General features: G+C 33.0%; 194 protein-coding genes, 3 tRNA genes, 4 pseudogenes and 1 riboswitch (2 of these 202 cut by a window edge). Of the genes and pseudogenes, 81 read left to right on the forward strand and 120 right to left on the reverse strand.

Features of this window, described 5'->3' with window-relative positions:
- The 3 genes from ACXGSQ_RS11000 to ACXGSQ_RS11010 all read right to left on the reverse strand — a co-directional run.
- Positions 1 to 430, reverse strand: the 5' portion of a protein-coding gene (locus tag ACXGSQ_RS11000; protein ID WP_458626230.1) for a DUF1015 domain-containing protein. The gene continues 809 nt to the left of window position 1, outside the view; only the first 430 of its 1,239 coding nucleotides appear in the window; the start codon lies at positions 428 to 430; its stop codon lies off the left edge, out of view.
- A gap of 125 nt (positions 431 to 555) precedes the next feature.
- Positions 556 to 1,446, reverse strand: coding sequence for a 3-hydroxyacyl-CoA dehydrogenase family protein (locus tag ACXGSQ_RS11005; protein ID WP_458626231.1), 891 nt, complete (start codon positions 1,444 to 1,446; stop codon positions 556 to 558).
- A gap of 90 nt (positions 1,447 to 1,536) precedes the next feature.
- A complete protein-coding gene (locus tag ACXGSQ_RS11010; protein WP_458626232.1) occupies positions 1,537 to 2,496 on the reverse strand; it encodes a Gfo/Idh/MocA family protein in 960 nt (319 codons plus the stop codon).
- Between the two features lie 152 nt (positions 2,497 to 2,648).
- Between ACXGSQ_RS11010 and ACXGSQ_RS11015 the strand changes: the two genes are divergently transcribed.
- A complete protein-coding gene (locus ACXGSQ_RS11015) occupies positions 2,649 to 3,290 on the forward strand; it encodes a protein-L-isoaspartate(D-aspartate) O-methyltransferase (protein WP_458626233.1) in 642 nt (213 codons plus the stop codon).
- 148 nt (positions 3,291 to 3,438) lie between these two features.
- Here the strand turns inward: ACXGSQ_RS11015 and ACXGSQ_RS11020 are convergent, their stop codons facing one another.
- The 6 genes from ACXGSQ_RS11020 to smpB all read right to left on the reverse strand — a co-directional run bounded on the left by ACXGSQ_RS11020 (position 3,439) and on the right by smpB (position 10,691).
- Positions 3,439 to 5,256: a Xaa-Pro dipeptidyl-peptidase gene (locus tag ACXGSQ_RS11020; protein WP_458626234.1), complete on the reverse strand. Its 1,818-nt coding sequence runs from the start codon at positions 5,254 to 5,256 to the stop codon at positions 3,439 to 3,441.
- A gap of 229 nt (positions 5,257 to 5,485) precedes the next feature.
- Complete coding sequence (locus ACXGSQ_RS11025) at positions 5,486 to 6,499, reverse strand: TQO small subunit DoxA domain-containing protein (RefSeq protein WP_458626235.1); 1,014 nt, start codon at positions 6,497 to 6,499, stop codon at positions 5,486 to 5,488.
- A 72-nt stretch (positions 6,500 to 6,571) separates the two neighbouring features.
- Entirely contained in the window at positions 6,572 to 6,970 is a 399-nt protein-coding gene (locus tag ACXGSQ_RS11030; RefSeq protein ID WP_458626236.1) for a hypothetical protein, read from the reverse strand.
- 6 nt (positions 6,971 to 6,976) lie between these two features.
- Complete coding sequence (locus ACXGSQ_RS11035; protein ID WP_458626237.1) at positions 6,977 to 7,495, reverse strand: hypothetical protein; 519 nt, start codon at positions 7,493 to 7,495, stop codon at positions 6,977 to 6,979.
- A 9-nt stretch (positions 7,496 to 7,504) separates the two neighbouring features.
- Entirely contained in the window at positions 7,505 to 9,970 is a 2,466-nt protein-coding gene (locus tag ACXGSQ_RS11040; RefSeq protein ID WP_458626238.1) for a DUF5686 and carboxypeptidase regulatory-like domain-containing protein, read from the reverse strand.
- 262 nt (positions 9,971 to 10,232) lie between these two features.
- Positions 10,233 to 10,691 (reverse strand): SsrA-binding protein SmpB, encoded by a 459-nt coding sequence (smpB, locus tag ACXGSQ_RS11045; protein WP_458626239.1) that lies wholly within the window; start codon positions 10,689 to 10,691, stop codon positions 10,233 to 10,235.
- Between the two features lie 252 nt (positions 10,692 to 10,943).
- Here smpB and ACXGSQ_RS11050 point away from each other — a divergent pair, with 252 nt between their 5' ends.
- Entirely contained in the window at positions 10,944 to 11,729 is a 786-nt protein-coding gene (locus tag ACXGSQ_RS11050; RefSeq protein ID WP_458626240.1) for a DUF6503 family protein, read from the forward strand.
- Here ACXGSQ_RS11050 and ACXGSQ_RS11055 read toward each other — a convergent pair.
- The 3 genes from ACXGSQ_RS11055 to deoC all read right to left on the reverse strand — a co-directional run bounded on the left by ACXGSQ_RS11055 (position 11,715) and on the right by deoC (position 13,717).
- Positions 11,715 to 12,215 carry a SixA phosphatase family protein gene (locus ACXGSQ_RS11055; RefSeq protein ID WP_458626241.1) on the reverse strand — a complete coding sequence of 167 codons (501 nt, stop codon included), beginning with the start codon at positions 12,213 to 12,215 and terminating at the stop codon, positions 11,715 to 11,717. The two genes, ACXGSQ_RS11050 and ACXGSQ_RS11055, sit on opposite strands and share 15 nt — an antisense overlap.
- Before the next feature lie 116 nt (positions 12,216 to 12,331).
- A complete protein-coding gene (gene deoD / locus ACXGSQ_RS11060; RefSeq protein ID WP_458626242.1) occupies positions 12,332 to 13,030 on the reverse strand; it encodes a purine-nucleoside phosphorylase in 699 nt (232 codons plus the stop codon).
- A 24-nt stretch (positions 13,031 to 13,054) separates the two neighbouring features.
- The gene (gene deoC, locus ACXGSQ_RS11065; RefSeq protein WP_458626243.1) at positions 13,055 to 13,717 is read right to left on the reverse strand and encodes a deoxyribose-phosphate aldolase; all 663 of its coding nucleotides are present in this window, start codon (positions 13,715 to 13,717) and stop codon (positions 13,055 to 13,057) included.
- A 431-nt stretch (positions 13,718 to 14,148) separates the two neighbouring features.
- Here deoC and mqo point away from each other — a divergent pair, with 431 nt between their 5' ends.
- Positions 14,149 to 15,636, forward strand: coding sequence for a malate dehydrogenase (quinone) (mqo, locus tag ACXGSQ_RS11070; protein ID WP_458626244.1), 1,488 nt, complete (start codon positions 14,149 to 14,151; stop codon positions 15,634 to 15,636).
- A 124-nt stretch (positions 15,637 to 15,760) separates the two neighbouring features.
- Here mqo and clpB read toward each other — a convergent pair whose 3' ends face one another.
- On the reverse strand, positions 15,761 to 18,367 hold the full coding sequence (clpB, locus tag ACXGSQ_RS11075) for an ATP-dependent chaperone ClpB (RefSeq protein WP_458626245.1): 2,607 nt from the start codon (positions 18,365 to 18,367) through the stop codon (positions 15,761 to 15,763).
- Positions 18,368 to 18,646: 279 nt separating this feature from the next.
- On the opposite strand from clpB, the gene ytxJ reads away from it, so the two are divergent.
- The gene (gene ytxJ / locus ACXGSQ_RS11080; protein WP_458626246.1) at positions 18,647 to 19,024 is read left to right on the forward strand and encodes a bacillithiol system redox-active protein YtxJ; all 378 of its coding nucleotides are present in this window, start codon (positions 18,647 to 18,649) and stop codon (positions 19,022 to 19,024) included.
- Positions 19,025 to 19,417: 393 nt separating this feature from the next.
- Here the strand turns inward: ytxJ and ACXGSQ_RS11085 are convergent, their stop codons facing one another.
- Entirely contained in the window at positions 19,418 to 30,265 is a 10,848-nt protein-coding gene (locus ACXGSQ_RS11085; protein ID WP_458626247.1) for an immunoglobulin-like domain-containing protein, read from the reverse strand.
- 737 nt (positions 30,266 to 31,002) lie between these two features.
- On the reverse strand, positions 31,003 to 32,187 hold the full coding sequence (locus ACXGSQ_RS11090) for a hypothetical protein (protein WP_458626248.1): 1,185 nt from the start codon (positions 32,185 to 32,187) through the stop codon (positions 31,003 to 31,005).
- A gap of 240 nt (positions 32,188 to 32,427) precedes the next feature.
- Between ACXGSQ_RS11090 and ACXGSQ_RS11095 the strand changes: the two genes are divergently transcribed.
- Positions 32,428 to 34,113: an RluA family pseudouridine synthase gene (locus tag ACXGSQ_RS11095; protein WP_458626249.1), complete on the forward strand. Its 1,686-nt coding sequence runs from the start codon at positions 32,428 to 32,430 to the stop codon at positions 34,111 to 34,113.
- 205 nt (positions 34,114 to 34,318) lie between these two features.
- Here the strand turns inward: ACXGSQ_RS11095 and fahA are convergent, their stop codons facing one another.
- A complete protein-coding gene (gene fahA, locus ACXGSQ_RS11100) occupies positions 34,319 to 35,611 on the reverse strand; it encodes a fumarylacetoacetase (RefSeq protein ID WP_458626250.1) in 1,293 nt (430 codons plus the stop codon).
- A 109-nt stretch (positions 35,612 to 35,720) separates the two neighbouring features.
- Here fahA and ACXGSQ_RS11105 point away from each other — a divergent pair, with 109 nt between their 5' ends.
- The gene (locus ACXGSQ_RS11105) at positions 35,721 to 36,995 is read left to right on the forward strand and encodes a serine hydroxymethyltransferase (RefSeq protein WP_458626251.1); all 1,275 of its coding nucleotides are present in this window, start codon (positions 35,721 to 35,723) and stop codon (positions 36,993 to 36,995) included.
- A 59-nt stretch (positions 36,996 to 37,054) separates the two neighbouring features.
- On the opposite strand, the gene ACXGSQ_RS11110 is transcribed toward ACXGSQ_RS11105, so the two are convergent.
- The 4 genes from ACXGSQ_RS11110 to ACXGSQ_RS11125 all read right to left on the reverse strand — a co-directional run bounded on the left by ACXGSQ_RS11110 (position 37,055) and on the right by ACXGSQ_RS11125 (position 40,381).
- The gene (locus ACXGSQ_RS11110; RefSeq protein WP_458626252.1) at positions 37,055 to 37,648 is read right to left on the reverse strand and encodes a hypothetical protein; all 594 of its coding nucleotides are present in this window, start codon (positions 37,646 to 37,648) and stop codon (positions 37,055 to 37,057) included.
- 159 nt (positions 37,649 to 37,807) lie between these two features.
- Positions 37,808 to 38,173 carry a DUF2200 domain-containing protein gene (locus tag ACXGSQ_RS11115; protein WP_458626253.1) on the reverse strand — a complete coding sequence of 122 codons (366 nt, stop codon included), beginning with the start codon at positions 38,171 to 38,173 and terminating at the stop codon, positions 37,808 to 37,810.
- A gap of 128 nt (positions 38,174 to 38,301) precedes the next feature.
- Positions 38,302 to 39,531: a peptidase T gene (gene pepT / locus ACXGSQ_RS11120; RefSeq protein WP_458626254.1), complete on the reverse strand. Its 1,230-nt coding sequence runs from the start codon at positions 39,529 to 39,531 to the stop codon at positions 38,302 to 38,304.
- A 19-nt stretch (positions 39,532 to 39,550) separates the two neighbouring features.
- A complete protein-coding gene (locus tag ACXGSQ_RS11125) occupies positions 39,551 to 40,381 on the reverse strand; it encodes a universal stress protein (protein ID WP_458626255.1) in 831 nt (276 codons plus the stop codon).
- A 137-nt stretch (positions 40,382 to 40,518) separates the two neighbouring features.
- Between ACXGSQ_RS11125 and ACXGSQ_RS11130 the strand changes: the two genes are divergently transcribed.
- The 4 genes from ACXGSQ_RS11130 to ACXGSQ_RS11145 all read left to right on the forward strand — a co-directional run bounded on the left by ACXGSQ_RS11130 (position 40,519) and on the right by ACXGSQ_RS11145 (position 43,961).
- Entirely contained in the window at positions 40,519 to 41,547 is a 1,029-nt protein-coding gene (locus tag ACXGSQ_RS11130) for a quinone-dependent dihydroorotate dehydrogenase (RefSeq protein ID WP_458626256.1), read from the forward strand.
- A 39-nt stretch (positions 41,548 to 41,586) separates the two neighbouring features.
- The gene (locus tag ACXGSQ_RS11135; protein WP_458626257.1) at positions 41,587 to 42,204 is read left to right on the forward strand and encodes a LysE family translocator; all 618 of its coding nucleotides are present in this window, start codon (positions 41,587 to 41,589) and stop codon (positions 42,202 to 42,204) included.
- Positions 42,205 to 42,208: 4 nt separating this feature from the next.
- Positions 42,209 to 42,964 carry a hypothetical protein gene (locus ACXGSQ_RS11140; RefSeq protein WP_458626258.1) on the forward strand — a complete coding sequence of 252 codons (756 nt, stop codon included), beginning with the start codon at positions 42,209 to 42,211 and terminating at the stop codon, positions 42,962 to 42,964.
- A gap of 133 nt (positions 42,965 to 43,097) precedes the next feature.
- A complete protein-coding gene (locus ACXGSQ_RS11145; RefSeq protein WP_458626259.1) occupies positions 43,098 to 43,961 on the forward strand; it encodes a hydroxymethylglutaryl-CoA lyase in 864 nt (287 codons plus the stop codon).
- Positions 43,962 to 44,010: 49 nt separating this feature from the next.
- On the opposite strand, the gene ACXGSQ_RS11150 is transcribed toward ACXGSQ_RS11145, so the two are convergent.
- Both ACXGSQ_RS11150 and ACXGSQ_RS11155 read right to left on the reverse strand, forming a co-directional pair.
- Entirely contained in the window at positions 44,011 to 45,108 is a 1,098-nt protein-coding gene (locus tag ACXGSQ_RS11150) for an HmuY family protein (RefSeq protein WP_458626260.1), read from the reverse strand.
- A gap of 12 nt (positions 45,109 to 45,120) precedes the next feature.
- A complete protein-coding gene (locus tag ACXGSQ_RS11155) occupies positions 45,121 to 47,259 on the reverse strand; it encodes a TonB-dependent receptor plug domain-containing protein (RefSeq protein ID WP_458626261.1) in 2,139 nt (712 codons plus the stop codon).
- A gap of 102 nt (positions 47,260 to 47,361) precedes the next feature.
- On the opposite strand from ACXGSQ_RS11155, the gene ACXGSQ_RS11160 reads away from it, so the two are divergent.
- From ACXGSQ_RS11160 to guaB, 5 genes are all read left to right on the forward strand, one after another.
- The gene (locus tag ACXGSQ_RS11160) at positions 47,362 to 48,264 is read left to right on the forward strand and encodes a DUF6607 family protein (protein WP_458626262.1); all 903 of its coding nucleotides are present in this window, start codon (positions 47,362 to 47,364) and stop codon (positions 48,262 to 48,264) included.
- Between the two features lie 37 nt (positions 48,265 to 48,301).
- The gene (locus ACXGSQ_RS11165) at positions 48,302 to 49,774 is read left to right on the forward strand and encodes an ankyrin repeat domain-containing protein (RefSeq protein WP_458626263.1); all 1,473 of its coding nucleotides are present in this window, start codon (positions 48,302 to 48,304) and stop codon (positions 49,772 to 49,774) included.
- A 13-nt stretch (positions 49,775 to 49,787) separates the two neighbouring features.
- Positions 49,788 to 50,273, forward strand: a complete 486-nt coding sequence (locus tag ACXGSQ_RS11170; protein ID WP_458626264.1) for a DUF2271 domain-containing protein — start codon at positions 49,788 to 49,790, stop codon at positions 50,271 to 50,273.
- A gap of 10 nt (positions 50,274 to 50,283) precedes the next feature.
- The gene (locus tag ACXGSQ_RS11175) at positions 50,284 to 52,482 is read left to right on the forward strand and encodes a PepSY domain-containing protein (RefSeq protein WP_458626265.1); all 2,199 of its coding nucleotides are present in this window, start codon (positions 50,284 to 50,286) and stop codon (positions 52,480 to 52,482) included.
- 97 nt (positions 52,483 to 52,579) lie between these two features.
- On the forward strand, positions 52,580 to 54,052 hold the full coding sequence (gene guaB, locus ACXGSQ_RS11180) for an IMP dehydrogenase (RefSeq protein WP_458626266.1): 1,473 nt from the start codon (positions 52,580 to 52,582) through the stop codon (positions 54,050 to 54,052).
- A gap of 83 nt (positions 54,053 to 54,135) precedes the next feature.
- Here guaB and ACXGSQ_RS11185 read toward each other — a convergent pair whose 3' ends face one another.
- From ACXGSQ_RS11185 to thrA, 9 genes are all read right to left on the reverse strand, one after another.
- A complete protein-coding gene (locus ACXGSQ_RS11185; RefSeq protein ID WP_458626267.1) occupies positions 54,136 to 54,903 on the reverse strand; it encodes a thioredoxin family protein in 768 nt (255 codons plus the stop codon).
- A 7-nt stretch (positions 54,904 to 54,910) separates the two neighbouring features.
- On the reverse strand, positions 54,911 to 55,453 hold the full coding sequence (locus ACXGSQ_RS11190) for a TlpA family protein disulfide reductase (protein WP_458626268.1): 543 nt from the start codon (positions 55,451 to 55,453) through the stop codon (positions 54,911 to 54,913).
- A gap of 72 nt (positions 55,454 to 55,525) precedes the next feature.
- Positions 55,526 to 55,876, reverse strand: coding sequence for a GIY-YIG nuclease family protein (locus ACXGSQ_RS11195; RefSeq protein WP_458626269.1), 351 nt, complete (start codon positions 55,874 to 55,876; stop codon positions 55,526 to 55,528).
- A 17-nt stretch (positions 55,877 to 55,893) separates the two neighbouring features.
- Positions 55,894 to 56,424, reverse strand: a complete 531-nt coding sequence (locus tag ACXGSQ_RS11200) for a GNAT family N-acetyltransferase (RefSeq protein WP_458626270.1) — start codon at positions 56,422 to 56,424, stop codon at positions 55,894 to 55,896.
- 12 nt (positions 56,425 to 56,436) lie between these two features.
- Entirely contained in the window at positions 56,437 to 57,273 is an 837-nt protein-coding gene (locus tag ACXGSQ_RS11205) for a hypothetical protein (RefSeq protein WP_458626271.1), read from the reverse strand.
- Positions 57,274 to 57,307: 34 nt separating this feature from the next.
- On the reverse strand, positions 57,308 to 58,597 hold the full coding sequence (gene thrC / locus ACXGSQ_RS11210) for a threonine synthase (RefSeq protein ID WP_458626272.1): 1,290 nt from the start codon (positions 58,595 to 58,597) through the stop codon (positions 57,308 to 57,310).
- 50 nt (positions 58,598 to 58,647) lie between these two features.
- Positions 58,648 to 59,004: a four helix bundle protein gene (locus tag ACXGSQ_RS11215; RefSeq protein WP_458626273.1), complete on the reverse strand. Its 357-nt coding sequence runs from the start codon at positions 59,002 to 59,004 to the stop codon at positions 58,648 to 58,650.
- Between the two features lie 60 nt (positions 59,005 to 59,064).
- On the reverse strand, positions 59,065 to 59,988 hold the full coding sequence (locus ACXGSQ_RS11220; RefSeq protein WP_458629351.1) for a homoserine kinase: 924 nt from the start codon (positions 59,986 to 59,988) through the stop codon (positions 59,065 to 59,067).
- 4 nt (positions 59,989 to 59,992) lie between these two features.
- On the reverse strand, positions 59,993 to 62,467 hold the full coding sequence (gene thrA / locus ACXGSQ_RS11225; protein ID WP_458626274.1) for a bifunctional aspartate kinase/homoserine dehydrogenase I: 2,475 nt from the start codon (positions 62,465 to 62,467) through the stop codon (positions 59,993 to 59,995).
- Positions 62,468 to 62,932: 465 nt separating this feature from the next.
- Between thrA and ACXGSQ_RS11230 the strand changes: the two genes are divergently transcribed.
- Positions 62,933 to 64,492 carry an NAD(P)H-hydrate dehydratase gene (locus ACXGSQ_RS11230; protein WP_458626275.1) on the forward strand — a complete coding sequence of 520 codons (1,560 nt, stop codon included), beginning with the start codon at positions 62,933 to 62,935 and terminating at the stop codon, positions 64,490 to 64,492.
- Between the two features lie 57 nt (positions 64,493 to 64,549).
- Here the strand turns inward: ACXGSQ_RS11230 and ACXGSQ_RS11235 are convergent, their stop codons facing one another.
- Positions 64,550 to 65,587, reverse strand: coding sequence for a TlpA family protein disulfide reductase (locus ACXGSQ_RS11235; protein WP_458626276.1), 1,038 nt, complete (start codon positions 65,585 to 65,587; stop codon positions 64,550 to 64,552).
- 128 nt (positions 65,588 to 65,715) lie between these two features.
- Between ACXGSQ_RS11235 and hutH the strand changes: the two genes are divergently transcribed.
- Positions 65,716 to 67,245, forward strand: coding sequence for a histidine ammonia-lyase (hutH, locus tag ACXGSQ_RS11240; RefSeq protein ID WP_458626277.1), 1,530 nt, complete (start codon positions 65,716 to 65,718; stop codon positions 67,243 to 67,245).
- Between the two features lie 28 nt (positions 67,246 to 67,273).
- Here hutH and ACXGSQ_RS11245 read toward each other — a convergent pair whose 3' ends face one another.
- A complete protein-coding gene (locus tag ACXGSQ_RS11245; protein WP_458626278.1) occupies positions 67,274 to 67,645 on the reverse strand; it encodes a hypothetical protein in 372 nt (123 codons plus the stop codon).
- 83 nt (positions 67,646 to 67,728) lie between these two features.
- Positions 67,729 to 70,278, reverse strand: coding sequence for an ATP-dependent Clp protease ATP-binding subunit (locus ACXGSQ_RS11250; protein ID WP_458626279.1), 2,550 nt, complete (start codon positions 70,276 to 70,278; stop codon positions 67,729 to 67,731).
- A 424-nt stretch (positions 70,279 to 70,702) separates the two neighbouring features.
- On the opposite strand from ACXGSQ_RS11250, the gene gyrA reads away from it, so the two are divergent.
- Both gyrA and ACXGSQ_RS11260 read left to right on the forward strand, forming a co-directional pair.
- Positions 70,703 to 73,246 (forward strand): DNA gyrase subunit A, encoded by a 2,544-nt coding sequence (gene gyrA / locus ACXGSQ_RS11255; protein WP_458626280.1) that lies wholly within the window; start codon positions 70,703 to 70,705, stop codon positions 73,244 to 73,246.
- A 26-nt stretch (positions 73,247 to 73,272) separates the two neighbouring features.
- Positions 73,273 to 74,559, forward strand: a complete 1,287-nt coding sequence (locus ACXGSQ_RS11260; RefSeq protein WP_458626281.1) for a tetratricopeptide repeat protein — start codon at positions 73,273 to 73,275, stop codon at positions 74,557 to 74,559.
- A 51-nt stretch (positions 74,560 to 74,610) separates the two neighbouring features.
- Here ACXGSQ_RS11260 and ACXGSQ_RS11265 read toward each other — a convergent pair whose 3' ends face one another.
- Positions 74,611 to 75,360 carry a C40 family peptidase gene (locus tag ACXGSQ_RS11265; protein WP_458626282.1) on the reverse strand — a complete coding sequence of 250 codons (750 nt, stop codon included), beginning with the start codon at positions 75,358 to 75,360 and terminating at the stop codon, positions 74,611 to 74,613.
- 9 nt (positions 75,361 to 75,369) lie between these two features.
- Positions 75,370 to 76,548, reverse strand: a complete 1,179-nt coding sequence (locus ACXGSQ_RS11270; protein WP_458626283.1) for an acetyl-CoA C-acyltransferase — start codon at positions 76,546 to 76,548, stop codon at positions 75,370 to 75,372.
- A gap of 114 nt (positions 76,549 to 76,662) precedes the next feature.
- On the opposite strand from ACXGSQ_RS11270, the gene ACXGSQ_RS11275 reads away from it, so the two are divergent.
- Entirely contained in the window at positions 76,663 to 78,714 is a 2,052-nt protein-coding gene (locus ACXGSQ_RS11275; RefSeq protein WP_458626284.1) for an HD family phosphohydrolase, read from the forward strand.
- 185 nt (positions 78,715 to 78,899) lie between these two features.
- On the opposite strand, the gene ACXGSQ_RS11280 is transcribed toward ACXGSQ_RS11275, so the two are convergent.
- Genes ACXGSQ_RS11280 through ACXGSQ_RS11295 form a run of 4 tightly spaced genes read right to left on the reverse strand, consistent with a single transcriptional unit; the run spans position 78,900 to position 84,105 of the window.
- Positions 78,900 to 79,874, reverse strand: a complete 975-nt coding sequence (locus ACXGSQ_RS11280; protein ID WP_458626285.1) for a T9SS type A sorting domain-containing protein — start codon at positions 79,872 to 79,874, stop codon at positions 78,900 to 78,902.
- On the reverse strand, positions 79,871 to 81,157 hold the full coding sequence (locus ACXGSQ_RS11285) for a DUF5074 domain-containing protein (RefSeq protein ID WP_458626286.1): 1,287 nt from the start codon (positions 81,155 to 81,157) through the stop codon (positions 79,871 to 79,873). The genes ACXGSQ_RS11280 and ACXGSQ_RS11285 overlap by 4 nt, the downstream gene beginning before the upstream one ends.
- Positions 81,158 to 81,177: 20 nt before the next feature.
- Entirely contained in the window at positions 81,178 to 82,266 is a 1,089-nt protein-coding gene (locus ACXGSQ_RS11290; RefSeq protein ID WP_458626287.1) for a YncE family protein, read from the reverse strand.
- A 3-nt stretch (positions 82,267 to 82,269) separates the two neighbouring features.
- The gene (locus ACXGSQ_RS11295) at positions 82,270 to 84,105 is read right to left on the reverse strand and encodes a TonB-dependent receptor plug domain-containing protein (protein WP_458626288.1); all 1,836 of its coding nucleotides are present in this window, start codon (positions 84,103 to 84,105) and stop codon (positions 82,270 to 82,272) included.
- Positions 84,106 to 84,139: 34 nt separating this feature from the next.
- Positions 84,140 to 84,368: riboswitch (cobalamin riboswitch) on the reverse strand.
- A gap of 208 nt (positions 84,369 to 84,576) precedes the next feature.
- On the opposite strand from ACXGSQ_RS11295, the gene ACXGSQ_RS11300 reads away from it, so the two are divergent.
- Positions 84,577 to 85,104, forward strand: a complete 528-nt coding sequence (locus tag ACXGSQ_RS11300; protein ID WP_458626289.1) for a zinc-binding dehydrogenase — start codon at positions 84,577 to 84,579, stop codon at positions 85,102 to 85,104.
- Between the two features lie 326 nt (positions 85,105 to 85,430).
- Here the strand turns inward: ACXGSQ_RS11300 and ACXGSQ_RS11305 are convergent.
- The 3 genes from ACXGSQ_RS11305 to ACXGSQ_RS11315 form a co-directional block, all read right to left on the reverse strand.
- Positions 85,431 to 85,504: transfer RNA gene (locus tag ACXGSQ_RS11305), tRNA-Arg, on the reverse strand.
- Positions 85,505 to 85,536: 32 nt separating this feature from the next.
- Positions 85,537 to 85,611: transfer RNA gene (locus tag ACXGSQ_RS11310), tRNA-Pro, on the reverse strand.
- 52 nt (positions 85,612 to 85,663) lie between these two features.
- Positions 85,664 to 85,752 (reverse strand) — tRNA-Ser (locus ACXGSQ_RS11315).
- Positions 85,753 to 85,979: 227 nt separating this feature from the next.
- Between ACXGSQ_RS11315 and ACXGSQ_RS11320 the strand changes: the two genes are divergently transcribed.
- Positions 85,980 to 86,576, forward strand: coding sequence for a hypothetical protein (locus ACXGSQ_RS11320; RefSeq protein ID WP_458626290.1), 597 nt, complete (start codon positions 85,980 to 85,982; stop codon positions 86,574 to 86,576).
- A gap of 31 nt (positions 86,577 to 86,607) precedes the next feature.
- On the opposite strand, the gene ACXGSQ_RS11325 is transcribed toward ACXGSQ_RS11320, so the two are convergent.
- The 8 genes from ACXGSQ_RS11325 to tsaD all read right to left on the reverse strand — a co-directional run bounded on the left by ACXGSQ_RS11325 (position 86,608) and on the right by tsaD (position 92,975).
- Positions 86,608 to 87,786, reverse strand: coding sequence for a THUMP-like domain-containing protein (locus tag ACXGSQ_RS11325; protein WP_458626291.1), 1,179 nt, complete (start codon positions 87,784 to 87,786; stop codon positions 86,608 to 86,610).
- Positions 87,787 to 87,793: 7 nt separating this feature from the next.
- The gene (locus ACXGSQ_RS11330; RefSeq protein ID WP_458626292.1) at positions 87,794 to 88,882 is read right to left on the reverse strand and encodes an AI-2E family transporter; all 1,089 of its coding nucleotides are present in this window, start codon (positions 88,880 to 88,882) and stop codon (positions 87,794 to 87,796) included.
- A gap of 150 nt (positions 88,883 to 89,032) precedes the next feature.
- A complete protein-coding gene (locus tag ACXGSQ_RS11335; RefSeq protein ID WP_458626293.1) occupies positions 89,033 to 89,536 on the reverse strand; it encodes a TrmH family RNA methyltransferase in 504 nt (167 codons plus the stop codon).
- Positions 89,537 to 89,552: 16 nt separating this feature from the next.
- Complete coding sequence (locus tag ACXGSQ_RS11340; protein WP_458626294.1) at positions 89,553 to 89,744, reverse strand: hypothetical protein; 192 nt, start codon at positions 89,742 to 89,744, stop codon at positions 89,553 to 89,555.
- A gap of 44 nt (positions 89,745 to 89,788) precedes the next feature.
- Positions 89,789 to 90,430, reverse strand: coding sequence for a DUF4159 domain-containing protein (locus ACXGSQ_RS11345; protein ID WP_458626295.1), 642 nt, complete (start codon positions 90,428 to 90,430; stop codon positions 89,789 to 89,791).
- Positions 90,430 to 91,137, reverse strand: a complete 708-nt coding sequence (locus tag ACXGSQ_RS11350; protein ID WP_458626296.1) for a 16S rRNA (uracil(1498)-N(3))-methyltransferase — start codon at positions 91,135 to 91,137, stop codon at positions 90,430 to 90,432. Before ACXGSQ_RS11350 ends, ACXGSQ_RS11345 begins: the two co-directional genes overlap by 1 nt.
- Positions 91,137 to 91,769 carry a peptidylprolyl isomerase gene (locus ACXGSQ_RS11355; RefSeq protein ID WP_458626297.1) on the reverse strand — a complete coding sequence of 211 codons (633 nt, stop codon included), beginning with the start codon at positions 91,767 to 91,769 and terminating at the stop codon, positions 91,137 to 91,139. Before ACXGSQ_RS11355 ends, ACXGSQ_RS11350 begins: the two co-directional genes overlap by 1 nt.
- 183 nt (positions 91,770 to 91,952) lie before the next feature.
- Positions 91,953 to 92,975, reverse strand: coding sequence for a tRNA (adenosine(37)-N6)-threonylcarbamoyltransferase complex transferase subunit TsaD (gene tsaD, locus ACXGSQ_RS11360; RefSeq protein WP_458626298.1), 1,023 nt, complete (start codon positions 92,973 to 92,975; stop codon positions 91,953 to 91,955).
- A gap of 207 nt (positions 92,976 to 93,182) precedes the next feature.
- Between tsaD and ACXGSQ_RS11365 the strand changes: the two genes are divergently transcribed.
- From ACXGSQ_RS11365 to ACXGSQ_RS11390, 6 genes are all read left to right on the forward strand, one after another.
- Positions 93,183 to 97,550, forward strand: coding sequence for a translocation/assembly module TamB domain-containing protein (locus tag ACXGSQ_RS11365; protein ID WP_458626299.1), 4,368 nt, complete (start codon positions 93,183 to 93,185; stop codon positions 97,548 to 97,550).
- Between the two features lie 135 nt (positions 97,551 to 97,685).
- The gene (gene pfkA / locus ACXGSQ_RS11370; protein ID WP_458626300.1) at positions 97,686 to 98,672 is read left to right on the forward strand and encodes a 6-phosphofructokinase; all 987 of its coding nucleotides are present in this window, start codon (positions 97,686 to 97,688) and stop codon (positions 98,670 to 98,672) included.
- A gap of 33 nt (positions 98,673 to 98,705) precedes the next feature.
- Positions 98,706 to 99,707: a type I glyceraldehyde-3-phosphate dehydrogenase gene (gap, locus tag ACXGSQ_RS11375; RefSeq protein WP_458626301.1), complete on the forward strand. Its 1,002-nt coding sequence runs from the start codon at positions 98,706 to 98,708 to the stop codon at positions 99,705 to 99,707.
- 77 nt (positions 99,708 to 99,784) lie between these two features.
- Positions 99,785 to 100,648, forward strand: coding sequence for an N-acetylglucosamine kinase (locus ACXGSQ_RS11380; RefSeq protein ID WP_458626302.1), 864 nt, complete (start codon positions 99,785 to 99,787; stop codon positions 100,646 to 100,648).
- Between the two features lies 1 nt (position 100,649).
- Positions 100,650 to 101,012 carry a methylglyoxal synthase gene (locus ACXGSQ_RS11385; protein ID WP_092470698.1) on the forward strand — a complete coding sequence of 121 codons (363 nt, stop codon included), beginning with the start codon at positions 100,650 to 100,652 and terminating at the stop codon, positions 101,010 to 101,012.
- Positions 101,013 to 101,111: 99 nt separating this feature from the next.
- Positions 101,112 to 101,294, forward strand: a complete 183-nt coding sequence (locus ACXGSQ_RS11390) for a hypothetical protein (protein ID WP_458626303.1) — start codon at positions 101,112 to 101,114, stop codon at positions 101,292 to 101,294.
- Between the two features lie 73 nt (positions 101,295 to 101,367).
- Here ACXGSQ_RS11390 and ACXGSQ_RS11395 read toward each other — a convergent pair whose 3' ends face one another.
- Complete coding sequence (locus tag ACXGSQ_RS11395) at positions 101,368 to 102,996, reverse strand: acyl-CoA carboxylase subunit beta (RefSeq protein ID WP_458626304.1); 1,629 nt, start codon at positions 102,994 to 102,996, stop codon at positions 101,368 to 101,370.
- A 180-nt stretch (positions 102,997 to 103,176) separates the two neighbouring features.
- Between ACXGSQ_RS11395 and ACXGSQ_RS11400 the strand changes: the two genes are divergently transcribed.
- The 7 genes from ACXGSQ_RS11400 (at position 103,177) to ettA (ending at position 107,627) form a co-directional block, all read left to right on the forward strand.
- Entirely contained in the window at positions 103,177 to 103,530 is a 354-nt protein-coding gene (locus tag ACXGSQ_RS11400) for a DoxX family protein (protein WP_458626305.1), read from the forward strand.
- A gap of 20 nt (positions 103,531 to 103,550) precedes the next feature.
- A complete protein-coding gene (locus tag ACXGSQ_RS11405) occupies positions 103,551 to 104,081 on the forward strand; it encodes an NADPH-dependent FMN reductase (protein ID WP_458626306.1) in 531 nt (176 codons plus the stop codon).
- A 2-nt stretch (positions 104,082 to 104,083) separates the two neighbouring features.
- Complete coding sequence (locus ACXGSQ_RS11410; RefSeq protein ID WP_458626307.1) at positions 104,084 to 104,365, forward strand: GNAT family N-acetyltransferase; 282 nt, start codon at positions 104,084 to 104,086, stop codon at positions 104,363 to 104,365.
- A gap of 24 nt (positions 104,366 to 104,389) precedes the next feature.
- Positions 104,390 to 104,827 (forward strand): MarR family winged helix-turn-helix transcriptional regulator, encoded by a 438-nt coding sequence (locus ACXGSQ_RS11415; protein ID WP_458626308.1) that lies wholly within the window; start codon positions 104,390 to 104,392, stop codon positions 104,825 to 104,827.
- A gap of 25 nt (positions 104,828 to 104,852) precedes the next feature.
- Positions 104,853 to 105,578 carry a pirin family protein gene (locus tag ACXGSQ_RS11420; RefSeq protein ID WP_458626309.1) on the forward strand — a complete coding sequence of 242 codons (726 nt, stop codon included), beginning with the start codon at positions 104,853 to 104,855 and terminating at the stop codon, positions 105,576 to 105,578.
- A gap of 101 nt (positions 105,579 to 105,679) precedes the next feature.
- Entirely contained in the window at positions 105,680 to 105,862 is a 183-nt protein-coding gene (locus ACXGSQ_RS11425; RefSeq protein ID WP_110475140.1) for a CAL67264 family membrane protein, read from the forward strand.
- 73 nt (positions 105,863 to 105,935) lie between these two features.
- On the forward strand, positions 105,936 to 107,627 hold the full coding sequence (ettA, locus tag ACXGSQ_RS11430) for an energy-dependent translational throttle protein EttA (protein ID WP_458626310.1): 1,692 nt from the start codon (positions 105,936 to 105,938) through the stop codon (positions 107,625 to 107,627).
- Between the two features lie 213 nt (positions 107,628 to 107,840).
- On the opposite strand, the gene ACXGSQ_RS11435 is transcribed toward ettA, so the two are convergent.
- A complete protein-coding gene (locus ACXGSQ_RS11435) occupies positions 107,841 to 108,074 on the reverse strand; it encodes a hypothetical protein (RefSeq protein ID WP_458626311.1) in 234 nt (77 codons plus the stop codon).
- A gap of 415 nt (positions 108,075 to 108,489) precedes the next feature.
- Here ACXGSQ_RS11435 and ACXGSQ_RS11440 point away from each other — a divergent pair, with 415 nt between their 5' ends.
- The 11 genes from ACXGSQ_RS11440 to ACXGSQ_RS11490 all read left to right on the forward strand — a co-directional run bounded on the left by ACXGSQ_RS11440 (position 108,490) and on the right by ACXGSQ_RS11490 (position 118,333).
- Complete coding sequence (locus ACXGSQ_RS11440) at positions 108,490 to 109,836, forward strand: microtubule-binding protein (protein WP_458626312.1); 1,347 nt, start codon at positions 108,490 to 108,492, stop codon at positions 109,834 to 109,836.
- A 149-nt stretch (positions 109,837 to 109,985) separates the two neighbouring features.
- A complete protein-coding gene (locus ACXGSQ_RS11445) occupies positions 109,986 to 111,029 on the forward strand; it encodes a hypothetical protein (protein WP_458626313.1) in 1,044 nt (347 codons plus the stop codon).
- Positions 111,030 to 111,079: 50 nt separating this feature from the next.
- Positions 111,080 to 111,211 (forward strand): four helix bundle protein, encoded by a 132-nt coding sequence (locus ACXGSQ_RS11450; RefSeq protein WP_458626314.1) that lies wholly within the window; start codon positions 111,080 to 111,082, stop codon positions 111,209 to 111,211.
- A 1-nt stretch (position 111,212) separates the two neighbouring features.
- A complete protein-coding gene (locus tag ACXGSQ_RS11455; RefSeq protein ID WP_458629352.1) occupies positions 111,213 to 111,431 on the forward strand; it encodes a four helix bundle protein in 219 nt (72 codons plus the stop codon).
- 79 nt (positions 111,432 to 111,510) lie between these two features.
- Positions 111,511 to 113,469: an AAA family ATPase gene (locus ACXGSQ_RS11460; RefSeq protein WP_458626315.1), complete on the forward strand. Its 1,959-nt coding sequence runs from the start codon at positions 111,511 to 111,513 to the stop codon at positions 113,467 to 113,469.
- A gap of 64 nt (positions 113,470 to 113,533) precedes the next feature.
- Entirely contained in the window at positions 113,534 to 114,124 is a 591-nt protein-coding gene (locus ACXGSQ_RS11465) for an NUDIX domain-containing protein (protein WP_458626316.1), read from the forward strand.
- Complete coding sequence (locus ACXGSQ_RS11470) at positions 114,112 to 114,300, forward strand: DUF6638 family protein (protein WP_458626317.1); 189 nt, start codon at positions 114,112 to 114,114, stop codon at positions 114,298 to 114,300. The genes ACXGSQ_RS11465 and ACXGSQ_RS11470 overlap by 13 nt, the downstream gene beginning before the upstream one ends.
- Positions 114,301 to 114,341: 41 nt before the next feature.
- Entirely contained in the window at positions 114,342 to 115,346 is a 1,005-nt protein-coding gene (locus ACXGSQ_RS11475) for a DUF6638 family protein (RefSeq protein ID WP_458629353.1), read from the forward strand.
- A gap of 40 nt (positions 115,347 to 115,386) precedes the next feature.
- Entirely contained in the window at positions 115,387 to 115,914 is a 528-nt protein-coding gene (locus tag ACXGSQ_RS11480; RefSeq protein ID WP_458626318.1) for a hypothetical protein, read from the forward strand.
- 119 nt (positions 115,915 to 116,033) lie between these two features.
- Positions 116,034 to 117,731, forward strand: coding sequence for a hypothetical protein (locus ACXGSQ_RS11485; RefSeq protein WP_458626319.1), 1,698 nt, complete (start codon positions 116,034 to 116,036; stop codon positions 117,729 to 117,731).
- A gap of 131 nt (positions 117,732 to 117,862) precedes the next feature.
- Positions 117,863 to 118,333 carry a hypothetical protein gene (locus ACXGSQ_RS11490; protein WP_458626320.1) on the forward strand — a complete coding sequence of 157 codons (471 nt, stop codon included), beginning with the start codon at positions 117,863 to 117,865 and terminating at the stop codon, positions 118,331 to 118,333.
- Between the two features lie 6 nt (positions 118,334 to 118,339).
- Here the strand turns inward: ACXGSQ_RS11490 and ACXGSQ_RS11495 are convergent, their stop codons facing one another.
- From ACXGSQ_RS11495 to ACXGSQ_RS11505, 3 genes are all read right to left on the reverse strand, one after another.
- Entirely contained in the window at positions 118,340 to 119,689 is a 1,350-nt protein-coding gene (locus tag ACXGSQ_RS11495; protein ID WP_458626321.1) for a DEAD/DEAH box helicase, read from the reverse strand.
- A gap of 121 nt (positions 119,690 to 119,810) precedes the next feature.
- Positions 119,811 to 120,155 carry a TraB/GumN family protein gene (locus ACXGSQ_RS11500; protein ID WP_458626322.1) on the reverse strand — a complete coding sequence of 115 codons (345 nt, stop codon included), beginning with the start codon at positions 120,153 to 120,155 and terminating at the stop codon, positions 119,811 to 119,813.
- A 108-nt stretch (positions 120,156 to 120,263) separates the two neighbouring features.
- Entirely contained in the window at positions 120,264 to 121,154 is an 891-nt protein-coding gene (locus ACXGSQ_RS11505; RefSeq protein ID WP_458626323.1) for an aldose 1-epimerase family protein, read from the reverse strand.
- Between the two features lie 81 nt (positions 121,155 to 121,235).
- Between ACXGSQ_RS11505 and ACXGSQ_RS11510 the strand changes: the two genes are divergently transcribed.
- A complete protein-coding gene (locus tag ACXGSQ_RS11510) occupies positions 121,236 to 122,537 on the forward strand; it encodes an anthranilate synthase component I family protein (protein ID WP_458629354.1) in 1,302 nt (433 codons plus the stop codon).
- Positions 122,538 to 122,819: 282 nt separating this feature from the next.
- Here ACXGSQ_RS11510 and ACXGSQ_RS11515 read toward each other — a convergent pair whose 3' ends face one another.
- Positions 122,820 to 123,509: a hypothetical protein gene (locus tag ACXGSQ_RS11515; protein WP_458626324.1), complete on the reverse strand. Its 690-nt coding sequence runs from the start codon at positions 123,507 to 123,509 to the stop codon at positions 122,820 to 122,822.
- Positions 123,510 to 123,664: 155 nt separating this feature from the next.
- Here ACXGSQ_RS11515 and tilS point away from each other — a divergent pair, with 155 nt between their 5' ends.
- The 8 genes from tilS to ACXGSQ_RS11555 all read left to right on the forward strand — a co-directional run bounded on the left by tilS (position 123,665) and on the right by ACXGSQ_RS11555 (position 136,151).
- Positions 123,665 to 124,981: a tRNA lysidine(34) synthetase TilS gene (tilS, locus tag ACXGSQ_RS11520; protein WP_458626325.1), complete on the forward strand. Its 1,317-nt coding sequence runs from the start codon at positions 123,665 to 123,667 to the stop codon at positions 124,979 to 124,981.
- A gap of 89 nt (positions 124,982 to 125,070) precedes the next feature.
- Positions 125,071 to 126,693, forward strand: coding sequence for an adenine deaminase (gene ade / locus ACXGSQ_RS11525; protein WP_458626326.1), 1,623 nt, complete (start codon positions 125,071 to 125,073; stop codon positions 126,691 to 126,693).
- A gap of 87 nt (positions 126,694 to 126,780) precedes the next feature.
- Positions 126,781 to 128,670, forward strand: a complete 1,890-nt coding sequence (locus tag ACXGSQ_RS11530; RefSeq protein ID WP_458626327.1) for a CocE/NonD family hydrolase — start codon at positions 126,781 to 126,783, stop codon at positions 128,668 to 128,670.
- Positions 128,671 to 128,838: 168 nt separating this feature from the next.
- Positions 128,839 to 129,798 (forward strand): YheT family hydrolase, encoded by a 960-nt coding sequence (locus ACXGSQ_RS11535; RefSeq protein WP_458626328.1) that lies wholly within the window; start codon positions 128,839 to 128,841, stop codon positions 129,796 to 129,798.
- 213 nt (positions 129,799 to 130,011) lie between these two features.
- A complete protein-coding gene (locus tag ACXGSQ_RS11540; protein WP_458626329.1) occupies positions 130,012 to 131,550 on the forward strand; it encodes a YifB family Mg chelatase-like AAA ATPase in 1,539 nt (512 codons plus the stop codon).
- 76 nt (positions 131,551 to 131,626) lie between these two features.
- Entirely contained in the window at positions 131,627 to 132,745 is a 1,119-nt protein-coding gene (locus ACXGSQ_RS11545) for a DUF2891 domain-containing protein (RefSeq protein ID WP_458626330.1), read from the forward strand.
- Positions 132,746 to 134,140: 1,395 nt separating this feature from the next.
- Positions 134,141 to 134,653, forward strand: coding sequence for a hypothetical protein (locus ACXGSQ_RS11550; RefSeq protein WP_458626331.1), 513 nt, complete (start codon positions 134,141 to 134,143; stop codon positions 134,651 to 134,653).
- 691 nt (positions 134,654 to 135,344) lie between these two features.
- A complete protein-coding gene (locus ACXGSQ_RS11555) occupies positions 135,345 to 136,151 on the forward strand; it encodes a sensor histidine kinase (protein ID WP_458626332.1) in 807 nt (268 codons plus the stop codon).
- Here ACXGSQ_RS11555 and ACXGSQ_RS11560 read toward each other — a convergent pair.
- From ACXGSQ_RS11560 to ACXGSQ_RS11580, 5 genes are all read right to left on the reverse strand, one after another.
- Positions 136,148 to 136,858 (reverse strand): RluA family pseudouridine synthase, encoded by a 711-nt coding sequence (locus ACXGSQ_RS11560; RefSeq protein ID WP_458626333.1) that lies wholly within the window; start codon positions 136,856 to 136,858, stop codon positions 136,148 to 136,150. The genes ACXGSQ_RS11555 and ACXGSQ_RS11560 overlap by 4 nt on opposite strands.
- 83 nt (positions 136,859 to 136,941) lie before the next feature.
- A complete protein-coding gene (gene panB / locus ACXGSQ_RS11565; RefSeq protein WP_458626334.1) occupies positions 136,942 to 137,760 on the reverse strand; it encodes a 3-methyl-2-oxobutanoate hydroxymethyltransferase in 819 nt (272 codons plus the stop codon).
- Positions 137,761 to 137,882: 122 nt separating this feature from the next.
- A complete protein-coding gene (locus ACXGSQ_RS11570) occupies positions 137,883 to 139,307 on the reverse strand; it encodes an L-serine ammonia-lyase (RefSeq protein WP_458626335.1) in 1,425 nt (474 codons plus the stop codon).
- Positions 139,308 to 139,433: 126 nt separating this feature from the next.
- Positions 139,434 to 139,949, reverse strand: coding sequence for a dihydrolipoamide dehydrogenase (locus tag ACXGSQ_RS11575; protein ID WP_458626336.1), 516 nt, complete (start codon positions 139,947 to 139,949; stop codon positions 139,434 to 139,436).
- 177 nt (positions 139,950 to 140,126) lie between these two features.
- The gene (locus ACXGSQ_RS11580; protein ID WP_458626337.1) at positions 140,127 to 143,702 is read right to left on the reverse strand and encodes a choice-of-anchor I family protein; all 3,576 of its coding nucleotides are present in this window, start codon (positions 143,700 to 143,702) and stop codon (positions 140,127 to 140,129) included.
- Between the two features lie 272 nt (positions 143,703 to 143,974).
- Between ACXGSQ_RS11580 and dnaK the strand changes: the two genes are divergently transcribed.
- Complete coding sequence (gene dnaK / locus ACXGSQ_RS11585) at positions 143,975 to 145,888, forward strand: molecular chaperone DnaK (protein ID WP_458626338.1); 1,914 nt, start codon at positions 143,975 to 143,977, stop codon at positions 145,886 to 145,888.
- A 230-nt stretch (positions 145,889 to 146,118) separates the two neighbouring features.
- On the forward strand, positions 146,119 to 147,405 hold the full coding sequence (locus ACXGSQ_RS11590) for a phenylacetate--CoA ligase family protein (RefSeq protein WP_458626339.1): 1,287 nt from the start codon (positions 146,119 to 146,121) through the stop codon (positions 147,403 to 147,405).
- 1 nt (position 147,406) lies between these two features.
- Here the strand turns inward: ACXGSQ_RS11590 and ACXGSQ_RS11595 are convergent, their stop codons facing one another.
- Positions 147,407 to 148,072, reverse strand: a complete 666-nt coding sequence (locus ACXGSQ_RS11595) for a NeuD/PglB/VioB family sugar acetyltransferase (RefSeq protein ID WP_458626340.1) — start codon at positions 148,070 to 148,072, stop codon at positions 147,407 to 147,409.
- A gap of 180 nt (positions 148,073 to 148,252) precedes the next feature.
- Here ACXGSQ_RS11595 and ACXGSQ_RS11600 point away from each other — a divergent pair, with 180 nt between their 5' ends.
- The 6 genes from ACXGSQ_RS11600 to ACXGSQ_RS11625 all read left to right on the forward strand — a co-directional run bounded on the left by ACXGSQ_RS11600 (position 148,253) and on the right by ACXGSQ_RS11625 (position 157,239).
- Positions 148,253 to 149,482, forward strand: a complete 1,230-nt coding sequence (locus tag ACXGSQ_RS11600; protein ID WP_458626341.1) for a class I SAM-dependent rRNA methyltransferase — start codon at positions 148,253 to 148,255, stop codon at positions 149,480 to 149,482.
- Positions 149,483 to 149,595: 113 nt separating this feature from the next.
- Positions 149,596 to 150,546 (forward strand): NAD(P)H-dependent flavin oxidoreductase, encoded by a 951-nt coding sequence (locus ACXGSQ_RS11605; protein ID WP_458626342.1) that lies wholly within the window; start codon positions 149,596 to 149,598, stop codon positions 150,544 to 150,546.
- A gap of 233 nt (positions 150,547 to 150,779) precedes the next feature.
- Complete coding sequence (locus ACXGSQ_RS11610; protein WP_458626343.1) at positions 150,780 to 151,100, forward strand: YtxH domain-containing protein; 321 nt, start codon at positions 150,780 to 150,782, stop codon at positions 151,098 to 151,100.
- Positions 151,101 to 151,541: 441 nt separating this feature from the next.
- Positions 151,542 to 152,309 carry a hypothetical protein gene (locus ACXGSQ_RS11615; RefSeq protein ID WP_458626344.1) on the forward strand — a complete coding sequence of 256 codons (768 nt, stop codon included), beginning with the start codon at positions 151,542 to 151,544 and terminating at the stop codon, positions 152,307 to 152,309.
- A gap of 2 nt (positions 152,310 to 152,311) precedes the next feature.
- The gene (locus tag ACXGSQ_RS11620; protein WP_458626345.1) at positions 152,312 to 156,838 is read left to right on the forward strand and encodes a PAS domain-containing sensor histidine kinase; all 4,527 of its coding nucleotides are present in this window, start codon (positions 152,312 to 152,314) and stop codon (positions 156,836 to 156,838) included.
- 2 nt (positions 156,839 to 156,840) lie between these two features.
- Positions 156,841 to 157,239: a response regulator gene (locus ACXGSQ_RS11625; RefSeq protein WP_458626346.1), complete on the forward strand. Its 399-nt coding sequence runs from the start codon at positions 156,841 to 156,843 to the stop codon at positions 157,237 to 157,239.
- 27 nt (positions 157,240 to 157,266) lie between these two features.
- Here the strand turns inward: ACXGSQ_RS11625 and ACXGSQ_RS11630 are convergent, their stop codons facing one another.
- On the reverse strand, positions 157,267 to 157,905 hold the full coding sequence (locus tag ACXGSQ_RS11630) for an alpha/beta hydrolase (protein WP_458626347.1): 639 nt from the start codon (positions 157,903 to 157,905) through the stop codon (positions 157,267 to 157,269).
- A 51-nt stretch (positions 157,906 to 157,956) separates the two neighbouring features.
- Here ACXGSQ_RS11630 and ACXGSQ_RS11635 point away from each other — a divergent pair, with 51 nt between their 5' ends.
- Together ACXGSQ_RS11635 and ACXGSQ_RS11640 are read left to right on the forward strand one after the other, a co-directional pair.
- Complete coding sequence (locus tag ACXGSQ_RS11635) at positions 157,957 to 158,382, forward strand: PaaI family thioesterase (RefSeq protein ID WP_458626348.1); 426 nt, start codon at positions 157,957 to 157,959, stop codon at positions 158,380 to 158,382.
- Between the two features lie 3 nt (positions 158,383 to 158,385).
- Positions 158,386 to 159,504 carry a chorismate-binding protein gene (locus tag ACXGSQ_RS11640; protein WP_458626349.1) on the forward strand — a complete coding sequence of 373 codons (1,119 nt, stop codon included), beginning with the start codon at positions 158,386 to 158,388 and terminating at the stop codon, positions 159,502 to 159,504.
- Here the strand turns inward: ACXGSQ_RS11640 and ACXGSQ_RS11645 are convergent.
- Complete coding sequence (locus ACXGSQ_RS11645) at positions 159,497 to 162,724, reverse strand: S41 family peptidase (protein WP_458626350.1); 3,228 nt, start codon at positions 162,722 to 162,724, stop codon at positions 159,497 to 159,499. The two genes, ACXGSQ_RS11640 and ACXGSQ_RS11645, sit on opposite strands and share 8 nt — an antisense overlap.
- A gap of 129 nt (positions 162,725 to 162,853) precedes the next feature.
- Between ACXGSQ_RS11645 and menD the strand changes: the two genes are divergently transcribed.
- The 3 genes from menD (at position 162,854) to ACXGSQ_RS11660 (ending at position 166,021) form a co-directional block, all read left to right on the forward strand.
- Positions 162,854 to 164,614 (forward strand): 2-succinyl-5-enolpyruvyl-6-hydroxy-3-cyclohexene-1-carboxylic-acid synthase, encoded by a 1,761-nt coding sequence (gene menD / locus ACXGSQ_RS11650; RefSeq protein WP_458626351.1) that lies wholly within the window; start codon positions 162,854 to 162,856, stop codon positions 164,612 to 164,614.
- A gap of 109 nt (positions 164,615 to 164,723) precedes the next feature.
- Positions 164,724 to 165,065, forward strand: a complete 342-nt coding sequence (locus tag ACXGSQ_RS11655) for a DUF2853 family protein (RefSeq protein WP_458626352.1) — start codon at positions 164,724 to 164,726, stop codon at positions 165,063 to 165,065.
- 125 nt (positions 165,066 to 165,190) lie between these two features.
- Positions 165,191 to 166,021, forward strand: coding sequence for a CvfB family protein (locus ACXGSQ_RS11660; RefSeq protein ID WP_458626353.1), 831 nt, complete (start codon positions 165,191 to 165,193; stop codon positions 166,019 to 166,021).
- Here the strand turns inward: ACXGSQ_RS11660 and ACXGSQ_RS11665 are convergent.
- A complete protein-coding gene (locus tag ACXGSQ_RS11665) occupies positions 166,009 to 166,431 on the reverse strand; it encodes a hypothetical protein (RefSeq protein ID WP_458626354.1) in 423 nt (140 codons plus the stop codon). The two genes, ACXGSQ_RS11660 and ACXGSQ_RS11665, sit on opposite strands and share 13 nt — an antisense overlap.
- 117 nt (positions 166,432 to 166,548) lie before the next feature.
- On the opposite strand from ACXGSQ_RS11665, the gene ACXGSQ_RS11670 reads away from it, so the two are divergent.
- Genes ACXGSQ_RS11670 through ACXGSQ_RS11680 form a run of 3 tightly spaced genes read left to right on the forward strand, consistent with a single transcriptional unit; the run spans position 166,549 to position 169,023 of the window.
- On the forward strand, positions 166,549 to 167,388 hold the full coding sequence (locus ACXGSQ_RS11670; protein ID WP_458626355.1) for a 1,4-dihydroxy-2-naphthoyl-CoA synthase: 840 nt from the start codon (positions 166,549 to 166,551) through the stop codon (positions 167,386 to 167,388).
- A 15-nt stretch (positions 167,389 to 167,403) separates the two neighbouring features.
- Entirely contained in the window at positions 167,404 to 168,309 is a 906-nt protein-coding gene (gene menA, locus ACXGSQ_RS11675) for a 1,4-dihydroxy-2-naphthoate octaprenyltransferase (RefSeq protein ID WP_458626356.1), read from the forward strand.
- Positions 168,310 to 168,345: 36 nt separating this feature from the next.
- Positions 168,346 to 169,023: a metal-dependent hydrolase gene (locus ACXGSQ_RS11680; protein ID WP_458626357.1), complete on the forward strand. Its 678-nt coding sequence runs from the start codon at positions 168,346 to 168,348 to the stop codon at positions 169,021 to 169,023.
- A gap of 70 nt (positions 169,024 to 169,093) precedes the next feature.
- Here the strand turns inward: ACXGSQ_RS11680 and ACXGSQ_RS11685 are convergent, their stop codons facing one another.
- Positions 169,094 to 169,984: a sterol desaturase family protein gene (locus tag ACXGSQ_RS11685; protein WP_458626358.1), complete on the reverse strand. Its 891-nt coding sequence runs from the start codon at positions 169,982 to 169,984 to the stop codon at positions 169,094 to 169,096.
- Between the two features lie 56 nt (positions 169,985 to 170,040).
- Between ACXGSQ_RS11685 and ACXGSQ_RS11690 the strand changes: the two genes are divergently transcribed.
- The 4 genes from ACXGSQ_RS11690 (at position 170,041) to ACXGSQ_RS11705 (ending at position 176,666) form a co-directional block, all read left to right on the forward strand.
- Entirely contained in the window at positions 170,041 to 171,078 is a 1,038-nt protein-coding gene (locus ACXGSQ_RS11690; protein WP_458626359.1) for an o-succinylbenzoate synthase, read from the forward strand.
- Between the two features lie 3 nt (positions 171,079 to 171,081).
- Positions 171,082 to 172,044, forward strand: coding sequence for a lysostaphin resistance A-like protein (locus tag ACXGSQ_RS11695; protein ID WP_458626360.1), 963 nt, complete (start codon positions 171,082 to 171,084; stop codon positions 172,042 to 172,044).
- Positions 172,045 to 172,047: 3 nt separating this feature from the next.
- A complete protein-coding gene (locus tag ACXGSQ_RS11700) occupies positions 172,048 to 173,133 on the forward strand; it encodes an AMP-binding protein (RefSeq protein ID WP_458626361.1) in 1,086 nt (361 codons plus the stop codon).
- Between the two features lie 86 nt (positions 173,134 to 173,219).
- The gene (locus ACXGSQ_RS11705) at positions 173,220 to 176,666 is read left to right on the forward strand and encodes a VIT domain-containing protein (RefSeq protein ID WP_458626362.1); all 3,447 of its coding nucleotides are present in this window, start codon (positions 173,220 to 173,222) and stop codon (positions 176,664 to 176,666) included.
- A gap of 57 nt (positions 176,667 to 176,723) precedes the next feature.
- Here the strand turns inward: ACXGSQ_RS11705 and ACXGSQ_RS11710 are convergent, their stop codons facing one another.
- The 3 genes from ACXGSQ_RS11710 to ACXGSQ_RS11720 form a co-directional block, all read right to left on the reverse strand.
- Complete coding sequence (locus tag ACXGSQ_RS11710; RefSeq protein ID WP_458626363.1) at positions 176,724 to 177,581, reverse strand: OmpA/MotB family protein; 858 nt, start codon at positions 177,579 to 177,581, stop codon at positions 176,724 to 176,726.
- 104 nt (positions 177,582 to 177,685) lie between these two features.
- Complete coding sequence (locus ACXGSQ_RS11715; RefSeq protein WP_458626364.1) at positions 177,686 to 178,678, reverse strand: glycosyltransferase family 2 protein; 993 nt, start codon at positions 178,676 to 178,678, stop codon at positions 177,686 to 177,688.
- Entirely contained in the window at positions 178,679 to 179,128 is a 450-nt protein-coding gene (locus tag ACXGSQ_RS11720) for a type I restriction enzyme HsdR N-terminal domain-containing protein (protein WP_458629355.1), read from the reverse strand. It abuts the gene before it with no gap.
- Between the two features lie 141 nt (positions 179,129 to 179,269).
- Here ACXGSQ_RS11720 and holA point away from each other — a divergent pair, with 141 nt between their 5' ends.
- Positions 179,270 to 180,274 carry a DNA polymerase III subunit delta gene (holA, locus tag ACXGSQ_RS11725; RefSeq protein WP_458626365.1) on the forward strand — a complete coding sequence of 335 codons (1,005 nt, stop codon included), beginning with the start codon at positions 179,270 to 179,272 and terminating at the stop codon, positions 180,272 to 180,274.
- 56 nt (positions 180,275 to 180,330) lie between these two features.
- Here holA and ACXGSQ_RS11730 read toward each other — a convergent pair whose 3' ends face one another.
- The 4 genes from ACXGSQ_RS11730 to ACXGSQ_RS11745 all read right to left on the reverse strand — a co-directional run bounded on the left by ACXGSQ_RS11730 (position 180,331) and on the right by ACXGSQ_RS11745 (position 184,800).
- Positions 180,331 to 180,921, reverse strand: coding sequence for a hypothetical protein (locus ACXGSQ_RS11730; RefSeq protein ID WP_458626366.1), 591 nt, complete (start codon positions 180,919 to 180,921; stop codon positions 180,331 to 180,333).
- 340 nt (positions 180,922 to 181,261) lie between these two features.
- Complete coding sequence (locus tag ACXGSQ_RS11735; protein WP_458629356.1) at positions 181,262 to 181,951, reverse strand: ATP-binding cassette domain-containing protein; 690 nt, start codon at positions 181,949 to 181,951, stop codon at positions 181,262 to 181,264.
- Positions 181,952 to 182,028: 77 nt separating this feature from the next.
- Complete coding sequence (locus tag ACXGSQ_RS11740; protein ID WP_458626367.1) at positions 182,029 to 184,392, reverse strand: outer membrane beta-barrel protein; 2,364 nt, start codon at positions 184,390 to 184,392, stop codon at positions 182,029 to 182,031.
- 114 nt (positions 184,393 to 184,506) lie between these two features.
- Positions 184,507 to 184,800, reverse strand: a complete 294-nt coding sequence (locus ACXGSQ_RS11745) for a helix-turn-helix transcriptional regulator (protein ID WP_458626368.1) — start codon at positions 184,798 to 184,800, stop codon at positions 184,507 to 184,509.
- Between the two features lie 482 nt (positions 184,801 to 185,282).
- Here ACXGSQ_RS11745 and ACXGSQ_RS11750 point away from each other — a divergent pair.
- Positions 185,283 to 186,062, forward strand: a pseudogene (locus ACXGSQ_RS11750) (IS110 family transposase); the annotation flags it as partial.
- Between the two features lie 43 nt (positions 186,063 to 186,105).
- Here the strand turns inward: ACXGSQ_RS11750 and ACXGSQ_RS11755 are convergent.
- Entirely contained in the window at positions 186,106 to 186,936 is an 831-nt protein-coding gene (locus ACXGSQ_RS11755; RefSeq protein ID WP_458626369.1) for an alpha/beta hydrolase, read from the reverse strand.
- A gap of 349 nt (positions 186,937 to 187,285) precedes the next feature.
- On the opposite strand from ACXGSQ_RS11755, the gene ACXGSQ_RS11760 reads away from it, so the two are divergent.
- On the forward strand, positions 187,286 to 188,251 hold the full coding sequence (locus tag ACXGSQ_RS11760; protein WP_458626370.1) for an IS110 family RNA-guided transposase: 966 nt from the start codon (positions 187,286 to 187,288) through the stop codon (positions 188,249 to 188,251).
- A gap of 43 nt (positions 188,252 to 188,294) precedes the next feature.
- Here the strand turns inward: ACXGSQ_RS11760 and ACXGSQ_RS11765 are convergent, their stop codons facing one another.
- The 22 genes and pseudogenes from ACXGSQ_RS11765 to ACXGSQ_RS11870 all read right to left on the reverse strand — a co-directional run bounded on the left by ACXGSQ_RS11765 (position 188,295) and on the right by ACXGSQ_RS11870 (position 206,542).
- Positions 188,295 to 188,612: a type II toxin-antitoxin system RelE/ParE family toxin gene (locus ACXGSQ_RS11765; protein ID WP_458626371.1), complete on the reverse strand. Its 318-nt coding sequence runs from the start codon at positions 188,610 to 188,612 to the stop codon at positions 188,295 to 188,297.
- Complete coding sequence (locus ACXGSQ_RS11770; RefSeq protein ID WP_040278988.1) at positions 188,612 to 188,845, reverse strand: hypothetical protein; 234 nt, start codon at positions 188,843 to 188,845, stop codon at positions 188,612 to 188,614. Before ACXGSQ_RS11770 ends, ACXGSQ_RS11765 begins: the two co-directional genes overlap by 1 nt.
- A 264-nt stretch (positions 188,846 to 189,109) precedes the next feature.
- The gene (locus tag ACXGSQ_RS11775; protein ID WP_458626372.1) at positions 189,110 to 190,546 is read right to left on the reverse strand and encodes a S41 family peptidase; all 1,437 of its coding nucleotides are present in this window, start codon (positions 190,544 to 190,546) and stop codon (positions 189,110 to 189,112) included.
- Between the two features lie 63 nt (positions 190,547 to 190,609).
- Positions 190,610 to 191,383, reverse strand: coding sequence for an AraC family transcriptional regulator (locus ACXGSQ_RS11780; protein ID WP_458626373.1), 774 nt, complete (start codon positions 191,381 to 191,383; stop codon positions 190,610 to 190,612).
- A 125-nt stretch (positions 191,384 to 191,508) separates the two neighbouring features.
- A complete protein-coding gene (locus ACXGSQ_RS11785) occupies positions 191,509 to 192,387 on the reverse strand; it encodes an IS3 family transposase (protein WP_458626374.1) in 879 nt (292 codons plus the stop codon).
- Between the two features lie 18 nt (positions 192,388 to 192,405).
- A complete protein-coding gene (locus ACXGSQ_RS11790) occupies positions 192,406 to 192,816 on the reverse strand; it encodes a helix-turn-helix domain-containing protein (protein ID WP_458626375.1) in 411 nt (136 codons plus the stop codon).
- Positions 192,817 to 193,035: 219 nt separating this feature from the next.
- Positions 193,036 to 193,248: a heavy-metal-associated domain-containing protein gene (locus ACXGSQ_RS11795; protein ID WP_458626376.1), complete on the reverse strand. Its 213-nt coding sequence runs from the start codon at positions 193,246 to 193,248 to the stop codon at positions 193,036 to 193,038.
- Positions 193,249 to 193,265: 17 nt separating this feature from the next.
- The gene (locus tag ACXGSQ_RS11800; RefSeq protein WP_458626377.1) at positions 193,266 to 195,479 is read right to left on the reverse strand and encodes a heavy metal translocating P-type ATPase; all 2,214 of its coding nucleotides are present in this window, start codon (positions 195,477 to 195,479) and stop codon (positions 193,266 to 193,268) included.
- 105 nt (positions 195,480 to 195,584) lie between these two features.
- Positions 195,585 to 196,124, reverse strand: coding sequence for a helix-turn-helix domain-containing protein (locus ACXGSQ_RS11805; RefSeq protein ID WP_458626378.1), 540 nt, complete (start codon positions 196,122 to 196,124; stop codon positions 195,585 to 195,587).
- A 73-nt stretch (positions 196,125 to 196,197) separates the two neighbouring features.
- Positions 196,198 to 197,025 (reverse strand): annotated as a pseudogene (locus ACXGSQ_RS11810) (IS3 family transposase); the annotation flags it as partial.
- Positions 197,026 to 197,157: 132 nt separating this feature from the next.
- Positions 197,158 to 197,421 (reverse strand): transposase, encoded by a 264-nt coding sequence (locus ACXGSQ_RS11815; RefSeq protein WP_458626379.1) that lies wholly within the window; start codon positions 197,419 to 197,421, stop codon positions 197,158 to 197,160.
- A gap of 140 nt (positions 197,422 to 197,561) precedes the next feature.
- Entirely contained in the window at positions 197,562 to 198,557 is a 996-nt protein-coding gene (locus tag ACXGSQ_RS11820; protein ID WP_458626380.1) for an IS30 family transposase, read from the reverse strand.
- Between the two features lie 214 nt (positions 198,558 to 198,771).
- Entirely contained in the window at positions 198,772 to 200,139 is a 1,368-nt protein-coding gene (locus tag ACXGSQ_RS11825) for a TlpA family protein disulfide reductase (RefSeq protein WP_458626381.1), read from the reverse strand.
- Between the two features lie 162 nt (positions 200,140 to 200,301).
- Complete coding sequence (locus ACXGSQ_RS11830; RefSeq protein WP_458626382.1) at positions 200,302 to 200,883, reverse strand: hypothetical protein; 582 nt, start codon at positions 200,881 to 200,883, stop codon at positions 200,302 to 200,304.
- A gap of 194 nt (positions 200,884 to 201,077) precedes the next feature.
- Positions 201,078 to 201,950, reverse strand: a complete 873-nt coding sequence (locus ACXGSQ_RS11835; protein WP_458626383.1) for an IS3 family transposase — start codon at positions 201,948 to 201,950, stop codon at positions 201,078 to 201,080.
- The gene (locus ACXGSQ_RS11840) at positions 201,872 to 202,135 is read right to left on the reverse strand and encodes a hypothetical protein (RefSeq protein ID WP_458626384.1); all 264 of its coding nucleotides are present in this window, start codon (positions 202,133 to 202,135) and stop codon (positions 201,872 to 201,874) included. Before ACXGSQ_RS11840 ends, ACXGSQ_RS11835 begins: the two co-directional genes overlap by 79 nt.
- A gap of 400 nt (positions 202,136 to 202,535) precedes the next feature.
- On the reverse strand, positions 202,536 to 202,838 hold the full coding sequence (locus ACXGSQ_RS11845) for a type II toxin-antitoxin system RelE/ParE family toxin (RefSeq protein ID WP_458626385.1): 303 nt from the start codon (positions 202,836 to 202,838) through the stop codon (positions 202,536 to 202,538).
- Entirely contained in the window at positions 202,822 to 203,055 is a 234-nt protein-coding gene (locus ACXGSQ_RS11850; protein ID WP_458626386.1) for a hypothetical protein, read from the reverse strand. The genes ACXGSQ_RS11845 and ACXGSQ_RS11850 overlap by 17 nt, the downstream gene beginning before the upstream one ends.
- 199 nt (positions 203,056 to 203,254) lie before the next feature.
- Positions 203,255 to 203,932, reverse strand: coding sequence for a hypothetical protein (locus tag ACXGSQ_RS11855; protein WP_458626387.1), 678 nt, complete (start codon positions 203,930 to 203,932; stop codon positions 203,255 to 203,257).
- A gap of 153 nt (positions 203,933 to 204,085) precedes the next feature.
- Entirely contained in the window at positions 204,086 to 204,607 is a 522-nt protein-coding gene (locus tag ACXGSQ_RS11860; protein WP_458626388.1) for a hypothetical protein, read from the reverse strand.
- Between the two features lie 248 nt (positions 204,608 to 204,855).
- A complete protein-coding gene (locus ACXGSQ_RS11865; RefSeq protein WP_458626389.1) occupies positions 204,856 to 205,851 on the reverse strand; it encodes an IS30 family transposase in 996 nt (331 codons plus the stop codon).
- A 208-nt stretch (positions 205,852 to 206,059) separates the two neighbouring features.
- Positions 206,060 to 206,542 carry a hypothetical protein gene (locus tag ACXGSQ_RS11870; protein ID WP_458626390.1) on the reverse strand — a complete coding sequence of 161 codons (483 nt, stop codon included), beginning with the start codon at positions 206,540 to 206,542 and terminating at the stop codon, positions 206,060 to 206,062.
- A 420-nt stretch (positions 206,543 to 206,962) separates the two neighbouring features.
- On the opposite strand from ACXGSQ_RS11870, the gene ACXGSQ_RS11875 reads away from it, so the two are divergent.
- On the forward strand, positions 206,963 to 207,928 hold the full coding sequence (locus ACXGSQ_RS11875; RefSeq protein ID WP_458626370.1) for an IS110 family RNA-guided transposase: 966 nt from the start codon (positions 206,963 to 206,965) through the stop codon (positions 207,926 to 207,928).
- Between the two features lie 43 nt (positions 207,929 to 207,971).
- On the opposite strand, the gene ACXGSQ_RS11880 is transcribed toward ACXGSQ_RS11875, so the two are convergent.
- The 9 genes from ACXGSQ_RS11880 to ACXGSQ_RS11920 all read right to left on the reverse strand — a co-directional run bounded on the left by ACXGSQ_RS11880 (position 207,972) and on the right by ACXGSQ_RS11920 (position 214,829).
- Entirely contained in the window at positions 207,972 to 208,679 is a 708-nt protein-coding gene (locus ACXGSQ_RS11880; protein ID WP_458626391.1) for an outer membrane beta-barrel protein, read from the reverse strand.
- A 197-nt stretch (positions 208,680 to 208,876) separates the two neighbouring features.
- A complete protein-coding gene (locus ACXGSQ_RS11885) occupies positions 208,877 to 209,224 on the reverse strand; it encodes a hypothetical protein (protein ID WP_458626392.1) in 348 nt (115 codons plus the stop codon).
- A 195-nt stretch (positions 209,225 to 209,419) separates the two neighbouring features.
- The gene (locus ACXGSQ_RS11890; protein WP_166388055.1) at positions 209,420 to 209,737 is read right to left on the reverse strand and encodes a type II toxin-antitoxin system RelE/ParE family toxin; all 318 of its coding nucleotides are present in this window, start codon (positions 209,735 to 209,737) and stop codon (positions 209,420 to 209,422) included.
- Positions 209,728 to 209,970 carry a hypothetical protein gene (locus tag ACXGSQ_RS11895; protein ID WP_166388054.1) on the reverse strand — a complete coding sequence of 81 codons (243 nt, stop codon included), beginning with the start codon at positions 209,968 to 209,970 and terminating at the stop codon, positions 209,728 to 209,730. Before ACXGSQ_RS11895 ends, ACXGSQ_RS11890 begins: the two co-directional genes overlap by 10 nt.
- A 238-nt stretch (positions 209,971 to 210,208) precedes the next feature.
- Positions 210,209 to 210,778 carry a hypothetical protein gene (locus ACXGSQ_RS11900; protein ID WP_458626393.1) on the reverse strand — a complete coding sequence of 190 codons (570 nt, stop codon included), beginning with the start codon at positions 210,776 to 210,778 and terminating at the stop codon, positions 210,209 to 210,211.
- Positions 210,779 to 210,907: 129 nt separating this feature from the next.
- Complete coding sequence (locus ACXGSQ_RS11905) at positions 210,908 to 211,243, reverse strand: hypothetical protein (protein ID WP_458626394.1); 336 nt, start codon at positions 211,241 to 211,243, stop codon at positions 210,908 to 210,910.
- A 203-nt stretch (positions 211,244 to 211,446) separates the two neighbouring features.
- Positions 211,447 to 212,319 carry an IS3 family transposase gene (locus ACXGSQ_RS11910; RefSeq protein ID WP_458626395.1) on the reverse strand — a complete coding sequence of 291 codons (873 nt, stop codon included), beginning with the start codon at positions 212,317 to 212,319 and terminating at the stop codon, positions 211,447 to 211,449.
- Positions 212,241 to 212,699 (reverse strand): helix-turn-helix domain-containing protein, encoded by a 459-nt coding sequence (locus ACXGSQ_RS11915; protein WP_458626396.1) that lies wholly within the window; start codon positions 212,697 to 212,699, stop codon positions 212,241 to 212,243. The genes ACXGSQ_RS11910 and ACXGSQ_RS11915 overlap by 79 nt, the downstream gene beginning before the upstream one ends.
- Before the next feature lie 816 nt (positions 212,700 to 213,515).
- Positions 213,516 to 214,829: a carboxypeptidase-like regulatory domain-containing protein gene (locus tag ACXGSQ_RS11920; protein ID WP_458626397.1), complete on the reverse strand. Its 1,314-nt coding sequence runs from the start codon at positions 214,827 to 214,829 to the stop codon at positions 213,516 to 213,518.
- A 930-nt stretch (positions 214,830 to 215,759) separates the two neighbouring features.
- On the opposite strand from ACXGSQ_RS11920, the pseudogene ACXGSQ_RS11925 reads away from it, so the two are divergent.
- A pseudogene (locus ACXGSQ_RS11925) lies at positions 215,760 to 216,714 on the forward strand (IS110 family RNA-guided transposase).
- 47 nt (positions 216,715 to 216,761) lie between these two features.
- On the opposite strand, the gene ACXGSQ_RS11930 reads toward ACXGSQ_RS11925, so the two are convergent.
- The 13 genes from ACXGSQ_RS11930 to ACXGSQ_RS11990 all read right to left on the reverse strand — a co-directional run bounded on the left by ACXGSQ_RS11930 (position 216,762) and on the right by ACXGSQ_RS11990 (position 229,232).
- Positions 216,762 to 217,502 carry a hypothetical protein gene (locus ACXGSQ_RS11930; RefSeq protein ID WP_458626398.1) on the reverse strand — a complete coding sequence of 247 codons (741 nt, stop codon included), beginning with the start codon at positions 217,500 to 217,502 and terminating at the stop codon, positions 216,762 to 216,764.
- Positions 217,503 to 217,624: 122 nt separating this feature from the next.
- A complete protein-coding gene (locus ACXGSQ_RS11935) occupies positions 217,625 to 218,035 on the reverse strand; it encodes a hypothetical protein (RefSeq protein WP_458626399.1) in 411 nt (136 codons plus the stop codon).
- A 153-nt stretch (positions 218,036 to 218,188) separates the two neighbouring features.
- Positions 218,189 to 218,851 (reverse strand): hypothetical protein, encoded by a 663-nt coding sequence (locus tag ACXGSQ_RS11940; protein WP_458626400.1) that lies wholly within the window; start codon positions 218,849 to 218,851, stop codon positions 218,189 to 218,191.
- 166 nt (positions 218,852 to 219,017) lie between these two features.
- Positions 219,018 to 219,479 carry a hypothetical protein gene (locus tag ACXGSQ_RS11945; protein ID WP_458626401.1) on the reverse strand — a complete coding sequence of 154 codons (462 nt, stop codon included), beginning with the start codon at positions 219,477 to 219,479 and terminating at the stop codon, positions 219,018 to 219,020.
- A gap of 167 nt (positions 219,480 to 219,646) precedes the next feature.
- Positions 219,647 to 220,603 (reverse strand): hypothetical protein, encoded by a 957-nt coding sequence (locus ACXGSQ_RS11950; protein ID WP_458626402.1) that lies wholly within the window; start codon positions 220,601 to 220,603, stop codon positions 219,647 to 219,649.
- Positions 220,604 to 220,765: 162 nt separating this feature from the next.
- Positions 220,766 to 221,398, reverse strand: coding sequence for a hypothetical protein (locus ACXGSQ_RS11955; RefSeq protein WP_458626403.1), 633 nt, complete (start codon positions 221,396 to 221,398; stop codon positions 220,766 to 220,768).
- A gap of 696 nt (positions 221,399 to 222,094) precedes the next feature.
- A complete protein-coding gene (locus tag ACXGSQ_RS11960) occupies positions 222,095 to 222,709 on the reverse strand; it encodes a hypothetical protein (protein ID WP_458626404.1) in 615 nt (204 codons plus the stop codon).
- A gap of 154 nt (positions 222,710 to 222,863) precedes the next feature.
- Entirely contained in the window at positions 222,864 to 223,484 is a 621-nt protein-coding gene (locus ACXGSQ_RS11965; protein ID WP_458626405.1) for a hypothetical protein, read from the reverse strand.
- A gap of 163 nt (positions 223,485 to 223,647) precedes the next feature.
- Positions 223,648 to 224,157, reverse strand: a complete 510-nt coding sequence (locus tag ACXGSQ_RS11970) for a hypothetical protein (protein ID WP_458626406.1) — start codon at positions 224,155 to 224,157, stop codon at positions 223,648 to 223,650.
- A 13-nt stretch (positions 224,158 to 224,170) separates the two neighbouring features.
- Entirely contained in the window at positions 224,171 to 226,132 is a 1,962-nt protein-coding gene (locus ACXGSQ_RS11975) for a hypothetical protein (protein ID WP_458626407.1), read from the reverse strand.
- 243 nt (positions 226,133 to 226,375) lie between these two features.
- On the reverse strand, positions 226,376 to 227,029 hold the full coding sequence (locus tag ACXGSQ_RS11980) for an MAE_28990/MAE_18760 family HEPN-like nuclease (RefSeq protein WP_458626408.1): 654 nt from the start codon (positions 227,027 to 227,029) through the stop codon (positions 226,376 to 226,378).
- Positions 227,029 to 228,108 (reverse strand): GmrSD restriction endonuclease domain-containing protein, encoded by a 1,080-nt coding sequence (locus ACXGSQ_RS11985; protein ID WP_458626409.1) that lies wholly within the window; start codon positions 228,106 to 228,108, stop codon positions 227,029 to 227,031. The genes ACXGSQ_RS11980 and ACXGSQ_RS11985 overlap by 1 nt, the downstream gene beginning before the upstream one ends.
- A gap of 128 nt (positions 228,109 to 228,236) precedes the next feature.
- Positions 228,237 to 229,232 (reverse strand): IS30 family transposase, encoded by a 996-nt coding sequence (locus ACXGSQ_RS11990; protein WP_458626389.1) that lies wholly within the window; start codon positions 229,230 to 229,232, stop codon positions 228,237 to 228,239.
- A 403-nt stretch (positions 229,233 to 229,635) separates the two neighbouring features.
- Here ACXGSQ_RS11990 and ACXGSQ_RS11995 point away from each other — a divergent pair.
- Positions 229,636 to 230,590, forward strand: a pseudogene (locus ACXGSQ_RS11995) (IS110 family RNA-guided transposase).
- A gap of 13 nt (positions 230,591 to 230,603) precedes the next feature.
- Here the strand turns inward: ACXGSQ_RS11995 and ACXGSQ_RS12000 are convergent.
- Positions 230,604 to 230,686, reverse strand: the end of a protein-coding gene (locus ACXGSQ_RS12000; protein ID WP_458626410.1) for a hypothetical protein. The gene runs 916 nt beyond the window's last position; only the last 83 of its 999 coding nucleotides appear in the window; its start codon lies off the right edge, out of view; it ends in the stop codon at positions 230,604 to 230,606.

Here is a 230,686-nt window from a genome sequence, read left to right on the forward strand (position 1 = left end):
CTGCGTTAAAACCTACAGTTTGCAAATAGCTTTTAAACGTTTCTTCGCGCTTTGCAATGGTGTCTTCGTGCTTTTTTATAATATCATTTTCGTAATCTTCAGCACTTGTTGCTGCAATAATACCGTTAAATTCTTGACCTAATCGATTTACAATTTTGTAAACATAAAACGAAGGCTTTTCATCTTGAACAAATATCCCATCTTCTTTAAATTCTAGATAGCGATTTTTAACGAGATTATAGCGTTCATCTCCCGTCACTTCTTGGTCGTACTTATAACCAGGATTAACGATATGAAGAAAGCTGTAGGGATTATAATCCATTCTTGAATCGCGCTCATCAACGGTATAACTTTGGTAAGGACGTGCTGCAACTAAGCCAACAATAGCTCTTGTCGGTTTTACTGCTTTGAATGGTTTAACTATTGCCATATGTAAGATTTATGTCGTCGAGAATTGGTTCACTATAAAAAGCGAAGTAATCTCATTATTATGCTATAGCATGTTTTAATAATGAGATTACCGCATTTTTTTGTCGTTGTTAAGACGCTGTATGTTTATTTAGAAAACTGGGTAGAAACTTTTTCTGCTTTACGGCTTTCGGCATAATCGTAAAAGCCTTCGCCAGATTTTACTCCTAATTTTCCAGCCATTACCATGTTTACTAATAATGGGCATGGAGCGTACTTCGGATTTTTAAAGCCATCATACATAACATTCAAAATTGATAAACAAACATCTAAACCAATAAAATCGGCTAGTTGTAATGGTCCCATAGGATGTGCCATACCTAATTTCATTACGGTATCAATTTCCGCTACTCCAGCAACACCATTATAAAGTGTTTCAATAGATTCATTAATCATTGGCATTAAAATACGGTTAGCCACAAAACCAGGATAATCATTAACTTCCGTAGGTACTTTGCCTAATGTTTTAGATAACTGCATGATTATAGACGTTACTTCATCACTTGTACTATAGCCTCTAATAATTTCTACCAATTTCATAATTGGTACAGGATTCATAAAGTGCATACCAATAACTTTCTCTGGCCTAGACGTAACTGCAGCAATTTGCGTAATAGAAATAGAGGATGTATTGGTCGATAAAATTGTGTGTTTGGCACAAACCTCATCAAGTTGTTTAAAAATTTTGAGCTTTAAGTCGATGTTTTCAGTTGCCGCTTCTACAACTAAATCTACATTTTTTACACCTTCTTCCGTACTGGTAAATGTTTTAATATTTCCTAAAGTTTTAGATTTATCGGCTTCGCTAATTTTTTCTTTAGCAACCATACGATCTAAATTTCTAGAAATAGTATCCATACCTCGTTTTAAAGAAGCTTCACTAATATCTATAAGTTGTACATTAAATCCTGATTGTGCAAACGTATGGGCAATACCGTTTCCCATTGTTCCTGCACCTATAACTGCTATGTTTTTCATTAAAAATTGTAATTTTTATTCCTGAGACAACAGGAATTTGTTAATCTATAATATTTGTATGATTTGATAAGATTTCCGCTTCCGCTGAAATTAAAACTGATTAATAATCATAGTTGCCACTCGTAAGGCTTCTGTTCCATCGTGTAGCGTTACAATTGGTTTTGTGTTGTTATTAATTGCATCTGCAAAGGTTTCTAATTCGTCTAAAATCGCGTTGTTGTTTGAGATTTCAGGATTGTCAAAATAGATTTGCTTTTTAATGCCTTCTGCATTTTGAAGAATCATATCAAAATCTCCTGGGTTTTCGGGCGCATCTTTCATTTTAACCACTTCACATTTCTTTTCTAAAAAGTCAACAGAGATATAAGCGTCTTTTTGAAAGAAACGCGTTTTTCGCATGTTTTTTAATGAAATTCGACTAGCCGTTAAATTGGCAACACAACCGTTTTTAAACTCAATACGTGCGTTGGCAATATCAGGGGTTTCACTCACTACCGAAACTCCACTTGCCGAAATATGCTTTACAGGAGATTGTACGACACTTAAAATAATATCAATATCATGAATCATTAAATCTAAAACGACAGGAACATCTGTTCCACGAGGATTAAACTCCGCCAATCTATGACATTCAATAAACATCGGATTTTTAATCTGTTCTTTAACTCCAATAAAGGCAGGGTTAAATCGCTCTACGTGGCCAACCTGACCTTTTACACCGTGTTCAGCAACCAAAGTTCTAATGGTTTCAGCTTCTTCTACGGTATTTGTAATAGGCTTTTCTATAAAAATATGTTTTCCTTTTTTTATGGCTTGTTTCGCACAATCATAATGAGAAAGGGTAGGAGTGACAATATCTACGACATCGACTGCTTCAATTAAACCGTCTATAGAATCAAAATATGTATAACCAAATTCCTCAACTACGCGTTTTGCGTTTTCCGGATCAGCATCGTAGAAACCTACAAGTTCAAATTTATTAGATTGGTTAAGAAGTCTTAGATGAATTTTACCAAGGTGACCAGCACCAAGAACACCAGCTTTTAGCATGTTTTTCTGTTTTTAACAAAAATAGTCGTTTTCACTCAGAAATTGAAAAAAGAAATTGTAAAATACTGAGGAATTACTAATTCAATAAAGTTTAAATTCTTCCTTTGAACTTGTAATTCTTTAAATTAATTTAGCGTAAACTAAATTACGCTTTGAAAGATACATTTAAGCACCAGGGAATGCGACAGCAACTTGTTGATACGCTGATAAAAAAAGGAATAAAAGATAAAGGAGTTTTAAAAGCCATAGGTAAAATTCCGAGACATTTGTTTATGGATTCGGGATTTATAGATCATGCTTATCAAGATAAGGCCTTTCCTATTGCTGCAGATCAAACCATTTCTCAACCTTATACCGTTGCTTTTCAATCGGAATTACTACACGTAAAACCTGGAGATAACGTTTTAGAAATTGGAACAGGTAGTGGCTATCAAACTGCTGTATTGTTAGAGCTTGGTGCTAAGGTTTTTAGTATTGAGCGTCAACAAGAATTGTTTAAAAAAACGTCAAAATTTTTACCTAAAATTGGTTACCGAGCTAAAAAACTCATTTTTGGTGATGGTTATAAAGGTATGCCTGAAGAAGCTCCGTTTCAGAGTATTATTGTTACCGCAGGCGCCCCTTTTGTACCCAATCCTTTATTGAGTCAATTAGCGATTGGAGGTAGACTCGTAATTCCTGTTGGAGATAACGTCCAAGTAATGACGTTATTTATTAGAAAAGGCCTTAAGGAGTTTGAAAAACAGGAGTTTGGTGATTTTAGGTTTGTACCTATGTTAGAGGATAAGAATTAATTTTTTTAGAATAACGACCATTTTGCTCATAAAATTATATTAAGACTTGAGTTGTGAAGTGCAAATAAGTAGTTTTTAACAGTTATATACAAAAGAAACACGCATTGTTTATAAAACAGTCCTACTAAAGATTCAAGGTGAAACACAACTAATTCGTTGCCTTTACAAAAGTAGCTTGACCGCCAACAATAGGTAAGGTCAACGTGGTTTTGTCTAATTTAATAGTTAGTACTGTTCCTGCTTTTGGATGCAATGTAAATTCCTTATCACTAGAAAAAATCATAAAGCCAATTTGTTGTCCGGCTTTAATGATTTGATCATCGGGTTGTAAATCAAAATTTACGGTATAAAATTCACCTAGTTTTAAATCTTCTTCATCTGTTAATGATTTATAATTCTTAGGATCTGCCCAACCACGTGTAATAATATTATCTGTAATTTTACCTCCTTCGTTCCAAGGTAAAGAGACTAACCAAACCGAAAGATTTGCAGCGGGTTTATTACTAGATAAGGTGATACTCACTTTTGGTACACCTGAAAGATGAAGGTCTTTTTTTAATTTAGGTGTTACATAAAGTAGTCTGTTTTTTGAATAGGCCACTTTAGCCAGTTCACTACCTGAAATTGAAGCATCATCGGTTAAGCTTTCAACTTTTACTGTACCAGGTTTTAGTGTTAAACCACCAGACATAACGCCTCCAGCCCTTAAATTTAAAGTCACGTCTGAAGCTTCAGGGTTTGGATAATCTTTATAAGCGGTTGGGTGTTGTGCATCGTCATTTTCCCTTACGATATAAGCTTTGTTTTCTTCTTTTTCGATACCATTATCAATACCATGTAGATATTTTGTAAACCATTTGTTCATCATTGAAGTTGGAGGTGGACCACCATGACCCAATTGATGGTAGTAAATCATCGTTGGTAAGCCTTTCTCTTTTGCCGCTTTATAAATACGGTAACTGTGTTCTGGCATTACATTCCAGTCGTTAAAACCATGTGACATTAATAAGGCGGCTTTCATATGGTCCATTTGATTAAGGTAATCTCTTTCTGCCCAAAAATCATTATAGTCACCGGTCTCTCTATCCATACCGTTTTTCATTTTGGTATCTCTGATGGTTTTATTGTTATAGGGTCTGTTTTCTTCTTTTCCGCTATGCACAAAATCGTATAATACATCAATGTCTTCACCTAAATAGCCGCCAGGTGAACGCACCAAACCGTTAGAACGGTAATAATGATAATAAGAGGTATTAGGTGCAATAGGAATAATAGCTTCTAAGCCTTCCACTCCTGTGGTTGCTGCAGCTAAAGGAAGCGTTCCATTATAAGATGTACCTGTCATACCAATTTTACCTGTAGACCAATAGGCTTTTACTTCTTCGTTACCTTCGCGTTCCGTATAAGCTTTGGCTCTGCCACATAACCAATTAATTACTGCTTTTGGAGCTAAGGATTCGTTTTCACCTCCAATGGTTGGTGCACCATCAGATAAACCGGTTCCGGGAGAAGAGGAATGCACAACGATATAGCCTCTAGGAACCCATTTTCTAATATGAGAGTTCGAAATAATCGGACGTTTTCCTCGACGCATTACTTCAGGATGAACACGTTCTTTTGCTGTGTCTCCTAATTCGATATTAACGTCCCACATTACTCCAGGTAGATCGGAAGCAACACCAGCAAAATAGGGGCTTGTTATATAAATTACGGGTAGTTTTAAATCTTCAGTTTCCGTTTGTTCTGGACGGGTTACAGACACATGCATACGATCAAGCTTTCCATTTCCATCGGTATCAAATGTTGTTTCTACCCACAAATCGTGACGAAGCCATTTTTTAGAATCACTAAAAGCATCTACAATTTGGGCTTCACCATCTTTAAAAATAGGTGTTGCTTTTTGGGCATAGCTAATAATAGAAAATGCAATTGTGATTACAAAACTTGATTTAAATGAAAGGCTCATATTAAAATATTTTTTAACGTTCTGATAAAAGTAAGCAGTATTTTGTTATAACTGAAATATGTGTAAGTTTCTTTAAATGACTTTGCCGTTACTAGAATGTAAATGTTTGATTTTATAAATAAGATCTTGCAGTCTTTAATTTTTTTGGAACAGAGGAAAGTAAAGGTTCTAAAAGGCTTCTGAAGTCCATGGTAGTTATCAAAGACCTCAGAAGTTTTTATGTCAAGCGCTATTTCTTTATTGAATGTTCCCAATATGCCCCACTAATATCTGTGATTTTAAGAGTGTAGTTGCCGCTTGGCAAATTTTCAATTTCAGTAGTATTGAGTGTCATTTTAGCTTTAGCACCTAGAGGTACAATTAAACTGTGTTTTCCAGGTTTGATTTTAGCAATGTAATAATTGTCTATTGCTTGACTAGGTAGCGTTGCCAATTTGTCTTGTGTAAAATTGACAAGGGTATTTCCCTGTTGATCTTTGAGTTTTATACCAATAATCCAAGCGCCATAAACATCTACACCTTCAACTCTAAAAATATTAAACGTTAAGCCTTCTCGATCTATTTTGCCTTCTGTAATTTTAAGTTTAGGTTTTACTGATTTATTGTGTAAGGTTCCCCAAAGGCCACCATGAAAGACTTGATTGGTATATAAGGTTAGCCCAAAAATCAGAAAAGACCCAATAATAACCACTTTAGAAAAGAGATAATTTTTTATGGGATGTGTTCCTGAACCAATCCAAGGAAACCATTTTTTTTTGGTAATTGAATAATCCTTTGTCATTAAGTAATTGTCTAGAGAACCATAGCCACTTCCTGTTAAAAACAGAACAAATCCCGTAGCAATCCCAAGGACTCCAATTTGCCATTCATCTAAACAGGTGGTGCCTATCCAACCCGAACCTAGTAAAATTCCCATGGCTAATCCAAATACGGCAATACTCATTAACCTTGTAAATAATCCAAACATTATAAATAATCCAACAATCCCTTCAATGATGGTAAAAGCCACCATATTATAATAGAGGATATCAGGATTTTCTACTAAATATTGAATAATTGGTTTTATACCTAAAGCGTTTGGAAGGAAGTGATTGAATTTTTCCCCAATATAACCAGGTAATTCTGGATCTAATTTGTTAGCTAAAATAGTGCGTCTAAAAAACGCAGAAAAATAAGTCCAACCAATAACTAATCGGACTGCAAGGGCTAAGAAACCCGAATCATTTTTAATATGTAAATTCATTGTGTATATCTATAAAGTAATTAATAATTTCAGACTAGCGGCGTGCACTAGTACTAGGAGTGAAGAAATTAATTATAGATATGCCTTGTTGTTTTGATAGAGAATATAATATGGTGCTAATGGCGGGACCGCACTTCTAGCATTGTAATATTGTGTAATGGGCCTCTTAGAAAGCGCAATAACATCATTATTAAATTGTGATGGCTTAAATAATACAGCTTGGGAAATCTGAAGATTGATGATTGATTTCGATAAGACTGTTTCTGCATCATTAGAAATATCACAAGTGCCCTGTTTTAAGGATGCGATACTTTTATTTGAGACTTCGGTTTTAGGTAATTCAAAAACCTCTTGAATCGAATTTCTAATTTTACAGGGAGAGAATAACAATAGCAGAACTAAGCCTATAATTGATAGGGTAGAAGTAAGTTGCTTTATATGGTATGAGATTTTCATCAGAAAATGAATCACCTAGAGCTAGTTTTTAGGTAAATAGGTTTTGGGAATTGGTTGGTTTTCAGATTCTTGTTTCCAATATAAATTTACAATCCACCAGCGTTTTCCATCATTAAATAATTGAATACTATTAATACCTCTCATAAAAGGAGTTGTATCCGTTTCGTTTTTATAAGCTTCATAAGTACTAAAAACATGTGCGATGTTACCAAAAATTTGAGTTTCTCGTTGTATTTCTACTTCGTGAAAACCATTTTCTACTAGCCATTGCCCTGACGTTTTGATATAGTCTTTAGGTGACATGTAGCGCACTGTAATTTCTTTTTTTTCATTTTTTCCTGTTGGAATTAGTTTAGCATCTTTTTTAAATAGATGTTTAAATAATTCCCAATTACGTGTTTCACCTTTACCTCCAGAAATCACCGAATATAAAGTGGCGATGGTACTGTCTAGTGTAGCGACGTTTTTTGAGTAGTCTTTTGTTTCTTGGGCGGTAAGACCAATTGAAAACAGAAGTATGATTAAGAATGATTTTTTCATGCTATAAAGTTAAAAGAATTTTAGACCAAATACAATGGCATCACTTTGAAATCCGCTTTGATAAGAACGTAAATAGTCAACTCTTAAAAATCTCCATTTTCCCCAGCCCATATTGTCTATACCAACGGAATATTCTTGGTAGGGTTTAAAGTCTGGTTTAGCCAATACATGTGCTCCGACCACTAAATTAAAATTCAACTTATTTAGTAATGGTAATTTTCCGAGTAAAAAACCATTAAAATCGTGTTCTACATGGCCTTCAAAATAAGTGTCATTGGTACTTGCTGAATAGTAATCTAAATTATTAAATACATTAGTATAATTGCCTTCTGTACTTGCATGTGTTTGGTTACCATTAAAGTGTTGGTAATCCATAAACGCAATGCTTTCAGCATTAAAGAACGTTCCGCCTTTTAGATGATACATAAATCGACCTTTATCTTTTATGTTAAACGACTGCTTCAGACTGGCTTTAATTTGGTCGTAATTATAATTACTGTTTGTAGCGGCAAAACCTTTTTCGTAACCTAAATATAAGGTTGGATAATCATCATTACCCACATTGTATTTGGCATCTGGATAACTTAAATATTCTTGTCCAAAATTAATACGTGCATCAATATTTGCTTTTACAATATTGTGGGTTTCAAAAGAAGCCATGCCATAAGCCGCTTCGTTTAATGGATTATTACTTGTATAAGCATCATGGTCTTCGTTAATGAATGTCTGGTCCGAAGTGTTGTATAGGGCTTTTCGTCTTTCGTAGCTTAAATCAGCATATAGTCTGAAACCGTTTAATAGTTCTTCAGAATAATTTACAGTGACAAAACTTTTATCGTATAACTTTATGTAGTTATCTTCAAAAAAGAGTGTGCTTACCGTATTTATTAATGGAGAAATAGGGTTAGATGGATTGAATTGTTCTGCGGAAACACCACCAGATAAGGATAGAAATGAATTACTAAAACTATTAAATTTATAGGTTACAGTACCTGTAGCGCGCAAACGTTCGTCTGAAAAGCCATATTGAAGGTTTCCACTTGCTCTAAAAAAGCGTTTAAAGTCATCGTAATTTTTAGTGTAAAACACATTGGCATTAGCGGTATACCCTTGAACGGTATTAAATTGTATCCCTAATAAAGGGATATCGTAACCCAAATGATAATTCTTATTTGAATTTTGATAGGTGTAACCTAAAATGTTTGCTAATTTGAATTTGTTATTTACGCCATCGATAGAATCTAAATAAGGTTTAGACTCGCGTAAGATTTGTATACTGTCTTTTCTTATATAATCGGTACGTTCTTCAGAGGTCAGAGGAACAGGTCTAATGGTCTTCCAAAAGATAGAATCTTTTTTATTGGCTTCTTTTTCAAAAGCCACGATTTCTCTATTGAAGTCTTTTCTTGTAAGTCCAATATTAAATTCATAATTGCTATATACCGCTGTAAAACGGCCTTCTCCTTTAATGCCAAATAAAGCATATTTAAAGTCGATACTTTGTGAAATTTGAGCCCAGATATCATCGGTTTCGGAATAGGAAAAACTCTGTTGTAACGAGAGGATATCGACCATTGGAATACGGGCTTGTGCGCCTGTTAAGTCTAGTTCTAATGCAAAAATATCCCATTGATCTTCCACAATATAAATAACGCCAGAAAACACAGGGTCGTTTTTACGTTTAGGTATAACTTTAATCTTGTTGATGAGGTTACCTCGGTCGTCGTAGAAAACTCCTTCAAGTTTATAACGGTAATACCCAAAGGCATTGTTCGCTATCGGTGAGATAATTTCATTTCCAAAACTAATCGTATTGTTATAAAAATTAAAATCAACGTCTAGGGCACTATTAAAGCTAAAACCATTACTATTACCACTAATTTTTGAAGCTGTAATTTTTTCTTTCAGCTTGTCTGGATTCAGAAATTGAATTTTTGAAATCGTTTCAGATAAGTAGATAATGCCACTTCGAGTAGAATCTAATCCACCTCCTAAATCACCAACATCTTGACCCATTATTTTTTCTGGGGCATCCTTGATTTTTATTAAACCTCTAGAATAGAAATCGGCTTTAAATGAATTTATTTTTTCAAGATTCTCCTTTCGTTTTGCAATAGCTTGACGCATGATTGCATTGGCCGGATCATTTTCTGAATCGATTAGAACTTCACTTAGAGATACAGACGTTTCAGTTAACGTTACGTTCAGTTGATATGGAAATTTATCGATTGCAACTGTTTTTTTTACGGTTTTATAACCAAGATAACTATAAACAAGGGTGTAGGTTTTAGGTGTTGAAATATTGAGTTCATAATAACCGTCATCATTACTGGTCGTCCCTTTATAGGTGTTTTCTATTAAAATATTGACAAAGGGAAGGGCTTCGTTGTTTTGATCGGTAATGATACCTTTAATTTGCGCAGAGGCTACAGTTCCAATGACAATAAAAAGAAGACTGAGTAGTTGTTTTTGCATAGTGCTATTGATTGATGATTTTTGTTTTCTTCGACTTAAGGGCAATTGTTTTTTTGTAACAAAATTCGTGCCTTAACAAACTCAACCTTAAAATCAATAAATAAATTTAAATGTTTGAGTCTATTTATATAGACCATATTAAATAGAAAATAGTTGCCTTGGGGGCTAAATATATTTCAAATTTAATACCTAATCGGGTCGTAAATTATAGTCTCAAACATAGACTAAAATAATTTAGAGGAAGTTATAACAATCTTAAAACTTATCGGAAATCTTTCTTAATACGATCTAAGTTACGCTTATTGTCACGATCTTTAATCGTTTCGCGTTTATCGTAGAGTTTTTTACCTTTTGCTAATGCAATGACTAATTTAGCTAGTCCTTTTTCGTTAGTGAATAAGCGCAATGGAATAATGGCATTCCCTTTTATATCCATTTCTTTTTTTAGCTTCTTAAGCTCCTTTTTGTTAAGTAAAAGTTTACGTTCGGCTTTTGGTCTATGATTATAGTAGGTGCCGTATTTGTATTCTTCAACCGTCATATTAATCACAAATAATTCACCTCTGTCATTAAACTCACAAAAACTTTCAGCAATAGACGCTTTGCTAGATCTGATAGATTTAATTTCAGTTCCAGTAAGTACAATTCCAGCGGTATATTTATCTAATATCTCGTACTGAAATTTTGCTTTCTTATTAAGTATGTTTACTTTTTTTTGCATGGGAGACAAAGATAAGAAAGTAAGATTGAAGTTTGAAGCTCGATCTTGTAAGTTTTTTTACGAAATTTTGAAATGTAAATGTTGTAAAGCAAAATGCCGTTTATCCGAGTTTTCTTAGAACCGTGAAACGCTTATAGCGTAAATTATAAGCTAAAAAGCTTGACTATTGAAATGGACTTTAAGCTCAATTTAAGACATTTTTGTAATCTTATCTCTAGTTTTGCGACTCTAATATCTAAAAATAATCTTTTGATGAAATATACACTCTTACTACTATTCGTTGTGATGCTTTCGAGCTGTAAAAATGAAAATTCTAACCTGATGAATTCAGATTTAAAAACGGAAACTAAAGGGTTGACAGCAGATGATATCATAACGAAGTCTATCAATGTTTCTGGAGGAGAACGGTTTAAGAGATCGAGTCTTAAATTTGAATTTAGAGATGTCTATTATCAAGCTTTGCGCAAGAATCACGAGTTTCTTTTAGTCCGGGTTTTAGTCAATGACAAGGATTCTATATTCGATATGTTAAGCAATGTTGGTTTTGAGCGTTATCAAAATGAGAAGTTTGTACAGTTAGAGGATTCGATAGCAGAAAACTATGCTGCTTCGGTAAATTCTGTGCATTATTTCTCTGTGTTACCTTATGGATTAAATGATGCAGCCGTTAATAAAGAGCTATTAGGAAGTGAGCAAATAAAACATAAAGATTATTATAAAATTAAAGTCACTTTTAATGAAGATGGAGGAGGTGAAGATTATGAAGATGTTTTTGTCTATTGGGTCAATAAAGAAACGTTTAAGGTCGATTATTTAGCCTATTCGTATGTTGAAGACAGCGGAGTTGGTATGCGTTTTAGAGAAGCTTATAATGAGCGTTACCTCAAAGGATTGCGTTTTGTAGATTATAACAATTATAAAACGGAAGATACTTCAATTGCACTTATAGAGCTTGGAAAAGCTTTTGAAGAAAATCGGCTAAAATTATTATCTAAAATTGAACTTAAAAATGTAAACGTTGAATTAGTTAACAACTGATAATTTAGACGTTTTATTATCTTTAGTGATAGTAACAATGTAAAGGTTGGCATTATTATCATCAGCAATGTCTTCATATTTATCTTCACCTAAAAGATCATTCACAAATTTTGGCGTGGTGTTACTATGACCAACAACTAAAACAGTTTTACCCTGTGTCTTTTCCATAAATTCTACAATCTTCATGTCTGAAGGATTGTAGAATTGAATTTCTAAATGCTTAGCGTTTGCCGTTGGTGAAGCCGTTTGTTTGGTTCTGTTATAATCCGTAGAATAGATGGCGTCAAATTTAATATCTTTGAAATGTTTTGCCCAAAGTTCTGCACGTTTTAAGCCAGCTTCATTAAGATTAGGGTTTCTGTTCGTTTGGTCCGAACGATCCTTTTCAGCATGTCTAATTAAATAATACGTTGAGACGTCCTCTTTTTGTTCGCAAGATGAAAACGCTAAACATGCAACTAGTATTAATAGAATTAATTTTTTCATGATAAAATGAATTAGTTGAGACTAATATAATGTTTCTTTAATACCGTTATTGCAGAACAAATCGACTCTGTATTTTACAGATATAGCTTTTGATGTAAAGTAACGCGATTTAAAGGTTACGCTAATTCTAATGCAACTTCGATCATATTTTTAAACGTAGTTTCACGCTCTATACTTGTGGTACTCTCTCCTGTAACTAAAGAATCTGAAATTGTTAAAATAGCTAAGGCATTAGCATTATGCTTTGCGGCTACAGTATAAAGACCAGCAGCTTCCATTTCTACACATAATACACCAAACTTAGACCATTTTTTATAAGACTCTTTATCGTCTTCATAAAACTCATCTGAAGATAAAACATTGCCAGCTTTTATGGCTATGTTTTTAGCACGAGCAGCTTCTACCGCTTTTATAAATAAGCCAAAATCAGCTGTAGGGGCATAATCAGCACCACCAAAGCGCAATTCATTAACGCCAGATGTAGATGAGGCAGCCATGGCTAAAACGACGTCTCTTATTTTTACATCTTTTTGATAAGAACCAGCACTACCAACTCTAATAAGATTTTTTACACCATATTGCTCTATAAGTTCCGTGGCATAAATTGAAATACTAGGCACTCCCATACCAGTTCCCATAGTAGAAACTCGTTTCCCTTTGTAGGTGCCAGTATAGCCATACATTCCTCTTACTTCATTAAAGCATTTAGGATCTTCAAAAAAAGTTTCAGCAATCCATTTGGCTCTTAATGGGTCACCAGGTAATAAAATAGTTTCTGCGATTTCGCCTTTTTTGGCTCCGATATGTACACTCATAAAACAAAGTTAAGCAAAGTGTTTTTAATATGCGGTATCTGTAATTAGATTATTCATCATTGCAACTCCTGATGAAGCACCAATTCTGTCGACACCAATATCAATATATTTTTGGGCTGTTTCTGCATCTCTAATACCTCCAGAAGCTTTTATCTTAAGACGATCTTTTACTGTTTTTCTCATGATTTTAACAGCCGTTAAAGTTGCACCACTTTTTGAGAAACCAGTAGACGTTTTAACAAAATCCGCTTTAGCATCAATACAGATTTCACAAGCTTTTACAATTTCATTTTTTGAAAGTTCGCTAATTTCAAGAATAACTTTAAGCGTTATATTACCTATGGCTCTTTTAACATTAGTAATGTCTTTGAGAACAGCGAGATAATTTTTGCTTTTCATGCGTCCAATGTTTAGTACCATATCAATTTCTGTGGCACCTTGATTAATGGCATTTTTGGCTTCAAAAATCTTAGCTTCTGTAGACATGGCTCCCAAAGGAAAACCAACAACAGTACAAACTTTTACGTCAGATCTGCCTAAAGCTTGTTTGGCGAGTAAAACATAACTGCTATTCACACAAACAGAATAAAAATTATATTTTAACGCTTCATCGCAAAGTTTCAGAATATCTGCTTCGGTAGCAGAGGCACTTAATAAAGTGTGGTCTATGTATCTATTCAATTTCATTATTATAAGTAGGGTTTATAATGGATATTTAGTGACAGTAATACCTAAAAAAATATAGGGGTTACAACACAAAAATTAAAAAATATTAAAAAACTGATTGAATTAAATAGCTCGACAAAGCTAGTCATTTATCCGATAAATGGTGTCTTTATTATTTTATTTTATTATGCATTTCGTCGAATAATTGTTAATAACTTCGAAAGTTATTCATTTTAAGACGTGTAGAAATTGATGTCTTTTAATGAAAATTTACTTGATATTTTGATTTTTAAATAAGATAACAGTTTCTTGTGTTCTTCTCATAGCGTACATTTGGAGATGGCTGGTTAAGAAAAAAGTTACGGTCTTAAAAACTAGACTAATACAAGTTTTTTGAAGGTGAATGAAGTGATCTGAATTATTACTAGTATATTGAAAATTAAACGAAAAAGATGAATAAAAAGCTGAATACGAGTATAGAATACGATTTAATATGTGTTGGCGGTGGAATAATGAGTGCTACATTAGCGCTTATTTCTAAAATATTGAAGCCCGATTTAAACGTATTAATTGTAGAACGTTTAGATGATGTTGCTCAAGAAAGTTCTGCAGCCTGGAATAATGCAGGAACAGGTCATTCTGCTTTATGTGAATTAAATTATTGTCCACAAGAAGAAAATGGTTCTGTATCTATAAAAAAAGCCATTGAAATTTGCAGGCAGTTTGAAATATCAAAACAGTTTTGGTCTTTTTTAGTAGAAGAAGGGCTAATTTCTAATCCTGAAGATTTTATTAAAAACGTACCACATCATAGTTGGGTGACAGGCAAGGAGAATTCTGATTATTTAGAAGCGCGATTTAAAGCTTTTAAAAATCATTATTTGTTTGATTCTATTGAATTTACTCGAGATATTGATAAAATGAAATCGTGGTTTCCGTTAATAGCAGAAGGACGGTCTTTAAATGAGGAAATGGCGGCATCTCGAATTGAACGAGGAGCAGAAGTGAATTATGGGAATCTTACAAAGCAGCTTTTTCATTGTCTTGAAACCAAATTTAATACACCTGTGTATTGCAATATGGAAGTGCAAGATGTTGACCCAAGTCCAGATATCGATTGGACGGTTGAATTAAAAGATTTAAATACAAATGAGACCTACAATATTGAATCAAAACATGTTTTTATTGGAGCAGGAGGTGCTAGTTTATTATTGCTTCAGAAAGTTGAAATAGAAGAGAAGGATGGCTATGGTGGGTTTCCGGTAAGTGGAGAATGGTTGGTTTGTAAAAATGAAGCTATTATTAAACAGCATAATGCTAAGGTTTACAGCAAAGCAGGACCAAATGATCCTCCTATGTCAACACCACATTTAGATACGAGATATATTGATGGTAAGCGCGAGTTATTATTTGGACCTTTTGCAGGTTTTAGTCCTAAGTTTTTAAAAGAAGGTTCAAATTTTGATTTATTAAAATCTATTCAATTCGATAATTTATCTCCAATGTTAGGTGCTTTTTGGCATAATTTACCTTTAACGAAATATTTGGTTGAGCAAGTTAGTATGAGTCATGAGGATCGCATGAATGAACTTAGAAAATTCTATAAAAATGCTAAAAGTGAGGATTGGGAGCTACTTGTTGCAGGTCAACGTGTTCAAATTATTAAAAAAGATGAATACCAAGGTGGTAAATTACAATTTGGAACTGAAGTTGTTAGCAGTAAAAACGGCAGTATTACTTGTCTTTTAGGAGCGTCACCAGGAGCATCGACAGCAGCACCGATTATGATGCGTGTTTTAGAAAAAGCGTTTCCAGAAATTATCAATTCGGAAAAAGGAAAACAAGGACTCCATAAAATGTTACCAATGTATAATACCGAATTAACTAAAGAATTATTTGAAGCCCAACTTGAAAAGTCTAAGAATGCCTTAAAATTATAAAAAGGAAGAGCAACACGCCTTTCAATTGCTTGAAAATTGTGTTGCTCTTAACCAACCAATCAATCGTATAGACTGTTTCTATTTTAAAATGTTACGGTTGACCTCAATTTTATTTGAGACCTGTTTACAATTCTTTTGCCACTAAATCACCTTGATTTCTAAAGACGAGTTGCCCATCAAATTCATCAAGTAAAATGATACTGTCTGTTGTCACTTTTCCAGCTAATATTTCTTTGCTCAATTCGTTCAATACATCTTTCTGTATCACTCGTTTTACAGGTCTTGCACCATATTCTGGATTATAACCTTTATCAGCTAAGTAATTTACAGCCTCTGGTGTTGCATCAAAGGTAATACCTTGTTTTGCTATCATTTTAGTGATGCCTTTGAGTTGTAACCCAACAATATCAATAATGTTTTCTTTAGATAAAGGTGTAAACATTATGGTTTCATCAATTCGGTTTAAAAACTCAGGTCTTACGGTTTGTTTCAATAAAGCTAAAACATCTATTTTAGCTGCTTCAATGGCTGAAGAAATATCTTTAGTTGCTTCAAAACGTTCTTGTATAATATGACTTCCCATGTTAGAGGTCATAATTATTATCGTGTTTTTAAAATCGGCAACACGTCCTTTATTGTCCGTTAATCGGCCTTCATCTAATACTTGTAATAAGATATTAAAGGTATCTGGATGTGCTTTTTCAATTTCATCTAACAAGACAACAGAATAAGGTTTTCTTCTTACGGCTTCTGTTAATTGCCCTCCTTCATCATAACCCACGTATCCTGGAGGCGCACCAACCAAACGACTTACAGCATGACGTTCTTGGTATTCGCTCATATCAATACGCGTCAAAGCGTTTTCATCGTCAAATAGATATTCCGCTAAGGCTTTGGCTAATTCGGTTTTACCAACACCTGTTGTTCCTAAAAACAAGAAGGTTCCTATTGGTTTTTGCGGATTTTGTAGTCCCGCTCTAGAGCGACGTACAGCATCACTAACCGCTACGATTGCTTCTTCTTGACCTACCACACGTTTATGTAATTCGTCTTCAAGTTTTAGTAATTTTTCACGATCACTTTGAAGCATTTTTGTTACCGGAATACCAGTCCATTTTGCAACCACATCTGCAATGTCTTCATAGGTAACTTCCTCTTTTATTAATGAAGTGCCTTGTTGGTTCGCTAATTCTTTTTGGTATTTTTCAAGTCGCTCAGTGGCATCTTTTATTTTTCCATATCTAATTTCTGCTACTTTTCCATAATCACCATCACGTTCTGCACGCTCAGCTTCAACTTTAAAGTTTTCAATTTCTTCTTTAATGTTTTGAACGTTATCGACAACTTCTTTTTCAGACATCCATTTGGCATTCAGCTCGTTTCGTTGTTCTTTAAGATTTGCTAAATCCGCTTTTAAGCTTTTTAATTTACTTTCATCTTTTTCACGTTTAATGGCTTCATGTTCAATTTCAAGCTGCATTATTTTACGATCTAAAACATCTAATTCTTCTGGTTTAGAGTTGATTTCCATTCGTAATTTAGAAGCGGCCTCATCCATTAAGTCAATGGCTTTATCTGGAAGGAAACGATTGGTGATATAACGCTGTGATAATTCTACGGCACCAATAATAGCTTCATCTTTAATTCTTACTTTGTGATGGGCTTCATATTTCTCTTTAATACCTCTAAGAATAGAAATGGCACTTTCAGTATCTGGCTCATCGACTTTTACCATTTGAAAACGACGCTCTAAAGCTTTATCTTGCTCAAAATATTTCTGATACTCATCTAAAGTGGTTGCACCAATAGCTCTCAATTCTCCACGTGCTAAAGCAGGTTTTAAAATGTTAGCGGCATCCATAGCACCTTGTCCACCTCCAGCACCAACTAAGGTATGAATCTCATCTATAAATAAAACAATATCTCCATCACTTTCCGTAACTTCTTTGATAACCGCTTTTAAACGCTCTTCAAATTCACCTTTGTATTTTGCACCTGCAATTAAGGCTCCCATATCTAAGGCGAAAATCTGTTTGTCCTTAAGGTTCTCAGGAATATCCCCGTCTATAATTCGATGTGCTAAACCTTCAGCAATAGCGGTTTTACCTGTTCCAGGTTCACCAACTAAGATGGGATTGTTTTTGGTTCTTCGAGATAGAATTTGAAGAATTCTTCTAATTTCTTCATCGCGACCAATCACAGGGTCTAATTTGCCATCTCGTGCTAATTGATTTAAGTTTTTAGCATATTTATTAAGCGAATTATAGGTTTCTTCTTGACTTTGAGACGTCACACGATCTCCCTTTCTTAATTCTTCGATAGCCGCATTTAAACCTTTTTCAGTGACTCCTTGATCTTTTAAGATTTGGGCAATTTTACTTTTAGATTTAAAGATAGCTAAAATTAAGTGTTCTATTGAAACGTAATCATCATTCATCTTTTTAGCGATGATGGATGCTTCGTTTAACGTTTTACTAGCTTCTCGAGAGAGCATAATATCTCCTCCTGAAACTTTTGGGAAACTTTCGAGGTCTTTGTCTAATATTTGTTGAAGCATTGGAATATTAACATTCAACTTTTTAAGTAAAAATGGTAATACATTTTCATCAACATTAAAGAGCGCTTTAAAAATGTGCTCGTTTTCTATTTGCTGATGACCAAAACTTTGGGCAAGTTGCTGCGCTTGCTGAATAGCTTCTTGCGATTTAATGGTATAGTTGTTAAAATTCATCTTTTATTGTTTTTATAGTTAACATGAAACTTATACAGTTCTAAAATCAACCTTGTTTTATTGTTGTGTTTGACTATCTTTAAACAATTATCTTACCAATCTAATAATGTAAGAATTAAGCGACAAAATGTCTGTTTTGGTGCTTTTCTTAATGACGTTTTGTCTTATGTAAGATTACGAATTTGTTTCGACTTAAAGAATGACCTTGGTCAGTTTAAGGTTTTAGTTATAGGTTAACTAAATCGCTAGAACTGACGATAGACCTTTTAAAAAAATATTATGTTTAAAAAATTATTCGGTTCTTCAGAACCAAAAGAAGAAAAGGTATTGCCTTGGCAGCCATTAAGCGACGTATCTCAATTAAGTACTATTGAAGAGCGATCTAAAACCAAAACGCAGTTTATATTTAAACACTCTACGCGTTGTGGTATCAGTAGTATGGTAATGAAACAATTTGTGTCTGCATATGATATAGAAATAAATGCCGATTTGTATTATTTGGATTTGTTGAGTTACAGAGCTGTTTCTAATGACGTTGGTTATAAGTTTCAAGTAATGCATCAATCTCCTCAGCTTATCGTAGTAAAGCATGGGGTAGTAGTAGCGCATGCCTCTCATGGTGCTATAAATGATATTGTTTTAGAGCAATTTATTTAAATAATTTATTTATAAAACTAACATTTACTGCTGTTTAACGAAGAAATTAGATGTTTGTAAGTTTATTTTGATGGTTTAACATATTCAACTGAATTTGAAGTTTTTGTTAACATATTCATAAGTTTACGAAATAGTATTGTTTCTAATCTACTATGTATTAAGTTGTTATAGGCTTAATGTCTAATATTTAATGCCATTTAAGTTGTTTAAATGGGGACTGCTTTTCTCAAATCTATTTATGAAATAATTATAATAAATGGGGATGTATTCAATAGGATGATATAAGTAGAAGTGGAATAGGATAATAAGCTCTAAACGACCATTAACTAAAAAAAGAACACCCCACAAAAGAAAATTTTGTGGGGTGTTTTTTATTTACAATAGCTTTTTAATTTAGTACTTAATTATAATTTTCTTATTAAATGTACTCGTTTTTGTTTCCGCTTTAATAATATAAGCTCCTTCAGAAATATGTTTTACAGGGATTTTAATTTCGTGTGACATTGGTAAATTAGTAGCATTCCATGACGCTACGGTTTGACCTGCAACATTAATTAAGTATAGCTGCTTAACCTCAACAGAAGGTGGGGTCTTCACATAGATTTCATCAGTATCATGTAGGTATCTTACCATGATATCTTTAAACTCTTCCTTAATGGTAGATAGTGTAGCGTCTTCTTGGAAGACTAAGAAGAATCGATCACTGTAAGTACCTGCTTCTAAATTCATTTGGAAATTAACATCATTAAACCTGGTATAACTACCTTCTACAGCATCGAAAATATAGACATCAATAGCCTCGTCGAAGTTTTCAAGCGTTGTAAGTCCAATTTCAATATTGCCTTGTTCACCAAGAACCATTTCTAATGGATAGACTTTAGTGTTATCAAATTCCCCAACACCTTGAATAACATAGTTTTCACCATCGATAAGGAATGACATGTCACTAGGGAAGTAATCTGAATTTAAGGCATCATAACCATAATCAACGCCATCTGTCGCTTCATTATTAGGCGTGAACCCTAACAGTAAATGTCTATAAGCACCTTCTGGTGTTTTAAATCCAAAACGGATACGTTTAATTAAATCGATATCATTACTATCTGTTGTAAGTGTTACTTCAGACGAATCATTAGCCCCTCTTAAGAATACAGATTCACTTACACTTTCTTTTTTAAATATACGTTGATCATTTTCAAAGATAATAGTACCACCATCAGTATCAGCTTCAACAAAGAATCCTTGTGCTACTGGTACGTATCGTTTCGGTATTTTAGAAGCAGAACCATTACCATCAATTTCTCCTGGTGAGTTTGTTGCAGGCAATCCACCAGATTTATTCAGGTAAGAATATCTACCTAAGTATTCTGCTAGAATATGATTAGGGTTGTTAGGGGCTTGTTCCCAAAATATTAAGGCTCCATTAAGTAAAGCTGAGTTATTGTCATCGATAAACTCATGAGCATCTATAGCAGACGGATATGGATTACCTAATAAGCTTTCTTTATTTGCGCTGATTGGTATTGAAATAGTACCATTATTTGGCTGACCAGTAAAGGTGTAATTTTGATTGGAAGTTCCAACACCACTACCTTTCATGGTGTAGCCTAAACCAACACTGATACCTGTATTTTGATTAACTCTAAACCAGTCGTCATAAGAACCACTTAAGTTGGAATAGGTATATAACCAACGACTACTTATGGTTACAGGGTTTGTAGTACCTGGTGTGTCATGAGTCGTTACCCAATTAACTAAGTTCGATCCATCGTATAAAATTGATCCTAAAGCATATGTTCTATTTCCAGATGATCCAGCATTACTTACAGGACTTCCCCAATAGTTATAATTAAACATATTGCTTGTACCTTGTTGGTCGCGTTCTAATTTACCAGTTCCTGTGTAATCCACAATACTTCCCATAGGCTGTAATAGTTGTGACTCATCTTCTAAGTCTAAAGTACCATCTATTTTAAGGTATTTATCTATATGAATAGGTTGGTCATTTGTAATGTTCAATCTGTTACTGTCCACTAATAAACCTAAAAGAGTTGTTTTTCCTAATTGTGGATTTGTTATTGGTCTATTAGCAATAACATTTGTTGCTGTTCTTACAATATTCCAAGTTTGTAACTGATTAGGAACAATGTTATTTGTTTTAGAGTTTGGTATTTGTTGTACAGCTGTAGCTGACCACGTTGTTGCATTATCCCATGAATTATTTAATCTTGAAACATAAGGAATAGGTGCGTCTTCAAGCTGATTATCTGTCATGGCATTTAATTTTCCTGGGTTAGGTGAGACTGTTGAAATATCTTTAACAGTACCATTAGATACCTCTGTTTGAGGTCCTGAACTCATTTGGTAATAACCTATTAGATTATTCCAAAGTAGACCACCTGTAATATTTAGAGGAATCACTTCGCCAATAACACTAGAACCATTTTGTTTTATTTCTTGGTTCATCATCTCCCGGATTTGATCTTGTGATAAGTTGGTATTCCATATTCGAACTTCATCAATTTTACCATCAAAATAATTAATTGGTGTATTATCCGTTCTGTCCATTGCACCAATTAAGGCTTTATTTGCATTTGTTCCAGGTATAGATCCACCACTTGTTTTTACTGGAAAACCATCAATGTAAAGGGTGTAGGTAGAATTGCTAAAGGTTACAGCAACATGATACCATTTGCTAGAATTCATTGCTTGATTTGATATTACGGTACTACCATTATAACGGAAATTTAAACGATCATTAATTAAGCTTAAATCATAACCAGATGCCGTTGAGGTTCCATTTCTTTTTGAAATGATTGTCTTTGTACCCAAAATCGTATTGGTTTTTATCCAAGCTTCAATACTAAAGTTAGCATTTAAATTATAATCATTTCCTAAACTGATATAATCATCCCCACCATCAAAAACTAAACTCGTTCCACAATCTGGGATAGTAATAACTAGAGTATCTGTTGTGTCACCACAAGGTGATGCATTGGTCGCTGTCCAAGTTAAAGTATAGGTAGTGCCACTTTCTCCTGTAAAACTAGAGTTGTGAGCAGAAGCATTGGAGAACGCCCCAGTAGTTGGTGTTGCGGACCATTGACCTGTCACGTTGTTTGCATTAAGTCCAATAGTTGTCGCTGAACAATCCGCTAAAGTATAATCTATAGCGTTTGGATTAGCATCAGCAATTATATAAGGTGTGATGTTAAAGTCTATAGTTTCTATAGCTTCGTCACAAGGACCTGCGGGGTTATTTGAAGTAAACGTAAATGTTACTGGACCAGTAGTTGCTATTGGATAAGAAGCTGTTGCAACGCCGCCAGATTCTGTTGTTGTGATTGTTGTTCCGCCAATGCTCCAATTTCCGCCAGTTGCACTACCACTTAAAGTAGCACTTAATTCAATTGTACCATCTGATGCACATACTGTGGCTGGAGGTGTCGTTATGGTTACGACAGGCTCAGGATTAACTATTAATGTTCCTGAAAATGTTTTATTTCCACAATTAGCATTTGTTGAAATTGTATAATTAAATGTACCAGATTCAGTAGGGCTTCCACTAATTATATACTCCAAACCATCAAAGGTTGTTGTTATACCGGCAGGAAGTCCTATCGTTGATGGCCCTGTTAAACCTCCACCTACTTTAAAGGTAATATCTGTTATAGGTGTATTTTGACAAATGGTTTGATTTTCTGTTCCTGGTGTTGAGGTTTGGTTGATAAAGGTTGATAGTGTTGCAAAAGAAACATCATCAATAGCAAAATTATTTCCTTGTAAATCACCATCGATATTTCTTATTTCAACTATGGCTGTGGTGTTTGATCCAGAATTCCAAATACCATAAAAACGCTCCCAATCAGCACCTTTAACTAAATCGAGTGTTGAACCAACATCTGTCCCATTAATTCTAAATGTTAAGTCACTAGGTCTTAATCCTGAGTTGCTGGCATTTGAGATATCAATACCCCAAGCAGAGAAATAATAATCCGTATTTGGTTTAACCGTTATTTCTTGTCTCCAAACCGCCAAAGTTAAATCATTTCCATTCACAGCAAGATATTGTCCAGCGCCATCACCTGTATGGTCTGTTACACTTCTAAATATACCAGGATAGAATGGTTGCACATTATCCGTTATCGTAATTCTATTTTGATAAAGAATAGGATCTTCAAAATAACGATAGCCACTAGTATACGGCCAAGAGTAATCTTGGTCATAGTCAAAGCCTAATGATGCCATATCATCAGCGAAAGGACCATCTGTTGTTGGTTTAGGATTAGAGAATGTACCATTAATAACTAGTTCTTGAGATATATCTAGTGTAGCACCATCACTACAGCCATTTGTAGTGGTACCTATAACTTGCAATACTCCTGCCGTATCAACATAAATTGTACTTGTTGTTTCGCCGGTGTTCCATTCCCAAGTTGCAATAGGTTGTGTAGAAGTCGCTACCAATTGTACCATATTACTTTCATCTTGTGCGGTAGCTGGGTCATCCACAGGACAGTAATCTGCAATAATACTAACTTCTGGTGATGGATATACATTAACCGTTACAGTTTCTGTTGTTGGGCAGCCATCGTTATTTGTTACCGTGAGCGTATAATCTGTAGTAATCTCAGGGTTTACTGTAATTTGACTATTACTTGTAGAGGGTATAGTTGCGTCAGCAGGTAAGCCTGCGTTAGCCCCTGTATTTGCAGACCAAGAATATTCAAAATCGGTTCCAGCTTTAGCTCCTTGTACCTGTAAATTATCAATATAAATATGAGGTTCTGCTATATCTGTTATACCATCCCATAAACTAAAATTATAATCAGATCCATCGTCTACTCGTAATCGAAATTGTATTAAAGACGCATTATCAAACGAAGTAGGTAATGCAATGTTTGCTTCACGCCAATTTGTATAATAGGCATTACTATTTGGCACGCTTACATTTGTTGTTGTCCATCCTCCAGAGTTTCCTACTCTATATTGTACTCTAATGGTTTTATTATCTCCAAATCTCGTATCTCTACGGTAATGAAATCCGATTCTAATGTTTTTAAAGGTTGCTAAGTCAGCTCCGTCTACATTTAACCTCCACATTCCACTATCATCAGAGCCACCAGTAAGCCAGCCACCGTCTCTATAGTCATCTATTTGTATAAGAGAATTTCCTCTAGGCGAATTATACGTAAAAGGCCCTCCTAACGATCCATTACCTGTGTTATTAAATGGAATATTGTTTCCTCCTCCTGGTGAGTAAAAATCTGAATCGATATTGAGTGTTGTGCTAATATCGACTAAAGCGCCATAGCTATTCCCTGAATTAAAGTCATAATTTACAATGGTTTCTGCATTTAGTGATGCTCCAGCGACATTAGCGGTTAAAATACTTGGATCACCAGCACATACAGGACTATCTGATACCGTTAAGGAATCAATTACGGGTACTTCTAATACAGTAATACTAGCAGAAGTGACACTACAACCTGTAGTTGAATTTGTATATGTAAAATTAACACTTCCTACACTAATTCCAGTTATTACGCCTGAATTTGAAATAGAGGCAATAGATGGATTACTACTAACCCAAGTACCTCCAGAAGAAGGGAATAACTCATGCATTTCGTTTTCACAAATTTCGCTAGCCAGAGGATAATTGCTTATTGATGGTAATGGACTAATAGTAACCGCGTTTGTGGAAGTGCTACATCCTGTAGTTGTATTTAAAAAGGTAAATGTTACCGTACCATCACTAACCGGTGTAATGGCACCACTGTTGTTTATGGTAGCAATAGAAGTGTTACTACTAACCCATGTCCCGCCTGTAGATGGGCTTGCAGATTGTGAGTTGTCATCAATACAAAAATCATAATCACTTACGCTTACAATCGGTAAAGGATGCACTGTAATATTTATGGTATTACTTGTTTTAGGATTACAAGCAGAAAGATCTGTAGTCATTTCTATGAATATAGAATAGTCGGCTGTTGGTGGTGTTAGCGGTGTAAATGTTGGAACAGTAGTCGTTCCAGAATCAACTCCATTAATAAACCATGTGTAAAATTGTGAAGTACCTGCGTTGGCAGGTGTCGCAGTAAATGTTACATTCTCTCCTAAACAAATTTCGTTATCAACATCATTAGAAGTAATAGTGACACTTGCATTTGCCGCAGGGTCTACAACTGTTACAGTTGCAGTACACGAATCTGAATTACCTGATGTATCATAGACCGTTAATGTTACAGTATTAGTTCCTATGTCTGCACAACTGAAATTATAAGTATCTAAATCCATAGATGATATAGCACAGTTATCAGAAGAGCCATTATCAATATCAGCAGTAGTAATACTCGCGTTTCCTCCAGCATCTAACGTAACGGTGAAGTTTTGGCATACGACTATAGGATTAGTAGTGTCTGTGATAATTACATTTTGAGTTTGCGTAGATAGGTTCCCATTTCCATCATCATAAGTCCAAGTGATAACAGTTGTGCCTTGGCTTGTGATTGGTAAAATAGCCATTGTTGTTGCCGTAATTATTCCTAAGCAACTATCTGTAGCTGTTGGAGGTGTTAAACTATTTACGGAACATTGTGCTGTAATGTTTGGTAATGGGATTAAGTTAGGAGTTGCTGGTGTCGTATCCACAACATTTACGGTACGTGTTAGTTGTATCGCAGGATTACCTTCATTATCCGATACATTGTAAGTTATAGTATAAGTACCTACAGTGGATGTATCTACAGTATCTCCACCAATGCTTACCGAACCAATAGCTAAACAGCCATCATCAGCCGTAGCGCCAAGTTCGTTGTATGTATCACAAGCTTCAACTGTAATCGTCGCAGCACCATTTAAGGTGATGGTAGGATTAGTGGTATCCACAACATTTACGGTACGCGTTACTTGTGAAGCAGGATTGCCTTCATTATCAGATACATTGTAGGTTATAGTATAAGTACCCACAGTGGATGTATCTACAGTATCTCCACCAATGCTTACCGAACCAATAGCTAAACAGCCATCATTAGCCGTGGCGCCAAGTTCGTTGTATGTATCACAAGCTTCAACCGTAATCGTCGCAGCACCATTTAAGGTGATGGTAGGATTAGTGGTATCCAGAACATTTACGGTACGTGTTACTTGTGAAGCAGGATTGCCTTCATTATCAGATACATTGTAGGTTATAGTATAAGAACCTACGGTTGTTGTATCTACAGTATCACCACCAATGGTTACAGCCCCAATCGCTAAACAGCCATCATTAGCCGTTGCACCAAGTTCGTTGTATGTATCACAAGCTTCAACCGTAATCGTCGCAGCACCATTTAAGGTGATGGTAGGATTAGTGGTATCGACAACATTTACGGTACGTGTTAATTGTATTGCAGGATTTCCTTCATTATCAGATACATTGTAGGTTACTGTATAAGAACCTACGGTTGTTGTATCTACAGTATCACCACCAATGGTTACAGAACCAATCGCTAAACAGCCATCATTAGCCGTTGCACCAAGTTCATTGTAAGTATCACAAGCATCTAGATTAACTGTAGCAGGACCATTCAGAGTAATGATAGGACTTGTTGTATCTAGAACATTTACGGTACGTGTTAATTGTATTGCAGGATTGCCTTCATTATCAGATACATTGTAGGTTACAGTATAAGTACCTACGGTTGTTGTATCTACAGTATCACCACCAATGGTTACAGAACCAATCGCTAAACAGCCATCATTAGCCGTTGCACCAAGTTCATTATAAGTATCACAAGCATCTAGATTAACAGTAGCAGGACCATTCAGAGTAATGATAGGACTTGTTGTATCTAGAACATTTACGGTACGTGTTAATTGTATTGCAGGATTGCCTTCATTATCCGATACATTGTAGGTTACTGTATAAGAACCTACGGTTGTTGTATCTACAGTATCACCACCAATGGTTACAGCCCCAATCGCTAAACAGCCATCATTAGCCGTTGCGCCAAGTTCATTATAAGTATCACAAGCTTCTAAATTAACTGTAGCAGGACCATTCAGAGTAATGATAGGACTTGTTGTATCTAGAACATTTACGGTACGTGTTAATTGTATTGCAGGATTACCTTCATTATCCGATACATTGTAGGTTACTGTATAAGAACCTACGGTTGTTGTATCTACAGTATCACCACCAATGGTTACAGCCCCAATCGCTAAACAACCATCATTAGCCGTTGCACCAAGTTCATTATAAGTATCACAAGCTTCTAAATTAACTGTAGCAGGACCATTCAGAGTAATGATAGGACTTGTTGTATCTAGAACATTTACGGTACGTGTTAATTGTATTGCAGGATTACCTTCATTATCCGATACATTGTAGGTTACTGTATAAGAACCTACGGTTGTTGTATCTACAGTATCACCACCAATGGTTACAGCCCCAATCGCTAAACAACCATCATTAGCCGTTGCACCAAGTTCATTGTAAGTATCACAAGCATCTAGATTAACTGTAGCAGGACCATTCAGAGTAATGATAGGACTTGTTGTATCTAGAACATTTACGGTACGTGTTAATTGTATTGCAGGATTACCTTCATTATCCGATACATTGTAGGTTACTGTATAAGAACCTACGGTTGTTGTATCTACAGTATCACCACCAATGGTTACAGCCCCAATCGCTAAACAACCATCATTAGCCGTTGCACCAAGTTCATTATAAGTATCACAAGCTTCTAAATTAACTGTAGCAGGACCATTCAGAGTAATGATAGGACTTGTTGTATCTAGAACATTTACGGTACGTGTTAATTGTATTGCAGGATTACCTTCATTATCCGATACATTGTAGGTTACTGTATAAGAACCTACGGTTGTTGTATCTACAGTATCACCACCAATGGTTACAGTCCCAATCGCTAAACAACCATCATTAGCCGTTGCACCAAGTTCATTGTAAGTATCACAAGCATCTAGATTAACTGTAGCAGGACCATTCAGAGTAATGATAGGGCTAGTGGTATCTAGAACATTTACGGTACGTGTTAATTGTATTGCAGGATTACCTTCATTATCCGATACATTGTAGGTTACTGTATAAGAACCTACGGTTGTTGTATCTACAGTATCACCACCAATGGTTACAGCCCCAATCGCTAAACAACCATCATTAGCCGTTGCACCAAGTTCATTGTAAGTATCACAAGCATCTAGATTAACTGTAGCAGGACCATTCAGAGTAATGATAGGACTAGTGGTATCGACAACATTTACGGTACGTGTTAATTGTATTGCAGGATTACCTTCATTATCCGATACATTGTAGGTTACTGTATAAGAACCTACGGTTGTTGTATCTACAGTATCACCACCAATGGTTACAGCCCCAATCGCTAAACAACCATCATTAGCCGTTGCACCAAGTTCATTATAAGTATCACAAGCTTCTAAATTAACTGTAGCAGGACCATTCAGAGTAATGATAGGACTTGTTGTATCTAGAACATTTACGGTACGTGTTAATTGTATTGCAGGATTACCTTCATTATCCGATACATTGTAGGTTACTGTATAAGAACCTACGGTTGTTGTATCTACAGTATCACCACCAATGGTTACAGCCCCAATCGCTAAACAACCATCATTAGCCGTTGCACCAAGTTCATTGTAAGTATCACAAGCATCTAGATTAACTGTAGCAGGACCATTCAGAGTAATGATAGGACTTGTTGTATCTAGAACATTTACGGTACGTGTTAATTGTATTGCAGGATTACCTTCATTATCCGATACATTGTAGGTTACTGTATAAGAACCTACGGTTGTTGTATCTACAGTATCACCACCAATGGTTACAGCCCCAATCGCTAAACAACCATCATTAGCCGTAGCACCAAGTTCATTGTAAGTATCACAAGCATCTAGATTAACTGTAGCAGGACCATTCAGAGTAATGATAGGACTAGTGATATCTAGAACATTTACGGTACGTGTTAATTGTATTGCGGGATTGCCTTCATTATCAGATACATTGTAGGTTACTGTATAAGAACCTACGGTTGTTGTATCTACAGTATCACCACCAATGGTTACAGAACCAATCGCTAAACAGCCATCATTAGCCGTTGCACCAAGTTCATTATAAGTATCACAAGCATCTAGATTAACAGTAGCAGGACCATTCAGAGTAATGATAGGACTAGTGGTATCCACAACATTTACGGTACGTGTTACTTGTGAAGCGGGATTACCTTCACTATCCGATACATTATAGGTCACAGCATAAGAACCTACGGTTGCAGTATTAACAGCAGAAGCATCAATGACGATGCTACCAGAAATATTACCTGAACAGTTGTCATTTGCTGTTGCATTGAATTCGCTATATGTATCACAAGCTTCAATAGTTTGGGGATTTGCACCTATGAGTGTGATTGTTGGATTTGTAGTGTCTCCAACAGTAACGGTAACCTGAGCACAAACAGTGGTGCTACAATCTCCTTCATATCTTACAAAATAAGTTGTATCTGTAGTTGGGGATACTGTGATACTTGGTCCAGACCCTAAATATGTTCCTCCACATGATCCAGAATACCACTCTGCTGATGCATAAATTCCGAGACTACCACCACTTCGTGTTAATGTTGTTGAATTCCCATTACAAATAGAAGTTACACCAGATATGCTTGTTGGTGCTGTAGGGTGTGTTTTTACTATAAAAGTTGCATTATCAATAAAAGTGCCATCAGATGTTGTTACAGATAAATGACCTGTAGTGGCACCATTTGGAAATATCGCTGTTATTTGAGTATCACTATCTACAGTAAACGCAGCAGGTGTACCATTGAAATAAAAAGCTGTAGCTCCTGTGAAATTACTACCTGTAATTGTAATAGTTTCTCCAGAACCAACACAGGCCGAACCAGGGCTTATTATAGTGATGTCTGCCGGGGCGGAATCATCGTTGTTAAGATGTTTATGTTTTTTACTATTTTCAGAACCTTCTGTGGTAGTTTCTATAGCGTTTTTAGGATTGTAATAGTTATGCGTTATAACTGAAGTTGCATAATTATCATTATCAGCTTTTATAGGCGCTGGACTATTCCAATAATAATCACCTTTACCAGTATCTTCATCACTATCAGCATACAAAGGATATTGAGTTTGCGCAAAAGAAAAACTAGATAAGAGAAATAAGAGAGTGAAAGGAGCAACAACAGTAATAAACTGGGAGTAAAGGTTCTTCATAACAATAATGTTTTATGTTTAAAAAACAAAACATTATTTAGGGAAGTAATGTTTAGCTCGTTAATTTTATAGAGTGAACTAATAGTAATTTTATAGAGAGGGATGCGCAAATATAGATTTTAAAAATCAATTCACAAATAAAATCATCGATAAAATGTATACAAATCACGTTGAAATGTAGGTGTTTGTAATCTTAATTTAATATACCAACATTAGGGATGATGTGTTTTTATTAGGTTTTACTAGTGATTTAATTATTTAATACTGTTTGTTCTAGATATAAGATACGATCATTATAATGCTATAAAACCAATGATTTTTATGGTATTTCATCTTAAAAAGAATTAAATTTTCCTGTTTTACCTTGCATAACTATCAAAGTTTAAAGCATTTTAGGTTTCGTATTTTATAGTATTAGGTATTCTACACCGATTACCATGTTCGTTTTGTAAGCATTCAATTCTTAAACGCTAAATTTTTAGAATTGCTATTAACTAAATAGGGATATGCAAATATAAATTTTAAATTGTTTAGGTTTATAAAAATCCGTTAACACGCAATAATCATCTTTAAATGAAACTGTTGTAATGTAGTGCGTTATGTTGCTTGTGGAGATGGTAATAAACTATAATATTTAATTTTTATTACCTTTTGAATATAGGACGTAAAACAGAAACTCTCATAATAAAACATTGGGATGTTGATATGAGAGTTTTATTTTAAAAATAAATTTTTAATCAACTTCGTCTAAGACTATAAGCGCTTATGATGTCTTTTAGTTTTAGTTTAAGGTCTTCGCCTGTATCATAGACCATTTGTTCATCACTTGGAAACCTTACTTCACTTTGCTTTACTAGGTATCTATCGTTTTTATTTAAAGCACGTTTGTCACCATTAAATCGTCCGAATACATTTTCAAAAATAAATCCGCTATCGATTGTAAAGGCATCGATGATTTGATTTTGTTTTAAATCGGTATAAACAACATCAGCAATAACTTGAGCTGATTTAGTTTGTGTAATTTCTATAAATTGCGCTTTTACGTTTATAATTTTATCAATTTTTATATCATTACCTAGGCTGTCTTTTTTGACATTTCCGGCACGATCTAATTGGTATTCCCAGCCGTCAATAATTTGTTGTTCTCTTAATTCTTGGCGTTCATTAATACGTTCTGGTGATACATTTATTTGCTTCAGTTGTAATTGCATTGCAAAATCGTAGTTTATGGTCTCCACACCATTGGCATGATAGGTTGTCCAAAACTGATTTAGCCCATAAGTGTTGAAATCTAATAAATCAGCTTCCAACTGTTGTGGTATAATTTGATTTGTTTCATTTACAATAGACACGTTAACATAATCGGTTCCTTTTTGGTGCGCTTCAGTCATTAAACTTCTGGTTTCTTCAAAATTCGGATTGATTTGTTCTATGTAACTAAAGATATCATAGGCTTCACGTGCATTATACTTGTCTTTTGAATCTAAGAGTGCAATACCTTGTTCAATTAAATAATCAGACGTTTTATATCTGTATTCTACAATTTCAGAACTATAATCATTAAATTTTAAGTTCAAAGTTTTTCCATTTAGTTTTAAAGGCAGTACACGTTTAATTGCATTTTGTCTCTCATCTAAATCGACATAGGTTGTATAGATGGTTTTAAACTGTTCAGGATTACCATCTTTTTTAAGATGCGAAATGGATTGTAAATCTTCTTCTACAACTTTATAATAAGCATCTTTAAGCATCAAAATGTAATCTTGCTTACGATTTTTATCTTTATTGTTTTCTAATTTTTCTAAAGCTTCAGAAATCGCATGGTCATAATTTCCATTGCTAATAGCGCTTTCAATTTGTTTTTTGGCACTACAAGATACGAGTACCGAAACAAGGACTGATAATAGTAAAGATCTTTTCATAATCTTGTGTTTTATTGGTTATAGAGGTGTAATTCCAATTATGATGCCAAAGTAAAAAACTTTCGTTACATCAAGTTGTTTTTTAGGTGTAAAAAAAAGTAGATCGTAAAGTATATATATATGGTATAGTACTAAACAGCTAAATGTTGATTTCATTGGAACTTAAGATTGTTATTTTATTTTGATTCCCTTTAGCTGTCTTTAAAGATTTTTGTTTCTTTGCAAATCAATACAAAGGACATGTTTCATAAGGAAAACGGTTGTTTTCATCCTATAAAATCTAATCCTTCGGAAGCTCTTCCGAGGCAATTTACCTTTCCTTTTTATTACACGCCACATCCACTTTGTATTGCGGCAGCTAATGAAGTGAAGTCGTATCTAAGTACACAAACAGATTTTGAACACAATTTTGGTTTAGATCCAAATAAAAAAGGATTGCAAATCGGAAAAATGTTTGGAGTGATGATTGTTGAGTCCGTTGAAGGACAACGAGGTTACATTACTGCATTTTCAGGAAAATTGGCTGAAAGCAATCATATTAAAGGGTTTGTGCCTCCTGTTTATGATACGTTACATAAAGATGGATTCTATAAAAAAAAGGAAGCATATTTAAATAATTTAACTGCTGAAATTGAAAGGTTAGAACAAAACCCAGAAATTGAAATTGCAAAAGACCATCTCATACAGGTTAAACGTGATGCCATAGTTAAGCTTGAAGATTTTAAAAAGAATGCAAAAGCTGAAAAACAAAAAAGAAAAGAGCGCAGGGCAGAAGCAGAGACGCAATTGTCTTCGTCTGAAAAGGCACTCTATTTTGAAATATTAAAACAACAAAGTATTCAAAATAATATTGATTTAAAATACTTAAAATTAAATTTAGAAGCAGCCGTAATAAAAGCGGAACACGTTTTAGCTGAATTAATTGCACCTATTGAAGTTTTAAAACGAGAACGAAAAACACTATCGGCAAGTTTACAAAAGCAAATTCACGAACAGTATAAGTTCTTAAATGCTCTTGGTGAAATTAAAGATTTAATCACCATTTTTAAAGATACAGATCTAGGAAAACCACCTGCAGCAGCGGGCGAATGTGCTGCCCCTAAATTATTTCAGTACGCCTATGAGCATCATTTAAAACCTATTGCTATGGCGGAATTTTATTGGGGAATTTCACCTACAGCGGAAGTTAGAAAGCATGGGCAATTTTATCCTTCTTGCCGTAGTCGATGTGAACCTATTTTAGGACATATGATGCAGGGATTAAAGGTGGAGCCAAATCCTATAGAATTAGCTGGTGTTTTTAAGGGAGAATTAGAAATTATTTATGAGGACGAATTTCTGTTAGTTGTTAATAAACCCCACGAGTTTTTATCGGTTCCAGGAAAAACGATTAAAGATTCTGTTTTAACACGTATGCAAGCTTATTTACCGAATGCCACAGGGCCTTTGTTATTGCATCGTTTAGATATGTCTACTTCGGGCTTATTATTGGTTGCAAAAAATGAAAGAACTCATAAACACTTGCAAAAACAGTTTATTAATCGCACTATAAAAAAACGATATGTTGCGATTTTAGATGGTGTTATAGATACAACTGAAGGTGTTATAGATTTACCTCTACGTGTAGATTTAAACAATAGACCACGACAGTTAGTTTGCTATGAGCATGGAAAGTCTGCCAAAACGAGGTATGAAGTTATAGCGGTTAAGAATAATACAACTAGAATCTATTTTTATCCTATTTCGGGTAGAACACATCAGTTACGCGTACATGCGGCACATCACAAAGGTTTGAATACGCCTATTGTTGGAGATGATTTGTATGGAACTGTTTCAAATCGTTTGCATCTTCATGCAGAAAAATTAAGCTTTGAGCATCCTATAAAACGGGAGTGGGTAAGTTTTACTTGCGACGCTAGCTTTTAATATTCAGGCGTCCTTTGCTGTTAATTTGTGGTTCAGGTTTACAGTTTATTTATCAAAAAAATAAGAATACTATTTCGTATAAGGTCTTCGTAAATTTTCATGTGTGCTCTATTAAATGCTGTGTACTATTTAATTTAGAGCAAAAAAAAGGAAGACTTCAGTCGTCTGACTTTGGTCTTCCTTAATTATTTATGAAGCTTTTTTGTTATTTCTTTTTCTTCGGATTAAAAACGGGTAACAACTGTGTTTTAACAGATCCAAAACCTATACGTGTACCATCATTTTCACAGTAACCTCTCATAATTACAGTATCGTAATCATTGATGAATTTGCGTTCTGTGCCATCTTTCATTTTTAATGGTTTGGTACCTTTCCAAGATAATTCTAACATAGAACCGTAAGAATCTGGTGTTGGACCAGAAATAGTTCCACTTCCCATAACATCACCAGCATTAATAGGACAACCATTAACTGTATGATGAGCTAATTGTTGTGCCATATTCCAGTACATATATTTAAAGTTAGATTTACTAACTGTCGTTTCTTTAGCACCCTTAGGCTGAATGGCCGCTTCTAAATGAATATCAAAACTCTTTTTTCCTTTTGTTTGAAGGTATTCTAGAGGCTTTGGGTCTTGTTTTGGACATTCGATTCTAAATGGTTCCAAGGCATCTAAAGTTACAATCCAAGGAGACATTGATGAAGCAAAGCTTTTACCTAAAAAGGGCCCTAATGGTACGTATTCCCATTTTTGAATATCGCGAGCAGACCAATCGTTAAACAATACTAATCCAAAGATATATTCTTCAGTTTCTTCAATAGGAATAGGTTCTCCTAAATCATTAGCATCTGTAGTAATAAAGGCCATTTCTAATTCAAAATCCACTAATTTTGATGGCCCAAAAACAGGTTGGCTTGCTCCTTCAGGTAATGTTTGTCCTTGTGGACGGTGTACAGGAATTCCTGATGGAATGATAGACGAACTACGACCATGATAACCTACAGGCATATGCACCCAATTAGGCATCAACGCATTTTCAGGATCTCTAAACATGGTACCAACATTGGTTGCATGTTCTTTACTTGCGTAGAAATCGGTGTAATCACCAACTTGAATTGGTAACTGCATTTCAATTTCATCTAAACGAAATAAAATAGTTTCTTTATGAGGTATGTTATTTTTTAAGGTATCGTTTTCAGCATCAAAAATCTCAGCGATTCTGTCTCTTACGAGACGCCAAGTTTTTCTACCATCCGCAATAAAATCATTTAATGTGTCTTGTAAAAAGATATCGTCTGTTAACGGAATCCCTTCAAAGTACCCTAATTGATGTAATGCTCCCAGGTCAATAGCTGTATCTCCAATACGCGTTCCTATCGTTATTATGTCGTCTCTAGTTAAGAAAACTCCAAATGGAATGTTCTGAATTGGGAAATCGGAAGTTTTACCGACGTGTAACCATGACGTTCTATCTGGATTGTTGGCTAATAATGGCATATGATTTTGTTGATTAAATGTTCATTAAATTCATTCAAACCTACATAATTTTTGATATTTAAACTAATGTATTCACTATTTTTGTATCGATTTAACAAACACTTTATTTATGCAACGCGACGAACAAATATTTGAACTCATTAAAGCCGAAAAAGAACGCCAAATCGATGGTATAGAATTAATAGCCTCTGAAAATTTTGTTAGCGACCAAGTTATGGAAGCTGCAGGATCTGTGCTAACCAACAAGTATGCTGAGGGGTATCCTGGTAAACGCTACTATGGAGGTTGTGAAGTTGTTGATGAAGTAGAGCAAATTGCTATTGATCGTGCTAAAACCTTATTTGGAGCTGCTTATGTAAATGTACAGCCACACTCAGGAAGTCAGGCTAATACAGCAGCATACCATGCTTGTTTACAACCTGGTGATACTATTTTAGGTTTTGATTTGTCTCATGGAGGGCATTTAACGCACGGGTCTTCTGTTAATTTTTCTGGTAAATTATACCGCCCTACTTTTTATGGAGTAAAGAAAGATACAGGCTACATTGATTATGATATGTTAGCTGATCAAGCACAAAAGGAAAAACCAAAAATGATAATTGCTGGTGCTTCTGCATATTCTCGTGATATGGATTTCGCTAAGTTTAGAGAAGTTGCTGATAGTGTTGGAGCTGTTTTATTAGCTGATATTTCACATCCTGCTGGATTAATTGCTAAAGGGATACTAAACGATCCAATGCCACATTGCCATATTGTAACAACAACAACTCATAAAACCTTAAGAGGACCTAGAGGAGGTATGATTATGATGGGAGAAAATATTGATAACCCATTTGGGATTACCTTAAAGAATGGTAAACTTCGTAAAATGTCTGGTTTATTAGATTCTGGTGTGTTTCCAGGAAATCAAGGTGGACCATTAGAACATATTATTGCAGCTAAAGCGATTGCTTTTGGAGAAGCGTTAACTGATGAGTTTATGCATTATATGCTACAAGTAAAACATAATGCTGATGCCATGGCTAAAGCATTTGTTGCTAAAGATTACAATTTAATTTCAGGAGGAACGGATAACCACATGATGTTAATTGATCTAAGAAACAAAAACATTACAGGTAAAGATGCTGAAAATGCTTTAGTAAAAGCAGATATTACGGTGAACAAAAACATGGTGCCTTTTGATACAGAATCTCCTTTTGTAACGTCTGGAATTAGAGTTGGTACACCTGCAATTACCACAAGAGGTTTAAAAGAAACGGATATGGCTTACGTTGTTGATTTAATTGATGAAGTCCTTACCAATCATGAAAATGAAACGGTTTTAGCTGGTGTCGCAGAAAAAGTAAATGCATTAATGGGAGGACGTGCGTTATTTAATGCTTAAGAAGCTCTGAAATTTATATTAAAAAAGCCTTTCTATTTAGTTTGAAAGGCTTTTTTATTTTATAATTTGGCAAACAAATCATTTATTGATTTAAAATCTTTCCGTTTATAATTAGTAAAATCTCTATTGTTAATATAGTTGATCAAATCTTTTTTAGGTCCGGAAGTCCAAAAATCATCAATTCTAACAAGGGTATTGTTTTCTTTTATATAAAGGTTATCTATAATTTTAGAATCGTAGGGTGTTTCTAGTAAATCATAAATTGCAGTATCCGCATCCTTTATATAAAGTTCACGAAATAACTTATCATAACCTTTAAGAGCAACAAATTTGGTCGCTACAATTTCACCTTTATCAATATCAAATAAGGTAACCGAACTTATATCTTCATTGGGAATGTAGGTACAACCATCAGCCGTTTGTAAGATCACTGCGTACTGTTGGTTATCAATATGATTTAAGCTGACACGACCACTTATGGTTTCATTCGTTTTCATGGTAATTTCACCATCAAAGAAATCATAATCTAAATTTGAATAGAAAAATAGTTGTTGATTGAGTAAGTTTAAATTTTCATCTTGTGCTAACGCTTTAGTATTGAATGCTAAAAAACCTAATAGAACAAAACAGCTGAGTTTAATTTTTGAAGTCATAATGTGGCGTTTTAAAGTTGAACTGTAAAAAACAGAATCAACAATTATTCCAAACTAATTAATATTTGAGATAACTAGGATTCAATAGCGTCTAACTTTACCCCATACGAATTAGAGTTTTACAAGGGGGAAGAAGTGTGAAAGACGTTTTAGTATCGTTTACACGTTGCGTAAAATTTTTTCCATTTTACGTCCTCTTGCCAATTCATCAACCAATTTGTCTAGATACCTTACTTTTTTAGTTAATGGAGTTTCGATGTCTTCAATTCTGTAGCCACATATTACACCTTTAATTAAATGTGCATTTGGGTTTAGTGTTGCGTTCTCAAAGAAAGTTTCAAAAGTTACTTTGGTCTTTATGAGTGCTTCAAGTTTATGGTCATCAAACCCTGTTAGCCATGTAATAACCTGGTGTAGTTCTGTTTTTGTTCGGCCTTTTTTTTTAACTTTTGTAATGTAATGTGGATAAACTGAGGCAAATGTTAGTTTAGCGATCCGTTGGTCGTGTTCAGGAGTTGTGGTCATGGTTTAGATGTTTCTAATTAAAAAACGTAATTCAACAGTTTTAAATATAGAGAAAAAAAAGTTAGCAGTCTTTACCCATTATATAATGTAGTAAACGCTGCTAACTAAGTTTGTACTAAAAAGTAAGCTTACTTTTTAGTAGCGGTTAATTCTGCAATTTTGCAAATAACCTCTATGGCTTTTTGAATACTTTCTACAGGAACATATTCATAGCGACCATGAAAATTATGACCTCCAGCAAAAATATTGGGGCAAGGTAATCCCATATAAGAGAGTTGAGAACCATCAGTTCCGCCACGTATGGCTTTTATTAATGGAGTAACACCAACAGCTTTCATTGCTTCTTCAGCAATATCTACAATATGCATTACAGGTTCTACTTTTTCTTTCATATTGAAGTATTGATCTTTAATCTCAATCTTAAAGATCTCACTTTCGTATTTTGTATTTAAATCAAAGACTACTTTTTCTAATAGCTCCTTTCGAGCTTCAAATTTATCTTTGTCATGATCTCTTATGATATACTCAAGTGTTGTTTCTTCAACATCACCTTCAATATTATGTAAATGGAAAAAACCTTCGTAACCTTCGGTATGTTCAGGTGTTTCTAATCGTGGTAAAATATTAATAAACTCAGAAGCATAATACATCGAATTGATCATTTTGCCTTTAGCATAACCAGGATGAACAATTTTACCTTTGACTATAACCTTAGCACCAGCGGCGTTAAAATTTTCGTATTCTAACTCTCCAACTTGACTACCATCCATGGTATAAGCCCAATCTGCACCAAATTTATCGACATCAAACTTATGCGCTCCACGTCCGATTTCTTCATCTGGAGTAAACCCTATTCGTATTTTACCATGTTTAATTTCAGGATGATTGATAAGATATTCCATAGCCGTTACAATCTCTGTAATTCCAGCTTTATCATCTGCACCTAAAAGGGTTGTGCCATCGGTTGTAATTAACGTCTGACCTTTGTACATTAGTAAGTCTTCAAAGTAATCTGGAGATAAAACAATGTTTTGTTCAGCATTAAGAATAATGTCCTTTCCATCGTAATTTTCAACAATTTGAGGTTTTACATTGGCACCTGTAAAATCAGGAGAGGTATCAAAATGTGATACAAACCCAATGACAGGTACATCGTACTCAACATTACTAGGTAGTGTTGCCATAATGTAAGCGTTATCATCTATGGTAACATCACTAAGACCTATTGCTTTTAGCTCTTCGACTAATTTATTAGCCAAATCCCATTGTTTTTTTGTGCTTGGAGTCGTTTCAGAGTTTGGGTCAGATTCCGTATCTATAGTAACATAACTGATAAAACGATCTATTATATGCTGCATAAAATTATTGTATTTAAAATTATAGTTTAAAAGTAATCACGGGAAATTTAGCGTGATTGACTACATCTTCAGAAATACTACCACCAAAGAAATGACTTAATCCTTTTCTACCATGTGTAATTAAAGATACCACATCTGCTTTTTCTCTTTTAGCAAAACTGATGACACCATCTTCAATGCTATGTTCTGAAATACGAGCAATAGAAACATCACTTTCTTTTAGTTTTGCAAGGTCTAAAAAGGTTGCAATTTTTTCGTCAATTTCATCAGTGCTTAAAAATCCAAGATTTGGAGAATTAATATGCAATAACGTGGTTTTAGTTCCTAATTCTAATAGTAATTCTAGAGCCTCTTTAACAGCAGGAACACTTTCTTCTGAAAAATCACAAGCCAATACAATGTGTTCGAAACTAAACGTTTTTAGTTTAGATTTTATAACTAAAACAGGAGTCTCGCTATAACGAACTACTTTTTCAGTGTTAGACCCTGTAAAAATGCCATCATGTTCGCTGTGTCCTCTAGAGCCCATAACAATTAAATCAGCGTTTATATCAGTTGCAACTGCCGCGACTTCTTTTAAGACTTTAGAATTTTTTATCATTGATGTCACATTAACACCTTCAAGATATGGTTGGTCTAAAAACTCTTCAAATCGTTTCTTAGTTACTGCGATCATAAATGCATTTTCCTCATTTCGTTGAGAGTTCGTTGAAGAAATAAGAGATTCAGACATCTCTAACATGTGCATCACAATTAATTCGGATTGGTGTTTTTTAGCTAATGCAGCTGCTGTTTCTAATGCATATTCTGAATGAATTGAAAAATCGACAGGAACTATAATTTTTTTCATGATATTTTAATTTTGATTAGTGCTTCAAAGTTACACAAATTAGAAATTATTATTTATGATAATTGACAGTTTATGCTAAAAATAAAACTTCCGTTGTAAGTATTAGATGCTTATTTTTGCATGGCAAAGCTATTTTTATGTACAAAGCCCTAATCAGACCCGTTTTATTCTCTTTTGATCCCGAAAAAGTACACTATTTTACCTTTTCCTTAATTCGGAATGTATCAAAACTACCAGGAATTAAAAGCCTATTCAGATCTTTATACCTAATTGAAGACAAACGATTAGAACGTGAGTTGTTTGGTCTGAAATTTAAAAACCCCGTTGGTTTAGCTGCAGGTTTTGATAAAAATGCGGTTTTATATAATGAATTGGCCAATTTTGGATTCGGTTTTATTGAAGTAGGAACGGTGACTCCAAAAGCACAAGAAGGAAATCCTAAACAACGGTTATTCAGATTAAAAGACGATAAAGGTATTATTAACCGCATGGGTTTTAATAACGAAGGTTTACAAGCTGCAATTTTAAAACTTAAGAAAAATAAAGGCGAAGTAATTATTGGTGGTAATATTGGTAAAAACACCCAAACGCTTCCTGAAAATTACACCAAGGATTATCTCGAATGCTTTAATGCATTGCATCCATATGTCGATTATTTTGTGTTGAACGTCAGTTGTCCTAATGTAGGAAGTCATGCGAAATTAAACGACAAGGATTATTTGTTAGAGTTGATTTCTAGTGTTCAAAAAGCAAATGAAACCTTTGAAAAACAAAAACCAATTCTGCTTAAAATTGCACCAGATTTAAACAATGTGCAATTAGATGAAATAGTAGAATTAATTGCAGAAACTAATCTCGATGGCGTCATTGCAAGTAATACATCTATTGACAGAACAGGCTTAAAAACAAGTGATGCCAGATTAACAGAAATTGGAAATGGTGGTTTAAGCGGACAGCCAATTAAATCAAAATCTACGAAAGTCATTAAATATTTAGCTGATAAAAGCAATAAAGCGTTTCCTATAATTGGAGTAGGAGGTATTCATTCTGCAGAAGATGCAATAGAAAAATTAGAAGCAGGAGCAGATTTGGTTCAGGTTTATACTGGTTTTATTTATGAAGGCCCTTCTTTAATAAAACAGATTAATAAAACTTTGTTGAAGTAATAATTCATGACGTCTATTTCTAAAAAATAATACCTTCAATTGAATTACGATATCCTTATATCATTTGCATTAGCAACATCAGCATTAGCAATTGCGCCAGGACCAGATAATATTTATGTTTTAGTACAAAGTATAACCAATGGTAAATATTATGGATTGGCAACTGTTTGCGGACTTATAACAGGTTGTCTTGTTCATACCACACTATTAGCTTTTGGAGTTTCTGCGATAATTGCTGCCAATGAAAATTTATTCTTTGGTATTAAACTCTTAGGAGCAATTTACCTTTTGTATTTAGCATTTAAAGTTTATAAGTCTGATAGTCATTTGGATTTAGAATCTAATGTTGCACCTAAAAAAAGTCTGAGACAACTGTTCGTTCAAGGTTTTTTTATGAATGTGCTCAATCCAAAAGTCACCATTTTCTTTTTAGCCTTTTTTCCAGGGTTCTTGTTTAGCGATACGATGAGTAATGTTTGGCAGTTTTATATTTTGGGAGGGCTTTTTATGGTGGTGTCGTTTATTATTTTTTCGTCAATTGCATTGTTAGCAGGACAGATTAAAACCTACACTTTAAAACACAAAAACTCTGGATTGGTTTTAAAATGGCTTCAAATTGTTGTTTTTGTTGGGATTGCTATTTTTATTCTAATTTAGTAGAATGCTAAAAGTCAATTTTCTACCCAAGTTTTCTATTATAATTGTCTTATCCTTTATCCTGTTTACAATAATTGGGACCATTACACATGAGTTTGGTCATATTGCAGTTGCAAAATATTTTGGCTATGACACCACATTAAGTTATGGGAGCATGGGTTATTCTCAAGATTTTTCAGAAGATGAAGATGTAAAAGAAATTAAGAAAATTTCAGAGCCCTATATAACTATTGATTATGAAGAATGGCCAGAAGACATAAAGCTAAAGTTAGAAGCTTTAGATAAAATAGTAATGGAACGATATCCATATAATGAAACCCATAAGTTACATGAGCTATTGATAACTATTGGAGGTCCTGCTCAAACATTGCTTACAAGTTTTATAGGCTTGTTAATTTTATTTTTCAGACGAAAAAAATCGAAAGATCAATTTATAGTTGTGGATTGGTTAGCTGTTTTTATGTCGTTATTTGCTCTTCGAGAAGTGTTTAATTTTGTACAAGTTTCTTATAGTGCATTATTTAATTCTGAGTCAAATTTTAATGCAGATGAATTCAAAATATCTAGATATTTAGGATTTAATGAATGGATTATTCCAGTAATAAGTTTAATAATAGGGTTAACAATTTCAATTTATGTTATTTTTAAAATTATTCCTATCAAATATCGATTTTCATTTATAGTATCAGGTTTGGTTGGAGGAATTTCAGGTTTTGCAATATGGTTTGGTTTTTTAGGGGAATTGCTATTCGATGCATAAAAAAAACAGACAGAAACTAAACCTCCTAACAATATAATATAAACAATCTATATTATAATCAGAGCCTTAAAGTTTTCACTTCAAATTCAATTTCGAGTTTAATTTCAAATTCAATTAATGTATATTTGAACCAATGAACAAAGCTGTTAAAATAATAGAATGTCCGAGAGATGCTATGCAAGGCATTAAGGATTTTATACCTACAGAAAAGAAGGTACAATACATTCAATCATTGCTTCGTGTTGGCTTTGATACTATTGATTTCGGAAGTTTTGTATCGCCTAAAGCGATTCCGCAAATGGTTGATACGGCTGAAGTTTTAGCACAATTAGATCTGAGTAAAACGGAAAGTAAATTGCTTGCTATTATAGCAAATACAAGAGGAGCAAACGATGCTTCGGTGCATTCTGAAATTGATTATTTAGGATTTCCATTTTCTATATCAGAAAATTTTCAGATGCGTAATACCCATAAAACCATAGCACAATCTGTAGTGACCTTGTCTGAAATTTTAGAAGTTGCAGACAAAAGCAATAAGCAAGTTGTGGTTTATATTTCAATGGGATTTGGAAACCCTTATGGTGATCCTTGGAATGTAGATATCGTAGGGGAGTGGACGGAACGCTTATCTAAAATGGGAGTTGGTATTTTATCTTTGAGTGATACAATTGGAAGTTCAGATCCAGAGAATATCAACTATTTATTTTCAAATTTAATTCCCGAATATTCAAATATAGAATTTGGAGCACATTTACACACTACACCAACAACCTGGTTCGAAAAGGTAGATGCAGCATATAATGCTGGTTGCCGACGTTTTGATGGCGCCATACAAGGTTTTGGTGGTTGCCCAATGGCAAAAGATGATCTTACGGGTAATATGCCAACCGAAAAAATGTTATCGTATTTTACTCAGAAAAAAGCTCACGACCTCAATGCGATGTGTTTTGAGAGTTCTTATAATGAAGCAACTAAGATTTTTAGCATGTATCATTAAAAAAAAGCCTTCATTTTTAAATGAAGGCTTTTTTTATCTATTTAAAAGTTTACTGTAATAAACTATATACAAATTCAGGATGACCACGTTCTCCTTCAGCGTTAGTTAAGGCTAAGAATTTTAATTTGTAAAGATTACCATCTGTATCATTAATTATATAGAAGACATTATCTTTAAGAGAAGGTAATGAACCTGGTCCACCACCATTTCTCCAACTACTCCCAATGCTTCTTTGGTCGTTAGAGAAATTAGAAGTCGTGACATCATTTAACGTAAAATTGTCATAAGATAGTTCTGTGTTTTCTTCAGTATCTATCCTATAAATATTTACGTTAGCTAAGTTATTTGAAGCTACAAAATCTCCATAGAAATACGCACCATAACTATCTGCTCCGGCGAAAACTTCATCGGTAAAGGTTGTAAAGTTTAAATCCCAATTTGAGGATGCAGGTTCAACATTAACGATACTTTCTGTATTAAAACTAAAAAATGTAAAGTTAAAGTTGCTGTCTTTAGAAATTGTGATTTCCTCGTGTGTAGTGGCGTCCAAATCGGCATATTGAAGTACGTAATTATTGGCATCTTGCAGAATACGTATTTTTTTCCAACCTCTCTCTTCGCCTTTTAAAGCAACAGAACCAGTTTCAGGTGTTGTTGTACCAACTTCATTACCAAGATTTATTAAATAGACATAGTTTTCAGAATCTGTAGAAGAGATTGGCGCTATAGCGGTATCATTGATATTACCATCAAACCCATCTACATAAGTTATATTAGTACTGTCAAATGTACCAACTGCGACTGCAGGCTGTAAGTCAATTACTTCTTGTGTGGTGGAACTAATAGCGTTAATATCTGTTGTACTAAGTTTAGCAGCTGCCATTTCAATTGAACCGTTTATGGTAACTCTGAAATCTGAACCTGTATAAAATCCTAAGTCCCAAGAATCACGTTGAACTGCTGTCTTTGTGTTTGTACTTAAGTCAATATAAACTTGGTTTTGTTGATTAGGACCTCCAACTTCTGGAGCGATAGAAGCACCATCAATCACAATAGTAAGTGGACCAGAAACGTCGTCGTCGCTACTGCAGCTAGAAAATGCAATAATACATAGGCATAAAGCCAATTTTAAAAATTTATTTGTCATAATATGTAGTGTTTAAAAATTTAGGTTATACAATAGTTTTAAATAAAAAGATCTTCCGTAGCCTAACAATAAGGCATTGCTGTTAGTTGTGTGTGTGCCACCAGTAGCAGTATTACTTACGTTTACACTAGTGACATCTAATAAGTTGCGTCCACCAAGTGTTATATTGATTTTATTGTCTAAAAAGGATTTTTTTACAGAGGCGTCTAGCCAACTATATGCGTCTGTTGTTACTTTTGAGAAGGTCGAATTTCCATCTGTATCAGAACCAGATGCCATGTATTGCTCTTGTTCTCCGTTGTATTTTAATAGTAAGCTGAATGAGGTATTCCAAGGTTCTACAAAATAGGATGCACTAGTGTTAACTTGAAAATTGTACAGAAAATCATCATTGCCATTGACCTCATTGTTATTTATTCTAGAAATACCTTGAAATGTGGCACCTAAGTTGAATGCTAAATTGTCGACTTTCAATGTATTTTCTAATGAAAGACTCCATAGTTTGAATTTATCAATATTTATAAATTGATACTGTAAAGGAGTGGTATTAACCACAGCCAAATCAATTCTATCTGAAACATTGACATAGCTTAACTTTAGGTTGTTAACTAAAGAAAGCTCATTAAGCCAACTTCGCTTTTTTAGATTCACAAAGGCTGAAAAACCATTTTCGGGATTTAAGTTTTCATTTCCTTGAACATCATGATTGGAATCTACAAAGTAGTAGTATAATTCTTCAAAATTAGGAGTTCTATAAGAGGTACCTACGTTGGCTCTAAGTTCAAAACCATGATCCATTAAATAACGCGCACTTAAAGAGCCCATTAATTTTGATTTAAAAAGGGAATTATATTCATAGCGTACACCAGGACGTAAAGAGAATTTATTCGAAAAGCTCAATTCCGAAGATCCAAAAATGGCATAATTAGTCTGTGTGTTGGTTTTATCTTGTTGGGTAACATCGCCTGTAGCTTGCGTGTCAAAGCCTTCAATATAGCGCGCTTCATAACCGAGTTGGAAATTATAAAAATCACTTTTTACTAAGTTGTCTATAGTACCTTTAGAAAATACGACTTTACTAGATTGGTAGGTTTCGTCACTTTCATTACTGCGTTCTTTGCTTAAAATAAAATAGTTAAATTCGTTTAAGTCGCGTTCTTGCTGCTGATAGGAGAGTGCTACGTTATAGTTAGCTCCAGAGTTGAGGTGACCATCAATATTTAAATTGTTCACAAAGCGGTTGGTGGTAAATATGCGATCTGTAGCCGATGGATTACTCGTTTGATTTTGAGTATCAATATTTGCTCTAACAGCAGCATCGTAATAATTAATTTGTTCATTAAAGTATTCAAACTTGTAAAACACCCTAAAGTTTTCACCTTTATAATTAATTAAAGCGTTCGTATTTAATTGTTGTTTAGGTAACCATTCGTAGCCTCTAAGCCCATCATTTTGGTAGTAATCTTGCCCTTGACGTTGGTTGAAAAATCCGGCAAAATCATTTCGATTAGCTCCAATTTTAGCCATCCATCTCTCATTTATGTTATGAGCCACACTAAAAGATTGTATATGTCTACCTTCATCAAACCAAGCATACTCGTCACTTACGGTTTCTTCTTGTATATAGGCTTGAATACGCCAATCGTTAGCAATAGATTTTTTGGTAATGATATTAATCACGCCTGAAACAGCATTCGCACCATATTCAACGCCCATGGCGCCTTCAACAATCTCAATACGTTCAATGGCGTCGAGATTAATTTGGGTTAAATCAATATCATTTCCTAAGCCATTGTCACTAACTAGTGGAATGTTATCTACTAAAATGTTGAAATATTGTGAATCTAAGCCAAAGAACGAAATCGTAGAGCGTCCTGTTTGTGCATTTGGAATAATAGTAAGGTTAAGATTAAAATTTAATAAATCGGCCAGATTGTTAGCTGCAACTTGTTCTATCTGCTTTCTATTAATCACAATGACATTATGTACAGATTTTTTTATAGAAGTGGGATTATATTGACCTGTTACAACAACTTCATCTAAAGATTCTGTTTTGGTACTATCAACTGTGGTTTCTCTTTTTTGTGCAAAAGCCCATGAAAAGAAAATTATTGAAAAATAAATTGGGATTTTATTTTTATTTAGACTCATTCTTGATAAATTTGTTGCAAATATAAAATCTTATTTTAATTCATTCTAAATAAGAATAGTTTTTTTTAAATAATTTTTAAACACCTCATTTATCTTTTAAATATGAAAAAAGTAGTACCCGTTTTAGCCATTGTATTAGCATTTACTTTAAGTAGTAATGCACAAAAGAAGAAAACCTTAGATCAAGAAGCCATTAAAGCCATGTGTGGTTGTTTTGAAGTAACGTTCAATTTTACAGAGACGTTTAACTACAGTAATGATTCACTTTATAGACCTTCAGAAACTAAAGTAGATAAAGGCTTAGAGTACGCTTTTGCTATTGTAGATGAGGATGATAAAATCTCAATTCAACATTTATTGCAAGTTGGACGACCGGATAGTCCACATATTGTAAAACACTGGAGACAAGATTGGTTATTTCAAAATCAAGAGTTTTATATGTATAATGGAGATAATAATTGGACCTTTGAAAAAAAATCTAAAGATGATGTAAAAGGGCAGTGGACGCAGAAAGTGTTTCAGGTAGATGATAGTCCGCGTTATGAAGGTTCAGGAACTTGGGTTCATGTCGATGGTAAGCACTATTGGGAAAATACAACAACAGCACCATTACCAAGACGTGAATACACCAAACGTAATGATTACAATATTACATTAAGAGGTAACCGCCACGAGATTACAGATTTTGGTTGGGTACACGATCAAGATAATGAGAAAGTGTTACGAGAAGCAGGAAAAGAAGACGTGATTATTGCTAAGGAAAAAGGGTATAATACCTATAAAAAAGTTGATGATAGTAGATGTCAAGCGTCACAAGATTGGTGGAAAGCACAACACGATAAATGGGCTTTGGTAAGAACAAAATGGGATGCAGTTTATGGCAGAAATAAAGATTTAACCTTGGCTGAAAAAGTGGATAACAAAGTGTTGTTTAAATACTTGTTAGATGATGAAATCACAGCTAAAAAAGAAATTAATCGTATTATAGAAGCTTTTGTAAAATAAATAAGTTTAAAATAAATCAATCATATATATGAAAACAATGAAATCGATAGTAGTTATGCTTTTTTTAGCATTGTCGTTATCCACTTTTGCACAGAATAAGAATATCTTTTTAGATCGTGAGTTTTGGGGAACTCAGCCAACGGTAGAAACTGTAAAGCAAAAAATAAAAGAAGGCAATAATCCTGCTGAAGCTAATGCTAACAATTTTGATGGTGTGGTTTATGCAACCTTGCAAGATGCACCTTTAGAGACCATTACTTATATGATTTCTCAAAAGGGAAATGATGTTAATAAACTAACACACGATGGTAGAACCTATGCGTTTTGGGCAGCTTATAAAGGCAATGCTGAATTGGTGGAATATCTATTAGAAAATGGGGCAAAAACCAATATAACAGACGATAAAGGGAATACCATTATTAATTTTGCAGCAGCTTCAGGACAAGCAAATACGGCAGTCTATGACATATTAACAAAGTATGATGCAGAATTAATAAAGAAAACAAACCCTAATGGGGCTAATGCTTTATTACTTGCAGCACCATATGATAAGGATTTTAAATTAATGACCTATTTCCAATCTAAAGGTTTGGATATTAATAGTGTTGACAAAGCAGGGAATGGTATTTTTAATTATGCTGCTAAAACGGGTCATATAGCCTTAATGAATTCTCTTTTAAAGAAAGGAATTAAAGGTACTGATGAAGCCTTTATATTTGCAGCAAATGGTACTAGAGGGTCAGCTAATGGTATTGAAGTCTATAAGTATTTAGAACGTATTGGTTTAAACCCAAATGTATCTAATGAAGAAGGAATTACTCCTTTACACGTTTTAGCTTCTAGAAGTAAAGACTTAGAAATTATAAAGTTTTTATTAGAAAAAGGATTAGACGTAAGCACTAAAGACCTTAAAGGAAATAATGCGGTTATGAATGCGGCTTCTAGAAATGATTTAATCGTCGTTAAAACCTTAGTCGAGAAATTGAAAACTATTAATACGACTAACAAACATGGCCAATCAGCATTATCATTAGCGTTAAAAGGAAATTCTCCAGATGTGGTTAGATATTTAATTGAAAAAGGATATGATACGACTATTATTGATGCTGATGGTAATAACCTTGTGTATTATTTAGTAGAGTCATACTCTAAGCGAAATAAAGAGCAGTTTACTCAAAAGATGGAAGTCCTTAAAAAGAATAAAGTCGATTTAACTGCAGTTCAGAAAAATGGCAATACATGGTATCATTTGGCTGTAGAAAAAAATAGTATTGAGCTTTTAGAAATTGCAACAACAATGGATCAAGATATTAATGCGAAAAATAATGAAGGTAATACCGCATTGCATATCGCAGCAATGAAAGCACAGGACAATTCAGTTCTAAAATTTTTACTAAAACACGGTGCAAAAAAGCAAATTGTTACAGATTTTGATGAATCTGCTTATGATTTGGCAAAAGAAAATGAGTTGTTAAAGAAAAACAATATTTCAATAGAATTTTTAAAGTAATAGAATTTTTAAGATGAAGAATATACGCATTATAGCATTATTAGGTATTGTAGCTTTTAGTTTAGTATCATTTACTAATTTTATACAATCAGCAAAGTATAAATGTATGATTCAAATGACAAATTATACAGGTGAAGGAGCCTATATTGTCATTTCATTATTAAATCCAGAAGGCGATTATGTAAAAACCTTAAACGTTAAAGGCGATGATGATGAGTGGTACAATACCATTGAATCGTGGTGGGACTATTATGGAAAAAGAAGACCAGATATCGATGCCATTACAGGAGCAACTATTAGCGGAGGCGAACGTGCTATAAGTATCATTGAAATTGATAATGATAAATTAGATAAAGGTTACAAGTTAAGATTTGAAACTGCTGTTGAAGACCAAGAATATTACGAAAGTGATGTGGAATTTGAGTTGACTTCAGAAACCGTAAAATCTAAAGTAGAAGGAAAAGGATTTATTCGTTACATCCGAATGATGCCTCAATAAAACCGATACTATGACCATTTCCATCTGGAGATACAGTCATCTAGTATTGGCTGTTATGTCTTCTTTGTTTATTTTAATAGCATCGGTAACAGGTGCTATTTTAGCGTTTGAACCCATTACAAATCAGTTGCAACCGTATGCTGTTTCTGGGGCAAACGATAGGTCTCTTGCTGAAACCTTAAATGTGTTACAGCAAGAATATGATGAAGTCTTTACACTCGAAGTCGATAAAAATGATTTCGTAAGTGCCTCAGTCATTACCAAAGAAGGAGACAGTGAAACCTTTTATGTCAATCCTTTTACAGGCGAAAAATTAGGTGATATTATTAAGAAAGCACCCATTTATGAATTCGCGACTAACCTTCACCGTTCGCTATTTTTAAAAACAACAGGTCGTGTTTTAATAGGAGTGGTGTCCTTTTTGTTATTGCTGATTTCAGTAACAGGAATTCAACTCATATTGAAGCGTCAAGGTGGTATCAAACGTTTCTTTTCTAAAGTGGTTAGAGAAAATTTTGATCAATATTACCATGTTGTTATAGGACGATATGCTTTAATTCCTATTGTAATTATTACACTGACAGGTGTATTTCTGTCGCTTGAAAAATTTGATTTACTTCCAGATTCTAAAATATCACACAACTATCCTGAGCAAGATGACGTTGAAAACAAATTAGACATCTTAGAGTTTCAAACATTTCAAAATATAAAACTTGAAGATGTAAAAAGTGTAGAGTTCCCATTTTCTGATGATATTGAAGATTATTTCACCGTTAAATTATCGGATAAGGAAATTTTAGTCAATCAATATACAGGCGCTATCGTCAGTAACCAAAACACATCGTTTGTTGCATTAGCGTCTAATTGGAGCTTAATTCTACATACAGGTCAAGGGACTATCCTTTGGTCAGTCGTATTGTTCTTAGCGAGTTTGGCCATTTTATTCTTTATGTATTCTGGCTTTGCCATGACGTTAAAACGACGAAAAGAAACAGCGAAAATTAAGAATAAATTCAAAAAAGATGAGGCAGACTATATCATTTTAGTTGGTTCTGAAACCGGTAATACCTTTAATTCTGCCAAGCTATTTTATGACGCTTTAATCGCAGAAGGTCATTCGGTTTTTATTACAGCTTTAAACGCGTATTCAGAATATAAAAATGCGAAATATATCATCGTTTTTGCCTCGACTTATGGCGAAGGTGAAGCGCCAACAAGTGCTTCAAATTTTGAAAAATTATTTCAAAAAGTGCAGCAGCAGCAAACGATGAAGTATGCAGTTGTTGGTTTTGGATCGCTTATGTATCCTGATTATTGTAAATATGCCATTGAAGTGGATGAAATGTTTCAAACGCAAGATCATTTTGTGGAACACCTTCCGCTTTTCAAAATTAATAATCAATCCTTTGAAGCTTATAAAATATGGATTAAGCAATGGAATGAGCGTACTAATCACGATTTAAAGATTAAGTTTCAAAAACCTCAAATCAATTTAAAAAAATTAAAGGAGTTTAAGGTTATTAATAAATCAGAACCCAATAAGGACGATTCGTTTTTAGTGCAATTACGACCTCATAAAAAAGTAAAATTTGAGTCTGGTGATTTGTTGTCTTTATATCCGGAAGCCGATTTTATTGAACGCCAATATTCGATTGGGAAGATTGAAGAAGATATTATATTAAGCATTAAAAAGCACGAATTTGGGGTCTGTTCTAATTATTTCAACAACTTAAAAGTCAACGAAATCGTTAAGGCGCAAGTTAAACGAAACTTAGATTTTCATTTTCCAACCGATGTAAAAGACGTGGTAATGATTGCCAATGGTACAGGAATTGCACCATTTTTAGGAATGATTAACGATAATCAAAGTAAAATAAAAACCCACTTATTTTGGGGAGGACGTACTCAAGATTCTTTAAATATTTATAAAGATATTATTGAAACTGCGTTTAGTAAAAAGACCTTATCTAGTTTTCATATTGCGTATTCACAAGAGCAGAACGATAAAATTTACGTTCAAGATTTAATTTTAGAGCATCAAGACTTATTAAGCCGTGTTTTAAATACAAATGGAGTGGTAATGATTTGTGGTTCTGTGGCTATGCAAAATCGTGTTTTAGAGGTGTTGCATACCATCACTATAACACACTTAGACAAACCATTAAGTGCCTTTAAAAATAATAATCAACTTAAAATGGATTGTTATTGATTATTAATAGATTGTTAAGTGTTGCAAATAGCTTTTCAATATGTTATAATATGTCAATATAAATTGTACTTTTGCGTGCAATTAAATTCTAATTGCCATGACAGCACACGAAAATAAAATTGTTGGAGAAGGTCTTACTTATGATGACGTACTCTTAGTTCCAGCATTTTCCGAAGTTCTTCCTCGCGAAGTTAATATTCAAACTAAATTTACAAGAAACATTACCATTAATATTCCTGTGATTTCCGCAGCAATGGATACGGTTACCGAAAGTAAAATGGCAATTGCTATGGCGCAAGAAGGTGGAATAGGTGTGTTGCATAAAAACATGACGATTGATCAACAAGCCGATAAGGTTCGTCGTGTAAAGCGTGCTGAGAGCGGTATGATTATCGATCCTGTGACCTTACCATTAACCGCTACTGTTTTTGATGCTAAGTCTAATATGGCCGAGCATGGTATTGGAGGTATTCCTATTGTAGATGATAATGGCATACTGAAAGGTATTGTTACCAACAGAGATTTACGTTTTGAGCACGATAGCAAGAAACCCATCGTTGATGTTATGACTAAAGACAATTTAGTCACTGCAGCTGTAGGTACGTCTTTAAAAGATGCTGAAAAGATTCTTCAACAAAACAAAATTGAAAAATTATTAATTGTAGATGATAATTATAAACTAAAGGGACTAATTACCTTTAGAGATATCACCAAGGTGACACAAAAGCCTAACGCCAATAAAGATTCTTACGGAAGATTACGTGTTGCAGCTGCAATTGGGGTTACAGGCGATGCGGTAGAACGTGCTTCGGCATTAGTAAATGCAGGTGTTGATGCAGTGATTATAGATACCGCTCATGGTCATACAAAAGGTGTGGTTCTAGTTTTAAAAGAGATTAAAAAGAAATTTCCAAAATTGGAAGTCATTGTAGGTAATATTGCCACTGGTGCTGCTGCAAAATATTTAGTTGAAGCTGGAGCTGATGCAGTGAAAGTTGGTATTGGACCGGGTTCAATTTGTACCACTAGAGTAGTGGCAGGAGTTGGTTTTCCTCAATTTTCTGCCGTTTTGGAAGTGGCTGCGGCTATTAAAGGTTCAGGAGTTCCTGTGATTGCTGATGGTGGAATTCGTTATACTGGTGATATACCAAAAGCGATTGCCGCTGGTGCAGATACCGTAATGTTAGGATCACTTTTAGCAGGAACAAAAGAAAGTCCTGGTGAAACGATTATCTACGAAGGACGTAAATTTAAATCGTATCGAGGTATGGGGTCTGTAGAAGCCATGAAACAAGGAAGTAAAGACCGTTATTTCCAAGATGTTGAAGACGATATTAAAAAATTAGTTCCTGAAGGTATTGTTGGTCGTGTACCATATAAAGGTGAGTTGGTGGAAAGTATTCATCAGTTTATTGGTGGACTTAGAGCAGGAATGGGCTATTGTGGTGCTAAAGATATTGCCACTTTAAAAGAAACCGGCCGCTTTGTGAAAATCACAAGTTCTGGTATTAATGAAAGTCACCCACATGATGTGACTATTACTAAGGAAGCCCCAAATTATTCTAGATAAATCATTACGACCAAAGTTGTAATTTTATTACAAAAAAAAGCAGCATCGTTACGATGCTGCTTTTTTTATATGGCAGTCTGTGATTAAGCTTTGCTTGCCTTAACAGGACAACCTATAGCTTTTGTGAAATTCGGATTTGGTTTTTCTCCTTTTTCTAAAGCTTCAATAGCGTCTTTTACATAATTCACTTTAACGTCTTCAGGTGACTTTGCATTATCATCTATAGTACCAATATATTGTACTTTACGTTCTGCGTCTAATAAGAATACATGAGGTGTTCTTACCGCACCATATTGAGGGTATAGTTCTTGACCTTCATCTACAAGGTATGGAAAGGTAAAGCCTTTGTCTTCTGAACGTTTTTGCATGGCTTCATAACCTTCTTTTTCATTTTCTGGACTATTTGGGTTAATGGCGATTACAGGATAACCTTTTGGTGCATATTCATTATTTAATGCGATTAAACGGTCTTCATATAATTTTGAAAATGGACATTCATTACACGTAAATGTGACGATGTATCCTTTGGCGTTTTCAATGCTAGCTAAAGAAACCATTGAACCATCTACGTTCTTAAGATTAAAATCCGTAGCTACATCACCAATGTTATAACCTCCAATTTCTTCTAAAGTTTTAGTTTGTTCTGGACTACCTCCTTTAGGTGGTCCTTTTCTATCACCTCCATGTGGTGGTCCTTTTCGGTCTCCGTCATGTGGTGGGCGTTCCCCTTTATGATCTTTATGTTGATTTTCAGCAGAAGGTTCTCCTGTTGTATTGCCTTCGTTTTTACAAGATACAAGTACACTTGCAGATAAGCCAATAATAGCAATTAGGACACTGATTCTTTTCATGTTTGTTTTAATTAAGGTTATTTATTTGGTTTTCTAGGTCTTCTAAATTCTCGAATGAACGTTCATGAAATAAGCGTTCGTCTTTGTTAAACATTATGGTAAATGGAATGGATCCAGACCAATTAGGGTCTATTTTGTCTATCCAAGTATTAGAATCTGGATCATCTAATAGCACCACTTTAGAGGTTATTTTTTTTTCTTTTAAAAATGGCTTTAATTTCGTTTCAATATCTTTTGGAAAATCTAAGCTTACTAAAATGACTTCTACGTCAGGGTGTTTTGCTGCAAATTGCTCAATGTATGGTAATTCTTTGACGCAAGGGGCACACCACATTGCCCAAAAATTAATGAGATAGGTTTTGTCGGAATCCGTATAAATTAAGGGTTCAAATTGATTAAAATCGTAAACAGGAATGTCTTGATTAACATTCGAAGTCGCGTTAGATTTTAAAGTTTTATCTGTGTTTATAGTATTGCAACTCATAAAAAAACAGAGTGCTGAAACGAGATATGGTGTTGGTTTTAGGGGTTTTAACTTTAATAACTTCAAAATGATGTATTCAATAATTTTTGGTTAGACTTTTTCTAAGATAAAGGGTTTAATGTAAAAGTATGTTTTTTATTAATTAAACCAAACAGCATAACCTTCACGTCGTAATTCTAAAGCAATTTGTTCTTCTGCTTTCAACGCTTCGGCTCTGGTAAAAAATGGATCGATATGATTAAATAGGCTAGGACGTAAATAGGTGCCATATTTCTCGACAATATTAGAAGATATTTTATGGCCTTTTTTATTTCGATGTCCTGTTTTGTGTTGAAGAAATCGTTCTTTTGGAGTTTTGCTGGTCATACCAACATACAAACATTCTAAAACACCATTAAATTGCGGATTGGCATTTCTGAACTTCGTGTTTTCCGTAAACACACGTTTCGATAATTCTATAACATATATGGTGTAAAGCGTTTTTGCCATTTTGAGATGTATAGACTCTATTTGTCATCGTTTAATACGCGATAATAGTGAAGTAACTCTTCTTCATTATTTGGTAGTTTGCCAATACCCTTTAAACTAAAACCTAAACGCTTTAATAGTTGTCTTGAAGCTAAATTTGATTCAAGTGTATAACCACTTAATTCGGTTAAGCCGAAGTCTTCTTTAGCAGCAATTAGTAATTGATTTGCCGCTTCAAAAGCATAACCTTTGCCTATATAAGCAGGTAGAAAAGCAAAACCAATATCAGGATCATCTCTGTCTGTTCTATGGTATAAACCACAAGTGCCCAGTCTTGTATTATCTGATGTTCTAATGACAACGTAATTACCGTAGCCATGTTTTTTTAATTGTGGAAAGGCTTTGTCTTTTATATAATCTTTGGCATCTTCAACCGTTTTTACGTTTCTATCTCCAATATTTTCAATCCATTTTGGAGTGTTCATTAACTCTAAGATAAATGCAGCGTCATCCGTATCAATGGGCTTGATAAGTAACCTAGGAGTTTGAAGCTGTTTATAAATAGACACAAATGTTTGGTTTTATTTTTTAAAATCGTCCTGAGTTAAATTAGTATTGAATTTTATGTTAGTCCAATTTACAATAATCCATGGATTTTTATCCACTTCTGCCTTCCAAGTAGAACGCTTATATTTTCGTTTTGTAGGAATCCATAAACCGTCAACTTTTTCGTAGTCTAAAACCATTAAATTCGGAATCTCCATTTTTCCAAAATCAGCAACCGTAAAAAGAAACTGATCAACCAAGTTAGTGTTTTTATTAATATACAATTGGTAGATGTCAGTAGGTTTATCATTTTTTGAATCGAAACTCACCTTTACAACATCATAGTTTTTGTTGTCTATAGTTGTTTCCTCTACAAATTCATAATTCAATCCTGGGTCTAATAATTTTTGAAACATCGTAAACCAGTAAAAATTTGTAGGTCTATTAAAAGCGACTTTTTTTAAGTAGTCTTCATTAGTTAAAACGTCACCGTTATGCTTTAACCAATAGTCGTTTCCGTCATAACCTTGTTCTATTAAGCCTTCAAGATTAGCTAATGTTCTTTCATGGGTATCGTATGCTCCATATGATAATTCACCGTCAAAAATATATTTTTCAGTAGAGCTATCTGTTTTGCCATCTGGTGTTTGGTAGGTATACGTGTAAACAACATCTTTAAGTTGACTTAACTTTTCGTAGTTACCTACGTTCTGAACCATATTAAAAACTAATTCATGCCCTTTGTTTTGAAATTTTGGAGCCAGTTCCTGATCTACAGTACTAGTTTTATTTTCAGGCTTTACTTGGTTCTCGTTTTTACAAGATACCAAAAGGCCAATTAAAAGAATACTTGTTGTTAGGTGAAGTCTCATTTATGGTAAAATTAAGTTAGTTATTATGCGGTCATTATCGTAGTAAGAAGGCTTTCAATGCGTCATAAGAATTAATAGCGATTGCTACTTTTTCTTTGTGCATTACAGCTTCAATTTGTGGAGGTAAATCTATGTTTTCTCTAATTACGTCCTCAACAACATCTAAAAACTTTGTTGGATGTGCTGTTTCTAAAAATACAACATGAGCCTCATTTTCTTTTAAATAGTCTTTAGCTCCCAAATAGCCAACGGCACCATGAGGATCTGCCACATAATTAAAATCATTATACAGTTCTAAAAGTGCTGCTTTGGTTTCTTCGTCTGTATAACTGTATGATGATAAATTAGCTTTTAACGTATCAAAATTATTATTGTGCAATTCTTGGATTCTGATAAAATTACTCGGATTTCCAACATCCATCGCATTACTAATCGTTTGAACAGATGGTTTAGGGTTATACGTTTGAGAAATCATATAATTAACAACCGTAGCATTTGCGTTGTTGGCCGCAATAAAATGCTTAATAGGTAAGCCTAATTTTTGAGCCACCATACCAGCACAAATATTTCCAAAATTACCACTTGGTACAGAGAACGCGATGTCTTTATGTTTCGATTTTAATTGTTTGTAAGCAAACATGTAGTAAAATAGTTGTGGTAACCAACGGGCAATATTAATGGAGTTGGCTGAAGTCAATTGCATTTTGTTCGTTAATTCAGTATCCATAAAGGCTTGCTTTACCATGTCTTGGCAATCATCAAAAACACCATCAACTTCTAAGGCCGTTATATTTTGGCCTAGTGTGGTTAATTGTTTTTCTTGAATATCACTTACTTTTCCGCTAGGGTAGAGTATAACCACATTAACTCCTTTTACCCCTAAAAAACCATTAGCAACCGCTCCACCTGTATCTCCAGAAGTCGCGACTAATACCGTAACATCATTTGTGTTTGTTTGGTTAAAATAGCCTAAGCATCGTGCCATAAAACGCGCACCAACATCTTTAAAAGCCATTGTTGGACCATGAAACAACTCAAGCGTTGAAATGTTTTCATTGATTTCAACTACTGGAAAATCGAAATTCAAGGTTTCTTCCACAATAGTTTTTAAAACGTCTTCTGGAATTTCAGGAAGTATGAATTGTTTAATCGCTTCAAAAGCAATTTCAGAATTGGACTTGTCTTCAATAGTCTCAAAAAATGAAGGATCCAATGGAGTAATAGATTCAGGAAAATATAAACCTTTATCTGGTGCTAATCCTCTTACAACGGCATCTTCGAAGGTTGTATTTGGAGCTTTTTTATTTAAAGAATAGTAATTCATAGTGTTTTGACAGAAGACGGAAGACTGATGACAGACTGCCGAATTCATTTTTAGTTAATATTTCTTTTAAATGCTGCCATTTTGTTCATTAAGTGAAAAGCAGAATTGTATAATTTGATAAAAATTTCTTCAGAGATATAATTTCGTCGTTTTGCTTTAAATAAACAAGTTACAACTTCAGCTAATGAGCGAATAGAATAACCTATAAATTTTCTCTGTTCTGGATTTGATTGGCCAATTGAACCTTCAGATATGTTAAGTGCAACAGAATCTACGGCTCTCATAATTTGAGACTTTAAATTAAACTTTTCTTTATCTGGAAAAAGTTGTGAAATATCATTTATAACTTCTCCAAAATCCATAGCATCTTGCCAAATAATCAGTTTTTCAAATTTGAATTTATTCATAATCACAATTTTAATTCTCTACCATTTCAGTCTTCCGTCATTAGTCTTCCGTCATTCTTTCTACACAACTCGAATCCCTTCAGTATTAATCTTAGAAACATAAGTTTCAAATAATATATCTGTTGTTGAATATACGTTTCTAATCGCATTTTCGACCGCTTTAGCTGTAGCTTCACTTTTACTCAACATAAAAATTGAAGGTCCAGAACCAGAAATCGCACAACCTAAGGCACCAGCTTCCAATGCTGCTTTTTTTACATCATCAAAATGTGGAATTAATTGCTTTCGATACGGTTCAATCACCACATCGTGCAATGCGTCTTTAATTAAATTGTAATCTGAAGTATGTAAAGCATGCACTAAACTACCCACATTTGCCCATTGTGCAATAGCATTACTTAGCGGAATCTCTTTAGGTAAAATCGCTCTAGATTCTGAAGTTTTAATTTCAATTTGCGGATGAATTAACGTCGCAAATAAATCCGATGGAGTCGGTAGCTCTAATATTTGCAGTGGAGAAGCACTTTTAACCAGTGTAAATCCACCAAAAATTGCAGGTGCCAAATTATCCGCATGTTCGCATTGACTAGCCAAAGCTTCGCCTTTCATAGCATAGTACGTCAGCTTAGTTTTATCTAATGGTCTTCCTAGGAGTTCGTTCATTCCAAAAACACTTCCTGCTGCACTAGCCGAACTGCTTCCAATACCACTGCCGGGTTTTATGTTTTTGTAAATTTCTATTTCAAACCCGCAATCGGGTTGTAAAGCGTCATACATAGCTAAAGCCGAAACTCCAGCGACATTTTTTTCGGCTTCAAACGGTAAATCATAGCCTTCAATTTTGGTGATTTTAATGCCTTTTTGTTCTGTTTTTCTGATGACCATTTCGTCACCGATAGTATCTAAGCAGAATCCAAGTACATCAAATCCACATGCCACGTTGGCTACGGTTGCAGGTGAAAATATTTTAATTTCTTCAATCATCATATTAGTTATTAGCGATTCTAATGATATCTGCAAATAACCCAGATGCAGTAACATCCGCACCAGCACCAGCACCTTTAATAATTAAGGGTTGCTCAGGATAGCGTTGCGTGTAAAACATGACGATATTATCTTTTCCTTTTAAGTTATAAAATGGATGTCCTTCAGGAATTTCTTGAAGTCCAACTTTAGCTTTTCCATTATTAAATTCGGCTACAAACTTTAGTTGGCAGTTATTGTCTTTTGCAGATTTATATAAGCCTTGATAATAAGCTTCGTCTTCAATTAATGTTTTGAAAAAATCATCAACCGTATCAGAATTAGACGCATTTTCGGTTAAGAAATTATCACTTTCAAGATGCGATAGTTCAATAGCATGTCCACTTTCTCTAGCTAAAATTAAAATTTTACGAGCCACATCAATGCCGCTTAAATCTATTCTCGGATCTGGTTCTGTATAGCCTTCTTCTTGAGCTTGTTTTACGATATCGTGAAAGGTCGTTTGAGCATTAAAATTATTGAAGATAAAGTTAAGACTTCCCGATAATACCGCTTGGATGGTGTTTACTTTATCTCCTGAAGTAATTAAATGACTTAAAGTGTCTAAAACAGGCAAACCAGCACCAACATTCGTTTCAAATAAAAATGAAGCGTTGTATTGTCTCGATAAAGCCTTTAATTCATTGTAATATTCAATATTACCAGAGCAAGCTATTTTATTACAAGCCACAACAGAAATACTTTGTTTTAAGTAGTTGCCATAAATATTAGATACGGCTTCATTTGCTGTAATATCTACAAAAACAGAGTTTCTTAAATTCAAGTTTTTGGCATGCTCAAAAAAGCCATCTAAACTGGCTTGTTCCCCATTTTCGAGTTCTTGTTTCCAGTGTTTTAAATTTATTCCCTCATCATTAACAACCATGTGTCGAGAATTGGATAAGCCAGCAATTCTTAAGTTGATTTTAAAGTTTTCTTTTACATAAGCTTTTTGCAATTTAATCTGTTCTATAAGTCGTTCTCCAACATTACCAACTCCAGTAATAAAGAGATTGATTTGTTTGGTCTTGATTTCAAAAAACTGCTCGTGTAAACTGTTAAGTGCTTTTTTTACATCATTTTTATGAATTACAGCCGAAATGTTACGTTCAGAAGCTCCTTGTGCAATAGCTCTAATATTCACGTTGTTTTTACCAAGTGTACTAAACATTTTACCACTTATACCTTGATGATTTTTCATTTTATCGCCAATTACAGCAATGATAGATAAGTCTGATTCTACAACTATTGGGTCAATTTTATGTAGTGCAATTTCATATTCAAAAACGAGATCAATGACTGTTTTTGCACGTTCAGCATCTTTATCTGAGATACCAAAGCAAATGGTATGTTCTGAAGACGATTGTGTAATTAAAATGATATTAATTTTTTCGTGTGCTAAGGTTTCAAATAAGCGTTTACTAAATCCAGGTACACCAACCATACCATTACCTTGTAAGGTAAGTAAGGCTACATTATCAATATTGCTAATTCCTTTTACAGGCGAATTTCCGTTTGGTGTTACGTTTTGAGTAATTGTAGTACCAATAGCATCAGGATCTAAAGTGTTTTTAATCACAATCGGAATCTTCTTTTTAAGTACAGGCATCACCGTTGGAGGGTACAATACTTTGGCACCAAAATGAGATAACTCTACCGCTTCTTGATATGATAATTCTACAATAGGAGCGGCTTGTTTTACTAATTTAGGATTGGTGGTATACATACCACTAACGTCTGTCCAGATTTGTAATTCATCAGCATTCATTGCCGCTGCAATAATAGCTGCCGTGTAATCTGAACCACCACGACCTAAAGTTGTGATTTCTCCGTTAATTGATTTTGAAACAAAACCAGGTAGTAAAACAATAGGACTAGAGTTTGAGTTAAAAAAGGACTGAATGTTAGTATTTGTAATATCGAAATTTACCGTTGCATTATTAAAATTTGAATCGGTAACAATAAGCTCTTGTGAGTTTTTTAAACTAGTGTTTAAACCTCTAGATTTTAATGTGTGATAAATTATTGTCGATGATAGTTTTTCACCAAAACTTAATAATTTATCTTTAGTTTTTGGAGATAATTCATTGATTAAATAAATGCCGTTTAGAAGACTTTTTAGATTATTTAATTTGTCTGAAATTATGTCACGTAAATCGTCTTGCTGTTTTTGTATTGATTTATCTTTATCAGGGTTTAAGAACAACCCTTCAATAACAGCATTATGAATAGACCATATCATATCATACTTCTGCTTGTAGTCTAGATTTTTATTGCAAGCCAAATTACCAGCTTCTAATAATTTATCTGTAATGCCACCAACGGCAGATACAACGACAGCGATAGGAGTTGTTTTAGATTGTTGGTCTAAAATTGAAATAACTTTATTTATGTTTTCGGCTGAACCTACTGATGTTCCACCAAATTTGAGAACTTTCATAATTTTATAAAATTTAAGAGAATAAAATGTCTAAATAGACAAAAAGGGACGGAGAGCATATTATAAATTACCCCAAAGGGTAATAATCATTGAAATGAAAACCATAGAAATCCACATGCCGTTAGCATTAACCATTGTATGTGATGTTATTTTAAGATTTGTTTTCATTACATACCAAAAGTATTATTTTTATAACAATAAAAAAACTAATCGTTTCTTTTTAGGGAATTAGTAAAAAAGGGCTAATCTTTATAAAAAAAATGAAAGATAATTAACAAACAGGACGAGTTAATCAATTATTCATATCATACATTTTTTATAAAAGGTTTGAGATTGAAGTATATGTAATACGATGAATATGAAATCTGGGTATTCTTAACTAATTAGAATCCTAGGGATGATCATTTATATCTATGATTAATTTCCAATAAGAGGATACCTTAATAAAGCAATAAAAAAAGACACATGAAATTATTTTCTAAAGCACAAATTTACGAAGGAGATAAATTAACTACAGAACGTCAAAACATTTCTGCGACAGATTTAATGGAGCGCGCAGGAACACAAATCTTTAATTGGATGCACATGCGAATGCAAGGCGCACAAGTGCCAATCCATGTGTTTTGTGGTATTGGTAACAATGGAGGTGATGGGCTAGTTTTGGCAAGGCATTTAATTACTCATGGCTATAACGTGGAGACTTATATTGTAAATTGTAGTGATAAGCGTTCCAAAGATTTTTTAATCAATTATGATCGTGTTAAAACAGTCTCAAAAAAATGGCCAACGATGTTGAGCTGTAAAGAGGATTTTACTGAAATAGTAATTGGAGTAGATGATATTATTGTAGATGCTATTTTTGGAATTGGTTTAAATCGTCCACCAAATGATTGGGTCAAAGTTTTGTTTGAAAAAATGAAAGCATCAAAAGCGTTTACGCTCTCAATTGATATTCCTTCAGGGTTATATACAGATAAAGCTGTAGAAGATGATAATGCGGTGGTTTATGCGAATTATACTTTGAGTTTTCAATCTCCTAAATTAGTGTTCTTTTTGCCTGAAACGGAACAATACATCGGGCAATGGGAGGCCTTGGATATTGGGATAGATCGCGATTATTTAATGAAAACCGAAACCGAAGTTGAGTTGATTTCAAAACATGAAGTTTTACCATTATATCAGCCTAGAAAAAAGTTTGCTCATAAAGGTGATTTTGGACATGTTATGATTTTGGGAGGGAGTTACGGTAAAATAGGATCCGTTAACTTGGCGAGTAGGGCGGCCTTAGGGGCTGGAGCGGGCCTAGTGACGGCTTATGTACCAAAATGTGGTTATCATAGTTTACAGACTTCTATTCCAGAAGTTATGGTTATTACGGATGCTGCTGAAACACATATTTCTAATATAAATTTTGATTTAAAACCAACGGTTATTGGAGTTGGAGTTGGGCTTGGTACATCTTTAGAAACGGTAAAAACATTTGAAGATTTTTTAAAAACCAACAAAACTCCTTTGGTTATTGATGCTGATGGCTTAAATATTTTATCGAAAAAGAAGGCTCTTTTAAAATTATTGCCTAAACAAACGGTATTAACACCACATCCAAAAGAATTAGAACGCCTAATAGGGAAATGGTCTAATGATTTTGAAAAATTAGAAAAAGTAAAAGCCTTGTCCGAAAAATATGATATTGTTATTTTAATTAAAGGAGCAAATTCCATTACAGTGAATAAACATAAGTTGTATGTAAATACGACTGGAAATCCAGGGATGGCTACGGCAGGATGTGGAGATGTGTTAACGGGAATTATCTCAGGTTTAATCGCTCAAGGGTATGCACCTTTGGCAGCAACCATTTTTGGAGTTTACTTGCATGGAAAGGCTGCGGATATCGCTTTAGAAGACTATGGGTACCAAAGTCTTATTGCAAGTCATATCATAACTACTTTAGGTGAAGCTTATATTGATTTGTTTAAACAGCCAGAGCCCACACAAGAAGGAAATCAAGAAGAACAAAAGTCATAATAAAAAAAAGCCTGTCTAAAAACGATTAGACAGGCTTTTTTTATGAGGTTTAAATGTCTAGATATTCAACTCGTTAAATAAATCTATCAAAGCAGAACTAGAAGGTCTTGGAGCGTCTGCACTCACAATATTTCCATTAGGATCTATTAATATAAATCTTGGAATACCATTAACCTTATAGTCTTGCACAAATTGTGATCTAAAGCCATTATCTGCGAATAATTGAATACCACCTAATTCTTTTTCAGCTACCATCTTTTTCCAACCTTCATACGCAGCAGCAGCATCTCCTTTGTAACCACGACCTTCATCAATTGAAATACTTACAAATTCAATGTTTTTTCCTTCATATTGTTTTTCAACTTTTTTAAGAGAAGGAATTTCTTTAATACATGGGCCACACCATGTTGCCCATAAATCAATATAAACAAATTTTCCTTTTAAGTCAGAAAGTGATGTTTTACCACCTGCATAATTTTTATAATCTTCAAAAATAGGGGAAGGTGATCCTTTAGGAAATGCGTTAATTGTAGCTTGCTTAGCTTCCATAAATTTAGAGAGTTGCTCAATTGTCATAGCAATGTTTTTATCTACAACAGCAACATGGGTAGAATCTATATCTGTATATTTATTTTTTAAGTCCTCATATGAGGATTTGTAATTAACGATAGTCTCATCAACTTTAGTCATGTCATTCGTACCTATAAGATCTTCTGTAAAGTATTTTTTAGATAATAAGAAAGCTTGAACGGTAAAGTTGTTAAGGTCTGAAGCATCTCCTCCATAAACGATAGAATCAATAAAAGAATTATAATCTGTTTCAAAAGACGATGTGTTGTTATTTTTTAAATAAATTTGACCATATTCTTTTCCATGTTGGAAGTTAAAATCACCAGCTTCAACTTTTAAAGTATCTTTAAATGTACCATCATCATTTAGGGTAATTATTTTTTCATATTGCCTTCCTTTAAAAATTTTGAGTGTCTTACTTTCGTCAGGATTTGAGATTTTCCCAGAAAGTGTAACATAATCTTTAGGCTCCCCTTTACAAGCAAATACGGTTGCAGCAATGCAAAGTAATAATAATCGTTTCATAACTAGTTTTTTTGTTCAAACGCAAAAATAAACATTAATAAGTAAATTCATAGATGTAATGAATTATTAACAAAATCTTGTAGAATCCAAAATTATTCCCAATTTTGGAAACTTAAAAATAACTCCTCATGGACAACTATCATATCATCTCTTCTGATGCTTTAGATATTGTAACGATTTACAATATTTTTTATAAAAATAAAAAACTTAAGCTCTCTGAAGCTTCGGCAAATAATATACAGAAATGTAAAACGTATTTGGACGAAAAATTAGCAAGTGAAAAAAAACCAATGTATGGTATTAACACGGGATTTGGTTCTTTATATAATGTGAAAATTTCGGATACTGATTTGAGTCAGTTGCAAGAAAACCTAGTAATGTCTCATGCCTGTGGAACAGGAGATCGTGTGCCAGAATCCATAGTTAAAGTGATGTTGCTTTTAAAGATACAATCGCTGAGTTATGGTCATAGTGGCGTGCAGTTAGCAACAGTAAATAGACTTATTGAGTTTTTTAATAATGATATATTTCCTTTTGTGTATACACAAGGGTCTTTGGGAGCATCGGGTGATTTGGCTCCTTTGGCGCATTTGGCATTACCTTTATTAGGAAAAGGAAAAGTGGTGCATAACAATAAAGAGTACGATGCAGCCACACTTTTAGATAAGTTTAATTGGGAACCTATTACACTTGAAGCGAAAGAAGGTCTAGCCTTACTTAATGGTACCCAGTTTATGAGTGCTTATAGTGTTTATTTACTCTTAATGTCTCATAAAACATCCTATTTGGCAGACATTATTGCCAGTATATCATTAGATGCTTTTGATGGACGGTTAGATCCTTTTCATGATTTGGTTCATGCGGTAAGACCCCATCCTGGACAACGAAAAGTGGCTAGACGATTTAATGAGTTTTTAAAAGGAAGCGAACTTATTACACGTGAAAAAGAACATGTGCAAGATCCTTACTCGTTTCGTTGTATTCCTCAGGTTCATGGAGCAACAAAGGACACCTTAGATTTTGTTGAGAAAGTGGTTTTAACTGAGATCAATTCTGTAACGGATAATCCAAATATTTTTCATGAAGAAGATTTAATTATTTCAGGAGGAAATTTTCACGGACAACCTTTAGCTTTAGCTCTGGATTATTTGAAGATTGCGATGGCTGAAATAGGTAATATTTCGGAACGACGTGTGTTTCAATTGGTTTCTGGTTTAAGGGGGTTACCAGCGTTTTTAGTTGATAATCCTGGCCTTAATTCAGGTTTTATGATTCCGCAATACACAGCAGCGAGTATTGTAAGTGCTAACAAGCAAATGGCATCTCCTGCGAGTGTTGATAGTATTGTCTCTAGTAACGGTCAAGAAGATCACGTTAGTATGGGAGCTAATGCGGCAACGCAAGCTTATACCTTGGTTAAAAATGTAGAGCGTGTTATTGCTATTGAATTGATGAATGCTTCACAGGCTTTAGAGTTTAGACGACCTTTAAAAACATCTCCTTTGTTAGAATCGTTTTTAGAACAATACAGAAAAGTGGTGCCGTTTATTAAGGTAGATGAGGTATTACATGACTCTATAGAAGCTTCAATTCAATTTTTAAAAGATGTAGATATAGAAATTGATGAATTGTTTTTAAATCATTATGATTTAAAATAAGTATAAAAAAATAAGCTAATCAATAAAACTATTCTTTGTTGATTAGCTTATCTGCCCAAGCAAACGCTTCATTTAAATTACAGAATATTTCAAAAGGTTTATTTAGAAATAGCTTTTCTATCTGAGCATTCTTTTTGGCTTTGTAATCATAACAAACGACGGCAAAACCAGCTAAACTTTTCATTTTAGATGTTGTTGCGTAAATATTGGGGTTTACAGAATAAGAGTTTATTCGATAAGTAATGTAAACAAAAGGTTTGTCTTTGTAAAATTCTTCTGCTATTTGGATAAGCATTTCATTCTGAACATCATCTACATGCACTCCTTCTTTCATAATAGTGAGCATATAATTATCATAAAATTTTAATGTACAAAAGTCTATATCGATAATTTTATTCATAAAAATATTGTAGATCGTTGTTCTAAAATACAAAAAACTCCTTTAATGATAAAGGAGTTTTTATTAAAAAGCGATAATTTATCTTAAGATTCTGTGGTTTTGCTCGATGATTTAATTTTAATAATTAATTCATCCTTTTTCTCATCCAAATCCATGGCGATGGTATCGCCCTCGTGGATTTTAGAGTTGATGATTTCTTCTGCGAGTGCATCTTCAACATATTTCTGAATTGCTCTGTTAAGAGGTCTGGCTCCATATTGTTTATCGAAACCTTTTTCTGCAATATAATCCTTAGCTTTATCTGAAAGCGTTAATTCGTAACCTAAGTCTTTTATTCTGTAAATAAGCTTAGCGAGTTCAATATCAATAATTTTTCCGATATCTTCTTTCTCTAAGGCATTAAATACAATAACATCGTCAATTCTATTTAAAAACTCTGGTGCAAATGCTTTTTTCAGTGCATTTTCGATGATTCCTTTTGCGTGGTCTGATTCTTGTGCAACAGCTGCCGCAGTACCAAAACCAACTCCTGTTCCGAAATCCTTTAGTTTTCTGGCACCAATGTTAGATGTCATAATTATAATGGTATTTCTAAAATCAATTTTACGACCTAAGCTATCTGTTAAATAACCGTCATCTAAAACCTGAAGCAACATGTTAAAGACATCTGGATGTGCTTTTTCAATTTCATCTAAAAGAACTACAGCGTAAGGTTTACGTCTGATTTTTTCAGTAAGCTGACCTCCTTCTTCATAACCAACGTAACCTGGAGGTGCACCTACTAAACGTGAAATGGCAAATTTCTCCATGTATTCACTCATGTCGATTCTAACAAGTGCATCGTCACTATCAAATAACTCACGAGCTAATACTTTAGCTAATTGTGTTTTACCAACACCTGTTTGCCCTAAAAATATAAATGAACCAATTGGTTTATTAGGATCTTTAAGTCCAGCTCTGTTTCGTTGAATCGCTTTTACAACCTTAGCAACAGCCTGATCTTGACCAATAACCTTACCTTTTATTAAGTCTGGTAATTTTGATAGTTTGTTAATCTCAGTTTGTGCTATTTTATTCACAGGAATTCCGGTCATCATAGATACCACATCGGCAACATTATCTTCTGTTACAACTTCGCGATGTTGTCTGGTTTCTTCTTCCCATTTTTCTTGAGCAGTGGCGAGTTCTTTTTCTAGACGTTTTTCATCATCTCTAAGTTTTGCAGCTTCTTCATATTTCTGTTTTTTTACAACACTATTCTTAGTTTCTTTAACGTCTTCAAGTTTCTTTTCTAATTCAAGAATTTGTTTTGGAACATCAATATTTGTAATATGTACACGAGATCCTGCTTCGTCTAAAGCATCAATAGCTTTGTCTGGCAAGAAACGTTCTGTCATATAACGATTAGTTAATTTCACACAAGCTTCAATAGCTTCATCAGTATAATTAACATTGTGATGCTCTTCGTACTTACCTTTAATATTGTTAAGAATTTCAATAGTTTCTTCTACAGATGTTGGCTCAACGATGACCTTCTGAAAACGGCGTTCTAAAGCCCCATCTTTTTCAATATATTGTCTGTATTCATCTAAGGTGGTTGCACCAATACATTGTATTTCACCTCTTGCTAAGGCTGGTTTAAACATGTTAGACGCATCAAGACTTCCTGTTGCTCCTCCAGCACCAACTATAGTATGAATTTCATCAATAAAAAGAATAATATCATCATTCTTTTCGAGCTCGTTCATAACAGCTTTCATACGCTCTTCAAACTGTCCTCTGTATTTTGTGCCTGCAACCAAACTTGCTAAATCTAAAGTCACTACACGCTTGTTAAATAAGGTACGTGATACTTTTCGTTTAACAATACGTAAAGCGAGTCCTTCTGCTATGGCAGATTTACCTACACCTGGTTCTCCTATTAATAAAGGATTGTTTTTCTTTCTTCGACTTAAAATTTGAGAAACACGTTGTATTTCTTTTTCTCTACCTACAACAGGATCTAATTTATCCTCTTCAGCAAGTACAGTTAAGTCCCTTCCAAAATTATCTAAAACTGGTGTTTTTGATTTTTTGTTCGTTTTGCTAGACTGTCCACCAAATGGATTTTGCTTAGCATCTTCTTCGTCATTAATTTCGTCGTCAGAAAACGATTCTGCTTTTGGTGTGTCTAAATAATCATCTTCGCTAGTTATCATAGATTTAAATTCTTCTTTAACGTTATCATAATCTACTTTAAGCTTATTTAAAAGCTTGGTTGTAGGGTCGTTTTCATTTCTTAAAATACACAATAGCAAATGTGCTGTGTTAATAGAGGTGCTTTGAAATAACTTAGCTTCTAAAAACGTCGTTTTTAAAGCGCGTTCCGCTTGCCTTGTAAGATGTAAATTCTTTTTTTCATTAGATGTTGTAATGATATTAGGGTTAGCAGGACTTAAAATCTCAACCTTACGCCTGAGGTGATTAAGGTCTACATCTAAGGCACTCAATATATCTATTGCTTTACCATTGCCATCTCTTAATAGTCCTAGCATTAAATGCTCTGTACCAATGAAATCATGACCTAATCGTAGGGCCTCTTCTTTGCTATAAGCTATAACATCTTTAACTCTTGGGGAAAAATTATCATCCATATTAAAATCCTTTCTGCTTTAAAAATAGTAAAAACATATTGAGTATAGGTCAAAAACTATACCTAAACCAAATGAATTTTAAAATGTGTCATAAATAATTTGAAATAAATTGTACTCGAATAAATAATTAAAACCTTAGGATTCTTTTGCTAAGGCTTTATTTACTAATGAAATATAAGTGCAATAGAAGCGAATTATATGCGTTATTTTAAGACTTATTTGGTGTTTGTAAAATGTTTGAAACGAAGAGAGTAAAAAAGCTTTTTAAATCAAAGGAATTTAAGAGATACTTATTAACGAAAAAGATATCAAATATTGTTAATAAAAAATCCCAAAAATCAAATGAAATTAGGCTATGAACATTAGTAATTTGGTTATATTAGCACGTTATGAAAATTCACTAAAAAACTAATTAATTTTATATATGGCAGAAGGAGAAAAACTCATTCCAATTAACATTGAAGATGAAATGAAATCGGCTTACATTGATTATTCAATGTCGGTCATTGTGTCACGTGCGTTACCAGATGTAAGAGATGGTTTAAAACCAGTTCATAGACGTGTACTTTACGGTATGCATGAATTAGGAATTAGAGCAAATAGTGCACATAAAAAATCAGCAAGAATAGTTGGTGAAGTTTTAGGAAAGTATCATCCACATGGAGACACCTCAGTTTATGATGCAATGGTGCGTATGGCTCAAGAATGGAGTTTACGTTACATGTTGGTTGATGGACAAGGTAACTTTGGATCTGTAGATGGTGATAGTCCCGCAGCAATGCGTTATACTGAGGCAAGAATGCGTAAGATATCTGAAGATATGTTGGCAGATATTGATAAAGAAACCGTTGATCATAAATTAAATTTTGATGACACATTAGAAGAACCAACGGTTCTTCCAACACGAATTCCTGGACTCTTAGTTAATGGAGCATCAGGTATTGCTGTTGGTATGGCTACTAACATGCCACCACACAACTTAACTGAAGTTGTAAATGGAACAATAGCTTACATTGAAAATAACGATATTGAAATCGATGAATTAATGCAACACATTAAAGCGCCAGATTTTCCTACAGGAGGAACAATCTATGGTTACGATGGTGTTAAGGAAGCATTTCATACAGGTCGTGGACGTATTGTAATACGTGGTAAAGTTGTAATTGAAGAAGTACAAGGAAGAGAATGTATTATTGTAACTGAGATTCCATATCAAGTTAACAAGGCAGACATGATTAAGAAGACTGCTGATTTAGTTAACGAGAAAAAAATGGATGGTATTGCGTCTATTCGTGATGAATCCGATAGAAATGGTATGCGAATTCTTTACGTGCTAAAGCGTGATGCAATCCCTAATATCGTTCTTAATAAATTATATAAATACACGGCTTTACAAACCTCTTTTAGTGTTAATAATATTGCATTAGTAAATGGTCGCCCACAATTATTAAACTTAAAGGAATTAATTCATTATTTCGTTGAACATAGACATGATGTTGTTGTAAGACGTACAACATATGAATTACGCAAAGCTGAAGAGCGTGCACATATCTTAGAAGGTTTAATTATAGCTTCAGATAATATTGATGAAGTGATAAAAATTATTCGTGCTTCAAATAATGCAGAAGAAGCTCGTAATAATTTAATTGAACGTTTTAAACTGTCAGAAATTCAGGCCAAAGCTATTGTTGAAATGCGTTTGCGTCAGTTAACGGGTCTAGAACAAGATAAGTTACGTTCTGAGTATGACGAAATCATGAAAACCATTATTGATCTTAAAGATATCTTAGACAAGAAAGAACGTCGTATGGATATCATTAAAGGAGAGCTAGAAGTTATTAGAGAAAAATATGGCGACGAGCGTCGTTCTTTAATTGAATATGCAGGAGGAGATTTGAGTATTGAGGATATGATCCCAGATGCACAAGTCGTGATTACGATTTCTCATGCTGGTTATATTAAACGTACGTCTCTTACCGAATATAAAACGCAGCATAGAGGTGGAGTTGGACAAAAAGCGTCAACAACACGTAATGAGGATTTCTTAGAGCATTTATTTGTTGGTACCAATCACCAATACATGTTATTCTTTACGCAAAAAGGAAAATGTTTCTGGATGCGCGTTTACGAAATCCCAGAAGGTTCTAAAACATCTAAAGGAAGAGCCATTCAGAATTTAGTAAATATTGAGCAAGATGATAAAGTGATGGCTTTTATTTGTACTCAAGATTTAAAAGATGAGGAGTATATTAATAGTCATTATGTCATTATGGCTACTAAAAAAGGACAGGTTAAGAAAACATCTTTAGAACAATATTCTAGACCAAGATCTAACGGTATTAATGCCATTACGATTAAAGAGGATGACGTTTTATTAGAAGCGAAGTTAACAACAGGAGAAAGTCAAGTAATGTTAGCGCTTAAGTCTGGTAAAGCTATACGTTTTGAAGAGGCCAAAACACGACCAATGGGTAGAAATGCTTCAGGTGTGCGTGGTATTCGTCTTCAAGATGAGAAAACAGATGAGGTTGTTGGAATGATTGCTGTTGATGATATGGAAAGTAATATTCTTGTCGTTTCTGAAAATGGTTACGGAAAGCGTTCTAAATTAGAAGATTATAGAATTACCAATAGAGGTGGAAAAGGTGTAAAAACCATTTCTATCACAGAAAAAACGGGTAATTTAGTATCTATTAAGAATGTAACTGATGAAGATGATTTAATGATTATCAATAAATCAGGAATTGCTATTAGAATGGCTGTATCTGATTTACGTGTTATGGGTAGAGCAACGCAAGGTGTGAAACTTATTAACTTAAAAGGTAATGATTCTATTGCTGCGGTTGCTAAAGTGATGAAAGATGAAGAAGAGGAGAACATTGTAGATGTCGATGCTGAAGTAATGGACAATGAGGATGCTATTGAAGGTGGCACGGCTATTGATAATAACGATACAGAAAGCGAATAATTAATAACAAAACGAATTAACACAAGATGAAAAAATTACTGACATTAGTGCTGGTTTTAGCAATCACGTCATTGTCTTTTGCACAAAAAAATGAGATAAAGGCAATTGAGAAAGCACTTAAAAATTCAAATTTTGCTGATGCTAAATCAGCAGCTTCTGCAGCGGAAGCTTTAATAGGAAATATGGACGATAAGTCTAAAGCTAAATTTTATTTATTAAAAGCAAAAGCATTGTACGCTAATGGAGCGGGTACAGACGCCAATGTAGATGAAGCTATTACTAGTTTAGACAACCTAAAAACATTAGAATCTAAAATGGGTAAGTTAAAATATACTCAAGAAGCTAATGAAATGACTACTGGAATGGTGAATTCTTTTTTAACTAAAGCTAATGAAGCATTTACTAATAAAAATTATAAAGTAGCAGCAAAAGGCTTTGAAAAGGTATATAGAATGTCTCCAAAAGATACATTATACTTATACTATGCGGCTTCTTCAGCAGTCACTGAGCAAGATTACGATACGGCTTTAGATTATTACTTAGAGCTTAAAAACATGGGATATAATGGGGCAGAAATGAATTATTATGCAACTAATGTTGAGACAGGAGAGAAAGAGAGATTTGCAGATAAAGCTGCAAGAGATTTTTCTGTTAAGGCTAAATTGCATAAGGATCCAAAAGATGAAAAAAGTGCGTCTAAAACAGCTGAAATTGTGAAAAATATAGCTTTGATATATGTTTCTCAAGGAGAAAATGAAAAAGCACTTGGAGCAATGGCAGATGCTAGATCTGAAAATCCTGATGATATAGGATTATTATTATCTGAAGCTAACGTTCATCTTAAAATGGGAAACAGAGATAAATTTAAGTCTCTAATGGAAGAAGCTACTCAAAAGGATCCTAATAATGCAGAACTACAATATAACCTAGGAGTTTTAGCAGCAGAAGGTGGTAACACGGAAGCTGCAATTAAGTATTATGAAAAAGCAGTTTCTATTAATCCTAATTATGTTGATGCTTATACAAATATAGCTGTTGTAATTTTAGATGGAGAGGCTAAAATTGTTGAGGAAATGAATAGTTTAGGAACAAGTAAGGCTGATAATAAAAAGTATGATGAATTAAAAGAGAAGCGTACTCAAGTTTATCAACAAGCGATTCCTTATTTAGAAAAAGCGTTAGAATTGAAAAATACGAATGTTGATGCAGCTAGAACATTAATGAATATTTACAGTGCACTAGGTGAAACTGATAAATTCAAAGCTATGCGAGCTAAAATTGAGAAAATAGAAGCTTCTGCAAACGGTAATTAAAATTACAGTAAAATTATAGAATAAAAAAAGCGACTGAAAAGTCGCTTTTTTTTATACAATTTTTTTGATAACCCTTAACTTATGGGTATGTACATTTTTATCAATATTATATATACCACTATGGTCTAAACGGTCAATTCTAACTTTTCCATGGGCATGAATAATATAGTTATCTTCCATTATTATCCCTACATGTGTAATATGACCTTCAGCATTATCAAAAAAGGCTAAATCACCTGGCTCACTTTCTTCTATAAAGCTTAAGGCTTCTCCTTGTTTAGCTTGTTCAGAAGCATCTCTAAAAAGTTTGTAGCCATTAAGCTTATATACCATTTGTGTAAAACCAGAACAGTCAATCCCAAAAGGTGTTTTTCCTCCCCATAAATAAGGAGCATTTAAGAATAAAAACGAAGATTTTATAATATTCGCTTTGGCGCTTTTTACTGTTAAAGCTGTACCATCAAAATGATGATGAAGTAAAGCTAATCCATTTAAATCTGAGCCAACCGGAATTGGATATAAACTATTAGAGGCATCAGAAACAAATTCAATTAAATCATTAGATAAGTTAATATCAGACTTGTTTAAATCGTTGTAATCTGTTTCTTCAATTTCAAGGTATTGTTTATTATCTATCCAACCTTCATAATTATCAAAGGCAAAACGAATTCGACTCCATTTTTTGCGTTGCTCAAGCACTTTAAAATAGTCACCATACAATGCTTGCGTTACCATTTCACTGGTATCGCTAGGTTCAAATCTTATAGGTACAATTCCAAGATTGCAAATGCCGTATTGCATAGGGTTGTGTTAAGCGCGTTCTATTACCACTGCTGAAGCACCACCACCACCATTACAAATAGCCGCTGCTCCTAATTTAGCATTATTTTGGTGTAATACGTTGATGAGTGTTACAAGTATTCTTGCACCAGAGCATCCTAATGGATGTCCTAAAGATACAGCTCCACCATTTACGTTTACTTTACTATCTTCTAGTCCTAGAATTTTCATATTTGCTAAACCAACAATAGAAAAAGCTTCGTTAAATTCAAAGAAATCCACATCTTTCAAGTCAATATTGGCTTTTGCTAAGGCCTTTGGAATTGCTTTTGAAGGAGCTGTTGTAAACCAATTAGGTTCATGTGCAGCATCGGCATAGCTTTTTATAACAGCAATAGGATTCAATCCTAATTCTTCAGCTTTTTCTCTACTCATTAAAACTAAAGCAGCTGCTCCGTCATTTATAGTTGAAGCATTTGCGGCAGTTACTGTTCCGTCTTTGCTAAAAGCAGGACGTAAAGCAGGAATTTTATCCATTTTTACATTCGAGAATTCTTCATCTTTATTAACAATTACAGGTTCTCCACGACGTTGAGGAACTTCAACAGGAATAACTTCTTCATTAAATTTACCAGCTTCCCAAGCCGCTTTTGAGCGTTCGTATGATTGAATAGCAAAAGCATCTTGATCTTCTCTAGAGAATTCATATTCTGTAGCACACAGATCAGCACAAACCCCCATCGCATTATTATCATATGCATCTACTAAACCATCTTTTTGCATACCATCTACTAAGGTTCCAGGACCAAATTTAGTTCCGGTTCTAGCGTGGAAGTAATGAGGAATTAAACTCATGTTTTCCATACCACCAGCAACAACAATATTGGCATCTCCTAATTGAATAGCTTGAGCTGCTTGCATTACTGCTTTCATACCAGAAGCACAAACTTTATTAATAGTAGTACAAGGAATTGTATTTGGTAAACCAGCAAAAATGGCTGCCTGTCTCGCAGGTGCCTGTCCTGTGCCAGCTTGCACAACATTTCCCATAATAACTTCATCCACCAATTCAGGCTTCAATTTAATTTTATCTAAAGCTCCCTTAATAGCAGCAGCTCCCAATCGTGGTGCTGGTACTGTAGATAAGCCTCCTAAAAAACTTCCAATTGGTGTTCTTACTGCTGAAACGATAACGACGTCCTTATTCATTGTGATTATGTTTGATGTTATTTGATGCGAAATTAAACATTTTTTGAGAGATTTGAGAATGTATTAATGATATTAGCCGTCTAAAATTCTAATATTTATTACATTTGATTGTATATGAATGTATTCTACAATAAGTGGTATAAGAATCACGCCTTAGTCTATAAGATTTTGTTGTTCATAGTAACAACATTATTTATTGTGTATCTATTTCCTAAAACAGGAAAATTTAGATACTCGTTTGAAAAAGGGAAGCCTTGGCAATCCGAAAACTTATATGCTCCATTTAATTTTGCTATTAAAAAGTCTAAAGAAGAATTAGACAAAGAGAAAAGTGAAATTAAAAGTCAGAGTCTTGTTTATTTTGAAATAAATACAGCGATAAGGGAAGAGGTGTTGTCTGATTATTTAACGCGCTTTAATCAGGTGTTTAAAGACTCTAGTGCTTTTAATATTGAAACTTCTGATTTGTATAAAAAAGGTAGAGTAATTATTAATAACCTTTACAATTCGGGAATATTAGATTTAGAGTATAATTACGCTGATGATAGACCTGTTAAATTGGCGACTTCCAACAAAGTTGAAAAGGAAGTTCAATATGGAAGTTTGTTTGAATTGACTCATCTACGCCAGCGCGTTGAATCAGATATGGGTAATTCAATGCCATTGGATACTAAAAAACGAATGGTATCTATCTTTTTTGATGTTATAAAACCTAATATTAAACTCAATGCCACTTTAACGGAAAAGGCGCTAGAAGAAGAATTATCACGAATATCACTTACGAGAGGTCGGGTTGAGAAAGACCAGTTAATTATTTCAAAAGGACAAGTTATTGAGGCTACACAGTATGATATTTTAAGCTCGCTAAAATCAGAATACGAGTCGCAAGTTTGGAATTCTACCAATTACAATTGGGTGCTTATAGCTTATACCTTGTTAGTTGCTTTGGCGCTTTCAATGCTGCTGCTATTTCTTAGTAAATATAGAAAGGAAGTCTTTTTAAATAATACAAAAGTGACGTTTATATTCTTCAATATAGCTTTAATGATATTGTTGAGTACTATGGTTATTAATTTTAATTCCCAGTATATTTATGTAGTACCTTTATGTATTTTACCATTAGTATTAAAAGCCTTTTTTGATGCACGATTAGGGTTGTTTACACATGTACTTACGGTATTGCTTTTAGGGTTTGTAGTGCCTAATAGTTATGAATATATGTTTCTTCAGATTATTGCAGGTATGGTTACTATTTTAACAGTATCAGAGTTATATAAGCGCGCAAACCTCTTTATTTCGGTAGGTCAAATAACATTTATTTATATCATCGCTTATTTTGCCTTTTTTGTGATTCATGAAGGACAGTTAACAGGCTTAAAATTTGAGATTTTTGGATTGTTTATTCTTTGTGGTTTGGCAACCCTTTTTGTGCAACCTTTAATCTATATTTATGAAAAAGTCTTTGGATTGGTGTCTGATGTATCCCTTTTAGAACTTTCTGATACCAATACTAAGTTACTAAAAGAGTTATCTAATAGAGCACCAGGTACATTTCACCACTCCTTAAACGTAGCAAATTTAGCTGAAGCATCAGCTAATGAAATTGGAGCAAATGCGATGTTAGTAAGAGTAGGGGCTTTATATCATGATATAGGGAAGATGCATAATCCAACTTATTTTACAGAAAACCAGAGTACAGGTATTAATCCTCATGATGAGCTATCGAGTAAAGAGAGCGCAAAAATTATTATAGATCATACTATAAATGGTATTGAGATTGCAAAAAAATATAATTTACCAGATCGGGTTATCGATTTTATAAGAACACATCACGGAACTAGTTTGGTCTATTATTTTTATATGAGAGAAAAAGCGACCAATGAACATGTAGATATTAAAGATTTTAGCTATCCTGGTCCAACTCCTTTTAGTAAAGAGACAGCTATACTAATGATGTGTGATAGTGTAGAAGCTGCTTCTAAAAGTTTAAAAGAACCGACAAGTACTAAAATTAATGATTTTGTTGAAAACATCATTAACAAACAAATGGAAAGTGGTCAATTTTTAAATGCAGATATTACTTTCAAAGAAATTCAATCTATCAAAAAAGTATTGAAGTTTAAGTTGGCAAATATTTACCACCTAAGAATTGAATATCCCGAATAAAAAGAAATTGATGTTATTGATTTTGTAGATGCTCTAATTAGGTTTTTAATATTAGAGCGTTTTACAATTTAGGTAAGGGTATTGTTTATTTTTTTATTTGCCATAATATTTCTAAATTAAGCAATAAGTGCAATACAAAAATTAAAACTACTGGATTTCACTCCAGTAGTTTTAATTATTAGGCATTAATTTTTAATAAGTCGATGTTGACTTATTTTTCCATTAAATTTAATTCTAACGAGATAGATGCCATTTTTAAGTGAAGCAATCGCAATAGCACTATTTGTATTAACTTCTTTTGAAATCACCATTTTACCAAGGATGTCATAAATACTTACCTCAGCTTTTCCAGTAGTATTGATGTGTAATTCATTTGAAGCGGGATTAGGATAGATAGAGATTGCTGAATATGCTTCATCGTTAATACTTAAAGATTGCTGATTAATAACGCCTATACCATCTAAATCAAATCCACTAGAATAAAATGGTGTTGAAAAAGGATCATTAATAGCGTTACCAAAACTATCATATCTAGCATAAGCAGGATCGATGCTTCCAACAACATCGATAATTTTAATGTGTGTAATATTATTTTTGTTTAATAAAGGATTATCTTCTATATCAGATAAATCAAAAGGTGTCCCAAAAAGACCTCTGTATTTTCCTGCAAGATTATTTAAGTATGTAGGGTCAACATTGCCAAATCCATCAACTTGAGTTTCTGTCTGTGTTTGGCTATGCGATGGAAATCTAAAATAATTAACACCATCAGAACTTACTTCAACAAAGGCTAATTCTAGAAAAGTATCACTAAAACTGTTTTCAAAAACAGCAAAATCAAAACCATCACCATTCGTTATTGGTGTTTCAAAAGTTAATATAGCTTCACCAGCATCTCCTAAACTCACTACATTATTAGTTGCTATACCTAGCGCATTTTCTGCAACTCCATAAGTCGCATAATTACTACCATTGTGTTCTTGCGAAGGATTCGAAATATTTACATATCCACGTTGTAGTTCGATACCAGTAGCCCATGCAACAAAAATATTACTATCTGCAGGAATAGCAGTGGATCCAGGTTGCCCTGCGGCAGGAGCGTAACTTTGGGAGTGTAAAATAAAGCTAGAACATAAAAAAATAAAAACTGTTTTTATCATCTCACAATTAATTTTAGAGTAGTAGAATTTCCTTTTATTTCAACATTAACTAAATACATCCCAGGTTCTATACCTTCTAAAGCTATTGGTTGTGTATTAGTGTATTTTACGTCTTTTACTAATTTTCCAGATACATCATATAGTTTTACAGTAGCACTTTCTGTAACGTTTAATTGAAAACTTCCTGATGCAGGATTAGGGAATATAGTTGTGTTTTCAAAAGCATAAGTATTGACGCTTAAAGTTCCTTCGTTTTTGTAAACTCCGTTTGGAAGTGGTCCTACAGTGTATTCTGTTAGTAAAATTCCATTTTCGTTATAAACAAATACTTTTCCTGGGGTTACATAATCTACGGCATCTAATAAATAGAATTTGTTGTCCACCTTGTCAAATCCATATGGAAGTTGTGCGTTGTTAGATGAATTAAAAGCCACTGTTGGTAATGTAGTATCAGTTGAAGCCATTTTGTAAATATCCCCATTTAAAACATAGTATAAATGCGTATCATCTATTGCTAAAAAACTGGGGTGTTCTGAAGTTTGAAAATCTATTGTAACATGGTTTTGATAATCTGATAAATCTATTTTGTGAATGCTTCCGAGAGTTTCATCTCCTGTCCAAGCTTGTTTTCCGCTTGAAAGTACATATAGATAATCATTATCAACTTTTATCGTTGTCGGAACATCTCCTACAGTAATTGATTCAATACCACCTGTTGCTATGTCAATTACAGAAACAGAATTACCGTATCCGTAGCCACCTTGATGGGCTACAAACAGTTTTCCATTCTTCTGTATAATTTCTTCTGGGCCTTCAGCAACAGAGATTGTTTCAGTAACAATATTTGTTGCTAAATCGATTACAGCAACGTAGTCGTCAGTAGTATCGGATGGATCTCCCCAATTGGTTACATAAGCGTTTCCATCATAAAAAGCAATATTACGTGGACCACTTAATTGATCTGAAATACTTGCTGAAAATTCAAAAGTAGTGCTGTTCATTACTTTTATTTCATCACTATAATGAAGTATTACATAGGCAAAATCGCCATAGAACCCCATTCCTTGACCTGTATTTCCTAATGTCATACCTGGATTTTGAGTAGTGAAAATATTATTGTCTAATGTTCCGCTTGCATCTATGTGAGAAACTGAAGCCGTATTAGTACCGAATAAACCTTCGTTTAGGATAAATACACCACCAGAGTAGTCTTGTGCATAACTACTTGCAGAAAGTAGAATTGCTGTTAAAATGTAAAATGTTTTTTTGTAATAGTTCTTCATGTTTTAATAGATTTAATTAGTTATAGATTGTTGAAATAAAATGCATTTGGAATAATTTGAACTGAAAACTGATTTTGTAAATCACCATAGCGATTATAAATAAATACTTCACCATTAGAGGTGTAATCTTTAGCGTCAGCAATATAAATAGTGCCTTCATATACCTTAAAAGCATAAAGAATTTCTACACCATCTGCTTCAGGTGAAAAAATAGGGCTTTCAGGAAGTTGAAAAATATTACTATCTATCATGTACACGGAGTCATCGATGGTATAATACAATAGTCCATTTTCAAACTCGAGATGGTTAGGGTGTTGTTCTTCTTGAAAATCAAGTACTGTTGTTTCATCGGTATTAGATAGATTGATCTTAAAAAGTTTAGCTAGAGTTTCGTCTCCTGTCCAAGATGCTTTACCAGAGCACATCACATAAAGAAAACCGTTGTCAATTACCATTCCGTCAGGTACATCTGCTACAGTAATAGTATTCAAAACACTTTGTGATGCTACATCAATAATGCTTATAGTATTGCCATAGCCATAACCACCTTTGTGAGTGACATAGAGTTTACCGTTATCTAATAGTATTTTTTCAGGACCTTCCGCTACCGGAATTGTAGCTTCTATAAGGTTTGTATCTAAATTTAAAACAGCAACATAATCGTCATTAACATCATTTGGATCTCCCCAATTGGTTATGTAGCCTTTATTGTCACTAAATTCTATATATCTAGGATTTACAATCATATCGCTCACCGTTGCTATATATTCAAAAGTGTAGCGGTTAACGACTTCTACAGTAGCCGAATTATTTACTACGAGATATGCGTTTTCACCATAAAAACCCATGCTTTGCGCCGTATCACCAAGACCCATTCCGTTTACTTCAGAATAAATAGAATTATAAACTTCGCCTGTATTGTCTAAAAATGAAACAGAAGCATTAGAGTAGCCGTATCCACCTTCATTCAAAATAAAAATTCCATCGGTATAATCTCCAGATGGTGGTTGTACGGAAATAGGATCGTCTCTATCATCACTAGTACATGATGTCATAGTGATTAAAACTAACATTAGCAGACTAGCGAGTTTGTAAAAATATTTTTTCATTATTTAAAATTTTAGATGTAAATAGAAATTGAAATTCCGACCAGGCATTGGGCGGTTGAGAACGCTTTCGTAAGATTCGTTCCAGAAGTTTAATATTTGCGCGCCTATTTTATAGTCTCGATTTTTTCCTAATGTGTATTCGGCTCCTAAATTAGCCACCATATAACTATCTAGAATATGTTCGGTAGCATGATCTGTGGTGGTAAAAACCTCATCATTATTAAGGTATTGATAATAGGCTGAAATTCTTTTATAGTTATACCCAAAAGAAGTGGTGAATTTGTAAAACGGAACATAGATGAGCTGTTTGCCTGTTTCTTTATTTTCTGAAACAGTATAAGCAAAGGTTGCAGAACCGGTGAATTTGTGATTTCCAAATGATTTCTGAGTTGTAATGACAGATTCTAGTCCGTAAATCTGAACTTTATTAGTATTTTCTGGTCTAAAAATACCAGAGCTGTCAGGTATCCAACGTAATAAATTTTCTACGTAATTGTAATAACCTGTTAAGGAAATAGAAAGATTTTTAAAATTGAAATTATTGCTAATTTCACCTTGATAAGATTCTTCTGGTTTTAAGTCCGGATTGCCAACACCTTGCCAATACAAATCGTTATAAGTCGGGATTCGGAAGTTTTTAGACGTATTAATTTTTAGTTGATAAAAATCAGTAAGCTTCGTACTAAAACCAGCAGAATATAAAAGTGGATTTCCATATTGCTCATTCGTTTCTTGGCGTAATCCTAATTCATAAAGAAACGTTTCAGAAAGGACATGTTTAAAACTGATTAAAGCAGCCGATAAGTTGCGTGTTTCTGAAGCAATATTAGAACCTTGACCATCATTGTGAGTGTAATTGATTCCTGCGGTAAGCAATATCTTATTAGAAAGGGCAAAGTCTAGTCCGTATTTAGAAATAAAACTCGTCACCTTTCCGTAGGTGTAAAAGTCATTGTCTATGTTACCAAAATAACGGTATTCTTCTGTTGTGGTTGCTATTTTTAAATTAGACTTAAACTTACTAAAATGACTTTCCCATTCTACGAGAGAGCGTGTGTTAAAGTCCGTATATTTTGTTTTTAAGGCGTTTGGTGTTGGTACTGAAAAATTCCGTCTACCATCATAAACATTAGCGAAAACCTTAAGTGTGTTATTTGAATTTAATTTAGAAGTTGCAGCTAAACTGATATTAGTATTATGATATTGACCATTAATATTGATACGGTCCGTTTCTGGGTAGGGATAATCATTATCAGAAGCATTTCTTGCAATGCCAAAAAGCACACTAAATTTTTCTGATGAATAATTGGTTTGGTAATCTATACCATAGGTATTAAATGCTCCGTAATTAGCAAAAAGTTCATTATGAAATCCTTTATTAAAACTGAGTTCATTTACCAGATTAATAGAGCCTCCAATTGCGCCACTTCCATCGGCAACACTAGAGCCGCCTGGTTTTATTTCTATTTTATTATAACCACGTGTATTTATGGTATTAAAATCGGTTTGTCCGGTGGTTTGTGAGTTAATGTTTATGCCATTCCAAAGTACAGAGGTTTGTGATGCTGTTGTACCACGAAATGAGGGGGAAGAAACCATGCCTAAACCATTCTCTTTAAAATAAACCGTGCTATTAAAGTTTAGAAAATTAGTTAGAGAAGCTTGGTTTTGTTTTAAGACACTATCTTTTACAATAGTTACATTTCTTGTATAGGTAGAATCTTTAAGTCGGTAGGCAATAAGGCGCACCTCTCTCAAAGCCGTGATGGAATCGGTTTGCGAATGAAGCATAGACGAAAAACCTATGCAAAATAATATGGTGCATACAAAATATCTCATAAACCCGATGCTTTTTACCCGAAAGCCGCTGTGTTAATTGTTGGTAATATTGGCAGGTCTCCTGACTCGTGTCCGACTAATGTTCCTTCCCATTCTAAAGAACAGTGGATGTATGAAGATTTTCATTAGTGGCATCCCAAATGGGACAAAACTTACAGTTGCGGGAACAGTTCAGGATTATTAAGTTAATTACTATTTTACCTGATTCCCTTTTAATTATATCTATAAAATTATAGACATAAACCAATAGAGTGCAAAGGTAAATAATTATATCTAAATTTAGATTTAAACCAAATTTTTATTAGATATTATTTCTGCGTTTTATAAAGCTAACAACATTATTTTTATGAGAATTCTAAATGAGCTCATTTTTAGATACAAACAAATAGAAAGCTTTATAAAACAAAAGTAGATTTCTTCTTCTTCTTCTTCTTCTTCTCTTGTGGTTCTTGTGAGTATTGTAAAAAACAAGTGTATGCACATTGTAAAGATGGAGGTTGGATTTTAGGGTATATGATTGATGGAGTGCAAGCTGAATATGTAAGAGTTCCTTATGCCGATAATAGTTTGCATAAAGTGCCTGAAGATATTGATGATGAGATTGCCGTTTTATTATGTGATATTTTACCTACAGGACATGAAATTGGGGCTCAGTATGGTAATGTAAAACCTGGTGATGACATTGCTATTGTTGGAGCAGGACCTGTTGGAATGTCTGTACTTTTAACCGCACAATTTTATTCTCTTTCTAAAATAATTATGATTGACTTGGATGAGAACAGGTTGAAACTAGCTAAAGAACTAAGAGCTACACATACCATTAATTCTGGAATTAAAAATGTTGAGGAAGTAATTAAGCGTATCGTTGGAGAAGAAGGAGTGGACGTTGCTATAGAGGCTGTTGGGATACCTGCAACCTGGGATATTTGTCAAAAGATAGTAAAACCAGGAGCACATATTGCTGATGTTGGTGTGCATGGTAAAAAGGTAGGTTTTTAAATTGAAAAATTATGGATTAAAAATTTAACCATAACAACAGGACTTGTAAATACAAATACAACACCTATGCTCTTAAAAACAGTTTCTGCGGATAGTTCCGATTTAAAGAAAATGATAACACATCATTTCTCCTCTTTCTGAATTAGAACAGGCTTATAATGTATTTTTAAATGGAGCTGAAGAAAAAGCGCTCAAAATTATGGTCTCAAATGATTAATTGAAAAGTTAGATTATAAATATTAAGGGATCAATCTTTTGTAGTACGAGTATTTATTAGGTAAGTAATAAACACAAAAAAGCCTCAACATAAATGTTAAGGCTTTTTGTGATCGCACTAGGATTCGAACCTAGGACCGCCTGCTTAGAAGGCAGGTGCTCTATCCAGCTGAGCTATGCGACCATTTAGAGTAAACTCTAAAAATTCAATAAAAGTCGGGGTGGCAGGATTCGAACCTGCGGCCTCCACGTCCCAAACGTGGCGCGATAACCGGGCTACGCTACACCCCGAATTGATTATCTTAAATATTACATACAGTCGCAAAAGCTGCAGTAAAATTTGCGGAGAGACAGGGATTCGAACCCTGGGTAAGTGTTTCCACCTACGACGATTTAGCAAACCGCTCCTTTCGGCCACTCAGGCACCTCTCCAATATTTAAAAGAACATATCCTTTAATTGCGGATGCAAATGTAACGCAACATTTTAAAGAACGCAACAATTTTTTTGAGTTTTTTTATAAAAAATATAGGATTTTTTTTTGTCATATATTTAAGTGTATATTTATCAGAGGGATATAAGAATTTTTAGCCTTTTTCTGACTCCAATTATTTGTGTTTAATCATAAGAAAGAGTTTGTAATACGTTTAAAATTGTAAAATGTCTAGTTATAAAAAGGATAGAGCCTTTACGGATTATGTGCATAAACATATAGCAACACCACGTATTTATAAATTAATTCAGTGGCAAGAAGTTCGATTAAAGAAAAGTTATGCTCAGTATATTGATATGACTGATGGCATCGATTATGTCTTTAGGAAAGGGAATGCGATAAAAAGTGTACAAGAACGCTTTAGAGAAGAGAAATATAAAGCATTTAATGATTTTACAATCCGATATAGACGTGATGAAAATAAATATGAAGAGCGTCAGCAATCTGAGTATTTTAAAATGAAGGCACACTATTTTACGTATGGTATATTAGATTGCTCAAAAAAGGAAGTAAATGCATCGTCTAACTTTCTAAAATATGCCATAATAGACTTAAAAAAAGTCTATGAAAAAATTGATTCAGGTGCTATATTAATTTCCGATAATGGAAAAAATAAATGTCACATTATAAATGGAAATCGGATTGAGTGTCCTGTTAAGTATAATACAGACGGTTCTTCATCATTTTTTCCAATTGATATTTCTTATTTAGTTAAACTTTGGGGAAATGATATGGTGGTTGCTGAGAAGGGTTTCTTGACTTAATTCTAATCAAGAATAGTTGTATAAATGAGCTTTACACTTTAGAGCACCGTATAATAATTTTTGAATCCTTACAATCGGTAGTAAAAAACAGATAGATGTTTCCGCCGTCTTTGACTTTCAATTTTTTGCGAATATCATTTACCGATAGGGGGAAGTTTCGTATTGTAATATTGGCTTTTGTGATGTTTTCTTTTGAAAATTGTTTTTTATTAAACGGAATGATATTTTCAATTTTAAATCGTCTTCCTGGAAATGGTATGAGCATTTCAGAGGTATATAAATGCGAGTGCTTATGCAATTTGTCTACATTCAAAACTGCACTTATAGAATTAAAACTACCCGATTTTAAAACGGCTGCATTTGGCTCATAGAGATAAGTGAGAGGTTGGCTGTAATTGACTTCAGCATTGGGTTCGTCATTGAATTTAAAATCAAAAGTTTGTGTATTATCTTTTGTTAAATTGACTGTTTTTATAACGACATTGCCTTTAAAATTGCGATTCTGAATCCAAAGTAGTTCTTTAACCTCATTATTTACAGCAACTACATAAATTTCTTTTACGTGGCTTAAGTCTTTTAGGGTAGCACTTAAATCTAATAAAGGTGAGGTTTTTATTATTATGTTGTTAGCTCGTTCAAGAAATAACTTTTGATATATTTTTATGTTAGGTTCGCAATCTGAAAGTAAAAAAACTTTTTGTTTAGAATCATCACGACGCGATGGATCTACATAGATCCAATCTAAAGGTTTATCAATACGTTTTAAGGCTTCGATTCCATTTTTATTGAGACATGTGATGTTTGAAATTTTAAGCGCTTCTAGGTTGTGTTTTACAAGTTCGGAAAGCTTAGCGTTAATTTCACAATGTGTAACATGTGTTACTTGTTTTGAAAAATAATAAGCATCAACTCCAAATCCTCCTGTTAAGTCAATGAGGTGTTTTCCTGAAATTAAACTAGCTTTAAATTTGGCAGTTATTTCTGAAGACGTTTGTTCAATATTTAGTTTATTCGGAAAGTATATGTTATCCGTATGAAACCATGTTGGTAGTTTTTTTTCGCTACGTTTTTTGGCTTCAATTTGTTCAATGACTAATTTAGAATCAATAGTATCAAAAGGCACACCTTTCAATAATAATTCTGAAATGTTAGATTTTAAATTGTTGTTAATAAAACGTTGTATATCAGTATGTAGTAGGTCTTTATTCAAAATGTAATTATAAACCTTTAGTGAGTTTTTGAACAATATTGTATTCTGATAAAAATTCTTTTAAAACTACTTTTAAGGCGGTGTAGGTGGGTACAGCGACAATCATACCAACAATACCAAATAAAATCCCAGCAATCATAATTACTAAGAAGATTTCTAGTGGATGGGATTTTACACTTTTCGAAAAAATATAGGGTTGACTAAAGAAATTGTCAACCAATTGTGCAAAAATAAAACCAATCATTACATAGGTGGTTTTGGGTAAAATAACCTCACTAAAACTTTCACCTAAATTACTAGACATACTTAATAAAAACATCAAAAAACCACTAACTAACGGACCAACATAGGGGACAAGGTTCAGTAAGGCGCATAAAAAGGCAATAACAATGGCGTTGTTAATTCCAAAGATTAATAATACAATGGTATAAATAACGAAAAGAATTAAAATTTGAAATATAAGCCCAACAAAATAGCGTGATAATAGATCTTTTATCGTTGTGATTGAACGCTTGGAACGTTCTTCATTTCCTTCTGGAATAAAAGTCATTAAACCTGCTTCAAATAGCTTGCTATCTTTTAAAAAGAAAAAAGAAATAAACAGCACGGAAAATAAACCAATACTAAAACTGCCTAAACCACTTACAAAACTGTTGAAAAAGTCGGGTATAATTGCAAAATCGAGTTTTGAAAGCAAGTGCGAATCTTCTATAGATTGTTCAATGTCTATATTGTTAAATTGGAAATAGGTAATGATTTGATCATAAAGATGCTCAATATTCACCTGTAATTGTTCAATATTTAACAAGGCTAGATTTTGACCTTGTTCTATAATCAATGGAATAAAAAGACCAATGAGTCCAACTAAAATACCTAGAAGTATGGCCATGGTGGTAACCACTGCAACGGTGTTGTTAAATTTTAATCTGTTCCTTAAAAATAAAATGATTGGTCGTCCTATGAGTGAAATAACAACAGCAATGCCGATATATATTATTACAGATTGAATTTTAAAAAGAAAATATAACACCAGAATCACGGCAACAATTATTCCTATTGCTCTTAAAATACCGTTAGTAATGGTTTTTGAATTCATGTGTTTGTTTTTATTGTTTTTAATAGGACACATGCTGTTCGCTATTAATAATCTGTTTGGTTAAAAATTATTTAATATAAGCGTTTCATATGATAAATATAGTTAAAGCTATTGACATACTTAGATTGTAATTAAGACCGTGTAGTAAATTTAAGAATTAATTTGCTTCGTAATTTCGTAAAGAGCAATACTTGTAGCTTGCGCCACATTCATGCTGCTATTGTTTCCATACATATTGATATGAACAATGGCGTCAACTTGTTTTAAAATAGTTTCTGAGATGCCAAAATTTTCATCTCCTAAAACAATCGCAATAGGTTGATTGGTTTGTAATTTAAAATCGGATAAAGCCTGACTCGTCTCTGTAATCTCTAAAGCAATCAAATAATGATTATTTGCTTTAAGCGTTTCGACTTGGGGTTCAATAGCATCTTCAATTCGGTAATTAACATACTTTTCAGTTGAACGAGACGTTTTAGTTATGCGTTTACCAAAAGGAATATTAGAACCACAAAAAATAAGTTCCTCAACACCAAAAGCATCCGCAATCCTAAATAAGCTTCCAATATTTGGAGCATTAGTGACATTATCACAAATTATTGTGATAGGGAATTTTTGTTTTTTGAAGTTAGAATTGTAGTGGGTGAGTTGCAAGAAAAAAGGATTAGTGTTAGTGGTATTTTTTAGATGTACAGGTCATTGATAAATGTGTTGGATAACATCCAAAACAACCACATTGGTAGTGGTAATTGTCAACCCCAATATTATATGTATGATTATTTATTGTTTCCATGGATTGAAACGTAAAAGTTAAAACTAATAACAACGCAATAATTTTATATTGAAGTGAAATTTTTTTCATGAGGAGTTAGCCTTTAGTTGCGTTTTATTAGTGTTTTTGATTTTTTAATTTTCAAAAGCATATTTAATAATATTAGCACCCATTTTTAAAGCCTTCTCTCTTACCTCCTCAGGGTCGTTATGTACTTCTTGGTCTTCCCAACCATCTCCTAAGTCCGTTTCAAAGGTAAATAGCAATACTAATCTGTCATCTTGAAAAATCCCAAAAGCTTGAGGCGCTTTGCCATCGTGCTCATGGATTTTAGGTAAACCGTTTGGGAATTCAAATGCAGAACTAAATATTTTGTGATCCTTAGGTATTTCAATTAACTCATTATTAGGAAATACTTTTTTTAGTTCTTTAGTAATATAAGGCTCCATGCCATAATTGTCATCAATATGAAGAAAGCCACCTGAAATAAGGTAGTTTCTCAAATTTTCGGCATCATCATCACTAAAAAAGACGTTGCCATGACCTGTCATATGTAAAAAAGGAAACTGAAAAATATCGATGCTTCCGGCTTCAACTGTCTGAACGCTTTCGTTAATGTTGGTATCTATAGTTGTGTTACAAAACTTCACCAAATTTGGTAAAGCTGTAGGATTACTGTACCAATCGCCTCCTCCTTTATATTTTAGGATTGCGACGTCTTGAGAAAACAAGAACAACGAAAAAAGCATAAAGAAAATAGAGGTATATAGTTTCATTAAAGTTCATTTAAAAACGCAACAGAATGACAAGCAGCAATGGCCGCTGTTTCTGTACGCAAGCGTGTCTCACCCAAAGTTACAGGAATAAAATGGTGTTGCAAGGCCATTTCGATTTCTTTAACGCTAAAGTCTCCTTCTGGTCCAATTAAAATGGTACAGTCAGAACCTGTCTTTAATTGCGATTTTAAAGATTTTTTATCTGTTTCTTCGCAATGAGCAATATAAATCTGATCTGTAAAATATTGATTAATATAGTCTTTAAATGCCATTGGAGCATTTAATTTTGGTAAATAACATTGTAACGATTGTTTCATGGCAGACTGAATAATTTTTTCAAAACGTTCCATCTTTATCACTTTCCGTTCGCTGTGTTCACAAATGATAGGAGTGATGGATGCTACTCCGATCTCCGTTGCTTTTTCTAAAAACCATTCATATCTGTCGTTCATTTTAGTTGGAGCAACAGCTAAATGCAAATTGTAACTTCGTTTAGGTTTTAGGTGTTTTGATGTTATAGCAACAGTACAATGTTTTTGATCCGCTAATGTAATTTCTGCAGTAAACAACCAGCCTTTTCCATTGGTGATATGTAAGTTATCACCAATGGTTTTACGTAAGACTTTTGCGATATGTCTGCTTTCATCTTTATCAAAGCTAAAGCTCGTATCGTTTTCTGAAATATTTGAATTATAAAATAACTGCATTACTCTATATCTTCTGTGAATTTTAAGACCGTTATCTCCTCAATAGGTGTTTGGTTTTCTGTTTTAAGAACTAAGTAATATGTTTTATTCTCAATGTCGTCTACCATAAAAGCTTCATTAACAGGGTGGCTTTCTTTAAAAGCAATGCGGTCAAAAGCTTCAGGCATCTCACCTGCTTTTATCCAACCAGTATCACCTCCCATTCTTGCTGTTGGTCCATAGGAGTTATGTTTTGCTAAGTCCTTAAAGCTATAACCTTGAATGTATTGTGATAAAATTTTCTTACGTCTAGCTATGGCGTCTTCATCAGTAGAGTTTGCCGCATTAAACAAAATAATTCTGAATTTTGAATAATTAACTTCAGCTTTGTCAATAACCTTATAGAACGTTTTTTTAAAGTCAGTTCTAATCACTTTTTTACCACCTTTAGGCATGTTGAACAACTCTTCAGCCAATCTTGTTTTATGTTTCGCTCTATTAAACGTAAATAACTTGCCTTTTGTAGGTTTGTTTTCTTTTAAAAATGAAGCGGCCTGCTCTGGAGTTGAAATAGAGTCTAATTGTTCTTCTAGTCCTACTTGAGCAAAAGCGAATACAGGTAGTAATAATAAAAGTGTAAATAATTGTTTCATAATTTAGAATTAAATTTAGTTAGATTTTGGGTTACTACAAAACAACTAAATTTTAAGATAGTATAGAAGTAAAGGTTGTAAGAATGTTAACAGAAGTTTTAACAATGAAGAATTAATAGTTTCTTTTGAGTACATAAAAGCTGCGATAAACTAAACGTAATCTTACCGTTTAGCGGCTTGGTTTTAGATTTTCAATCGCGCAGTCGCCATCACATCAAAATTTGAGAAATCGTTTTCTAAGTACTTCAAATAACCAACAATGGCAATCATTGCCGCATTGTCTGTAGTGTATTCAAATTTAGGAATGTAGGAGGTCCATCCAAATTGTTGTTCTGCATTTTTAAGTGCTTTTCTAATGCCTGAATTAGCAGAAACACCTCCGCCAATGGCTATGTGTGAAATACCTGTTTGCTTAACAGCTAATTTCAATTTGGTCATTAAAATACCAATGATAGTATACTGTATGGATGCACAGATATCATTTAGGTTTTCTTCTATAAAGTTAGGGTTCGCTTTGACTTCACGTTGAACAAAATAGAGAATGTTGGTTTTTAAACCAGAAAAACTAAAATTCAGACCATCGACTTTTGGTTTTGTAAATGAGTACGCTTTCGGGTTTCCAAGTTGTGCACGTCGGTCAATTTCTGGTCCAGCAGGATAGCCCAAGCCTAATACTTTTCCACTTTTATCATAAGCTTCACCAACAGCATCATCAATAGTTTCGCCTAAAACTTCCATGTTAAAATGCGTATTCACTTTAACAATCTGTGTATGGCCACCAGAAATGGTCATCGCAAGAAATGGAAAAGGTGGTTTTTTATGATCTTTTTCGTCTATAAAATGTGCCAAAATATGCGCTTGCATATGGTTGACGTCTATTAACGGAATATTTAAGCCGTAAGCTAACGACTTTGCAAAAGAAGTCCCGACCAATAAAGACCCCATTAAACCAGGACCTCTAGTAAAAGCAATAGCGCTTAACTGTTCTTTTTTTATTCTGGCTTTTTCAATGGCTTGGTGTACAACAGGGACTATATTCTGCTGATGTGCACGAGATGCTAATTCTGGTACAACACCACCATACTCAGCATGTATTTTTTGATCTGCTACAACATTGCTTAAAATCTGGTCGTTACAAAGGATAGCTGCAGAGGTGTCATCACAAGATGATTCAATTCCGAGGATATAAATATTTTCTTTTTTCATAGTCGATTTTAGGCACAATAATTGTTAATTTTACCAGTTGTAGTCCAATGCCATATTTAACAACGTATTGTAAAGACAAAGGTAATAAGAAATCATTAAGTAAATCTCATAAATTCTATCAAACGGATACTCAAAATAATAGGAAAAATAATAGGAATCATTCTACTCCTGTTTTTTATTTTGTTTTTAGTTTTATCCATTCCTGCAGTGCAAACTAAGCTAGGGAAATATGCCACAGAAAGCATTAATAATGATTTTAAAACTAACATTAATATTGGTAGAGTAGGTCTTCAACTCAATGGTGATATTCAATTAAAAGAAATCCTAATTAGAGATTATAAGAAAGATACATTAATTAGTATTGGGGAATTAAACAGCTCAATCATCAGCTTTCAGAATTTATTAAACAGTAAACTCAACTTTGGAGATATTGATCTAGAAGATGTCATTTTTAATTTGAAAACGTATAAAGGAGAAACCGACACTAACCTAGATGTCTTTGTGGCAAAATTTGATGATGACAATCCTAGAGTGGGGCCAAGTGAATTTCTGTTTTCTTCTAGTGATGTTTCTATTGAAGGAGGCACGTTTAGGTTAATTGATGAAAACTTGGAAACTCCAAAAATCTTTGAATTCACAGAATTAAATGCCAATACCACTAATTTTTTAATTAATGGTCCTGAAGTAAGTTCTCGAATTAATAAATTTAGTTTTATTGACAGTAGAGGAATTGCCGTTAAAAATTTAATGGCAAATTTTGAATACACATTAGACTACATGACGTTTGGTGATCTTAATATAAAAACAGAACAGTCTGAATTAAAAGGAGATTTAAGATTTAACTATAAGCGTGAGGATTTAAAACATTTTACAGACAAAGTAAATGTCGTTGCTAGTTTTAGAGATTCTGATATTTCTTTAACCGAACTTAACGTGTTTTTTGACGAATTTGGTACCAACCAACATGCGGCTTTTAATGCTGATTTATCAGGTACTTTAAATGATTTGGTGGCTTCAAATCTTAATGTTAGTACAACGTCTAATACACGAATAATAGGGGATATAACGTTTAAAAATTTATTTAGTAAAGAAGACGATAGTTTTGCGTTACATGGAAAGTTTCAAAATTTAGCTTCAAATTATAGGGATTTAACAGCGCTGTTACCAAGATTATTGGGTAATTCTATTCCAAGTGTAATTTCTAAGGTTGGTAATTTTAATATTAAAGGAACCTCTTATATTACTGCAAAACGCGTTGAGGCAGATTTAGAAATTGATACCGATTTAGGATATATAAAATCCAATTTACAGCTGACCAATATAGACAATATTGACAATGCAAATTATGTAGGAAATATTGTGTTAGATGAGTTTAATATAGGAGAACTTATCAATGATCCCTTAGTAAAAAACGCATCTTTAAACCTCGATGTCGATGGTAAAGGTTTTACTATCGATAATTTAAAGACCGATGTAAAAGGAGATGTGTTTGTATTAGACTATAATGGTTATACGTATAGAGATATAGCACTATCTGGTAAACTTGGAAATAGTATTTTTAATGGAATTGTAAAAGTAGAAGACCTTAATTTACAACTAGATTTTAATGGATTAGCGGATTTTTCTGATGATCTCAAGAAATTCGATTTTAAAGCAAATGTGGGCTATGCTAACCTAAGCAACTTAAATTTCGTAAAACGAGATAGCATCGCTGAGTTTAGAGGTTTAGTGACAATGACTGCTACTGGCACAACTTTAGATAATGCCGTTGGAGCCATTAATATAAAGAATACTACTTACAAAAATCAAGATAGTGATTACAGTTTTCAAGATTTTGATATTGTGTCTTCCTTTGAAGCTAATGAACGTACGATTTCTATTAATTCTCCTGATATCATTAACGGAAAAATTACAGGGCAATTTAAAACAAAAGATATATTGGGTTTGGTTGAGAATTCTGTTGGAAGTATTTATACCAATTTTGTGCCTAATGTGGTTGATAAAGACCAATACATTAATTTTAGGTTTAATATTTATTCAAAAATTGCAGCTGTCTTTTTTAAAGATCTAACACTCGGCAAAAACACCTTTATTGAAGGCCGAATTGAAACTGATGAAAAAGGTTTTGAGCTCACCTTTAATTCCCCTGAAATTAAATTCAAAGATTATTTTGCCAATAATATTAACGTAAGTATTAATAATAGTAATCCGTTATATAACACTTATGTAGAAATTGATAGTCTTAGTGCTGGTATTTATAATGCTTCTCAATTTAGTCTTATTAACGTTACAAAACGCGATACCTTATTAATTAAATCCGAGTTTAAAGGAGGAACAAATAATGCCGATGATTTTAATTTAAGTCTGTTTTATACCATAGATAAATCAAATAAATCTGTCGTTGGTATACGAAAGTCTGAGGTGCGGTTTAAAGGTTATGAATGGCTTCTAAATTCAGAGAAAGACACCTTGAATAAAGTTCGATTTGATAGTGATTTCAAAGCTTTCGATATTTTTCCAATTCGAATTACCCATGAGGATGAAGAAATTCTAGTTTCTGGCCAAGTAAAAGATTCAACCAATAAAAACTTTAATGTCGATTTTAAAGATGTTCAATTGGTAAAAATTACACCTCGAATAGATAGCTTGTCGCTTAAAGGAATTGTAAACGGGAAGTTAGATGTGGTTCAAAAAGCAGGTGTATACTTGCCAAAATCTAACGTAGAAGTGAGCGGTTTCTTTGTAAATGATTACGATTTAGGAAATCTTACAGCAAAGATAGAGGGGAATAATTCCATTACAAATTATAACGTCGATGTGACACTCGTTAATGATAATTTGAAATCATTAGATGCAAAGGGGACCATAGATGTTGCGGAGAATAATCCAACAATAGACTTGAATGTTAATTTTGAAGAGTTCTTACTCGACCCTCTAAATCCTTTAGGGGAAGGAGTTATTAATAATATTAGAGGCTTAGTTTCGGGATATGCTAATGTTACAGGAAGCTTAAAGAAACCTGCAATTTACGGGGAGCTGTTATTAGATAGAGCAGGATTATCTATACCATACCTCAATGTCGATTATGGCTTTGATTTTGATTCTAAAGTGTCTCTAAGGGGGCAGCAGTTTATTTTTAATGATGTCTCAATGACAGATTCTAAGTACTTTTCTAAAGGAAGTCTCAATGGGTTTATTGCTCATAATAATTTTTCAGATTGGAAATTAGGATTAGAGTTAGATACCGACAGACTTTTAGTTTTAAACACAGAAGAATCGGAAGACGAATTATATTATGGTACAGGATTTATTTCGGGTAAAGCTGAAATAAAAGGACCAACCGATCAACTCGTTATTAAAGTAATAAACGGAAGAACTGAAGCCGGAACAGAGTTTTTTATTCCATTGAATGATTCTGAGAGTTTTGGAGATAACTCTTTTATTCATTTTTTAAGTCCTGAAGAAAAAGCGGCTAGAGTTAAAGGCGAGATTTCGGAGCAAATTGAAGTTAAAGGATTGATTTTAGATTTTGATTTAAATGTCAACGAAAATGCAGTTATAGAAATAGTTATCGATAAAGAAGCCGGAAGTACTATAAAAGGACGAGGAGTCGGAGGTTTAAACTTTTTAATAAATACCAACGGTACCTTCAATATGTGGGGAGATTTTGTAGTCTATGAAGGGTTTTATAATTTTAAATATGGTGGCGTTGTAGAAAAGAAATTTAAGGTAGAGCAAGGAGGAAGTATCGTTTGGGAAGGTGACCCTCTGAATGCCGAATTAAATTTGAAAGCTGTATATGAAGGAAATGCAAATCCTTCAGTATTATTAGATAATCCTATAAATCAAAGTATCGATGTCGAAGTCGAGATTCATTTAACAGGTAAATTAGAACAACCAGATCCTCAATTCGATTTCAGATTTCCTACCGTGAGTTCAACAGTGAAGTCGGAGTTAGAATATCGATTGTCTTCTAAAGACGAGCGCGATAATCAAGCCTTAATATTTTTAGCCACTGGAGGGTTTTCAAGTAGCTTAGGTGGGGCTAACTTTACAGGTACAATTTCAGAACGATTAACAGGTATTGTCAATAACCTTTTTGGGGCAAATAATGGGAATTTAGATATTGGTATTGATTTTGAATTAGGACAAGATACACCAGAGTTACAAACCAATAATAAATTTGGTTTAACGCTTCAAACCAAAATAAGCGATAAAATCTTAGTCAACGGTAAGGTTGGTGTACCATTCGGAAGTGCCAGTCAAACAGTCATTAGTGGAGATGTACAAATCGATTTGTTACTTAATGAAGATGGAACGCTAAGAGCAAAAGTATTTAATAGAGAAAATAGTATTAGAAACTTTGGTGAAGAAATTGGGTACACTCAAGGTGTAGGTTTGTCTTATAGTGTTGAATTTGACTCCTTTAAAGAATTACTTCAAATTATCTTTTCAGGTAAAAACAGAACCGACAAAAAAGTTCGTAAAGAAAAAGAAAAGAAGGATGATAGTGAAAATGATCTCATGCCAGATTATATGACTATGAAAGAAAAAAAATCAAAATCAAAATCTTAAGCTTCTTAGATTCTCCATATTTATTAAATACTTATTAACGAAAACGTTTGAATTGTTTTTTCGCTATCATTTTTATGATAATAGTCACTTTATTATATGTTTAGTTTCTTAATTTTACTGTAAATAAATAAGAAAATGCTACATACAATAAAAAAAATAGGTGTTTTAACTTCAGGAGGAGATGCTCCAGGAATGAATGCTGCGATAAGATCTGTAGTAAGAACTTGTGCTTTTCATGACATAAAATGCTACGGTATTTATAGAGGTTATGAAGGGATGATTGATGGAGATTTTGTAGAAATGGATGCGCGTAGCGTAAAAGGTATCATTAATAAAGGCGGTACAATTCTAAAATCTGCACGTTCAAAAGAGTTCAGAACTAAAGAAGGCAGACAAATAGCTTACGATCAATTGAGAAAAGCAGGTATTGATGCTTTTGTTGTTATAGGAGGAGATGGTAGTTTTACAGGAGCTATGGTTTTTAATCAAGAATTCAATTTTCCAGTTATGGGAATTCCTGGTACTATAGACAACGATATTTTTGGAACAACACACACACTTGGCTACGATACGGCATTAAATACCGTTGTAGAAGTTATAGATAAAATTAGAGATACAGCGAGTTCGCATAACCGATTATTCTTTATTGAAGTTATGGGGCGTGATGTTGGTCACATTGCTTTAAATGTTGGAGTAGGAGCTGGTGCAGAAGAAATTTTAATTCCAGAAGAAGATTTAGGATTAGAGCGTTTGCTTGAATCATTAAGACGAAGTAAAGCTTCAGGGAAATCATCAAGTATCGTCGTTGTAGCTGAAGGTGATAAAATAGGTAAAAGCGTGTTTGAATTGAAAGATTATGTTGAAGAAAACATGTCCGAATACGAAGTACGTGTTTCTGTTTTAGGACATATGCAACGTGGTGGTGCACCTTCTTGTTTTGACCGTGTTTTAGCGAGTCGAATGGGAGTGAAAGCAGTAGAGAGTCTTTTAATAGGTAAGAGTAATTATATGGTTGGTATGAAAAACGATATAATGGATCTAACACCATTTGACCAAGCTGTAAAAGGAAAATCTAAAATAAATATGGAACTTTTAAGAGTTTCAGATATCATGTCAATATAAATTAAGAATAAAAATTAAAACAAAGATAGAGAAATGGCAAATTTAAAATTAGGAATCAACGGATTCGGTAGAATAGGAAGAATAGTTTTTAGAGCAACTGTAAAACGTAATGACGTTGATGTTGTTGCAATTAATGACTTATTAGATGTAGAGCATTTAGCATATTTATTAAAATACGATTCAGTTCACGGAAGATTTGATGGAACAGTTGAAGTAAAGGATGGACATTTAGTAGTTGACGGTAAAACAATTCGTGTGACTGCAGAAAAAGATCCTAAAAACTTAAAGTGGGATGAAGTTGGAGCAACAGTGGTTGCTGAATGTACAGGTATTTTTACAACTTTAGAAATGGCTCAGTATCATATTGATGGTGGTGCTAAAAAAGTAGTAATTTCTGCACCAAGTAAAGATGCACCAATGTTTGTAATGGGAGTTAACGATAATACGTTAAAAGCTAGCGATACTATTGTTTCTAATGCTTCTTGTACAACTAACTGCTTAGCACCTATTGCTAAAGTTATTGAAGATAATTTCGGAATTGATGAAGCTTTAATGACAACGATTCATGCTGCAACGTCTACACAATTTACTGTAGATGCACCTTCTCGTAAAAACTATCGTTTAGGACGTTCTGCTCTTAACAATATTATCCCTAGTTCTACAGGTGCTGCAAAAGCAGTAGGTAAAGTAATTCCTGAATTAGATGGGAAACTTACAGGTATGGCATTTAGAGTTCCAACTGTAGATGTTTCAGTGGTAGATTTAACCGTTAAAACTAAGAAAGAAACGTCTCTAGCAGATATTAAGGCAGCTATGAAAAAAGCAGCTGAAGGATCTATGAAAGGTGTTTTAGGCTATACTGAAGATGCTGTAGTATCTCAAGATTTTGTAAGTGAAGAAAGAACTAGTGTTTTTGATGCAGATGCTTCAATTGAATTAAACGCTACATTCTTTAAATTAATCTCTTGGTATGACAATGAGTTTGGGTATTCAAACAAATTGGTTGATTTAGCTCAAAAAGTAAATAGCTTATAATTTATTTAGTATTAATTCTAAAATTCCGTAGGGATATATCTTAATAATCCCTACGGAATTTTTAATTTTTAAACATTATGATTTTAATTACAGATGGTGGTTCTACAAAATGCGATTGGATTGCATTAGATGCTAATGGAAAGCAAGCTGTTGATAAAATAAGAACCAAAGGTTTAAATCCTGCTATTGTAGCAGAGAAAAAACTTAATAAAACAATTCGTAAGAGTAAAGAACTGATGGCAATCGCTAAGGAGGTTACACATATTTACTTTTATGGTGCAGGTTGTGGAACAGAGAAGCCAACATTGTTATTAAAGTCAATTTTGGAATCGTACTTTGTTAATGCTACAGTTGAAGTTAGAGAAGATACCTATGCTGCAGTTAGAGCATGTATTAATTCTAATGACGAAGCGGCTGTGGTTTGTATTTTAGGAACAGGGTCTAATTGTAGTTATTATGATGGTAAAGATTTACATCAACGTGTGGCAAGTCTTGGATTTATATTAATGGATGATGCTAGCGGTAACTATTTTGGTAAACAATTAATTAGAGACTATTACTTTAATAAAATGCCAGATACCATTAGTGTTGCATTTGCACACAAACATAATCTAGATGCGGATTACATTAAGTACAACCTTTATAAGCAAACCAATCCTAGTGCTTATTTAGCAGACCATGCCGAATTTATGTTTATTAATAAAGATTCTGAATATATTAGTAATATCATTACTAAAGGTATTCGTCTGTTTGCAGAGAATATGATTCTTCAATATAAAGAAGAGTTGGAGGCTGGAATTCCTGTTCATTTTGCAGGTTCTATCGCCTATTTTGGACAAGAAGAAATTAAGCAAGTTGCCAAAGAATATGGATTTAAAGTTGGCAATTTTGTAAGACGACCAATTGAAGGCTTAGTCGATTATCACGTTAAAAATCTTTAATATGGAAATAGCCATAATAGCTCATGATGGAAAAAAGGCCGAAATGGTTCAGTTTTTAAATGAGCATAGCGAAATTTTACATCATAAAAATATTAATCTTGTTTCTACAGGAACAACTGGAGAAAAAGTGTCTAAAGCAGGGTTTAACGTTAATGCGTTACTGTCTGGTCCTTTAGGTGGAGATGCTCAGATTGCAGCTCGTGTAGCTGAAGGCAAATGCAATATGGTCTTGTTTTTTAGAGATCCATTAGATCGGCATCCGCATGAACCTGATATTCTCATGCTAATGCGATTATGCGATGTACACAATGTGCCACTGGCTACAAATCCTGCTACAGCAGATTTATTAATGAAGTCTTTATGATTTTTTTAATAACCTGTTAATAAAACTAGGCAAGGCTGTTGTAAAACTTATATTTTGGTTATATCTTTGTACTAACAAAACGAAAACGACTCAAGAATTATGTTCGACTTTGATCAATATTTAGGATTTTTAGCATTTTTAACCATATTAACTATAGGATTTTGGTTAATGATTTTCCTTTTAACGTTTGTAGTACCATATTGGCTTTTTGGTGCATCAATGGAACGTTTAAAAGAAATTAAAGCAGAAAAGAAAGCGAAACGTGAAGGGTTAACCCTTTAATAGCATTTCATTATATATAAAAAAAGAGCGCAAATTGCGCTCTTTTTTTATATGGTTATATTTACAGGTTAGTTTAAACCTGCAAAACACCCATATTAAACGGTTTTTCAATAGGTGCGTGGTTGGCCGCTTCTATGCCCATAGAAATCCAAGTTCTTGTGTCTAAAGGATCAATTACTCCATCGGTCCAAATACGAGATGCGGCATAATATGGAGATACCTGGTCGTCATATCTATCTTTTATCTTATTAAATAATTCGTCTTCTTTTTCCTTTGTGATTTTCTCACCTTTTTTCTTAAGTGAAGCAGTTTCGATTTGTAATAAAACTTTTGCTGCAGAATTACCACTCATCACAGCGAGTTCTGCACTTGGCCATGCCGCAATCAATCTTGGGTCGTACGCTTTTCCACACATGGCATAGTTTCCAGCTCCGTAACTATTACCTAATATAATTGTGAATTTTGGGACTATAGAATTACTAACCGCATTTACCATTTTTGCTCCATCTTTAATAATTCCGGAGTGTTCCGATTTACTACCAACCATAAATCCTGTAACGTCTTGTAGAAATACTAATGGAATTTTCTTCTGATTACAATTCGCTATAAAACGCGTTGCTTTATCTGCAGAGTCATTATATATAACACCTCCAAATTGCATTTCGCCTTTTGCATTTTTTACTAGTTTTCGTTGATTAGCAACAATACCAACGGCCCAACCTTCAATCCGAGCATAAGCCGTGATAATGGTTTTGCCATAATCTTGTTTGTATTCATCAAATTCAGAGTTATCAACCAAACGCTTTATGATTTCTTTCATATCATATTGGTCCGCGCGACTTTTTGGAAGAATTCCATAGATGTCATCCGGATTCTCTTTAGGTTTTTTAGATTCGGCTCTATTATAACCTGCTTTATCAAAATCACCGATTTTATCAACGATGTTTTTAATTTTATCTAACGCATCTTTATCGTCTTTAGCTTTGTAATCGGTAACTCCAGAAATTTCACAGTGCGTTGTAGCTCCTCCTAAAGTTTCATTATCTATTGTTTCTCCTATGGCAGCTTTTACCAAATAGCTTCCGGCTAAGAAAATACTTCCTGTCTTATCAACAATTAAAGCTTCATCACTCATAATGGGTAAATAAGCTCCACCAGCCACACAACTTCCCATAACAGCCGCAATTTGGGTAATACCCATACTACTCATAACAGCGTTGTTTCTAAAAATACGACCAAAATGTTCTTTGTCTGGGAAAATTTCATCTTGCATCGGTAGAAAAACTCCTGCGCTGTCAACCAAGTAAATAATTGGCAAACGGTTTTCAATAGCAATTTCCTGAGCACGTAGATTCTTTTTGGCTGTAATTGGAAACCAAGCACCAGCCTTAACGGTAGCATCATTGGCCACAACAATACATTGCTTGCCTTTAATGTAACCCATTTTTACAACGACACCTCCAGACGGACAGCCTCCGTATTGTTCATACATACCTTCGCCAGCAAAGGCACCAATCTCTATAGATTTAGCTTTGGGGTCTAATAAATAATTGATACGCTCACGTGCCGTCATTTTACCTTTAGCTTTATGTTTTTCAATACTTTTTTCTCCTCCACCGAGTTTAACTTTTACTAAACGCTTTTTTAAATCGGAAAGAAGAAGCTTATTATGGTCTTCGTTTTTGTTGAATTTAATGTCCATATGTGTTGCCCAAAAGAGTGGGTGTTCTATTTGTTAAAACTTAATTTTTGTTTGCACGAATTTACAAAACGAAACGATGTTTGGAAAGTGAATGGTTTGTAAAATAATATTACATGGAATTATTTTCCTTGGAAACTATTTTATTTTATTGTAGTTTTGTATCACTAAAACAAATAAAAAATGAAAACAAATAAAATTATTTATTACGTAGCTACAGGTTTATTAACATTGTTAATGTTGTTTTCTGTAAGCATGTACTTTTTTAAGCATGACGATATGGTCATTGCATTCACAAATTTCGGATATCCTGCTTATATTATTTATCCGTATGCCGTGGTTAAATTATTAGGATTGATAGTGCTTTGGGCTCCAAGATTAAAAACCTTAAAGGAATGGGCGTATTCAGGCTTCTTTTTTGCCTTTATTTTAGCCTTTTTTGCACATTATATGATTGGTGATGGTGAACAAATGGCGGCAGTATTAGCATTTATTTTACTGATAGTGTCTTATATTTTTTATAAAAAAATCAATTAAACTTAAACCTATATAAAGAAATGAAACACATCATAGTATTTGCCGGAAGTAATAGTAGTACCTCTATAAATAAACAATTAGCCATTTATGCATCGCAATTAGTCGATGGGGTCAGTGCAACAGTATTAGATTTAAACGATTTTGAAATGCCTATTTATAGTTCAGATAGAGAAGCGAGCCAAGGTTTTCCTGAGCAAGCGGTCGATTTTGTTAATCATTTAAAGGGAGCAGATGGTTTTATAATCGCTTTAGCGGAACATAACGGAGCGTATACTTCAGCTTTTAAAAACATATTTGATTGGGCTTCTAGAGTAGAGCAAAAAACGTTTTTAAACAAACCGTTATTACTTATGGCAACATCGCCAGGGGCTAGAGGTGGAGCCTCAGTCTTAGAATTGGCTGCTGATCGTTTTCCAAGACACGATGCTAATATTGTAGCGCAGTTTTCTTTACCATCATTTTATGATAATTTTTCTGAGGGTAAGATTACGAATGATACCTTAAATACAGAATTGTTGACTAAAGTAGAACATTTTAAAAACAGTCTATAATCATGGAATTAAAACACGAAACATTAAATAAAAACAAGAGATTTTATCTTTTAGATAATGGAAAAGAGATTGGTGAAATTGCGTATGCCTTCGTGAATGATGATCTTATCGATATTAACCATACAGAGATTGATCCTAATTATAGAGGTCAAAATCTTGGTCAGAAATTAATAGATGCAATAGCTGATTACGCAAGAGAAAATAACTTAAAAGCAACGGCTGGTTGTCCTTATGTGGCCAAAGTATTTAGTAAGACCACCCAATACGATGATATTAAAGCATAAATAGAATTTTAAGATTAGTAACACATGGGAGATTTATCGAAAGATATTAATTCAAAATTTGAAAACTTTAAAGTAAAGGCGCTTCTAAATATTATTTATACAGCTAATTGGATTACGAGTTGTCAAAATGAATCATTTAAAGCCTTTGGAATCTCGCAACAACAGTATAATATTTTAAGAATTTTAAGAGGTGCTGAAGAACCTTTGAAAGTGCAGACGATTAAGGATAGAATGTTAGAGCGTTCACCGAATGCAACACGATTAATGGATAAACTCTGTGCTAAACATTTAATTAAGCGTTTACCATCAGAACATGATAGACGTGTGGTTAAAATTGAAATCACGCAACAGGGTTTGGATTTATTAAACACAATTCCGAATGATATGAATAAAGAGTTAATTCAAAATTTAAGTGAGGCTGAAGCGGAACAATTAAGTAATCTGCTCGATAAAATGCGTTAGTTGAAATCATTAAAAGGATATTATCATGAAAAAAGTACTACATAAAGCAGACACTAGAGGTTTTGCAGATCATGGATGGTTGCAAGCTAGACATTCCTTTAGTTTTGCAAGTTGGAACAATCCTGAACGCGTGCATTTTGGTGCATTAAGAGTCTTAAATGATGATATTATAGCACCAAAAATGGGATTTGGAACACATCCTCATGATAATATGGAAATTATAACCATACCTTTAAAAGGTGTTTTAAAACATCGCGATAATATGAAGGATGATTGGCAAGCTGTTCTTCCTGGTGAAGTGCAAGTGATGTCAGCAGGAACAGGAGTACAACATTCTGAAATTAATGGATCGCTTGATGAGCATTTAAGTCTATTCCAAATTTGGGTAATACCACAAGAACGAAATGTTGAACCACGTTACGATCAGAAAACATTTAAAACTGAAGGTCGAAAAGGACAGCTTCAAACATTAGTAACATCTTTTGATGATAGTGATACAGAAAGTCTTAAAATTCATCAAGATGCTAAGCTTTCAAGAATTGATTTGTCAGAAGGCGAAGCATTCACATATCAATTAAAAGGAAAGACTCATGGTGTTTATGTGATGTTGATTTCTGGTAAAGCCAAAATTGAAGGAGATATTTTAGCGTCTAGAGATGCTATAGGGATTTCAGAAACGGATAGTTTTAATATAACAGCCAAAACCGATAATGAGCTATTGTTTATTGAAGTTCCTATGATTAATTTTTAGTTTTTGACATAATTTACATTAGAAGCATCACAAATAGTGATGCTTTTTTTATTTAAAATGCGATATTTGTAAACTAACTAACTATTAAACTAAGATTGAATATGGCAATGAATAAAAATACGGTATTAGCTTGGGCTACATGGATTATGCTATTTGTAGGATTTGGATTAATTGCACTTGGAGCATTTAGGTACGATGATGTTGCAGGTTGGGGCTTTGCTGCTGTTGGTGGGGGATTTTTCTGTATTGCATGGGTTTTTAATGCCTTAAAAGGAAGAGTATAAATCGGTATTGGTCTTTAGAATTAGACCACAACGAACAAAAATTAAAATTGTAAATCAAAAATCGTAAATAATAATGTCTGACGATAAAAAAGTAATTTTCGCAATGTCTGGTCTTACTAAGACCTTTCCTGGAGCAAATACTCCGGTCTTAAAAAATATATATTTGAGTTTCTTTTACGGTGCTAAAATTGGTATTCTTGGTCTCAATGGTTCTGGTAAATCAACCTTGTTGAAAATTATAGCTGGAGTTGATAAGAATTACCAAGGAGATGTCGTTTTTCAACCGGGTTACACGGTTGGCTACTTAGAGCAAGAGCCACAATTGGATGATGACAAAACCGTTATGGAAATTGTAAGAGAAGGTGCTGCTGAAACTGTAGCCATTCTCGATGAATACAACAGTATTAATGATCAGTTTGGTTTAGAAGAGGTGTATAGTGATGCTGATAAGATGGAGAAGCTCATGAACCGTCAGGCAGAGCTGCAAGATCAAATTGATGCTGCAAATGCATGGGAATTAGATACCAAGTTAGAAATAGCAATGGATGCGCTAAGAACTCCTGATGGAGATAAAAAAATAGGAGTGCTTTCTGGTGGTGAACGTCGTCGTGTAGCCTTATGTCGTTTGTTATTGCAAGAACCAGATGTACTATTATTAGATGAGCCAACTAACCACTTAGATGCGGAATCTGTACATTGGTTAGAGCATCACTTAGCACAATATAAAGGAACCGTTATCGCTGTAACACACGATAGATATTTCTTAGATAATGTAGCGGGTTGGATTTTAGAATTGGATAGAGGTGAAGGGATTCCTTGGAAAGGGAATTACTCATCTTGGCTAGATCAGAAATCAAAACGAATGGCTCAAGAAAGTAAAACAGCGTCTAAACGTCAAAAGACTTTAGAACGTGAGCTAGAATGGGTACGTCAAGGAGCAAAAGGTCGTCAAACAAAGCAAAAAGCACGTTTGAAGAACTATGATAAATTAATGAGTCAAGATCAAAAACAACTTGACGAAAAATTAGAGATCTATATTCCTAATGGCCCACGTCTGGGAACAAATGTTATTGAAGCTGTTGGTGTGGCTAAGGGGTACGATGATAAATTGTTATATGATAATCTAAATTTCAATTTGCCTCAAGCAGGTATTGTTGGTGTTATCGGACCAAATGGTGCTGGTAAGACAACCATCTTTAGAATGATTATGGGAGAGGAAACTCCAGATAAAGGCGAATTCAAAGTTGGTGAAACTGCCAAGATTGCTTACGTCGATCAGAAGCACTCTAATATTGATCCAGAGAAAACAATTTGGCAAAACTTTAGTGATGAGCAAGAGTTGGTGATGATGGGAGGAAAGGAAGTGAATTCTAGAGCCTATTTAAGTCGATTTAATTTCTCAGGAGGTGAGCAAAATAAAAAGGTGAAATTGCTTTCTGGTGGTGAACGTAACCGATTACACTTGGCTATGACACTTAAAGAAGAAGGTAACGTATTGCTTTTAGATGAGCCTACTAACGATTTAGATGTTAATACATTACGAGCGTTAGAAGAAGGTTTAGAAAACTTCGCTGGTTGTGCAGTAGTTATTAGTCACGATAGATGGTTCTTAGATAGAATCTGTACGCATATCTTAGCTTTTGAAGGAGATTCTCAAGTCTATTTCTTTGAAGGTGGTTTTAGTGAATACGAAGAAAATAAGAAGAAACGTTTGGGAGGTGATTTAATGCCAAAACGAATTAAGTATAGAAAATTAGTCCGATAAATTGATAGACTATTAAAACAAAAAAAGCCAGCTATTTGCTGGCTTTTTTTTTGTTTGTTATTATAAATAAGGTTGTTATTTATATGATAAATGTTGTCTATTTCTTTATTGCTAGGTCTCCTTGTACGCATTGCGTATAAATCAGGTTTATTAAAAATAATAAGTCTTAAACATAGCGAAGAGCGGCATTAATAATAAAGCGTCTATAATTGTTTAATGATCACCATAAAGGTGGCCGCTATGTGAATTTTGTGAATCTATACCAGATTCTTCATAATCTTTATAAGCGTTTGTTTGCATTAACTTTTTGTTTTCAGCTTTTAATTTATACATCTTAATGATTGCAATTAAAATAAAAACAAAAAAAATAGAGGCCACAGCGATTAATATCATGGTAAGCTGTGTTGTAGTTACAATTAAAGCCTTTGGAACTAGGTTATAGTACATGATTTTTCATTTTAGATTTGGGTTCTATGTGGCTAATATATAAAAAAAGATAATGTTAAATACTTAATATTAAATTATTTACAAACTTTTAGTTGATAACCGTATCGATTAAATGCTATATAAATCCGTTAAACCACAGTGTTTTTAAGGGGTAAACGTGATGTTTAGTTAATAATTTAGAAACCTATTTTTAACATTTGTCGTTTGTATTTTTTGTGTTGTAAACGGTCCAACGTGTAATTTTCTAAATCATTTTCTGTTGTAGAAAGAAATACAGACTAAATTTTGAAAAAAAATGTGTAACAAATGCCTAAAATACACTACTTATATTTTAGCAACTAAAGTTTTTATAGTCATAAAAATTTACCGAAATTGCTTAACAGAATAATGTTTAACCTAAATAACACTACACTATATGTCTGATGATTTTGATTTATTAGAAACAAATTCCAACGAAAAAGCTGAAAAAGTCGATGTAAATTGGGGAAAAGCGATTGACCAAATGAAGTCAAAGCTTGCTCAAGAAGATGACCCAGAAAGTCGTCAGAAAATATTAAACGCCACATTAGATAATGTGGTTGATATGGCTGAAAAAGATAGATCTACGCTATTGGATGCTATTAAGGATTTAACAGATTATCAAGATGAAGTAGGGATTATGTTTGAAGGGTTTTCAGCTTTAAACGCCTCAGAACAAAAAGTTATAGACGATGCTGTTAAACGATTAGAGCGTGCTAAAGTTGAATTAGAAGACGCAAATAATAAACCAGATACGTGGTGGAATAACCTTTGGGGACGAAAAAGCAAAATCAAAGATGCTGAAGCAGAGCTTAAAAACGCTCAGAAAACACGTGATGCGGCAGATAATGAAGCAAAAGCTATGTTTCAACAACGTATTGAAACGGCAGATGTTCAAACCTTATTAAATGAATTATCATTTAAGAGTCAGGCTGCAATTAAGCGTTTAAAAGATAGAGAAATCGAAATCAAAGAAGTCGAAGAAAGTCTTAAAACAGCTATTGTTGAAGCGTCTAACAATCATACCAAAGCACTTCAAAAGAAAAAAGAAGTAGAGGATAAGCTTGAAGAGCAATATGCGCTATTAAAACAAGCGCGTCAAGCTTTAGAAGAAGTTGCAGATAAACAATCTACAGATTATTCAGATGCTTTAAGTAAAGTAACCACCTTAGAGCAAAAAGTAGAAGAATTAGAAGGCCTTAAAAATGCTTATACCACATTAGCAGCTTCTAAAGATAGTTTTGTTCATAAACATAACTTAACTATTAAAGTATTAACGTCTTTACGTAGTAACTTACAAACGCATCGTGCAAAATTAAAGTCAGATACAGACGAGCGTCTTAAATATTATGATGGTTACGTGGTAGCTTTAAAAGCACGTACAGATCAGGAATTCGCAGCAATTTTAGAGCATTTAGGTGTTAAGACAGACGAGCATATTGGTGAAACTTTAGCCGCAATGCATACGGCAAGTGCTAGAGCACGTCAAGAAATGATGGATAATATTCCAGTGCACGAAAAAGTTATGCAGGGCGTTTACGGAAGTTATGCTGAAGCTTTAAGTGAGATTCGTGAAAAGGATAAGTCTATTCAAAAGAATTTTGCTGAGCGTTACGGAATTGATATGAAAGAAATTTTTGAAGATTACTACGCAGCAGATGCAAACGCACCTTCAGGTGACGGAGGAGGAGAGCCAGCAGGCGAACCAAAACTAGAAGCTAACGAAGATGACCTTTTAGGATAATAATAAGTTGTGAGTCAGCAGTATTCAGTTAACAGTCAAATGAAGACTGAATACTGTGGCTAACACTATATATTCAATATATTTTTAAATAATACTTTTCAGGTATTCTTGGTATACTACAAACTGAATACTGCCAACAGCCTACAAAAATGATTGTAACACCACTAGATTCCGCCATATTAGATTCCAAAGAACAATATGTGTTCTATCACAGAATGATAGATTTTGCATTAAAGGAACTCATTGTAGCTGTACAACAAAATCAAATACTAAATCAACAAGAAGTACTTCTTTTTAAGCAATACAGTGATTTGTTGCTGTATTCCATTGAAGCCATGCGTGTAAAATACATGTATGACGAAGAGGAAAACATGAAAGTAGATTTAACGGACTCTAGTTTTCCTAATTATTTAGAATTCCGCTATTTGTTTAATGATTTAGCATTACGAGAAGATTACTTAGGAAAGCTTACAGATGTAGAAACGCTAAAAGAGGAGTTTTTAGACACCTTGATGCGAAAGAAAGAACCTATCGCTAAACGTAAGCTTTTTCAGGCCGCATCAATAGTGTATTATACCTCGGCCAAAAAAGAATATATTTTTAACCGTTTTGTTCAAGGTAAAATAATAGCAGCACCAGAAGGTTCTGTGGCGGAGTATTTGGTAAGTTGGAGTTTTTACGATGTGTCTCACAACAGGCCATTTATTTGCTACATGTATTTTGATTACGACGGCAAAGATCCTCTAAAAGAACGCAGTGAAATATACAGCGCTTTAAAGTCTATTGCAGACCGAGAAATGGCTTTAGATACTATGGCTTATGGCATAGATAAGCGTTTGCCAAAAGTATTACCCAAACTGATAAAACGTGTAGATTTAGGACCAATTCATAACGTGTTTGCTAAGGATGAAAATAAAGTGACACATGCCATTTTACAAGGTATTGCAAATAAAGAAATTCCATTAGAATCTTATGCAATTTCACTAAAAGTAGACGAATTAAAATCGGGAAGCGAATTTAAAGAAGGTGGTTTTTTTAGCAAACAAACCTATCAACGTTGGGATGCTATGTTTAGGCAACGATACGTCTTTGCGCCACATCGAATCATACAGTTACTATATAATAAAACACCTGAAATTATGAATAAGTTGGCACAAAGCCCTATTCAAGTTTCTGAATTAAAAACGGAATGAGTCTGCAGTGTGCAGTCCTCAGTTAGCAGTCAGAATCAATAAATATTAATATGTCTTTTAAAACATTATTGGCTTATCAAAAAGGATTCGATTTAGCAATGGAAATATTTCATTTAGTTAAAGTGTTTCCTAAGTCTGAAATATTTGGCTTATCGTCGCAAATGATAAGATCTAGTTGGTAATATAGCTGAAGGCTATAGAAAACGACAGTACGAAAAGCATTTTAAAAGTAAATTATCTGACGCTGACAGTGAAAATTCTGAAACGCAATTATGGTTGGATTTTGCTTTAGCATGTGATTATATTTCAGAAGAAAAGAAAAATAAATTACAATATAAAAGTGAAGAAATAGGAAAGCTTATCAATTACATGATGAAACATCCTGATAAATTCGGATTATAAAATTTTAATAAAATGTGTCAAGTCCAAGTCGTATGCGTATGTACTGAGGACTGAAGACTACCAACTGAAGACTAAAAAAATGGAACACAACTCAACTTTCCCTATAAAACAAAATGAATTAGATATGCTTCGCGATGAGGCAACCACATATTTAAAATCTATTCAATGGGAACAAAGTCAACGGGCTAAAAATAAAGATAATGACGCTAAAGATGAATCAATCTTATTGTATTTATCTAGAGCAAACAACGGCAGTAATGTCAATGTTACGTCCGTTTCAAAAACCGTTTTAGCTTTAAAGAAGCGTTTGTTGCCAGAATCGGTGGCGCTTCCAATTTATTTGAATCAGACCTTATATGCTGTGCAAGAGGGTTTAACACTTGGGGTTTGGATTAAAGATTCCTATTATGATGCCTCTGGTTTATCGACCTTAAGTGAAAATAAATCGGCATTAGATCGTTCTGGAAGACGTGAGTATGAAAGTAAAATGCATACCGCAACGGCTTTTATGTTGTTTGCAACAGCGTATAAGATTTTACACGATTTAAAACCACATGCTTCAGATGATTTATCGGTGATGAAACAGAAGTTTGCAGGGATTCCGGAAGTCTCTCTATTAACACCTTTAAAAGGTATTTCGTGTCAGTTATTTTATTACGACAAATATTTAGGGCATCCAGAAATTATTAAATCAGACAAAGATGTTATTGATTTTACGGTTGTTTATTTTGAAGCTTTAATAGATGAAATTCAACTACGTAAAAGTAGCTTAGAATATACAGAAACGATTGTTGATAGAACTTACAAACTCGAAAATTCAGAGTTTGCTATTTCTGGGTGGGAGAACACCTTCTCAGGAACCGCAAAGAGTATCGAATTTAATAAAATTCAGTTTGAGCAAATTGTAGGAAACAGAGATGCCAAGCATTTTGCACGTCGTTTAACCGAACGTATGTTGAGTTACGATTTTGAAGCTAAGAAAAATCCATTTCAAGAATTAGGCGGTTTTATGCCTGTTTTTATGGGGTATGGAATTCCGGGAACAGGAAAAAGTATGTTGATTGCTGCCATCGCCACCCGATTAAAAGAACATAGCGATAATTTAGATATTCCATTTTTATTCCATCCCATGCCCGATACTTTAATTAGTACCTTTCAAGGTGGTTCTGCCGAAAAAATGGTAGAGTGGATGAAGCCATTACAAGATCCTTCTAAATTAATTTTTGCCCCTATTGATGATGCCGAAAATAATTTACAAGAACGAACTACTCAAGGGGTTTCTGCAGGTGTAAAAGAAGTAATTGGTGTGTTTTTAAGGTATACCGAAGGGGCTTATGCCGTCAATTACGGAAATAGTTCTATTGGTTTATTTACCAATTTACCTGAAATGTTAGATAAAGCAGTGATTTCTCGTGTACAAGGTCGTTTTAAAATTGATGGTGCGCGTACTGAGCACGATTTTGTAGATCAAGATTATATCTGGTGGAAAAAGTTACAAGATACTATGCCCGACTTTGTAAATATGAAAGATCCTGAAGTTTATAAGTATTTATCAGATCAAGGTTTAGCAAATAGTATGGGAGACATTCTCAATACGATTGATAAACCTTCTGAAGCAAGAGTACATGAGGTCTTTGATAAGGTCGAAAAACGTCATGAAACGACTGATCATATGTTTTATGCCGCATTGTTTAAAGAGATTCAGAAGGTATTTCCATTCTTCTCTTCAAGAGATGTACGTAATATTCAATCTGCAATTTCATTACGATTAACCGATTTTGATTTGGAACAAGATTGGTTTGAAAATCCAGAGACGTATTTTAAAAAGGATTATGAGACCAAATTCAATATGCTTCAAGAATTAATGAAATCTAATATGAAAGGCTTAAACTTTTCAGATATAAGACGACAAGAAGTTATTCGTTATTTAGATAACGTCGCAACGATTGCAGATACAGACTTTAAACGAAAAGTGGATGCTAGAGTAAATCAATTGAATATTGAAACAGAAGCTAGAGAACAGTTTTCTGGAAAATAGAAGATATCATAAAGATTGTCATTCCGACAGAATTCCAAATGAACACCAAGGAATCTTAAATAAAATGGATAAAATCAAGAACATAAATAAAACAAACCTCTCAAATGAGTGGGCAACTCTAGATAGAATAGATTATGATTATCAATTTAAAAATGGGGATTGGAAATCGGTTTCTAGAGAATGTTATAATCGTGGCAACGGAGCAGCAATATTGTTGTTTAACCCAGAAAAAGGCACTGTAATTTTAACCAAACAATTCAGAATGCCCATTTATGAGACAAATAAAAGTGAAAGTATGTCTATTGAAGCTTGTGCTGGTGCTATTGATAATAATGATAAGCCTTTAGAAACCATTATTAGAGAAACAGAAGAAGAAGTGGGGTGTAAAATTGATAATGCTAAACAAGTTTTAGCCGTATATACCTCACCAGGTGCCTTAACGGAAAAAATGTATTTATTTGTGGCAGAATATAATGAAACTATGAAAGTTAGTAAAGGTGGTGGATTAAAAAGCGAAAATGAAGAAATTGAAGTTTTAGAACTGCCGTTTTCTAAGGCGTTAGAGATGATAAAAACAGAAGAGATTGTTGACGCAAAAACAATTATGTTATTACAATATGCTCAGATTAATAAATTGTTAGAATGCAAAAACTAAAAGAAGCAAATCTATTTAGAAGCGAACTGATTCCAATTAGCGGAAAATTAGTTGAGCGTTATAATAAATGCTTAAAGACACTTGGTTTTTCTGAAACAAAGCTTAAGTCATTTTCTATTGATGGTGTCGGTTGGAGTCCTGAAATAGCTGAAGAAAAAAAGACACCCAATACCTAAATCATGGAGACGCGAATCCGCATGGAATTATTATATCTCCACTGCAGAAAGGAAAACCTGTGTATTTGCCTTTTCATTCGTTTGATAGGGAAATGATGCAACATGTGTTTAGAACACATGGACAGAAAATTAATGATATTACTAGAGATTCTGCTATCTGTATTGATTTTGATCAAAATATTGATGTGTTTTATGAGCCTTTAGATATTCTTAAGTATGATAGTGTCAATATAACATTCCGTTTAATTGATGATCTCGAAGAAAAGCAAAAGGAGCAATTAAAACTAGTCGATAAGTTTAGGCTAGGTAATAATTTTATAGATGAAGATATTCATCAACAATTACTAGATTCGGCTAAGACTTATGGAGATTTAAGAACACGAGATTTAAGTTTACACGCGTTACAGTATACAACAGATTCGTTTTTTACAAGAGCTTTTGATGGCGTTTATTTATTACGCGATTTTATTAAACCTATTGTGGTTTTTGAAAGTAAAGAGGTTTATAAAGAAGCCATAAAAGATACTATTCACGATGTGCTCATATATCATATAGATCAACCCGAATTAGTAGATAAATTAAAGGACCACATAATTATTGAGTGCGATTTAGAAACCGTTGTTAAAACTCCAAACTACGATAGAGTTAAAAAGTTTGAATTAGCTCAATTTCTAAAAGACACTACACATCCCATTAATGCTATTTTAGATGATAAGGTGTTATTTAAGAGTTATTTAAATAAAATCGATATCAATGCTCGTAAGCAAGTGATGAGTGTTGAGATTTATCTAGAGAAATTAGAACGCAGCAATGCCTATAAGTTAGAAGATATTGTAGAGCAATCGTTCTATTTTGCCTTGCATCAGCCACATTCGTCATTGTCAGCTAAACACCGAGATTTAATACATAAGTTATTAGTTAATATAGCGCCAAAAGATGTGTTGTTTCTCTATTGGTATGATAAAGAACAGTTTTATCAAAATTATAAAACTTGGGGAGATTCTTTTAAGGACTGGGTGATTGAAAGAATCCGTAACAATATTTAATATAATTAGACTAATTTTATAAGAAACCAAAACACAGTTTATGATGTCACTCGAAATAATAGTTTTTATTGCTGCCATACTTTTTGGAATTGTATTGTATTGGCGCGAATCTAAAAGCAACAAAATATACCGTTTTTTCAATAAGTTATTTTACTCTAAGGAGCTGCAGATGCCTAATAGTAGTACAAAAGGATTTCTCTATCAGCAGTCTTTTTTAATGCGTTTGGTTTATATTGGAGTGCTTTTTTTAGTTGGAATTGTTGTCGTTAGATTTGTAATTCCTATTGATTTAGCAACCATATCATTATTCGCATCTAGTATATTTGGTACCTTATTAGGGACGTATTTGGCTAATTTTGTATTTAAATCATCAGAGGTTATTGACGAAAAAAGTGATTCGCTTTTAGATGCTGTTAAGGATACTGTTGAAAAAGGAAAAGATTTTATTCATGATTTGGAATCAAAAGATGCTAAGATTGAAACAGAAGTGAAACAAGAAATTAAATCTAAACCTGAAGTTGAAAAAACAAGTGCACGTGACCGATTGAAAGATAAGGGGCTAATGTAGTTGTAACACGTTGTGAAGTCTGAGTGCTTCGCGTAAAAAGGATTAATACTTATAAAACAAACCGATTGCTAGAGTTGAAAAAATAGTCAGCCTCGCAATGAGAAATTGATACTGATACTATGATAAAATCATATTGGAATAAAGGAGGTAAACAAAAACGAATCACCATTTTTGTAGTGTTACTATTATTAATCTTATTGTTCTTTTTTAGAGACGATTATCAACCTGTTTTGCTATTTCTGCGAAAATATATTTTTGTTATATTAGTTAGTGGGTTCGTTCTTTTTTTTGGTTTGCGTAAATTTAGGAAATCAGCGAGTGTCGGTAGTCGCTTAGGTATTTTGGCCTTGCTCATTATTTTTTTCGGAATCGTATATGTTGTCGGTTGGCATTATAAAATGTATGATTATATGAAAACGTATAATGTGTTTAATAGTCTTGATAAGGTTGAAATAAACGAGTTACCATTAACGCAAAATGAACGTATTCAGCCTTTAAGAAATATCTTTTCTATGGCAAATGAAAGTGTTGGAGAAACTAAAGATGTATCATTACCGCATTTAGTAAGAGTGGATAATCAAAATAAATGGACAATGGCTATTCAGCCTAGTGAAAAATATGTGATGCAGCGTATTAGCGATAACACAGAAGAGGTATTTGCTGTAAGTAGTACTACGCCATTTCCTCGTTTTTCTAATGAAAACCGTGTCGAAGTTACCTTTTCAATTGGGGAGTCTTTAAAATTTAGTAGAAACACGTATAATGCCGTTGTACAACGCTTTAATCCATGGATGTTGTTTAACCATGAACCTAGCGACACTTTCTATATGAAGAATGATGATGGAAAATGGGTGCAAGTGGTGAGCTTAATTAAATGGAAGGGCTTTTTCTTTCCATATCCAACTTTCGGAGGGGTAATGATTATTGAAAATGGGGAACACGATTTTAATGACTACTTGGAGCGCATCTTAATAGGAAAAGGCACTTATGTAAGTCCTGATGAGATTAAAAACTATCCGTTCTTAATGAAACAAAATACCTTGTCTGAAAAGGTGTCTCAACTTGAAGCAGAGTCGTTAAAATTCTTAGGAGGATTTAGTGATCCATTACCATGGAATATGAAAACGGCAGTAAAAATTCCTATGATGCCAAAAGACCAAAATCAACAACCCTATGTTACTGATTTCGATTTTTCGGGTTCAAATAGTGATGCTTATAGTGGATTATATCATTGGTTTGGGCTAGAGCCAGTAGGTGATGAGCGTACCAGTCTAAGTTATAGTGTATTTGTCCCAGCCGATGGCACTGATAAATTATACTATTACGATCATGCCACTAAAAAGCAAGGCTATGCTGGTGTTTCTGCGATGCCATTAAAAGTAAAGGAATCTAAAAAAGAATACGATTGGACTGCAAGTACACCAGTAGAGTTTAGACCTTACATAAAAGAAATCGCAGGAAGAAAACGGATGTTTTTCTTAGGAACTATTTCATCAATCAGTTCAACGGATGCCAAACAATTTGATGGTTCTGCAACACCAGATTTAGTATTGATTGATAGTGAATACAGAGATGTCATTTGGATTGATGTAAAACATCCGAGTACTTGGGATGAGGAAGTGTATAATCAGTTAAATGAAGCTTGGAGAGCTAGTGAAGGGATTGGTTATTTTTATAATGAAAAAATAAACGATGAAGATATTATAGAGCGAGAAATGGATTCATTAATGTCTATTCCAAAGATTGAGGATAATACAGATAAGATTGATGCTTTACAGCGTGAATTAGATTCCTTAAAAGCGGTAAGTGTACAATAAGTTTTAGATTATCTTATAAGAATTTTAGACCTGCTCGATTTTAAAATCGAGTAGGTCTTTTTAGTTAGTAATACTGCGTTTATCTGTAACAAAACCTGCTAGTTAACGACCTATAATACAAAGGTAGTGTTATGGGATACATGGGTTTAGGCTTGCAGAAATGGATTTACGGGATGCGTCCGCGTAAACCTTATTCTATGCAGCGAAAAGGCTCATTTACAGAAGTTCCTACCTATAGCAGAGAATTTAAACTACAATATTCAAATAATGAGGGAAGTTATAATTTTGGAATTGTCCTCTTCGTAGTTATGGTATTGATAATTGCCTTATCAATACCACAATGGTTGGAAGATTCTAAAAAACGACATCAATATGAATTGGCTTTGGCTATTCAGAAAGATAATGATGCTTTTATATTTTTACTTAAATCTGGTAAAAATAGATTACATAAAGGTAGAATATCTGGTGCCTATTCCGAATTTAAACTCGCCTATGCTATAAAACCTAATAATAAAGAGTTGAATAGCTTACTTCTAGAAACTTTAGAGATTTTGTGTTTAGATTATAATAGACATTGTGATGACTATCTTAAATTAGAATAGAAAACCCTATTTTTTATTCCTTCTGTTGTAGTTTTTATCACCCTTTGTTTTGGGTTTCTTATATTTTGCTGCGATTTTGAATTTATAAGATCCCCCTAAATTTTCTTTTTGATTTTTTTCCTTTTTCTCATGAAAAGCAGGCCCTGGTGCATCTTCATCACGTCGTTTAATAGGATTGTTTCGCTCTCTTATTTGCGGACGCTCTTCCTCAATTAATTCAGTTGAAATCTCAATATCTTCAGGAATCGTAAGCGTATCAATTTTCATTTGCATTAATTCCTCAATGCGTTCTAATCCTTGTTGTTCGCTTGCTGTAGAAAAAAGAATGGTATGGCCTTCTTTTTCAGCACGACCAGTTCTACCGATTCTGTGCATGTAGTTTTCAGGATAATCGGGTGTGTCAAAGTTAATAACATGCGAAACAGATTCAATATCTAAACCTCTGGCCATAACATCTGTGGCAACTAATAGACGGTTTTCACCTTCTCTAAATTGCTCAATACTTCGTAATCTATAGTTTTGGGTTTTATTGGAGTGAATAACACATGATTCATTAGGAAATAACTCTTCTAATTGGTCAAAAAGACGGTCGGCCATGCGCTTATAGGCAACAAAAATTAAGACACGTGAAAATTCTTCTTTATCGCGAAGTAGATGTTCTAATAAGTTGACTTTGGTATAAAAATTAGGAACATCATAGCGTTCTTGTTTGATGTTTTCTAAAGGTGTACCCGAAACAGCAATCGCTATTTTGGTAGGATTTTTGAAAAAATCAGTAATTAAATCATCAACATCCTTAGTCATTGTAGCCGAATACATAATGTTTTGGCGACGAGTGGGGAGAATGTCAAAAATATTTAAGAGTTGATGTCTAAAACCTAAATCTAACATAACATCAACTTCGTCAATGACTAATTTTTGAATAGATTTTAACTGTAAAACTCTACTCACAGCTAAATCATACAATCGCCCAGGTGTTGCAACAATAATGTCTTGTCCTTGGGCAACGGCTTGCTTCTGTGTGTTTATGTTAGTCCCACCATAGACTCCTAATACACGATTGTTAATGTATTTTGAAAGTTTTTCAATTTCACTTACGACTTGTACCACTAATTCTCTTGTTGGTACCAATATTAAAACTCTCGGGTTTTCTTGTGTTGAATACGGAAGGTTTTTTAGTATTGGTAACATGTAAGCAAAAGTTTTTCCTGTACCTGTCTGTGCAATACCAACAACATCTTTACCTGCGGCAACCACATTAAAAGATTCTGCTTGGATCGGAGTCGGAGTTGTAAATCCTAAGTCGTCTAAAGCGTTATATAATGGTGTATTTAAATTAAGGTCGTTAAAAGTCACGTTTCTGTTTTAAGGTGCAAAGATAGTTGTAAATAGATAATTATTTCTACAACTCTAAAAAATCTGCAATTAGTACATCTATTTTGGCTTCCCAGTCGTCATCATATTCGTCCCAATAAGTTTAAGAATCAAACATTTTGAACGCAGTGTTTTGAGTTACTTTGTTTATCGGACCAACAATGGCTATGTACGAAATGGCCTCCATTAAAGAATCAGGATTCACGCCTAAAGCAAAATATTCAGCACTTTTAATAGCAGGCATTACGGCATCACTAAAGTTAAATGCTCTAGCATCATCGATGTGCATGGTCCCAAATAAGTACGATGGTGTCTCTAAGTTGTTCCCTTCAATTTTCCATAGTAAGGAATAGGTGTTGTTGTCTTGAGCAAACGTAAATTGCGTTATAAAGACTAGGACTATAAGTAGGTAAAATGAAGTGTTGTCTTTGAAAATTTGGTGATTCATGCTGTGGTTTTATTTCTTTGAGGCAAAATAATATACTTTTATACAATGAGACATTTTAGTTCAATAAAAGCACCAGTATATAATTGCATTTAAAGTGATGTAAACGATTTATGCTAAATGATTTTTATTAATTTCTATGCTGTAACTCGCGCTAAAATTAGAATGAGCTGATAGTTTTATAATGCCTTCTTTGGTTTCTATTTTTTGATTTGTTGTCTCATTGTCAGCAATACCTAACCATGGTTCTATACAGACATAAGGAGCATTTGGTTTTGCCCAAATCCCTAATTGTTTAAAATCTTTAAAGCTTACTGTAACTACTTTTCCTTTAGTTTTATGGTTTAAACTGACTATCCTCGATTTTAAATCTTTAAAAATTAAAGCATCTTCGTTAAATAAATCAGGGTGTAAATTGATCTTGTTACCGTTTGTAAAAACAGGTATGGTTTTAGACGTTAGCAAGCCATTATCCATATTTAAAAGATAAGATTGGCTATTTTCGTTTTGGTCAAATTCTAGATAATAATCCGTATAATTTTCATCTTTTGATAGTGGACAATTAAACGCAGGATGGCCTCCTAAAGAAAAGTAAAGTGTTTTATGATCTAAACTTGTAACGTCATGCTGAATGGTTAGTTTGTTGTTAGAAAGGGTATATGTGATTTCAAGTTCGAATAAAAAAGGATAAATTGCATATAGTGCTTTATTAGATGTTAATGAAAACGTAATGCTTGATTCTGTTTGGCTTTTAATAATAAACTGATCATTATGTCTTGCAAAGCCATGTTTTGACATCGCGTAAATTTTGTTGTTGTAAGTGTAATGGTCCTCTTTCATAGAGCCAATAATAGGAAACAAGTTTGGGGCGTGACTTCCCCATATTTCTGAATCAGCTTGCCATAAAAATTCAGTTTTATTTTTTACAGAAGTGATGTTGCATAATTCAGCACCTTTAGATGTTATGGTTAGTTGAAGTAAGTCGTTATTTAAAGTGAACATTGTTTTTTGTTTTTAGAAATATACAAATATGATGTAATTAAGAAGTATTCTCATTATTTTTACAACGAATATAGTATACTCTTGAGAACAACAACCTATTATCAGCCTAAAAACACGGATAATTTTAAAGCACAATTATTGCTTTGGAGTCAGCAATTTAACGATGTTGTTTGGTTAGATTCAAATAACCATAACAATCAATACAGTAATTATGATGCGGTTTTGGCGGTAGATGCTTTCACGGCCATTAAAACTGATTATTTTGATGCTTTTGAACGCTTAAAAGACTACCAAATATCGACTAAGGATTGGATTTTTGGTTACCTCACTTACGATTTAAAAAACACTACAGAATCGCTAAACTCTCAGAATTTTGATGGCTTAGCATTTCCGGATTTATATTTCTTTCAACCTAAAAAGCTCTTTTTATTTAAAGATAACCAAGTTGAAATTCAATACCTCAACATGGTTGAAGATGAGATTGAAGATGATATAATATCTATTAATACTTGTGTCTCTTCGAGCGCAGTAGAGACGTTGGAGCGTTTTAATCCAATAAAAATAAAATTAAGAATTCACAAAGACGAATATTTCGATAAAGTCACAAAAATGTTAGCACATATCCATAGAGGAGATATCTATGAAGCTAATTTTTGTCAAGAGTTTTATGCTGAAGACAGTGAGATAAATCCGCTAGAAACGTTTAAGAAATTGAATGAGATTTCGAAACCACCTTTTGCTAGCTTCTTAAAGTTTGAAGATAAATATATGATGTCTGCGTCTCCAGAGCGTTATATTAAAAAGAACGGAACGACTGTAATTTCTCAGCCCATAAAAGGAACAGCCAAACGTTCTGAAAATGACGTTGAAGATTTAGAATTAATTGAAGCGTTGTTAAAAGACCCAAAAGAACGTAGCGAAAACGTAATGATAGTAGATTTGGTGCGAAATGATTTATCGCACACGGCTACAAAAGGAAGTGTAGAGGTGAAGGAGCTTTGTAAAGTGTATTCGTTTTTACAAGTCCATCAAATGATTTCAACAGTTCAGTCTAAAGTCGCACCAGAAACCAATGCTGTAGATATTATAAAATCTACTTTTCCGATGGGAAGCATGACAGGTGTTCCAAAAATTTCTGCTATGACAATCATTGAAAACTTGGAAGAAACAAAACGCGGTTTATATTCGGGTTCTGTTGGTTACTTTGCACCAAATGGAGATTTCGATTTTAATGTAATTATTAGAAGTATTCTCTACAACGAAACAAAAAAATACATTTCTTATTCTGTAGGTGGTGCCATCACTGCGAAAAGCGACCCTCTTAAAGAGTACGAGGAATGTTTAATTAAAGCCAAAGCAATGCGTGAAGCTCTAGAAGGATAGTTTTTAAGTATTTCTCAAATTTCAAACCAACTATTCACATAATCATTTATCACAATGGCTCTGTGTGTCTTCATGGTTTTTATGTGCAGCACTGTGAAATAGCATTTAGTCACAATCGTAGTTTTTAGATAATTAACTGTTTATTTTGAACTTTTCATCGAATGTTAAACAAGAGTATTCACTTAATCATTAAGTAAAATCTAGAAGTGCCATCTCCATGCAGCTCTAAATAATAGTTTATTTATCCTAACAACTAATCAACTGATAACTAATAAACTATCATTATTCAATATGCCGTCTAAAAGTCCGTTTAACCTTATCAAAAATCGCTTCAACACGCTTTTGCTCAATCTTCTTGATCTTAGCAATAGCTTCAAAATCTAATTTCCCAAAAATGTATAAATCCATAATGTTTGAGACGTTAAAGGGCAGCCAATGATAAAGTTTGTCGAATACTTTTGGAGATTGTTTTGTAGATAAATCTTTGACTTCAAAAGCATTTAAAATAGAGGTCTCTTTATCAGCAAATAGCTGTAAGGTGTCATTGTCATTTTGATGGTAAGAAATATCGTTGAGTTCCGTGTTTAAAATAAAATCAAAGTCGGCATCAACGGTGTAATCTTCGTTAAGTTTAGATAATTCTTTTTTAAGTAAGTCATCGGTACTAATGGTGTCTTTGTGATGTGCTTCGTTTTTAAATAACACATTCATGTAATTATCCACAAGCTTAAATAGCTCAAGTTTTACAGTCATAGGTTCGGCATCAACGTTAAAACCGTTATCGTAAAGTAGAATAATACTCTCGTCAATAATACCGTTAGATGAAAACATGTTTTTTGGTAGAATTCCTAAGGTTTCAGCAATATAAATTCTGTGTTTGACGTAAGGGTGTAAATGTGGTAAAGCCGAAAGCACCTTTTTGTCAAAGGTATTACGTGCAGATTCTGTTGTTGGTTTTTTTGTTACACTCATGACCTAGTAATTTTAAATTCATTTAAAGTTAAATAAAAAGAAAACAGGTTGATATGATAAATGTCATTTTAACATCAGAGTTTATAGTGTAGAAGTCTTAAAACTTTGATTCTTTGTATCTCTGAGAAAATGAATAATTTCAATACCTTTGAGGAGTGCGGAAAGAATTTAAAAATCATATTACTAAAAACCTTTCATTTTTAAATGAAAGCAAAATACTCATTGCTATTTCAGGAGGAATAGATAGTGTTGCCTTGGCGCATTTATGTCATGGGTTACACCTAAATTATTCTCTTGCACATTGTAATTTCAATTTAAGAGGAGCGGAAAGTAATGCTGATGAAGACTTTGTTTTAGAATTAGCAGAAACGTTGGGTGTTGAAGTTTTTATTCAAAATTTCGATACTCAGGCTTATGCTGATGAAAACAAGCGTTCTATTCAAATGGCAGCGCGCGAATTGCGCTACGATTGGTTTAAAGAACTCGCAGAACAATTAAATTTCGATTATATACTTACAGCACATCATGCAGATGATAACTTGGAGACGTTCCTAATAAACTTCACAAGAGGAACTGGCTTAAACGGTTTAACTGGAATTCCGATGCTAAATGGTAATGTTGTAAGGCCTTTGTTGCCGTTTTCAAGAGTGCAAATTGAAGCTTTTGCAAAACAGGAAAGCATTTTGTGGAGAGAAGATGCTAGTAATGCGTCGCGAAAATATTTACGAAATAAATTACGACACGAAGTTGTTCCGATCCTGAAAGAAATCAATCCACAATTATTAGAAAGCTTTCAAAATACCATTTCTAATCTTATTGATACGGCAAGTCTCATAGAAGACAACTTGAATAACTTTGCTGAACGCGCTATTGCTTCTGTTGATGATTATGGTGTAAGCTATAAAATTTCAGAATTTAAAACCCTTAATAATCCTAAGGGCTATTTGTTTGAATTGTTTAAAGACTATGGGTTTACAGAATGGAATGATATCGTCGATTTACTAGATGCACAATCTGGGAAATTGGTAAAATCGAATTCACATCGTTTAATTAAGCATCGCGAGTTTTTAATATTAACTGATTTGGGTGATTTTGAGCAAAGCGAAGACGTTGTTTTTATAACTGAAGATACGCGTAAAATAGAGACATTCATAGGGCAATTGACTTTTGCTGAAGTAGATTGTATTTCGAATACATCAAAGCATGTAATTTATCTTGATAAGGACCTCTTAAAATTTCCATTAGAATTAAGACTTTGGAAAGAAGGAGATGTGTTTCAACCTATCGGAATGGCTGGTAAAAAGAAGTTGAGTAAATACCTTAAGGATGAAAAGCAGTCTTTGGTTGAAAAAGAAAATACCTGGTTATTAACGTCCGATAATAAAGTCGTTTGGGTCGTTGGAAAACGTGCTGACGAACGATTTAAAGTGACAAAAAAAACTAACAATATAATTAAAGTTGAAGTTAAGTAAATGGTTTTTAGATGGTTAAGGATTAATTATTTGTGGTATATTTTTTTATAGGGTTCTAAATGGGTTTATAATAAATTAAAACAGACAATTTGATATTAAAAGGAAACATCGTAGATATTCAAAATCGAAACATCTACAAAGGAGAAGTGACTATTAAAAATGGTAAAATTGAATCTATCGTAGAAAAGGATTGCGAAGAAAATCATTTCATTTTACCAGGATTTGTAGATGCACATATTCATATCGAGAGTTCAATGTTGGTGCCAAGTGAATTTGCAAAAATTGCTGTAAATCACGGAACCGTTTCTACGGTTTCAGACCCACACGAAATCGCCAATGTACTTGGGGTAAAAGGTGTGGAATTTATGATTGAAAATGGAAAGCAAACCCCTTTTAAATTCAATTTCGGAGCACCTTCTTGTGTGCCAGCGACGAGTTTTGAATCGGCAGGAGCAGTGATTGATTCTGATGCTATTAAAACCTTAATGGCGAATCCTGATATTAAGTATTTGGCTGAAATGATGAATTACCCCGGAGTCATTTATGATGATGCCGAAGTGCTTAAGAAAATAGAATGGGCCAAACATTACAATAAACCAGTTGATGGTCATGCGCCAGGATTACGTGGTGACGACTTAACAAAGTATATTTCAGCAGGGATTTCAACAGACCATGAATGCTTTACTTATGATGAAGGTTTAGAGAAACTTCAAAAAGGTATGAAAGTTATTATAAGAGAGGGGAGTGCTGCTAAAAACTTTAACGCACTTATTGATTTATTAGACGAGCATTATGAGCATATGATGTTTTGTTCTGATGATAAGCATCCTGATGATTTGTTATTAGGGCATATAAATGAAGTTTGTGCAAGGGCTGTTGCTAAAGGTAATGATGTTTTTAAAGTATTACAGGCGGCTTGTGTCAATCCTGTAAAGCATTATAATTTAGAGGTTGGTTTACTTAATGTAGGTGATGCTGCCGATTGTATTGTTGTTGAAGATTTAAAAACTTTTAAAACACTTCAAACCTATATTAATGGAGAATTGGTTTACGATAATGGAGTATCAAAAATTAAACATGTTGATTTTCAGAATTTAAACAATTTTAAAACCAATAAAAAGGAAGTTTCTGATTTTAGATTCGAGTCAACGGCAAAACAAATTAGAGTCATTGAGTGTCTAGACGGTGAGTTGGTGACTAATGAGATCATTGAAAATTCTACAATTGAAGACGGAAATTTAGTGTCAAATGTAGAAACGGACGTTTTAAAAATGGTTGTTGTGAATCGCTATCAAAACGATCAACCTGCAATAGCATTTATTAAAAATTATGGATTAAAGGAAGGCGCAATTGCGAGTTCTGTTGGTCATGATTCTCATAATATTATTGCTGTTGGTGTTTCAGATGAGGCTATTTGTAAAGCTGTGAACTTATTAATAGAAAATGAAGGTGGTATTTGTGCGGTTTCAGATGCGGAACAAAAAGTAGTAGCACTTCCTGTAGCAGGGATTATGAGTGATAAAAATGCTGACGTTATAGGAAAGCAATATTCCGAATTAGATAAAATGGCCAAACAATTAGGAAGCAACCTTCATGCGCCATATATGAGTTTGTCGTTTATGGCCTTATTGGTGATTCCGGCATTAAAATTAAGTGATAAAGGACTTTTTGATGGAGGAAAGTTCGAGTTTACTTCAGTTGAAGTTTCTTAAAATCCAATCTATCTTGTAAGGTTTCTAAAACCTGACAGGTGTGATGTTCAAAATTAACTACCTTAGAACTATTAAAATTCAACCCACATGATATTCCAAAGAATTACGCTTTTTTTATTAATTTTTATCACACTTGCAAGTTGTAAACCTGCTGAAAATTATACTATTAATGAGGTTTCGGAAATTGCAGTTGAGGCAGTTTACAATCCTAAGGACTATTACACCAAGAAAGAGGTTATGATAACGATGCGTGACGGAATTAAGTTACATACCTCTATTTATTCGCCAAAAGATACAACGAGAACATATCCTATTTTAATGATGCGTACGCCATATAGTTGTAGGCCTTACGGTGAGGACGAATTCAAATCTAAAATAGGACCAAATAAATATCTGATGGAAGAAGGTAATATTATGGTGTATCAAGATGTGCGTGGGCGTTGGAATAGTGAAGGGGTTTATGATAATATGCGTGCTTATATTCCAAACAAAACAGGAACTCAAACTGATGAAGCAAGTGATACTTACGATACTATTGAATGGTTGATAAATAATGTTGAAAACAATAATGGTAAAGTTGGGACTTACGGCATTTCATACCCTGGGTTTTATGCAACGTATTCCCTGTTGGATGCGCATCCAGCTTTGAAAGCAGTATCGCCACAAGCCTGTATCGGTGATTTCTTTTTTGATGATTTTATTCATAATGGTGCTTTTTTATTGAGTTATTGGAGAGCCACAGCTTTATTTGGAGCTATGAAGGATAAAACGACTACTGAATCATGGTATAATCTTCCTGATTTTGAAACCGAAGATCAACATCAGTTTTTCTTAGATCATACACCTTTAAGTAAATTGAATAAGTTTTATGATAGTACTAATGTGTTTATGGAGCAAATTAAAACCCATGTTACTTATGATGACTTTTGGCAGAGTAGAGGTATTATTCAGCATTTAAAAGACATTAAACCGGCGACGATGATTGTTGGTGGTTTGTTTGATGCTGAAGATTTATATGGACCTTTTAATACGTATAAAAGCATTGAAGAAAATAGCGACAACTATAACACTGTTGTTTTCGGACCTTGGAGTCATGGGGATTGGGCTAGAAATAGTGAAAGACAAGTGGTTGGGAATATCCATTTTGGAGACAGTATCTCAGATTATTTTCAGAAAAATATTGAAACGAAGTTCTTTAATCATTTCTTAAAAGGAGACGCTAATGGAGATACTAATTTAGCTGAAGCGCACATGTTTAATACAGGTACAAAAGAATGGCAATCGTTTGACGTTTGGCCTCCTAAAAATGCAACGAAGGAAAGTTATTACATGCAGCCTTATGAGCACTTAACACAGCAACCTAATAAAACGTATGGGGCATCAGAATTTATAAGTGATCCTAAAAAACCTGTGCCCTATACTGAGGATATTGGAGTTGGATTTACACCTCGTAAATTTATGACAGACGATCAGCGTTTTGCGTCAAGGCGACCAGATGTGCTAACTTTTGAAACAGAAATCTTAGAAGAGGACGTTACATTAGCGGGTGATATTCTAACAAAGTTATACGTTTCAACAACAGGAACGGCAGCAGACTGGATTGTAAAAGTGATTGATGTGTTTCCTGCGGATACTAAAAACACGGACGATGTTCAAGATCATTTAAAATTGAGTAATTACCATATGATGGTGCGAAGTGAAGTCTTAAGAGGACGTTTTAGAAATAACATGTCTAACCCAGAGCCTTTTGTGCCAAACGAAAAGACAAAAGTGAATCTAAAGTTGCAAGATGTATTTCATACCTTTAAAAAAGGACATAAGATCCAGGTGCAAGTTCAGAGTACGTTCTTTCCTTACATAGATGCGAATCCACAGACGTATGTCGATAACATATTTGAAGCCAAGGAAGCGGATTTTCAAAAGCAAACACATAAAGTCTTTAATGATTCATCTATAGAGTTTACTGTGCTTAAATAATATACAACAATTACAACATAGTTGTCACTTCGAGTGATTTCGAAGCATGAGAAATTGTATCGAGAGGTTTTTTGTAGAGTAATCCTTTAAAAAGTTCTCGATACATCCCGAAGAAAAAGTCGTGACACTCTAACTAACGCGAATCTATAAATAGGAAATATTAAAAGAATGCCAATAATAGAATCAACCTACAAACCGCCATTCTGGGCTAAGAAAAGCTTTGTGTCAACCGTTTTTTCTGGGTTAGCTCGAAAAGTTGATGGGGTAGATCAAACTAGAGAACGCATAACACTTCCAGATACCGACTTCTTGGATTTAGATTGGAGTTATGCGCAACAAAAATCGAACAAAATTATTATTCTTTTACATGGTTTAGAAGGTAATGCGCAACGACCCTATATTACGGGAACAGCAAAGTACTTTAATAGCAATGGTATCGATGCTGTTGCGGTCAATTTTAGAGGTTGTAGTGGTGAGCCTAATCTCTTATTTCGTAGTTATCATTCTGGAGCAACCGAAGATTTAGACGCTGCGGTAAAGCATGTATTATCAAAAGGACAATATGATGAAGTCTATATCAAAGGTATAAGCTTAGGTGCTAATATGGTTTTAAAATATGTAGGTGAAGGAAGAGCGCTTCCAACGGAATTAAAGTCGGTTATTGCAGTGTCTACTCCTTGTGATTTAAAAGGCTCTTGTGGAGAGTTATTAAGTTTTAAAAATAAACATTACGCGATTCGATTTTTAGCGCATTTAAAAGATAAGTTGAAACCAAAATTGGAACAATTCCCTGATAATATTTCGCTTACGGATTTTGATTCAATTAAAACTTTAATTGATTTTGATGATGTTTATACGTCAAAAGCACATGGTTTTAAGGATGCTTTAGATTATTATGATAAGGCTAGTTGCTTACAATTCCTGCCAAATATAAAAATACCATCTTTAATTATTAACGCACTTAATGATTCTTTTTTATCAGCTGAATGTTATCCTGTAAAAGAAGCTAAACAGAGTCCAAATGTCTTTTTAGAAATGCCAAAATATGGAGGACATGTTGGGTTTGTAGGTAAAAAGAATTTGTATTATAACGAGAAACGTGCTTTAGAGTTTGTTAACCAAACGTAGTTTATTAATTATTTACAATAGTTTTCGTTAAACAATGCATTTTTCTTCTGGTTTATTAGAGCGGGTGTATTTTATAAAAGCTGAATTAGGTAGTGAAAAATCTATAAAAAAAAACATTAACAATAAAGGTGTTCAGTGAGTTATAGCTTATTGTGTTTTGAAGGTATTTTTTTATTGCGTTGGTTTTCTTACATTTAGAAAAACTAATTATTCATGCTTAAAAAAGTTTTCGCTAGTGCCGTTTTTGGAGTGGAGGCATCGACAATTACCATTGAGGTTAATGTAGATAAAGGAGTTGGGTATCATTTAGTGGGGTTGCCTGATAATGCCATAAAAGAGAGTAATTATCGAATTGCAGCTGCACTTCAAAATAACGGTTATCGCATTCCTGGAAAAAAGATTACAATAAACATGGCTCCTGCCGATTTACGAAAAGAAGGTTCGGCATACGATTTAACCTTGGCAATTGGTATTTTGGCAGCGTCTAATCAAATTAAAGCTGAAAATATAGAGGATTATCTTATAATGGGAGAATTGTCCTTAGATGGAAGCTTACAGCCTTTAAAAGGGGCTTTGCCAATTGCGGTAAAAGCAAGAGAGGAAGGTTTTAAAGGGTTTATTCTCCCAGTCCAAAACAGTAAAGAGGCTGCTATCGTAGATGATTTAAAAGTGTTTGGTGTTGAAAATATCATGCAGGTCATCAATTATTTTGATAAGGGTGAGCCTTTGGAGCAAACCATTATTAATACACGAGATGAATTTTATAAAAATCTAGATTTTCCGGAGTTCGATTTTGCAGATGTCAAAGGCCAGGAGTCTATTAAGCGTTGTATGGAAATTGCAGCAGCTGGAGGGCATAATATTATATTAATTGGTCCGCCAGGTTCTGGGAAAACCATGTTGGCAAAGCGTTTGCCTAGTATTTTACCGCCAATGACCTTACATGAAGCTTTAGAGACAACAAAAATTCATTCTGTTGTGGGTAGGGTAAAAGAACATTCTGGATTAATGGCACAAAGACCCTTCAGAAGTCCTCATCACACCATATCTAATGTTGCGCTCGTAGGTGGCGGAAGTTATCCGCAGCCGGGTGAAATATCCTTATCGCACAATGGTGTTTTGTTTTTAGATGAATTGCCAGAATTTAAACGCGAAGTTTTAGAAGTGATGCGTCAACCTCTTGAGGATAGGGAGGTGACGATTTCTAGAGCCAAATTTACCGTTACGTATCCGTCATCATTTATGTTAGTGGCGAGTATGAATCCGAGTCCGAGTGGTTATTTTAATGATCCCGATGCGCCAATAACATCATCCCCAGCGGAAATGCAACGGTATTTGGGTAAGATTTCTGGACCGTTATTAGATCGTATTGATATTCATATTGAAGTGACACCAGTGCCATTTGAAAAACTAGCAGATGAGCGAAAAGGGGAATCGTCAGTTGAAATTCGGAAGCGGGTTACTAAAGCTAGGGAGCGGCAAACGGAACGCTTTAAAGATTTAGATCACGTGCATTATAATGCTCAAATGAGTACCAAGCAAATTCGCGAATATTGTAAGTTGGATGAGGCGTCAATGCAGCTTTTGAAGTCGGCCATGGAGCGCTTAAATTTATCGGCAAGAGCTTACGATAGAATTTTGAAAGTAGCTAAAACAATCTCTGATTTAGAAGGATCGGATAGGGTATTGGGAGCGCATATAAGCGAGGCAATTCAATATCGTAGTTTAGATCGTGAAGGTTGGTTAGGTTAAGTTTATAATTTTGTATTAATAATTTGTAAACAATACGTTAGTGTTGTTTATTTAATTTTGTAGTTTAAAATAATTCATGAAAAATCAATATATTTTAATTGTTATCCTAATTGTTTTTAGTTGTAATAATAGAGAGAAGGATAGGGGTGAAGTTGTGGTTGTTTCTGATGAGGTTAGTGTTGTGAAAGGACCTAGCTTAAACTTGGAACAAGCTAATCGTTTGGCGCAATTACCCTTGCATTGTATGGATATGGAGTATCCTAATAAACTTAATCAAACAATAGGTGCTGCGTCAGATTTAAAAACACCAAAAGAATTGCATCCGGCGTTTTATGGGTGTTTCGATTGGCATTCTGCGGTTCATGGGCATTGGAGTTTGGTGTCGCTTTTAAAACAGTTTCCGAATTTGGAGCGTAAAGATGAGATTCAGCAAAAATTACTTCAAAATATCTCTAAGGAGAATATAGCGCAAGAGTTGCTTTATTTTGAAGGGCAGTATAATACGTCTTTTGAACGCACTTATGGTTGGGCTTGGTTGCTTAAATTGGCTGAAGAGTTGCATACGTGGAATGGTTCAGTGGTAGCAGAAGAGTTGGAGGTGAATTTGCAGCCATTGACAGATTTGATTGTTCGGAAATATTTGGAATTTCTGCCTAAATTAAATTACCCGATAAGGGTAGGTGAGCACTCGAATACGGCTTTTGGGTTGAGTTTTGCTTATGATTATGCTGTTGCTGTAGGGCATGATGAGTTAAGGGTGTTGATAGAAAATAGAGCTAAAGATTTTTATAAAGAGGATCAGGATTGTCCGATAGAATGGGAGCCTAGTGGATTTGATTTTTTGTCTCCTTGTTTAGAGGAGGCTGCTTTGATGAAGCGTGTGTTGTCTGTTGAGGATTTTAAAGTGTGGATTGGTGGTTTTTTGCCAGAGCTTAGTGATGAAAGTTTTGACTGGTCGGTTGGCGAAGTTTCTGATAGAACAGACGGGAAGTTGGTGCATCTTGATGGTGTGAATTTTTCGAGAGCATGGAGTTTGAATTATGTGGCAAAGGGCTTATCTGAGTATCAGCATCTTCAGAATTTAGCGAATAAACATATTAATTATTCTTTGCCGAGTATTGTTGGTGATGGTTATGAGGGAGGGCATTGGCTTGGTAGTTTTGCGATCTATGCTTTGAATTCTATTGATAAATGATTTATTGGTGGCTAAAAAAAAATAGATGCTTTAGTAGGTGTTGTTTGTGGTGTGAATTGGTGAATGAAGAAGGTGTTTTGGTGAATTATTTTTTTGTTTAAAACGTGGTGTTTATATCAGTGATTTTATTTGTAATATCAGGTGGAAAAAAGAGGTGATATGATCTTAAAAAATAAGAGGTTTTTTGGAGTCTATTTTGATTATGATTAAGCTAAGGAAAAACAAGCTTGATAATGCAGTGGAAGTGTTGTTGAAAATAACTGTTGTAGGAGGGGTAAATGTAGGTGTGATTATCGTCTAATTTGGGTAAAAAAAGTATTAAAAACCAATGTGATAATGATGGTTTTTATTTTAGATTTTGGAATGCGCTGACTGTTTAGTTTGTGAAAAAAAAAAGGTTGGTGTTTATGGGTAAAGCGGACTTTGTATTGGTGCTTTAGTTAAAGTGTTAAATTAAATTATATATATTAAAGATAAGGTTTAATTAGTTTGTGTATTTATTTCAATTTTAAGGCGTTAGATTTTGACTATTGATAATGTCAATAGTGGGTTTTTTAACCCGAAACAGTATGTGTAGAATCCGAATTGAGAAGGTGTTATTGTGTTTTGATGATTTTAATTTGTTTTTGTGTTGTAACGAGAATTCTACTAGGAATTAGATTTGTTTTTGAAGAAAAATAAGGTGTTTAAATTTGAAATTATTAAGTTTAATTTTGAAGCTATTTGTGTGGTTTGAATTGTTGTGATTTTATACTTCGTTTAACTCGATTAAAAACGGAGTTTCAAACATAACATGATTGCAAGTTTTGATGATGAAAATGACCAGTTATTATAGATGGAAAACAAGCCCTAATTTAACTAAAAAAAATGGCCGAAATTTTAGTGTGTTTTGGAGGTATTTTAGATGGGATTATTCAATATAAAATAGATCTCGTTTTATTAAGTCGTTGCTACGATAAAATTTTCTCTAATTTCAAAATTTGAAGAGTTATAAATTAAGAATAAAGAAATGCATTCCACTTTCGATATAAACATGATTTAGGTATTAAAAAAGGGATTCTATACTTTTATAGAAGGGCAATGTTGATTAGGATAAAAAAAACAATTGTGTGATTTTTAGTTAGAGATAAGAGTGGTTGTTTTAGTGTTTCTAATTTCACTAGGAATGATAAAGCTTCGCCTATCGAGACTATTTATCCGTTTAATGCGAGGTAGTCAAACCATTGTTGTTCTAAATTCTGCAGTCATCTAGAAAACGGATGGCTATCTTAGGTAAGAACAACTGAGGTAATGGCTTGAAAATAAGATGGAATGGTTTTTAATATGAGAAAATGTTTTGTATATTAAATATAATTGATAATTTACAACTACTTTTAACAAAATCAATCCTTTACTATGAGAAGATTCGGATTACTTATCCTAGGAATTATATTAGGAGCTTTAGCTATGTATTTCTATTTTAAAAATAATCAAGATATGTCAACTAAACCACCAACGATTAAGCCACCATTAGGTGTCATTACACCAGAACAAATTAAAACCTTAGATAACGCTTACGATCAGCGTTACACCATTATAAGCGATTCGTTATTTAAAGGGTCTAAGACAGGTGACAATAGATCGTCATGGTACAAGATCGAAGACATTGAGCAGTACTTAGAGTATGCTAAGCAGCAAGCTAAAGATAATGGATATACCTTAGATGGATTGCGTTTGTATTTAGGCGCTCACCCTGATACAAAAGAAGAAAAAGGCTTAACGACATTGTTTTTTGTACCTACGGGCTACAGTAATACTGCAGAAGGAAGTGTTTTTTCGTTGCAAGACAGAGGTAATGATTTAGAAGGTTCTGACGGATTAGATATGGGGAATAGTGGGCGTCCACCTAAAGCTAAATATCCTCAATAGGCATAAATTAAATGCAGGAATTTTTAAAGGAATATTACGGCTTAATTACATTAGTAGTAGAGTTTATAGCCGCTTTAACAGGAATTGTTTTTTACAAAAAGTATAAGCATTCAGTTGCTAAATACTTAGTGTATTTTCTGATTTATGTTTTTTTTGTTGAGTTAGTGGGAGGGTACCCTGATTTTTTATATAGAATTGGGTATTATCATTTAATTCAAGGTACTTTAATTGAAAATAACTACTGGTGGTTTACTATATTTTGGTTTTTTGCACTAGTGTCTTTTATTTCATATGTAAATTATAACATCATAAAGAAACCTATTTTTAAGAAGACGATGCTGTATGTTTATATTACCTATAGCAGTTTGTTTGTACTTTACTTTATTATTAATTTTGAAAAGGTGTTTTTAATAATAAATCCATTTTTAATGATTTTAAGCCTTTGGGCCGTTTTTGTTTTTGTTTGTATTTATTTGGTTGATATTCTTCAAAGTGAAAAAGTGATTTACTTCTATAAATCCATTTACTTTTATATTAATTCTGCTATTTTTTTTTGGTCTTTACTGCTAGGACCAATGGTTTTTTATGAAATATATTTTTCAACTGCAGATTGGAATTTTATCATTTTAAAATATCAAATTTATTTATCTGTTAACGTTATTTTTTACCTAACATTATCAATAGCTCTTATATGTTGCAAGCCAGAACCCCAAAAGTAAGTTCAGACGCAGAGCGCTATCTGCTAGTTTACATGATTGGTGTGTTAATTGTGATTAGTGGTTTAATCATTATTTTCTTTGTTGTATTCCAAAAACGTAAAAACAAATTACTATTAGATAAACTCAAACAGCAGCGAAAATTTGATGCTGAGCTTGTGAAAACGCAACGTGAAATTCAAGAAGAAACCTTAAAGCATATTGGACGCGAACTTCATGATAATGTTGGTCAAAGACTTGTGTTGGCAACCATGCAAATGAACGCAGTGGCTTCTGTTGTAAAGGATGAAACTAGAGCAAAAATAGATAATGCTGCTTCAGCGTTAAAGGAGTCTTTAGATGAAGTAAGAGCGCTCTCTAGATCATTGAATAGTGACGTTATTTTTAATTTAGGTTTTGAGGCTACGGTTAAAAATGAATTAGAGCGTATAAATAAAACCGGGTTAGTGCAATCTAGTTTGTCTATTACGGGTAACAGGGTGAAGTTTGAAAATAAAAGAGATGAAGTTATTTTGTTTAGAATTCTACAAGAGTTCTTTTCTAATACTTTAAAATACGGTGAAGCTGAAAATTTAAATGTAACTATAGATTATCAGGAACAGGTCTTAAAGATTAATCTAGAAGATGATGGAGTCGGATTTGATGTTGAGCAAGCTAAAAAAGGATCAGGACTTATAAATATGGAAACACGATCTGATTTGTTAAATGCGGAATTTCAATTACAATCACAGTTAGAAAAAGGTACAGTCCTTTCAATACAATATCCTTACAAAGGAATTTAGACATTGCAAGCGTTCCAAAGAGCATCATTAGGTAATGGTGCTGTAATAAACACCTCTTTTTTCTTTACAGGATGCATAAACCTTAGGGTTCTGGCATGTAAGCTAATACTAGCATCTTTATTACTGCGATCAAACCCGTATTTTAAATCGCCTTTTATTGGACAGCCTATTGATGCTAATTGCGTTCTAATTTGGTGATGTCTACCGGTTTCTAAATCGATTTCTAAGAGATAAAAATTATCTAATTTTTGTTTTACTTGATAATGAAGAATAGCTTTTTTGCTACCATCCACTTCTTTAATGTAAGCTGTAGATTTATTGTTTTTCGGATTTTTTTTTAACCAATGGGTTAAGGTGTCATTTGTTTTTGGAGGTTGGTTTTTTACCAAAGCCCAATAGGTTTTTTTTGCTGTTTTTTCTGCAAAAAGCTTATTTAATCTTGGTAGAGCTTTACTCGTTTTGGAGAACATCACAATACCGGTTGTTGGTCTATCTAAACGATGAACAACGCCTAAATAGACATTACCTTCCTTATTGTATTTATCCTTTAAATACGACTTTACAACGTCGCTTAAAGGTTTGTCTCCGGTTTTGTCTCCTTGTACAATATCTCCCGCACGTTTATTAACCACGATGATGTGGTTGTCTTCATGAAGTACTTGAAGATTGTTTTTATTAGAAAGGATTTTATTAGAATTATGACTCACGAATTCATTGAAAATTAATTTTGCTTACTGCTTACTGCTTACTGCTTACTGCTTACTGCTTACTGCTTACTGCTTACTGCTTACTAATATTGTTCTTCATCATTAGGGAAATCTTCAGTCTTTACATCATCAACATACTGTGAAATTGCTGTAGTCATTTCCTCATAAAGATTCATGTAGCGACGTAAAAAGCGCGGGTTAAACTCGTGTGTCATTCCTAACATATCGTGTAAAACAAGTACTTGCCCGTCAACACCATCTCCAGCACCAATACCAATTACAGGTATAGAAACACTGTCGGCAACTTCTTTAGCTAAAGCCGCAGGGATTTTTTCTAAAACAATCGCAAAACAACCTGCTTTTTCGAGCATTAAAGCATCTTCTTTTAATTGATCGGCTTCTTGTTCTTCTTTTGCTCTTACGGTATATGTTCCAAATTTATAAATAGATTGTGGAGTTAGGCCTAAATGACCCATAACAGGAATTCCTGCATTAAGAATACGCTTTACGGATTCTTTAATTTCTTTTCCACCTTCCATTTTAACGGCATGGCCACCGCTTTCTTTCATAATTCTAATTGCAGAACGTAAGGCTTCTTTAGGGTCGCTTTGGTAGGTTCCAAAGGGTAAATCAACAACAACTAAACAACGATCAATAGCTCTAACCACAGAAGACGCGTGATATATCATTTGGTCTAATGTTATTGGCAAGGTGGTTTCGTGACCAGCCATAACATTACTAGCAGAGTCGCCAACCAAAATAACATCGATACCTGCACCATCAACGATTTTAGCCATGGTATAATCATAGGCTGTTAACATCGATATTTTTTCACCTCTAGATTTCATATCTACAAGACTCTTTACGGTAATTCTTTTGTATTCTTTTTTTGCTACTGACATTGTGTATTTTTTAATGGATTGTAAAAATACTGAGAATTGTTAAATTACTAGCTAATCTTAACTATAAATGCTATGAAATCTGTAATTAAATAGCGATTAAAAAGTCTAATGGTTTTTTAGTTTTAGCAATCTGTCAGATTAACACCAACAGCTAAACCGCCTTCGGAAGTTTCTTTGTATTTAGAACTCATGTCTTTTGCGGTTTCCCACATCGTCTGAACCACTTTGTCTAAAGGCACTTTTACATTATTAGGATCTGTTTCTAAAGCTAATTCAGCGGCATTGATGGCTTTTATTGCTCCCATAGAATTACGCTCTATACAAGGAATTTGTACTAAACCGCCAATAGGATCACAGGTTAATCCTAAATGATGTTCCATAGCAATTTCTGCAGCGACTAAAACTTGCTCAGGAGTTCCTCCTAATAGTTCACATAAGGCACCTGCAGCCATGGCAGATGAGACTCCAATCTCTGCTTGACAACCTCCCATTGCAGCACTAATAGTGGCATTTTTCTTGAAAATACTACCAATTTCACTAGCTACAAAAAGGAATTTTTTGATGTGTTCAAAATCAGCATCATGATTTTCAATTACTAAATAATACATTAATACAGACGGAATAACTCCTGCGCTACCATTAGTAGGTGCGGTAACAACACGACCTAAGGATGCATTCACTTCATTTACCGCTAAGGCAAAACAGCTCACCCATTTTAAAATCTGACGGAATTTAACTTCCGTTTTTCTAATGGTTTCAAGCCACTCTTGTGGATTGTCGTAGGTGTTATCTCCAATAATATTTTTATGCATATCATAAGCACGACGTCTAACATTGAGGCCACCTGGTAAATTGCCTTCCGTATGACAACCAACATACATACATTCTAGCATGGTATCCCAAATACGTTTTAATTCAAAATCTATAGAGGCTTCATCGCGTATCGATTTTTCATTTTCTAATACAACACCAGAAATAGGTAATTGCAATTGATCACAAAATTTAAGAAGTTCTTCTCCGTAAGCTACAGGGTAAGGAAATGTGCAATAAAAGATGATTTTGTTTGCTTTAGACTCTTTTCGCTCTTCTTGTACCACAAATCCCCCACCAATAGAGTAGTAGGTTGATTTGTAGTTCCGACCATTGATAAGGGCACTAAAAACCATGCCGTTAGAATGAAATGGCAGTGATTTTCGATTAAAAACGATATTGGTTTTAAAGTCAAAAGGAATGGCTTTTTCATTATTCAAGTTTAAAACATGATTTGTCTTAACATCAGATATAATGGTGTCAATATCCTCAATAGGCATACGCTCAGGATCCGCACCAGTTAAGCCTAAAATTACAGCAAAGTCTGTCGCATGACCTTTTCCTGTTAGCGATAGAGATCCATAAAGATCTACCGTTATTTTTTCAACTTTATCAAAACGCTTTTTAGCTTTTAATTCTTTAATCCAACGTTCGGCGGCTCGCCATGGCCCTAAAGTATGAGAACTCGATGGCCCTACGCCAATTTTTAGCATGTCAAATACTGAAATACATTCCATTTTAAAGTGCGTTTAGTCTTAGGGCAAATATAGATGTTGTTTTTAAAAGGAAATAATTCTATAAATAAAAAAGCTCGAAACTAAATTTCGAGCTTTTTTATTTATTTTGAGAGCAGCCTCACAATGTTACTGAAGATACTCTATCACGTCATTGTAATTTGTTACGTCCAAATTAATACTATCTATAAAATCTACAGGAAGTACAACTATTCTAAATGTCTGATTCAAAGTAGCTGCTGTTGATAGGTTATTGCGATCAAAATTTAAAGGTGCATCTATAAATAATCGAACTTCATCAAAGCTATAGTCATAATTGTATTGGAATAACTCACCAGAATCTGTGAAAACTGTTTGAGGAATAAGTCTCCATACATCATTACCTGTTACTGGATCTTGTTCCCAAAGTACATATACTAAAGTCATATCTGTTTCAAAAAGTTCAATTGTACTAGGGATAACAATATACTGTTCATAATTTGGAGGTAAGAAATCAATTGTTCTTTCAAATGATTGTCCGACAAAATTAACTCCGTCTAATCCATCTTGACCATCGTATCCGTCGTATCCAGGTGGGCCTTGTTCTCCTGTACAAGATGTTAATATTAATGAAACAACAAATAATAATGAGGCTATTTTCTTCATAAGGTTATAATTTAATTAATTACTAATGTATTACTATTTAATCAATATCAAACAACATGCCCTTTTGATAAAATAACGCTTGATATGCTCTTAAAATTTCCAAGAGTAATGAAAGTAATAAAATTTGGAGTGAAAAAAGCAGCTACTCAAGTAGCTGCTTTCACACTATGGTTAAACTTAGTCCTTATATATTAAAAGCTTAAAACGTTCACCTTCTTTGGTTTTTAATATATAAGTACCAAGTTTTAAATTTGGTAATTTTAAGTGCGTTGTATTGGCTTTAGAAATCATTTCACGTCCATGAATATCATATAAAGACACTGAAATAGTTTTGTTGAAATAAACAGTTTGATTTGATTTTGAAGGATTTGGGTATATTTTTAATGCTTCAAAATTTAAGGTAAACTCATCATCGCTTAAAGTTGTTGTATTAAGTGCGTAGAAGCTTAATGTAGAACTGACTTCGTTTGCCATAATCACTAAACCAGTGTTATTAGGACTATCTTCTGGTGTTACATAAATAATACCTTCTGGAGCTAAATCACCTCCTTCATCGTCGCCTAAATCTCTATTATTTATATATTTTTCAAATACAGGATTTGTTGGGTCAGTAATATTATAAGTCATAAAACCACCAACACGCTCTAAGGTTATGAAAGCGTAAAACTGACCATCAATTTGAGTTATAGTGACACCTTCGGGTTCAGGACCTTTATTGTCACTTCTATTTTTAAGGTTGTTATTGCTGTTACTTACATTAAAAAGTGATCCATAAATTGGATCATTTGCTGTGATGCGTTCAAAATCATCTGCACTATCGTAAACTAAAGTTCCGGTAGTGGCATTCCATATACTAAAAGAACGTGAACCAAAGATGTGGATTTCATCAAAATCACCATCGTTATCAATATCTCCATTAGCATTAGTAGCAGTTAAACGACCAAGGTTGCTTTCTAATTGTAAAGCATCAGCATTTGGGAAAATAGTTGGGTCTAAATTTAAATCTCCAACTTTTATTTCTTCTTCAAACGTATCATATTCTCTTGCATCGCCTTCATTAGCAGTTACTAAATAAGTAGTTCCTGCAATTTCATAAGATGCCAAAGCATCTGGCATATACATGCCTTTTACTGGCCAATTTGATAAGAAAATGAAATCGGTTTTATCGGAAGTATCAAGTGTATTTCCAGTTAAGCTATGATCTTTTAAACCTAATGGTAATATTGATGTAATGGTATTTGTACTTAAGTCAATAACTCCAACAGCATTGTTTTCTTGTAATGTAACATAAGCAGTTTGAGAATCGTTAGAAAAGGTGATATATTCTGGTTCCATATCTTGAGAAACCGAAGCGCTTGGGCCAAAAACTCTAACACCATTAGTTTTTAATGTTTCAATTTGAGCATCAAAAGCGTTGAAGTTTATCGATGTAACATTAGATTGTAGAATATTACTCAAACCTCCTGTAACATCAATAACTGAAATACTGCCTTCAGGATCTACAGAATAATCATCATTTGGTTGACCTTCATTAGCAACTAAAAGTTTTGTGCCATCTGGAGTAAAGCCAACCATATCTGGAAGATTTCCTGCAGTAACAGTAGAAGAGATAGTCCCATTGATATCACAAAATACAACTACACCATCTTCTAAAGGGCCTTTTGAAATACCAACAGCTACAATACCGTTTTTGTACGCCACACTGGTTGGGTCTCCAAAACTTGATAAGTCAATAGAATTTAATGTTGCAATTGCATTAATATCAGAGAAATCAATAATCTCTAATTTTTGTCCTGTAGAATTCAACACAAACAAACGTTGAGACATAGGGTCATGTGCTACAATTTCAGCAGAACCCGCATCATCAACCAAGTAACTTGTTATATACTGAATATCTAATAGGTCGGTTGCAACAGGAACATCGGTGTCTATGTCTAAAATGTAAATTCCAGTAGTTTCATAGGCTCCAAGCGTTCCGTTTGTTGGATTAGAAAGTTCTAAAATGAAAAGTTCATCCATTTCAGCTAAACCATCATTTACAATAGGAATAGATAATGTAATCGCTTCAGAAGAATTCGCAGGGAAATTGACAGTCTGATTTGTGAATGAAAAATCATCAGTTTTAGTAGCTGTCAATAAATCGGTAACTAGACTAACATCAACAGAAATAGCGTCTGATGAAATTGATGATAATTCAATTGAAATATCTAAAGTAGTTTCGTCTTCACTAATGTTATAGGTCGATTTTGTAAAACTGATTTGTGGTACAACGTTAGTTACAGGATTGTAAATTCCAGGAGATGCAAAAACATCATCACCTAAAGATTGACCAATAAAATTAGTGGCAGAGGCCCAGTTTGTACCTTCATTATAATCTCCGTTAGGGGTTAATAACTCTAAAGAAGGACCATTACCATCAACAGAAGTAGGCCAGGGAGCATCATCACTGTACTCAACTTGAGAAATAATATTTCCATTTGAGTTTTTAATTTGAAGTAATTCGCCGCCATTACCAAGCGCATTAGAAATGGCCTGCGGCATATCTAAAAAGCTAACACCATAAAAGGCATCAGCCGAGGCCTTGTCAGTTGCTAATAGTACAATTTCACCAGAAGCAAGAGTCATCTCAGGGAACGTAAAAGTAAAGTTACCTTCGTCATTAACTGTAATTCCTCCTAAAGAAATAGAACTTGTACTATTATTATAGAGTTCTAAAAATTCAAGAGCGTTAGAATTATTAGAAGGGGCGTTGTACATAATTTCTGTAAATAATAAGCCCGAAGTTGTTGTATTATAGAATAAATCTCCACTGATATAAGGTGCGGTTTGTGTGTTGCTCGATAAATCTTCTAGACTATTAATAGTTAGATTATAAAGCGTGCCTTCAGTAAAACCAGAATGCGTAATTGTAGCAGTTAATGTTGTGTTGTCATAGATAACCGTGTTGATTGTTAAAGCGGGATTAAAAACATAATTAGTTAAGGTTTCGGCACTCGCTTCAGTAATCGCTTCTGTAAATGTAACCTCTACTGTGTTTAGTCCTGAAACAATACCATTTGCTACGCTTGGCGGATGCGTGTCAGATGTTGAAATTATAAAAGCAGAGGTATTAAACGGGACATCTGGAGCAATAGCATCTATACTTTGATCGCCACTAGCGTCTTGTATGTCATAATTCGCCATATTATTTAGTGCGACTAAATAACCATTGGCTGTAAATCCTGTTCTTGGACCATTATAGGCAGCGATGTCTGTACCATTTGGATATGTAATAGCCGTCGTGCCTTCGGTTAGTCCTGTGCCAGTTAAGCCAGTGCCAGCTCCATCGTCATATGCCGAAGAAGCATTTGCGGCAGCCGTGATAAACGTTGTTGGTGTGTTTATATCAGTACCTAAATAAACAAAGATAGCTTCAGCCGATCCGGAAATTCCGCCAGGAGAACCCACAATAGTTCCATGAGACACTGTTGCAGTTGCGCTTATGGTGTAGAATGTAATGACAGTTCCTGCAGAAATTACAGATGCTCCCGTTTGCCACTCGTAATTGGCTTCCCCTGAATTGAATTCAGTTTCTAGCCATTCCTTATCAGAAAAATAAATGGTTGTATTTGCAGGAATATCTACAAAAGTTACCAAGGCAAAGTCATCATCACCATCGGCATTAAAAGCCGTGAATGCAAGATCACCTGTATGTAACTGAGCGCTTGCTAAGCACGTAAATAAGATAAAGAATAATCGTAAAATGTGTTTCATAATGTTTTGGTTGATTTGTTTCGTGTAAAACTATTAAGCACATGTTGTTTAAATATGTACGCAGTATTATAAAAAAATGATGAAATTTTTATGAATGTTATCTTAAGGTTTGAGTAGTGTTATGACGCCTATATAATTCATAACAATTTATTAAAGTGACATCATGTCATATTTTTTGGCGTGGCATAATCATTGACTATTAGTAATCGAGATTAAAAAATTAACACACTATAATTTCCGTGAAAGCGGCAAACTATTAACAAATAAATATTATGAGTAAGATTATTGGAATTGATTTAGGTACAACCAACTCTTGTGTTTCCGTAATGGAAGGTAACGAGCCAGTTGTAATCCCAAACGCTGAAGGTAAAAGAACAACACCTTCGGTTATCGCTTTCGTAGAAGGTGGTGAAATTAAAGTTGGAGATCCAGCGAAGAGACAAGCAGTAACTAACCCAACAAAAACAGTTTATTCTATTAAGCGTTTTATGGGTAACAAGTATTCTGAGTCTAAAAAAGAAGCTGAACGTGTACCATATAAAGTGGTAAAAGGTGATAATGACACTCCTCGTGTCGATATTGATGGTCGTTTATATACGCCACAAGAATTATCAGCAATGATTCTTCAAAAAATGAAGAAAACAGCTGAAGATTATTTAGGACAAGATGTTTCTGAAGCTGTAATTACAGTACCAGCATATTTTAATGATGCACAACGTCAGGCAACAAAAGAAGCTGGTGAGATTGCAGGTTTAAAAGTTCGTAGAATTATTAACGAACCAACAGCTGCTGCTTTAGCTTATGGAATGGACAAAAAAGGTACAGATCAAAAAATCGTAGTTTTCGATTTTGGTGGAGGTACACATGATGTTTCTATCCTTGAATTAGGTGACGGTGTCTTTGAAGTATTGTCTACAGATGGTGACACACACTTAGGTGGTGATGATGTAGATGAAAGAATCATTGACTGGTTAGCTGAAGAGTTTATTAAGGATGAAGATATGGACTTACGTACAGACCCGATGGCTTTACAACGTCTAAAAGAAGCTGCTGAAAAAGCAAAAATTGAATTATCATCTTCTGCACAAACAGAAATCAACTTACCATACGTTACGGCTACAGCTAGTGGACCAAAACACTTGGTACGTACACTAACACGTTCTAAATTTGAGCAGTTAATCGATGACTTAATCAAACGTACTATTGAGCCATGTGAGTCTGCATTAAAAGCAGCAGGTTTATCTAAGTCTGATATTGACGAAGTTATTTTAGTAGGTGGTTCTACACGTATTCCTGCAGTAGTTGCAGCAGTAGAGAAATTCTTCGGAAAAGCACCAAGTAAAGGTGTAAACCCAGATGAGGTTGTTTCTTTAGGAGCAGGTATTCAAGGTGGTGTATTAACCGGTGATGTAAAAGACGTTCTTTTATTAGATGTTACTCCATTATCTCTTGGTATCGAAACTATGGGTAATGTAATGACTAAATTGATTGAGGCAAATACGACGATTCCTACAAAGAAATCACAAGTATTCTCAACAGCAGCAGATAATCAGCCATCAGTAGAGATTCACGTATTACAAGGTGAACGTCCTATGGCAGCAGATAACAAAACGATTGGTCGTTTCCATTTAGATGGTATTCCACCAGCAAGACGAGGAACACCTCAGATTGAAGTAACGTTTGATATTGATGCTAATGGTATCATTAAAGTATCTGCAGAAGATAAAGCTTCAGGTAAAAAACAAGATATTCGTATTGAAGCATCATCTGGATTAACAGAAGAAGAAATCAAAAAGATGAAAGCTGATGCAGAAGCAAATGCTGAAGCAGATGCTAAAGCAAAAGAAACTGCTGATAAATTGAATGAGGCAGATGCTATGATTTTTCAAACAGAAAGTCAGTTGAAAGAGTTTGGTGATAAATTATCTGCTGATAAAAAAGCACCAATTGAATCAGCACTTGAAGAATTGAAGAAAGCATATGAAACAAAAGATATTGCCGTTATTACACCAGCTTTAGATAAAATCAATGAAGCATGGAAAGTAGCAAGTGAAGAAATGTACAAAGCTCAAGCGGAAGGAGGAGCACCAGAAGGTGGACCAACAGATGCAGGTGCAGGTGCTAACGGACAAGCTGCTGATGAAAACAGCGATGTTGAAGATGTAGACTTCGAAGAAGTTAAGTAAGCAGAGAACCAATTCTGACTTTTTTCGTCAGAATTGTGTGAATCGCTTATTCCGAACTTGTTTCGGAATTTCTCGAAACGCACAAAGTTAAAAGCTTGAAGAAGCAAAAGACTTAAATTATAAAAACAAAAGCGCAATCATTAATTTGGTTGCGTTTTTTTTTGTTAAAGGGCTATAAGGTAAATCGCTGTAACCTAAAATTTAATTAAATTTACATAAACCAGTTCAAATTGAATTTAAGACAAATTATTTTCTGGACCTTAGATTTTTTTAAGGGGAGTCCATTAAAATCGACTTTGAGGTATACCCAATCTATTTTAGAATCTAAAGATAGACATTGGGTAGATGAAGAGAGAACAAAGCATTTGCAAAAACTGTTACGTCATGCCACGGAAACAACAGCATTCTACAAGACAAAACGCTTTAAAACATTACAAGATTTTCCGGTCGTTAATAAAAATAGGATTCGTGATAATTTTGATGCTTTTTTTTCTGATAAATTTCAAAAAGAAAACTGTACAATAGCTTCAACAAGTGGTTCAACAGGCGCTCCTTTTCAACTTTATCAAAATAAAGAAAAGGTTCGCAAAATTCAGGCAGATAATTTGTATTATTCGTCCCAATCCAATTATCAATTAGGAGGATTTTTAGTGTTTATTAGAATATGGCCTAAATACATTCATTTTAAATTACAATTTAATTTTTTGGTTAAGAATTTTAAACCCTGGAACATCTTATGTCTTTCAGATGCTAAAATTGCTGAGCTCATATCCCAACTAAATAAGCGAACTACGGCCATCAGTTTTCTTGGATACCCAACGGCTTTTGAAAAAATCTGTAACTATATAGATACTTTAGAGCAAAATCCAATTCGTTTTAAAACCAAATCCATTATTACAATTTCTGAAAGTTTAAATTCTTATACAAAAACGGCTACAAAACACTATTTTGGAATTACACCATTATCTAGGTATTCAAATAACGAAACTGGTATTATGGCGCAACAACTTAGTGCGGAAGAGACAAAATTTAGAATTAATGATTCTAGTTACATCATGGAAATCTTAGCTCTAAATGAAGATAAAGTATTACCTGATGGTGAGGCAGGACGTATTGTTTTAACGGATTTATACAATCTAGCAACGCCTTTAATAAGATATGATACTGGTGATATTGGTATTATGGAACACGACGCCTATGGTCGACCGTTTTTTTCTAAAATTTCAGGTAGAAAAGTAGATCAACTCTATAACACTAAAGGAGAGCTTATTTCATCCCATTTATCGCTGAGGTTAATGGATTACGGTCAATTCAAGCAATTTCAATTGATTCAGAAAAGTAGAACAGAATATCACATTAACCTCAATACTAATAAGGCCATAGACGAAGTAGAATTAATTTCAGATTATAAAGCTTATTTTGGAGACGATGCTATTATAAAAGTAAATTATGTTGATGAAATTCCGCTTTTAGCTTCTGGAAAGAGAAGGGAAGTGGTCAATGAATTTTACACTTAAATTAGCCTAAATATTTAGAATCAGCTTTTCTTTCTTTTATGGTGTTTACGGGAGAGCCAAAAGCCTGTTTATAATCAGCAATAGGTTTTAGGACTAAGGATCCTGCTCCAACGACAGAATTGTGACCTATTATAATATTGTGAATTATAGAGGCGCCAAGACATATCGCAGAACTATTACCGATATGAACATTTCCACCAACCGTAACGCCAGATGCTAAACTAGAAAAATCTCCCATTGTTGAATCGTGACCAAAAGTAGATGCCGTATTTAAAATACAACCAATACCTACGTTAGAATTGGCATTGATAACACTATTAGCCATAATAACAGAACCATGACCAATAGTAACATCTAAAGCAATAATGGCACTAGAGTGTATTATAGAAGGGAAGTTTAACTGTGGTGCAATTGTTGTAATTTTTTCATAAGCTCGTAGTCGGGAATAATTATCTCCAACCGCAATCACAATGCCTTCTATTTTCAATTCGTTTATCAATTGAGGGAGATGGGTTAAATTGCCAAGAATTTTATAGCTCATAATACCATTGCCAATAGGCTTATAAGAGTCTATAAAGCCTTTAATGGCGTAGGTTTTATTTTTTAGAATAATATCTACAATCATTTTTGCATGACCAGAAGCCCCATAAATTAAAATATTTTTCATTAATCGTATTTAAATTTTAGTGATTATTAGAAATGAAAAGCGCGAATTTGATTTTATAAAGATAACCATTGTATTCTATTTTTTGAAAATAGTTAAAAACTTAAAGGTTTAGTATTCAGAAAGTAAATCATTAACTTTTTTAAGGTTAATTTTGACCTTTTAATAAGCGTTTTATAAGATATGATATTCAATATAGCATTCACAAAAAAAGAAACTAAGAACCTAGCAGTTAAACTCAATGCTAAAGGAGAACAGTTTGTGGTAAAAGGACATCCTTGGGTGTTTTCTAACAGTATTGTAAAAATAAACGATGATCCCAACACTGGCGATTTAGCCATTATATTTAGTAAGAATAAAAATAAGGTCGTTGGTTTGGGCTTGTACGATGCTGATTCTCCTATCCGAATTAAAATCATTCATAATGCAGAGACTAAGGTTAAGATTAATGCCGATTTTTTTCAACATAAAATTGCTTTAGCTTTTGAAAAGCGAACAGAATTGTTGCAAACCAATACTAATAGTTATCGCTTAATATTTGGTGAAAATGATGGTTTCCCTGGATTAATAGCTGATGTTTATAATCACGTGTTAGTCGTGAAATTGTATTCCGAAATTTGGTTACCTTATTTAGAATCTATTCTAGAAAGTTTACAACAAACGTCTCAGGCAGAAACTATTGTAATGCGTTTAAGTCGTAGTTTACAAAATAGTAAAAGTCATAATTTAAATGATGGTGACGTGATATTTGGTACGCTCGAAAATGAAGTTATAGAATTTGTGGAGCATGGAGTTAAGTTCTCAGCGAATGTTATTAAAGGGCATAAAACAGGCTATTTTTTAGATCATAGAGATAATAGAAGACGTGTTGGAGAATTAAGTAAAGGGAAATCTGTATTAGATGTTTTCTCTTATGCTGGTGGATTTTCAGTTCATGCTTTAGCTAAGGGAGCAACCGAAGTCACAAGCTTAGATATTAGCAAGCAAGCTTTAGATATGGCTCGTGAAAACGGTAAGCTCAATGCTTATTCTGGACATCATAAAACCATATCTGGTGATGCCTTTGTAGAAATGAAGGGGTTAATAGAAAAAGGTAAAACCTTTGATGTTGTTGTAATTGACCCTCCAAGTTTTGCCAAGCAACAATCTGAAATTGATTTAGCGAAAAAGAAATATGCCCAATTAGCAGAGTTAGGTGAGAAGTTAACATCTAAAAATGGACTTTTAGTTTTAGCATCCTGTTCTTCTAGAGTATTGGCGCAGTCGTTCTTTGATTTAAATGAGTGGGTTCTAAATTCTCAATCTCGACTTTTTGAAACAGAGCTTAAAACAAAACACGATACTGATCATCCCATTGCATTTCCTGAAGGAGCTTATTTAAAATGTGGTTATTATCGATTCTTAGACGAATAATTGCTATGCATGCATAATAAATTATTATATTTGTATAACAAGATTTAGTCTCAGTAAAGTTGTTAACCTAGATGTTGAAGCATTTTAAACAGTAATAAATACCTCTAATAGTTATGCAAACTAAACTCACAGAATTACTCCATATAAAGTATCCAATAATTCAAGCCCCAATGTTTTTGGTCTCTAATGTTGCTATGGTTACAGAAGCAATGAAAGCTGGAATTGCGGGTTGTATTCCTGCTTTAAATTATAGGACTTTAGAAGAATTAAGAGAAGCTATAAAAGAACTTAAAGCGCATAAAGTTGAAGGTGGTTCATTTGGATTTAACTTAATTGTAAATAAATCGAACATAAAGTACAAAGGGCAATTAGAAGTGCTTTGTGAAGAAGGTTGTGATTTTATTATCACATCACTCGGTAGTCCCGAAGAAACAATAAGACAAGCGCATGCAGCCGGCATTAAAGTGTTCTGTGATGTTACGGATTTGAGATTTGCTAAAAAAGTAGAACAATTAGGTGCTGACGCAGCTATTGCTGTAAATAATGAAGCCGGAGGTCATCGAGGAAATTTGTCACCAGAAGAATTAACAAACTTGTTAAGCAAGGAATTATCAATTCCTGTAATTTCTGCAGGAGGAGTAGGGTGCAAAGCCGATATCGATAAAATGTTAAGCTACGGAGCAGAAGGGGTTTCTGTAGGAAGTCCATTTATTGCTTCTGTTGAAGCTGGTGTTACGGACGATTATAAACAAGCCTGTGTCGATTATGGTGCTAAAGATATTATAATGACCGAACGTATTTCTGGGACCCCTTGTACGGTTATTAATACTCCTTATGTTCAAAAAATAGGAACTAAAGCAACTTGGATTGAAAATCTACTAAACAAGAACAAAAGCTTGAAAAAATGGGTAAAGATGGTCCGGTTTTCTATAGGTATGAAGGCCACAGAAAAAGCCGCAAAAAAAGCGACGTACAAAACCGTTTGGGTGGCTGGTCCTAGTATTGAGCATACCACGGAGATTCTTCCTATTAAAGCGATAGTACACAAATTAACGACCGATTAATTATAGCATTTTTCTTTTATACGAAACAAAGGAGCTTATATTTTTTTTAGTACGGTATTACAAACTAAATCGATATCTGAGATGGTTAAAACCATTTATAAATGAAAGTTTAAGATACTAAGGCATTTAAAGATGTAACTTATAAATGCTTGGCGCTAAATTTGTTTGTAACAAAGCCGTCTGTTTTACGACGTATAAAGTAGAACAGATGTTTAATAAAAAAAAGAAAAGTTATGATTAATAAGGGAACATTAATATTAGGGGTATTAATTGGAGCAGCAGCTGGCATTTTGTTAGCACCAGATAAAGGAAGTGTAACAAGAGATAAACTCAAAAAAGAAGGAAAAGAAATTAAAGATCAAATTACTAACGATTTTACTGAAGTAAAAGAAGATTTATCTAAAGCAGCTTCTTCAGGAAAAGAGAAGCTGAAACAAGATTTAGAAGATTTCGCTTCAAAATCAAGTTATAAAACAGAACAAGCTATTACCTTTTTAGAAAAACAATTAGCTATTTTAAAAGATAAGAATAAAACCCTTCAGAAAACAAGCTAACATTAATTTTAACCGCTATTAAAAATATGTATTCTACAGGTTAAAAGCGCATTACTTTACTTTTGTATTGTACGAGACCATAAAACGTAGTATATAGTGTTTTTTTACTCTACCCTTAATCTTAGAGATATAAATATATGATTAAGTTTTATTGAGTTTTTTTGTTGAATTAAAACATATGCTATTTTAATAAATTTACATTAATTTAAGTATAGCGTGTAAGTACATTAATATAATTTTCGTATTTTAACATTTTACTATACGTACTTCTTCAAGTCATATTTATCTTTTTTTTTATTTATAAGTGACTCTTCATAAATTGAATGTGTCTCATATAATATATGTGAGAAATATTATAGTTAAAATATTTTTTTTATAGCAAATGTGTCTAGCTGTGTCTGTTCGATTTAACAGGTGTATTTGATGCTTTAAAAACTGTTAATGAAGACATTAGAATATTCTATCAAAAAAAGATATTTACTATTTATATCTACAATCATAGTAGTCATTATAACTGTTTTGGTTATTCTTCAAAGTAGTGTTAATAATCAAAAAAAATCAGCTTTATTAATAAGTAAAGCTTCTAATCAATGCCTGTTAAATGAACGTATGAATAGTTTAGTCTATTCTCTTGATAGTATTAATAGTGATACCATTAGCACAGAATTAGTAAGTGCTTTTAAAGACTATGTTGATGAATTTGAAAACACACATTATTTTTTAGACTCTGTAAATAAACAAGAAGGGGATAATAAGATCATAGATTCTTTGCTTAAAATTACTGATAAACAATCACAAAAAATAGTCTCTTCTAGTAGACGTATTATAAAGAGTGCTAATACAAACTTAATTGCCAAAGATGTAGATTATATTGCTGAAACAGAGTTGCCGTATTTCTTATCTATGCAGTCAGTGATAAGGGAATATCAAAAAAGTGCTGAAAACAATCTGAATAATCTATTACAAACTAGCTATTTTCTTGCACTTTTTGCAGCATTAGTCTTAATTGGAGAATTCCTGTTTATTTTAGTTCCGATACAAAATAAATTGTTTAAACAAAATTATAAACTTATAAAAATAAATAGTGATTTTTCTAAATCAGAAATCAAAATAAAAGAGCATTTAGAAGAATTAACAAATCTTAAGACAGATTTAGAAAAAAAGAAGCCTATAATAAGGCTTTTATTGAGCAAGCTCCTACAGCTATAGCAATGGTAGATACTCATATGCGTTATATAGCTGTTTCTCAACGTTGGATTTCAGATTATAAAATGGAAGGACAAGAATTTATTGGTCGTTCTCATTATGATTTATTTCCCGAAATAGGTGAGGAATGGAAATTAATGCATCAAAGGTGTTTAAAAGGAGAAACAAGCGCTTGCGAAGAAGAGCTTTTTATTCGTAAAGATGGATCTGTACAATGGATTTTTTGGGATGTTAGGCCTTGGTATAACTTAGAAGGTGACATAGGTGGTATATTAATGTATACCGGAGATATTACGCAGGCAAAAGAAAAAGAACAAGAAAACATTCGCATTCAAAATATATTGAATAAATCAAATGAACTTACTAGAATTGGGGCATGGGAATTTAATTTAATAAAAAATGAAGTATACTGGAGTAAGATTGTTTGTGAAATACATGGTGTGCCAGGAAATTTTAAACCAGATTTAGAATTTGCTATTGGTTTTTTCAAAGAAGGGAAAAGCAGAGATACCATTCAAAACGTAATGACAGCAGCTACAGAACAAGGAAAATCATTTGATGTAGAGCTAGAACTTGTTACAACAGATCATAAAATTATTTGGACACGTGCTATTGGGCAGGCGGAAATTCATAACGGTAAATGTATACGTGTTTTTGGAGTGTTTCAGGATATAAATGATAAAAAACTCGCTGAGTTAGCGCTTAATAAAGCTCACTCTCAATTGAAGGCCATTTTTAATTCTAAGGCTGTAGCTATTGTAGCTACCGACACCGATGGAATAATTCGAAAGTTTAATCCTGGAGCAGAAGCCTTAACAGGCTATTCTGCAGATGAAGTGATAGGATTAGAAAGACCTGTTTTATATCATTTAGGAGATGAATTAGATGCTTTTAAAGAAGATATTGCTAAACAGTATGGGAAAAGTGTATCAGGTTTTAATGCACAGGAAGAATTAGCAAAATATAATGCTTACGATACACGAGAATGGCATTATTTGAGAAAAGATGGATCAATTCTACCTGTTCAATTAACCTTAACATCTCTTAAAGACGAGAAAGGACAGCTTATTGGGTTTTTAGGGGTGTCTAATGATATATCAGAAAAAGAAATTGCTCAGGATGAACTCTTACGAAAAAATCAACTGTTGAATTTTGCAGAAGAAATCTCTTTATTAGGAAATTGGCAATGGAACACGGTGGTTGATAAAGTGGACTGGTCTAATAATATGTATAATATTTTTGAACTCGATACAGCGATTGATGATTTAAGCTTTGATACGTATTTTAGTTTTGTTCATCCTGAAGATAAAAACATTGTAACGGCTTATTTTGATCAAACTAGAGTTGATAAAAAACTAAAACGACTGACGCATAGGATTATAGTAGGTGATGGAGATGTTAAATTTATTCAACTTTTAGGAGAAGTTATTACCGATGTATTTGGTAATATCACTGAAATGATTGGTACTTGTCAAGATGTTACGGCAACTAAAGTAGCCGAAAGAGAATTGTTTGAAGCGCATACCCAATTAAAAGCCATATTTAATTCAGGGCCACTAGCTATTGTATCGGTTGATAATGATGGAGTTATTAATCATTTTAATAGCGGAGCAGAGTTGTTACTTGGATATGCTGCTTCAGAAATGATTGGATTAAAACGACCAGAAATTTATCATTTAGAAGAAGAACTCATAGCGTTTAAGGAAGACATTGCTAAAAAGTATAATAAAGGAGACCTCAAAGGTTTTAGTCCTTATTTAGAATTGTCAAAACACAATGCTTATGATACTCGAGAATGGACGTATAAAAGAAAAGATGGTTCTACGTTTCCTGTAGAATTAACCTTAACGGCCATTAAAAATAATGACGGTAAAAAAATAGGATTTTTAGCCGTAGCCAATGATATTTCTGATAGAAAAATGGCACAGAATGAATTGCTTCGTAAAAATCAAATTCTAAATTTTGCAGAGGAAATAACCATGATGGGGAATTGGCAGGCAGATATGGCAAATGACACTGTTAAATGGTCAACCAACCTGTATCGTATTTTTCAATTAGATGAAAATACTAATACAACTCTAGGAACATATCTTGATTATACCCATCCAGAAGATAAAGAACGTGTTGTTGAGCATATGCGAAAGACTGTTGAAGAAAAAGTATTTACTGATTTAGTACATCGTATTCAATTGGCAGATGGCACGATAAAAATTGTACAACTCTTAGCGCAAGTGGTTAAAGATGATTTAGACAATGTAATAGAAGTTATAGGTACATGTCAAGAAGTAACTGCCCAAAAAATGATTGAAACTGAGCTGATGCGTAAAAATCACTTTCTAAGTTTTGCAGAACGAATAACCAAGATGGGAAATTGGCAATGGGATACCGTTTCTGATACTTTAAAATGGTCTGCAAATTTGTATAAAATATATGAGTACGATGAAGATCTAACGGATTTAACTTATGAAACGTTCTTTAGTCAAGTTCATCCCGACGATAAAACTTATATCACAGATTATGTAGAAAGTGCATTTAAAGAAAAAAAGTTTCCTGATAATTTTATACATCGTATTGTAACTGGTAGTGGAATAATAAAAACGGTACATTATTTAGGGGAAGTTATTCTCAATGAGCAAGGAGAGGTTATTGAAATGATGGGAACTTGCCAAGATATTACAGAACAAAGGATGGAAGAAAATAAGTTTAGAGGCTTATTAGAATCAGCTCCAGATGCTATGGTAATTGTAAATGAAAACGATGAAATTCAATTAATAAATAAAGAAGCCGAAAAATTATTTGGTTATTCTATGGACGAGTTAATAGGTAAGAAGGTCGAAATGCTTATTCCTAAACGATTTGAAGACATGCATACAGAACATCGTACTAGTTTTTTTAGTGATGCCCCTGAGAAACGATTAACATCAGCAAGAAAAGAATTATATGCTTTAAATAATCAAGGCAAAGAAATTCCTATTCAAGTAAGTTTAAGTCCTATTGAAACCGAACAAGGCCTATTGCTATCTGCGGCAATACGAGATATTACTGCTCAAAAACAGGCAGAACATGAGATTTTAAGAAAGAATCAGTTATTAACTTTTGCAGAAAAAATAACGATGATGGGAAATTGGCAGTGGAACCTTGTTACAAATGTTGTAGAATGGTCTGCCAATCTTTATAATATCTTTGGAGTAGAAAAAGACAAGGTTGTGTCTTATGATACCTATTTTGGTTTTGTTCATAAAGACGATAAAGCAACAGTAACAACCCATGTAGAACAGGCAATTAATAATAAAAAGAATATTGACTTAGTACATCAAATAGTGACAAGAGATGGCACTGTAAAAACCATACACCTTTTAGCCAAAGTTATCATAGATAGTCATAATATGGTAGTTGAAATGGTGGGTACTTGCCAAGATGTAACGGCTCAGAGAATGGCAGAGAACAAATTTAGAGGGCTGTTAGAATCAGCTCCAGATGCCATGGTTATTGTTAATGCAGACGGAAAGATTCAGCTGATTAATAAACAAGCTGAAAAATTATTTGGATACACTGCAGAAGAATTATTTAATGAATCCGTTGAAATCCTTATTCCTAAACAATTTTCAGAAGAGCACGTATCGCATCGAGATGGTTTTTTCTCTAATCCTAAAGTGAGAACTATGGGAGTCGGAAATGAAAAAGAATTATTTGCCATAAATAAAAGCGGTAAAGAAATACCTATACAAATAAGTTTAAGTCCACTTCAAACAGAAGAAGGCTTATTAATCTCAGCGGCGATTAGAGATATTACAGTGCAAAAAAATGCTCAAACTAAAATCATAAAAGCTAAAAATGATTTAGAAGTTTTAGCACAGAAATTGATGATACAAAATAGTCAACTTGCAGATTTTGCACAGATTACGTCTCATAATTTACGTGCTCCAGTAAGTAACTTAAATTCGCTTCTAGGGTTTTATGTAGAATCAGATGATGCTGAAGAAAAAGACTTTTTGTTTCAAAAATTTGAGGCCGTTATTAATCATCTAACAATTACTTTAAATACCCTAGTAGAAGCATTAAAGATTAGAGGTGATAATTCAAGGGAGAAGGAAGATATTTTGTTTGAAAATGTATTAAAAACGACTACAGATATTTTAAGTGGAGAAATATTAAAAACAAATGCTATAATTAATGCGGATTTTTCTAAATTGCCATTAATAAATTATGATAAAATTTATTTAGAAAGTATTTTTCTTAATTTAATAGGTAATGCTATAAAGTATAGGTCTAAGGATAGAGACCCAGAAATTAGTATAGCATCGGAAAGAGACAACGGGAAAATTAAATTAACAATATCTGACAATGGCTTAGGTATAAATTTAGAGAGACATGGTAATAAAATTTTTGGTTTAAATAAAGTATTTCACAGACATCCAGATGCTAAAGGTGTAGGGTTATATATGACCAAAACACAGATTGAAGCCATGGGTGGAGCTATTAACGTATCGAGTAAAGTAAATAAAGGGACAACATTTACAATAATTTTTTAATTATGAACAGTAATTACAATATATGTGTAATTGATGATGACGACATCTATCAATTTACTATTGTTAAAATGCTTAAGGCCATTGATTTAGATAAGGAAATAAGTCTTTTTTCGGATGGAGAAGAGGCCTTAGAGTTTTTGATAGATAACCTTTATAATAATGAAGAACTTCCAGATATCATTTTTTTAGATATTAATATGCCTATTATGGATGGGTTTCAATTTATGGAAGAGTACGTTAAGATAAAACCAAAATTAAATAAGAAAATAATTATCTATATGGTGTCTTCTTCTGTTGACCCTGTAGATATTGAGAGAGCTAAGAATATCAGCGATATATCGGATTATATTATAAAACCGATAAGGGCGGGACAGTTGCAAGAAATTATGGCTAATCTTTAAAAAGGAGGTTTATTGTTTAAATTTGTCTTAGACTAAATTTTCAATAAACGCAACATTTACAACATGTGTGCCTTTAAAAGGCATAAAGCTAACCTTGTCTCCAAATAGATCTTTAGCTCGTGCGGACTCAAGTTGAATTCTTTGCTCATCTAAATATTCATCTTCAGTGCCATAAATCAGTTTTACCTTGGTGTCTTTAGATAGATACTTATAATCTTTAGCGGTTAATTCTTTTGGAATTCCACCAGAATGAAGAACAAGCTGATCACATTGCAGTTGGCGTTTTGCTATATAGCGCATGGCTACACTAACGCCTTGAGAATAGCCAAAAACGATTAAATGAACACCTTCAGGAATTTTTTCAACTTCTAATACTGCATCAATATAGTTTACAATATTTTCCATTCCGGCTTCGGTATTATCACGCGTTAACCAATTAGCACCAACATGCATTTTAGGTTGAATATAAAATTTGCTGGGAGCTTGTGGCGCAATAATGTAATTGTCTTCAGCATTTAAACCTTTAAAGTATTTGAGAAAATAACGACTCATGTAGCCCATACCATGACACACCAACCAAACCGTTTTCGTGTGTTCCGTAAGTGTATTTAAAGTAGAGTAGGAGTTGCGGCTTGTATACGAGATTTCTTTCTCTTGTGAATTCATTTTTCTAGCGGTTTCTGTATCTTTGTAATCGATTCAAAAATACTATTTTATATGCAAATGACTAAAGAGGATTTCCTAGCTAAAGCGAATGCAGCAAGCAAAAATACCTTAATGGAAACCTTAGATATTGAAATGGTGGACTTTGGAGATGATTTTTTAGTGGCCAGAATGCCTGTAACATCCAAAGTGTACCAACCCGATGGAGTATTACATGGAGGGGCAACTGCTGCTTTAGCTGAAAGTGTAGGTAGTTTTGCATCGCATATTTTTATAGATACCGAGGATATGTTTGTACGTGGCTTAGAAATTACAGCGAATCATCTAAAAAGTGTAACCGAAGGTTATATCTATGCTAAAGCGACGTTTTTGCATAAAGGACGTACCACACAACTGCTAGATATTAGAGTAACAGACGAAGCTGATAACCTAATATCAATCTGTAGGCTGTCTACAATTTCACTTCCAAAAAAGAAATAAGTAATGGATGCAATATCCTTTTTTAATGCTTTAGAACAACAATACAAAAATAATTTACCTTTTGTAGTTTATAGTAGACCAATCAATTCAATCATTAAATCTTGGTTACAAGAAGATGATACTGTTCATAAATCTGAAACATTTACTGAGAGTGGATTTTTATTTGCTCCTTTTGATCTTAAACAAAACAGTATTCTTTTTCCAAAAGAACGCTGTCTATATTCTGAAATAACGACGGATAGTTTAGACGTTGAAGATTTTGAACCTACCGCAATCACTCAAAGTGAAACTGAGAGGATTCAACATATCGATTTAGTTTCTAAAGGTATCCAAAGTATTAAAAATAACGATTTACAAAAAGTGGTATTATCACGCTGCCAAACAAAATCACTTCAAGATACCAATCCATTAACCATTTTTAAACGCCTTTTTAATACTTATACAAATGCAATGGTGTACTGTTGGTATCATCCTAAGGTAGGACTATGGATTGGAGCTACACCAGAATTATTATTAAAAGTTGAAGGCAAACGACTCACCACCATTTCTTTAGCAGGAACACAGCCTTACCAAAACCAGTCAGAAGTAACTTGGACAAATAAAGAGTTTGAAGAGCAGCAAATTGTTACGGATTATATTACGGAACAATTAAAACCATATACCGAAAGTATTACTATATCAGAAGTCGATACGGTAAGGGCTGGAAATTTATTACATCTAAAAACGAGAATCAACGGTGTTTTAAAAAACAATGCAGATCTAAAATCTGTAATTGAAGCTTTGCATCCAACTCCGGCGGTTTGTGGGTTTTCTAAGGCTAAAGCAAAGAATTTTATTCTTAACAACGAAAACTATAATAGAGAATATTATACTGGCTTTTTAGGCGAATTAAATCTAAAACAAAGCAAAACCCGTAACACTAATAGGCGTAACGTAGAGAATAATGCTTATGCTGTTATAAAAACACAGTCTAGTTTTTATGTAAATTTACGCTGTATGCAACTCAAAGATGCCAAAGCAAATATTTATGTAGGTGGAGGTATTACCAAAGCTTCTAACCCAGAGAACGAATGGGAAGAAACCGTGAATAAAACAGCCACAATAAATACAGTACTTAATTAATTTGCTTTAATAGTTCTGTAACGGCAGCTTCAATTTGTTGGTCTTTTCCGTTTGTGATGGTATTAAAATCATTTTTCACCTTAATGTCTGGTTCCAATTGCTTGTTTTCTAAAACATCACCAGCTATATCAGTAACTTGCATATTAGGTATTCCAAAAACAATTCCATTTTGAATACGTTCCCACCAAACAAAACTACAGGTGCCAGGAACAGGCATGCCTACAAGTTTTCCAATTTTTAAATCCTTATAACCAGCAGGTGTACAATGGGCATCTGAGTAATTAGATTCTCCAACGAGCATAATGCTTGGTTTCGTCCAACGACGCTGTGACTCGGTGCCGACAACCTTGCCACCACTTTTAAATTCCATATATTGTTTACCACTTAAGAAGGTTGTAAGATCGTCTACTAAGTCACCACCACCATTAAATCGCGTATCTACAATGAGTGCTTTTTTGTTTACTTCTTCACCCATCACTTCTTCTAAAAACTCACGATAACTGCCATCGCTCATACTTCTGACATGCATATAGCCCAATTTACCATCAGATAATTGGTGTACTAACTTTCGGTTTGTTGCAATCCATCGTTGGTAACGCAATTCATTTTCTTCACCTAATGAAATTGGTTTTACGCGTTCTTTCCATCGTGTCTTAGTTTCAGGATTGTAATAAGATAATATCGTTGGTTGTCCTGCTTTACGGTTCAATACACTATAAAAATTCATGTTTTCTGTAATCAGAATACCATCAATGGCTTCAATAATTGTACCGGGTACAACTTTCTTTTCACCTTGAATTAATGGGCTACCATTCATAATTTCTAACACTTTCAAGCCTTTACCTTTATAAGTGGTGTCATATAACACTCCTAAGGCCGCTGTTTGGTCTCCTTTTTTATCGTTTTGAGTAAATCTTGCACCTGTATGAGAAGCATTTAATTCACCCAAAAGCTCGCCTAAAATATCCTTAAAATCGTAATCGTTATTTAAGTACGGCACAAATTTCTTGTAGTTTGTTGTTAGTGAATCCCATGGTGCACCATGTAAGTTGGGGTCCAAGAATTTTTTCTTCACTTGTCTAGAAACATGATCCATTAGATAGGTGCGCTCTGAAGCTAAGTTAAAAGCCATTTCAGAGTTTAAGGCAACGGCTTTTTTCTTACCAGAAGTCACATCTATTTTTGAGATTTTACCTCCACTTAAAACAAATAGATGCTTACCATCCTTATCAAAAAATAAACTTCCACCGTTTCCAAATTTACCGAGTGATTTTATCTCTTTTGTTCTTAAATCTAACGTCCATAAATCGGCTTTGCTATCGGATTTACCTATATAAAACAATTGTTTTGTGTCTTGGGATAATAGGGAAGATGATAATCGACTAGAGAATAAGGTTAGTTTTTCTTTTCGTTTGTGAAGATTGTCAAAATCTATCGTAATCGCTTTTAATGGTTTTGTTTTTTCTTTATCTTTTTTACCTTTCTTTTTTTCTGAATCGTCTTTAGAATCTTCATTCTTTTTTTCGTCATCGTTTAATAATTCAAATTCATCTTTCTTTAGTTTGAATTTATCATAAGCCATCTGCGTTAAGAAAACACCATAGATATCACTTTCTGTAGGTCCTGTTTTTGCGACACTGTGCAAACCGCTTCGATCTGAAGCCCAATATAAAATACTGCCATCTTTAGACCATTGAGGTGAGGAGTCGCTAAACCCACTTCTAGAAACATTAATGAGTTTTTGATCTCCGTTGGCACTAACAATACCTATTTCGCCAACCCAATAACGATCGGGATTAAAGGTTACAGCAAACCATTTTCCATCAGGACTCCATTGAAAATCTTGATCACCATCGGCGTAAGAAAAATGCTTTTCCCCATTGTGTATGTTTATAATTGCTTTGGTTTTTATATTAATGGTTTTAAGCTTAGTCCGATCTTCTAAATAAGCGACAGCATCTCCAGATGGTGAGAATTTGGGTTGAAATGTTTCAGCATCATTTTCTAATAAAACAGTTTCTTTGAGTTCTATAGCGTTAGCAAAATAGGTTTCGTCTTTATGGGATAAGGTTAAGGTATAGAGGTTCCAACTATTATTACGCTCACTAGCATAAACGATGGTACGCCCATCTGCACTAATGTCAATTTGGCGTTCTTTTTCAGGGGTATTTGTTAAGCGTCTTGTTAAACTACCATCTACAGTCGTAGCAAAGACATCACCTCTAAAAACAAAAATTAATTCTTTGCCGTTAGGAGAGGGTACCATTTCTTCAACACTGCCATTAACAAAAAGCAATTCATTTTGTGGTATAGACTGATCACCAGAAACATCTACAGTGATTAATTGGGGAGATTCGTTCGGGATTTGCGTATATATTTGACCGTTGTAACTATAAGCAAGTACATCCGTATTAGAAATTGATAATTGACGTACGGGATGCATTTTAAAATTTGAAATTTGAACTGTTGTATTGGGATTAGAAAGTGACGATTGATGGACATTCATCGTTCCTGATGCTTCAGACAAATAATAAATGGTATCTCCAGAACCAAATACAGGATTTCTGTCTTCGCCATTAAAACGCGATAATTTTTGGTAGTCTCCTGATGCTTTTTTTAGCCATATATCACGTGTTACAGAAGATGTATGATGTTTTCTCCATTCATCTTCATACCCTTTTATTTCTTCAAATAAAATATCTCCATTAGCATTGTTTTTAGCCTCGTAAGCCGGAATACTTAACAGTTGCTTCGGCATTTCGGCAGTTAAGGACACTGAATAAAGTTCTCCTAATTGATGAAATAATAAAGATTTCTCATTATCTAAACGGATAGAGTTAAACCAAACGTTGTTATCATCTTGAGAAAAATCAGTAGCCCAATCATCGGCTGAATGGTAAGTTAACCGCTTAAGATTCCCTCCGTTTAAATCCATTACAAAAACATCAAAATTACCATGTCGGTTTGATGAAAATGCAATTTTAGTTCCGTCATGAGACCAAACGGGTTTCGTATCATAAGCACTATGGGTTGTTATTCTGTTGGCTTTTCCTCCATCTACAGAAACCGTGTAAATATCGGCGTTGTAAGTGAATGCGATGTGTTCTCCATTGGGTGATATGGCTGTGTTCCTAAACCATAAATTTTCGTTGTTTTGGGCAAATGTGTTGGGACTTATAAATACCGTTAAGAGTGCGACGAATAGAGGGATGATTTTCATTTAAAATGGATTAAGTATTGGTTTTGTAAGTTAGGAAAAAAACAAAGATAAAATCAAATCGTAATTAGTTCTATTTTTAGACGAAGCTCTATTTTGTTATCTCCTTTTATTAGGTAATTTTGTATTTATATGAAGTACTCTAAAATACCCTTATCACAAACCGTGATTACTTTATGCAAAACACATAATGTTAAGCATATTGTGATTTCACCAGGTAGTAGAAATGCCCCTTTAACCATTGGTTTTACTCACGATGATTTTTTTAATTGTTACAGTATTGTAGATGAACGTTGTGCGGCTTTTTTTGCTTTAGGAATAGCACAGCAATTACAAGAACCGGTAGCTGTAGTTTGTACATCTGGAAGTGCGTTGTTAAATTATTATCCTGCAATTTCAGAAGCGTATTATAGCAATATTCCACTGGTGGTATTATCTGCCGATAGACCAAAACACCTTATAGATATTGGAGATGGACAAACCATAAAACAAAAAAATGTCTATGGTGAGCATGTCTTATATAATGCTAACTTAAAACTAAATCTAAAAGAAGGGGATAGTGCTATTTCAGAAAAAGAAAAGCCTATCTTTAAAAGTATAGAGAATCGATTAGAGCGCTTTTTAGGGCTTCAAAAAGATATTCAAACGCATAATGAATCTGAAATTCATGATGCTCTTACCATTGCTAAATTAAATTCAGGACCAGTACATATTAATTGTCCGTTTGATGAGCCCTTGTATGACACAACAGAGGAATTAAGTATAAATCCTAAACCTTTTAAGATACAACATAGAGAAGACAAAGTTGATCGTTTTGAAATTAAAAGTCTTTTAGATGTTTGGCACAGTGCTAAGCGAAAAATGATTTTGGTGGGCGTGTTACAACCTAATTCTATTGAAGCACAATGGATACAGGAAATCGCAGACGACGATAGTATTATTGTACTAACGGAAACGACGTCTAATTTGCATCATGAAGACTTTTTTCCAGGAATAGATAAATTGATAGCACCGTTGAATGAAGACGATTTCAAAGCGTTGCAACCAGATATCTTAATCACTTTTGGAGGTTTAATCGTTTCCAAAAAGATAAAGATGTTTTTAAGAACTTATAAACCAGCGTTTCATTGTCACGTTGGTTTATCTAAAGCAAATGACACTTTTTTCTGCTTAGAAAAGCATATTAAATTACGTCCGAATACTTTTTTAAGTACATTTTTACCACTAGTAACGCACCACACAAAGAGTAGCTATAAAAGTACTTGGCTTGCCATACGTCAAAAACGACGAAAGTTACAAGAGAAATATCTGCAAACCCTACCGTTTTCAGATTTTACAGTTTTTAATACAATATTAAAAAGCATCCCAAAACAAAGCTTACTGCAAGTTGGAAATAGTTCTGCAATACGATATGTGCAATTGTTTCAACTAGCAAAGAGTGTTGATGTATTTTGTAATAGAGGGACAAGTGGTATTGATGGTAGTACAAGTACAGCAATTGGGGCTTCGGTGGTTTCCGAAAAACGAACCACGTTTATAACCGGCGATTTAAGTTTCTTTTATGATAGCAATGCTCTTTGGAACAATTACATCCCTAAAACCTTCAGAATAATTGTAATTAATAATGAAGGAGGTGGAATATTTAGAATTTTACCAGGAGATAAAAACACAGAAAATTTTGATCGCTTTTTCGAAACGAAACATCATTTAACGGCTAAACAATTAAGTGAAATGTACGGTTTTGAATATATTGTGGCTAAAGATGAGAAACAGTTAGATACACACTTAGAATCCTTTTTTAAAGACGGAAAGCAACCAAAGTTATTAGAGATATTTACACCATCTCGTGTGAATGACAAAATTCTGCTCGATTTTTTCAGTTATATTAAGTAAAATATAAAAAACAATTATGAAGTGACATTTTGATTTTTATTGTGTCTAAAAATTAGTACCTTTAAAGGGAAGAATTTTAGAGATAATTAATTTAATACAAATAGAAAAGATGAGTAAAAGAGATGATTTAATCGTAAAGTATGCGGCAGATTTAAAAGATAAATGTGGTGTTAATCCAGATATGGATTTATTAACTAAAGTAACCGTAGGTTTAGGTCCTTCAATTTACAATGCAGATTCATCTACAGTTTCAGGTTCTGATGAAAAAGAATTGGCTACTGTAAAAAATAATTTTTTAATCAAAAAATTAGGATTAACGGATGGTCCAGAATTAGACAAAGCTATTGATGCTGTAATAGAAAAATATGGTCGCTCTAATAGAACTAAATATAGAGTAGTAGTATATTATTTACTAACAGTACATTTCAAAAAAGAGTCGGTTTATGCATAAGCATAACTTTAAATAATAGGAAGCGTTATAATGTAAAAATTATAACGCTTTTTTTATTTAGAAATATTTCACTTTCCATTTCACTTCTTTTTAAAATCTCATTAAAATATATTTACCTTTGCAATATGATATATTTAGGAGAATACAATACATTAGAAATTTTAAGAGATACAGAACCAGGATTGTTTTTGGGTGATGGAGCAGAAGGAGAAGTCCTTTTGCCAAATCGATATGTACCTAAAGTATTTGAAATAGGTGACAAAATAGAAGTCTTTGTTTACTTAGATAATGAAGAGCGGCCTGTTGCAACAACAGATCAGCCTTATATTAAAAAAGGAGATTTTGCCTTATTACGTTGTAACCAAGTAACCGATTACGGAGCATTTTTAGATTGGGGCTTAGTAAAGGAGCTATTTTGTCCTTTTAGAGAACAGGCTTTTAAAATGAAAGCTGGTGGTTGGTATTTAGTGCATTGTTATTTGGATGAAGAATCTGGACGATTAGTGGCATCTAGCAAAACAAATAGATTTCTAGATAATAAAGTATTAACTGTGGCTCAATTTGAAGAGGTTGATCTTATCGTATCACATCCTTCTGAATTAGGAATGAATGTTATTGTCAATAAAACACACCTAGGTCTCGTTTTTAATGATGATATCTATAAAGATATTAGTGTAGGAGATCGTCTTAAAGGAATCGTTAAAAAAGTTAGAGAAGATAATAAACTCGATATTTCACTTAATCAAATAGGTTATAGAAATATAGAACCTAATGCAGAACATATTCTAAATGAATTGCATGATAATGGTGGTTTTTTACCTGTGCATGATAAATCGAATCCTGAAGTGATTAAAGATTTATTGCAAATGAGTAAAAAGAGCTTTAAAAAAGCAATTGGGTCATTGTATAAAGAACGTCAGATAGAAATTAAAGAAGACGGTATTTATTTATTATAAGAATTATTTTCTTGAGATAAGGAGTCTTCAATCCAAGTAATCGCGTTTTCAAAATCTTTAAATACTTTTCTATTGAATTTAAAAAAGAGACTTTCAATTTCAATAATACGTTCTGTAAGATTGCTATAAACAATTATAGCATAAGCTTTTAGATTTTTGAATGTTTCGTTGAATATTTGGGCATCATTTAGGTTTATTGAATAGGAATTTATTCTATTAGCAATAAAACCAAATGGTTGATCTTCAAAATGTGTTTTTACAAGAAAAGCAAGTTCATCAAAGTTCTTAAAATTTATATCCGCACCTTCTTTAAACTCTGCTACCATAAAATTTTGGTAAAGATATATAATGCCTAATTTTATTTTGTAGGCCTTATAAGGTTGATTGTATATCTGTGGATTATAATTCATTGTATATAAATAAAATATCTGCAAATATACTATGCTTGCATAATAAAATAAAGTAAAACTTAGAGTTTAGTGTATTATTATTAATTTCTTACTTTTGCGCTTAAAATAGTGATAAATATGAGCCATATAGATTGGAAAGTTGCCAAGTCTTATGAAGATATAACTTACAAAAAATGCAATGGAGTTGCTAGAATTGCATTTAATAGACCAGATATACGCAATGCATTTCGTCCAAAGACGACTTCAGAACTTTATGATGCATTTTATGATGCTAATGAAGATGTAAATATAGGTGTTGTACTATTAAGTGCAGAAGGGCCTTCAACCAAGGATGGTATTTGGAGTTTTTGTTCAGGAGGTGATCAGAAGGCTAGAGGACGTCAAGGTTATGTTGGAGATGATGGTTATCATCGTTTAAATATATTAGAAGTACAGCGACTCATTCGTTTTATGCCAAAAGCAGTGATTGCTGTTGTACCAGGTTGGGCTGTAGGTGGTGGTCATAGTTTGCACGTAGTTTGTGATTTAACCTTAGCGAGTAAAGAACATGCTATTTTTAAACAAACAGATGCAGATGTAACCAGTTTTGATGGTGGCTACGGATCTGCTTATTTGGCAAAAATGGTCGGACAGAAAAGAGCTAGAGAAATATTCTTTTTAGGTCGAAATTATTCTGCTCAAGAAGCTTTTGATATGGGGATGGTAAATGCGGTTGTGCCACATGAAGATTTGGAAGATACCGCTTATGAGTGGGCTCAAGAAATATTAGCAAAGTCTCCAACATCGATAAAAATGCTCAAATTTGCCATGAATCTAACCGATGATGGTATGGTTGGACAACAAGTATTTGCTGGTGAAGCAACACGGTTAGCTTATATGACAGATGAAGCTAAAGAGGGCAGAGATGCCTTCTTAGAAAAAAGGAAGCCTAACTTTCCAAAAAAATGGATTCCTTAATCTAAACCTGAATAAATGGATAAAATTAAACCGTGGCTTTCTGCCATGCGATTAAGAACTTTACCGCTTTCTGTTTCCGGAATTATTCTAGGTGGCTGCTTTGCCTTCTATAATGGTTACTTTAATCCTTGGGTGTTTTGTTTTGCAATTTTAACAACTATCAGCTTGCAAATACTATCAAACTTAGCTAATGATTATGGTGATGGTGTACGAGGTACAGATAATGAAGAACGTGTTGGACCTGATCGTGCTATTCAAAGTGGAGCCATTACGCCAGATGAAATGATGGATGGTATAAAACTCAATATCATTATAGTCATCATATTTACGATGATACTTATTTGGAATGCATTCGATCATGGAAGCATTTTATATATTTTACTGTTTTTATTACTAGGAGGTCTTTCAGTTTATGCGGCTCTAAATTACACTATGGGAGATTCACCTTATGGATATCGTGCACTTGGTGATGTTTATGTCTTTGTTTTTTTTGGATTAATTAGTACACTAGGGTGTTATTTCCTTTTTGCGCATAGAATAGATCATGTGGTGATTTTACCAGCGATTTCAGTAGGCTTATTAAGTGTAGGTGTGTTAAATTTAAACAACATGCGAGATATTGAATCTGATACCAATGCAGGAAAAATTACTTTAGCCATAAAATTGGGTAAGAAACGAGCTAAACAGTATCATTTTGCGCTAATAATAGGAGCTATGCTATTGACGGTAGTGTTTTCAATATTATATTATGTTGAGCCTTATAATTTTATGTATATGTTAGCGTTTATTCCTTTGTTAATTCATCTTAAAAAAGTGAAAGTAGCAGAACAACCTAATGCTTTTGATAGTCAATTAAAAGTTTTAGCATTATCGACATGCCTTCTCGCAATACTTTTAGGAGTTGGTTATATTTTGTATTAATTTTAAAGAACAATTTAGCCTTTAAATTACTATAACATGAAAATTACATTTTACGGTCATGCCGCTTTAGGCATTCAAATAAACGATATTTATATTTTAGTCGACCCTTTTATTACCGGGAACGACAAGGCTTCAGAAATAGATATAGAGACGCTAAAAGCGGATTATATTTTAGTAACACATGCGCATCAAGATCATATTTTAGATGTCGAAGCCATTGCAAAACGCACTGGAGCTATTATTATTTCAAATTTTGAGATTGTTACCTATTTTCAAAATAAAGAGTTAGAAGGCCATCCTATGAATCTCGGTGGAGCATGGGATTTTGAATTTGGAAATCTTAAATATGTGAATGCCATTCATACGTCTTCATTTCCGGATGGATCTTATGGCGGACAACCTGGTGGATTTATTATTGAAGGTGAACATAAGACGATTTATATCGCAGGAGATACAGCCTTGACTATGGACATGAAATTAATTCCGATGCAAACCAAGCTCGATTTGGCCATTTTGCCTATCGGAGATAATTTTACAATGGGAATTGATGATGCTATTTTAGCTAGCGATTTCGTTGAATGTGATAAAATTTTAGGTTATCACTTCGATACCTTTGGGTATATTGAGATTAATCATGAAGAAGCCAAACGGAAATTCTTCGATAAAGGTAAAGACTTAATGCTATTAGCTATTGGCGAAAGTGTAGAACTATAGGTTTAGCATTTGTAACAGCACATAGACCGTGTCTTGAGTAAGAATATAGAGTTAATGATATTTAAATTGCTTATTTATGTTTCATTAACCATTCATTTCTTAAGTCTTCACTCAGTTTACCGCTGCCATCGTGTTTCCATCCAGGTGGTTTAAACAAATAGCGGATTCTGTTTTTTAAAGATAGGTGTTTTGTAAAAGCATCTTTCAACATGTGCCACCATTCAATAAAAGCAATCTTAATTGGATTGTACGTTTTAATGTTCGTTACCAATCCATAGATGACTTTTTCTTCACTTAATTCCGGTTGAAACGTGCCAAATAACCGATCCCAAATAATTAAAATACCGGCATGGTTTCGATCTAAGTAAATAGGATTGCTACCGTGATGAACTCTATGGTGAGAAGGTGTATTAAAAATAGTTTCAAACCATTTAGGCATTTTGTTTATCGTTTTGGTATGGATCCAAAATTGATACAATAGACTAATCGACATCTGTAATAAAATCATGGCAGGATGAAAGCCCAATAAAGGTAACCACAACCAAAATATAAAGGTATAAAAACCACCAGACCAAGTTTGTCTAAGTGCGGTGCTTAAATTATAATGTTCAGAGGAGTGGTGTACAACATGCGATGCCCAAAATAAACGGCACTCATGAGACACTCTATGAAACCAATAATACGCAAAATCATCAGCAAAAAACAGCAATACAAATGACCACCAAGCTATAGGGATAGTAAAAAAACGGAAATGATTATAAACCCAAAAGAGAGCCAATAATACCATGATTTTACTGGCAAAACCTAAAAACACATTACCTAAACCCATCACAATAGAAGAAAAAGCATCTTTAACTTCGTACGTTTTAATTTGTTGTTTTGCAGTGATATATAATTCTAATAACATGGCTAATGCAAAAAAAGGGATTGCATAAAGAATAATATTAGGGAAATCAGGCATTATCAGTTAGTGTTAGACCTCTAATTTACAAAAATAATTAACTACTTTTGATTCCTATGATCAGAGCAGCATATAAACAATACATCTTAAACTTTAAACGGCCTAGCGGAACATCGAGAGGTGTGATGACGACAAAAGAAACATGGTTAATTTTGTTGGAAAACGAAGGTAAAATAGGAGTAGGAGAGTGTGGTATTTTAAGAGGCTTATCTGTTGATGATAGGCCAGATTTTGAAGATAAATTAAAATGGGCTTGCCATAATATCCATCTTGGATTAGAATATTTAATACTTGAGTTAGTGGAATACCCAAGTATTCAATTTGGATTAGAAACCGCTTTTAAATCTTTAGAAAGTAAGGATCAGTTTCAGTTGTTTCCTTCAGATTTCACTAAAGGAAAGGCTAGTATTCCTATTAACGGTTTAGTTTGGATGGGAGATGAAGATTTTATGCGAAGCCAAATCAAGGAAAAAATAGAAACAGGATTTCATTGTATCAAACTAAAAATTGGAGCTATTGATTTTCAAACAGAGTTAAACATTTTAAAATCAATTCGACAAGAATTTTCAGTGTCTGATATTGAATTAAGAGTGGATGCCAATGGCGCATTTTCACCTAATGAAGCTTTAGAAAAATTAAAACAACTTTCAGAGTACCAATTACATTCTATAGAACAACCCATAAAACCAAATCAGTTTGAAGTTATGGCAGAGCTTTGTAAAACAACTCCATTACCAATTGCATTAGACGAAGAATTAATTGGTGTGTTTTCTAAAGACCATAAACGAGAATTACTTCAAACTATAAATCCACAATACATTATTTTAAAACCAAGTTTGGTTGGTGGTTTTTATGGAAGTCAGCAATGGATTGGCATCGCAGAAAACTTAAATATTAATTGGTGGATAACCAGTGCATTAGAAAGTAATATTGGATTGAATGCCATAGCTCAATGGACTTACACATTAAAAAACAGCATGCCTCAAGGTTTAGGTACTGGTAGTTTATTTACTAATAATTTTCCTTCTCCATTACGTGTAAAAGATGGAACTTTGCATTACGATTTAAAACACAATTGGAAATTTAATTTTTAAAGAATGAATTATATACAACAAGCTTATAAAGGGCTCTATGATTGGTGGCGCTATTTAATTGGTACTGTAATTATTTTTGTGTTTTGGCAAATTATAGGGATGATACCGTTACTTGTTTTTCTTGTCATAAAAATAATGAATGGCGCAGATATGAGTGTGATGTCTGATGTCTCTAAAATGGCATCTTTATTTGGAAATAATCTATTTCTGTTTTTAATGTTATTTTCATTTGCAGTAGGTCTGATAGGAGTTATTCTAACCACAAAGGTATTGCATAAAGAGACGTTTGTTCAATTAACAACAGCAAGACCAAAAATAGATTGGCGACGTTTTTGGTTTATATTTATTATTTGGGGACTTTTCTCAATAGGTTCTACATTTTTATCCTATTATTTGGCACCAGAGGATTATATTCTAAATTTAAACTTAAAGCCCTTTATAATTCTTTGTGTAATTGTGATTCTTTTTATTCCTTTACAAACGAGCTTTGAAGAGTATTTTTTAAGAGGTTATTTAATGCAAGGCCTTGGTGTACTATTTAAAAATAAATGGGCCCCTTTATTAATTACTTCTGTAGGTTTTGGTTTATTACATGGATTAAATCCTGAAATGGAAAAATTAGGTCCAGTTATGATGATTTTTTATATCGGAACAGGCTTACTTTTAGGCATAATGACTTTGATGGATGATGGTTTAGAGCTTGCTTTAGGTTTTCATGCAGCAAATAATATGTTTATTGCATTGCTAGTCACTTCAGATTGGTCTGCTTTACAAACAGATGCACTGTTAACATTAACAGCAGATCCTGAAAAAATGGCTGTAACTGAAATCGTTGTACCAGTATTTATAGTATATCCAATATTACTATTCATACTTTCAAAAAAATATGGATGGACCAACTGGAAAGATAAATTATTCGGAAGAGTAGAAGCACCACCAAAAGAAAATTATAAAATAATAGAATAACTTATGACACCAACATACAATAAAGTACATAACCGTTTTAAGTTTAACGGATTACATTTTAGTCATGAAGAATTAAAAGAAGTAGCATATAGTCTTATCAAAGAAGGTAAAGCATATGAAAAAGTAACAGGTGATTTTTTAATCGATTGGTTAAATAACAAAGACTATTTGTATGTCACAACTTCAGGCTCTACAGGGAAACCTAAAGAGATAAAGTTGATGAAACAGGCTATGGTAAATTCAGCTATTGCTACCGGTAATTTTTTCAATTTAAAACCAGGAGACAAAGCTTTACATTGTTTGCCTAGCCATTTTATAGCCGGTAAAATGATGTTTGTTAGAGCTTTAGTGTTAGGATTAGAAATTGATTTTGTAGAGCCTTCTGCTCAGCCCATATTTGATTACGAAAAGACTTATGATTTCTGTGCTATGGTGCCGTTGCAATTAAAGCATACTATTAATTATATTCAAAATATAAAAACCATTATTGTAGGTGGTTCTAAAGTCACTAAACCGCTTTTAGAAAAAATTAAAAACTGTGCGCCAAGGTTTTATGAAACTTATGGTATGACAGAAACTGTAACACACGTTGCTGTAAGACAATTAGAATCTAAGTCTACTGATAAAGAACAATTTTTTACGGCATTAGAGCATGTAACTTTTGCGCAAGATGATAGAAATTGTTTAATCATTCATGCGCCAAAATTGGTTGATGAAGCCTTAATAACCAACGATATTGTTGAACTACAGTCTGAAACAAGTTTTCAATTATTTGGACGTTATGATAATGTGGTCAATTCAGGAGGAGTAAAATTATTCCCTGAGCAAATTGAAGACAAACTACAACCAGCCATAAAACAACGTTACATTGTGGCAGGTGAAGATGATGTAAGTCTAGGAGAAAAATTGATTCTTATTGTTGAAAATCCATCCGATTCTAAAGATGCTATTTTAAAAGCAATAAAAGAATTAACAAGCTTGGATAAGTTTGAAATTCCTAAAGCTATTTATACCGTAGAGAAGTTTTCAGAAACTGTTAATGGAAAAATTCAGCGTAAAAAGACCATAAAAGCTGTTTTAGGAAGTTAACTCATTCAAAGCGGTACTTTACTCATTGTAAGTTTTATTCATTGGTAATGGCGTTTAATTTTGATTAAATTTTAAACGCCAAACCAATGAAAACACTATTCACATGTATTCTTGTATTACTACTGTTAGCAACAGGAGAATCACAAAACTTTCCAACTGTAAAATTAGAAGATAAGTCAGAGTTAAAGTTGAGCAAACTTCTAGTGAAAGCGGAAGTTTCTGGAAACTACGCTATGGTGACTTATGACATGACATTTTATAATGGTCATGATAGAATTCTTGAAGGAGAACTAGCGTTTCCTTTGGCTCAAGGGCAAAGTGTCTCACATTTTGCAATGGACTTAAATGGAAAACTAAGACCAGCAGTTGTTGTCGAGAAGGAATTAGGTAGGGTTGCTTATGAAAGTACCATAAGACAACGTATCGATCCTGCTTTATTAGAACAAACGCAAGGCAATAATTATAAAGCAAGGGTGTATCCAATTCCCGCAAAAGGCTATAAAAGAATTGTTATTACTTATGAGCAAAACTTATTAGTAAATGATACTAAGTATCAATTCTCAATTCCTTTTGGGTTTAAAACGGCTCTAAATGATTTTGAAATTAAAATTAAATGTCATAATCTAGAGCAAACTCCAATTGTAACAGAGGGCTTTAAAAATGAGTTGTGTTTTGTTAAACAAGACCATGATTTGGTCGCAAATTATAAAGCGAATAAGGTTGTACTTAGGGATGATTTAAAAATTGAGATTCCCATCAAGGAGGTCTTCGCTTTACAAACGTTTGAACAGTATTTTCATATAAATAAGACCTTTGTACCTAAACGTAGACTCAAAACGAAGCCTAAAACCATTTCGATTTTATGGGATGCTTCGTATTCTATGTACTACAGAGACTTGGATAAAGAATTGGATTTAATTTCTAATTATTTAAAATATCTAGGAAACGTAAAAGTATCATTGGTGGTATTTAGTAATACAGAAATTAGTAATACAAGTTACAGAATTAGAAAAGGGGAAAGCAAAGCTCTAATAGATGATTTAAAAGCTATTACATATGATGGAGGAACATCATACAAGAATCTATCTATTCCAAAATCTGATGACGTTTTATTATTTTCAGATGGGCTGCATAACTTAGGTCGTTTGGATTTAGAAGGGAATTCTGTTTTGTACTGTATGAATTCACTTAACTCTGCCAATCATCAATTATTAGAGGATATAGCTTCTGATAACGGTGGAAATTATATCAATTTGAATAATACTTCTGTTAATTCAGCTTTAGAAATGTTAAAGCACGAAGCTTTTCAATTTCTAGGTGTAAAGCATGATAATTCACTTTTTGAAGTGTATCCTAAACCAAAGTGCATTGTCAATCAAAATTTTAATTTAAGTGGACAATATATTGACGCCAAATCTATTGAATTGTTATTTGGTTATGGAAATGATATTACAGAACGTATTAAAGTAGATATGAGATCTTCGTCCAATGCTAATATAGCAAAACGCCTTTGGGCCAAGGCAAAACTAAATCATTTAACGAAGCAGAAAGAAGAGCACAAAACGGATATTATAGCGTTGGCTAAAGCCTATCATTTAATAACGCCTTATACATCCATGATTGTTTTAGATCGTATAGAGGATTATGTGCGTTATAAAATAGAGCCCCCTTTAGAATTAAAAGAGGAGTATAACCGTAGACTATCACAATCAAAACAACAACAGCAAAACGCACTTGCTCATGTAGAGTATAGAAAATTAGATTTAAAAGAGGACTATAGAGGGATTAGAGATTGGTATAATAAAGATTTTACGGTGAAGCCAATAGTAATAGAGGAAAAACCGAAAAACAACAATGTTAATACACTGACGAGCACTGCTACAGAAGCGCGAACGACAAATACCGTTTCTCAAAATACAAACATAAGACCAATTGTGACACATTCAATAGATTCAACAAAAGCTATTGTGACAGGAAACATAACAACAGCAAGTGATGGTTTACCGTTACCAGGAGCTTCTGTGATTGTTAAAGGAACCAGTAGAGGAGCACAAACCGATTTTGATGGAAATTTTGTTATTAATGCATCACCTAACGAAATACTAGTAGTTTCTTATATAGGTATGGATAGTGTTGAACAGAAATTAAGTTCTAGCAGCACATTAAATTTGGCTTTGACTGAAGATGCTTCAACTTTAGAAGAAGTTATCGTTGTGGGATATGGGACAACAACAAAAGCAGACTTCACAGGTTCGGTAACAAAAATAACATCTGAAAGTATAGAATATAAAACGTCCCAATCTTTGGCTGGGAGTGTTGCAGGTGTTACCATTAATGAATCTAACGGCAATCCAGGGGCAAACTCCTCTATTAGAATTAGAGGTTTAGGGACTGAAAATGGAAGCCAAGAACCGCTTTATGTGGTTGATGGTTTTCCTATTACGGGGAATATTTCTCATATTAATGGGGAGGATATACTTTCTGTTTCTGTATTAAAAGATGCTGCCGCAATGGCAATCTATGGGGATAGAGGTGCTAATGGAGTTGTTATAATTATAACTAAAAATGGAGAAAAAACGAATAGAAAAGCGATTGAAGAATTAAGAGAAAAGATAGTGGAGCAATCAACATTACAAAGTTGGGATAAACATGCCTCATATATTCAGTACTTAAATGAACAAAATTCTATTAACGAAGCTTATGAGGCCTATTTGAGGATTAGAGAAAACTATAGAAATACTCCGTCATTCTTTTTAGATATCGCAGACTTTTTTGAAACTAAAAACAGAATAGACATTGCTTTAAGAGTAGCTTCAAATTTAATAGAAATAGAACTAGATAATCATGAACTTATTAGAGCCTTAGCCTATAAATTTGAACAACACAAAAAATATGATTTAGCTGTTTATGTTTATAAAAACGTATTAGAATTGCGTCCAGAGCATCCACAATCATACAGAGATTTAGCTTTAGCTTATGAGGCTAATGGTGATATTGATGCAGCAATTGATTTATTTTTAAACATTGTTAATGGTGATCTTTTAGCTAAGGACGAAGAGGAATTGTATTATGGTATAGAGCAAATTGCATATGTTGAATTATGTCATTTGGTAAACACGAATAATAGTATGAGATCTAGAGAATTAAGAAATATTTATAAATCTATAGAAACCGATATTAGAGTGGTGGTCGATTGGAATCATGGTGAAACAGATTTAGACTTATATGTTACAAATCCTGCAAATGAAATTGTCTATTATGGACATGATACTTCAAAATTTGGAGGTAGATTATCCGAAGATTTAACAGATGGTTATGGGCCAGAAAGCTATTGGATTAAAAAAGCTCAAAAAGGAGATTATAAGATTTCGGTTGACTATTATTCTGATCGTGTTCAGAAAATAACAGGACCAGCAAGTTTGAAAGTTACTATTTATAAAAACTACGGTAAAACAAATGAAGAGAAAGTGATTAAGGTCTTAAGGTTAAAGGATGATGATTCAAAAAGAGACGTTGAAACCATAACTATATAAACTAAAGAAGCCCAATGCATTTGCATTGGGCTTCTTTTATAGACTATTACTAAAGGATTATTTACCTTCAGATAAGTTTTTCATTTCATTTTCAACCATTTCGTAAAATTGGTCAATTTTAGGCATTACAACAATACGTGTACGTCTGTTCTTTGCTTTATTTTCAGCAGTATCATTTTCTACTAAAGGGACATAGTGACTACGACCAGCAGCAATTAATTGTTGAGGATTTACATCTAAGCTTTCTAAAACTCTAACAACAGAGGTTGCACGTTTTACACTTAAATCCCAGTTATCAATTAATGGAGGCTTATTGTAAGGTACATTATCTGTATGCGATTCAACCATAGCTTCAAAGTCTGGCTTGCTATTAATCACTTTAGCCACTTTAGCTAAGATTTCATTAGCTCTAGTTGTTACCGTATAGCTACCGCTTTTAAATAATAATTTGTCTGCAATTGAAATGAACACAACTCCTTTTTCTACATTAATTTCAATGTCCGGATCGTTAATACCAACGGCTTTTTTAAGACTTGTTACAATTGCAAGTGTTACACTATCTTTTTTAGTTAAGGCATCTTGTAATCTTGTAATTTTTAAATCTCGTTCTTTTAAGCTTTCTAGAGACTTTTCAAGATTTTCAGAACCTTTTTTAGTTAAAATAGTTAAGTCCCCTTTAGTATCAATTAAATCTTGATTTGATTTACGTAAATCGGCTAATTGATCTTTCATGGTTTCTACACGAGCCATTGAAGCCGCTTTATCAGATAAACAACTGTTTAGTTTAACGGTTGCTGTATTTAATAAATCTTGGGTTTCTTGATATTTTTCTTGAAGCGCAATATGTTCTTTTTTTGAGACACAAGACGCCAAAAATAGAATTGAGCAAGCACTTAATAACATTAATTTTTTCATAATTGCATTTGAGTTTTAATTGTTAATTACAACATAACAAAATTATGGAAAACTAAAGATTGCTGAACATGGATTAACATAAATTTTAACAGTTTTGTAAACAATTAAAATTGCCTTCGTTTTTTAATGAAATAAGACCAAACAATCGACGTAGTTTCATAATAACCAGACCGTTTAGGTAATTGTTTTCTTTGTTTTAAAAGGCGAGGTAAATTGCTGTAAAATGCAAAGTGTGCCTTTAGTATAGCAAATAAAAATGCGGGTTGAAATTGAAACAAGAAACGCATGCCTGCAACACCATCTAAAACCATTCGGAACCAAAGTTTAAAAACAACATTAGAATCGGCATTTTTTAGTAGGGTAAACAAACTATTTCTAAAATTGAGGTACGTTTTTTTAGGATTAGAGTTACTCAAGGTTGCGCCACCAACATGATAAACTGTTGAAGCACCGACGTATTTAGTAATATAATTAGAATTAAAAGCACGCCAGCACAAATCAATTTCTTCCATGTGTGCAAAGTAAGTTTCATCAAAACCATTTAAACTTTTAAAAACCGCATTCTTTATAAAAAAGCAGGCTCCAGATGCCCAAAAAATAGTTGTGTTAGCATTGTATTGTCCATGGTCTGCTTCAATTGTGTCAAAAATACGTCCTCTACAATAAGGATAACCATATTTGTCTATAAAACCACCTGCAGCACCTGCGTACTCAAAATTCAATTTGTTTTTATAGTCTAATATTTTAGGCTGAATGATCGCGGTGTGGTCGGGTCCATTAAATTCTGAAAGAATCGGTTGTAGCCAGTTTTTTGTAACTTCAATATCACTGTTAAGTAAACAGAGTAGAGGCTCTTTAACGTGTTTTAAAGCATTATTATACCCTTTTGCATAACCGCCATTTTCAGTATTCTGAATTAAAACTACTTTTGGAAAATGTGATGTAACAAAGGCAACCGAATTGTCAGTTGAAGCATTGTCTGCTAAATAAATGATAGCATCCTCCGAATAATTTATAACGGAAGGTAAAAAGGTTTCAAGCAAAGCTTTTCCATTCCAGTTTAAAATAACAATTGCTATATCTTTGGTTTGTAACATTTAATATGATGTATAATTGGGAATATCTCTTAAAAAAGAAAACCGTTCAGCCTCCATGTCCATTTCACAATAATAGTGATTAATACCATTAGTTACCATTAAATAGGATGCATTTAGAGTCATATTATAACGCGCAATTTGGTCAAAAGTCGTTTGGTTTATTGGTATATAGTGCGATTTACATTCGACAATTAAATGTATACTGCCATCCGAATTAAAAATCACAATATCATAGCGTTTTTTTAAGCCGTTTATAGTTAGTTCCTTTTCAACATTAATAAGTGATTTTGGATAGTTTTTTGTGTTCATTAAATAATGAACACAGTGTTGTCTTACCCATTCTTCAGGTTGAAGAATGATGAATTTTTTTCGAATGACATCAAAAATAGAAACTTTATTTTCTGTACTTTTGAAACGGTATTCAAACTTTGGAAAGTTGAGTTCTTGCAACACTTAGAATCGCTGATTTTTTTTCAAAGTTAAAGCAGAATACCACAAATCACAATTTTCAATTACCAAAATCTAAATTATTTAGTCAAAGGCTATTTTAATCAATGAGAATTTGGAATTTTTAACTTGGAATTTTAAACTTTGGAAGACGTAAAAGAATTAGTAGCTGCAATAAAAAAGGGAGACCTTAAACCTATTTATTTTTTAATGGGGGAGGAATCGTATTTTATAGATAAAATTTCAGATTATATTGAAAATAATGTTTTGGACGAAACCGAAAAAGGGTTTAACCAAATGGTGCTTTATGGACGGGATATCACTATTGATGATATTGTGAGTAATGCTAAACGTTATCCTATGATGGCAGAACGCCAAGTGGTGATTGTTAAAGAAGCTCAAGATTTAAGTAGAACCATTGAGCAATTGGTGAAATACGCGACGAATCCGCAACCTTCAACCGTTTTAGTTCTTAATTATAAGTACAAAAAATTAGATAAACGTAAGGCGCTGTATAAGGCAATTAATAAAGTTGGTGTGGTTTACGAAAGTAAAAAAATGTACGAAAATCAGGTTTCGGACTGGATTAGACGTGTGTTAGCTGGCCAGAATTACAATATTTCGCCAAAAGCATCTCAGATGTTAGTCGAGTTTTTAGGAACCAATCTTAGTAAAATAGATAATGAGCTCAATAAACTTAAAATTGTTTTACCAGAAGGCACGCAGATTACACCAGAGCATATTGAAGAAAATATAGGGATTAGTAAAGATTTCAATAATTTCGAATTACGTAAGGCTGTTGGTGAACGTAATATAGTAAAGGCACACCAGATTGCTAAATATTTTGCCGAAAACCCAAAGGATAATCCTATTGTGGTTACTGTGGCCTTGTTGTTTAATTTTTTTTCGCAATTATTGCACCTTCATGGGATGACAGATAAGAATCCTCGCAGTGTGGCTTCAGCATTAAAAGTGAATCCTTATTTTGTTAATGAATATTTAGATGCAGCTCGGAATTATCCCATGAAAAAAGTAAGCTATATTATTGGATTGCTTAGAGAATCTGACGTAAAAAGTAAGGGAGTCGGTGCTAATGCAGTACCTCAAGGCGACTTGCTTAAGGAGTTGTTAGTTAAGATTTTAGGGTAGTGTTTGTTTAATAATAAAGACTTTGTTGTGTATAAGGCTAAGTATATCTCTATTTTTCAATGATTGGTAGTCTTCAAATATGCTTTTGTTTGTTCTGGTAATATCATATTATGATATTCATAAGGGGATAACCAATCAAGTTTAGATACTTTAAATCCATCAAAATATTCCACTGCAATTAAATTATAGGCTCTTAAGGTCATAATAAAACGTTCTAAGCCACCAAAAGGAAAGTTGCCTGTAGAAAATTCTAGAATATAGAAGTCTTCATTCAACTTTTCAAGTTTATTTAGTTCCACTTCAAAGCCATATTCTAAATACTTTAATAATGCGATGGCATCAGATTCAGAAAGTGGTATTGTGTTATCATGGTCTTGTTTTATATAAGAGCCAAAGTAAAGACGCGCATAGTGTGGTATTAAGTTTTGATATCTTTTAAAGTCTAATTTATCTTGTTCGCAATAATCGAGTATGGTTTCTATAGCATCTGCTGTTTCTTGCTCGTTCATATTATCCCAATCAAATTCAGGAGGATTTTCATCTTTTAATTCAAAATTAGGTTGTCTTAGTTTAACCATATGTTCATATAGTTTTTGAAAGTCTTCATATTTTGAAGCATCTTGTATTTTGAATTTGATATAAAGCATTTAATTGAATGAATGGTTAAGTTTCAATTTTTAGTCAACTTATTTTAGTAAAATTCATTGGTCAATTGTGTTACAACGTGTTACGGCTATGCACAGTAGTGATTTTTGAAGCTGTTTCGTTTCGATTTAGCACCAAAGTTAGTTAAAATTCCTAAACTTCGGGTTGGCACTTTTCCCGCCATTGTGTAAAGCCGATGTTAGGAGCTGGATTATAGGCTTCAGTTTAATTTTTAGTCGTAATTTTAGTTAAAAGTGTTAAACAAACAAGCTCTTCTTTCTTTTTGAGTTGTTGGCATTTAGCGTTGGGAAAAGCGGGATGTGCTTGTGGTCAATCCCAGAATTAATGTTGTGAAACTTCCAATTCCAATTGATTTTCCACTAATGAATAATATTCTCCTTTGATTTCTAATAATTGGGAATGTGTTCCTTGTTCTGCAACTTCTCCGTTTTTCATTACAATAATATTATCTGCATTTTTTACAGTACTTAATCTATGCGCTATTATAACGGCTGTCCTGTTTTTAAAAAACGTTTTCAAATTATTCATTATGTTTTTTTCGGTTATAGTATCCATAGAAGAAGTTGCTTCGTCAAAAAACACAAAATCAGGGTTTTTATAAATAGCACGGGCAATGTATAATCTTTGTTTTTCCCCTCCACTCAGAGAAATCCCCGATTCTCCAATTTGAGTGTTCAGTTTCATTGGAAGTTTATCTATTGTAGATTTTAGTTCTGCCATTTGTATTGAATACTCCAAGCGTTCAATGTTGGGTGTAACATCGGAAAAAGTTATATTTTCTGCTATTGTACCGCTAAAAATGTAACCTTCTTGCATAATAACTCCACATTTTTTTCTCCACTCTTTTATATTAACGTCTTGTATTTTATGCTTTCCTATTTTTAATACCCCTTGAGTGGGGAAATAAAAGCCTAAAATTAATTTCATTAACGTAGATTTACCACTACCACTTGAACCAACAATGGCTGTTGTTTTATTAGTAGGGATTGTTAAATCGATATTCTTTAAGATATAATTATTAGAGCAACCTCCTCAACCACGATTTGAGGTTCCTGTACACCCGCTGCCTAGTATATAACAATCTTAGGTTATTCTATTCTATTACTCATTTTACCTTGTTTATTACTAATAGATTTCACTTTTCTGTTACCAAAGAAGTAACTTACCCTAAAATATGCGGTCTTGAAGTACTCTTGCCTTTTGTAAAAACCGTATTCTATTCTTTCTTCTCTTAATTCTAAAGTAGGACGCAGTAAATCGTAAGCCCCTAATGTGAAATTGAATTTTTTGTAGGTTTTGCTCAATTCAAATGTTAAGGAGTGCATGGCGTTCATCTCTCCTAAAATGCTCTTGTTGGCACTTCCGTACCCATAACTCAAATTGAGTATAGCATCCTTAGATTTATTTAAATAGACAAAATTTTTCAACCCTAATCCCCATTCAGTATTATCAAACCCTAAATCAATTCCGTTGTAATTACCGTTGCTTTTATCATACATATAAAAGAGTGAAGCCGTGAAATTCCATTTGTTATTAAAAAAATGTTTGTTGTAAGTAAAGCCGAAATACAATTCGTAACCTTTTCCGTAATTATCAGTAACTGTTTCAATTAGGCCATTAGGCTGAACTATGTCAAATTTATTGAAGGTATTTTTTGCATAATCGTATTCCACATCAAGACTGTAATGCTTCAAAAAACTATAATTGAAAGCTACGGAATGACTTAAAATAGGCAAAAGGTTAGGGTTGTTCCTTTTGTACGAATTGGCAGAAGTGTAGTAACTATTAGGGTTAAAATTGGAATAAGGTGGTCTAATAATGGAAGAACGATAATCTAAAGAGAATTCGTTGCTATCATTGGCATAAAAAAGTACTGAAACTGCCGGAAACAGGTAATTGTTTTTCTGCTCAACAGAAGTGTTTTCAGACACGCCCTCGCCTTCATAATTCTCCCATCTTAAACCCAATTCCATTTCCCAATTATCTCCCAACAATTTTTGATACATCAGGTAAGCCGCAAAAGTGTTGTCCTTATACTTAAAATTGTTAGTTCTCAAAGTATCCGACACGTACTCTGCACCATCGTAATTTCCATGAAAAAAGCGGTTGTTTGTTTGACCGTTACTATAGTTTACTCCAAATTTCAACACATCTTCGTTTTCAAAGTTTTGAGTATAATCGGCTACAACGTTGTAAAATTCCATATCCACATTGGGTTGTTGCAAAATAGATTGTGACTCATTGTTCCATTGAAAATTATTTGTGATTCGGGGGTTATTATCTTGGGAAAAGCGGTATAAATTCAATTCAAAATTACTTCCAATGGTATCGGTTTTTAGAGTATAGTTTGCGTTGAGAAAGAGGTTTTTAAAGTTGGGATTCATGCTTTTTATGGTTGATTGGTTTAGGGAATCGACACTATTATTGGCGAGTGAAGTGTATTCGTTTTGCGATGTATAGGTAGTTGAGTTATTCCTAAATGACGAATTGAACTGAGCCCCGATACTTTGCTTGGGTGTTAAATCGTAATGAATGTTGACAAAGGGTGTTATTGTTTTATTTTCATGGTTATTATCAAATTCTATCTGTGTCTGTTGCTGGTTGATATAATCTTTGTATATGGAGTTTTGTTTTGATTTGAAACGATAGTTATTGACGCCAATACCCGTAGAGACAAACCAATTGATTTTGGAATAAGTGAGGTTAGCATTGGCATTTTGCGAATTGAAATAAGACTGACTCACGCCCGATGAAACAGCTCCTTTTAACCCCTCATTGCTCTTTTTAATTACCACGTTCACAATTCCATTTTGAGTGCTTGCACTATATTTACTACTCGGACTTGTGATAATTTCGATTTTCTTTATGTCTTCGGCAGGGGTTGATTTTAGGATGTTTAAGGCGATTTCTTTATCGCCAACTTCCCTTCCGTTAATCAAAATTTTAGCTTCTTTTCTGTTTTTTATTGTAATGGAATTACCGTCCGGACCGTTATTTACAAAAGGAATAGTTCCTAAAAAATCGAAAGTAGTTCTGTTTTTGGACAAAGGGGAAGAAGCTATATTACTCACAATATATTTTCCGATTTTTTTTACGATTTTTGGTTGGTTATAGGCTTTTATTACTATATCATCCAATAAAATAGAGTTTTTGGCCTTAATCACACCCAAATCCATGTTTTTAGTTATTGTTATTTCATTCTCGAAAAGAATATTTTGAAAGTAGGATATTTGAATTTGGTAAGGGCCACCTGTGTTTAATTCTACAATAAAATCACCAGTTTCGTTGCTCAACTCTCCTTTAACGATTTCATTTTTCAGCGATAGTAAGGTTACTTTTGCAAATTCGATAGGGTTGTTATTAGTATCAAGAATTTGTCCTGTTATTTTTATTTGAGAGAATGAAACTAATGGAAAAAGAATTAATAGTAGGTATATTAATAGTTTAGTCATTTTTTCTATTCTGTTTAATGTTTCGAATTTAAAAGGAAAGAAGGAAAAAATCCAAGAAGTAAAACTTCTAAATTATACGAAAAACTTCTAAAATGTACAGGGAATTACTAAAGACTACAACAAATGGTCTGGGATTTCTATATTATTTTGAATTAAGAGGGCGATGAGTTTTTCGTTTTTTGCTTTATGGATGTTACTGCAAGAATTAGCAATAGGACATATATCATCGGGATTTAGGTTAAGTGTTTTAGCTAATTTTAGCCGTGTTTTATTCCTTAAAGTGATTTTACCGTTTTCAATGTCCGAATATGCTCTTTGGCTTATTCCTAATTTTTCGGCTACGTATTCTTGTGAGTAATCGAGTTCACGTCTTTTTGTTCTGATAATTTCTAAGCAGTGTTTTTCCATAAGTTTTCTGTTGTTTTTAGTTAGTTTTTTCGGTTTGTTACAATGTTTATTTTTCGATCGAGCTTGGGTAGTGCAGGCTCTTCCCGCTTTTTTAGCCGTTGGACTTGTACGTTGGGAAAAGCGGGATGTACTTGTCGAGTGTTGGATAAACCTTGTGCCTTACATATTTGTATATGGTTAGTTACGTGGTTAAGTAGCTAAGTTATTAAATAATAACGAAAATAGAAAAACGCGAGGTTTTTAGACAGTAGGCGAGAAGCAGCTATGAATTATATACATCTTAAGTTTACAAATTATTAAATTAGATTAATAAATCAGAAAGAACAAAAGAGAGAATTAAGGTTCGTATACACGGTGAAGCCAAGACTTCGACAACATTAATAATCCTCTCTCTTTTTCTACCTAAATTTCGTTCAGTTCTGTGAGACCAAGATCTCGTTTTTAAGTTGTTGAAAGTAAAGTAGAATGTCCTTTCTAAAACTCAGTTTTTACATAAAAACGAAGTAGCAGTATCAGTAGTAACCCCATTGTCAGTTAAACGCTTTATACAGATGAAATTGGCTAAATTAAAAACAGATAAGAGTGATGCAAAAGCGATTTGTGAGTATGGAACCATGAACAATTTGCCAATGTACAGTGCCTTGACAGCTATTCAAGCAGAATGTCTACAACTCTTTAGATTGTTGGATAATTATTTAAAGAAACGCACCTAGACCAAGAATAAGAAACATGGCGAGGAAGTTTTAGGTATTCCATCGAAATATGTTTATCAGTCTTTAAAACGAGATTTAAAGCATTTAGACAACGAGATTAAAGGCATAGAATTAAGGTTGTTGGAACTAGTAAAACAAGATCAGCAACACCAATTAACCTTATTAAATAGCATTCCAGGAATAGGCATAAAAACTGCTTTGTTTTTAATAGTTGTAACAGATGGTTTTAAGAAGTTTGAAAGCGCATCACAGCTTTGCAGTTATGTAGGCATTACACCAACAATAAGGGAATCTGGAAGTAGTGTTAGAGGACGCAGTAGGATAAGTAAAGTAGGGAATAAGAAGTTAAGAAACATGTTGTTTTTATGTGCTTTTTCGGCCAGTAAGCATAATAAGGCATGTAGAGAAATCTATGAACGAATAGTAGCCAAAGGGAAGCGCAAAAAACAAGCCTTAATAGCTGTTGCCAATAAGTTATTAAAACAAGCTTTTGCCATTGCAAAAAGAGGTTTGCCTTATGATGAAAACTTTGTTTCTAAATTAGCTTAAAATTGCTTGTTTTTTAACTCAGTTCTTTGTTGTAGCCAGTTTTTTATTCTTTCTTTTGTTCAAATATTATATCAAACGCATTATAAACGGCAATATGTAATGCGTCTCCGTGTGTTTTGTCCTCTAAATACTCGTAAAATAAATTCGTATTCGGTTTTTGTTCTTTTTTGAGTTTATCATACAATTCCTTTGCTATCCGTTCCATTACTTCTCCTTCTTTACCACCAGCTATATAAATCGATTTTTTAGAATTATACGTTTTAGAATTTTCGTTTAACAATTTTTCGTCATCCCACCATAAACTTGGACTCACAATTATATAATTGTCAAAGAGTTCAGGTTTTTTGAATAGAATCTCTGTTGTTAATAGTCCACCAAGCGATTGTCCAATAATAGTTTTTATTTCCGATGTTCTGTATTCGGAATCAATAAAAGGTTGAAGTTCTTTTTCTATAAAGGAAATGAATTTTTCAGATTTTCCAGACGTAGGAAACTCTTTTTTGTCAAGTTTACTTTGAGAAGGATAAGTAAAATCTCTTTTTCTATCCACATTTCCTATTCCGACTACGATTGTTTCGGGAATCATATTTATCCAAGAGAAAGAACCAAACTGTACTATTCCAGAAATATGGACAAAATCCTCATCTTTTGAGCCATCAAGTAAATATATTACGGGATAAGTTTTTAAGCTGTCCTTTGAATAATTTATAGGCAGATAAATATTCAAATCTCTCATTTCGTTTAATAATTGAGATTTAATTTTTATCGTCTTACCAATTGAAAATTCAGTTTCGCTAATTTTTTCAATTGACTTTTGACCGTAGGAAATTTGAACTATCAACAGTAGAATTAGACTTAATGTTATTTGTTTCATAATTTTCGTTCAAATTGGCTACGTGTTTGTGTATGATTAGTTGCGTGGTTTAGCGAGTAAGTTAGCAAATAAAAACTGAATAGAAAATACGTGAGTATTTACGTAAGTAAGCCTAAAAAAGCAATTAAATATACACGGCTTAAGTTTGCAAATTATTAAATTAGATTAATAAATCAGAAAGAACAAAAGAGAGAATTAAGGTTAGTATACACGGTGAAGCCAAGACTTCGACAACATTGATAATCCTCTCTCTTTTTCTACCTAAATTTCGTTCAGTTCTGTGAGACCAAGATCTCGTTTTTAAGTTGTTGAAAGTAAAGTAGAATGTCCTTTCTAAAACTCATTTTTTATGAATAAAGATAAAGAAATTTATGGTATTGACATTAGTAAAAATGTTTTTGATGTGTATTGCGAGTCTATAGGTCATATTCAATTAAATAATGATGAAAAAGGCTTTAAAACACTATTAAAAAAGCTACCTAAAGCAGCTTTGGTAGTTATGGAAGCTACAGGCTATTATCATTACAGGTTAGCTCAGTTTTTAGATAAAAACGAAGTAGCAGTATCAGTAGTAAACCCATTGTCAGTTAAACGCTTTATACAGATGAAATTGGCTAAAGTAAAAACAGATAAGAGTGATGCAAAAGCGATTTGTGAGTATGGAACGATGAACAATTTGCCAATGTACAGTGCCTTGACAGCTATTCAAGCAGAATGTCTACAACTCTTTAGATTGTTGGATAATTATTTAAAGAAACGCACCCAGACCAAGAATAAGAAACATGGCGAGGAAGTCTTAGGTATTCCATCGAAATATGTTTATCAGTCTTTAAAACGAGATTTAAAGCATTTAGACAACGAGATTAAAGGCATAGAATTAAGGTTGTTGGAACTAGTAAAACAAGATCAGCAACACCAATTAACCTTATTAAATAGCATTCCAGGAATAGGCATAAAAACTGCTTTGTTTTTAATAGTTGTAACAGATGGTTTTAAGAAGTTTGAAAGCGCATCACAGCTTTGCAGTTATGTAGGCATTACACCAACAATAAGGGAATCTGGAAGTAGTGTTAGAGGACGCAGTAGGATAAGCAAAGTAGGGAATAAGAAGTTAAGAAACATGTTGTTTTTATGTGCTTTTTCGGCCAGTAAGCATAATAAGGCATGTAGAGAAATCTATGAACGAATAGTAGCCAAAGGGAAGCGCAAAAAACAAGCCTTAATAGCTGTTGCCAATAAGTTATTAAAACAAGCTTTTGCCATTGCAAAAAGTGGTTTGCCTTATGATGAAAACTTTGTTTCTAAATTAGCTTAAAATTGCTTGTTTTTTAACTCAGTTCTTTGTTGGCAACTGGCTTTTATTTCGTTCGTTTTATCTTTGGTGGATTTTGCCGAGTATCAAAAACGTCAGCAATTTTTATAAATCCATTTTTCATATCCACAGAATAAATCAGTTTATAGTTTTTGAATATTAAATATCTATAATGAATTTCCCTTTGTTTTAGTAATTCTTCTTCCTGTCCAATTAATGGTGTTTTTATCAACTTTTTAGGTTCGTTGATAATTCCTTTTAGAAGTTTTTTAGCAGTTTGAGGGCTTGCTTTCGTCTCGTAATACTCATAAATTTCGTCAAGTTGAGTTTCAGCAAATTCAGACCAAATAATTTTCAACGTCATTATTCGTACTTGGCTAAGAGTTCAGAACTGCTTTTAAATCGATTGTTTCGAAAGTCAGATTCCGATTTATCAATTCTTTTGTTCAGTTCATCTTGAGTCATAGGTTCGAATATTCGCTCGTCTGAAGTATTTTTTTCTTTTCTCAAGATATTTTCAAGACGTGAAATAGCCTCTTCACTTTGAAGTTTTAAAAATTCTTTTACAAATTCTATTTTTCGAGCTTCTATATTCATTTTATTCAGCTTTTTATCAAAGATACAAAATTATCAATTTAATCCTCTAATTTTCTTGAATTGACGAATTTCACAGCTTGTTGCCAACGGTCTCGGCTATGGGTAGTGCGGGCTTAGAAAGCGAAACCATTCTGTTAAGCACAGACCCTAGCGAGCCATCTATTTTTTTATTTAACTCATATACAAATTCCGAGCGATTAAAAGGCAAAAACATTGGGTAAGCGATTAACCCGCATTAGCTATAGCCATTGTTAGGCAACGTTTTTATTCCATTATTTTTTTAATTGTAAAATCTTTTTTTGTATTTCTTCCATTCAAATAATCTTTCCAAGTTTGAGGTACTTCGTAGTCAGGAATTACACCTCGTCCTTTTATTTTTGGTTCTACATTAATTTGAAAATGAACGGTCGGGATTTTTACCTCAATTTTTGAATCTGGCAATTTCACATATTCTGAATACCCGCTAACATTTCCTTCGTAAGTTCCACCAGTTTCTTCTCCGATGAATATTCCTCTGTCAGTCATTTTTATCAAGCTGGCAAATTCTGCACCACCCGAAAATGTTTTGCCACTTATCAAAACGTATAGTTTTCCATTGTAAATCAGTTCTTTTTGCGGTTTTTTATATCCTAAATCGGAATAGTAATCGCTGTACAGGGTAAAATTTCCTCTCTTGGCAAAGGTGTTTTGAAACGTCCATTTGTCCTCAATATAACCTTGTTTACTTTTGTTTTTTTGATAGGGTTTTGGAAGCATTGTTACTTGTTTGTATTTCTGAACGACTTTGTTAGATAAGTAGCTAAAAAGTAAATTTTCATTGCCTTCTGTTCCTCCACCATTGGCTTGAATATCAATAATTAGGTGCTTTATGTTCAGGGAATCTATTTTTTTGAAGTTTTTTTGATAAAACTCTTCGTAATTTAGGTTGTCATCGCCAAAACTTGGAATGCTTAAGTATGCAATCGAATCGTTAATTTGCTCAAATGCAAAGTTGTTATAATTAAAATCTTTCGATTTGAATTTAGCATTTTTGGTCTTGAATTTTGTAAATCGGATGGCGGGAACAATCAATCTTTGAATTTTATCATTTCCGAACTCTTGAATCTGAAGTTCAAATTTTTTCTCTATGCCGTACACCAATCTGTAAGGCAAAGAGAAATTCAAGCCTCCAATCCATTCGTGTTTTGAGGTTTCATTAAAACCGTCTGTTGGGATTAAAGGGTAAAGTTTTTCAAGAATATCGGATATTTTTCTACCGTTAACGGAAACTATTTTAACGCCTTTTTCAAGGTGTGTAATATTGCTTCCATAATTTTGTGTAACAATCAAGTTTCCATCACATAATTTAACTGTTAATGGTATAAAGGATTTTGAGAGTCCAAGTTTTATCATTGACCACTTTGGAAGGTCAATAGAAGTATGTCCTTCATTTGTTAATCCAATAACATATCTTAATTTTTCGTAGAACTCTAATTTTGTTTGACGTTTTTTTAATGTGTTTCGTATACTGTCAATTTTTGTATCCGTTTGATTTTTTCCAATATATTCATAAAGTCCCTGATGTTGTAATTTTAGTTCTGTGATTAAATAATCAAAATCTTCAACGAATTTTTTACGTGAATTAGAATCATCTGTTGATTGAGCAAAAATTGAATTTGATATTATAAAAAAAGAAGAAGAGAGAGCTAATATTCTTTTCATTTGGTTTAAATTTTTTCCAAATGTAATGCAGTCATAAAATTAGTACTTGTATAATATTGGCAATTATAGTTTTTCAATGATACTTTGTTGGTAGTTTTTAGGTGAAATTCCCACAAAACGCTTAAACGTTTTGGAAAAATGTGCCAAGTCTGTAAAGTTGTATTGATACGCTAATGTTGTAAGTTCTGTATTTGATTTAATTAACAGTTTGCTTGAAAAGACTTTTTTCATCAAGATGTAATTAATTGGTGTCATACCTGTAGCTGCTTTGAAATTTTTAGCAAATCCATATTTATTAATATTCGCAATTTTCGATAGTTCATTTAGACTAAACTTTTCGCAAATGTGTTTTTCAATGTAGTTGTTAATTTGCTTAAAACTATTTAGATTTAATTCAGAATATTCTTTGTCGTTTTCTTGCGAGTACGGTTTTATGGTATTAATAAATTGATGTAGGTTAAATTCAATATTTTCAGTTTCTTGTTTATCAATAGCATTTTTAAGTTCCACAAACAATTTGTTAGCGTTATTGCTATTTATTTTTCTGTTTATAAATTTAATATTCTTTCCATTTAGTATGTTTTTCATCAATTGATTAGGAACGTATATGGTATCAAATTTCAATTGAGTTGTTTTGTCAAATAGTGGATTAGTATGTATTTCGTAGGGATTAGTTATTGATATAGTACCAGCTTCACTAAAAAGGCTTTGATGTTCAAAATCAATTTGTTCAATTCCTGAATGTATTAGCGAAATGCAAAACGTTTCGTGAAAGTGCTTCGGAAATTCTGTTGTTTGGTTTTCTATAGTTATATATTCTAAATCATCTAAAATCATTCTTGTTTTCTCGATGTTTGTATTATACTGAAATAGGTTGACTCTTTTTGGTTATTATTTCGACGTTCAAAAGATTTTTTTCAGCCGTTTAGAAGGCAAAAAAATAGTTTGAACTATGTCTGTTCTTAAATCGTTAGTTCAGGTAAATTTACTTTATTTTTTCTATACGACTTGTATTTGATATTAGGATTTAAATGTACTTCGGCTGGTTTTCTTAAACCCAAGCTAAAATGCGTTCTTAAATTGTTATAAATGTAGACTGCTTGCTCAGTCATTTTTTGAGCTAGTTCTGTGTTTTTAATAGTTTGTTTTAATCCATATTCGTATTTCAACGTTCTGTTAATTCGTTCTGCTACAGCGTTTTCATATGGGTCGTATTGTTCTGTCATACTCATTATGATATTGTTGTCTTCAGCAAAAGCTGTATACTTAGGATTGCAGTATTGAAAACCTCTGTCGGAATGATGAATAAGCTTTTGATCAGGGTATTTTCTGTTTTTAATAGCCATAGCGAGTGCATCGGTGCAAAGTGATGTTCTCATATGGTTATCGAGTTTATAGCCCATAATCTGCTTGGAATAGGCATCTGTAACAATGGCTAAGTAATTATGTCCATATTGTGTTTTAATGTAAGTGATATCACTTACCCAAAGTTGTTCTGGTCGAGTAGGAACGTGGTCTTTAACCAGGTTCTTATATTTTTTGTACATACGGTTTGAGTTTGTTGTAGTGATGTAATTTTTAGTTTTAGGAATCAAAAGGTTATTTAGTCTTAGGAAGCGATAGAACTTGTCTCTACCAATCTTAATATCAGCATTTATAAAGTCTTGCTTTAGTTCTTTGTGTAGCTTAATTCCACCGGTTTTCGAGCCTACTTTTTTACGGTAGTCCTTGACCATTTCAATCATTTTTTGATGATCTATTTGTTGTTTTTGTTGCGCTTTGATTCTTTTGTAGAAGGCTTGTTTAGATATCTCACTTGAGCGAAGCGGATGCACGAACACTTATAAAAAGAATAGAAATTAAGTGAGTAAAACATCCATAGAACCACATTCTTTTAAACGGTTTTTCTTTTTTAGCTCTATCTCTTTTGCTAATGTTTTGGGCAATGACTTTTTTGACATATCGACGCCTGTAATAAGTTCCATATCAGCTATAATATCCTGTTGGAAGTCTTTTTGAAACTCTAGTTCTTCAATCTTTTCCTTAAGTTTTTTAATTTCCTTGTCTTTACTCATACCATTGTTTTGTTGTACTAAGGTACTGTATTTTCTCAACCAATAGGTAATTGTGGTTCTAGGAATATCATACTTTTTAGAGGCAAAGTTTGTAGATATCTGACCGTTTAAGATTTGGTCAACGACAAGAAGTTTTGTTTCTAAGGTTACTTTTTGATAGCTTTTTTTTCGCCAGTGTTCATTTTGTGTTTTCATAAGTGACTATAATTAAAGGTTTAATTTTTAGTCAACCTATTTCAGGAAAATTCATTCCTCAAATGTTTTACAACGGTCTTGTATATGAAAAGTAGCGGATTTATTTGTACTAACCTTTCGGAAAGCAATATACTTAATTAAACCCAAAAACGATTCAGGCTTAGACCTGAATCGCTATTTTTTATATACGTTGTTGTATACCGTTTTACTTTTAATCAGCTATAGAATCTCTTCAATTTCAAATCCAGCTTTTTTTACAGACTCAATAATAACTCCTTTATTGTCATCTTCTAATTCTATTTCTAGAATCTTATCTGGATTTTCTGTATCGACTTTCCAAGTTTCAATATTATCTAATTCATTTAAAAAAGGAGTAACTGATTTGATACATCCATTACAATTAATGTTTGTTTTGTATTTTACTGTTGTCATATTTAAGGTGTTTTAAATTATTTAATGGTACTGTTTTTTAATCGTAAACTGTTGGCAAGCACAGATATTGAGCTCAAAGACATAGCTGCTCCTGCAATCATGGGGTTTAGCAGAAATCCATTGAAAGGATAGAGAATACCTGCAGCAATAGGAATAGCAATAAGGTTATAAATAAACGCCCAAAATAAGTTTTGTTTAATCGTTTTCATGGTCGCTTTTGACAATTGAATGGCTTTTACAATTTGTTTTAAATCTGATTGCATTAGGGTAATCCCAGCACTTTCCATGGCTATATCTGTTCCGCTTCCCATGGCAATACCTACATCTGCTTGAGCTAAGGCATGTGAATCATTTATTCCATCTCCTGCCATGGCAACTACTTTTCCTTGTCCCTGTAATTGCTTAACAAATGCTCCTTTGTCGGCAGGCAATACATTGGCTTGAAAATGTTTAATTCCAACTTTCTTTGCAATTGCTTTAGCTGTATACTCATTGTCTCCAGTAAGCATATGTATGTCTATTCCCATTTGATTTAGCTTTTGTATGGCAGAAATAGTGGTTTCTTTTACTTTGTCTGCTACAGCAATAATGCCTACAACTGTATTTTCAACTCCTACATAAACAATTGTTTTCGCTTCTAATTTTAAATCATTGCCCTTTGTAGATAATTCATTTGGAATCATTATATCATTTTGAAGCATGAGGTTCTCATTACCAATTCTATATGTAATGTTTTCAAATTTAGCTTCAGCTCCCAACCCCGTAATACTTTGAAACGATTCAATAGCAACACTATTCGTATTTGATTTTTTTAGATGTTGAACAATAGCTTCTGCTATTGGATGTTCCGATTCAGATTCTATGGCTAATACTATTTTTTCAAGATGGGTTGATTCTATGTTTTTATCCCAAATTAAATCTGTAACTTTTGGTTTCCCTTCAGTTATCGTTCCTGTTTTGTCAAGAATTAAAGTATCAATTTTATAAGCTGTTTCTAAAGATTGAGCATCCTTAATTAATATTCCTTGCTCAGCTCCTTTTCCAACTCCAACCATTAATGCTGTTGGAGTTGCCAAACCTAATGCACACGGACAAGCGATTATCAATACGGTGATAGGCGTAAGTAATGCATAAGTTAATGAAGGTTCTGGGCCTAGAAAATACCATAGTGCGAATGTTAATATAGCTAACCCAATCACAATAGGAACAAATATACCAGCAACTTTATCTGCCATTTTTTGAATAGTGGGTTTGCTGGATTGTGCCTGTTCAACTAATTTAATGATTTGAGAAAGTAAGGTTTCACTTCCTATTTTATTTGCAATTATTCTTAATGCTCCTTTTTGATTTATGGTGCCTGCAAAGACCTTACTTCCTTTCGTTTTCTCAAGAGGAATCGGTTCCCCAGAAATCATACTTTCATCAATAAAAGACGTTCCTTTTTTTACTTTACCATCAACAGGTACTTTGTCTCCAGGTTTTAAGATAATTAGTTCTCCTTTAAGGATTTCATCGTACGATATAATCAGTTCTTCTCCATTTCTAATAGCGGTCACCTTTTTAGGTTTTAAACCCATTAGTTTTTTAATTGCTGAAGAAGTTTTACTTTTTGCTTTTTCCTCAAAAAAACGTCCTAATAAGATTAAGGTAATAATGATGACTGCTGATTCATAATAAACGTGAGGAGCGAGTCCTTTGCTTAAAAAATATTGAGGGTTTACAGTATTGAATACACTAAATATAAAAGCAATTCCAGTACTCAATGCCACGAGGGTATCCATATTAGCGGAAAAATGCTTTAACTTTTTCCAAGCAATGATGTAAAACTCAGCTCCACTCCAAAATAATACAGGTATTGAAAGCGCCATCATAATCCAATTCTCATAAGGTATTTGTCCCATGAAAAACATAGCCATAATAAAAATGGGGATAGAGAAAACGGCAGAAAAAAGCAGTTTGAATTTAAGTGATTCGAGTCTTTTTTCTTCTAATTCTTCAAATACTTTTTGAGTGTTTTGGTTTGCTCCAAATATGAGTGTATAGCCTATTTCTTTAATTTTTTCACTAATGGTTTCAATTGAAATTTGTTTTTCATCATATTCTAATGTTACCGATTGATTGGGGTAATTAACCGCGACTTTGATAATACCTTTCTGTGGTTTTAAATATGACTCTACACTGACTGCACATGCTGCACATGTCATTCCCGCTATTTTGTATTGTTCCTTCATGCTATATCTTTCTTGATAGAACAAAAGTATAGCTGTTGTTTACAAAACCTATTACAGAATTATGACTATTAGTTATAGAATTTTGATTCGTCTAAAAACTTTCACCTAAAGTGAATCTAAGGATTGATGATTGGGGTCTTTTAATTTTTTAAATTCAGTAGGAGACATGCCTGTTTCTTTTTTAAATTGAGCAGAAAGATGAGCGACACTGCTGTAATTCATTTGAAAAGCAATTTCTGAAAGGGTATATTCTTTATAAAAGAGGAGTTCTTTTACGCGTTCGACCTTTTGTCTGAGAACAAAACGTTCAATGGTAATTCCTTCGACAGAAGAAAAAAGACGGCTAAGCGATGAATATTCTTGATGTAATTTTTCAGAAAGGTATACCGAAAAATTCGTGGTTAACTGTTCTTTTGTATGGTGTATTTGTGTTATAACTATAGTTTTAATCTGTTCTATAGTTTTTTGATTCTTATCTTGAAGTAATTCGAATCCTCTTTTTGTTAAGTACTCACTTAGTTTAGATTTTAAACTATCATTTAGTTCTGACGTACTTTCTATTTTGCCTAATTGAATATGCTTTAGGGAAATATTCAATTCTTCACAAATATCTTTTACCACGTCAATACAACGTGGGCAAACCATATTTTTTATGTAGATTATATTTGAATTTATTTTAATGTCTTGTCCTGAAATATGGCTACAGGTTAAAATTGAATTAAGCTGATAATTTATATACCATATTAGGTGTTTTATAATCTAAAGATAAATGTAATCTTACTTCATTGTATAAATTAATTGCATTTTTTGCAGCTCTCTTAGCGTGACTCACGTTATCAAAGGTTTGGTCTAAATAAAATTCATCTTTTAAAATTCCATTTACACGTTCAGCCATTGCATTTTCGTAACAATGATTTTCTTCTGTCATACTAATATCTATCTTTTTTCTTTTGAGTATTTGTGTGTATACATTGCTACAATATTGTATTCCTCTGTCGGAATGATGTATAAGTCCATCAACATTTTTAGCTTGATATATGGCTTTATTAAGGGCTCTGACACAACCTTTTAATCCCAGGCTATCACTAAGGTCATACCCAACAATTTTACGAGAATACATATCTGTTATTAAAGCCAAGTAGCAAAACCCTTTTATGGTTCTAATGTATGTTATGTCAGACACCCAAACTTGATTAGGTTTAGTTACTTCAATGTCTTTAATAATGTTATTATACTTATAAAAACGATGATAAGAATTTGTTGTTCTTGCACTTGTTTTCTTTCTAAGTGTCAGCATATTGTGTTTTCTAAGAACGTTAAATAGCGTGTCTCTACCTACTTTAAGGTTAGCATTTGTAAATTCGTTGTTTAATGATTTTATGAGTTTACGTACGCCTTCTCTAGGAAGGGATTTACGTTTTTTACTGACTATGGTTATAATCTGTTGCTCTAGTTTTAAACGCTTATCAGCTCTAGATTTGTATTTATAATACGCATCGCGTTTAAGCCCAAAACAATGACTTATAGTCGTTAAAGAAGCAAATCCCTTAGATTTCTCTTTAGCTTTACTTAAGGCTTTATACTTAACTTTTTTTTTAGTTCACTAACAGATTTGTAGCCTAGATCTTCAGCAGCGACTTCTAGGTAAGAATCCAATACCATAGCATCCAGATCCTTTTTAAGTAGTAGTTTTTTTAAGCTTTTCAATCTCTTTTTGAAGTGCTTTAATTCTTGATATTTCGTCTTTTGTTTCCACTTTTACTCTGGTGTTCATTAAGTCTTTACGATTGTACTTTTTAATCCACACATTCACTGTTGTAGGTGCAATAGAGTAGAGCTTGCATAGTTCACTCTTTGTGTGTTTTCCGGTTGTAAGTTCGGCTAAAATTTTTAATTTGAAAGGTTCACTGTAACGTCTAATTACTTTGTCATTTTTGTACATAATGTTTAAAATTATGTAGCCTTTATTCAGGGTGCATTCAAGGCCTTAACGCAACAAAAGTTGCTAATTAGTTATGGTACAATTTAATTTTTTCTTTCCAAAAAACCTAGCCTTTTTGAAGGCTTTTTGGAAAGAAAAAATTAGACAGAGTTTAGTTCTAAGACTTCAAGAGGTGTTTTATAACCTAATACTTTTCTAGGTCTGTTATTGAGTTTACTTTGTATACTTTTTAGTTGCCTATTATCTACAGATCTAAAGTCTGTTTTTTTAGGTAGATATCGTCTAATAAGCCCATTAGTATTTTCGTTAGTTCCTCGTTCCCAAGACGCATAAGGATTCGCAAAATAAATGTCCATTTGTGTGTTCTTAGCCAACCATTTATGGTCAGCCATTTCCGTTCCATTATCATAAGTCATAGTTTTTGTAAGCTTGTTATCAAAACGCTTAAGTTCTTTAGCAAAAGCTCGAGTAACAGACTTGGTAGTTCTGTTTTTAAGACTAATAATTAGAGTGTATCTGGATTTGCGTTCAACGATAGTTCCGATAGCAGATTTTTGAGCTTTACCTATAACCAGGTCACCTTCCCAATGTCCAATTTCCTGTCTGTTTTCAATATGTTCAGGTCTTTGAGTTATGTTTATCTGATCTTTGATTTTAGAGCCTTTCTTACGTCTAGCTTTTGGTTTTCTTCGTCTAGATTTTTGATAGGGAAGAAGCTTTATGAGTTTTTTGTTTAGGCTAGCTTTCGGATGCGAATAGATGTGCATGTAGATTGCTTCGTGCGAGATTGTCATCACAGAATCATTAGGGAAATCGATTTTAATTCGTCCCGAAATCTGTTCAGGCGACCAGTTTTTTAAAAGTCTTTTATAGACATAAAAACGCAATAAAGAATAGGTGCCTATTTTGTCTAAATTTCGTTTGTTTAAATAGTCATCCTTAGCCAACCAATCGGCAAGAGAAGCATCGTATTTATCGTTAGGATTAGATACCCATTTATTTACTTCTCTGGTTATGGTAGAACGTGAACGATTGAGCTTTTTGGCAATGAAAGATTTGGATTTGTCATCTTCCAAAAATGTCTGAATAATGATGCGTTCTTTAAGTGATAATCGTTTATGCTTTTTTGTGTTCATACAACAAATCTAAAATTTTGATTTGTTGCGTTAAGTTATTGAATTCGGAGATGTTTTTTTCGCATTGCTCACAACGGTTTTGTATATGGTTTGTTGCGTGGTTAAGCACCTAATTTAGCAAATAAAAACCGAATAGAAAATCCGCGAGGGTTTTCGTAAGTAGGCTAGAACTAGCCATTAATTATATACGGTGTTGTAAAACGTTTTTTAATTCCTACCAATATTTATGATTTTTGATATCTCTTAATTTTGATAAAAACTGTGGTTCGTGAGGATGATAAAATGCTTGGTCAATCAAATTCATATTTTTATCAATTAACACATAACGAGGAATCGACTGCATTTCTATAAACTTGGTAAATCCTTTGTTATTTTCCATTTTTTCATCAAACCAAAAACTTAATTCTTGTTCCAATTCTACGGTTTTTAACTTCCATTTTTCTTTATCTTTTTCTTTGTCAACACTAAAACTCAAAACTTTAATATTTTTTGGGATTGACATTTTATTCATTGTCTTTACTCCTTGAATACAAGGCGCACACCACGTAGCCCAAAAGTCAATCAAGTAATATTTAGAACTACTTTTAGAAAGTATTTCTGAAATTTTAATTTCCTTATTGTTTTTGTCAATCAGTTTTATTTTACTTAAATATTCTTTGAATTTTTTATTGTTCAAAGGTGTTATTTGTTTTTTGATATGTGTTGAATCTCTTTTGTAAAAGTCAGTAGTTTTTAACCAATCTACAGCTTTGTTAAATTTTGCATCTCCTTTATTGTCCTCAAATTTCAAAAAACGATATGCACCAATTGCGAGAAGTTCAATATAGGTTTCTGAGTTGTTTTTAGTATTTAAATTCTCGTAATCCAATAATTCAGCATTATTTTTGAAGTAATTGAATAAAAGACCTAATTGAGCTCCACCTGTCATTATTGAATTACTGTTTTTTAGAAATGCTTCAACTCGTTTGTCTTTTGGATTTGCTTTTTGAATTTCATCTAAATAAAGCATTTCATTTATTTGAGAGTTTGGTCTTTGATTGTTTGTAAGCCTTTTAAAATAATCGCTTAAACTATCCAATTCTTTTATATAGTCCTTGCTCTCCATTGTTTTATTCTTAAAATGTTTGCCTCTTAAATCTTTGTAACTCTTATAAATGCTATCTGTGAGAATATGTTGAGAAGTTTTCTTTTTAAATTCAATTAGCTTAGTATCAAATTTGAGTTGTAAATCGGTCATTTCTTGGCTTGCAACGAAATGTCTATTTATCCTTTGAAAATTCTTGTTTTCGTCATATTCAAAAGTGCCAAAATTCATTTGATAGTAATCATATAACAATGGAAGTTCTTTCGTGATGATTGTGTCTTTGTCACTTTTATTTTTGAATTCTAAATAAAACTCATCATAAGGTTTAAGCCAAACATTTATTCCAATTGATGTTTTTGCTGGCATTTCCAAAGAAATAGATATGGAATCTCTTTTGACTACTATATTCTCTTGTAAATTTTCTGATTCAACTTGTTTTTCTTCTTTGCACGAAGCGAAAAAAAGTGTAATTAGTATTAAGGTTAGTACTTTGTTCATTGGTTTGTCAAAATGTTTTACAACGTTTTGTGTATCTTTCAGTGGCGATCAAAGAAGCGATGCACTTCGTTTTTCAGTCGTAAAGTTAGAAAATAAATCCCAGACTTTTGGTTGCAACTCCCAAACTTCGCCATTGAAGATACATAGTGTTGGTAGCCGTTTTTATTCTTCATTTTTTTCCATACTCATATCAATTATATTTATCGTATTAATATTGTTAAGTTTACTAATTTCAAGAGTTTTTTTTTGTAATTTTTTTCCTAAGAAAGTGCCTGATACTATATAAATATCCCATTTAGGGTTTTGAACAGTTTTTTCATTATTGTAGCTGATTTTTAAATTCTGTTTAATCGTTTTATTTATTAATCCATATATATCTTGAATACTATCCTGATTTACAATTAGTTCATTTTTATTTAATAGTTCTACATCATAGCTCACATCTTCATAACATGATAGTCTATATTTCTCCTTCGACTCTAAATTATTTACTACAATTAAAGGAAAGTTATTTTGTTTTATTAAAAAACTAAACAAAGAGTCCTGCTCTTTAAAAGTATAAATCTTCAAATTATAATCATTATTTTCTATAAAACCATTATAGTATTCTAACCTATTTTCTTCACTTACGTGCTGTTTAAAGTCCTTAATTCCTAAAAAAGTCTTTAAAGTTAATTGACAAGAAAACAAACTTAGTGGCAAAATTACCATTAAGCTTATTTTTAAAAATTGGTTTGTTCTCATTATGTGATTAATTTGTTATAATATCTAATATCACATAGCCGTGAGGAAATTCGTCAGAAACCATAACTTCATAGTCTTTTGGTATAATGTATTATACTGAAATAGGTTGACTCTTTTTGGTTACTATTTAGACGTTCAAAAGATTTTTTTCAGCCGTTTAGAAGGCAAAAAAATAGTTTGAACTATGTCTGTTCTTAAATCGTTAGTTCAGGTAAATTTACTTTATTTTTTCTATATGACTTGTATTTGATATTAGGATTTAAATGTACTTCTGCAGGTTTTCTTAAATCCAAGCTAAAATGCGTTCTTAAATTGTTATAAATGTAGACTGCTTGCTCAGTCATTTTTTGAGCTAGTTCTGTGTTTTTAATAGTTTGTTTTAATCCATATTCGTATTTCAACGTTCTATTAATTCGTTCTGCCACAGCGTTTTCATATGGGTCGTATTGTTCTGTCATACTCATTATGATATTGTTGTCTTCAGCAAAAGCTGTATACTTAGGATTACAGTATTGAAAACCTCTGTCAGAATGATGAATAAGCTTTTGATCAGGGTATTTTCTGTTTTTAATGGCCATAGCGAGTGCATCGGTGCAAAGTGATGTTCTCATATGGTTATCGAGTTTATAGCCCATAATCTGCTTGGAATAGGCATCTGTAACAATGGCTAAGTAATTATGTCCATATTGTGTTTTAATGTAAGTGATATCACTTACCCAAAGTTGTTTTGGTCGAGTAGGAACGTGGTCTTTAACCAGGTTCTTATATTTTTTGTACATATGGTTTGAGTTTGTTGTAGTGATGTAATTTTTAGTTTTAGGAATCAAAAGGTTATTTAGTCTTAGGAAGCGATAGAACTTGTCTCTACCAATCTTAATATCAGCGTTTACAAAGTCTTGCTTTAGTTCTTTGTGTAGTTTAATTCCACCCGTTTTCGAGCCTACTTTTTTACGGTAGTCTTTGACCATTTCAATCATTTTTTGATGATCTATTTGTTGTTTTTGTTGTGTTTTGAGTCTTTTGTAGAAGGCTTGTTTAGATATCCCAAAACATCCATAGAACCACATTCTTTTAAACGGTTTTTCTTTTTTAGTTCTATCTCTTTTGCTAATGTTTTGGGCAACGACTTTTTTGACATATCGACGCCTGTAATAAGTTCCATATCAGCTATAATATCCTGTTGGAAGTCTTTTTGAAACTCTAGTTCTTCAATCTTTTCCTTAAGTTTTTTAATTTCCTTGTCTTTACTCATACCATTGTTTTGTTGTACTAAGGTACTGTATTTTCTCAACCAATAGGTAATTGTGGTTCTAGGAATATCATACTTTTTAGAGGCAAAGTTTGTAGATATCTGACCGTTTAAGATTTGGTCAACGACAAGAAGTTTTGTTTCTAAGGTTACTTTTTGATAGCTTTTTTTCGCCAGTGTTCATTTTGTGTTTTCATAAGTGACTATAATTAAATGATTAATTTTTAGTCAACCTATTTCAGGAAAGTTCATTTATCTAATTGGGTACAACGTGTTTGTATATGGTTTGTTGCGTGATTCAGCAACTAAGTTAACAAATAAAAACGGAATAGAAAATCCGCGAGGATTTTCGTAAGTAGGCTAGAACTAGCAATAAATTATATACGGTGTTATGCAACGGTTTTTATAGCTTTTTCTTATTCGGATTCTTTCTGTTAGCAAACAAAGAAACAATCTCAATGGAATTTTTATTAATTCGGTAATAAAGATTATTGTGTTTTTCGACTACAGCTTTTCGGATATTTTTTTTCTCCAATGATACTGGGAAAATTTCTGGTGATTTTGAAATCAGCTCTATTGTATGGTCTAATTTTGCAGAGAATCTTCTTAATTCTCTTTCAGTCCATTTGTTCTCAAGATATTCAATAGTCTCTTTTAGTTCAGATATTGCGTGGTCAGTCCACAGAATTTTATAGCCACTTTTCATAAATTCCTTTCACGTTTGAGTGAGAAGTCAATTTTCCGTTGTCAGCATCTTTAATTCCTTTTTCAATAGACTCTCTTTCGCTTGCAGAAATTTCATTCCACCAATCGTTTTTCTCTTTCTCTCTTAATTTCATTAGTTTGTCAATCAGAGAAGTATCATTCAAAGTCGATAACCATTGAATTAATTCTATTTTTTTATTTTCTAAACTTAAATCCATAATATCAAATTTACAAATTTAATCTAAATATTCAATTTTTGAGGGTGATTTTAACTGTTGCATAACGGTCTAGTATAAGAATAGTTGCGGGTTTTAAGCACTAAAGTTAGCAAATAAATCGCAGATAGAAAGTCCGCGAGGACTTTCGTAAATTGGCTAAAACCAGCAATTAATTTTATACGGTGTTAGGCAACGTTTTTTATTCAATATAATTATTTCCTTTTATAGTCCAATCTGACAACTCTTCATATTCTACAATTTTCCAATTATTACAATGGAATGTTCCTTTTACTTTAAAATCATTTTCAATAAAACCAAAAGGACTAGGCAACTCTAATTCGTAATTTCCCCAAACATTTTGAGCAATTTTATAATCAAATCTGTTGATTTTAATTTCATAATGTTTAATTGAAGTTGAATCTGTTTTGTTGTTTTCAAATTGTGATTCTGTAGATGCTTTAAAAACCTTTATTTTCTCCACAATAGAATCTTTCAAATAAAAAGTCAAAAATCTGTATTGTCTATCAATTCCCATTTGAAATTCGGTTGCACTTTTGTTTCCTTTTTCAAGTTCACTCAAAGAAGGAAATTCAGTTCTGATTTGAATTTTTAAGGTATTGTTTTTAACGTTCTTTTCGCAATTACAAAATCCTATTAAAGTGTCAATTTTTTTGTCAGAAAATGTATAAATTAAATCTACCTTTTGAAGTTGCAAAGTAGAATCTCTTTCGATAGTAGAAATTTTATTTTTATTTATTTCTACAATATTCGTTTTTGTTTCAATATTAGGTTCAATTTTTTTCGGTTTAATATCTTTTTTACAAGAAAATAAACTCATTAATAATACTAAACTTAATATGTGAAAACTGTTTTTCATTAATGTTGCCTAACGTCTCCGTATATGAGAAGTAGCAGGTTAAAACGTAGTTAATTTTCAGATTATAAACAAAAATAGCAGAAAAGAACAAACCTTTGGTTTAGCTCTTAACTGCTATTTTTTATATACCGTGTTGGTAGCAGTTATAATATTTTAGCAATCTATAACTCTTCCACAAACTACTGCATTAAGCGAATTTCTTTTAACCCTTAAATCCATACATTGACCAGACCCTAACTTATCTGATAATTCTTTCGATGCCGCTTCCATTTTACTTTTTACACAGGATTCAGAATAGCAAGTCCCAAATTTTTTCCAGCCACTACCACTACCACAAGCGCCATTGACAACTGGGTCTGTAATCGGGCTAATTGTAATTAAATCATCTTTTATGTTAATATCAAAACCGTCAATAAACTCATCAGTTGAGTTTTGGTTTTTCATCATAATATTTTCATCATAATCTTTTGAGTATAATTCTTTAATAGTTAATTCAATTACATCATCTAGTGATACTTTGTTTAAATCAAATTGATTTGTCATTTTGAAATCAACATTGCTTAAATCAAGTTCTAAATTCAAACCATTTTCAGGTAAATCTGAAACATTTTCTTGCTCACAGGATATTGCAAACATTATAAGCGGTAAAAGTAAATAAAATTTCATTTTTTTCATTTTGTTAAATTTTTATGTTCAAACATTTTTTGAACGGTTAATAATTATTTTTTCTGTAGCTTTATATTCAAACTCTTTATACAAATTTATCATTTTTTTTAAATTCCAAAAGCTGGATGGTATTAATTTGTTAATTAGGTGCATTCAAGGCCTTAACGCAACAAAAGTTGCTAATTAGTTATGGTACAATTTAATTTTTTCTTTCCAAAAAACCTAGCCTTTTTTGAAGGCTTTTTGGAAAGAAAAAATTAGACAGAGTTTAGTTCTAAGACTTCAAGAGGTGTTTTATAACCTAATACTTTTCTAGGTCTGTTATTGAGTTTACTTTGTATACTTTTTAGTTGCCTATTATCTACAGATCTAAAGTCTGTTTTTTTAGGTAGATATCGTCTAATAAGCCCATTAGTATTTTCGTTAGTTCCACGTTCCCAAGACGCATAAGGATTCGCAAAATAAATGTCCATTTGTGTGTTCTTAGCCAACCATTTATGGTCAGCCATTTCCGTTCCATTATCATAAGTCATAGTTTTTGTAAGCTTGTTATCAAAACGCTTAAGTTCTTTAGCAAAAGCTCTAGTAACTGATTTGGTAGTTCTGTTTTTAAGACCAATAATTAAGGTGTATCTGGACTTACGTTCCACAATAGTTCCGATGGCAGACTTCTGTGCTTTTCCTATGACCAGGTCTCCTTCCCAATGTCCGATTTCCTTTCTGTTTTCAATATGTTCAGGTCTTTGAGATATATTTATTTGGTCTTTGATTTTAGACCCTTTCTTACGTCTTGCTTTGGGTTTTCTACGTCTTGATTTTTGATAGGGAAGTAGCTTTATTAGTTTTTTGTTAAGACGAGCTTGTGGATGCGAATAGATGTGCATATAGATTGCCTCATGGGATATTGTCATCACAGGATCATTAGGATAATCGATTTTAATTCGCCCCGAAATCTGTTCAGGCGACCAGTTTTTCAAAAGTCTTTTATAGACATAAAAACGCAGTAAAGAATGTGTTTCAATCTTGTCTAAATTCCGTTTATTCAGATAGTCTTCTTTAGCACACCAATCGGCAAGAGAAGCATCGTATTTATCGTTAGGATTAGATACCCATTTATTTACTTCTCTGGTTATGGTAGAGCGAGATCGATTGAGCTTTTTGGCAATGAAAGATTTGGATTTATTCTCTTCCAAAAGCGTCTGAATAATGACACGTTCTTTAAGAGATAATCGTTTATGCTTTTTTGTGTTCATACAACAAATCTAAAATTTTGATTTGTTGCGTTAAGTTATTGAATTCGGAGTTTCTCATTTCAAATTATTGCCAACGTGTTTGTGTATGATTAGTTGCGTGGTTAAGCAACTAAATTAGTAAATAGAAAACGAACCAGAGGAAATTCCGAAGGAATTTCCAAGCAAGCTAGAAACTAGCAATTAAATATACACGATGTTATGTGCTGGCTTATTCCGCAAATATTATATTCCAACGTTCTTTTTCAGATATAACTCTATTAATTAAAATTCGTAAATCAAAGTCCTCTTCATCAACAAAAGGTGTTGGGTCATTTTCAATTGGAATTATTGATTTTATTTGTTTGTGTTTTTGTACGTATAGAACGATTCCGTTTTGTTTTAGAGAAAAAAATAATTCAGTTCCGACTAGTTTCAATTCAGATTCTGTCTCATTATTTATTTCAATCAGTTTATTTTCGGATAAGAAATACAGTTGGCTTTTATTACGAAAAAATGTCATTCGAGCTTTTCCGATTTTTTGACTAAATCCGCTGTGATTAAATTCCGCTTTAATTTTCGGATTCAGCATTTTATTTGTCCAAGTCAAAAACGAATCCCATTCAATTTTTTTTGTATTGAAATTCAGAATTCCATTCTTCCAGGCATTTTTATGCTCCTTAATTAATATTTTATTATCATCTGATTGTTTCAAGTACGATTTTTTTTAGCTTGCACATAACGGTCTTGTATATGAAACGTAGCGTATAAATAGACGCTAAACTTTCGGATTATGCACGAGCCGAATTTTTTAATTTTCTTTTTTTCTTAATTACACAAAAAGCCAAATTAAAAAATTTGGCGTTCTTTGCAAATATACACGAACCTCTCGGAAAGCCCATAATAGCTATGTTTTATATACGTCTTAAGTTTACAAATTATTAAATTAGATTAATAAATCAGAAAGAACAAAAGAGAGAATTAAGGTTAGTATACACGGTGAAGCCAAGACTTCGACAACATTGATAATCCTCTCTCTTTTTCTACCTAAATTTCGTTCAGTTCTGTGAGACCAAGATCTCGTTTTTAAGTTGTTGAAAGTAAAGTAGAATGTCCTTTCTAAAACTCATTTTTTATGAATAAAGATAAAGAAATTTATGGTATTGACATTAGTAAAAATGTTTTTGATGTGTATTGCGAGTCTATAGGTCATATTCAATTAAATAATGATGAAAAAGGCTTTAAAACACTATTAAAAAAGCTACCTAAAGCAGCTTTGGTAGTTATGGAAGCTACAGGCTATTATCATTACAGGTTAGCTCAGTTTTTAGATAAAAACGAAGTAGCAGTATCAGTAGTAAACCCATTGTCAGTTAAACGCTTTATACAGATGAAATTGGCTAAAGTAAAAACAGATAAGAGTGATGCAAAAGCGATTTGTGAGTATGGAACGATGAACAATTTGCCAATGTACAGTGCCTTGACAGCTATTCAAGCAGAATGTCTACAACTCTTTAGATTGTTGGATAATTATTTAAAGAAACGCACCCAGACCAAGAATAAGAAACATGGCGAGGAAGTCTTAGGTATTCCATCGAAATATGTTTATCAGTCTTTAAAACGAGATTTAAAGCATTTAGACAACGAGATTAAAGGCATAGAATTAAGGTTGTTGGAACTAGTAAAACAAGATCAGCAACACCAATTAACCTTATTAAATAGCATTCCAGGAATAGGCATAAAAACTGCTTTGTTTTTAATAGTTGTAACAGATGGTTTTAAGAAGTTTGAAAGCGCATCACAGCTTTGCAGTTATGTAGGCATTACACCAACAATAAGGGAATCTGGAAGTAGTGTTAGAGGACGCAGTAGGATAAGCAAAGTAGGGAATAAGAAGTTAAGAAACATGTTGTTTTTATGTGCTTTTTCGGCCAGTAAGCATAATAAGGCATGTAGAGAAATCTATGAACGAATAGTAGCCAAAGGGAAGCGCAAAAAACAAGCCTTAATAGCTGTTGCCAATAAGTTATTAAAACAAGCTTTTGCCATTGCAAAAAGTGGTTTGCCTTATGATGAAAACTTTGTTTCTAAATTAGCTTAAAATTGCTTGTTTTTTAACTCAGTTCTTTGTTAGCATACGTTATTTATATAATTATTCCAATTCCCAAATTCACTGTTGTAGGTTCTTTTTCATTTTTAAATTCAATGTATTGGCTCAAATCAGAATCAGAATCATTATTCTTTATTGAATTAAAATATTGGTTAATTCTCAAAAGAATAAAACCTTTTTTATCTGATGAAAAGGATATATTTTTCTTTAATTGAATGAACGCACCAAAACTTACTGAATTATAATTATCTTTAATATCATTATCGTAACTGATCTTAGGATTACTAAAATTTGGGTCGCTTGGGTCAATTATATCAATTTGAGATAGATTTGTTGTCGTGTCTCCTTTTTCTTTTGCAGATATCAAAAAGCTAGCAAATCCTCCAATTCCAAATTGATAAGATTTATCTTGGCTAAAATGAAAGTTAAAATTTATTGGTGTCTGAATTTGACTAATACTTCGATTTCCTTTATTCGTAACTGCTCCTATTTTATCTTCGATAGAAAATCTGTCCAGAAAAAATCCAATTCCAAAGTCAAGAGATGATTTCTCATTAATTGAATAATTTACACTTGGTAAAATAAATGCGCCTATGTTTATTGAAGATTTAATTTCAGGACTTCCATCAACATTAGTATTTGTTAGTTCACTTGTTTTCGGAACAGATAATGTTGGTCCTGTAGATAAATGAAAATTAATTTTTTTGTCTTGTGAGTAAATTTTGGTTAAAAAACCAATCATAAAAATCAGTAAAATTCTTTGTTTTATTGTTCAGTTTGGGTTTCGTGGTTAATGTATGCTAACGGTCTCGTATATGATTTGTTGCGTGTTATAAGCGAGTAAGTTAGCAAATAAAAACCGAAATAGAAAAACCGCGAGGTTTTTCGACAGTAGGCAAGAAGCAGCTATAAATTATATACATTGTTGTATGCAGTGCTTTATTCCATATAAGCTATATTTTCTCCAATTTTATATCTTAACCAATTTTTTTTCAATTCAGGTTCTCGACTTATTGTTCCACCATTTAGGTTAACTTTAAATTGTCCAAATACAAATATTTCTTGAGTGCTTTTATTAATAACAATTTCATCAGCGTTTAAAAATTCAAACACACTTGTTTTCAGATTCGCATTTCCGACAAGAGTTATTGTTTCTTTTTCTTTATTTAGTTTTACAGTTTCATCACAAGAGTAAGTCAATTCATTTTCAGATTTAATTTCGTTTTGAGAATAACAATTCAGCCCAAAAGCTAAAATAAGGCTTGCAGTAATAATTAATTTTTTCATAGTTTTTCTATTTTAATGTTCAAATTGTCTTTTTCAGAGTTCGTCGCTCGCATTGCATACAACGTGTTTTTATATGGTTTGTTGCGTGGTTAAGAATGTAAGTTAGCAAATAAAAACCGAATAGAAAATCCGCGAGGGTTTTCGTAAGCAGGCTAGAACCAGCAATAAATTATATACGGTGTTGGCAACTGGCTTTTATTTTTTCCGTTCTATTTTTATTGGGTTTTGGCGAGTATCAAAAACATCATTTATTTCAATTCTGTTTTCTGTATTGTTAATCCAATAAATGACTTTATAATTTTTATAGACTAAATATCTGAATTCTTGTTTTCTATTCTTAAGAAGTTCTTCAGCTTGTCCAATTTCTGGTTGCCTTTTAAGTTTTAAAGTCTCATTATAAATTCCGTTAACGATTTTTTTTGCTATTCGATTTCCGGCTTTTTCTCGATAATATTGATAAATTTTTTCTAGTTCTTTTTGAGAAAAATTAGTCCAAAATAATTTTAATTCCATTTATCGATACTGGCTTTTAATTCGCTGGATTCTATTAGTCGACCATTTAGTGAATCTTCCATAGATTTGTCAATTCGAGAATTAAATTCCTCCATAGACATTGGTTTAAACTCTCCATTATCTGAAATTTTGTTTTCTTTTCTAAGGATTTTTTCAAGTCGCGAAATTACATCTTCACTTTGAATCTTTAAAAACTCTTGAATAAGTTCTAGTTTTCTTGTTTGTAAATCCATTTTATTAGCTTTTTATCAAAGATACAAAAATATCAATTTAATACTCTATATTTCTTTAATTGACGAATTTCATAGCTTGTTGCCAACGTGATTGTATAAGGTTAGTTGCGATGGTTATAAACGCAACTTAACAAATATGAACTTATATTGGTTTTTAAATTAAGATTCAAAATAAGCGATTACATAGCAATTAATTTTATACGGTGTTGTAATTAGTTTTTTATTTTATGTCGATTATTTATTTCATACGTTCTTTAATAGTAAGTTTCTTATTGTTTGTGCTATCATTATGGTTCATTGTTTCAGTTGGTGTTTGGGGTATGTCAGAGGTCAGAAGTGGGAGAGGTTCCGTTTGACTGGTAAGCGTTGATCCCGTTTTTTCTTTTTTAAATAACAAGGAAAATAATTCAACTTCTCTAATCCAATATCCAACAGGTATTCCTGCAATGAATATCCCGATTATAGATTTTAAAATAAAATCATTTGTTTTGTGAGAGAACCAATTTCGGTCTTTAGGTTTGTAAACACCTTTTTCTTTTAATGTTTGTTTACAATTATCTAAAAAATTAACAAATTCATTTTCTCTATTTTTTAAAATACTTGGTTTATTTTCTTTAGGAACTTTTGTGTGAAAATCAATATCGAATTTAAATTTATTAATATAATGAAACTCAGGTGAGTATTTACCAAAAAAGTCAATAACAAAAGAACAAGTTTGAATAACTAATTGCTTATCATTCTGAATGTTTTTATTTAAAACCTTTTGTTTTTGGTTTTCCAAAATTTGTATTGCTTTCTTTCGTTTCATTTAAATTATTGTAATTAGTTTTTGTTATGGTTAAAATTGATATTAATAACGCTTACGATAGAGAATTTGGAAAATTGTACTTATTAGGCTTTTGGTCAGATTCCGATTATGTTTCAGGTAGAAATTATTTTAATTCTCTTTCTGATTCTGAGAAGGAAGCTCGCCTCGGTCATATTGAGAAAGTAAATCCCTCAATGATTGTTCGTTTTCTGGATAAAGTTTTAAATAAGGTTCTCTATCTACGTAATTCATATCTTTTAAAAAGATAAACAAATGTGCTAGTAATTCGTTATACTGTTTGTAAATTTCAGCAGTTTTATCGGACAGTAGTTCTGTGTTTTTCTTTTCGAGTTCTTTGAACATTTTTTGCGCTCTTAAATTTAATTCAGCGTTATGTGATTCTCTTATAAAGTCGTTAGATTTTTTCAATTTATCAACATCTATTGATTCTAATAAGATTTTCATTTTAGAGTATAGTCCGTTTTGTATATAAAATGCTATTCCTAAAGCTAATAAAACTATTGAGTTTATTGTTTCGTTCGTGAGTAATGTTCATAGTTATGTATTATACTGAAATAGGTTGACTCTTTTTGGTTACTATTTAGACGTTCAAAAGATTTTTTTCAGCCGTTTAGAAGGCAAAAAAATAGTTTGAACTATGTCTGTTCTTAAATCGTTAGTTCAGGTAAATTTACTTTATTTTTTCTATATGACTTGTATTTGATATTAGGATTTAAATGTACTTCTGCAGGTTTTCTTAAATCCAAGCTAAAATGCGTTCTTAAATTGTTATAAATGTAGACTGCTTGCTCAGTCATTTTTTGAGCTAGTTCTGTGTTTTTAATAGTTTGTTTTAATCCATATTCGTATTTCAACGTTCTATTAATTCGTTCTGCCACAGCGTTTTCATATGGGTCGTATTGTTCTGTCATACTCATTATGATATTGTTGTCTTCAGCAAAAGCTGTATACTTAGGATTACAGTATTGAAAACCTCTGTCAGAATGATGAATAAGCTTTTGATCAGGGTATTTTCTGTTTTTAATGGCCATAGCGAGTGCATCGGTGCAAAGTGATGTTCTCATATGGTTATCGAGTTTATAGCCCATAATCTGCTTGGAATAGGCATCTGTAACAATGGCTAAGTAATTATGTCCATATTGTGTTTTAATGTAAGTGATATCACTTACCCAAAGTTGTTCTGGTCGAGTAGGAACGTGGTCTTTAACCAGGTTCTTATATTTTTTGTACATATGGTTTGAGTTTGTTGTAGTGATGTAATTTTTAGTTTTAGGAATCAAAAGGTTATTTAGTCTTAGGAAGCGATAGAACTTGTCTCTACCAATCTTAATATCAGCGTTTACAAAGTCTTGCTTTAGTTCTTTGTGTAGTTTAATTCCACCCGTTTTCGAGCCTACTTTTTTACGGTAGTCTTTGACCATTTCAATCATTTTTTGATGATCTATTTGTTGTTTTTGTTGTGTTTTGAGTCTTTTGTAGAAGGCTTGTTTAGATATCCCAAAACATCCATAGAACCACATTCTTTTAAACGGTTTTTCTTTTTTAGTTCTATCTCTTTTGCTAATGTTTTGGGCAACGACTTTTTTGACATATCGACGCCTGTAATAAGTTCCATATCAGCTATAATATCCTGTTGGAAGTCTTTTTGAAACTCTAGTTCTTCAATCTTTTCCTTAAGTTTTTTAATTTCCTTGTCTTTACTCATACCATTGTTTTGTTGTACTAAGGTACTGTATTTTCTCAACCAATAGGTAATTGTGGTTCTAGGAATATCATACTTTTTAGAGGCAAAGTTTGTAGATATCTGACCGTTTAAGATTTGGTCAACGACAAGAAGTTTTGTTTCTAAGGTTACTTTTTGATAGCTTTTTTTTCGCCAGTGTTCATTTTGTGTTTTCATAAGTGACTATAATTAAATGATTAATTTTTAGTCAACCTATTTCAGGAAAGTTCAGTTTTCAAATGTGTTACAACGTGATTGTGTATGATTAGTTGCGTGGTTTAAGCACTAAAGTTAGCAAATAAATCACAGATAGAAAAACCGCGAGGTTTTTCGACAGTAGGCTAGAAGCAGCTATGAATTATATGCATTGTTAGCTAACGTTTTTTTTTATTTTGCGAACTACTCCTTTGTACATTTACGGGATCTTTTGTTATTCATTCGTCATTTTAATATTTGACTTATTATCAAATAAAATCTCCGAATTATTATTCCGTTATGCTCCGCTACGAGAACCAGGTTTGTTTTTCATCCAAATTTTCGTGACATCAGAAACGATTGATTTAAACCACTAATTTCAAATTTTTAAACTGCGAACAGTTCGGCCGTACGTTTTACCATTCCGCTTATCAGCCAAAAGTTGAGGATTGCAATATTTTCGAATTAATAAACAAAAGTTGGGCAAGCCAAATTTCGTGCGTAAAGTTCCGAAAGAGTAAGAAATTCCAGCGTAATATATTTTAAGTTTCAGTTTTGAATTCCAGCGTAGTTTTCTGAAGCAAATAAGCAAAGAACTTTGTGAAAGCCTTGAAATTGCTGATTTGCAGCAAAATGTTTGCTAACGTGTTTGTGTATGATTAGTTGCGTGGTTAAGCACGTAATTTAGCAAATAAAAATCGAATAGAAAATACGTGAGTATTTTCGTAAGTAAGCTAAAAAAAGCAATTAATTATACACGGTGTTGGCATTTCGTTTTTTGCTTTACTCTAGCACAAATTAATCTATATCACGTTTCATTAGAGATAAAATTTCTTGTTCTGGTTGTTCGGTATTCAGTTCGTTAGTAGTTAGATTGAGTTTTTGTTTAATACCGTTCAAAAAAAGTTTATTAGTGTCCTTATTTTTGAACAGAGTATTTAATTCATTACTCAAAAAGTCATCTATTAAATCTTTGTTTTTCCAATACGAAGAATTATAATTATTATAAACTTGAGAGAATCTAAAAAGAAATCTATTTGAAGAAATTGAGTTACGGTAGTTTTCTCTTTCTGTTATGTTGATATTTTTGAAATTAAGAATCCCTTTTGACTGAATTTTTGAAAACATAAGTTTGTATGAAATATCTTTTGGATAAATAATATTTTCAATTTGATTATAGTTTATTGTAAAAATTACATCTATTCCTTTTTTTTTATTTCTATATCGTCTAAAAAGAGAAGTTACCTTTTTTAAAGTAAAATTCTCTTTAGTTACTATTATCTGTCCTCTAATATAATAAAATTTTCTTCCTTTTATATTTACATCTGGCTTTTTAGTTTCATAATTAATCACATAACATTCATCATTATTTAATTCAATAGTGTCTTCTAAAGTGAATTTATAAAGGCTACTTCCTCTTTTATTCAATGGATGTCCGTTTTCAAAAAAACGATAATTTAGTAAAAATCCACTATTAAAAATTTCTAATCCAAAATGAGTATAAGCTTGATTGCCTTCTTTTAAAATAGTATTTTCTTTTTTCAGTTTATAAAAATTCTCTTCAGTTCTTCTAGATTCTTCTGGGACTAATATTGGCCAATTCCATACGTCAGGATCATCACCTAATGAAAATAAATTCCCATCAACTTCTATATAAGAAGGAAAAGAATCTTTTAATTTTGATATTTGTTTTAAGTTCACTGAAGACCAATAAGGTTCTTTTCTAACTTGGTTTTTATAGTTTGTTCTAGCTAATTTTAAAATCTCTTTTTTTTGTATTTTGTTTACTGAAATGACAACTTCTTCTAATTCGTTATTCTTACTGAATAGGTTTACTTCTGAATTACTTATCAAACTATTTAATTTATATAATTTAGTTTGATATGAAATATGTGAAAAAACAATGTTCTTTTCTAGTTGACTAGGTAGTTCTATAATATATTTTCCTTCAATGTTTGTATATGTTAAAATTTCATTATCAACTATAATTAAAACATCTGAAAGGGGGGCTTTAGAGTATTCATCAAATACACTTCCTGTAATTTTAATATTTTGAGAAAAAAGTAATGTACTTAAACAAATGAAATAAAACGTTAGAGTAATTTTTTTCATAATTATAAAATTTTGTTTTGATTGCGAGTGTTTATTAAATGAATGCCAACGGTCTCGTATATGATTTGTTGCGTGTTATAAGCGAGTAAGTTAGCAAATAATAACGAAAATAGAAAAACCGCGAGGTTTTTCGACAGTAGGCAAGAAGCAGCTATAAATTATATACATTGTTAGCTATGAGTAGGCGCGCATAGCCTTTGGTAAAGTAGAGGTGTTATTTTTCCTGCCGAAAGCAAACACTTTAAATGCGTAGCCTAGAGTTAGCAGAAATGCTGAACACGATTATATGTTTTTTATTTAAGAAGCCATTGTAGATAAGCTGTGTCCAATTCGCGCATGTGTTTGCTTATTCGACTAAAGCACTGACGCCTTTTTTTATTTTTCAGCGCAAACTTGCTAACGCATGACTTTTAGGGAATGTTTGAAAAACTTCAATGGATTAGTTAAAACAATAAAAATTGCAAATAGAGAACGATCTTAATGCGTTTTATTTTAAAAAAAGGAATAATAGCACAAAGTTCACAGAAAAGGAAACGGCAAAACGAGAGGCTTTAATCTTCTAAAGAGGAACGGAAGTTTGTTTGCGACTATTATTGCTAACGTCTCCGTATATGATTTGTAGCGTTATTTCAGCAGGTAATTTAGTAAATAATAACGAAAATAGAAAAACCGTGAGGTTTTTCGACAGTAGGCGAGAAGCAGCTATGAATTATATACGGCTTAAGTTTACAAATTATTAAATTAGATTAATAAATCAGAAAGAACAAAAGAGAGAATTAAGGTTAGTATACACGGTGAAGCCAAGACTTCGACAACATTGATAATCCTCTCTCTTTTTCTACCTAAATTTCGTTCAGTTCTGTGAGACCAAGATCTCGTTTTTAAGTTGTTGAAAGTAAAGTAGAATGTCCTTTCTAAAACTCATTTTTTATGAATAAAGATAAAGAAATTTATGGTATTGACATTAGTAAAAATGTTTTTGATGTGTATTGCGAGTCTATAATTAAATAATGATGAAAAAGGCTTTAAAACACTATTAAAAAAGCTACCTAAAGCAGCTTTGGTAGTTATGGAAGCTACAGGCTATTATCATTACAGGTTAGCTCAGTTTTTAGATAAAAACGAAGTAGCAGTATCAGTAGTAAACCCATTGTCAGTTAAACGCTTTATACAGATGAAATTGGCTAAAGTAAAAACAGATAAGAGTGATGCAAAAGCGATTTGTGAGTATGGAACGATGAACAATTTGCCAATGTACAGTGCCTTGACAGCTATTCAAGCAGAATGTCTACAACTCTTTAGATTGTTGGATAATTATTTAAAGAAACGCACCCAGACCAAGAATAAGAAACATGGCGAGGAAGTCTTAGGTATTCCATCGAAATATGTTTATCAGTCTTTAAAACGAGATTTAAAGCATTTAGACAACGAGATTAAAGGCATAGAATTAAGGTTGTTGGAACTAGTAAAACAAGATCAGCAACACCAATTAACCTTATTAAATAGCATTCCAGGAATAGGCATAAAAACTGCTTTGTTTTTAATAGTTGTAACAGATGGTTTTAAGAAGTTTGAAAGCGCATCACAGCTTTGCAGTTATGTAGGCATTACACCAACAATAAGGGAATCTGGAAGTAGTGTTAGAGGACGCAGTAGGATAAGCAAAGTAGGGAATAAGAAGTTAAGAAACATGTTGTTTTTATGTGCTTTTTCGGCCTGTAAGCATAATAAGGCATGTAGAGAAATCTATGAACGAATAGTAGCCAAAGGGAAGCGCAAAAAACAAGCCTTAATAGCTGTTGCCAATAAGTTATTAAAACAAGCTTTTGCCATTGCAAAAAGTGGTTTGCCTTATGATGAAAACTTTGTTTCTAAATTAGCTTAAAATTGCTTGTTTTTTAACTCAGTTCTTTGTTGGCAAATCGTATTTTTTTATGATACCCAAGTTCCTTTTATTTTATCTATTATCCAAATTCCATTCTCATCTTTTTTGATGAAAATTCGGCAACCACTTCCATTTAATCTACCTTTTACGAAACCTGCATTCAGCACGCCAAAAGATTTGGTTTTGTCAAACAAAATTCTAGAAAATGAAAGAGAACCTGCAAGATTAAAATCATATTTCGTTGTCCAAAGTTCACGTCCTTTTGGGAATTCAGACATTGGCTTAAATCGTAATTTATTGTTTTTAGACTTCAATTTGTCAAAGTCAACGTTAAATCCATCATTTAAGTCAAAATTTTTAGAGTCAACAACAAGTTTATTTTCATTAAAATGACTTATCAATTCATACATATCTTCTCTTTCAAACCGATTAATTGAATCAGGAAAGACAATGTAAATTGAAGTTGTATCGTTATTTATTGAATCTTTTCTTTTTTCCCAAGCTTTCAGTCTTTCATTATAATCGTCGGATTTTTTCCAATTTTCGAGAGCTTTATTGTAATCGCTTTTAGAATCAAACCCTTTTTCAATAAGATAGTCAGGTGAAGGTGGTGGTGGTGTTGGAAATAAGCGTAAATCGTGATACATTTTATCTGAAAGTTCAGGAAATAATTCGTAGAAAACTTGCTGTTCAAATTCCACATTTGATAATTCCTTTTTCTGTTCGCAATTCATAAGAATTACTGACAAAAGGATAGTGAAAATGATTGTTTGAAGCGATTCTCTCATATGTTTGCCAACGGTTTTGTATAACCGTCAGTTACGGGTTTATATGCGTTAATTTTCGGTTTGACACAGACTTTAGCAATTCCGAGTGGATTCGGACATAGTCGAATCCGCCGTAATTGCGGTTATACATTGTTGGCAAACGTTTTTTTATTCCATTCAACATTCAATTTTTCCAATTCAGCGTTGAATTTATTTAGAGTTTCAGAGTCGATTATTTTAGTGTCAATTTGTATTTCATATTTGTCCGTTATCAGCATATATTTATTGTCATTTAGAATGATTCTTTTTATTTTAGATAAAGGGATTGACTTTCCGAATATTTTTCGAGTTTTTATAATTCCATCGCGAATAGTTAGATAATATATTTTTTTATCAAATAAAAAATATAAAAAGTATCCTACTGAACAAATCAATGCTAAATAGTCAAAAGTGTTAGGTGATTCTTTCGTAAATCCATATCCAGCGTAGATTCCCCACAGAATCGCTGAAATCAAATTAATAAAATCTCTTTTCTTTTTGTACGGTATTTTCATTTTAAATGTTTGCCAACGTGTTTGTGTATGGTTAGTTGCGTGGTTAAGCAACTAAATTAGCAAACTTTTACGAACCTGAGAATATTCCGAAGGAATATTCCAGATGTGCACTTACAAAGCAATTAATTATACACGGTGTTGGCAAATCGTTTTTTAATCAGTATCCGAAGCTGTAATTCCAATGTAATAACCTCTTATTGGATTATAAACTGTCCAAAAATGAGTTCCCCAAAATTCTTTTCCATCATCAAAATAATTAGAACAATCAGTATTCCATTTAAAAACTTCTATTTTATTCAAATCCGTAAATAAAAAATTGCAGAAATCGAGAAAATATTGACCCGTTTCAAAGATGTTATTTGATACTCTAAAACCGTGAACTGGGTCTAAAAAAGCTTGAGTAAATCCAAATGTAGATAAATTAGACGTTTCATTTTTGAAAATTTTTAAATCACGAACGTTAACTATGTTTTCATTAATTTCTTTACTGTCAAAATAAAACAGGTTGTTTAAAGATTTAAACCTTCTTAAAATAGGTTTCATTGACTTAAAATCAAACCAAGGTCCAAAAAATTCTTCAACAGAGATTTTCGTTCCGCTTTCGCTCATTTTGTTTTCTTCAAATTCTAATTTAAAGTAATGACTGTTTCGTTGAAGTTCTAATATTGAGTTTTTTGCAGTAAGAAAATGAGAGTTGTATTCGGAAATACTTTTATCAATTTTAAAAAAATTGAAATCAATTCGACCACCATAATTATCAAACTCTTTTAGTTTATTTTTTATCTCGATATTTTCAATTAATTCAATGTTTTTCAAGTCAGATTGCGTTTTTGCGAAATGTTTGCCAACGGTCTCGTATATGATTTGTAGCGTTATTTCAGCAAGTAAGTTAGTAAATAATAACGAAAACAGAAAAACCGCGAGGTTTTTCGACAGTAGGCAAGCAGTAGCTATGAATTATATACATTGTTGGCATTAGTTTTTATTCTAATTGCTTTTTTACAGGTATTAAAAGTTCGTGAGTAAAATTTCCTCCATCATCAGTTCGTTCAGTTAATAGAATTTCTATATTTCCATCCAAGAGATTCTCTTCAGTTGCAGTTAGTTCGAATTTTAAACCTTTTGAGTTTATTTCAGGTCCATTCAAGTCAACGCTTTTATTTTTTTCAACTTTTAAGTTTGATAATCTTTTATATAAATTTTCTTTTTTGAGATATATTTCTGTCGGTTCTCCAACGACTAAAAATCCAAAGTCATTCTTTATAATGATTTCTATTTTGTCGGCACTTGAGTAAACAAACTCAGTTGAATTCTCAATCGATTTATTAATTTCTATTTTGGATTTAGATACTGTTTCAGATTTCGTATTTGTATTTTTTCCGCAATTTGATAAATTCAGAGTGATTAAAACACATAATATATAATTTCGAAAATTGTATTTCATTTATAGTACGATTTTTTTTCAAATTAATGCCAACGTTGTTGTATATGGTTTGTTGCGTGTTTTAAGCAACTAATTTAGTAAATAATTACCGACCAAGAAAGTCCGCGAGGACTTTCGTAAGTAGGCGAGAAGCCAGCAATAAATTATATACGGTGTTGTAAACTGGGCTATTCCTTCTCTTTATTGTTTCCGAATAATTTATATTGTTGTTTTTCTGCTTCTTTTCCTTGTGGTGTTTCTACAATAGTATTTTCATAATGTTTTTTAAGAACTGTCAAAACTGAATATGCAGAAGTGTAAATTTCTCCAACTTCATTTATTTTTCTTGACTTCTCTAAAATACAATCGATAAAAGTTCCGTTTTTAAATTCAATTCCTTCTGCAACAACAGACTGTTTGAAAATTTTATCTTTCATATAGAAATCCACAGCTTCTCCGATTTTACTGTAAACACCTTTCCATTTATATTTTCCTTTTTTAAGTACAGGCGAAATAATTTCGATAGTTGCATTTTCATCTATTTCAGATTCTAATTCATCACTTTCTAAAACAAACTTATCAAAATCAGTTCTCGAAATAAACTTTGGTTCTTCAATTCTTTCCTTATTTGCTGATAATTTAGTAGTAGATATTTTTTTAACTTTAGGATAATTATAAAGTTGTTTGTAATAATTTGATAGATGTTTTAAAATTTTAGGATTACTATCAATTATTAAATTTAGGTTTTGAATTGTTATTTGTTCAGGTTTCTTTTCTTTTAGTTCTCTCTTTAAGGACTTAATATTCAATTTTCTCTCTTCTATACTTAATTCCAAATCTTTTTTCTCTAATTTGGATTTTCTTAATGGAACTCTTGATAGAGCTAGAGCTAACGCGGTGATAAGTAGCGTAATTTGAACATTGTTTTGAGAGAGAAGAGTCCATAATTCAGTTAGACCACCTTCTTCAAATGCTTCTGTTTCTACTTTTACATCAAGTTCTAATTCTTTTTGAAGTTCAGTATATATTTGTAGCAGTTCAAATTCGCAACGATTTCTAACAAAAGCATTCATCGTGTGAGAATCATCACTATCATCAAAATAGTAATGTAATTCTAATTTATTCGCAAATGTTTCTTCTTTCATCTAAGATTTTTCTGCCTTGTTTACAACGGTCTCGTATATGATTTGTAGCGTTATTTCAGGAAGTAAGTTAGTAAATAATAACGAAAATAGAAAAACCGCGAGGTTTTTCGACAGTAGGCAAGCAGTAGCTATGAATTATATACATTGTTGTGCATAGTATTTTTATTCGAATGTTTGTTCGTTTTGCTCCATTAAATGTGCGTTCCTTGTCATTTCATCATTTAGAGACAAGTAATGTATTGCTAAAATCAACTGAATATTTGGGTCATTTAAGTCAAATTCACTGTTCGGTTTTAAAATTTCGTAGTACTGAATATCAAATCCATTAAATGCGCCAGATGCTTGAATTCTATCTGCATATTTAGCAATTCTTGGGTTTGATTTTCCTAATTCTGCTAAGTAATTTTGATATTTACCAAATGCTACTGCGCAAATATCTTTAGATTTTGTTCCACTTGGATAATAAGTAGATTCGCAATACATCCAAATTTTATCAAAAGTTGATGGCGAGATTCTATTATACATTTTTTTTTGTTCCTCAAAATCAATTCTTGCCCAAATTCCAGTTCCGCTTGCAGTTAAAGAATCGTGATTAATTTTTCGAAAGCATTTTTTCAAATCAGAATCATATTCTGCACACACGTTTTTAACAAAGAAAGTGATAATTTCTTTCAAGTCATTAATCTCCTCATTTGTGAAATTCGACTTCAATTCTGCCGTAGAATATTTTGTATCACAAGAAATTGTAATGAGTAATATCAAAATGCTAAAAGTGAGCAAAAGTGTTTTTTTCATATTATGCACAACGGTCTTGTATATGATTTGTTGCGTGTTATAAGCGAGTAAGTTAGCAAATAAAAACCGAAATAGAAAAACCGCGAGGTTTTTCGACAGTAGGCAAGAAGCAGCTATAAATTATATACATTGTTAGCTATGAGTAGGCGCGCATAGACTTTGGTAAAGTAGAGGTGTTATTTTTCCTGCCGAAAGCAAACACTTTAAATGCGTAGCCTAGAGTTAGCAGAAATGCTGAACACGATTATATGTTTTTTATTTAAGAAGCCATTGTAGATAAGCTGTGTCCAATTCACGCATGTGTTTGCTTATTCGACTAAAGCACTGACGCCTTTTTTTATTTTTCAGCGCAAACTTGCTAACGCATGACTTTTGGGAATGTTTGAAAAACTTCAATGGTTAGTTAAAACAATAAAAATTGCAAATAGAGAACGATCTTAATGCGTTTTATTTTAAAAAAAGGAATAATAGCACAAAGTTCACAGAAAAGGAAACGGCAAAACGAGAGGCTTTAATCTTCTAAAGAGGAACGGAAGTTTGTTTGCGACTATTATTGCTAACGTGTTTGTGTATGGTTAGTTGCGTGGTTAAGCAACTAATTTAGTAAACTTTTACGAACCTGAGAATATTCCGAAGGAATATTCCAGATAAGCAGAGACAAAGCAATTAATTATACACGGTGTTACCTGCAGTTTTTTATTCAGATTTCACATAATTCGATAATACTAATACATAAAACATCTCATCTATATTTTCTATGTTTTCAGGTAGGAAGTGCATAAATACAATATTCTTATTATCAACTTTTCTAATGCTTAAAAAGTTCGAACTATATGTTAAGGATTCAATTTGTTCTTTAGGCAGAATTTTCAATAAAGCTTTGTCTTTTATATGACATTGAGGTTCGTTATAATGTAAAGTTAATTCCCCTTTACTTATTCGCCATTTCCCACTTATAATTTCGTCATTATCTACAATGTTAAATTTTCCGTCATTTGTTATTTCAATTTTCTCAAATACTTGTAAGTTGTATGGTTTTTCATTCGATGTTTTAACGCTGTTCAGATTCCAACTTCCAATTATTTCTTTACTAATTAATAAACTGTCCTTTTTAGTTAATAATTTCAATCTTGTTTCTTCCAACATATGCATATTGATGGAATCTAAATTTTTAGACATTTCACTTTTTAATAGAACTTTGCCTTTTGGATTTAGAGAATCATAAACCACAATTATGTCTTCTGGACTTACTTGACCAAATCCAAATGTACAAGTTAGAATTATTAATAAAGTGATTAGTTTCTGTTTCATTCGTTGCGTTTTTAATTGCAGGTAACGGTTTTGTATATGATGCGTTGCGTGGTTTAGCACGTAATTTAGCAAATAAAAACCGAATAGAAAATCCGCGAGGATTTTCGTAAGTAGGCTCTCACTAGCAATGGATTATATACGTTGTTGCAAGTAGTTATTTTTTGTTTCCAAATATGTTTGTCAATTTATCATAATCCACCGAAAAATCTGTAATTCTTAAATAACAGTATTCCTGCATTCGGTAAGCCATAACTTTTCTGTTTTTTTCAATCCAATAGTATGTAAATGGTCCGTTTTCTTTCGTTTGTGACAGAATAGAGTAAACTTTCAAATGCTCATTTCCATATTTTTGTCTTAAATATTCAGTCAGCTTTTCAAATCCGAGTTCAATGTTGTTTTCGTCAGTCAAAAACACTAATTCCAATTCATATAGTTTGTCTTTGTAAAAATCAGTTCGGATAATCGTTGGAATTTTAAAGTCAGCGTTTAATTCCCAGTTTATTCCATAATTCTCAAACTCATTCGTATCTCCGTTTACAGATTCAAAGTCAGATTTTTGTTTTAGAATTGAGTCAACTGCTTTAGTCGATTGTCCAAATTTTAAATCTAAAATATTCAGTTCAGAAATAGTTCCTTTAGATTTTTCCGACTCCGTTATTTTATTCAACTCCGCTTTGTCACGTTCAATTAGCTGTTCTAAATTCAATTCAGATTTTGATTGACTTTTACAGCTTATTGAAGTCAAAATTATTAATGACAGCAGAATGTTTTTCATAATTACTTGCAACGTCTCCGTATATGAGAAGTAGCAGATAAAAAGACTGTTAATTTTCAGATTGTAATTAAAGATAGCAGAAAAGAACAAAACCTTGAGTTTAGCTCTTTTCTGCTATTTCTTATATACATTGTTGTAGGCAGTATATTATAGATAATTGAATTTAGTCTTCGATTTCAACTTTATTGGATAGTGTAAAACTAACCTCATAGGCATCATAATACATACTATCATCACATTTACTTGAATCTACAACATACACTTTTTTAGCATTTTTTACTACGTCTGAAAAATTTTCAAAAGAAACATTCATAAAATCTTTGTAGGTTATAATATTATTTTTTGAGTTAATCCTTAAAATTTTTTCTTGTTTGTGTATTTTTGAATAATAGTACAATGTTTCACTGCAACATCCCCAAGAAGTAGAACCTTTTATGTATCTCTGTAATTTACCATTTTCATCAACACCAATAGAATCCACAGGTTTTAAATCTTTAACAGTTTTTGATATATTAAAAGCTAATAATTGATCACCTTCAATATTAAATTCTTTTATATATATTTCTTTTTTTAATGAGTCGAATTTTAGTATTATATTATAATCTGTTTTAGTTTGAGAAAAAGAACTAAAATTCGAGCTTATTATTATTAGTATAATCACAATTTTTTTCATTTTTTCATTTTTTTTAGTTTTGTTGTGAGCAATCTTTTTTACCTAAATTTTTTATTGAATCAACAATAAGTTTATGAGAAGGATATATTGTTGCTCCATTTTCATCAATACCTATATTTATATTATTATTTTCAGCCCATACAATAAACTCATCTGTTTTTTCTAATCCTTTCCAACTCATAAATTCTGACGCCTTTTCTTTCCATTCGTCTCCAAATTGGTCTTCCAGTAACAATTTTAAAATAGGGTTTTCATTAACCCAATCGTGATTATTAAGTAGTAAGTTTTCTAATTTAGACCTATAACTATTTACATCAAAATTTGCAGTATTAAATAAAGCATGTACCCACTGACCAGAACCTGCATTATTAGCATTATATGCACAAATTAATGCTAGCCATTTATCCTTTTCTGATAATGAATTTATATTTACATTAGCGTCAATTGTACATTGTGTGCTGTTAAATTTGGGGTCTCCATTTGGGAAATATGTAATTATTCCTAAATCATCTAAAGAATCGAGCATATAGGCGTGTATAAGCTCATGACATAATGTTACCATTTGTGCAATGTTAGATGCACTCTCAATTTGGTTACTAATTTTAATAGTATAAAAGTCTAAACTAGTCGTTAAACCTATTGGATTAATGTTATTATTAGCTTCATGCCCAGTTGTAATACCCCATTCTCCGACTGCTGTAGTACCTATTTTAAAAGTTAACACTTCATCATTGTTAGAAAAGCTATTAATCATTTGCTTATAGAAATTATTCTGAGTGTCTTCTAATAATTTATCATGAACACATTCTGCTTCTGAATCTGTGAAACTTTCATCTTTAAATATTCTCTCCTCAATATCTACCTCACCTTCATCATCTAAAACTTCTAATACTTCTTCAATATATATTGAGTTTTCATCAGTGCACCCATTAGTGTTAATATAGTTAGCAACAGCATTTTTATTATCTAGACTCAATGACTGCGCTTGATAGTAACTAGGTGTATTATGTCCTAAACAATCTGCTAATATTGTATCTACATCCAACACTTCAAAAGGTTTAGTTACACCACCTATTTCGTTTACTGCATCATCTGTACCAGAATTGTCCGTATTCCCATTTTCATTGTTTGTTCCGCTATTTGGGTCGTTTATATCAGTTGTGCCTCCAGAAGAAAAATCTCCAGGGTCTGTACCATCACCGGGATTATCACCAATAACAGTAGTTGTTCCGCCACCACCACTACATTTGGTTTTAAGTCCTATATAATCTACAGTAGCTCTTGGTGCAAATTCACAGATGCAAGTGCCATCTTGATGTGATGCTTGATGTTCTGGACATGTGCAAAATCCAATTATCATTGTAGATGAATAGGTGTAAGCTTCTTTTTCACAATTTACTGAATTTGTTACCAAGGCATTAAAACTTCCATTTTCTAACGGAATAAGTGTGGTTCTATCTAACAAGTTAAAACCATAAGGATTATGCTCTTGTAGATTTTGATACTCTGTATCGCTCAGCTGATATTGCATTAAATATTCATTGTAAGAGCCATCTGGCTGTGACTCTAGAACAATATTTTCGATTAAACCATTGTCGTTAGCTCTGTATGTTGCAAAAGTGTAGGTATGACCACTTTGGTAAGTGGTATATTCCGCTTGGTTTTGTAGAATATTTAAGCCTGTCAAAGGATTAAAATCATCATCAGTATTGCTATTAGATACATATCCCAATATTATAGAAGCCGTGTTTTGGTTTATTTGTTGCAAATAGGATTTAACTTGCATTTTATGAGGAAAATCATCGATATTAAGTTGTTGCGTCTTTATTTCTGGCTCAATTTGTTGCAGTTCGATTTCTGAAATTCCATTATCTTGGGTTTCCACCAAATTATCCTTTTCACAGGCAATTACAGACGCAAATAGAGCGACCCATAGAATTTTAGAGGTGATTGATTTTATTAGTTTTCTGTTCATAAGTTCCGACGTTTAAATTTAGTTAATATTTTTCAATGTGGCGGCAATATTGCCTACAACGTGTTTGTGTATGGCTCGTAGCGTGCAAATTAAACAATTACTTTCGGATTGAGCACGAGCCGAATTTTTAAATTTTTCTTATTATCTTTTTTTCTCAATAAGCCAAATTTAAAAATTTGGCGGACTGGCAAATATACATTAACTTCGATTAAGCAACTATCTAGCTATGAGCTATATACGTTGTTAGGCACTGGCTTTTTTTAGCCTATATTCCTCCGATAATGCAGAGTTTTCTATTTCTGTTTTCAATGATTTCATTGCTTCTTGGATTTCTAAAAACATTATTTCAAAAGTGTTAAAGTCAACTCTTAGATAATCTCCGTGTGCTATATTATTTCTTGCATCCACCAAATCATTAATTAAACTTTTGAATTTAGAAAATTTTGATTCTTCAATACCGATTACAAATAGTATTTCTTGAAATACTTTATATTTCAAATTAGACTTTGTTTGGATTACGTTAGTTGTTAGAATATTCGAATTTTTATCAAATTCATTAATTAAAAATTCAACTGCTTTTGATTTTTCTTCTAAATTTTTAATCTCGAGATTTCCAAGTTTTTTAGATAAAGAGAGAGCTATAAATTGAGGTTTCAATTCATTATGCTTTAAATATTTACGAGCTACAAATTCCAGATAGATTTCTGTGGATTTTTTTACAAATCCTTCCCAATGTGCATATAGTATAGGCACAGAAAATCGCAAAGCTGCACTTTGTTTCGGACTTGGATTAGATGGAATCTGGTCATTAATCAGCTTTAATTCTTTTCTTCGCCAAGCATAATCTTCGCCTACCAAGTGTGTTAATTGGTCATATGTATATGTCTTTCTTGCCATTATTTTGCAAAGTATGCTTTAGCAAAAGGAACTAATTTTGGAATTCGGCTTTTTGCATTTGAACCAGAACCTGAAGTTTGATTATAAACCTCTTGACCGTATAGATTTTGAATTTTATTTAAAATTATATTGTTTTCTAAAGGCAAGTTATACGTCTCTATATTAGATGCTAATCCAATTGAAACAGCTTCATAAGAAGACTCTAAGAATTTCCCTTTAAAATCTGTTCCGTTATATTTTTTAAACGATTTTTCGCCAAGTATTGAATTCAAAGTTGAAAAAGTCAAATCAAAATTAGCTTTAATACCAGCGAAATCCAATGTTTCGTTATTAAGTAAATCTTCATTAATATCATCTAAATAATCTCCTACATCTTTTTTATGATTATATTCATAATGAGCCAATGCAATAAATCTCAACAATAATTCCATATGATATTGTTCATCATAAAGTCTATCAGATAAAGATAGGGTTTCGAGAAAATCTGGATTTGTAGCTAATTCATTAAACCAATTATATACTTCCGGTTTAATCATTAACATTACATTGTTTCTAACTTCTTGATTAGATGCATTCGAGCCACCAGTATTTAATCTTTGAAAAACCTCAAATTTAGCTCGTTTGTCAGAATCGCTCAAAATTATTGTTAGATTAATTTTCGCTCTTTTAATGGCTAATTTAAGACCAGCGGGAAGTTCTTTATCTTTATTATCATTCGTCCATTTAAATCCCTCTAGACTAGGTATATGTTTGGTTCCTTCAAGTTCTAGTGGTTCGGTATCTTTCAGAACACCAAATAATTGCAGAATTGTAGAAACTCTTTGTAGTCCATCTACTAATTCCCAAATACCATTATCATCTTGATAGACAAATATTGATGGAACAGGAATACCTAGAATTATTGATTCAATAAGTTTAACTTTTTGTCCGTGAGACCATCTAAATAACCTTTGATATTCGGGACGAATTATAATTTCATCATTTTCGTATAAGTTTACAAGCTCTCCAATAGACATTGAATAGCCATCAGTTTTAAAACTTGTTCTTCTTAATTCAATTTCTTTAAGTAATTCTTCCATTTTTTTATTTAGAATGTGGTGCATTCAAGGCCTTAACGCAACAAAAGTTGCTAATTAGTTATGGTACAATTTAATTTTTTCTTTCCAAAAAACCTAGCCTTTTTTGAAGGCTTTTTGGAAAGAAAAAATTAGACAGAGTTTAGTTCTAAGACTTCAAGAGGTGTTTTATAACCTAATACTTTTCTAGGTCTGTTATTGAGTTTACTTTGTATACTTTTTAGTTGCCTATTATCTACAGATCTAAAGTCTGTTTTTTTAGGTAGATATCGTCTAATAAGCCCATTAGTATTTTCGTTAGTTCCACGTTCCCAAGACGCATAAGGATTCGCAAAATAAATGTCCATTTGTGTGTTCTTAGCCAACCATTTATGGTCAGCCATTTCCGTTCCATTATCATAAGTCATAGTTTTTGTAAGCTTGTTATCAAAACGCTTAAGTTCTTTAGCAAAAGCTCTAGTAACTGATTTGGTAGTTCTGTTTTTAAGACCAATAATTAAGGTGTATCTGGACTTACGTTCCACAATAGTTCCGATGGCAGACTTCTGTGCTTTTCCTATGACCAGGTCTCCTTCCCAATGTCCGATTTCCTTTCTGTTTTCAATATGTTCAGGTCTTTGAGATATATTTATTTGGTCTTTGATTTTAGACCCTTTCTTACGTCTTGCTTTGGGTTTTCTACGTCTTGATTTTTGATAGGGAAGTAGCTTTATTAGTTTTTTGTTAAGACGAGCTTGTGGATGCGAATAGATGTGCATATAGATTGCCTCATGGGATATTGTCATCACAGGATCGTTAGGATAATCGATTTTAATTCGCCCCGAAATCTGTTCAGGCGACCAGTTTTTCAAAAGTCTTTTATAGACATAAAAACGCAGTAAAGAATGTGTTTCAATCTTGTCTAAATTCCGTTTATTCAGATAGTCTTCTTTAGCACACCAATCGGCAAGAGAAGCATCGTATTTATCGTTAGGATTAGATACCCATTTATTTACTTCTCTGGTTATGGTAGAGCGAGATCGATTGAGCTTTTTGGCAATGAAAGATTTGGATTTATTCTCTTCCAAAAGCGTCTGAATAATGACACGTTCTTTAAGAGATAATCGTTTATGCTTTTTTGTGTTCATACAACAAATCTAAAATTTTGATTTGTTGCGTTAAGTTATTGAATTCGGATGTGGTTTTATCTAATTGGGTACAACGTGTTTGTATATGGTTTGTTGCGTGATTCACGCAACTAAGTTAACAAATAAAAACGGAATAGAAAATCCGCGAGGATTTTCGTAAGTAGGCTCAAAAAAGCAATTAATTATACACGTCTTAAGTTTGCAAATTATTAAATTAGATTAATAAATCAGAAAGTACAAAAGAGAGAATTAAGGTTAGTATACACGGTGAAGCCAAGACTTCGACAACATTGATAATCCTCTCTCTTTTTCTACCTAAATTTCGTTCAGTTCTGTGAGACCAAGATCTCGTTTTTAAGTTGTTGAAAGTAAAGTAGAATGTCCTTTCTAAAACTCATTTTTTATGAATAAAGATAAAGAAATTTATGGTATTGACATTAGTAAAAATGTTTTTGATGTGTATTGCGAGTCTATAATTAAATAATGATGAAAAAGGCTTTAAAACACTATTAAAAAAGCTACCTAAAGCAGCTTTGGTAGTTATGGAAGCTACAGGCTATTATCATTACAGGTTAGCTCAGTTTTTAGATAAAAACGAAGTAGCAGTATCAGTAGTAAACCCATTGTCAGTTAAACGCTTTATACAGATGAAATTGGCTAAAGTAAAAACAGATAAGAGTGATGCAAAAGCGATTTGTGAGTATGGAACGATGAACAATTTGCCAATGTACAGTGCCTTGACAGCTATTCAAGCAGAATGTCTACAACTCTTTAGATTGTTGGATAATTATTTAAAGAAACGCACCCAGACCAAGAATAAGAAACATGGCGAGGAAGTCTTAGGTATTCCATCGAAATATGTTTATCAGTCTTTAAAACGAGATTTAAAGCATTTAGACAACGAGATTAAAGGCATAGAATTAAGGTTGTTGGAACTAGTAAAACAAGATCAGCAACACCAATTAACCTTATTAAATAGCATTCCAGGAATAGGCATAAAAACTGCTTTGTTTTTAATAGTTGTAACAGATGGTTTTAAGAAGTTTGAAAGCGCATCACAGCTTTGCAGTTATGTAGGCATTACACCAACAATAAGGGAATCTGGAAGTAGTGTTAGAGGACGCAGTAGGATAAGCAAAGTAGGGAATAAGAAGTTAAGAAACATGTTGTTTTTATGTGCTTTTTCGGCCTGTAAGCATAATAAGGCATGTAGAGAAATCTATGAACGAATAGTAGCCAAAGGGAAGCGCAAAAAACAAGCCTTAATAGCTGTTGCCAATAAGTTATTAAAACAAGCTTTTGCCATTGCAAAAAGTGGTTTGCCTTATGATGAAAACTTTGTTTCTAAATTAGCTTAAAATTGCTTGTTTTTTAACTCAGTTCTTTGTTGTGTGCAGTTTTTATTCTATTCAGTTCTATTATTAATTCGCTCAAATCAGATTTTGTTCCTGCAA

The sequence above is a fragment of the Winogradskyella sp. PC D3.3 genome, assembly GCF_054366245.1.

Bases quoted from the DNA above. Each gene is read 5' to 3' on its own strand.
- ACXGSQ_RS11005 (WP_458626231.1), bottom strand. From the start codon at position 1,446: ATGAAAAACATAGCAGTTATAGGTGCAGGAACAATGGGAAACGGTATT.
- ACXGSQ_RS11010 (WP_458626232.1), bottom strand. From the start codon at position 2,496: ATGCTAAAAGCTGGTGTTCTTGGTGCTGGTCACCTTGGTAAAATTCAT.
- ACXGSQ_RS11020 (WP_458626234.1), bottom strand. From the start codon at position 5,256: ATGAGCCTTTCATTTAAATCAAGTTTTGTAATCACAATTGCATTTTCT.
- ACXGSQ_RS11025 (WP_458626235.1), bottom strand. From the start codon at position 6,499: ATGAATTTACATATTAAAAATGATTCGGGTTTCTTAGCCCTTGCAGTC.
- ACXGSQ_RS11035 (WP_458626237.1), bottom strand. From the start codon at position 7,495: ATGAAAAAATCATTCTTAATCATACTTCTGTTTTCAATTGGTCTTACC.
- ACXGSQ_RS11040 (WP_458626238.1), bottom strand. From the start codon at position 9,970: ATGCAAAAACAACTACTCAGTCTTCTTTTTATTGTCATTGGAACTGTA.
- smpB (WP_458626239.1), bottom strand. From the start codon at position 10,691: ATGCAAAAAAAAGTAAACATACTTAATAAGAAAGCAAAATTTCAGTAC.
- ACXGSQ_RS11050 (WP_458626240.1), top strand. From the start codon at position 10,944: ATGAAATATACACTCTTACTACTATTCGTTGTGATGCTTTCGAGCTGT.
- ACXGSQ_RS11055 (WP_458626241.1), bottom strand. From the start codon at position 12,215: ATGAAAAAATTAATTCTATTAATACTAGTTGCATGTTTAGCGTTTTCA.
- deoD (WP_458626242.1), bottom strand. From the start codon at position 13,030: ATGAGTGTACATATCGGAGCCAAAAAAGGCGAAATCGCAGAAACTATT.
- deoC (WP_458626243.1), bottom strand. From the start codon at position 13,717: ATGAAATTGAATAGATACATAGACCACACTTTATTAAGTGCCTCTGCT.
- mqo (WP_458626244.1), top strand. From the start codon at position 14,149: ATGAATAAAAAGCTGAATACGAGTATAGAATACGATTTAATATGTGTT.
- clpB (WP_458626245.1), bottom strand. From the start codon at position 18,367: ATGAATTTTAACAACTATACCATTAAATCGCAAGAAGCTATTCAGCAA.
- ytxJ (WP_458626246.1), top strand. From the start codon at position 18,647: ATGTTTAAAAAATTATTCGGTTCTTCAGAACCAAAAGAAGAAAAGGTA.
- ACXGSQ_RS11085 (WP_458626247.1), bottom strand. From the start codon at position 30,265: ATGAAGAACCTTTACTCCCAGTTTATTACTGTTGTTGCTCCTTTCACT.
- ACXGSQ_RS11090 (WP_458626248.1), bottom strand. From the start codon at position 32,187: ATGAAAAGATCTTTACTATTATCAGTCCTTGTTTCGGTACTCGTATCT.
- ACXGSQ_RS11095 (WP_458626249.1), top strand. From the start codon at position 32,428: ATGTTTCATAAGGAAAACGGTTGTTTTCATCCTATAAAATCTAATCCT.
- fahA (WP_458626250.1), bottom strand. From the start codon at position 35,611: ATGCCATTATTAGCCAACAATCCAGATAGAACGTCATGGTTACACGTC.
- ACXGSQ_RS11105 (WP_458626251.1), top strand. From the start codon at position 35,721: ATGCAACGCGACGAACAAATATTTGAACTCATTAAAGCCGAAAAAGAA.
- ACXGSQ_RS11110 (WP_458626252.1), bottom strand. From the start codon at position 37,648: ATGACTTCAAAAATTAAACTCAGCTGTTTTGTTCTATTAGGTTTTTTA.
- ACXGSQ_RS11115 (WP_458626253.1), bottom strand. From the start codon at position 38,173: ATGACCACAACTCCTGAACACGACCAACGGATCGCTAAACTAACATTT.
- pepT (WP_458626254.1), bottom strand. From the start codon at position 39,531: ATGCAGCATATAATAGATCGTTTTATCAGTTATGTTACTATAGATACG.
- ACXGSQ_RS11125 (WP_458626255.1), bottom strand. From the start codon at position 40,381: ATGAAAAAAATTATAGTTCCTGTCGATTTTTCAATTCATTCAGAATAT.
- ACXGSQ_RS11130 (WP_458626256.1), top strand. From the start codon at position 40,519: ATGTACAAAGCCCTAATCAGACCCGTTTTATTCTCTTTTGATCCCGAA.
- ACXGSQ_RS11140 (WP_458626258.1), top strand. From the start codon at position 42,209: ATGCTAAAAGTCAATTTTCTACCCAAGTTTTCTATTATAATTGTCTTA.
- ACXGSQ_RS11145 (WP_458626259.1), top strand. From the start codon at position 43,098: ATGAACAAAGCTGTTAAAATAATAGAATGTCCGAGAGATGCTATGCAA.
- ACXGSQ_RS11150 (WP_458626260.1), bottom strand. From the start codon at position 45,108: ATGACAAATAAATTTTTAAAATTGGCTTTATGCCTATGTATTATTGCA.
- ACXGSQ_RS11155 (WP_458626261.1), bottom strand. From the start codon at position 47,259: ATGAGTCTAAATAAAAATAAAATCCCAATTTATTTTTCAATAATTTTC.
- ACXGSQ_RS11160 (WP_458626262.1), top strand. From the start codon at position 47,362: ATGAAAAAAGTAGTACCCGTTTTAGCCATTGTATTAGCATTTACTTTA.
- ACXGSQ_RS11165 (WP_458626263.1), top strand. From the start codon at position 48,302: ATGAAATCGATAGTAGTTATGCTTTTTTTAGCATTGTCGTTATCCACT.
- ACXGSQ_RS11170 (WP_458626264.1), top strand. From the start codon at position 49,788: ATGAAGAATATACGCATTATAGCATTATTAGGTATTGTAGCTTTTAGT.
- ACXGSQ_RS11175 (WP_458626265.1), top strand. From the start codon at position 50,284: ATGACCATTTCCATCTGGAGATACAGTCATCTAGTATTGGCTGTTATG.
- guaB (WP_458626266.1), top strand. From the start codon at position 52,580: ATGACAGCACACGAAAATAAAATTGTTGGAGAAGGTCTTACTTATGAT.
- ACXGSQ_RS11185 (WP_458626267.1), bottom strand. From the start codon at position 54,903: ATGAAAAGAATCAGTGTCCTAATTGCTATTATTGGCTTATCTGCAAGT.
- ACXGSQ_RS11195 (WP_458626269.1), bottom strand. From the start codon at position 55,876: ATGGCAAAAACGCTTTACACCATATATGTTATAGAATTATCGAAACGT.
- ACXGSQ_RS11205 (WP_458626271.1), bottom strand. From the start codon at position 57,273: ATGAGACTTCACCTAACAACAAGTATTCTTTTAATTGGCCTTTTGGTA.
- thrC (WP_458626272.1), bottom strand. From the start codon at position 58,597: ATGAATTACTATTCTTTAAATAAAAAAGCTCCAAATACAACCTTCGAA.
- ACXGSQ_RS11215 (WP_458626273.1), bottom strand. From the start codon at position 59,004: ATGAATAAATTCAAATTTGAAAAACTGATTATTTGGCAAGATGCTATG.
- ACXGSQ_RS11220 (WP_458629351.1), bottom strand. From the start codon at position 59,988: ATGATTGAAGAAATTAAAATATTTTCACCTGCAACCGTAGCCAACGTG.
- thrA (WP_458626274.1), bottom strand. From the start codon at position 62,467: ATGAAAGTTCTCAAATTTGGTGGAACATCAGTAGGTTCAGCCGAAAAC.
- ACXGSQ_RS11230 (WP_458626275.1), top strand. From the start codon at position 62,933: ATGAAATTATTTTCTAAAGCACAAATTTACGAAGGAGATAAATTAACT.
- ACXGSQ_RS11235 (WP_458626276.1), bottom strand. From the start codon at position 65,587: ATGAAACGATTATTATTACTTTGCATTGCTGCAACCGTATTTGCTTGT.
- hutH (WP_458626277.1), top strand. From the start codon at position 65,716: ATGGACAACTATCATATCATCTCTTCTGATGCTTTAGATATTGTAACG.
- ACXGSQ_RS11245 (WP_458626278.1), bottom strand. From the start codon at position 67,645: ATGAATAAAATTATCGATATAGACTTTTGTACATTAAAATTTTATGAT.
- ACXGSQ_RS11250 (WP_458626279.1), bottom strand. From the start codon at position 70,278: ATGGATGATAATTTTTCCCCAAGAGTTAAAGATGTTATAGCTTATAGC.
- gyrA (WP_458626280.1), top strand. From the start codon at position 70,703: ATGGCAGAAGGAGAAAAACTCATTCCAATTAACATTGAAGATGAAATG.
- ACXGSQ_RS11260 (WP_458626281.1), top strand. From the start codon at position 73,273: ATGAAAAAATTACTGACATTAGTGCTGGTTTTAGCAATCACGTCATTG.
- ACXGSQ_RS11265 (WP_458626282.1), bottom strand. From the start codon at position 75,360: ATGCAATACGGCATTTGCAATCTTGGAATTGTACCTATAAGATTTGAA.
- ACXGSQ_RS11270 (WP_458626283.1), bottom strand. From the start codon at position 76,548: ATGAATAAGGACGTCGTTATCGTTTCAGCAGTAAGAACACCAATTGGA.
- ACXGSQ_RS11275 (WP_458626284.1), top strand. From the start codon at position 76,663: ATGAATGTATTCTACAATAAGTGGTATAAGAATCACGCCTTAGTCTAT.
- ACXGSQ_RS11280 (WP_458626285.1), bottom strand. From the start codon at position 79,874: ATGATAAAAACAGTTTTTATTTTTTTATGTTCTAGCTTTATTTTACAC.
- ACXGSQ_RS11285 (WP_458626286.1), bottom strand. From the start codon at position 81,157: ATGAAGAACTATTACAAAAAAACATTTTACATTTTAACAGCAATTCTA.
- ACXGSQ_RS11290 (WP_458626287.1), bottom strand. From the start codon at position 82,266: ATGAAAAAATATTTTTACAAACTCGCTAGTCTGCTAATGTTAGTTTTA.
- ACXGSQ_RS11295 (WP_458626288.1), bottom strand. From the start codon at position 84,105: ATGAGATATTTTGTATGCACCATATTATTTTGCATAGGTTTTTCGTCT.
- ACXGSQ_RS11320 (WP_458626290.1), top strand. From the start codon at position 85,980: ATGTCTAGTTATAAAAAGGATAGAGCCTTTACGGATTATGTGCATAAA.
- ACXGSQ_RS11330 (WP_458626292.1), bottom strand. From the start codon at position 88,882: ATGAATTCAAAAACCATTACTAACGGTATTTTAAGAGCAATAGGAATA.
- ACXGSQ_RS11340 (WP_458626294.1), bottom strand. From the start codon at position 89,744: ATGAAAAAAATTTCACTTCAATATAAAATTATTGCGTTGTTATTAGTT.
- ACXGSQ_RS11345 (WP_458626295.1), bottom strand. From the start codon at position 90,430: ATGAAACTATATACCTCTATTTTCTTTATGCTTTTTTCGTTGTTCTTG.
- ACXGSQ_RS11350 (WP_458626296.1), bottom strand. From the start codon at position 91,137: ATGCAGTTATTTTATAATTCAAATATTTCAGAAAACGATACGAGCTTT.
- ACXGSQ_RS11355 (WP_458626297.1), bottom strand. From the start codon at position 91,769: ATGAAACAATTATTTACACTTTTATTATTACTACCTGTATTCGCTTTT.
- tsaD (WP_458626298.1), bottom strand. From the start codon at position 92,975: ATGAAAAAAGAAAATATTTATATCCTCGGAATTGAATCATCTTGTGAT.
- pfkA (WP_458626300.1), top strand. From the start codon at position 97,686: ATGCTACATACAATAAAAAAAATAGGTGTTTTAACTTCAGGAGGAGAT.
- gap (WP_458626301.1), top strand. From the start codon at position 98,706: ATGGCAAATTTAAAATTAGGAATCAACGGATTCGGTAGAATAGGAAGA.
- ACXGSQ_RS11380 (WP_458626302.1), top strand. From the start codon at position 99,785: ATGATTTTAATTACAGATGGTGGTTCTACAAAATGCGATTGGATTGCA.
- ACXGSQ_RS11385 (WP_092470698.1), top strand. From the start codon at position 100,650: ATGGAAATAGCCATAATAGCTCATGATGGAAAAAAGGCCGAAATGGTT.
- ACXGSQ_RS11390 (WP_458626303.1), top strand. From the start codon at position 101,112: ATGTTCGACTTTGATCAATATTTAGGATTTTTAGCATTTTTAACCATA.
- ACXGSQ_RS11395 (WP_458626304.1), bottom strand. From the start codon at position 102,996: ATGGACATTAAATTCAACAAAAACGAAGACCATAATAAGCTTCTTCTT.
- ACXGSQ_RS11400 (WP_458626305.1), top strand. From the start codon at position 103,177: ATGAAAACAAATAAAATTATTTATTACGTAGCTACAGGTTTATTAACA.
- ACXGSQ_RS11405 (WP_458626306.1), top strand. From the start codon at position 103,551: ATGAAACACATCATAGTATTTGCCGGAAGTAATAGTAGTACCTCTATA.
- ACXGSQ_RS11410 (WP_458626307.1), top strand. From the start codon at position 104,084: ATGGAATTAAAACACGAAACATTAAATAAAAACAAGAGATTTTATCTT.
- ACXGSQ_RS11415 (WP_458626308.1), top strand. From the start codon at position 104,390: ATGGGAGATTTATCGAAAGATATTAATTCAAAATTTGAAAACTTTAAA.
- ACXGSQ_RS11420 (WP_458626309.1), top strand. From the start codon at position 104,853: ATGAAAAAAGTACTACATAAAGCAGACACTAGAGGTTTTGCAGATCAT.
- ACXGSQ_RS11425 (WP_110475140.1), top strand. From the start codon at position 105,680: ATGGCAATGAATAAAAATACGGTATTAGCTTGGGCTACATGGATTATG.
- ettA (WP_458626310.1), top strand. From the start codon at position 105,936: ATGTCTGACGATAAAAAAGTAATTTTCGCAATGTCTGGTCTTACTAAG.
- ACXGSQ_RS11435 (WP_458626311.1), bottom strand. From the start codon at position 108,074: ATGTACTATAACCTAGTTCCAAAGGCTTTAATTGTAACTACAACACAG.
- ACXGSQ_RS11440 (WP_458626312.1), top strand. From the start codon at position 108,490: ATGTCTGATGATTTTGATTTATTAGAAACAAATTCCAACGAAAAAGCT.
- ACXGSQ_RS11445 (WP_458626313.1), top strand. From the start codon at position 109,986: ATGATTGTAACACCACTAGATTCCGCCATATTAGATTCCAAAGAACAA.
- ACXGSQ_RS11450 (WP_458626314.1), top strand. From the start codon at position 111,080: ATGTCTTTTAAAACATTATTGGCTTATCAAAAAGGATTCGATTTAGCA.
- ACXGSQ_RS11460 (WP_458626315.1), top strand. From the start codon at position 111,511: ATGGAACACAACTCAACTTTCCCTATAAAACAAAATGAATTAGATATG.
- ACXGSQ_RS11465 (WP_458626316.1), top strand. From the start codon at position 113,534: ATGGATAAAATCAAGAACATAAATAAAACAAACCTCTCAAATGAGTGG.
- ACXGSQ_RS11470 (WP_458626317.1), top strand. From the start codon at position 114,112: ATGCAAAAACTAAAAGAAGCAAATCTATTTAGAAGCGAACTGATTCCA.
- ACXGSQ_RS11480 (WP_458626318.1), top strand. From the start codon at position 115,387: ATGATGTCACTCGAAATAATAGTTTTTATTGCTGCCATACTTTTTGGA.
- ACXGSQ_RS11485 (WP_458626319.1), top strand. From the start codon at position 116,034: ATGATAAAATCATATTGGAATAAAGGAGGTAAACAAAAACGAATCACC.
- ACXGSQ_RS11490 (WP_458626320.1), top strand. From the start codon at position 117,863: ATGGGATACATGGGTTTAGGCTTGCAGAAATGGATTTACGGGATGCGT.
- ACXGSQ_RS11500 (WP_458626322.1), bottom strand. From the start codon at position 120,155: ATGAATCACCAAATTTTCAAAGACAACACTTCATTTTACCTACTTATA.
- ACXGSQ_RS11505 (WP_458626323.1), bottom strand. From the start codon at position 121,154: ATGTTCACTTTAAATAACGACTTACTTCAACTAACCATAACATCTAAA.
- ACXGSQ_RS11515 (WP_458626324.1), bottom strand. From the start codon at position 123,509: ATGAGTGTAACAAAAAAACCAACAACAGAATCTGCACGTAATACCTTT.
- ACXGSQ_RS11530 (WP_458626327.1), top strand. From the start codon at position 126,781: ATGATATTCCAAAGAATTACGCTTTTTTTATTAATTTTTATCACACTT.
- ACXGSQ_RS11535 (WP_458626328.1), top strand. From the start codon at position 128,839: ATGCCAATAATAGAATCAACCTACAAACCGCCATTCTGGGCTAAGAAA.
- ACXGSQ_RS11540 (WP_458626329.1), top strand. From the start codon at position 130,012: ATGCTTAAAAAAGTTTTCGCTAGTGCCGTTTTTGGAGTGGAGGCATCG.
- ACXGSQ_RS11545 (WP_458626330.1), top strand. From the start codon at position 131,627: ATGAAAAATCAATATATTTTAATTGTTATCCTAATTGTTTTTAGTTGT.
- ACXGSQ_RS11550 (WP_458626331.1), top strand. From the start codon at position 134,141: ATGAGAAGATTCGGATTACTTATCCTAGGAATTATATTAGGAGCTTTA.
- ACXGSQ_RS11555 (WP_458626332.1), top strand. From the start codon at position 135,345: ATGTTGCAAGCCAGAACCCCAAAAGTAAGTTCAGACGCAGAGCGCTAT.
- panB (WP_458626334.1), bottom strand. From the start codon at position 137,760: ATGTCAGTAGCAAAAAAAGAATACAAAAGAATTACCGTAAAGAGTCTT.
- ACXGSQ_RS11570 (WP_458626335.1), bottom strand. From the start codon at position 139,307: ATGGAATGTATTTCAGTATTTGACATGCTAAAAATTGGCGTAGGGCCA.
- ACXGSQ_RS11575 (WP_458626336.1), bottom strand. From the start codon at position 139,949: ATGAAGAAAATAGCCTCATTATTATTTGTTGTTTCATTAATATTAACA.
- ACXGSQ_RS11580 (WP_458626337.1), bottom strand. From the start codon at position 143,702: ATGAAACACATTTTACGATTATTCTTTATCTTATTTACGTGCTTAGCA.
- dnaK (WP_458626338.1), top strand. From the start codon at position 143,975: ATGAGTAAGATTATTGGAATTGATTTAGGTACAACCAACTCTTGTGTT.
- ACXGSQ_RS11595 (WP_458626340.1), bottom strand. From the start codon at position 148,072: ATGAAAAATATTTTAATTTATGGGGCTTCTGGTCATGCAAAAATGATT.
- ACXGSQ_RS11600 (WP_458626341.1), top strand. From the start codon at position 148,253: ATGATATTCAATATAGCATTCACAAAAAAAGAAACTAAGAACCTAGCA.
- ACXGSQ_RS11605 (WP_458626342.1), top strand. From the start codon at position 149,596: ATGCAAACTAAACTCACAGAATTACTCCATATAAAGTATCCAATAATT.
- ACXGSQ_RS11610 (WP_458626343.1), top strand. From the start codon at position 150,780: ATGATTAATAAGGGAACATTAATATTAGGGGTATTAATTGGAGCAGCA.
- ACXGSQ_RS11615 (WP_458626344.1), top strand. From the start codon at position 151,542: ATGAAGACATTAGAATATTCTATCAAAAAAAGATATTTACTATTTATA.
- ACXGSQ_RS11620 (WP_458626345.1), top strand. From the start codon at position 152,312: ATGGTAGATACTCATATGCGTTATATAGCTGTTTCTCAACGTTGGATT.
- ACXGSQ_RS11625 (WP_458626346.1), top strand. From the start codon at position 156,841: ATGAACAGTAATTACAATATATGTGTAATTGATGATGACGACATCTAT.
- ACXGSQ_RS11630 (WP_458626347.1), bottom strand. From the start codon at position 157,905: ATGAATTCACAAGAGAAAGAAATCTCGTATACAAGCCGCAACTCCTAC.
- ACXGSQ_RS11635 (WP_458626348.1), top strand. From the start codon at position 157,957: ATGCAAATGACTAAAGAGGATTTCCTAGCTAAAGCGAATGCAGCAAGC.
- ACXGSQ_RS11640 (WP_458626349.1), top strand. From the start codon at position 158,386: ATGGATGCAATATCCTTTTTTAATGCTTTAGAACAACAATACAAAAAT.
- ACXGSQ_RS11645 (WP_458626350.1), bottom strand. From the start codon at position 162,724: ATGAAAATCATCCCTCTATTCGTCGCACTCTTAACGGTATTTATAAGT.
- menD (WP_458626351.1), top strand. From the start codon at position 162,854: ATGAAGTACTCTAAAATACCCTTATCACAAACCGTGATTACTTTATGC.
- ACXGSQ_RS11655 (WP_458626352.1), top strand. From the start codon at position 164,724: ATGAGTAAAAGAGATGATTTAATCGTAAAGTATGCGGCAGATTTAAAA.
- ACXGSQ_RS11660 (WP_458626353.1), top strand. From the start codon at position 165,191: ATGATATATTTAGGAGAATACAATACATTAGAAATTTTAAGAGATACA.
- ACXGSQ_RS11665 (WP_458626354.1), bottom strand. From the start codon at position 166,431: ATGAATTATAATCCACAGATATACAATCAACCTTATAAGGCCTACAAA.
- ACXGSQ_RS11670 (WP_458626355.1), top strand. From the start codon at position 166,549: ATGAGCCATATAGATTGGAAAGTTGCCAAGTCTTATGAAGATATAACT.
- menA (WP_458626356.1), top strand. From the start codon at position 167,404: ATGGATAAAATTAAACCGTGGCTTTCTGCCATGCGATTAAGAACTTTA.
- ACXGSQ_RS11680 (WP_458626357.1), top strand. From the start codon at position 168,346: ATGAAAATTACATTTTACGGTCATGCCGCTTTAGGCATTCAAATAAAC.
- ACXGSQ_RS11685 (WP_458626358.1), bottom strand. From the start codon at position 169,984: ATGCCTGATTTCCCTAATATTATTCTTTATGCAATCCCTTTTTTTGCA.
- ACXGSQ_RS11690 (WP_458626359.1), top strand. From the start codon at position 170,041: ATGATCAGAGCAGCATATAAACAATACATCTTAAACTTTAAACGGCCT.
- ACXGSQ_RS11695 (WP_458626360.1), top strand. From the start codon at position 171,082: ATGAATTATATACAACAAGCTTATAAAGGGCTCTATGATTGGTGGCGC.
- ACXGSQ_RS11700 (WP_458626361.1), top strand. From the start codon at position 172,048: ATGACACCAACATACAATAAAGTACATAACCGTTTTAAGTTTAACGGA.
- ACXGSQ_RS11705 (WP_458626362.1), top strand. From the start codon at position 173,220: ATGAAAACACTATTCACATGTATTCTTGTATTACTACTGTTAGCAACA.
- ACXGSQ_RS11710 (WP_458626363.1), bottom strand. From the start codon at position 177,581: ATGAAAAAATTAATGTTATTAAGTGCTTGCTCAATTCTATTTTTGGCG.
- ACXGSQ_RS11715 (WP_458626364.1), bottom strand. From the start codon at position 178,678: ATGTTACAAACCAAAGATATAGCAATTGTTATTTTAAACTGGAATGGA.
- ACXGSQ_RS11730 (WP_458626366.1), bottom strand. From the start codon at position 180,921: ATGCTTTATATCAAATTCAAAATACAAGATGCTTCAAAATATGAAGAC.
- ACXGSQ_RS11740 (WP_458626367.1), bottom strand. From the start codon at position 184,392: ATGACTAAACTATTAATATACCTACTATTAATTCTTTTTCCATTAGTT.
- ACXGSQ_RS11745 (WP_458626368.1), bottom strand. From the start codon at position 184,800: ATGGAAAAACACTGCTTAGAAATTATCAGAACAAAAAGACGTGAACTC.
- ACXGSQ_RS11755 (WP_458626369.1), bottom strand. From the start codon at position 186,936: ATGAAACAAATAACATTAAGTCTAATTCTACTGTTGATAGTTCAAATT.
- ACXGSQ_RS11760 (WP_458626370.1), top strand. From the start codon at position 187,286: ATGAATAAAGATAAAGAAATTTATGGTATTGACATTAGTAAAAATGTT.
- ACXGSQ_RS11765 (WP_458626371.1), bottom strand. From the start codon at position 188,612: ATGACGTTGAAAATTATTTGGTCTGAATTTGCTGAAACTCAACTTGAC.
- ACXGSQ_RS11770 (WP_040278988.1), bottom strand. From the start codon at position 188,845: ATGAATATAGAAGCTCGAAAAATAGAATTTGTAAAAGAATTTTTAAAA.
- ACXGSQ_RS11775 (WP_458626372.1), bottom strand. From the start codon at position 190,546: ATGAAAAGAATATTAGCTCTCTCTTCTTCTTTTTTTATAATATCAAAT.
- ACXGSQ_RS11780 (WP_458626373.1), bottom strand. From the start codon at position 191,383: ATGATTTTAGATGATTTAGAATATATAACTATAGAAAACCAAACAACA.
- ACXGSQ_RS11790 (WP_458626375.1), bottom strand. From the start codon at position 192,816: ATGAAAACACAAAATGAACACTGGCGAAAAAAAAGCTATCAAAAAGTA.
- ACXGSQ_RS11795 (WP_458626376.1), bottom strand. From the start codon at position 193,248: ATGACAACAGTAAAATACAAAACAAACATTAATTGTAATGGATGTATC.
- ACXGSQ_RS11800 (WP_458626377.1), bottom strand. From the start codon at position 195,479: ATGAAGGAACAATACAAAATAGCGGGAATGACATGTGCAGCATGTGCA.
- ACXGSQ_RS11805 (WP_458626378.1), bottom strand. From the start codon at position 196,124: ATGGTTTGCCCACGTTGTATTGACGTGGTAAAAGATATTTGTGAAGAA.
- ACXGSQ_RS11815 (WP_458626379.1), bottom strand. From the start codon at position 197,421: ATGTACAAAAATGACAAAGTAATTAGACGTTACAGTGAACCTTTCAAA.
- ACXGSQ_RS11820 (WP_458626380.1), bottom strand. From the start codon at position 198,557: ATGAACACAAAAAAGCATAAACGATTATCACTTAAAGAACGCATCATT.
- ACXGSQ_RS11825 (WP_458626381.1), bottom strand. From the start codon at position 200,139: ATGAACAAAGTACTAACCTTAATACTAATTACACTTTTTTTCGCTTCG.
- ACXGSQ_RS11830 (WP_458626382.1), bottom strand. From the start codon at position 200,883: ATGAGAACAAACCAATTTTTAAAAATAAGCTTAATGGTAATTTTGCCA.
- ACXGSQ_RS11835 (WP_458626383.1), bottom strand. From the start codon at position 201,950: ATGTGGTTCTATGGATGTTTTGGGATATCTAAACAAGCCTTCTACAAA.
- ACXGSQ_RS11840 (WP_458626384.1), bottom strand. From the start codon at position 202,135: ATGAGTAAAGACAAGGAAATTAAAAAACTTAAGGAAAAGATTGAAGAA.
- ACXGSQ_RS11845 (WP_458626385.1), bottom strand. From the start codon at position 202,838: ATGAAAAGTGGCTATAAAATTCTGTGGACTGACCACGCAATATCTGAA.
- ACXGSQ_RS11850 (WP_458626386.1), bottom strand. From the start codon at position 203,055: ATGGATTTAAGTTTAGAAAATAAAAAAATAGAATTAATTCAATGGTTA.
- ACXGSQ_RS11855 (WP_458626387.1), bottom strand. From the start codon at position 203,932: ATGAAAAACAGTTTTCACATATTAAGTTTAGTATTATTAATGAGTTTA.
- ACXGSQ_RS11860 (WP_458626388.1), bottom strand. From the start codon at position 204,607: ATGAAAAAAATGAAATTTTATTTACTTTTACCGCTTATAATGTTTGCA.
- ACXGSQ_RS11865 (WP_458626389.1), bottom strand. From the start codon at position 205,851: ATGAACACAAAAAAGCATAAACGATTATCTCTTAAAGAACGTGTCATT.
- ACXGSQ_RS11875 (WP_458626370.1), top strand. From the start codon at position 206,963: ATGAATAAAGATAAAGAAATTTATGGTATTGACATTAGTAAAAATGTT.
- ACXGSQ_RS11880 (WP_458626391.1), bottom strand. From the start codon at position 208,679: ATGATTGGTTTTTTAACCAAAATTTACTCACAAGACAAAAAAATTAAT.
- ACXGSQ_RS11885 (WP_458626392.1), bottom strand. From the start codon at position 209,224: ATGAAAAAATTAATTATTACTGCAAGCCTTATTTTAGCTTTTGGGCTG.
- ACXGSQ_RS11890 (WP_166388055.1), bottom strand. From the start codon at position 209,737: ATGGAATTAAAATTATTTTGGACTAATTTTTCTCAAAAAGAACTAGAA.
- ACXGSQ_RS11895 (WP_166388054.1), bottom strand. From the start codon at position 209,970: ATGGATTTACAAACAAGAAAACTAGAACTTATTCAAGAGTTTTTAAAG.
- ACXGSQ_RS11900 (WP_458626393.1), bottom strand. From the start codon at position 210,778: ATGAAACGAAAGAAAGCAATACAAATTTTGGAAAACCAAAAACAAAAG.
- ACXGSQ_RS11905 (WP_458626394.1), bottom strand. From the start codon at position 211,243: ATGAAAATCTTATTAGAATCAATAGATGTTGATAAATTGAAAAAATCT.
- ACXGSQ_RS11910 (WP_458626395.1), bottom strand. From the start codon at position 212,319: ATGTGGTTCTATGGATGTTTTGGGATATCTAAACAAGCCTTCTACAAA.
- ACXGSQ_RS11915 (WP_458626396.1), bottom strand. From the start codon at position 212,699: ATGAAAACACAAAATGAACACTGGCGAAAAAAAAGCTATCAAAAAGTA.
- ACXGSQ_RS11920 (WP_458626397.1), bottom strand. From the start codon at position 214,829: ATGAAAAAAATTACTCTAACGTTTTATTTCATTTGTTTAAGTACATTA.
- ACXGSQ_RS11930 (WP_458626398.1), bottom strand. From the start codon at position 217,502: ATGAGAGAATCGCTTCAAACAATCATTTTCACTATCCTTTTGTCAGTA.
- ACXGSQ_RS11935 (WP_458626399.1), bottom strand. From the start codon at position 218,035: ATGAAAATACCGTACAAAAAGAAAAGAGATTTTATTAATTTGATTTCA.
- ACXGSQ_RS11945 (WP_458626401.1), bottom strand. From the start codon at position 219,479: ATGAAATACAATTTTCGAAATTATATATTATGTGTTTTAATCACTCTG.
- ACXGSQ_RS11950 (WP_458626402.1), bottom strand. From the start codon at position 220,603: ATGAAAGAAGAAACATTTGCGAATAAATTAGAATTACATTACTATTTT.
- ACXGSQ_RS11955 (WP_458626403.1), bottom strand. From the start codon at position 221,398: ATGAAAAAAACACTTTTGCTCACTTTTAGCATTTTGATATTACTCATT.
- ACXGSQ_RS11960 (WP_458626404.1), bottom strand. From the start codon at position 222,709: ATGAAACAGAAACTAATCACTTTATTAATAATTCTAACTTGTACATTT.
- ACXGSQ_RS11965 (WP_458626405.1), bottom strand. From the start codon at position 223,484: ATGAAAAACATTCTGCTGTCATTAATAATTTTGACTTCAATAAGCTGT.
- ACXGSQ_RS11970 (WP_458626406.1), bottom strand. From the start codon at position 224,157: ATGAAAAAAATTGTGATTATACTAATAATAATAAGCTCGAATTTTAGT.
- ACXGSQ_RS11975 (WP_458626407.1), bottom strand. From the start codon at position 226,132: ATGAACAGAAAACTAATAAAATCAATCACCTCTAAAATTCTATGGGTC.
- ACXGSQ_RS11980 (WP_458626408.1), bottom strand. From the start codon at position 227,029: ATGGCAAGAAAGACATATACATATGACCAATTAACACACTTGGTAGGC.
- ACXGSQ_RS11985 (WP_458626409.1), bottom strand. From the start codon at position 228,108: ATGGAAGAATTACTTAAAGAAATTGAATTAAGAAGAACAAGTTTTAAA.
- ACXGSQ_RS11990 (WP_458626389.1), bottom strand. From the start codon at position 229,232: ATGAACACAAAAAAGCATAAACGATTATCTCTTAAAGAACGTGTCATT.